The sequence below is a fragment of the Rhizobium aethiopicum genome (genome assembly GCF_900094625.1).
GTDB lineage: Bacteria > Pseudomonadota > Alphaproteobacteria > Rhizobiales > Rhizobiaceae > Rhizobium > Rhizobium aethiopicum.
In genome coordinates this window covers 1-227,823 of record NZ_FMAJ01000008.1, presented here as the reverse complement: position 1 = coordinate 227,823, position 227,823 = coordinate 1, and the positions used below count along the sequence as shown (strand labels likewise).

At 61.6% G+C, this 227,823-nt stretch carries 208 protein-coding genes, 1 tRNA gene and 15 pseudogenes (1 of these 224 only partly in view); 104 read left to right on the top strand and 120 right to left on the bottom strand.

Annotated features, from left to right (window positions below; genetic code table 11):
* From GA0061105_RS18835 to GA0061105_RS18820, 4 genes are all read left to right on the top strand, one after another.
* A protein-coding gene (locus GA0061105_RS18835; protein ID WP_092752116.1) for a sensor domain-containing phosphodiesterase crosses the window boundary here: on the top strand, positions 1-1,490 show its 3' portion. It extends 1,423 nt beyond the left edge of the window; 1,490 of the gene's 2,913 nt are visible here — the last part of the coding sequence; its start codon lies off the left edge, out of view; it ends in the stop codon at positions 1,488-1,490.
* 108 nt (positions 1,491-1,598) lie between these two features.
* Complete coding sequence (locus tag GA0061105_RS18830) at positions 1,599-2,018, top strand: hypothetical protein (protein WP_064694091.1); 420 nt, start codon at positions 1,599-1,601, stop codon at positions 2,016-2,018.
* An 87-nt stretch (positions 2,019-2,105) separates the two neighbouring features.
* Positions 2,106-2,414, top strand: a complete 309-nt coding sequence (locus tag GA0061105_RS18825; RefSeq protein WP_092752114.1) for a Dabb family protein — start codon at positions 2,106-2,108, stop codon at positions 2,412-2,414.
* A 68-nt stretch (positions 2,415-2,482) separates the two neighbouring features.
* A complete protein-coding gene (locus GA0061105_RS18820; RefSeq protein WP_092752112.1) occupies positions 2,483-3,067 on the top strand; it encodes a cation efflux transmembrane domain-containing protein in 585 nt (194 codons plus the stop codon).
* A 45-nt stretch (positions 3,068-3,112) separates the two neighbouring features.
* Here GA0061105_RS18820 and GA0061105_RS18815 read toward each other — a convergent pair whose 3' ends face one another.
* The 5 genes from GA0061105_RS18815 to GA0061105_RS18795 form a co-directional block, all read right to left on the bottom strand.
* Complete coding sequence (locus GA0061105_RS18815) at positions 3,113-4,015, bottom strand: metal ABC transporter solute-binding protein, Zn/Mn family (RefSeq protein WP_092752110.1); 903 nt, start codon at positions 4,013-4,015, stop codon at positions 3,113-3,115.
* A gap of 16 nt (positions 4,016-4,031) precedes the next feature.
* A complete protein-coding gene (locus GA0061105_RS18810) occupies positions 4,032-4,904 on the bottom strand; it encodes a metal ABC transporter permease (RefSeq protein WP_092752108.1) in 873 nt (290 codons plus the stop codon).
* Positions 4,901-5,650, bottom strand: coding sequence for a metal ABC transporter ATP-binding protein (locus GA0061105_RS18805; RefSeq protein ID WP_092752106.1), 750 nt, complete (start codon positions 5,648-5,650; stop codon positions 4,901-4,903). The genes GA0061105_RS18810 and GA0061105_RS18805 overlap by 4 nt, the downstream gene beginning before the upstream one ends.
* A gap of 464 nt (positions 5,651-6,114) precedes the next feature.
* Positions 6,115-6,600, bottom strand: coding sequence for a peroxiredoxin (locus GA0061105_RS18800; RefSeq protein ID WP_092752104.1), 486 nt, complete (start codon positions 6,598-6,600; stop codon positions 6,115-6,117).
* Positions 6,601-6,684: 84 nt separating this feature from the next.
* The gene (locus GA0061105_RS18795; protein ID WP_208601666.1) at positions 6,685-7,518 is read right to left on the bottom strand and encodes a protein-disulfide reductase DsbD domain-containing protein; all 834 of its coding nucleotides are present in this window, start codon (positions 7,516-7,518) and stop codon (positions 6,685-6,687) included.
* A 141-nt stretch (positions 7,519-7,659) separates the two neighbouring features.
* On the opposite strand from GA0061105_RS18795, the gene GA0061105_RS18790 reads away from it, so the two are divergent.
* The 3 genes from GA0061105_RS18790 to GA0061105_RS18780 all read left to right on the top strand — a co-directional run bounded on the left by GA0061105_RS18790 (position 7,660) and on the right by GA0061105_RS18780 (position 9,707).
* Positions 7,660-8,265 carry a YqgE/AlgH family protein gene (locus tag GA0061105_RS18790; protein ID WP_092752102.1) on the top strand — a complete coding sequence of 202 codons (606 nt, stop codon included), beginning with the start codon at positions 7,660-7,662 and terminating at the stop codon, positions 8,263-8,265.
* Between the two features lie 97 nt (positions 8,266-8,362).
* On the top strand, positions 8,363-8,554 hold the full coding sequence (locus GA0061105_RS18785; protein WP_064694083.1) for a CsbD family protein: 192 nt from the start codon (positions 8,363-8,365) through the stop codon (positions 8,552-8,554).
* An 88-nt stretch (positions 8,555-8,642) separates the two neighbouring features.
* Positions 8,643-9,707 carry a zinc-binding metallopeptidase family protein gene (locus GA0061105_RS18780; RefSeq protein ID WP_092752100.1) on the top strand — a complete coding sequence of 355 codons (1,065 nt, stop codon included), beginning with the start codon at positions 8,643-8,645 and terminating at the stop codon, positions 9,705-9,707.
* A 27-nt stretch (positions 9,708-9,734) separates the two neighbouring features.
* Here the strand turns inward: GA0061105_RS18780 and rnhA are convergent, their stop codons facing one another.
* The 5 genes from rnhA to GA0061105_RS18755 form a co-directional block, all read right to left on the bottom strand.
* The gene (gene rnhA, locus GA0061105_RS18775) at positions 9,735-10,190 is read right to left on the bottom strand and encodes a ribonuclease HI (RefSeq protein WP_092752099.1); all 456 of its coding nucleotides are present in this window, start codon (positions 10,188-10,190) and stop codon (positions 9,735-9,737) included.
* Positions 10,187-11,152 (bottom strand): homoserine kinase, encoded by a 966-nt coding sequence (locus GA0061105_RS18770; protein WP_092752097.1) that lies wholly within the window; start codon positions 11,150-11,152, stop codon positions 10,187-10,189. Before GA0061105_RS18770 ends, rnhA begins: the two co-directional genes overlap by 4 nt.
* A gap of 55 nt (positions 11,153-11,207) precedes the next feature.
* Positions 11,208-12,209: a 4-hydroxy-3-methylbut-2-enyl diphosphate reductase gene (gene ispH, locus GA0061105_RS18765; protein ID WP_092752095.1), complete on the bottom strand. Its 1,002-nt coding sequence runs from the start codon at positions 12,207-12,209 to the stop codon at positions 11,208-11,210.
* Between the two features lie 76 nt (positions 12,210-12,285).
* Positions 12,286-13,041 carry an SURF1 family protein gene (locus tag GA0061105_RS18760; protein WP_092752093.1) on the bottom strand — a complete coding sequence of 252 codons (756 nt, stop codon included), beginning with the start codon at positions 13,039-13,041 and terminating at the stop codon, positions 12,286-12,288.
* Positions 13,034-13,414 carry a DUF983 domain-containing protein gene (locus GA0061105_RS18755; protein ID WP_064694077.1) on the bottom strand — a complete coding sequence of 127 codons (381 nt, stop codon included), beginning with the start codon at positions 13,412-13,414 and terminating at the stop codon, positions 13,034-13,036. The genes GA0061105_RS18760 and GA0061105_RS18755 overlap by 8 nt, the downstream gene beginning before the upstream one ends.
* A 138-nt stretch (positions 13,415-13,552) precedes the next feature.
* Here GA0061105_RS18755 and GA0061105_RS18750 point away from each other — a divergent pair, with 138 nt between their 5' ends.
* Together GA0061105_RS18750 and GA0061105_RS18745 are read left to right on the top strand one after the other, a co-directional pair.
* A complete protein-coding gene (locus GA0061105_RS18750) occupies positions 13,553-14,194 on the top strand; it encodes a chloramphenicol phosphotransferase CPT family protein (RefSeq protein ID WP_092752091.1) in 642 nt (213 codons plus the stop codon).
* Between the two features lie 29 nt (positions 14,195-14,223).
* Positions 14,224-14,682 (top strand): GNAT family N-acetyltransferase, encoded by a 459-nt coding sequence (locus tag GA0061105_RS18745; protein WP_092752089.1) that lies wholly within the window; start codon positions 14,224-14,226, stop codon positions 14,680-14,682.
* 294 nt (positions 14,683-14,976) lie between these two features.
* Here GA0061105_RS18745 and GA0061105_RS18740 read toward each other — a convergent pair whose 3' ends face one another.
* From GA0061105_RS18740 to coxB, 6 genes are all read right to left on the bottom strand, one after another.
* Positions 14,977-15,855, bottom strand: coding sequence for a cytochrome c oxidase subunit 3 (locus tag GA0061105_RS18740; protein WP_064694074.1), 879 nt, complete (start codon positions 15,853-15,855; stop codon positions 14,977-14,979).
* 60 nt (positions 15,856-15,915) lie between these two features.
* Positions 15,916-16,521, bottom strand: coding sequence for a cytochrome c oxidase assembly protein (locus GA0061105_RS18735; protein WP_064694073.1), 606 nt, complete (start codon positions 16,519-16,521; stop codon positions 15,916-15,918).
* Positions 16,518-16,658, bottom strand: coding sequence for a hypothetical protein (locus tag GA0061105_RS32880; RefSeq protein ID WP_092752087.1), 141 nt, complete (start codon positions 16,656-16,658; stop codon positions 16,518-16,520). Before GA0061105_RS32880 ends, GA0061105_RS18735 begins: the two co-directional genes overlap by 4 nt.
* Positions 16,658-17,608 (bottom strand): heme o synthase, encoded by a 951-nt coding sequence (locus GA0061105_RS18725; protein ID WP_092752267.1) that lies wholly within the window; start codon positions 17,606-17,608, stop codon positions 16,658-16,660. The genes GA0061105_RS32880 and GA0061105_RS18725 overlap by 1 nt, the downstream gene beginning before the upstream one ends.
* 66 nt (positions 17,609-17,674) lie before the next feature.
* Positions 17,675-19,369 (bottom strand): cytochrome c oxidase subunit I, encoded by a 1,695-nt coding sequence (ctaD, locus tag GA0061105_RS18720; protein ID WP_064694072.1) that lies wholly within the window; start codon positions 19,367-19,369, stop codon positions 17,675-17,677.
* A gap of 16 nt (positions 19,370-19,385) precedes the next feature.
* Positions 19,386-20,270 (bottom strand): cytochrome c oxidase subunit II, encoded by an 885-nt coding sequence (gene coxB, locus GA0061105_RS18715; RefSeq protein ID WP_064694071.1) that lies wholly within the window; start codon positions 20,268-20,270, stop codon positions 19,386-19,388.
* Between the two features lie 315 nt (positions 20,271-20,585).
* Between coxB and GA0061105_RS18710 the strand changes: the two genes are divergently transcribed.
* From GA0061105_RS18710 to GA0061105_RS18695, 4 genes are all read left to right on the top strand, one after another.
* On the top strand, positions 20,586-21,248 hold the full coding sequence (locus tag GA0061105_RS18710; protein ID WP_082928970.1) for an invasion associated locus B family protein: 663 nt from the start codon (positions 20,586-20,588) through the stop codon (positions 21,246-21,248).
* 308 nt (positions 21,249-21,556) lie between these two features.
* Entirely contained in the window at positions 21,557-22,198 is a 642-nt protein-coding gene (locus GA0061105_RS18705) for a peroxiredoxin-like family protein (protein ID WP_092752085.1), read from the top strand.
* A gap of 251 nt (positions 22,199-22,449) precedes the next feature.
* Complete coding sequence (gene tldD / locus GA0061105_RS18700; protein ID WP_092752083.1) at positions 22,450-23,865, top strand: metalloprotease TldD; 1,416 nt, start codon at positions 22,450-22,452, stop codon at positions 23,863-23,865.
* A gap of 13 nt (positions 23,866-23,878) precedes the next feature.
* Positions 23,879-24,370, top strand: a complete 492-nt coding sequence (locus tag GA0061105_RS18695) for a GNAT family N-acetyltransferase (RefSeq protein WP_092752081.1) — start codon at positions 23,879-23,881, stop codon at positions 24,368-24,370.
* 47 nt (positions 24,371-24,417) lie between these two features.
* Here GA0061105_RS18695 and GA0061105_RS18690 read toward each other — a convergent pair whose 3' ends face one another.
* The gene (locus tag GA0061105_RS18690; RefSeq protein WP_245304376.1) at positions 24,418-24,945 is read right to left on the bottom strand and encodes an NUDIX hydrolase; all 528 of its coding nucleotides are present in this window, start codon (positions 24,943-24,945) and stop codon (positions 24,418-24,420) included.
* Positions 24,946-25,213: 268 nt separating this feature from the next.
* Here GA0061105_RS18690 and GA0061105_RS18685 point away from each other — a divergent pair, with 268 nt between their 5' ends.
* Together GA0061105_RS18685 and GA0061105_RS18680 are read left to right on the top strand one after the other, a co-directional pair.
* Positions 25,214-25,855, top strand: a complete 642-nt coding sequence (locus tag GA0061105_RS18685) for a DUF47 family protein (protein ID WP_064694186.1) — start codon at positions 25,214-25,216, stop codon at positions 25,853-25,855.
* A complete protein-coding gene (locus GA0061105_RS18680) occupies positions 25,855-26,868 on the top strand; it encodes an inorganic phosphate transporter (RefSeq protein ID WP_064694066.1) in 1,014 nt (337 codons plus the stop codon). Before GA0061105_RS18685 ends, GA0061105_RS18680 begins: the two co-directional genes overlap by 1 nt.
* A gap of 32 nt (positions 26,869-26,900) precedes the next feature.
* Here the strand turns inward: GA0061105_RS18680 and GA0061105_RS18675 are convergent, their stop codons facing one another.
* Both GA0061105_RS18675 and GA0061105_RS18670 read right to left on the bottom strand, forming a co-directional pair.
* Complete coding sequence (locus GA0061105_RS18675; protein WP_064694065.1) at positions 26,901-27,218, bottom strand: nucleoside triphosphate pyrophosphohydrolase family protein; 318 nt, start codon at positions 27,216-27,218, stop codon at positions 26,901-26,903.
* 82 nt (positions 27,219-27,300) lie between these two features.
* On the bottom strand, positions 27,301-28,584 hold the full coding sequence (locus GA0061105_RS18670; protein ID WP_092752079.1) for a D-alanyl-D-alanine carboxypeptidase family protein: 1,284 nt from the start codon (positions 28,582-28,584) through the stop codon (positions 27,301-27,303).
* Between the two features lie 216 nt (positions 28,585-28,800).
* On the opposite strand from GA0061105_RS18670, the gene GA0061105_RS18665 reads away from it, so the two are divergent.
* Positions 28,801-29,838 (top strand): polysaccharide deacetylase family protein, encoded by a 1,038-nt coding sequence (locus GA0061105_RS18665; RefSeq protein ID WP_064694063.1) that lies wholly within the window; start codon positions 28,801-28,803, stop codon positions 29,836-29,838.
* 4 nt (positions 29,839-29,842) lie between these two features.
* Here GA0061105_RS18665 and pdxH read toward each other — a convergent pair whose 3' ends face one another.
* Complete coding sequence (gene pdxH / locus GA0061105_RS18660; protein WP_092752078.1) at positions 29,843-30,463, bottom strand: pyridoxamine 5'-phosphate oxidase; 621 nt, start codon at positions 30,461-30,463, stop codon at positions 29,843-29,845.
* A gap of 65 nt (positions 30,464-30,528) precedes the next feature.
* On the opposite strand from pdxH, the gene GA0061105_RS18655 reads away from it, so the two are divergent.
* From GA0061105_RS18655 to GA0061105_RS18640, 4 genes are all read left to right on the top strand, one after another.
* A complete protein-coding gene (locus tag GA0061105_RS18655; protein ID WP_064694061.1) occupies positions 30,529-30,987 on the top strand; it encodes an RT0821/Lpp0805 family surface protein in 459 nt (152 codons plus the stop codon).
* A 308-nt stretch (positions 30,988-31,295) separates the two neighbouring features.
* Positions 31,296-32,489, top strand: a complete 1,194-nt coding sequence (locus GA0061105_RS18650) for a DnaJ C-terminal domain-containing protein (protein ID WP_092752263.1) — start codon at positions 31,296-31,298, stop codon at positions 32,487-32,489.
* A 121-nt stretch (positions 32,490-32,610) separates the two neighbouring features.
* Positions 32,611-33,429, top strand: a complete 819-nt coding sequence (fabI, locus tag GA0061105_RS18645) for an enoyl-ACP reductase FabI (protein ID WP_092752076.1) — start codon at positions 32,611-32,613, stop codon at positions 33,427-33,429.
* Between the two features lie 20 nt (positions 33,430-33,449).
* The gene (locus GA0061105_RS18640) at positions 33,450-34,040 is read left to right on the top strand and encodes a histidine phosphatase family protein (RefSeq protein WP_092752074.1); all 591 of its coding nucleotides are present in this window, start codon (positions 33,450-33,452) and stop codon (positions 34,038-34,040) included.
* Positions 34,041-34,301: 261 nt separating this feature from the next.
* On the opposite strand, the gene GA0061105_RS18635 is transcribed toward GA0061105_RS18640, so the two are convergent.
* Complete coding sequence (locus GA0061105_RS18635) at positions 34,302-34,562, bottom strand: DUF1344 domain-containing protein (RefSeq protein ID WP_003569889.1); 261 nt, start codon at positions 34,560-34,562, stop codon at positions 34,302-34,304.
* A gap of 268 nt (positions 34,563-34,830) precedes the next feature.
* Here GA0061105_RS18635 and GA0061105_RS18630 point away from each other — a divergent pair, with 268 nt between their 5' ends.
* From GA0061105_RS18630 to ribB, 3 genes are all read left to right on the top strand, one after another.
* A complete protein-coding gene (locus tag GA0061105_RS18630; RefSeq protein WP_092752072.1) occupies positions 34,831-37,980 on the top strand; it encodes a bifunctional diguanylate cyclase/phosphodiesterase in 3,150 nt (1,049 codons plus the stop codon).
* 162 nt (positions 37,981-38,142) lie between these two features.
* On the top strand, positions 38,143-39,240 hold the full coding sequence (aroC, locus tag GA0061105_RS18625) for a chorismate synthase (RefSeq protein WP_064694058.1): 1,098 nt from the start codon (positions 38,143-38,145) through the stop codon (positions 39,238-39,240).
* Positions 39,241-39,249: 9 nt separating this feature from the next.
* Positions 39,250-40,353, top strand: coding sequence for a 3,4-dihydroxy-2-butanone-4-phosphate synthase (gene ribB / locus GA0061105_RS18620; RefSeq protein ID WP_092752070.1), 1,104 nt, complete (start codon positions 39,250-39,252; stop codon positions 40,351-40,353).
* Between the two features lie 201 nt (positions 40,354-40,554).
* Here ribB and GA0061105_RS18615 read toward each other — a convergent pair whose 3' ends face one another.
* Complete coding sequence (locus tag GA0061105_RS18615; RefSeq protein WP_092752069.1) at positions 40,555-41,745, bottom strand: winged helix-turn-helix domain-containing protein; 1,191 nt, start codon at positions 41,743-41,745, stop codon at positions 40,555-40,557.
* A 278-nt stretch (positions 41,746-42,023) separates the two neighbouring features.
* On the opposite strand from GA0061105_RS18615, the gene GA0061105_RS18610 reads away from it, so the two are divergent.
* The 3 genes from GA0061105_RS18610 to GA0061105_RS18600 are packed head-to-tail and all read left to right on the top strand — an operon-like array spanning position 42,024 to position 43,894.
* Positions 42,024-42,698 carry an energy-coupling factor ABC transporter ATP-binding protein gene (locus GA0061105_RS18610; RefSeq protein WP_064694055.1) on the top strand — a complete coding sequence of 225 codons (675 nt, stop codon included), beginning with the start codon at positions 42,024-42,026 and terminating at the stop codon, positions 42,696-42,698.
* Positions 42,698-43,306, top strand: coding sequence for an energy-coupling factor transporter transmembrane component T family protein (locus GA0061105_RS18605; protein WP_064694054.1), 609 nt, complete (start codon positions 42,698-42,700; stop codon positions 43,304-43,306). The genes GA0061105_RS18610 and GA0061105_RS18605 overlap by 1 nt, the downstream gene beginning before the upstream one ends.
* A 24-nt stretch (positions 43,307-43,330) precedes the next feature.
* Entirely contained in the window at positions 43,331-43,894 is a 564-nt protein-coding gene (locus GA0061105_RS18600; protein WP_064694053.1) for a biotin transporter BioY, read from the top strand.
* A 370-nt stretch (positions 43,895-44,264) separates the two neighbouring features.
* Here GA0061105_RS18600 and GA0061105_RS18595 read toward each other — a convergent pair whose 3' ends face one another.
* From GA0061105_RS18595 to GA0061105_RS18575, 5 genes are all read right to left on the bottom strand, one after another.
* On the bottom strand, positions 44,265-45,401 hold the full coding sequence (locus GA0061105_RS18595; protein ID WP_092752261.1) for an acyltransferase family protein: 1,137 nt from the start codon (positions 45,399-45,401) through the stop codon (positions 44,265-44,267).
* 654 nt (positions 45,402-46,055) lie between these two features.
* Positions 46,056-47,159 carry a helix-turn-helix transcriptional regulator gene (locus GA0061105_RS18590; RefSeq protein WP_092752067.1) on the bottom strand — a complete coding sequence of 368 codons (1,104 nt, stop codon included), beginning with the start codon at positions 47,157-47,159 and terminating at the stop codon, positions 46,056-46,058.
* A gap of 293 nt (positions 47,160-47,452) precedes the next feature.
* Complete coding sequence (locus GA0061105_RS18585; RefSeq protein WP_064694051.1) at positions 47,453-48,799, bottom strand: SLC13 family permease; 1,347 nt, start codon at positions 48,797-48,799, stop codon at positions 47,453-47,455.
* Between the two features lie 94 nt (positions 48,800-48,893).
* Positions 48,894-50,408 (bottom strand): malonate--CoA ligase, encoded by a 1,515-nt coding sequence (locus GA0061105_RS18580; RefSeq protein ID WP_092752065.1) that lies wholly within the window; start codon positions 50,406-50,408, stop codon positions 48,894-48,896.
* Complete coding sequence (locus GA0061105_RS18575) at positions 50,405-51,829, bottom strand: malonyl-CoA decarboxylase (RefSeq protein ID WP_092752063.1); 1,425 nt, start codon at positions 51,827-51,829, stop codon at positions 50,405-50,407. Before GA0061105_RS18575 ends, GA0061105_RS18580 begins: the two co-directional genes overlap by 4 nt.
* Positions 51,830-51,989: 160 nt before the next feature.
* Between GA0061105_RS18575 and GA0061105_RS18570 the strand changes: the two genes are divergently transcribed.
* Positions 51,990-52,640 (top strand): GntR family transcriptional regulator, encoded by a 651-nt coding sequence (locus GA0061105_RS18570; RefSeq protein ID WP_092752061.1) that lies wholly within the window; start codon positions 51,990-51,992, stop codon positions 52,638-52,640.
* Between the two features lie 16 nt (positions 52,641-52,656).
* Here the strand turns inward: GA0061105_RS18570 and GA0061105_RS18565 are convergent, their stop codons facing one another.
* Positions 52,657-53,058 carry an acyl-CoA thioesterase gene (locus tag GA0061105_RS18565; protein ID WP_092752059.1) on the bottom strand — a complete coding sequence of 134 codons (402 nt, stop codon included), beginning with the start codon at positions 53,056-53,058 and terminating at the stop codon, positions 52,657-52,659.
* A 247-nt stretch (positions 53,059-53,305) separates the two neighbouring features.
* Between GA0061105_RS18565 and GA0061105_RS18560 the strand changes: the two genes are divergently transcribed.
* From GA0061105_RS18560 to GA0061105_RS18545, 4 genes and pseudogenes are all read left to right on the top strand, one after another.
* Complete coding sequence (locus tag GA0061105_RS18560; RefSeq protein ID WP_064694046.1) at positions 53,306-54,241, top strand: histone deacetylase family protein; 936 nt, start codon at positions 53,306-53,308, stop codon at positions 54,239-54,241.
* 2 nt (positions 54,242-54,243) lie between these two features.
* Complete coding sequence (locus GA0061105_RS18555) at positions 54,244-54,495, top strand: exodeoxyribonuclease VII small subunit (RefSeq protein WP_064694045.1); 252 nt, start codon at positions 54,244-54,246, stop codon at positions 54,493-54,495.
* A gap of 88 nt (positions 54,496-54,583) precedes the next feature.
* Positions 54,584-55,350, top strand: a pseudogene (locus GA0061105_RS18550) (SDR family NAD(P)-dependent oxidoreductase).
* An 83-nt stretch (positions 55,351-55,433) separates the two neighbouring features.
* Complete coding sequence (locus tag GA0061105_RS18545) at positions 55,434-56,357, top strand: pirin family protein (protein ID WP_092752057.1); 924 nt, start codon at positions 55,434-55,436, stop codon at positions 56,355-56,357.
* A gap of 36 nt (positions 56,358-56,393) precedes the next feature.
* On the opposite strand, the gene GA0061105_RS18540 is transcribed toward GA0061105_RS18545, so the two are convergent.
* Entirely contained in the window at positions 56,394-58,373 is a 1,980-nt protein-coding gene (locus tag GA0061105_RS18540) for a phospholipase D-like domain-containing protein (protein WP_092752055.1), read from the bottom strand.
* Positions 58,374-58,635: 262 nt separating this feature from the next.
* On the opposite strand from GA0061105_RS18540, the gene dxs reads away from it, so the two are divergent.
* Positions 58,636-60,552 carry a 1-deoxy-D-xylulose-5-phosphate synthase gene (gene dxs, locus GA0061105_RS18535; protein ID WP_092752053.1) on the top strand — a complete coding sequence of 639 codons (1,917 nt, stop codon included), beginning with the start codon at positions 58,636-58,638 and terminating at the stop codon, positions 60,550-60,552.
* A gap of 393 nt (positions 60,553-60,945) precedes the next feature.
* Here dxs and GA0061105_RS18530 read toward each other — a convergent pair whose 3' ends face one another.
* Positions 60,946-62,889, bottom strand: coding sequence for a methyl-accepting chemotaxis protein (locus GA0061105_RS18530; protein WP_092752051.1), 1,944 nt, complete (start codon positions 62,887-62,889; stop codon positions 60,946-60,948).
* Between the two features lie 264 nt (positions 62,890-63,153).
* On the opposite strand from GA0061105_RS18530, the gene GA0061105_RS18525 reads away from it, so the two are divergent.
* Together GA0061105_RS18525 and GA0061105_RS18520 are read left to right on the top strand one after the other, a co-directional pair.
* Entirely contained in the window at positions 63,154-63,900 is a 747-nt protein-coding gene (locus GA0061105_RS18525) for a TlyA family RNA methyltransferase (RefSeq protein ID WP_092752049.1), read from the top strand.
* Positions 63,897-65,147, top strand: coding sequence for a class I SAM-dependent RNA methyltransferase (locus GA0061105_RS18520; RefSeq protein ID WP_092752047.1), 1,251 nt, complete (start codon positions 63,897-63,899; stop codon positions 65,145-65,147). Before GA0061105_RS18525 ends, GA0061105_RS18520 begins: the two co-directional genes overlap by 4 nt.
* A gap of 8 nt (positions 65,148-65,155) precedes the next feature.
* Here GA0061105_RS18520 and GA0061105_RS18515 read toward each other — a convergent pair whose 3' ends face one another.
* On the bottom strand, positions 65,156-65,908 hold the full coding sequence (locus GA0061105_RS18515; protein ID WP_092752045.1) for a crotonase/enoyl-CoA hydratase family protein: 753 nt from the start codon (positions 65,906-65,908) through the stop codon (positions 65,156-65,158).
* 9 nt (positions 65,909-65,917) lie between these two features.
* Complete coding sequence (locus GA0061105_RS18510) at positions 65,918-67,693, bottom strand: acyl-CoA dehydrogenase family protein (protein ID WP_092752044.1); 1,776 nt, start codon at positions 67,691-67,693, stop codon at positions 65,918-65,920.
* A 207-nt stretch (positions 67,694-67,900) separates the two neighbouring features.
* Between GA0061105_RS18510 and GA0061105_RS18505 the strand changes: the two genes are divergently transcribed.
* Positions 67,901-68,896 (top strand): transporter, encoded by a 996-nt coding sequence (locus tag GA0061105_RS18505; RefSeq protein ID WP_064694036.1) that lies wholly within the window; start codon positions 67,901-67,903, stop codon positions 68,894-68,896.
* Between the two features lie 403 nt (positions 68,897-69,299).
* Positions 69,300-69,563, top strand: a complete 264-nt coding sequence (locus GA0061105_RS18500; RefSeq protein ID WP_092752259.1) for a DUF982 domain-containing protein — start codon at positions 69,300-69,302, stop codon at positions 69,561-69,563.
* A 130-nt stretch (positions 69,564-69,693) separates the two neighbouring features.
* On the opposite strand, the gene GA0061105_RS18495 is transcribed toward GA0061105_RS18500, so the two are convergent.
* The gene (locus GA0061105_RS18495; protein ID WP_092752042.1) at positions 69,694-70,185 is read right to left on the bottom strand and encodes a BA14K family protein; all 492 of its coding nucleotides are present in this window, start codon (positions 70,183-70,185) and stop codon (positions 69,694-69,696) included.
* Positions 70,186-70,312: 127 nt separating this feature from the next.
* Complete coding sequence (locus GA0061105_RS18490) at positions 70,313-71,557, bottom strand: aromatic ring-hydroxylating oxygenase subunit alpha (protein WP_064694184.1); 1,245 nt, start codon at positions 71,555-71,557, stop codon at positions 70,313-70,315.
* 402 nt (positions 71,558-71,959) lie between these two features.
* Here GA0061105_RS18490 and GA0061105_RS18485 point away from each other — a divergent pair, with 402 nt between their 5' ends.
* From GA0061105_RS18485 to GA0061105_RS18475, 3 genes are all read left to right on the top strand, one after another.
* Complete coding sequence (locus tag GA0061105_RS18485) at positions 71,960-72,568, top strand: DUF6656 family protein (RefSeq protein WP_092752040.1); 609 nt, start codon at positions 71,960-71,962, stop codon at positions 72,566-72,568.
* 85 nt (positions 72,569-72,653) lie between these two features.
* The gene (locus GA0061105_RS18480) at positions 72,654-73,628 is read left to right on the top strand and encodes an L-threonylcarbamoyladenylate synthase (RefSeq protein WP_092752039.1); all 975 of its coding nucleotides are present in this window, start codon (positions 72,654-72,656) and stop codon (positions 73,626-73,628) included.
* A 32-nt stretch (positions 73,629-73,660) separates the two neighbouring features.
* The gene (locus tag GA0061105_RS18475; protein WP_092752037.1) at positions 73,661-75,097 is read left to right on the top strand and encodes an FAD-binding oxidoreductase; all 1,437 of its coding nucleotides are present in this window, start codon (positions 73,661-73,663) and stop codon (positions 75,095-75,097) included.
* A 240-nt stretch (positions 75,098-75,337) separates the two neighbouring features.
* On the opposite strand, the gene GA0061105_RS18470 is transcribed toward GA0061105_RS18475, so the two are convergent.
* On the bottom strand, positions 75,338-78,661 hold the full coding sequence (locus tag GA0061105_RS18470; RefSeq protein WP_092752035.1) for a DUF1217 domain-containing protein: 3,324 nt from the start codon (positions 78,659-78,661) through the stop codon (positions 75,338-75,340).
* Between the two features lie 301 nt (positions 78,662-78,962).
* Between GA0061105_RS18470 and GA0061105_RS18465 the strand changes: the two genes are divergently transcribed.
* Positions 78,963-79,529, top strand: a complete 567-nt coding sequence (locus GA0061105_RS18465) for a DUF6101 family protein (RefSeq protein ID WP_064694029.1) — start codon at positions 78,963-78,965, stop codon at positions 79,527-79,529.
* A gap of 97 nt (positions 79,530-79,626) precedes the next feature.
* Here GA0061105_RS18465 and ubiA read toward each other — a convergent pair whose 3' ends face one another.
* The 5 genes from ubiA to GA0061105_RS18440 all read right to left on the bottom strand — a co-directional run bounded on the left by ubiA (position 79,627) and on the right by GA0061105_RS18440 (position 85,946).
* Complete coding sequence (gene ubiA, locus GA0061105_RS18460; RefSeq protein WP_092752257.1) at positions 79,627-80,586, bottom strand: 4-hydroxybenzoate octaprenyltransferase; 960 nt, start codon at positions 80,584-80,586, stop codon at positions 79,627-79,629.
* 82 nt (positions 80,587-80,668) lie between these two features.
* The gene (locus GA0061105_RS18455) at positions 80,669-81,481 is read right to left on the bottom strand and encodes a MipA/OmpV family protein (protein ID WP_092752033.1); all 813 of its coding nucleotides are present in this window, start codon (positions 81,479-81,481) and stop codon (positions 80,669-80,671) included.
* Positions 81,482-81,624: 143 nt separating this feature from the next.
* Positions 81,625-82,206, bottom strand: a complete 582-nt coding sequence (locus GA0061105_RS18450) for a histidine phosphatase family protein (RefSeq protein WP_092752255.1) — start codon at positions 82,204-82,206, stop codon at positions 81,625-81,627.
* 37 nt (positions 82,207-82,243) lie between these two features.
* Positions 82,244-83,503 (bottom strand): cyclopropane fatty acid synthase, encoded by a 1,260-nt coding sequence (locus GA0061105_RS18445; protein ID WP_092752031.1) that lies wholly within the window; start codon positions 83,501-83,503, stop codon positions 82,244-82,246.
* A 133-nt stretch (positions 83,504-83,636) separates the two neighbouring features.
* Positions 83,637-85,946 (bottom strand): Tex family protein, encoded by a 2,310-nt coding sequence (locus GA0061105_RS18440; RefSeq protein ID WP_092752029.1) that lies wholly within the window; start codon positions 85,944-85,946, stop codon positions 83,637-83,639.
* Positions 85,947-86,172: 226 nt separating this feature from the next.
* Here GA0061105_RS18440 and glyS point away from each other — a divergent pair, with 226 nt between their 5' ends.
* Both glyS and GA0061105_RS18430 read left to right on the top strand, forming a co-directional pair.
* Positions 86,173-88,287 carry a glycine--tRNA ligase subunit beta gene (glyS, locus tag GA0061105_RS18435; protein WP_092752027.1) on the top strand — a complete coding sequence of 705 codons (2,115 nt, stop codon included), beginning with the start codon at positions 86,173-86,175 and terminating at the stop codon, positions 88,285-88,287.
* A 322-nt stretch (positions 88,288-88,609) separates the two neighbouring features.
* Entirely contained in the window at positions 88,610-89,104 is a 495-nt protein-coding gene (locus GA0061105_RS18430) for a 2-thiouracil desulfurase family protein (protein ID WP_092752025.1), read from the top strand.
* Between the two features lie 74 nt (positions 89,105-89,178).
* On the opposite strand, the gene GA0061105_RS18425 is transcribed toward GA0061105_RS18430, so the two are convergent.
* The 10 genes from GA0061105_RS18425 to GA0061105_RS18380 form a co-directional block, all read right to left on the bottom strand.
* The gene (locus GA0061105_RS18425; protein WP_092752023.1) at positions 89,179-91,002 is read right to left on the bottom strand and encodes a methyl-accepting chemotaxis protein; all 1,824 of its coding nucleotides are present in this window, start codon (positions 91,000-91,002) and stop codon (positions 89,179-89,181) included.
* A 420-nt stretch (positions 91,003-91,422) separates the two neighbouring features.
* Entirely contained in the window at positions 91,423-91,884 is a 462-nt protein-coding gene (locus tag GA0061105_RS18420; RefSeq protein ID WP_064694022.1) for a plant virulence effector HPE1-like domain-containing protein, read from the bottom strand.
* Between the two features lie 93 nt (positions 91,885-91,977).
* Positions 91,978-93,261, bottom strand: coding sequence for a phosphoribosylamine--glycine ligase (purD, locus tag GA0061105_RS18415; RefSeq protein ID WP_092752022.1), 1,284 nt, complete (start codon positions 93,259-93,261; stop codon positions 91,978-91,980).
* A gap of 66 nt (positions 93,262-93,327) precedes the next feature.
* Positions 93,328-95,262, bottom strand: coding sequence for a DUF2207 domain-containing protein (locus GA0061105_RS18410; RefSeq protein ID WP_092752020.1), 1,935 nt, complete (start codon positions 95,260-95,262; stop codon positions 93,328-93,330).
* 38 nt (positions 95,263-95,300) lie between these two features.
* Positions 95,301-96,563, bottom strand: a complete 1,263-nt coding sequence (aroA, locus tag GA0061105_RS18405) for a 3-phosphoshikimate 1-carboxyvinyltransferase (protein ID WP_092752019.1) — start codon at positions 96,561-96,563, stop codon at positions 95,301-95,303.
* Between the two features lie 92 nt (positions 96,564-96,655).
* The gene (locus GA0061105_RS18400; protein WP_092752017.1) at positions 96,656-97,207 is read right to left on the bottom strand and encodes a LemA family protein; all 552 of its coding nucleotides are present in this window, start codon (positions 97,205-97,207) and stop codon (positions 96,656-96,658) included.
* Between the two features lie 111 nt (positions 97,208-97,318).
* Positions 97,319-99,121: a DUF2207 family protein gene (locus tag GA0061105_RS18395; RefSeq protein WP_092752015.1), complete on the bottom strand. Its 1,803-nt coding sequence runs from the start codon at positions 99,119-99,121 to the stop codon at positions 97,319-97,321.
* A gap of 96 nt (positions 99,122-99,217) precedes the next feature.
* Positions 99,218-100,174, bottom strand: coding sequence for a glycine--tRNA ligase subunit alpha (locus tag GA0061105_RS18390; protein WP_092752014.1), 957 nt, complete (start codon positions 100,172-100,174; stop codon positions 99,218-99,220).
* 208 nt (positions 100,175-100,382) lie between these two features.
* A complete protein-coding gene (locus tag GA0061105_RS18385; protein ID WP_064694015.1) occupies positions 100,383-100,574 on the bottom strand; it encodes a hypothetical protein in 192 nt (63 codons plus the stop codon).
* An 18-nt stretch (positions 100,575-100,592) separates the two neighbouring features.
* Complete coding sequence (locus GA0061105_RS18380) at positions 100,593-101,453, bottom strand: S49 family peptidase (protein WP_092752012.1); 861 nt, start codon at positions 101,451-101,453, stop codon at positions 100,593-100,595.
* Positions 101,454-101,636: 183 nt separating this feature from the next.
* On the opposite strand from GA0061105_RS18380, the gene GA0061105_RS18375 reads away from it, so the two are divergent.
* Entirely contained in the window at positions 101,637-102,977 is a 1,341-nt protein-coding gene (locus GA0061105_RS18375) for an Nramp family divalent metal transporter (RefSeq protein ID WP_092752010.1), read from the top strand.
* Positions 102,978-103,037: 60 nt separating this feature from the next.
* On the opposite strand, the gene GA0061105_RS18370 is transcribed toward GA0061105_RS18375, so the two are convergent.
* Together GA0061105_RS18370 and GA0061105_RS18365 are read right to left on the bottom strand one after the other, a co-directional pair.
* A complete protein-coding gene (locus GA0061105_RS18370) occupies positions 103,038-103,814 on the bottom strand; it encodes a tRNA1(Val) (adenine(37)-N6)-methyltransferase (RefSeq protein WP_064694012.1) in 777 nt (258 codons plus the stop codon).
* 7 nt (positions 103,815-103,821) lie between these two features.
* Entirely contained in the window at positions 103,822-104,049 is a 228-nt protein-coding gene (locus tag GA0061105_RS18365) for a putative signal transducing protein (protein WP_064694011.1), read from the bottom strand.
* 109 nt (positions 104,050-104,158) lie between these two features.
* Between GA0061105_RS18365 and GA0061105_RS18360 the strand changes: the two genes are divergently transcribed.
* The 4 genes from GA0061105_RS18360 to moaB all read left to right on the top strand — a co-directional run bounded on the left by GA0061105_RS18360 (position 104,159) and on the right by moaB (position 108,584).
* Positions 104,159-105,175 carry a polyprenyl synthetase family protein gene (locus tag GA0061105_RS18360; RefSeq protein WP_064694010.1) on the top strand — a complete coding sequence of 339 codons (1,017 nt, stop codon included), beginning with the start codon at positions 104,159-104,161 and terminating at the stop codon, positions 105,173-105,175.
* Positions 105,176-105,306: 131 nt separating this feature from the next.
* The gene (locus GA0061105_RS18355) at positions 105,307-107,136 is read left to right on the top strand and encodes a tetratricopeptide repeat protein (protein WP_092752008.1); all 1,830 of its coding nucleotides are present in this window, start codon (positions 105,307-105,309) and stop codon (positions 107,134-107,136) included.
* Between the two features lie 12 nt (positions 107,137-107,148).
* Entirely contained in the window at positions 107,149-108,033 is an 885-nt protein-coding gene (locus GA0061105_RS18350; protein ID WP_092752006.1) for a 4-(cytidine 5'-diphospho)-2-C-methyl-D-erythritol kinase, read from the top strand.
* Positions 108,033-108,584, top strand: coding sequence for a molybdenum cofactor biosynthesis protein B (moaB, locus tag GA0061105_RS18345; RefSeq protein ID WP_092752004.1), 552 nt, complete (start codon positions 108,033-108,035; stop codon positions 108,582-108,584). The genes GA0061105_RS18350 and moaB overlap by 1 nt, the downstream gene beginning before the upstream one ends.
* A gap of 45 nt (positions 108,585-108,629) precedes the next feature.
* Here moaB and GA0061105_RS18340 read toward each other — a convergent pair whose 3' ends face one another.
* Positions 108,630-108,965, bottom strand: a complete 336-nt coding sequence (locus GA0061105_RS18340; protein WP_064694006.1) for a hypothetical protein — start codon at positions 108,963-108,965, stop codon at positions 108,630-108,632.
* Positions 108,966-109,145: 180 nt separating this feature from the next.
* Positions 109,146-109,664, bottom strand: a complete 519-nt coding sequence (locus tag GA0061105_RS18335; RefSeq protein ID WP_092752002.1) for a glycosyltransferase family 2 protein — start codon at positions 109,662-109,664, stop codon at positions 109,146-109,148.
* Between the two features lie 139 nt (positions 109,665-109,803).
* Here GA0061105_RS18335 and GA0061105_RS18330 point away from each other — a divergent pair, with 139 nt between their 5' ends.
* On the top strand, positions 109,804-110,961 hold the full coding sequence (locus tag GA0061105_RS18330) for a PA0069 family radical SAM protein (RefSeq protein ID WP_092752000.1): 1,158 nt from the start codon (positions 109,804-109,806) through the stop codon (positions 110,959-110,961).
* Positions 110,962-111,129: 168 nt separating this feature from the next.
* Complete coding sequence (locus tag GA0061105_RS18325; RefSeq protein ID WP_092751998.1) at positions 111,130-111,819, top strand: ribonuclease HII; 690 nt, start codon at positions 111,130-111,132, stop codon at positions 111,817-111,819.
* 393 nt (positions 111,820-112,212) lie between these two features.
* On the opposite strand, the gene GA0061105_RS18320 is transcribed toward GA0061105_RS18325, so the two are convergent.
* The 12 genes from GA0061105_RS18320 to GA0061105_RS18260 all read right to left on the bottom strand — a co-directional run bounded on the left by GA0061105_RS18320 (position 112,213) and on the right by GA0061105_RS18260 (position 123,582).
* The gene (locus GA0061105_RS18320) at positions 112,213-112,704 is read right to left on the bottom strand and encodes a F0F1 ATP synthase subunit B (RefSeq protein WP_064694002.1); all 492 of its coding nucleotides are present in this window, start codon (positions 112,702-112,704) and stop codon (positions 112,213-112,215) included.
* Between the two features lie 3 nt (positions 112,705-112,707).
* Positions 112,708-113,331, bottom strand: a complete 624-nt coding sequence (locus GA0061105_RS18315; protein WP_064694001.1) for a F0F1 ATP synthase subunit B — start codon at positions 113,329-113,331, stop codon at positions 112,708-112,710.
* A 77-nt stretch (positions 113,332-113,408) separates the two neighbouring features.
* Positions 113,409-113,636: a F0F1 ATP synthase subunit C gene (locus tag GA0061105_RS18310; protein WP_010026583.1), complete on the bottom strand. Its 228-nt coding sequence runs from the start codon at positions 113,634-113,636 to the stop codon at positions 113,409-113,411.
* Positions 113,637-113,703: 67 nt separating this feature from the next.
* Entirely contained in the window at positions 113,704-114,456 is a 753-nt protein-coding gene (locus tag GA0061105_RS18305; RefSeq protein WP_092751996.1) for a F0F1 ATP synthase subunit A, read from the bottom strand.
* Positions 114,457-114,519: 63 nt separating this feature from the next.
* Positions 114,520-114,858, bottom strand: a complete 339-nt coding sequence (locus GA0061105_RS18300; RefSeq protein ID WP_064693999.1) for an AtpZ/AtpI family protein — start codon at positions 114,856-114,858, stop codon at positions 114,520-114,522.
* A gap of 271 nt (positions 114,859-115,129) precedes the next feature.
* Positions 115,130-116,359: a cell wall hydrolase gene (locus tag GA0061105_RS18295; protein ID WP_092751994.1), complete on the bottom strand. Its 1,230-nt coding sequence runs from the start codon at positions 116,357-116,359 to the stop codon at positions 115,130-115,132.
* A gap of 257 nt (positions 116,360-116,616) precedes the next feature.
* Complete coding sequence (locus GA0061105_RS18290; protein ID WP_092751993.1) at positions 116,617-118,515, bottom strand: potassium transporter Kup; 1,899 nt, start codon at positions 118,513-118,515, stop codon at positions 116,617-116,619.
* A gap of 18 nt (positions 118,516-118,533) precedes the next feature.
* Positions 118,534-119,508 (bottom strand): magnesium transporter CorA family protein, encoded by a 975-nt coding sequence (locus GA0061105_RS18285; RefSeq protein WP_092751991.1) that lies wholly within the window; start codon positions 119,506-119,508, stop codon positions 118,534-118,536.
* A 462-nt stretch (positions 119,509-119,970) separates the two neighbouring features.
* Positions 119,971-121,155 carry an iron-sulfur cluster carrier protein ApbC gene (gene apbC, locus GA0061105_RS18275; protein ID WP_092751989.1) on the bottom strand — a complete coding sequence of 395 codons (1,185 nt, stop codon included), beginning with the start codon at positions 121,153-121,155 and terminating at the stop codon, positions 119,971-119,973.
* Positions 121,156-121,795: 640 nt separating this feature from the next.
* Positions 121,796-122,530: a LuxR family transcriptional regulator gene (locus tag GA0061105_RS18265; RefSeq protein ID WP_092751987.1), complete on the bottom strand. Its 735-nt coding sequence runs from the start codon at positions 122,528-122,530 to the stop codon at positions 121,796-121,798.
* Positions 122,530-122,739, bottom strand: coding sequence for a hypothetical protein (locus GA0061105_RS32465; protein ID WP_141130215.1), 210 nt, complete (start codon positions 122,737-122,739; stop codon positions 122,530-122,532). The genes GA0061105_RS18265 and GA0061105_RS32465 overlap by 1 nt, the downstream gene beginning before the upstream one ends.
* 45 nt (positions 122,740-122,784) lie before the next feature.
* Entirely contained in the window at positions 122,785-123,582 is a 798-nt protein-coding gene (locus GA0061105_RS18260) for an IclR family transcriptional regulator (RefSeq protein ID WP_092752253.1), read from the bottom strand.
* A 130-nt stretch (positions 123,583-123,712) separates the two neighbouring features.
* Between GA0061105_RS18260 and GA0061105_RS18255 the strand changes: the two genes are divergently transcribed.
* From GA0061105_RS18255 to GA0061105_RS18235, 5 genes are all read left to right on the top strand, one after another.
* Positions 123,713-124,486, top strand: a complete 774-nt coding sequence (locus GA0061105_RS18255; protein WP_092751985.1) for an SDR family NAD(P)-dependent oxidoreductase — start codon at positions 123,713-123,715, stop codon at positions 124,484-124,486.
* A complete protein-coding gene (locus GA0061105_RS18250; RefSeq protein WP_092751983.1) occupies positions 124,486-125,403 on the top strand; it encodes a 2-dehydro-3-deoxygalactonokinase in 918 nt (305 codons plus the stop codon). The genes GA0061105_RS18255 and GA0061105_RS18250 overlap by 1 nt, the downstream gene beginning before the upstream one ends.
* 13 nt (positions 125,404-125,416) lie before the next feature.
* Positions 125,417-126,049: a 2-dehydro-3-deoxy-6-phosphogalactonate aldolase gene (locus tag GA0061105_RS18245; protein ID WP_064693990.1), complete on the top strand. Its 633-nt coding sequence runs from the start codon at positions 125,417-125,419 to the stop codon at positions 126,047-126,049.
* Positions 126,050-126,053: 4 nt separating this feature from the next.
* Positions 126,054-126,941, top strand: coding sequence for an SMP-30/gluconolactonase/LRE family protein (locus tag GA0061105_RS18240; RefSeq protein WP_092751981.1), 888 nt, complete (start codon positions 126,054-126,056; stop codon positions 126,939-126,941).
* Positions 126,942-127,162: 221 nt separating this feature from the next.
* Positions 127,163-127,768, top strand: a complete 606-nt coding sequence (locus GA0061105_RS18235) for a PRC-barrel domain-containing protein (RefSeq protein WP_064693988.1) — start codon at positions 127,163-127,165, stop codon at positions 127,766-127,768.
* A gap of 129 nt (positions 127,769-127,897) precedes the next feature.
* Here the strand turns inward: GA0061105_RS18235 and GA0061105_RS18230 are convergent, their stop codons facing one another.
* Both GA0061105_RS18230 and GA0061105_RS18225 read right to left on the bottom strand, forming a co-directional pair.
* Positions 127,898-129,262 (bottom strand): putative bifunctional diguanylate cyclase/phosphodiesterase, encoded by a 1,365-nt coding sequence (locus tag GA0061105_RS18230; protein ID WP_092751979.1) that lies wholly within the window; start codon positions 129,260-129,262, stop codon positions 127,898-127,900.
* 163 nt (positions 129,263-129,425) lie between these two features.
* Positions 129,426-131,156 (bottom strand): response regulator, encoded by a 1,731-nt coding sequence (locus GA0061105_RS18225; RefSeq protein ID WP_092751977.1) that lies wholly within the window; start codon positions 131,154-131,156, stop codon positions 129,426-129,428.
* A gap of 183 nt (positions 131,157-131,339) precedes the next feature.
* Between GA0061105_RS18225 and mutL the strand changes: the two genes are divergently transcribed.
* Together mutL and GA0061105_RS18215 are read left to right on the top strand one after the other, a co-directional pair.
* Positions 131,340-133,172: a DNA mismatch repair endonuclease MutL gene (gene mutL, locus GA0061105_RS18220; RefSeq protein ID WP_092751975.1), complete on the top strand. Its 1,833-nt coding sequence runs from the start codon at positions 131,340-131,342 to the stop codon at positions 133,170-133,172.
* Positions 133,173-133,239: 67 nt separating this feature from the next.
* The gene (locus GA0061105_RS18215; RefSeq protein WP_010010632.1) at positions 133,240-133,470 is read left to right on the top strand and encodes a DUF2093 domain-containing protein; all 231 of its coding nucleotides are present in this window, start codon (positions 133,240-133,242) and stop codon (positions 133,468-133,470) included.
* Between the two features lie 227 nt (positions 133,471-133,697).
* Here the strand turns inward: GA0061105_RS18215 and GA0061105_RS18210 are convergent, their stop codons facing one another.
* The 3 genes from GA0061105_RS18210 to GA0061105_RS18200 form a co-directional block, all read right to left on the bottom strand.
* A complete protein-coding gene (locus tag GA0061105_RS18210) occupies positions 133,698-134,615 on the bottom strand; it encodes a sugar ABC transporter substrate-binding protein (protein WP_092751973.1) in 918 nt (305 codons plus the stop codon).
* A 78-nt stretch (positions 134,616-134,693) separates the two neighbouring features.
* Positions 134,694-135,458 carry an ATP-binding cassette domain-containing protein gene (locus tag GA0061105_RS18205; RefSeq protein ID WP_092751971.1) on the bottom strand — a complete coding sequence of 255 codons (765 nt, stop codon included), beginning with the start codon at positions 135,456-135,458 and terminating at the stop codon, positions 134,694-134,696.
* On the bottom strand, positions 135,455-136,513 hold the full coding sequence (locus GA0061105_RS18200) for an ABC transporter permease (protein ID WP_208601665.1): 1,059 nt from the start codon (positions 136,511-136,513) through the stop codon (positions 135,455-135,457). Before GA0061105_RS18200 ends, GA0061105_RS18205 begins: the two co-directional genes overlap by 4 nt.
* A gap of 98 nt (positions 136,514-136,611) precedes the next feature.
* Between GA0061105_RS18200 and GA0061105_RS18195 the strand changes: the two genes are divergently transcribed.
* On the top strand, positions 136,612-137,496 hold the full coding sequence (locus tag GA0061105_RS18195; protein ID WP_092751969.1) for a GntR family transcriptional regulator: 885 nt from the start codon (positions 136,612-136,614) through the stop codon (positions 137,494-137,496).
* Between the two features lie 50 nt (positions 137,497-137,546).
* Here GA0061105_RS18195 and lpxK read toward each other — a convergent pair whose 3' ends face one another.
* The 6 genes from lpxK to GA0061105_RS18165 form a co-directional block, all read right to left on the bottom strand.
* A complete protein-coding gene (gene lpxK / locus GA0061105_RS18190) occupies positions 137,547-138,620 on the bottom strand; it encodes a tetraacyldisaccharide 4'-kinase (RefSeq protein ID WP_092751968.1) in 1,074 nt (357 codons plus the stop codon).
* A gap of 103 nt (positions 138,621-138,723) precedes the next feature.
* Positions 138,724-139,446, bottom strand: coding sequence for an HAD family hydrolase (locus tag GA0061105_RS18185; RefSeq protein WP_064693982.1), 723 nt, complete (start codon positions 139,444-139,446; stop codon positions 138,724-138,726).
* A gap of 9 nt (positions 139,447-139,455) precedes the next feature.
* Positions 139,456-140,775 (bottom strand): lipid IV(A) 3-deoxy-D-manno-octulosonic acid transferase, encoded by a 1,320-nt coding sequence (gene waaA, locus GA0061105_RS18180; protein WP_092751966.1) that lies wholly within the window; start codon positions 140,773-140,775, stop codon positions 139,456-139,458.
* Positions 140,776-140,934: 159 nt separating this feature from the next.
* Positions 140,935-141,183, bottom strand: coding sequence for a DUF4170 domain-containing protein (locus GA0061105_RS18175; protein ID WP_064693980.1), 249 nt, complete (start codon positions 141,181-141,183; stop codon positions 140,935-140,937).
* Positions 141,184-141,245: 62 nt separating this feature from the next.
* Positions 141,246-142,055 (bottom strand): 3'(2'),5'-bisphosphate nucleotidase CysQ, encoded by an 810-nt coding sequence (locus GA0061105_RS18170; RefSeq protein ID WP_064693979.1) that lies wholly within the window; start codon positions 142,053-142,055, stop codon positions 141,246-141,248.
* A 30-nt stretch (positions 142,056-142,085) separates the two neighbouring features.
* Complete coding sequence (locus GA0061105_RS18165; protein ID WP_092751964.1) at positions 142,086-143,435, bottom strand: TldD/PmbA family protein; 1,350 nt, start codon at positions 143,433-143,435, stop codon at positions 142,086-142,088.
* A 119-nt stretch (positions 143,436-143,554) separates the two neighbouring features.
* Between GA0061105_RS18165 and GA0061105_RS18160 the strand changes: the two genes are divergently transcribed.
* From GA0061105_RS18160 to GA0061105_RS18155, 3 genes and pseudogenes are all read left to right on the top strand, one after another.
* On the top strand, positions 143,555-145,369 hold the full coding sequence (locus GA0061105_RS18160) for a monovalent cation:proton antiporter-2 (CPA2) family protein (protein ID WP_064693977.1): 1,815 nt from the start codon (positions 143,555-143,557) through the stop codon (positions 145,367-145,369).
* A 114-nt stretch (positions 145,370-145,483) separates the two neighbouring features.
* Positions 145,484-145,672, top strand: a pseudogene (locus GA0061105_RS32875) (VOC family protein); the annotation flags it as partial.
* Between the two features lie 26 nt (positions 145,673-145,698).
* Positions 145,699-146,176: pseudogene (locus tag GA0061105_RS18155) on the top strand (EVE domain-containing protein).
* Here the strand turns inward: GA0061105_RS18155 and GA0061105_RS18150 are convergent.
* Genes GA0061105_RS18150 through GA0061105_RS18140 form a run of 3 tightly spaced genes read right to left on the bottom strand, consistent with a single transcriptional unit; the run spans position 146,165 to position 149,507 of the window.
* Positions 146,165-147,046, bottom strand: coding sequence for a patatin-like phospholipase family protein (locus tag GA0061105_RS18150; RefSeq protein ID WP_092751962.1), 882 nt, complete (start codon positions 147,044-147,046; stop codon positions 146,165-146,167). The pseudogene GA0061105_RS18155 and the gene GA0061105_RS18150 overlap by 12 nt on opposite strands.
* Positions 147,047-147,061: 15 nt before the next feature.
* A complete protein-coding gene (gene rsmD, locus GA0061105_RS18145) occupies positions 147,062-147,622 on the bottom strand; it encodes a 16S rRNA (guanine(966)-N(2))-methyltransferase RsmD (protein WP_064693974.1) in 561 nt (186 codons plus the stop codon).
* Positions 147,603-149,507, bottom strand: a complete 1,905-nt coding sequence (locus tag GA0061105_RS18140) for a pseudouridine synthase (RefSeq protein WP_064693973.1) — start codon at positions 149,505-149,507, stop codon at positions 147,603-147,605. The genes rsmD and GA0061105_RS18140 overlap by 20 nt, the downstream gene beginning before the upstream one ends.
* 90 nt (positions 149,508-149,597) lie before the next feature.
* Here GA0061105_RS18140 and GA0061105_RS18135 point away from each other — a divergent pair, with 90 nt between their 5' ends.
* Entirely contained in the window at positions 149,598-150,035 is a 438-nt protein-coding gene (locus tag GA0061105_RS18135; RefSeq protein ID WP_064693972.1) for a nucleoside deaminase, read from the top strand.
* A 241-nt stretch (positions 150,036-150,276) separates the two neighbouring features.
* On the opposite strand, the gene GA0061105_RS18130 is transcribed toward GA0061105_RS18135, so the two are convergent.
* The 4 genes from GA0061105_RS18130 to GA0061105_RS18110 all read right to left on the bottom strand — a co-directional run bounded on the left by GA0061105_RS18130 (position 150,277) and on the right by GA0061105_RS18110 (position 156,075).
* Positions 150,277-150,906, bottom strand: a complete 630-nt coding sequence (locus GA0061105_RS18130) for a hypothetical protein (protein WP_064693971.1) — start codon at positions 150,904-150,906, stop codon at positions 150,277-150,279.
* A 131-nt stretch (positions 150,907-151,037) separates the two neighbouring features.
* Positions 151,038-153,944: an isoleucine--tRNA ligase gene (gene ileS / locus GA0061105_RS18125; protein WP_092751960.1), complete on the bottom strand. Its 2,907-nt coding sequence runs from the start codon at positions 153,942-153,944 to the stop codon at positions 151,038-151,040.
* Positions 153,945-154,228: 284 nt separating this feature from the next.
* Positions 154,229-155,212, bottom strand: coding sequence for a bifunctional riboflavin kinase/FAD synthetase (locus tag GA0061105_RS18115; protein WP_092752250.1), 984 nt, complete (start codon positions 155,210-155,212; stop codon positions 154,229-154,231).
* A 14-nt stretch (positions 155,213-155,226) separates the two neighbouring features.
* A complete protein-coding gene (locus GA0061105_RS18110) occupies positions 155,227-156,075 on the bottom strand; it encodes a TIGR01459 family HAD-type hydrolase (protein WP_092751958.1) in 849 nt (282 codons plus the stop codon).
* Positions 156,076-156,451: 376 nt separating this feature from the next.
* On the opposite strand from GA0061105_RS18110, the gene groES reads away from it, so the two are divergent.
* From groES to GA0061105_RS18095, 3 genes are all read left to right on the top strand, one after another.
* The gene (gene groES, locus GA0061105_RS18105) at positions 156,452-156,748 is read left to right on the top strand and encodes a co-chaperone GroES (RefSeq protein ID WP_004675403.1); all 297 of its coding nucleotides are present in this window, start codon (positions 156,452-156,454) and stop codon (positions 156,746-156,748) included.
* Positions 156,749-156,818: 70 nt separating this feature from the next.
* Entirely contained in the window at positions 156,819-158,456 is a 1,638-nt protein-coding gene (groL, locus tag GA0061105_RS18100; protein ID WP_064693968.1) for a chaperonin GroEL, read from the top strand.
* A gap of 669 nt (positions 158,457-159,125) precedes the next feature.
* Positions 159,126-159,572 (top strand): hypothetical protein, encoded by a 447-nt coding sequence (locus GA0061105_RS18095; RefSeq protein WP_092751956.1) that lies wholly within the window; start codon positions 159,126-159,128, stop codon positions 159,570-159,572.
* Between the two features lie 261 nt (positions 159,573-159,833).
* Here GA0061105_RS18095 and GA0061105_RS18090 read toward each other — a convergent pair whose 3' ends face one another.
* On the bottom strand, positions 159,834-160,535 hold the full coding sequence (locus GA0061105_RS18090) for a glutathione binding-like protein (RefSeq protein ID WP_092751954.1): 702 nt from the start codon (positions 160,533-160,535) through the stop codon (positions 159,834-159,836).
* Between the two features lie 203 nt (positions 160,536-160,738).
* On the opposite strand from GA0061105_RS18090, the gene GA0061105_RS18085 reads away from it, so the two are divergent.
* Positions 160,739-161,155, top strand: coding sequence for a DoxX family protein (locus tag GA0061105_RS18085; RefSeq protein ID WP_092751953.1), 417 nt, complete (start codon positions 160,739-160,741; stop codon positions 161,153-161,155).
* Between the two features lie 78 nt (positions 161,156-161,233).
* On the opposite strand, the gene hisG is transcribed toward GA0061105_RS18085, so the two are convergent.
* The 3 genes from hisG to hisS form a co-directional block, all read right to left on the bottom strand.
* On the bottom strand, positions 161,234-161,929 hold the full coding sequence (hisG, locus tag GA0061105_RS18080; protein ID WP_064693964.1) for an ATP phosphoribosyltransferase: 696 nt from the start codon (positions 161,927-161,929) through the stop codon (positions 161,234-161,236).
* Complete coding sequence (locus tag GA0061105_RS18075; protein ID WP_092751951.1) at positions 161,926-163,047, bottom strand: ATP phosphoribosyltransferase regulatory subunit; 1,122 nt, start codon at positions 163,045-163,047, stop codon at positions 161,926-161,928. The genes hisG and GA0061105_RS18075 overlap by 4 nt, the downstream gene beginning before the upstream one ends.
* Positions 163,048-163,221: 174 nt before the next feature.
* Positions 163,222-164,745: a histidine--tRNA ligase gene (hisS, locus tag GA0061105_RS18070; protein ID WP_092751949.1), complete on the bottom strand. Its 1,524-nt coding sequence runs from the start codon at positions 164,743-164,745 to the stop codon at positions 163,222-163,224.
* Positions 164,746-164,879: 134 nt separating this feature from the next.
* Here hisS and GA0061105_RS18065 point away from each other — a divergent pair, with 134 nt between their 5' ends.
* The 3 genes from GA0061105_RS18065 to copM all read left to right on the top strand — a co-directional run bounded on the left by GA0061105_RS18065 (position 164,880) and on the right by copM (position 166,513).
* Entirely contained in the window at positions 164,880-165,635 is a 756-nt protein-coding gene (locus GA0061105_RS18065) for a hypothetical protein (RefSeq protein WP_092751947.1), read from the top strand.
* A gap of 81 nt (positions 165,636-165,716) precedes the next feature.
* A complete protein-coding gene (locus GA0061105_RS18060; protein ID WP_092751945.1) occupies positions 165,717-166,079 on the top strand; it encodes a hypothetical protein in 363 nt (120 codons plus the stop codon).
* A 74-nt stretch (positions 166,080-166,153) separates the two neighbouring features.
* Positions 166,154-166,513 (top strand): CopM family metallochaperone, encoded by a 360-nt coding sequence (gene copM, locus GA0061105_RS18055; RefSeq protein WP_064693959.1) that lies wholly within the window; start codon positions 166,154-166,156, stop codon positions 166,511-166,513.
* 230 nt (positions 166,514-166,743) lie between these two features.
* Here copM and GA0061105_RS18050 read toward each other — a convergent pair whose 3' ends face one another.
* Positions 166,744-167,793 carry an aldo/keto reductase gene (locus GA0061105_RS18050; protein ID WP_092751943.1) on the bottom strand — a complete coding sequence of 350 codons (1,050 nt, stop codon included), beginning with the start codon at positions 167,791-167,793 and terminating at the stop codon, positions 166,744-166,746.
* Positions 167,794-168,030: 237 nt separating this feature from the next.
* Between GA0061105_RS18050 and GA0061105_RS18045 the strand changes: the two genes are divergently transcribed.
* Positions 168,031-168,738 (top strand): HAD family hydrolase, encoded by a 708-nt coding sequence (locus GA0061105_RS18045; RefSeq protein WP_092751941.1) that lies wholly within the window; start codon positions 168,031-168,033, stop codon positions 168,736-168,738.
* Between the two features lie 9 nt (positions 168,739-168,747).
* Here GA0061105_RS18045 and GA0061105_RS18040 read toward each other — a convergent pair whose 3' ends face one another.
* Together GA0061105_RS18040 and GA0061105_RS18035 are read right to left on the bottom strand one after the other, a co-directional pair.
* Entirely contained in the window at positions 168,748-169,254 is a 507-nt protein-coding gene (locus GA0061105_RS18040; protein WP_092751939.1) for a hypothetical protein, read from the bottom strand.
* Positions 169,251-169,880 (bottom strand): DNA-3-methyladenine glycosylase I, encoded by a 630-nt coding sequence (locus GA0061105_RS18035; RefSeq protein ID WP_092752248.1) that lies wholly within the window; start codon positions 169,878-169,880, stop codon positions 169,251-169,253. Before GA0061105_RS18035 ends, GA0061105_RS18040 begins: the two co-directional genes overlap by 4 nt.
* A 229-nt stretch (positions 169,881-170,109) precedes the next feature.
* On the opposite strand from GA0061105_RS18035, the gene GA0061105_RS18030 reads away from it, so the two are divergent.
* From GA0061105_RS18030 to GA0061105_RS18020, 3 genes are all read left to right on the top strand, one after another.
* Positions 170,110-170,856, top strand: a complete 747-nt coding sequence (locus tag GA0061105_RS18030; protein ID WP_064693955.1) for a L,D-transpeptidase — start codon at positions 170,110-170,112, stop codon at positions 170,854-170,856.
* A gap of 232 nt (positions 170,857-171,088) precedes the next feature.
* A complete protein-coding gene (locus GA0061105_RS18025; protein ID WP_092751937.1) occupies positions 171,089-171,781 on the top strand; it encodes a L,D-transpeptidase in 693 nt (230 codons plus the stop codon).
* Positions 171,782-171,903: 122 nt separating this feature from the next.
* Positions 171,904-172,578: an outer membrane protein gene (locus tag GA0061105_RS18020; protein WP_064694178.1), complete on the top strand. Its 675-nt coding sequence runs from the start codon at positions 171,904-171,906 to the stop codon at positions 172,576-172,578.
* A gap of 23 nt (positions 172,579-172,601) precedes the next feature.
* Here the strand turns inward: GA0061105_RS18020 and GA0061105_RS18015 are convergent, their stop codons facing one another.
* The 4 genes from GA0061105_RS18015 to GA0061105_RS17995 all read right to left on the bottom strand — a co-directional run bounded on the left by GA0061105_RS18015 (position 172,602) and on the right by GA0061105_RS17995 (position 177,306).
* Entirely contained in the window at positions 172,602-173,039 is a 438-nt protein-coding gene (locus GA0061105_RS18015; protein WP_092751936.1) for a hypothetical protein, read from the bottom strand.
* 45 nt (positions 173,040-173,084) lie between these two features.
* Positions 173,085-174,395 carry a glycolate oxidase subunit GlcF gene (gene glcF, locus GA0061105_RS18010; RefSeq protein ID WP_092751934.1) on the bottom strand — a complete coding sequence of 437 codons (1,311 nt, stop codon included), beginning with the start codon at positions 174,393-174,395 and terminating at the stop codon, positions 173,085-173,087.
* 275 nt (positions 174,396-174,670) lie between these two features.
* A complete protein-coding gene (gene glcE / locus GA0061105_RS18000; RefSeq protein WP_092751933.1) occupies positions 174,671-175,870 on the bottom strand; it encodes a glycolate oxidase subunit GlcE in 1,200 nt (399 codons plus the stop codon).
* On the bottom strand, positions 175,867-177,306 hold the full coding sequence (locus tag GA0061105_RS17995) for an FAD-linked oxidase C-terminal domain-containing protein (protein ID WP_092751931.1): 1,440 nt from the start codon (positions 177,304-177,306) through the stop codon (positions 175,867-175,869). Before GA0061105_RS17995 ends, glcE begins: the two co-directional genes overlap by 4 nt.
* A gap of 160 nt (positions 177,307-177,466) precedes the next feature.
* On the opposite strand from GA0061105_RS17995, the gene GA0061105_RS17990 reads away from it, so the two are divergent.
* The gene (locus GA0061105_RS17990) at positions 177,467-178,363 is read left to right on the top strand and encodes a LysR family transcriptional regulator (protein ID WP_092751929.1); all 897 of its coding nucleotides are present in this window, start codon (positions 177,467-177,469) and stop codon (positions 178,361-178,363) included.
* On the opposite strand, the pseudogene GA0061105_RS32455 reads toward GA0061105_RS17990, so the two are convergent.
* A pseudogene (locus GA0061105_RS32455) lies at positions 178,348-178,804 on the bottom strand (adenosylhomocysteinase); the annotation flags it as partial. The gene GA0061105_RS17990 and the pseudogene GA0061105_RS32455 overlap by 16 nt on opposite strands.
* 140 nt (positions 178,805-178,944) lie before the next feature.
* On the opposite strand from GA0061105_RS32455, the gene GA0061105_RS17985 reads away from it, so the two are divergent.
* Positions 178,945-179,391, top strand: coding sequence for a GNAT family N-acetyltransferase (locus tag GA0061105_RS17985; protein ID WP_092751927.1), 447 nt, complete (start codon positions 178,945-178,947; stop codon positions 179,389-179,391).
* A gap of 478 nt (positions 179,392-179,869) precedes the next feature.
* On the opposite strand, the pseudogene GA0061105_RS33415 reads toward GA0061105_RS17985, so the two are convergent.
* Positions 179,870-180,003: pseudogene (locus GA0061105_RS33415) on the bottom strand (adenosylhomocysteinase); the annotation flags it as partial.
* A gap of 345 nt (positions 180,004-180,348) precedes the next feature.
* Here GA0061105_RS33415 and GA0061105_RS17980 point away from each other — a divergent pair.
* From GA0061105_RS17980 to GA0061105_RS17960, 5 genes are all read left to right on the top strand, one after another.
* Positions 180,349-180,879, top strand: a complete 531-nt coding sequence (locus GA0061105_RS17980; RefSeq protein ID WP_064693948.1) for an NUDIX hydrolase — start codon at positions 180,349-180,351, stop codon at positions 180,877-180,879.
* Between the two features lie 63 nt (positions 180,880-180,942).
* Positions 180,943-182,442: an inorganic phosphate transporter gene (locus tag GA0061105_RS17975; RefSeq protein ID WP_092751925.1), complete on the top strand. Its 1,500-nt coding sequence runs from the start codon at positions 180,943-180,945 to the stop codon at positions 182,440-182,442.
* A gap of 18 nt (positions 182,443-182,460) precedes the next feature.
* Positions 182,461-183,198, top strand: coding sequence for a 16S rRNA (uracil(1498)-N(3))-methyltransferase (locus GA0061105_RS17970; protein WP_064693946.1), 738 nt, complete (start codon positions 182,461-182,463; stop codon positions 183,196-183,198).
* 146 nt (positions 183,199-183,344) lie between these two features.
* Complete coding sequence (locus GA0061105_RS17965) at positions 183,345-184,718, top strand: glutamate--cysteine ligase (protein ID WP_092751923.1); 1,374 nt, start codon at positions 183,345-183,347, stop codon at positions 184,716-184,718.
* Between the two features lie 148 nt (positions 184,719-184,866).
* The gene (locus tag GA0061105_RS17960; protein WP_064693944.1) at positions 184,867-185,730 is read left to right on the top strand and encodes a DUF937 domain-containing protein; all 864 of its coding nucleotides are present in this window, start codon (positions 184,867-184,869) and stop codon (positions 185,728-185,730) included.
* 194 nt (positions 185,731-185,924) lie between these two features.
* Here GA0061105_RS17960 and GA0061105_RS17955 read toward each other — a convergent pair whose 3' ends face one another.
* Entirely contained in the window at positions 185,925-186,224 is a 300-nt protein-coding gene (locus tag GA0061105_RS17955; RefSeq protein ID WP_064693943.1) for a YjiS-like domain-containing protein, read from the bottom strand.
* A 251-nt stretch (positions 186,225-186,475) separates the two neighbouring features.
* Here GA0061105_RS17955 and GA0061105_RS17950 point away from each other — a divergent pair, with 251 nt between their 5' ends.
* Entirely contained in the window at positions 186,476-187,429 is a 954-nt protein-coding gene (locus tag GA0061105_RS17950; protein ID WP_064693942.1) for a LysR substrate-binding domain-containing protein, read from the top strand.
* Positions 187,430-187,436: 7 nt separating this feature from the next.
* Here the strand turns inward: GA0061105_RS17950 and GA0061105_RS17945 are convergent, their stop codons facing one another.
* The 6 genes from GA0061105_RS17945 to GA0061105_RS17920 all read right to left on the bottom strand — a co-directional run bounded on the left by GA0061105_RS17945 (position 187,437) and on the right by GA0061105_RS17920 (position 195,531).
* Positions 187,437-188,078 (bottom strand): TetR family transcriptional regulator, encoded by a 642-nt coding sequence (locus GA0061105_RS17945; protein ID WP_064693941.1) that lies wholly within the window; start codon positions 188,076-188,078, stop codon positions 187,437-187,439.
* A 238-nt stretch (positions 188,079-188,316) separates the two neighbouring features.
* Positions 188,317-191,427, bottom strand: coding sequence for an autotransporter outer membrane beta-barrel domain-containing protein (locus GA0061105_RS17940; protein ID WP_092751921.1), 3,111 nt, complete (start codon positions 191,425-191,427; stop codon positions 188,317-188,319).
* A 274-nt stretch (positions 191,428-191,701) separates the two neighbouring features.
* Complete coding sequence (locus GA0061105_RS17935) at positions 191,702-192,118, bottom strand: MAPEG family protein (RefSeq protein ID WP_092751919.1); 417 nt, start codon at positions 192,116-192,118, stop codon at positions 191,702-191,704.
* A 106-nt stretch (positions 192,119-192,224) separates the two neighbouring features.
* Positions 192,225-192,776: a hypothetical protein gene (locus GA0061105_RS17930; RefSeq protein WP_092751917.1), complete on the bottom strand. Its 552-nt coding sequence runs from the start codon at positions 192,774-192,776 to the stop codon at positions 192,225-192,227.
* A 2-nt stretch (positions 192,777-192,778) separates the two neighbouring features.
* Entirely contained in the window at positions 192,779-194,263 is a 1,485-nt protein-coding gene (gene guaB / locus GA0061105_RS17925) for an IMP dehydrogenase (RefSeq protein WP_064693938.1), read from the bottom strand.
* 275 nt (positions 194,264-194,538) lie between these two features.
* Positions 194,539-195,531, bottom strand: a complete 993-nt coding sequence (locus GA0061105_RS17920) for an MBL fold metallo-hydrolase (protein WP_092751915.1) — start codon at positions 195,529-195,531, stop codon at positions 194,539-194,541.
* 245 nt (positions 195,532-195,776) lie between these two features.
* Here GA0061105_RS17920 and GA0061105_RS17915 point away from each other — a divergent pair, with 245 nt between their 5' ends.
* Complete coding sequence (locus GA0061105_RS17915; RefSeq protein ID WP_092751913.1) at positions 195,777-197,198, top strand: DHA2 family efflux MFS transporter permease subunit; 1,422 nt, start codon at positions 195,777-195,779, stop codon at positions 197,196-197,198.
* A gap of 31 nt (positions 197,199-197,229) precedes the next feature.
* On the opposite strand, the gene GA0061105_RS17910 is transcribed toward GA0061105_RS17915, so the two are convergent.
* Entirely contained in the window at positions 197,230-197,949 is a 720-nt protein-coding gene (locus tag GA0061105_RS17910; protein WP_092751911.1) for an RlmE family RNA methyltransferase, read from the bottom strand.
* Between the two features lie 8 nt (positions 197,950-197,957).
* The gene (locus GA0061105_RS17905) at positions 197,958-199,514 is read right to left on the bottom strand and encodes a Ppx/GppA phosphatase family protein (protein ID WP_092751909.1); all 1,557 of its coding nucleotides are present in this window, start codon (positions 199,512-199,514) and stop codon (positions 197,958-197,960) included.
* 245 nt (positions 199,515-199,759) lie between these two features.
* Between GA0061105_RS17905 and GA0061105_RS17900 the strand changes: the two genes are divergently transcribed.
* The 3 genes and pseudogenes from GA0061105_RS17900 (at position 199,760) to GA0061105_RS32450 (ending at position 200,954) form a co-directional block, all read left to right on the top strand.
* A tRNA-Gln gene (locus GA0061105_RS17900) sits at positions 199,760-199,833 on the top strand.
* 21 nt (positions 199,834-199,854) lie between these two features.
* Positions 199,855-200,310: pseudogene (locus tag GA0061105_RS17895) on the top strand (ATP dependent DNA ligase); the annotation flags it as partial.
* Positions 200,311-200,741: 431 nt separating this feature from the next.
* Positions 200,742-200,954 carry a hypothetical protein gene (locus GA0061105_RS32450; RefSeq protein WP_141130213.1) on the top strand — a complete coding sequence of 71 codons (213 nt, stop codon included), beginning with the start codon at positions 200,742-200,744 and terminating at the stop codon, positions 200,952-200,954.
* Positions 200,955-201,158: 204 nt separating this feature from the next.
* Here the strand turns inward: GA0061105_RS32450 and GA0061105_RS17890 are convergent.
* Together GA0061105_RS17890 and GA0061105_RS17885 are read right to left on the bottom strand one after the other, a co-directional pair.
* A pseudogene (locus tag GA0061105_RS17890) lies at positions 201,159-201,450 on the bottom strand (CopG family transcriptional regulator).
* A gap of 327 nt (positions 201,451-201,777) precedes the next feature.
* A complete protein-coding gene (locus GA0061105_RS17885) occupies positions 201,778-202,278 on the bottom strand; it encodes a GFA family protein (RefSeq protein WP_092751903.1) in 501 nt (166 codons plus the stop codon).
* 217 nt (positions 202,279-202,495) lie between these two features.
* Here GA0061105_RS17885 and GA0061105_RS17880 point away from each other — a divergent pair, with 217 nt between their 5' ends.
* A complete protein-coding gene (locus GA0061105_RS17880; protein ID WP_092751901.1) occupies positions 202,496-203,059 on the top strand; it encodes an SMI1/KNR4 family protein in 564 nt (187 codons plus the stop codon).
* A gap of 185 nt (positions 203,060-203,244) precedes the next feature.
* On the opposite strand, the gene GA0061105_RS17875 is transcribed toward GA0061105_RS17880, so the two are convergent.
* From GA0061105_RS17875 to GA0061105_RS17860, 4 genes are all read right to left on the bottom strand, one after another.
* Positions 203,245-203,856 (bottom strand): ATP-dependent Clp protease proteolytic subunit, encoded by a 612-nt coding sequence (locus GA0061105_RS17875; RefSeq protein ID WP_092751899.1) that lies wholly within the window; start codon positions 203,854-203,856, stop codon positions 203,245-203,247.
* 45 nt (positions 203,857-203,901) lie between these two features.
* The gene (locus GA0061105_RS17870) at positions 203,902-204,261 is read right to left on the bottom strand and encodes an SRPBCC family protein (RefSeq protein WP_092751897.1); all 360 of its coding nucleotides are present in this window, start codon (positions 204,259-204,261) and stop codon (positions 203,902-203,904) included.
* A complete protein-coding gene (locus tag GA0061105_RS17865) occupies positions 204,258-204,572 on the bottom strand; it encodes an ArsR/SmtB family transcription factor (protein WP_092751895.1) in 315 nt (104 codons plus the stop codon). Before GA0061105_RS17865 ends, GA0061105_RS17870 begins: the two co-directional genes overlap by 4 nt.
* Positions 204,573-204,748: 176 nt before the next feature.
* Positions 204,749-205,771: a methyltransferase gene (locus GA0061105_RS17860; protein ID WP_092751893.1), complete on the bottom strand. Its 1,023-nt coding sequence runs from the start codon at positions 205,769-205,771 to the stop codon at positions 204,749-204,751.
* 245 nt (positions 205,772-206,016) lie between these two features.
* On the opposite strand from GA0061105_RS17860, the gene GA0061105_RS17855 reads away from it, so the two are divergent.
* Genes GA0061105_RS17855 through GA0061105_RS17845 form a run of 3 tightly spaced genes read left to right on the top strand, consistent with a single transcriptional unit; the run spans position 206,017 to position 207,954 of the window.
* Entirely contained in the window at positions 206,017-206,538 is a 522-nt protein-coding gene (locus tag GA0061105_RS17855; protein WP_092751891.1) for a nutrient deprivation-induced protein, read from the top strand.
* Positions 206,531-206,947, top strand: coding sequence for a phage holin family protein (locus tag GA0061105_RS17850; protein ID WP_092751889.1), 417 nt, complete (start codon positions 206,531-206,533; stop codon positions 206,945-206,947). The genes GA0061105_RS17855 and GA0061105_RS17850 overlap by 8 nt, the downstream gene beginning before the upstream one ends.
* Positions 206,947-207,954, top strand: coding sequence for a DUF3618 domain-containing protein (locus GA0061105_RS17845; protein WP_092751887.1), 1,008 nt, complete (start codon positions 206,947-206,949; stop codon positions 207,952-207,954). The genes GA0061105_RS17850 and GA0061105_RS17845 overlap by 1 nt, the downstream gene beginning before the upstream one ends.
* Before the next feature lie 57 nt (positions 207,955-208,011).
* On the opposite strand, the pseudogene GA0061105_RS32165 reads toward GA0061105_RS17845, so the two are convergent.
* From GA0061105_RS32165 to GA0061105_RS17835, 4 genes and pseudogenes are all read right to left on the bottom strand, one after another.
* Positions 208,012-208,161 (bottom strand): annotated as a pseudogene (locus tag GA0061105_RS32165) (GDP-L-fucose synthase); the annotation flags it as partial.
* Positions 208,162-208,192: 31 nt separating this feature from the next.
* Positions 208,193-208,312 (bottom strand): annotated as a pseudogene (locus tag GA0061105_RS34075) (hypothetical protein); the annotation flags it as partial.
* A gap of 31 nt (positions 208,313-208,343) precedes the next feature.
* On the bottom strand, positions 208,344-208,544 hold the full coding sequence (locus GA0061105_RS34070; protein ID WP_425348771.1) for a GDP-mannose 4,6-dehydratase: 201 nt from the start codon (positions 208,542-208,544) through the stop codon (positions 208,344-208,346).
* Positions 208,545-208,676: 132 nt separating this feature from the next.
* Positions 208,677-208,964 (bottom strand): hypothetical protein, encoded by a 288-nt coding sequence (locus tag GA0061105_RS17835; RefSeq protein ID WP_092751885.1) that lies wholly within the window; start codon positions 208,962-208,964, stop codon positions 208,677-208,679.
* A gap of 342 nt (positions 208,965-209,306) precedes the next feature.
* On the opposite strand from GA0061105_RS17835, the pseudogene GA0061105_RS33410 reads away from it, so the two are divergent.
* The 3 pseudogenes from GA0061105_RS33410 to GA0061105_RS17820 all read left to right on the top strand — a co-directional run.
* A pseudogene (locus GA0061105_RS33410) lies at positions 209,307-209,875 on the top strand (IS3 family transposase); the annotation flags it as partial.
* Positions 209,876-209,957: 82 nt separating this feature from the next.
* Positions 209,958-211,057, top strand: a pseudogene (locus tag GA0061105_RS17825) (IS3 family transposase).
* A 50-nt stretch (positions 211,058-211,107) separates the two neighbouring features.
* Positions 211,108-211,317 (top strand): annotated as a pseudogene (locus tag GA0061105_RS17820) (integrase core domain-containing protein); the annotation flags it as partial.
* A 3-nt stretch (positions 211,318-211,320) separates the two neighbouring features.
* Here the strand turns inward: GA0061105_RS17820 and GA0061105_RS32870 are convergent.
* The 3 genes from GA0061105_RS32870 to GA0061105_RS17810 form a co-directional block, all read right to left on the bottom strand.
* A complete protein-coding gene (locus GA0061105_RS32870) occupies positions 211,321-211,485 on the bottom strand; it encodes a hypothetical protein (protein WP_167358563.1) in 165 nt (54 codons plus the stop codon).
* Positions 211,486-211,624: 139 nt separating this feature from the next.
* Positions 211,625-213,019, bottom strand: coding sequence for a nodulation protein NoeA (locus tag GA0061105_RS17815; protein ID WP_092751881.1), 1,395 nt, complete (start codon positions 213,017-213,019; stop codon positions 211,625-211,627).
* Positions 213,019-213,246 carry a hypothetical protein gene (locus GA0061105_RS17810; protein ID WP_092751879.1) on the bottom strand — a complete coding sequence of 76 codons (228 nt, stop codon included), beginning with the start codon at positions 213,244-213,246 and terminating at the stop codon, positions 213,019-213,021. The genes GA0061105_RS17815 and GA0061105_RS17810 overlap by 1 nt, the downstream gene beginning before the upstream one ends.
* A 321-nt stretch (positions 213,247-213,567) precedes the next feature.
* Between GA0061105_RS17810 and GA0061105_RS17805 the strand changes: the two genes are divergently transcribed.
* The 13 genes and pseudogenes from GA0061105_RS17805 to tnpC all read left to right on the top strand — a co-directional run.
* Positions 213,568-214,443: an ABC transporter permease gene (locus GA0061105_RS17805; protein ID WP_245304375.1), complete on the top strand. Its 876-nt coding sequence runs from the start codon at positions 213,568-213,570 to the stop codon at positions 214,441-214,443.
* A 7-nt stretch (positions 214,444-214,450) separates the two neighbouring features.
* A complete protein-coding gene (locus GA0061105_RS17800; protein WP_245304373.1) occupies positions 214,451-215,857 on the top strand; it encodes an ABC transporter ATP-binding protein in 1,407 nt (468 codons plus the stop codon).
* Positions 215,847-216,692, top strand: coding sequence for a class I SAM-dependent methyltransferase (locus tag GA0061105_RS17795; RefSeq protein WP_092751873.1), 846 nt, complete (start codon positions 215,847-215,849; stop codon positions 216,690-216,692). Before GA0061105_RS17800 ends, GA0061105_RS17795 begins: the two co-directional genes overlap by 11 nt.
* Before the next feature lie 59 nt (positions 216,693-216,751).
* The gene (locus tag GA0061105_RS17790; protein WP_167358562.1) at positions 216,752-217,675 is read left to right on the top strand and encodes a class I SAM-dependent methyltransferase; all 924 of its coding nucleotides are present in this window, start codon (positions 216,752-216,754) and stop codon (positions 217,673-217,675) included.
* Between the two features lie 8 nt (positions 217,676-217,683).
* Entirely contained in the window at positions 217,684-220,671 is a 2,988-nt protein-coding gene (locus GA0061105_RS17785) for a glycosyltransferase (RefSeq protein ID WP_092751870.1), read from the top strand.
* Between the two features lie 42 nt (positions 220,672-220,713).
* The gene (locus tag GA0061105_RS17780; RefSeq protein WP_092751868.1) at positions 220,714-221,745 is read left to right on the top strand and encodes a GDP-mannose 4,6-dehydratase; all 1,032 of its coding nucleotides are present in this window, start codon (positions 220,714-220,716) and stop codon (positions 221,743-221,745) included.
* Positions 221,742-222,824, top strand: coding sequence for a GDP-mannose 4,6-dehydratase (gmd, locus tag GA0061105_RS17775; RefSeq protein ID WP_092751866.1), 1,083 nt, complete (start codon positions 221,742-221,744; stop codon positions 222,822-222,824). Before GA0061105_RS17780 ends, gmd begins: the two co-directional genes overlap by 4 nt.
* A 3-nt stretch (positions 222,825-222,827) precedes the next feature.
* Positions 222,828-223,763 (top strand): GDP-L-fucose synthase family protein, encoded by a 936-nt coding sequence (locus tag GA0061105_RS17770; protein WP_092751864.1) that lies wholly within the window; start codon positions 222,828-222,830, stop codon positions 223,761-223,763.
* On the top strand, positions 223,753-224,520 hold the full coding sequence (locus tag GA0061105_RS17765; protein WP_245304370.1) for a glycosyltransferase family 2 protein: 768 nt from the start codon (positions 223,753-223,755) through the stop codon (positions 224,518-224,520). The genes GA0061105_RS17770 and GA0061105_RS17765 overlap by 11 nt, the downstream gene beginning before the upstream one ends.
* A gap of 113 nt (positions 224,521-224,633) precedes the next feature.
* Positions 224,634-225,088 (top strand): annotated as a pseudogene (locus GA0061105_RS17755) (transposase); the annotation flags it as partial.
* A gap of 83 nt (positions 225,089-225,171) precedes the next feature.
* Entirely contained in the window at positions 225,172-225,561 is a 390-nt protein-coding gene (tnpA, locus tag GA0061105_RS32445) for an IS66-like element accessory protein TnpA (protein WP_141130212.1), read from the top strand.
* Positions 225,558-225,911, top strand: a complete 354-nt coding sequence (tnpB, locus tag GA0061105_RS32440) for an IS66 family insertion sequence element accessory protein TnpB (RefSeq protein ID WP_141130211.1) — start codon at positions 225,558-225,560, stop codon at positions 225,909-225,911. The genes tnpA and tnpB overlap by 4 nt, the downstream gene beginning before the upstream one ends.
* A gap of 68 nt (positions 225,912-225,979) precedes the next feature.
* Positions 225,980-227,418 (top strand): annotated as a pseudogene (gene tnpC, locus GA0061105_RS17745) (IS66 family transposase); the annotation flags it as partial.
* Positions 227,419-227,688: 270 nt separating this feature from the next.
* Here the strand turns inward: tnpC and GA0061105_RS33405 are convergent.
* A pseudogene (locus GA0061105_RS33405) lies at positions 227,689-227,823 on the bottom strand (IS110 family transposase); the annotation flags it as partial.

Sequence of the window (227,823 nt, the reverse complement as noted above, 5' to 3'; positions counted from 1 at the left end):
TGCTGCTCGAACACCGGCGCGGGCGGCTGAACCATGAATTCCGCATCCGCGCCGAGGACGGGCATTTTCACTGGCTCCTGATCCGCGCCCGGCCGGTGCTCGGCTCCAACGGCGAGATCATCCGCTGCGTCGGCACGATCGTCGACGTCACCGAGCAGAAGAATTCCGTCGAGCGGCTGCTGCATGACGCGCTGCATGATAATTTGACCGGCCTTCCGAACCGGCAGGTCTTCCTCGACCGGCTGCAATCGGTGCTGGCGCTGGCGCCGGGCGGAGAGACGCTGCGCCCGACGGTGATGGTGATCGACATCGACCGCTACAAGCTGGTCAATGATTCACTCGGGGTTGCCGCCGGCGACAACATCCTGATCGCCCTGACGCGGCGCCTGCGCCGGCTGATGAAGCCGCAGGACACGCTGGCGCGGCTTGCCGGCGACCAGTTCGGCCTCATCCTGGTGTCGGAGCACAATCCGGCCAAGGTCGCGGATTTTGCCGATGCGGTCAGCAAGGCGATCATGGTGCCGATCAACTTTGCCAATCGCGAGATCATCCTGACGGCTTCGATCGGGCTCGCCTCCTGGGTGGACCGGCAGGAAAGCGCCAGCGGCCTGCTCAGCGATGCCGAGCTTGCCATGTACCGGGCGAAACGGGCCGGCGGCAGCCGCGTCGAGCCGTTCCAGCCGGCCTTCCGCGACTTCGGCACCGACCGGCTGCAGCTCGAAACCGATCTGCGCCGCGCCATCGAGCGCAAGGAATTGTCGATGGTTTACCAGCCGATCGCTCGGCTTGAAGATGTCGAGGTCGCCGGCTTCGAGGCGCTGATGCGCTGGGAACACCCGAAGCGCGGCAATATTCCGCCGTCGGAATTCATCCCGCTCGCCGAGGCCTCCGACATCATCGGCGCGCTCGGCATGTTCGCGCTCGAACAGGCGACCAACGACCTGATGAGCTGGCAGCACCAGACCGGCGAACTGCCGATCTTCGTGTCGATCAACCTGTCGAGCGTGCAGTTGCTCAATAACGAGCTTTATGACGACGTGCGTTCGGTACTCGCCAAGACCCATTGCACGCCCTCGCGGCTGAAGCTGGAACTGACGGAATCCATGGTGATGGAAAACCCGGAACAGGCCCGCCTCGTGCTGCAGAAGCTGAAGGAAGCCGGCATCGGGCTGGCGCTCGACGATTTCGGCACCGGCTATTCCTCGCTTGCCTATCTCACCCGCTTCCCGTTCGACACGATCAAGCTCGACAAGGCGCTGGTGCGCGACAGCAGCGACAAGAAGGCGACGGTGCTCCGATCGGTGATATCAATGGCGCGCGAGCTCGAGATGAAGGTGGTGGCCGAGGGGATCGAATCCAACGAGGACGCGATCGAGCTTGCCAAGATGGGCTGCAGCTACGGGCAGAGCTATCTCTTCGGCCCGCCGATGCCGTCGGAATCGGTGCTGCGGCTGCTTCGCGACCGGTTTCCGCTGACGAAACGGGCGTGAGCGGTCTCAGGCCGCCCGGCCTCCGCCGGACGCGCCTCTCCACCATGAATGGTCATTGACCAACGAGGGGCGATATGCGCCTCTGCATCGTCGCATAAGGAAAATTTGATGCTCAAGCTTCTGCTCGCTCTCTCGATCGGCGCTCTTTTTGTCTCGCCGCTCGAGGCCGGAGAGATTAAACCCGTCACCAAGGCCTGCGAGCCCGGGGCGAAGCATTGCGAGCGATGGACCGCCGAATTTGCGACGGCGCTGCAGCAGGCGCTGAAAGGCAATCACGCGGGGCAGCAGACCGTGGCCTTCTGCCTGTCTTCCGGATGCCGTGGCGCAGTGGTCATCGACAAGGTCGCCTCCTGCAGCTGGCACCTCGTCATCGCCAATTCCGGCGCTGCCACCGTGCTCGACTCATCCAACCTCCGCCACACCTGCCGACCGATGACGCCGGCCCAGAAAGACGAAGCCCGGGCTCATGCCCGTGAACTCGTGCGCAAGATCTATAACCGCGACCCTGCCGCAACCGACCAGATGTAAGTCTGTCCTCATCCGGCAAAAATAAATCCCGTTGCCGTCCCGGCTTTCGTCGCTATGCTGCCGACGCAGAAAATCGGGAGGACCATAATGATCCTGCATTGCGTGTTCCTGCGGCTGAAGACGGCGCTGACGATGGACGACAAACAATCGCTGTTCGATGCGATCGCCGGGCTGAAACAGGTCATCCCCGGCATATTGGATATCAAATATGGGCCGAATGTTTCGCCCGAAGGCCTGCATGCCGGCTTCGTCGATGGTTTTGCCGTGACCTTTGAAAGCGCCGAGGCGCGGGATGCCTATCTCGTCCATCCCGAGCATGTGGCCGTCGGCGAGCGCATCGTCTCCTCGACGGACGGAGGCCTTGCGGGCATCCTGGTCTTCGACCTCAATCTCTGAGGGCGGCAAGCCGGTATGCCGGACGTTCACCGGGTTCTCCGGCAGATTTAGCGAAAGGTTGATGCGAGATGCAGGGTTCCGCTCTCGGCCGCGCTGTCATGACCGTCGCACTCGCAAACCTCGGCTATTTCGGGATCGAGTTTGCGGTTGCGCTGTCGATCGGGTCGGTCTCACTGTTTGCCGATTCGGTCGATTTCCTCGAAGACGCATCGGTCAATCTGCTGATCCTCATGGCGCTCGGCTGGTCGGCGCGGTCGCGCGCACGCATCGGCATGGCGCTTGCCGCGATCCTGCTCGCGCCTGGTATCGCCACGCTCTGGACGGCCTGGCAGAAGTTCACCCTGCCGGTCGCACCCGAACCCTTTGCGCTTTCCCTGACCGGCTTCGGGGCGCTGGTCGTCAATCTGAGCTGCGCCATGCTGCTCGCCCGCTTCCGCCATCATAGCGGAAGCCTGACGAAAGCGGCTTTCCTGTCGGCCCGCAACGATGCGATCGCCAATATCGCGATCGTCGGCGCCGGGCTGGTGACAGCCTTTCTCTGGAGCTCGGCATGGCCCGATCTGATCGTCGGGCTCGCCATCGCAGCCATGAATGTCGACGCGGCGCGAGAGGTCTGGACCGCCGCTCGCCAGGAGCATCGGACCGCAGCCTGATTTCCGGCGGTATTGCTCGCGCCTTCGGCGACGGCGCGAGCGGGCTCAGCTCGATTTCGCCATGGCCGCGGCGAGCTGGTCGACATTGTAGCGGAACATCTTCTCATAGGTCGGCGCCGGGCCCTTGGCGTCGGAGAGCGATTCGACATAGAGCTCGCCGCCCGGCTCGGCGCCGGTGGCCTTGGCGACCTGCTTGACCAGACGCGGATCGTTGGAATTCTCGAAGAAATAGGCCTTCACATGCTCGCTCTTGATCTGGTCGATCAGTTTGGCGACGTCGGCGGCCGAAGCCTCGCTCTCAGTGGAAAGACCGAGCGGCGCGAGGAAGCTGACTTTATATTCGCGGCCGAAATAGCCGAAGGCGTCATGGCTCGTCAGCACCTTGCGGCGATCCTCGGGGATCTTGTCGAATTTCGAATGGGCATAGGCGTTCAGCTCGTCGAGCGTCTTGGTGTATCTCTCGGCATTGGCCTTGAAGGCGGCGGCGTCGGCGGGATCGGCTGATGACAGCGCCTTTTCGATATTGGCGACCCAGATCTTGACATTGACCGGGCTGTTCCAGACATGCGGATCGGTGATCGTCTCGCCATCCTCTTCCATCGTGCGGGTGGCAATGCCTTCGGAGACCGTGACCGGCTTGCCCTTGTAGCCCGAGGCGCTGATCAGCCGGTCCATCCAGCCTTCCAGCCCTTCGCCGCTGACGAAGGTGACTTGCGCCGCCTTCAGATTCTTCGCGTCAACGGGCGACGGTTCGAATTCGTGAGGATCGCCGTTCGGACCGACGAGGCTCGTCACCTTGACATGGTCGCCGCCGACCTCTCTGACGACGTCGGCAAGCACGGTGAAGGAAGCAACCACCTTCAGCGTTTCGGCCGAGGCGGGTGCGGCCGAGAGCGCCATCAGTGCGGACAGTGCGGAGGCGGAGAGAAGCAGTCTGCGCGGTATCATCGAAGTCTCCTTGAAGTCAGCCCTTCAGATGCGGGCGGGGAAAGAAGCGCCGGGCGATGCCGGAGGGCGCGAAAAAGATCGAGAAGGCGTAAATTGCCGCCGCCGTCATGATGATCGTCGGACCGGAGGCGAGTTCGAGATGGTAGGAGGCGATCAGGCCGAGATAACCGGAGGCGGCGCCGCTGGCGGTCGCAATCAGCATCATGACGGGCAGGCTGCGCGACCAGAGCTGGGCGACGGCCGCCGGCAGCATCATCAGGCCGACCGCCATCAGCGTGCCCAGCGCCTGAAAGCTGGCCACGAGATTCAGCACGACGAGCAGCAGGAAGAGGACATGGTAGACCGGCCCACGTCCGCCGACGGCGCGCAGGAAACCCGGATCGAAGCACTCGACCACCAGCGGCCGGTAGATGGCGGCAAGGACGACAAGCGTCAGCGAGGTGATCGCGCCGATCTGGTAAAGGGCGGGCGCATCGATCGCCAGGATGGTGCCGAACAGCACGTGAAGCAGATCGATATTCGAGCCGCGCAGTGAGACGATCAGGACGCCCAGCGCCAGCGAAGCGAGATAGAAGCTGGCAAAGCTCGCATCCTCGCGCAGCACGGTCATACGGCTGACCGCACCGGAAAGCAGCGCCACCGACAAGCCGGCGACAAGGCCGCCGAGGCCCATGGCCGTCAGCGACAGCGAGCCGGCGACGAGATAGCCGATCGCCGCGCCCGGCAGCACGGCATGGCTCATGGCGTCGCCCATCAAGCTCATGCGCCTGAGCATCAGGAAGACGCCGATCGGCCCCGAGCCAAGCCCGAGGCAGAGGCAGGCGACAAGGGCGCGACGCATGAAACCGAAATCGGCAAAGGGCGCGAGAAAGAGATCGTAGGCCGTCATGCCGAGGGTGCCTCTTGCGGTTCGCAGGCCGCAGCATCCTCGTCCCAGCGCTCGGCCATGGCGCGCGCCTTCATCAGATTGGCGGAAGACATGACGTCGACGGTCGGCCCCCATCCCACAAGCTCGCGGGCTAGCAGCAAGCTTTGCGGGAAATGCGCCCGGACGAGCTCGAAATCATGCAGCACGGCGATGACGGTGCGGCCTTCGCCATGCCAGCGGGCGACGATATCGACGAGATCCCTGGTGGTGCGGGCATCGATCGCCGTGAATGGTTCGTCGAGCAGGATGACGCCGGCATCCTGCAGCAGCAGCCGAGCGAAAAGCACGCGCTGGAATTGGCCGGCCGAGAGCGATCCGACATGGCGGCTTGCAAAGCCGTCGAGGCCGACCGCAGCAAGCGCCTCGCCCGCTCTCCTCACCTCAGCGGCCCCGACACGGCCGAAGGCTCCCCTCGCCTTCCAGACGCCGAGCATGACGGTGTCGATGACGGAGATCGGAAAACGGCGATCGATCTCGGCCGCCTGCGGGAGATAACCGAATTCCGCCCGCCCCAACCGATGCTCGACCCTTCCTTCGGCCGGACGAAGCTCGCCCATGATCGCCTTCAGCAGCGTCGATTTGCCCGCCCCGTTCGGCCCGGCAATCGCCGTCAGGCTGCCCGGCGCAAAGGCGCCGGAGACATGATGGACGGCCGGATGCCTGTTATAGGCGACGGTGAGATCATCGAGACGGATCAACGGCATCATGGCAGCAGAACTGCCCAGTGGATGGCGAGCCAAAGAACGGCAACGACCAGCGAGACCCCCGCCACCCTCGCTAGAGCCGATTGTCCCATGAGGCTGACGGGAAGGCGGTCGGGGCTCGGCGGCATGGCTGATCCTACAATGTAATAACATTACTGTTATGTTATAACGATTGCGGCAGGATTGAGGCGGGGAGCTCGTCCTGATTTGTTATGATGGGATAGGGAGGTGCGGCCATTTGACAGCCAAGACCGTGGACCGCGCTGCGTCGATTTCAACCTGGGTAGCCGATCACAGCAGCCCCTCATCCGCCTGTCGGCACCTTCTCCCCGCTCGCGGGGGAGAAGGGACACGCCGCACCGGCTTTCCCGAACCTCAACGCTGCGTTCGGGCACGTCCCCTCTCCCCGTCAAAACGGGGAGAGGGTTAGGGTGAAGGGCAGTTTAGTGCCCAATGCCTACCGAAACTCAGAGCAGTTCCAGCATCGCCGCCGCACCGGAAACCGTCGCCTGGCCAGGGCTTTCCTCGATGTTCAAGGCTTTCACCACGCCGTCTTCGACCAGCATCGAATAGCGCTTGGAACGCAGGCCGAGGCCGCCGGCGGAGAGGTCTGCTTCGAGGCCGACGGCCTTGGTGAAGCCGGCGTCCCAATCGGCGAGGAAGTGGATCTTGCCAAGGCCGCCGGAGGATTGCGCCCAGGCGCCCATCACGTGCCAGTCGTTGACGGCAAGCACGGCGATCTCGTCGACTCCCTTGCCGAGGATGGTGTCGCGGTTTTCGAGATAACCCGGCAGGTGGTTCAGCGAGCAGGTGGGCGTGAAGGCGCCCGGCACGGCAAAGAGCACGACGCGCTTGCCGGCGAAGAGCTGCTCGGTGGTGATTTCGACCGGACCGTCGGCGGTCTTTTCCTTGAAAGTGGCGGCGGGAAGCTTGTCGCCGATCGCGATGCTCATGGTTCTCTCCTCTAGTTCTTGCTTTTTGGGTTTGGGGGCTTTGCTGCAGGCGCCGCGGGGGTTCGGGGCGACTATAGGTGCCGGTCAGTCAAAGGCAAGCGTGGTCTCCATCGCCCTGTCGCCATCGATAACAAGCACGCGCCAGCGCTCGCCTGAAATGTCGTAATCCTTAGGCAGTTTGCCGATCGCCATGTCAGCCTTAAAGGTGGCGCCATCACGTTTGCCGCCGCTCTGCTTGGTGAAGGCATAGCCGCTCGGGCCGGTGACGATGATATCGGGCGTGCCCTTTCCGTCAGCCGGCAGAGCGAGCGTCAGCGACAGCGTCTTCAGGTCAGCTGAGAGCGCATGCGCCGTCACCCTGAAATCCGCCGATGGCGGCTTCGGCAGAGAAGCATCGGCGGCCGCAAGGATCGCCTCCTCCTCCGGACGCGACATGGCAGAGCCAAGCTTGAGGCTAAGATTCGCCTGGAAAGGAATGCAGATATCCTTGCAAATGCCGATGAAGATCGCGGCGTCGATCTCGACCTCGCCCTTCCCAGCCGTCAGCGACAGCGGCAGCGTCACCGGCGCGTCATAGGCGATATCCTCGATCCCGCCTTTGGAAAAATGCTTCGGGACGGGATAGGCGATGGCATCGAGGCTTACGCCGCTTGCCGGCGCGATGGTCACCTGAGGCGGAATGCCGCTGTTGCCGGGCTCGCGCCAATAGGTGATCCAGCCGGGCTTCGGTTCGATCTGCAGACCGGCGCGAATTTTGCCGCCGGCATCGGGCGCCAGCGCCACGAGGCGCATGCGGCCGCCTTCGGCCTCGGCCCAGGCGCTCATTTCCGCCCGGGCGGAACAAAAGGGCACAAGGGCCGCGGTCACCGAAACGACCGCCAGCAAAAGCCGGCGCGGGACCATTGAAATAATCATCATGGAACAAAGGTTTACCGAAAGTGCCCTGCGGCCGCCAGAAGCCGGGGCGATTTAAATCTTCATTTTCAGTTGATTGATTTGTGACATTGGCCCATCTTTCTCTTGTCGGGGCCTTTGTGCGGTCTGGCAGCAGGAGGAACGATGTCCTTATCGACGCTGAAGAACAGACGGGAACGTGGCTTCTTCGATGGCCAGTTCCTCATCGCCATGCCCGGCATGGAAGACCGCAATTTCGCGCGCACAGTAATTTATATCTGCGCGCATTCGGATGCCGGTGCCATGGGCTTCGTCATCAACCGCCCGCAGAGCCTCACCTTCACCGATGTGCTGCTGCATCTCGAGATGATCAAGCAGGAGGAACCGATCGTGCTGCCGCAGCGGGCGCGCGACTTCCCGATCCAGACCGGCGGCCCGGTGGAAAGCGGCCGTGGCTTCGTTCTGCATTCGGACGATTATGCCAGCGACTCCTCGATCCCGGTCAGCGACGACATCTGCCTGACGGCGACGCTCGACATCGTGCGCGCCATCTCCAAGGGCGCCGGGCCGAAACGCGCGACGATGCTGCTCGGCTATTCCTCCTGGGGGGCCGGCCAGCTCGAGAACGAGGTTGCGAACAATGGCTGGCTCACCTGCCCGGCCAATGAGGAAATGATCTTCGACCGCAGCCTCGAGGACAAATACGAGCGGGCGCTCGCCGGCATGGGCATCAATGCCGCCATGCTCTCTGCCGAAGCCGGCCACGCCTGAGACGGCTCGCCTGACCTCCGCTGGAACGAATAGGCGCGAGTGACGTTCCCTTCCCGCGCGGACGAGAGGTCTGACGCCGAGCACGGAGACATCACATATGGGTAGCACCAGCGACAAGATTTCAGGCAAGACAAACGAAATTGCCGGCAAGACCAAGCAGGCCGCCGGCAAGGCCACCGGCAATCGCGACATGCAGGCCAAGGGCGCCGTCCAGGAAGCCAAGGGCAAAGGACAGACCGCAGCCGGCAAGGCGAAGGACAAGCTCAAAGGCGCCGTCGATCGGCTCTGAACAACAAGCTCAGCCCTCATCAACCATGCCTGCTGCGCACGCGCGCGGCAGGCATTTTTAATCCCGCCTGCTTTGCAGAGATAATACGATGAAGCTATTTGCCTGTGACAATTGCGATCAGGTCGTCCACTTCGACAACCGCCACTGCATGCGCTGCAACCACCGCCTCGGCTTCCTCCCTGGCGACCTTGCCATGCACGCGCTGGAGCCGCGCGAGGAGATGGTCTGGCAGCTCGCTTCCAACCCCGACCGCAAAGTCCGCTTCTGCGCCAATGCCGGCCTCGATATCTGCAACTGGCTGGTGGAGGGCGACGGCGAATTCTGCGTCGCCTGCCGCCATAACCGGCTGGTGCCGAACACCGATACCCAGGACGGCATCGACCGCTGGCGGCGCATCGGCCAGGCGCAGCGCCATCTGTTCTATTCGCTGCTGCGCTGGAAGCTGCCGCATCCCGATCGCAGCGAGGATCCGCAAGGCGGCCTCGTCTTCGATTTCCTGGAGGATTCCCTCCAGGGCAACGGCAATGTCGTGCCGGCCATGACCGGCCACGAGGAAGGCCTGATCACCATCCGCGCCGCCGAAGCCGACGACGCGACGCGCGAACAGGCGCGCAGCTCGATGAACGAGCCCTATCGCACGCTGCTCGGCCATTTCCGCCACGAGGCCGGCCATTTCATCTGGAACAAGCTGGTGCGCGACCGCAATCGCCTCGACGATTTCCGCGCCGTCTTCGGCGACGAACGGCAGGATTATCTGGCCGCGCTCCGACAGCACTATGCCGGCGGCCCGCTGCTGGGGTGGCAGGACACATTCATCAGCGCCTATGCCGCATCGCACCCGTGGGAGGATTTCGCCGAATGCTTCGCGCATTACCTTCATATCGTGGACACGCTGGAGACCGCCCGCGCCTTCGGCATCGCCATCGATCCGCGCGGCCACGAAGAAATAGCCGGCGAGGTCGATTTCATTCCCTACAGGGCAAAAAGCGCCGAGCAGCTCGTCAGCGCCTGGGTGCCGCTCAGCCTGGCGATCAACGCCATCCAGCGCAGCATGGGCCAACCGGACGCCTACCCGTTCGTGCTCTCCTCACCTGTCGTGGCAAAACTCGAATATCTGCACCGGCTGATCCAAGGCGCGGCGGGGCGGCCGTAGTGAGGGGCAGCAATCGGCGCACGCCCCCTAAAACGAAACCGCCTTGCCCTTCTTGAACGGCTCCATGCCCCGGCGGGCAAGTTCGTCGGCGCGTTCGTTTTCCGGGTGGCCGGCGTGGCCCTTGACCCAGTGCAGCGTCACCTTGTGGCGGTTGCGGGCTTCTTCCAGCGCCTGCCAGAGTTCGGCATTCTTCACCGGCTTCTTGTCCGATGTCTTCCAGCCGTTTTTCTTCCAGCCGAAAATCCACTTGGAAATGCCATCCTTGACATAGGCGCTGTCGGTGTAGAGGTCGACTTCGCAAGGGCTCTTCAGGGCCGATAGCGCCGAGATCGCCGCCATCAGTTCCATGCGGTTGTTGGTCGTCTCCGCCTCGCCGCCGCAAAGCTCCTTTTCGACGTCGCCGTAACGCAGCACTGCCCCCCAGCCTCCGGGACCCGGATTGCCGGAGCATGCGCCGTCGGTGAAGATATCGACGTGTTTCATAGGCTCAATCCGTATTCGGCGGCCGAGCCGATCTGGCGATGGAAGCGCAGCTTGCGCAGATATTCGAGCGGGTCCTTCTTGGTGACCATGGCCCCCTCCGGCGTCGTCAGCCAATCATAGAGCCGCGTCAGGAAGAAACGCAGAGCCGACCCGCGCGAGAGCACCGGCAGGGCGGCGATCTCCTCGCCGCTCAAGGGCCTGACGCTCTGGTAACCCTCGAGCATCGCCGTGCCCTTGGTGATGTTGTAGGCACCGTCCTTCTCGAAGCACCAGGCATTCAGGCAGATCGAGACGTCATAGGCGAGCAGGTCGTTGCAGGCGAAATAAAAATCGATCAGGCCGGAAAGCTCGTCGCCCAAAAAGAAGACGTTGTCTGGGAAGAGGTCGGCATGGATGACGCCGGAAGGCAGGCTCTTCGGCCAGGCGGCCGCGAGAAAATCGAGCTCATTGCGGATCTCGCCCTGAAGCCCCGGCTCGACCTCGTCGGCGCGATCCTCGGATTTTTCCCAGAGCCCCCGCCAGCCGTCGATCGACAGCGCGTTCGGGCGTTTCAATTCGAAGCCATCGCCCGCCACATGCATCTCTGCCAGCGCCCTGCCGACCTCGCGGCAGTGTTTGGCCTCCGGCTTTCTCAGCCACATGCCTTCGAGGAAGGAGATCAGCGCGGCCGGGCGGCCGGAGAGCGAGCCGAGCAGCGCGCCGTCGCGGCGCGGCAGCGGCAGCGGGCAGGAGAGGCCGCGGGCGGCAAGATGCTGCATCAGGCCGAGGAAGAACGGCAGGTCGCTCTTTTCCACCCGCTTCTCATAGAGCGTCAGGATCAGCGGGGCCTTGGAGGTATGCAGCAGGAAATTGGAGTTTTCGACGCCTTCGGCGATGCCCTTGTAGGAAAGCAGCGTGCCTGCATCATATTCCGTCAGGAACCATTTCAGATCGTCTTCGGCGATATCGGTGTAGACTGCCAAGGGAGGTCTCGTCTCTGTATTGTGGATGGTGGATTGCCGGGGCCGCGATGGCGGCCTAGCCGTTGACGAAGGCCATGTCGGCTGCCGTCAGCTCGATGCTGCGCAATTCGCGGTTGACCAGAAAGTTTTCGGTTTCCTGCACCGTCTCGGCCAGCTCGACGCGGGCATCGAAGCGGGCGCGGAAGGCTTCGATGATCTCGTTGACGATGACCTCAGGCGCCGAGGCGCCGGCGGAAAGGCCGAGCGTCGAAATAGCGCCGATCTCCTCCCAGTCGAGCTCGGCGGCGCGCTGCACGAGGATCGATTTCTTCGCCCCTGCCCTCAGCGCAACCTCGACGAGCCGCTTGGAATTGGAGGAATTCGGCGCGCCGACGATGATGAAGAGATCGCAGCCGGGGGCCGCCTGCTTCACCACTTCCTGGCGGTTGGTCGTCGCATAACAGATCGAATCCGCCGCCGGCGCGGTCAGCTTGGGAAAGCGCTCCTGCAGGCGGGCGATGACGCCGGCGGTATCGTCGACCGACAGCGTCGTCTGGGTGACATAGCCGAGATTGTCGGGATCGACGGGAGCGTAGGCATCGGCATCCTCGATCGTCTCGATCAGAGAAACCGTGCCTTCCGGCAATTGCCCCATCGTGCCGATCACTTCGGGATGGCCGGCATGACCGATGAGGACGACGTGGCGGCCGAGGCGATTGTGGCGCATCGCCTGCTTGTGGACCTTGGAAACCAATGGACAGGTGGCGTCGAGATAGAAGAGATTGCGGCTCGCCGCATCCTCCGGCACGGATTTCGGCACGCCATGGGCGGAGAAAACCACCGGCTGGGCGCGATGCTCGGGCGGGATCTCATCCAGTTCCTCGACGAAGACGGCGCCCTTGGCCTCCAGCCCCTCGACGACATAACGATTGTGGACGATCTCGTGGCGCACATAGACCGGCGCGCCATAGGATTTCAGCGCCAGCACGACGATCTGGATGGCGCGGTCGACGCCGGCGCAGAAGCCGCGCGGACCGCAGAGCCTGATCGTCAAAGGAGGTTTCGCCGCAATATTCATGTCCGTTCCGTCAAAATTCCGTCCAGCGTGGGAGTAAGCGACCTCTAGCCCAATATGGCGGGGAATTGAAGCGATACTATTGCCGAGGCGCCTTCCCCGGTCTGCGAAACCAGGAGATCGCCACCACGACGACGAGCACGGCGGCAAGCCCGTACCAGGTCAGGGCATATTGCAGATGATCGTTCGGCAGGTCCACCTGGGTGACGCCGCCGATCGGCAGCCCGGCCGGATTGGGCGTGGAATCGGCGTCGACGAAAAACGGCAGCACCCGCGCCTTATCAAGCCCGACGCTCCCGGCCATCACGTCGAGATCCTTCCAATAGAAGATGTTCTTGGCGACGTCGTTATCGGGCACCAGCCGGGAAGGTTTGCCGGCAAGCTTTGCGCGCGCGAGGCCCGTGACCGTCTGCTGACCCGTCAACTGGCCCTGCATGCGCATTTCCGGCTCCTTGTTCTCATAGGGAACGAAGCCGCGATTGACGAAGAGGATGCGCCCGTCGGCAAGCTCGAGCGGGGTATAGACGTAAAAACCGGTCTGGCCGCGCCAGGTGGCGAAGAAGTGCCGCTCCTTGTTGTTGATAAAGCGACCGGCGGCGGTGACCTTGCGGTATTCGATGTCGCCGCCCGCGGCCGCAATTGCCTCGATGTCGGCGAGCGGCACGGGTGCGGCAGCCTGGCGCGCGGCGATATCGGCGAGCAGACCCTCTTTCCAATAAAGGCGCTCCACCTGCCAGGTGCCGAGCGAAATCAGAATGGCGAGAGAGATCAGCACCAGGATGCCAGTTATAACAGGCAATCGGCGCCGCGCTGAGGCATGTGAAGTGTCAGTCACTCAGGCGTCCTTCGCGGGCATTATGGCGGTACTGCATGGCGATCAGGATGCCTTTGAACCAGCGCAGCGTCAGAAGCGACAGGATGATCGTCAGCGGCCCGAAGATGAGGATATGCACCCAGATGGGCGGCCCGTAATTGACCTCAAGCCACAGCACCATGCCGATGATGATGAAGCCGACGATCAGGATGACGAAGACAGCGGGACCGTCACCGGAATCGGCGAAGGAATAATCGAGGCCGCAGGAGGCGCAGCGCGGCTTCAGGCCGAGCAGGCCATTGAACAGCTTGCCATTGCCGCAACGCGGGCAGCAGCCCTTGATGCCCGTTTTCACCGGATCGACGGGGGGAAAATGGGCGCTATCCTCGCTCATGCTGTTCCTTTGAATGGCGTCTTACGTCCGCTGCATTTCGATGCTGCCTTAACTCTCCCATAAAGTATTCGCATCCCGAATGGAAATGCCTGCGCGGTTTCGCCTCAGCGATTCGCGCCAAACAGAAGAAGAAGACTGATGACCAATGACAGCCATGCAGGACAGATCGTCATCCTGAACGGTGCGCCGAGAAGCGGCAAATCCAGCATTGCCCGCGCAATCCAGGATGAATTCGAAGGCCCGTGGATCAACCTCGGCGTCGACAGCTACAATGATATGACCCCGAAGCGTTATCTGCCCGGCATCGGCCTGAGGCCGGGCGGCGAGCGGCCGGATCTGGAGGAGTTGGTGCCGTTCCTCTATGCGGCGCTCTATGAATCGATCGCCATTCATGCCGGCCTGGGGCTGAATGTCGTGGCCGATCTCGGCCATCACGACAACTACTCGCAGCCGCTCGGCATTCTTACCGATTGCGCCCGGCGGCTGCAGGGGTTTTCCGTGCTGTTCGTCGGCGTGCGCTGTCCGATCGAGACGATCATGCGGCGGCGGGAGGTCACACAAGAGGGCCGCGAAACGCTGTATCTGCGCGCCACCGAAGAGGCGCCGGTGCCCGAACCGGTGCAGCGCTGGCAGGACGAGGTTCATCGGCCGGGCATCTACGACATGGAGGTCGATACCTCGGTACTGACCGCGCTCGAATGCGCCGAGGCCATCCGCCACCAATTGGATCTCGGTATACCTACGCCCTCAGCCTTCGAGCGGATCGCCGGCGGGCGGTAAAAGTAGGCCGAAACGCGGGATCGATTGCGATGAGAATTGAACTTCTGCAAGTGAAAGAGGTCGAGGAGTGGCGGACCTATCATGCCATCCAGCGGCACGTATTGTTCGAGCTGCGCGGTCTCGACGGTTACGATGACACGCATCCGGATGAACATGCACGGGGCCATATACCACTTCTGCTCAGAAAAGACGGCGTCGCTCTCGGCACGGTGCGCCTCGATCTGTCGGATGGCACGACCGGCATCGTGCGACTTGTCGCCATCATGCCGCAATATCAGAGGCAGGGGCTCGGGCGAATTTTGATGTTCGAGGTCGAGAGACTATCGGCACAGCATGGTCTCAGCCGCTTGAAGGTCCATGCCGCGCCGGATGCAGTTCTTTTCTACCAAAAGCTGGGCTGGGTGATGGTCGACGCTGACAAGAGCAGCCCGCTGATGGCGAAGGAAATTCAGTCCTCCGATCATGGCAGCGGATCGGGCGACGTTTAACCGTTTCCCCTCTTTCGAGATTCGGCAATCGACGCACGGAGGGCGACATGCCCCTCATCCGGCTGCCGCCACCTTCTCCCGTAAACGGGGCGAAGGGGTATATGCGGCAACCTCTCCGTTCCCACTTATCTCTCGCGGGGCACGTCCCCTCTCCCCGTCAAAACGGGGAGAGGGTTAGGGTGAGGGGCAGCCGTCGGCATGGATCGCCGGGTCAAGCCCGACGATGACGGAGTGTGGGGAACAGATAAAAAAGGCGGGCACCCGGCCCGCCTTTTTGTTTGCATATCGTTCCGATCAGCCTGCGGCGACCGGAGCGCCCCAGCCGCCCCAGACGTAGATGCAGAAGAACAGGAACAGCCAGACGACGTCGACGAAGTGCCAGTACCAGGCGGCCGCCTCGAAGCCGAAATGCTGCTTCGGGGTGAAGTCGCCGCGCAGCGCGCGCAGCAAGCAGACCAGAAGGAAGATCGTGCCGACGAGGACGTGGAAACCGTGGAAGCCGGTCGCCATGAAGAAGGTCGCGCCGTAGATCGAATTCTTGAAGGCGAAAGGCGCGTGGGCATATTCGTAGGCCTGCACGCAGGAGAAGAAAATACCGAGCAGCACCGTCAGCGTCAGGCCCTGGATCAGGCCCTTGCGGTCGTTGTGCAGCAGCGCGTGGTGCGCCCAGGTGACCGTCGTGCCCGACAAGAGCAGGATGACGGTGTTGTAGATCGGCAGGTGCCAGGGATCGAGGACCTCGATGCCCTTCGGTGGCCAGACGCCGCCGGTATAGGCGAGCCGCGAAGCCTGGATCGCTTCGTTCGGATAGAGGCTGACGTCGAAATAGGCCCAGAACCAGGCGACGAAGAACATCACTTCGGAAGCGATGAACATGATCATGCCGTAGCGCAGGTGCAGCGAGACGACGCGGGTATGGGACCCTTCGTGGGCTTCCTTCACCGTATCGGCCCACCAGCCGTACATGACGTAAAGAACCAGCACGAGGCCGATGTAGAAGAGCCAGGGATTGGCGAGTTCGACGCCGGCGACCGTGAAGGAGCCGCCGTTCAGGTAACGCATGTAGCACACGCCGCCGAGCGCCATGATGAAGGCGCCGAGCGAGGCGAGAATCGGCCACGGGCTCGGATCGATGATGTGGTAATCGTGGTTCTTCTGATGCGCGTCAGCCATGTAGCTATCCCCGGATGTCTTCCTCACCTCGCTTCCGGCATATCCGGAAACGAGCCTTGATCAAAGTTTCTTTTCAATCTTTACCGCTCCACCCTCATTCGAAGCGACAGGCTTCGGACCCTCTTTCGGGTAGAACGTATACGACAGCGTCACAGTGTGGATATCCTTCGATTCCACCGCCTTGACGATATCAGGGTCGATATAGAACACGACCGGCATTTCCAGCTTCTCGCCCGGCTTCAGGTCCGTTTCCGTAAAGCAGAAACATTGCACCTTGTTGAAATAGGCACCCGCTTCACCCGGGGTGACGTTGAACACCGCCTGACCGCGCTGGGTCTCGTTCGACCGGTTCTCGGCGACGAAATTGACCTGAATGGTTTCGCCGATCTTCGGATTGACCTCGCGCTCGACCGGCTTGAAATTCCATTGCAGGCCGGGAGCGACATTGGCGTCGAAGGTCACGCGCATCTTGCGGTCGAGAACGACGCTCGACATCTGCTCAACGCGCTGGGTCGTGCCGTTATAGCCGGTCACCTGGCAGAAGATGCGATAGAGCGGCACGGCGGCATAACTCATCGCACCCATGCCGAAGACGAAGCTCAGGCACATCATGACGACGGCGCCGTTATTGCGGCCCTGCTTCCTCGCGGCGGCCTTTTCGCTCATCCGGCCGTCCCCCCGCCGATCTTGACGATCGTGATCGCGTAGAAGAGGACGACGAGGCCGGCCAGCACCAGCCCGAGGGCGATGTTGCGGTTGCGGCGCGACTTCATCTGCTTTTCGGTGAGCTTGACGAGATCCATCAGAACGAGCCTCCCACTTGCGAAACCAGCATGGCGGCCAGCCGGTCGATCATCAGGGCGGAGAACACGGCGAAGAGATAGAAGATCGAGAAGGCGAAGAGCTTCTTTGCCGGGATCATTTTCAGGTCGCCATCGGGCATGCGCCAGACGGCGATGGAACAGTATATGAAAATGGCGCCGAGGCCGGCGGCGACAAGGCCGTAGCCGAAGCTCGCAAAACCGAGGAAGGACGGCAGAACCGCGCAGATGGCAGTCAGCACCGCATAGGCGACGATCTGATGCTTGGTAACCCGCTCGCCGGCGACGTTGGGCAGCATCGGCACGCCGACGGCCTCGTAATCGCGCATCTTGAAGAGGGCAAGCGCCCAGAAATGCGCCGGCGTCCACAGGAAGATGATCAGGAAGAGAACGGTGCTCTCGATCGTCACCGAATTGGTGACGCAGGCCCAGCCGATCATCGGCGGGAAAGCCCCGGCAGCGCCGCCGATGACGATGTTCTGCGGCGTCGAGCGCTTCAGCCACATGGTGTAGATGACGGCATAGAAGAAGATGGTGAAGGCGAGGATGCCGGCCGACAGCCAGTTGACCGCAAGGCCGAGAATGACGACCGAAAAGCCCGACAGCACCAGGCCGAAAGCGAGCGCTTCCGACGGTGCGACGCGGCCAGCCGGGATCGGGCGCTTGGCGGTGCGGCTCATGATGGCGTCGATATCGGCATCGTACCACATGTTGAGCGCACCGGAGGCGCCGGCGCCGACGGCGATGCAGAGGATGGCGATCAGGCCGAGAACGGGATTGATATGGCCCGGGGCCAGCACCAGGCCGGCAAAAGCGGTGAAGACCACGAGCGACATGACCCGGGGCTTCAGCAATTCGAAGTAATCGCGCGCGCTCGCTTCCGACAATTCGCCGTCCTCTGCAAGCGCCTCGTGATTGTCGATGACCGTCATCATTCCGTCCTGAATGTCTCAATGTCAGGACGCCGTTTTAACACGGCGTCCTGATATCCGCGCATATTACTTGATACGCGGCAGCTGTTCCCACTGGTGATAGGGCGGCGGCGAAGGCAGCTGCCACTCGAGGGTCGTTGCACCCTCGCCCCACGGATTGTCGCCGGCGACGCGCTTCTTGGCGAAGGCTTCGAAGACGCTGTAGAGGAAGACCAGTACGCCGAAGGCCGAGATGTAGGAGCCGACGGAGGATACGTAGTTCCAGCCGGCATAGGCATCGGGATAGTCGATGTAGCGGCGCGGCATGCCGGCAAGGCCGAGGAAGTGCTGCGGGAAGAACACCAGATTGACGCCGATGAACATGATCCAGAAATGCAGCTTGCCGACCAACTCGCTGTACATGTAGCCGGTCATCTTCGGGAACCAGTAGTACCAGCCGGCGAAGATCGCAAAGACGGCGCCGAGCGACAGAACGTAGTGGAAGTGCGCCACGACGTAATAGGTGTCATGCAGCGAACGGTCGAGACCGGCATTGGCGAGCTGGACGCCGGTGACGCCGCCGACCGTGAACAGGAAGATGAAGCCGATCGCCCAGAGCATCGGCGTGCGGAACGAGATCGAGCCGCCCCACATCGTCGCGATCCAGGAGAAGATCTTCACGCCCGTCGGAACGGCGATGACCATCGTGGCGAAGACGAAGTAACGCTGCGCGTCGAGCGACAGGCCGACCGTGTACATGTGGTGGGCCCAGACGACGAAGCCGACGGCGCCGATCGCGACCATGGCGTAGGCCATGCCGAGGTAGCCGAAGATCGGCTTCCTCGAGAAGGTCGAGATGATGTGGCTGATCATGCCGAAGCCCGGCAGGATGAGGATGTAGACCTCGGGGTGACCGAAGAACCAGAACAGGTGCTGGTAGAGGATCGGGTCGCCGCCGCCTTCCGGAGAGAAGAAGGAGGTGCCGAAGTTGCGGTCGGTCAGCAGCATGGTGATGCCGCCTGCCAGAACCGGCAGCGACAGCAGCAGCAGGAAGGCGGTGATCAGCACGGACCAGGCAAAGAGCGGCATCTTGTGCAGCGTCATGCCGGGGGCGCGCATGTTGAGGATGGTGGTGATGAAGTTGATCGCACCGAGGATCGAGGAGGCGCCGGCAATATGGAGCGCGAAGATCGCAAGATCGACCGCCGGTCCCGGCGTGCCGCTCGTCGCCAGCGGCGGATACATCGTCCAGCCGCCGCCTGTGCCATAGGCGCCCGCCGGGCCTTCGACGAACATCGACAGCAGGAGCAGGATAAAGGCAGGAACGATCAGCCAGAAGGAGATGTTGTTCAGGCGCGGGAAGGCCATGTCAGGGGCGCCGATCATGATCGGCACCATCCAGTTGGCAAAACCGCCGATCATCGCCGGCATGACCATGAAGAAGATCATGATCAGCGCGTGCGCTGTCGTGAACATGTTGAACATCTGCTTGGCGCCATCGATGGCGGCGTCACCCTCATAGCCGTAGACCATCGAGGCCAGGCCGTGGAAGATCTGGATGCCCGGCTCCTGCAGCTCCATGCGCATGGCCACCGACAGCGCGCCGCCGATGATGCCGGCGATGATCGCGAAGATCAGGTAGAGCGTGCCGATGTCCTTGTGGTTGGTCGAGAACAGCCAGCGATTGGCAAAGCTCGGCTTGTGCCCGTGATCGTGGTGGTCGTGATCATCATGCGCATGGTCGTGATGAGCATGATCGTCGTGAGCGGAAGGTCCAGCCATTGTCCCGATCCCTTAATTACTGTGCTTCGGCAATGTCGACGGTCTTTGCGGGACCATCGGTTGCGGCCATGAGTGTCTTGTAGGCGCCGGGCAGGTCGCTGGCGGCTGCGGTCAGCCACTGCTTGTACTTGTCCTCGGAGACGACGCGGATGGCGATCGGCATGAACGCGTGGTCCTTGCCGCAGAGCTCGGAACACTGGCCGTAGAACAGGCCTTCGCGCTCGGCCTTGAACCAGGTCTCATTCAGGCGGCCCGGCACCGCGTCGATCTTGACGCCGAAGGACGGCATGGCGAAAGCGTGGATGACGTCGGTGGGTGCTGCGGTCACGAGAACGCGCACCGTCTTGTTAACAGGCAGGACCAGTTCGTTATCGACGGCGAGGAGACGCGGATAGATCGACTTGTCTTCCTTGCCGGCGGCGGCGCGGTCCTGATCCTTCAGGAGGTAGGAATCGAAGGCGAGCGGCGTTTCGCCCGAGCCCTCATATTCATAGTTCCATTGCCACTGAGTGGCGGTCGCCTTGACGGTGACGTCAGGATTTTCCGGCAGCGTCAGCTGCGCCGTCAGAAGATTGAAGGACGGAATGGCGAGAAGCAGCAGCACAAGGACCGGCCCCACGGTCCAGATGACCTCGATCAGCGTGTTATGGCTCGTCTTCGAAGGCACCGGGTTGGCGCTGGCGCGAAACTTGAAGCAGACGACGATGAGCAGGATCAGAACGAAGAGCGTGATCGGAACGATAAACCACAGGGTATATTGTTCGAACCACCGGATTTCCCGCATGATCGGCGTTGCCGCCGGCTGCAGCGTTGCCTGCCACGGCGTCGGCTGGTCGGCATATGTGCCGGAAGCAAAAAGCAGACAGACCAGCGCGGTCAGAGCTGCATAAGCCTTCTTCATCACCTTATTATCTCCCTCGAGCGCTTGACCTGCGAAACGAACGCAGAATCCTTGCCATCTTCAGCGCTTCAAACCACAGTTTGGCATTTGCCGCAACAGTCCAGAGCAATTGTCTATGCGGCATTTTTGCTTAAAGAGCAGGCAGGCGCGGACGGCAAAACATCCCAAGTTTTTCATCAGCATATGAAAAAACGCCTTTCCGGCCAATCCGGCCGCCGCACATTATTTGACAAAGGTCCAATTTCTGCCGTAGTCCCCCGGTTTTCACGGGGTGGGGCTTTTCATTTCCGGTGGGCGGCTTCAACAATAGCCGCAATGATTCGATATCCAGAGGTTTCCATGGGTTTCCGTTCCCTCGCGCAGTCGCTCGTCGTGACCGCCAGCATCGCGGCCGCGGCAACGACGCCCGTTTTCGCACAGCAACCCGCCCCTTCCCCGCCCAATCCCGCCACATCCGCACCGGCCGCCCCCGCCCCTGCCCCGCAGCAGCCGAACGCCGCCAGCCCGAGCATGGAACCAGTGACGCCCGGCCAGACGCAGCCGCAGGCGCCGGGCACGGTGAAATCCAATCATGGCGCCTGGTCCGTCGTCTGCGACAAGCCGGCCGGCGCCTCGGCCGAACAATGCGCTCTTATGCAGAACGTCATCGCCGAGGACCGTCCGGAGGTCGGGCTCTCCGTCGTCGTGCTGAAGACGGCCGACCGCAAGTCGAAGATCCTGCGCGTGCTCGCGCCCCTCGGCGTGCTCTTGCCGAACGGCCTCGGGCTCAATGTCGACGGCAAGGATATCGGCCGCGCCTATTTCGTGCGCTGCTTCGCCGATGGCTGCTATGCCGAGGTCGTGCTGGAGGACGAACTGCTGAAGACCTTCCGCAGCGGCGCCCAGGCGACCTTCATCGTCTTTCAGACCCCGGAAGAAGGCATCGGCATCCCCGTCGACCTCAAGGGCTTCGCCGAAGGTTTCGACGCGCTGCCGTGAGCGCGGCGGGCGACTTAAGCTCCTCGCGATCTTTCAGGTTCGCTTGTCGCCAGCGGCCCCGCGCTGCAGGAACGCAGCACTTTTCGGCTTCGGCCTCCACGGCCATTAAAAGAATGCAGAGTCTGCAGAAAACTGGCTTTTTCAATACAGGATTCGCTGTTTACCGCTTGCCCGCGGGCCAATGTGGGGCCATTCTTACATCCGATCCTGGCGGCGCGGTAAGACGAGGTCAGGCCTTGCTCAATCTCGACCTCGAAGCACTTGACGTGGCGCCTTTTCTCGACTGATCCCGAGCGAGGAGGTTGTCCATGTCTACGCCCTATGTCGACCAACCGCTAAAACCAGGGGACCGGGTCCCGAACGTTGTGTTTGATGCGATCTCACACGAGGGGAAGATCGCGCTTGATGATTTTCGCGGCCGCAGCCCATTGTTGATCGGTTTGTTCCGAGGCCTGCATTGTCCGTTCTGCCGGCGCCATGTCGCGGCCATGGCCTATCTCAACCCGAAACTGCGTGAGAAAGGCGTCCAGTCCCTGGCGGTGGTAAACACCCCGGTCGAACGGGCGCGGCTCTATTTCCGCTACCATCCGATACCCGATCTTCTTGCTGCGTCCGATCCGGTACGAGCTTCGCACCAGGCCTTCGGCTTACGCGAGGTCGGGATCGACACGCTCATGGCGATACGGATCGATCTTCCGGGCGAGTTGCCCGAGCCCATGGGCGTGAGGGCAATGGACGAATTTCTCAATGAGAAGGAAGGATATCAAATGACGGAAGCCGATCAGCAGATGATGACCGCCGACCATGGGCAGCTTGTCGGTCAATTCCTGATCGACCGGGAGGGTATCGTGCGCTGGAGCTTCACTGAAGCTCTGGAGCCCGGGCTACAAACATTCAAGGGACCGAATTCCCAGGACTTGATGTCGGCAGCTTCCCAAGTCGCGCATTAACGACAGAAAATTCGCTCGACGACCCACCCGCCGGGTGGGTACACGCCAAATCGGCGTCTGATGGTGACCCATCGCTAGGGCCGCCCGCGTCGCGCAGCGATCGACGCCTGCATCGCTTTCGAGACACATCCCACCTGCCGAGATCATCGACCCGACAAAGAATATTCGCCCTTGGGGCTTCACTCCTTGTTGTATCGAGCCCTATCTAGGGAATAAGCGCATTCCCGAACGCATGCCATTGGAGCCAAACCATGACCACCGATCTCCTGACGCTTTTCGATGCCGACGAAGCCACGATGCGCGGCCTTGTCGCCGAGGCCTTGTCCGGCGCCGATGACGGCGAGCTCTATATCGAACATGCGCAGGCGGAAGCGCTGACCTTCGACAATGGCCGGTTGAAGGGCGGCAGCTTCAATACGGAACAGGGTTTCGGCCTGCGCGCCGTTGCCGGCGAAGCGGTGGGTTACGCCCATGCCGGCGATCTTTCGGTGGCGGCGCTGAAGCGGGCGGCCGGTGCGGTCGGCGCGGTGACGCGCGGGTATTCCGGCACCTATGCCGCAGCTCCCCAAGGCACCAACAAGAAGTTCTACGGCGACCAGAATCCCATCGGCCAGCCGAGCTTTGAGGAGAAGGTCAAGGTCCTGCAGGATATCGACGCCTATCTCAGGGGCAAGAACGACAAGGTGCGGCAGGTGACGGCCTCGGTCGCGGCAAGCTGGCAGGTGGTCGACATCCTGCGCGCCGATGGCCATCGCGTCCGCGACATCCGGCCGATGACCCGCATCAACATCTCGGTCGTGGTCGGCGAAGGCGAGCGACAGGAGAGCGGCTCCTATGGCAGCGGCGGGCGCATCGGCTTCGGCGATTTCATTGCCGAGGGCAGCTGGCAATACGGCGCCGACGAGGCGCTGCGCCAGGCGCTCGTCAATCTGGAAGCGATCGACGCGCCGGCGGGCACGATGGACGTCGTTCTCGGTTCCGGCTGGCCGGGCGTGATGCTGCACGAGGCGGTCGGTCACGGGCTGGAAGGCGATTTCAACCGCAAGAAGACGTCGGCCTTTTCAGGCCTTCTCGGCCAAATGGTCGCCGCCCCCGGTGTCACCGTCGTCGACGACGGCACGATCGACAACCGCCGCGGCTCGATCACCATCGACGATGAGGGCACGCCGTCCGGCTACAATGTGCTGATCGAGAACGGCAAGCTCGTCGGCTATATGCAGGATCGGCAAAATGCCCGGCTGATGGGGATGGCCCCCACCGGCAACGGCCGCCGCCAGGGTTATGCCCATGTGCCGATGCCGCGCATGACCAACACCTATATGCTCGGCGGCGACAAGACGCCGGAAGAGATTATCGCCTCGGTGAAAAAGGGCATCTATGCCGTCTCGTTCGGCGGCGGCCAGGTCGATATCACTTCGGGCAAGTTCGTCTTCGGCTGCACCGAGGCCTATCTGATCGAGAACGGCAAGCTCGGCGCGCCGATCAAGGGCGCCATGCTGATCGGCAACGGGCCGGATGCGATGAAGCGGGTGTCGATGATCGGCAACGACATGAAGCTCGATACCGGCATCGGCAATTGCGGCAAGGCAGGCCAATGGGTGCCGGTCGGCGTCGGCCAGCCGCATCTGCGCATGGATCAGATCACCGTCGGCGGCACGCAGACCTGAGGCGGAGGAGCGGATGGCGGAGATCGAGATCAGACCTTTTGCCGCTGGCGACGCCGATGACGTATTGTCGGTGATCCTGCCGATCCAGCGCGAGGAGTTCGGCATCGACATCACTGCCGATGCGCAGCCGGATCTCCGGGTCATCCCGGACTTCTGTCAATCCGGCAAAGGTCAGTTCTGGGTCGCCGTCAAGGACGGCGCCATTGTCGGCACGCTCGGGCTGAAGGATATGGGCAACAACCAGGCGGCGCTGCGCAAGATGTTCGTCGCCGCCGAGGTTCGCGGCCGCGAGCATGGCGTGGCGGCGCGGCTTCTCGAGCGCATGTTCGCCCATGCCAGGGCTGTCGGCCTCGCCGATATCTTCCTCGGCACGACCGACAAATTCGTCGCCGCCCATCGCTTCTACGAGAAGAACGGTTTTACCGAGATTGCCAAGAGCGCCCTGCCCCGCTCCTTCCCGCTGATGGCGGTGGACAGCAAGTTCTACCGGTATAAGGTCGGCTGACGACGAGAACCGTGTCGTTCCCAGAAAGCGGTCGGCGGAGTTCGGTATCAGGCTTTCGGGGGCTTCACTACGGTTTTTGCGACCCTCCTCAACAAGCCTTTCAGCTCGGGCTCGCGCACGAGAACAGCGGCTTCGAGCGGGGGGAGCCACAGGCTGTTTCGCTGTTTTTCCTCTGGAAACTTCTCTTCGATTTTTCCGGCTTTCAAGAGATGAACCTGAACGACCGAGGGAACGCGTTCACCGTCGGCCCGCGTCTTTATATAGGTGTAGAAGCCAAAGGGGCGCTTCTTCGCCTTACCCTTCACGCCGGCCTCCTCCCAAGCCTCGCGTTCCGCCACCTGATGGGGTGCGAGCTTGCCGATAGGCCAGCCTTTGGGAATGATCCAGCGGCCACTGTCGCGCGATGTGACCAGCAGCACCTCGACTGCGTTGTCGCCGGCCTTTCGGTAGCAGATCGCCGCAAACTGCTCGATCCCCTCGCCGCGAAACAACTGCTCGGACGCGCTTGCGAGCCGGCCGAGATAGGACCTAGCTTTCTTCGGCATGCACCTCAGCCGAGCCGGATCGGCCATCATCGGTGCCGAAAGCCATGTTGATCTCCTGAGCGACAAATCGATTGTTGGATGACAAGCGTGGGGCTTGCGTCGAAGGACGAATCAAGCAGGTGGCCGGTGGCCCGGCAACCATCCACAAGCTGCTGTCCCTTCCAAAGGAGATTGTCACAAATCTGTCATAAACCCAAATTCGCCCCTATCTCTTCAAGGGGATAGGGTTTAGGACGCTTGCAACGGACAAGGTCTGCCTTTGTCGTCAATGGCGCAGATCAAACATCGCGAGGTATTCATGCTGGGTTGGTTTCGAAAGTTGATGCCGCGCGAGGACCGGTTCTTCGTGCTTTTCGAGCAGCATTCGAGAACGATCGTCGACGCCGCACAGGCTCTGGACAGGCTGCTGTCGGGAACAGAGATTGAGCATCAATGCGAAACGATCGTGCGATTGGAAGATCAGGCCGACAATATTACCCGTGAAGTCATGCAGGCCGTCCGGCGAAGCTTCATCACGCCGTTCGATCGGGGGGACATCAAGGATCTCATCCAATCCATGGATGATGCGATCGACATGATGCACAAGACCGTCAAGACCATACGGCTCTTCGAGCAGACCAGCTTCGATCCGGGCATGCGGGAGATGGGCAAGACTGTCGTCGAGGCCGCCAATCTCATCGCCGAGGCCATTCCGTTGCTCGATCGCATAAACGCCAATGCACCTCGCCTTTCGGCTATCGTCGAGCAGGTGACCCGCGTTGAGGGCCGCTCCGACGAGCTGCACGAGCATGGCCTCAAGGATCTGTTTCGCCGGCATGGCGCGAATAATCCGATGGCCTACATGATCGGCAGCGAGATCTACGGCGAGCTGGAGAAGGTGGTCGACCGTTTCGAGGACGTCGCCAACGAGATCAGCGGCATCGTGATCGAGAATGTCTGATGGATGCTGCTCTCGCTTTTCCGCTCCTCGTCGGCCTTATCGGCGTCGCCCTGTTGTTCGATTTTCTCAATGGCCTGCATGATGCGGCCAATTCGATTGCGACAATCGTGTCCACGCGGGTTCTGAGGCCGCAATATGCAGTCTTCTGGGCGGCATTTTTCAATTTCATCGCCTTCCTGTTCTTCGGGCTCCATGTGGCGGAGACGCTCGGCACCGGCATCATCGATCCGGCGATCGTGACGCCGCAGGTGATTTTCGCTGCCTTGATCGGCGCCATCGTCTGGAATGTCGTGACCTGGCTCTTCGGCATCCCCTCCAGTTCCTCCCATGCGCTGGTCGGCGGCCTGGTCGGCGCGGGCCTTGCCAAAACAGGCTTGAGCTCGATTGTCTGGAGCGGTCTCCTCAAGACCGCCGGCGCAATCGTCATGTCGCCGATGATCGGGTTTCTTCTAGCCTTACTCCTCGTGTTGGCGGTCACATGGACATTCATCCGGCAGACGCCGTTCGCCGTCGACCGATCGTTTCGCTTCCTGCAATTCGTGTCGGCGTCGCTCTATTCGCTCGGCCATGGCGGCAATGACGCACAAAAGACGATGGGCATCATTGCCGTGCTTCTCTATTCGCAGGGCTATCTCGGCGACAGCTTTCATGTTCCGTTCTGGGTGGTCATTACGTGCCAGGCTGCGATGGCCCTCGGCACCTTGTTCGGCGGCTGGCGCATCGTTCATACGATGGGGTCGAAGATCACCAGGCTGAACCCGATGCAAGGCTTCTGCGCCGAAACGGGCGGCGCCTTGACGCTGTTCGGCGCCACATGGCTCGGCATCCCCGTTTCCACCACCCACACCATCACCGGCGCCATCATCGGTGTCGGCGCAGCAAGACGCTTATCCGCCGTCAGATGGGGGCTTGCCGGCAACATTGTGATCGCATGGGTTATCACCCTGCCGGCCGCGGCAATGATTTCGGCAATTTCGTTTTGGCTCGTGACGCTTTTAAGCCAAAGCTACTAGGGTCAACGCGATCTGACAGATGGGGGCTGGGTTCATATGCCCGGCATTCCCGCCGGCCGAAACAGCCACTTCCGTTCGATCGCAGCAGCAAGATCGAGATCGTTGTGGCGGGCAAACAGCAGAAGATGGCCAAGAACGTCGGCGGTCTCGTCGGCGAGGTCGCGCTGCATGTCTTCGGGAGAGCGGCCCTTGGCGCGGCCGCGGCCGGTCAGGCGGTTCCATGCCTGAGTGAGTTCACCCATCTCCTCCTGCAGCTTCAACAGGAACCAGTCGGCGTCACGCTCGATGTTGTTGGCAGCGACATGCACAGAGGATGAGATTTCGAACTGGTCGGCAAGACGACGCAACATGGATGTTCTCCTTTTGTTTATGGAGGAGACGCTGATTCCCGTTGCTTGTCCAGAGGAATTGCCGCAGTGGTGTCGCGGCGGATCAGCCGTGATCGGGCAGCAGCATGCAGTCATAGGAGCGCTGCTTCAGTGCGTCACAGGCCGAAACGGCGGCGTCCCTGCTGGCGAAGCCTACGAAGCGGGCGCGATAGATCCTATTGGCGCCCTCCCCGACCGCTTCGGTATGGGGTGAGGCGGAAACAAGCGGCGCGCCGCCTTCCGACTGCGCCTGGGCGAGAAGCGCGCGCGCCGCGTCGGCGCTCGGCGCCGCCGAAATCTGGATCTGCCAGGTTCCGTCGGTTTTCTCGGCCGAAGCCTTGACGGTCTTGCCGGCGTTCAGGATCTCGTCCATCGCGACAGGACGCTCCATCGGCACGACGGCATCATCGGCATAGGCCAGGCTCCTGGCTGCGAGATCTTCGTCCGGACGCGGCGCGTTGAGCGGGACCGGGACATCGGAAGCGTCGGCTGCGGAGGCGACTTCGACCGGCTCCCTGGCGCCAACGCTCGCCACCAGCTTTGCGCCGCCGGACGACGAGGCACGGCCGAGATAGCGGTCGAGCAACGCGGCCATCTTCGCGTCGCGGCTGCGGGCGGTGCGGCCACCGAGCACGACGCCGACGACGCGGCGGTTGCCGTCCCTGACGGCGCTGACGAGGTTGAAGCCGGAGGCATTGGTATATCCCGTCTTGATGCCGTCCATGCCCTGGTAGCGGTACATGAGATTGTTGTGGCCGCGCACGGTCTTGCCGCGGAAATTGAAGCTTGCCATCGAGAACAGGCGGTATTCATTGGGGTAATTCTTCATCAGCGCCACGGCGAGCGTCGACATATCGCGTGCCGTCGTCACCTGGCTGCTGTTCGGCAGGCCCGAGGCATTGGCGAAGACCGTCCGGCTCATGCCGAGCTGGCGAGCCTTGGCCGTCATGATCCGGGCAAAGCCGCTCTCCGAGCCGCCAAGCTTTTCGCCCATGGCGGCAGCGGCGTCATTGGCGGATTTGACGATCATGCCATAGACCGCCTCGCGCACCGTAATGGTGCCGCCCGCCTTGACGCCAAGCTTGGTCGGTGGCCGGGCGGCCGCGTATTTCGACATTTTGATCGGCGTATCCCAGGCGATCTTGCCGCGTTTCAGCGCCTCGAAGGTGAGATAGAGCGTCATCATCTTCGTCAGCGAGGCCGGATGGTTCAGCGTATCGGCGTTTTCGGAGGCGAGGACTTTGCCGGTGCGGGCATCGAGGATCAGCGAGGCGCTGCCGGCAAGAGCCGCAAGCGGCGCCGAAACGGCCAGCGTCACGGTCAAAACAGCCGCCAAAAGCTTTCTCATGGAATTCCCCCTGATGCGCTGGCTCTCGATGGGCCGGCCATGTGTCGTAATGTGACAGAAGCCGCAAGTTTGGCGCGACTTTGCGGCAACGCCTACCATTTTTCTACCCTTTTCGTCATCTTGGTTAACAAAAAATGAAAGAAGCTGTGCGAAATCGGGATTCAGCAAGGCTTAAGCCGCCGTTGCTAGTTTGCGGCAAAAGGCAATGGGCGGCGCATGACGGGGAATTTGAAGCGACTGGCAAAAAGAGCGGCGATCGGCGCCGGGCTCGAAGCGTCCTGGCTGGTCGCCGTGGCCGGCCTGATGCGGCAGGCGCGCGGGCGCGGCGTCATTTTCACGCTGCATCACGTCCGCCCACAGCGAGCCGAGGCCTTCGCGCCGAACGCGCATCTCGAAATCACCCCGCATTTTCTCGATGCGGCCCTGCAGCGGCTGACGCGCGACGGCTATCGCTTCGTACGGCTCGACGAGGTGCCGGTGCTGTTGGCCGAGCCCGAGGGCGGCAGGCCGTTTGCGGCCTTTACGCTCGACGACGGCTACATCAACAATATGGAACATGCGCTGCCGGTGTTCGAGCGGCATCGGGCGCCATTTACGGTGTTCATCACCAAGGGTTTTGCCGAAGGCTCCCACAGCATCTGGTGGGAAACGCTCGCCGTTCTCCTACGTCAGGCGGGCGAAATCCACTTCGATTTCGGCCACGGCAGCGAGCGGCTGGCGCTTACCAGCCCTAGGCAGCAATGGGATGCCTTCGACCGCTTCGCCTGGTATATCCACCGCTTCGACGAGGCGCGCGCCGTCGCCGCCATCGACACTCTGGCGCGGGAAATCGGCATCGAGCCGGCCGATATCGTACGCGACCTGGTGATGGGACCGGCGCAATTGCAGCGGCTCGCCGGGCATCCGCTCGCCGCACTTGGCGCCCATACGATCAGCCATCGCGCCCTTGCTCGCCTGCCGGAGGCCGAAGCGCGAATCGAGATGGAAGTTTCGGCCGATTACGTCGAGGCGGTGACCGGCATTCGTCCCGCCACGATCGCCTATCCCTACGGCACGCCGCAGGCTGCAACCACCCGCGAGGCCGCAATTGCCGGCCGGCTGGGCTTTTCGGTCGCCGTCACCACGCAGCCCGGGCTGCCGGCGGCGGGCAGAACCGGCTATCTCCCGCGCATGTCGCTGAACGGCTTCTACCAGAAGCGACGCTACGTTTCGGCGCTTGCCTCTGGCATTCCGCTGAAGCTGATGGGCAGGTAGAGGATTAGGGATACATCCGCACCTTTTCCCACGCCCCGACCGGCAACGGGCGGCGGAATTCGATGCGGTCGTGCAGGCGGAAATTCTGGTCTTTCCAGAATTCGATCGAGGTCGGCCGGATCCGGAAGCCCGACCAATAGGCCGGTCGCGGGATATCGCCGAGGGCATACCGGGCGGTATATTCGGCCACCGCCTTCTCGAGCGCGAAACGGCTTTCGAGCGGGCGTGATTGTTTCGAGGCCCAGGCGCCGATGCGACTGCCGCGCGCCCGCGTCTTGAAATAGGCGTCGGCCTCGGCGTCGCTCACGATCTCGACCGGCCCGCGCAGCCGCACCTGACGGCGCAGGCTTTTCCAGTGGAAACACATGGCGGCTTTCTTCTGTCCCAAGATTTCGCGGCCTTTCCGGCTCTCGAAATTGGTGTAGAAGACGAAACCGTCGTCGTCGAATCCCTTCAGGAGAACCATGCGGACATTGGGAAGACCATCCTCATCGACCGTTGCCAGCGCCACAGCATTCGGATCGTTCGGTTCGGAGGCCTCGGCTTCCTTCAGCCACTCGGCAAAGAGCTTGAAGGGCTCGCCACTTTCGGTAAAGTCACCGCTTGTTAACTCGTTTGCCGACATATTGGTTCAAATGCCCCGGATTATTCAAAACTCGCCCAGCTTTTGATAACTGGACAGGATGCAGGGTGGAAGTCATAGCAAAGTCACATCGCCATACAAAGGGCCTGCGGCAACGCAGCAGCGCCTGCCTGGTTGTCGGCGCCGCAATGCTGTCGCTTTCCGGCTGCCTTGCGGGCGGCATGGATTTTTTGAGCGAAGCCAAGGTCGACCGGTCGGTGGCCACCGGCACCGTGCCCCAGACGCCACCCAGCACCGACACGCTCTCGGATGAGATGACGGTGCGCAATGCCGTGACTTCGGCCGATGTGCACAAGCTCGAAGGCCAGCCGCTGCCCTGGGCAAATGCATCGACCGGCAGCGCCGGCGTCATCGATACCATCGTCGAAAACAACGAATCGGGCCAGGTCTGCCGGCAATTCCGCACGACACGGCATTCCTATGTCGGCATCGCCAAATTCTACGGCAAGACCTGCCTCGTCGGCGGCGGCAACTGGCAGCTGCTCAGCTTTCAGCCGGAAAGTTAATTTCCGGCGGGAAAGTTAATTTCCGGCGGGAAATTTGGCCCGCAGGCCGATTCGGGGCGCCGACAGGTTAACGGCCGCCCAACTTACGCGGGATGCTTAGCAAAGAGCTAACCATTCGCGGCGAAACACTCCCCATCGCTCCACAGAAATAAGAAGTGATTAGCAACTCGGCCGCACGATCGGCTTTGAGAGTGGCTCTCCGCGCCTTTGCGGCCGGTGGCGCCTCACGTGTTGATATTGGACTTTGATATTGGGCGGGGATGCCGGGCAAGGACAGGCGCCCGCATCGCAACACCGGCGGTTTTGACATGCGCGATCCTTACAAAATTCTGGGCGTCAAGCGCGACGCGGCGGCGGACGAGATCAAGGCGGCCTGGCGCAACATGGCCAAGGCAGCGCATCCCGACCACAATCAGGACGATCCGACGGCGACGGCCCGCTTCGCCGAGATCGGCCGCGCCTATGAGACACTGAGAGACCCGCGCAAGCGCAGCCTGTTCGACAATGCCGTGCGGATGGCGGAAGCCAAGAAGCAGGAACAGACGATCATGCAGCAGCGTCAGGCCGCGCGCGAGGCTGCGGCCCGCGCCAAGGCGGCGCAGGCCAATGCCGAGCGGGTGATGGAAGAGCTTGCCCGGGCCGCTCAGAAGGCCGCGGGCGATGGCTCGAGACAACAGACCGACGCCAGTGAAGGCGCCGAGGAGATGGTCGAACGCATTTTCGGCGCGCAGGCGCGCGCTGCGGCGGGCGGCCAGGCGCAGGGCCGCGCGCAGCAGGCCCACAGCCAGCAGACGCATTCTCAGCAGACACATTCTCAGCAGGCACAGGGCCAGACACAGGCCGAAGCGGGCAAGCGCGGGGATGGCGAGACCGCCGAGACCAGCGAGGAGCCCGGCGAGACCTCAAATAATGCCGGCGCCAACCTGTCGCTGCCGCTCAGCATCCTGACATCGCTGGTGCGACGTTTCACCGGCGCCAAGGATACCGGCCTGGAAAAAGCGCCGGACGAGGTGACGACGGCGACGGTGACGATCGACGAGGTGCTGAAGAGCGGCTGGGTCACCGCGTCGCTGCCGGAGGGCCGCGAAATCGGCTTCGCGCTGCCGGGCGGCACGACCGATGGTCACGAGATCAGGCTCAAGGGACAAGGCTTCAAGCTGCCGGGCATGCAGCGCGGCGATGCCGTCGTCAACATCCGCATCGCCCCCGATCCGCGCTTCACCGTCGATGGTTTCGACCTGCACGCCGTGCTGCCGATCAGCATCGAAAACGCCGTTCTCGGCACCGAGGCACGCATTGACGGTCCATCCGGGCCCTTGGACATCACCGTTCCCGCATGGTCGGGCTCGGACAAGACGATCGCGATTGCCGGCGAGGGATTGCCGCGGGAAGACGGCAGCAGGGGCGATCTCGTCGTCGAATTGCGCATCATCCTGTGGGAAAAACCCGACGACAAGATCACCGATCTCATGCGGAGCATGCGCGAAGGCCTGTTCCTGTGAAATTTTTATGACATTCGCACCCTTTGTTACGATCCCTAACAGTTGATGATCCAGGCCAAGCTTGAACCGATTAACGGCCTATGCCATAGGCAGGATCGATCAGAATCCTAGGGAGCAAAATATGGCTCAAGCATCCGGCCTCATGGCAGGCAAACGCGGCGTCATCATGGGTGTCGCCAACAATCGTTCGATTGCGTGGGGTATTGCCAAGGCCATTCATGCGCAGGGCGGAGAAGTTGCGCTCACCTATCAGGGCGATGCGCTGAAGAAGCGCGTCGAGCCGCTCGCCGCTGAAATCGACGCGACGCTCGTCGGCCACTGCGACGTCGCCGACGAAGCCACCATCGACGCGGTCTTCGAAAATGTCAAAAAGCTCTGGGGCAAGATCGATTTCCTCGTGCATGCGATCGGCTTCTCCGACAAGGACGAACTGACGGGCCGCTATATCGATACCTCGCCCGACAATTTCAACAAGACGATGCAGATCTCCGTCTATTCCTTCACCTCGGTTGCACGCCGCGCCGAGAAGCTGATGACGGAAGGCGGCTCGATGCTGACGCTGACCTATTACGGCGCCGAGAAGGTGATGCCGAACTATAACGTCATGGGCGTCGCCAAGGCCGCCCTCGAAGCGAGCGTCAAATATCTCGCCGTCGACCTCGGGCCGCAGAACATCCGCGTCAACGCCGTTTCGGCTGGACCGATCAAGACGCTCGCCGCCTCCGGCATCGGCGATTTCCGCTATATTCTGAAGTGGAACGAATATAACGCCCCGCTGCGCCGCACTGTTACCATCGAGGAAGTCGGCGATGTCGGCCTCTATCTCCTGTCTGACCTGTCGCGTTCGGTCACCGGCGAAGTGCACCATGCCGATAGCGGCTATCATGTCATCGGCATGAAGGCGGTCGACGCCCCTGACATTTCGGTCGTCAAGGACTAATCAGCTCCGGAGCCGAGACCGTGCTCATCTACGTGATCAGACACGGTCAGACCGACTGGAATGCCGAGCGCCGCCTGCAGGGCCAAAAAGACGTCCCGATGAATGCCACGGGCCTGGAACAGGCCCGGCAGAACGGCATCGCGCTGGCCGAGATTCTCGGCGAGACGGTCGGCGAATTCGATTTCGTCGCGAGCCCGCTCGGGCGCACGCGCGCAACGATGGAAATCATGCGCGCCGCCATGGGCCTGCCGCCGCTTGCCTATCGCACCGATCCGAGGCTGGTGGAGATTTCCTTCGGCGACTGGGAGGGCTCGACGCTCAAGGAACTGAGGGCGACACAGGCCGAGCGGGTGGCCGAGCGCAATGCCTCGAAATGGGACTTCATCCCGCCTGGCGACGATGCCGAAAGCTACGAAATCCTCTCCTGGCGCACCGGCGCATGGCTGCGCTCCGTCGATCGTCCAACCGTCTGCGTCACCCATGGCGGCGTCATCCGCACGCTGTTCCAGGCGATTGCAGAGCTGCCGAAAAGCAGCGCCGCGGAAGGCGGCATTCCACAGGACCGGATCGTCAGGATCGATACGAGCGAGCGGGCGATCGTTTGGCTATAGGCATCATCCGCCGCTCAGTTAAATCGGATTGGGAATGCGAACGATCTGGCGGAGGGAGATTGCGGAGACCTGCCCCTCATCCGGCTGCCGCCACCTTCTCCCCGCCTGCGGGTAGAAGGGACAAGCCGCGAACTCTCCGTTCCCCGCAAAGCTCTCGTGGGGCACGTCCCCTCGCCCCGTTTTTACGGGGGTCCGAAGGACGGGTCGAGACGAGTGGCTCGACCCCGGTCGGGCTTAGGGTGAGGGGCAGCTAATCGCCGCCTACTTGACGATGTCGAGATCGTTGATAACGCGTTTGCCGTCGACCTCGGTATAGAAGACGATGACCTTCACGCCGGCTTCGAGGCCGTCGAAATTGAATTCCTCGGGTGCCTGATAGGTCTTGCCGTCGTCGAGCGTCAGCACGAGATTGGCCGTGTCGACCTTCTTGATCGTTGCCTCGACATCGGCGCTCTCGGCAAAACCGCTCATCGGCGACAGGAAACTTGCTGTGGCCAAAAGCGTGGCGACGACGAAACGCATGGCAACAATCCTCTTGAAACGCTGCACGAGAACACTGGCCACAGATAAGCTCCTGAATATGGCGAAAATTGCCCGTAAGAATGGCTTTTCCCGCCCAATTGATGAATAGGATTTTAAATACAATCAAGACGCCGCGTTAACCATGCCCCTCCCCGACCCGGATCTTCCAGCATCGAGAACAGGCAATCGTAAATTAACGCCTGCCTCCTAAAGTTGCCGCGAATATGGGGGTCTGATTTTGCCATCCAAGCTCGGCGACAGCAAGTAGTTGCGGCGCGTTTTGAAGAATACCCGCGTCTCCTTTCTGGTTTCTTCGTTTGTCGCCCTTGTTGTCATCATGGTCGGCGTCGCGCTCGATCGGGCCAATACTGCCGCGCATATGCGCGAACTTCATATCCGCACCGAAAACGAAACGAACCTGCTGCGCGCCAGGGTGAAGGCCGAGATCAACATGAGTCTCACCATGGTCCGCGATCTGGCGAACCTGACTTCCGTCAGCAACGCCGCAAGCCGGGAGGAGACGGAGCGCCAGATCAGGTGGCTGCTGATCCAAAACCCGGCTTTCATCCATATCGCCCTGGCGCCAGATTTCATCGTCAGCGACACCTATCCGCAGCCCCCGGGCGGCGGACGGATCGGCCGCGATGTGCGCGAAGGCCTCTTCTCGCGCCAGGGGACGACCGGCGCGGCCAGTTACCTGACGGCGCGCTTCTACGGCCCGATCAGCGCTGACGGCCGGGCCGCCTTCGCCATCTTCTTTCCAGTTTTCGTCAAGGAGCACGGCCAGCGGCGCCTCTGGGGCGCCGTGGAGGTCGCCATCGACCGGAAGATCTTTTACGAGGCGACCGGGCTGATGCCGGCGCGCGACCGCGAAAACCAGGAGCGCTATCCCAATCTCGACCATCTCTGGATCACGGTGCGCGATATCGGCGCAACGGCCGGCAGGGCCGGTCCTTCGGCGCCGTTCTTCGGTCCGGCCGGTATCGACGACAAGGATCCGATCCGCCGCGAGATCAGCTTTGCAGGCGGCAAATGGGAGCTTGCCGCCATCCCCGAAGGCGGCTGGAATGCGATACCGGAAAACCGCACGGAGCTGCGGCTGATCGTCGTTGCCGCCGGCTGCATCATCATCGTCCCGATCTTCCTCGCCACGCTGCTGCTCGGCGAACGCAACCGCAACATTGCCGAGCTGGAGATGCGCGAAACGAAGCTGATGGAACTGTCGCAGCGGCTGAACCTGGCGCACGAATCCTCCAATATCGGCATCTGGGAGCTGCAGGATCATTCGAGCAGCCTGCTTTGGGACGCATGCGCCGCTGCCCTGCACGGCAAGCCGGCGGAGGAAGGAAGCCGTCCGCTCGACGAATGGCTGGCGGCGATCGTGCCGCCGGACCGCGAGATCGCCGAGGTGCATTTCTTCAGCTGCAGCATTGCGGGTGTCGCCTGCACGGCGCAGTACCGTGTCATGCTTGCCGACGGCGGCACGCGGCATCTGCGCTCGGTCGGCGCCCTCTACCGGGATGCCGGCGGCGCCGCCAAGACGATCGGCATCGTCTGGGACGTGACCGCCGACGCGGAAGCCACCGACGCGCTGCGCAAGGCCAGGGATGTCAGCGAGGTCAAGAATGCCGAGCTCGAGCTGGCGCTTGAAGAGCTTTCGAGCCGCGAGGGCCAGCTCGCCGAACTTTCGAGCCGGCTCGACCTTGCGCTCAATTCCTATCAGTGCGGGATATGGGAGGCGCGGCCCGATCGGGGCGGCTCGATCTGGAACGAGCGGATGCACGAACTCTACGGGCTTGCCCCGCGACACGCCTTCATGCCCGAGGAAACATGGCTTTCCTGCATCCACCCCGAGGATCGCGGGCTGGCGCTCGAAAGCGCGCGCCACTTCAAACGAAGCGGCGATACGCACACCCTCGTTTGCCGTGTGCTCGCCAGTGACGGCTCGGTGCGCTATCTGCGCTCGGTCGGCAAGGTCTACCAGACGGCCGCCGGCGATATGAAGATCATGGGCATCGCCTTCGATGCCACCGAAGACATGCTGATGACGATCCGGCTGAAGGCGGCCAAGGACGAGGCTGTCGCCAAGAATATCGAGCTCGAACTTGCCAAGGGCAGGATCGAGCACAATTCGCTGCACGATCCGCTGACCGCGCTCGCCAACCGCCGTAAGCTCGACATCGCCCTCGAAAACCTGAGCCGTGTCGGGCGCCGGCAGCGGCAGAGATTCGCAATCCTTCACATCGACCTTGACCGCTTCAAGGAGATCAACGACACGCTCGGTCATGCCGCCGGCGATGCGATGCTGGTGCATGCCTCGAAAGTGCTCGCCAGGAATGTCCGCGGCAGCGATCTCGTGGCGCGCATCGGCGGCGACGAATTCGTCATCCTAGCGCTTGACGTCGGCGACAGCGAGATGGCGGAGCTTTCGAGGCGGATCATCGAGGAGATGCGCCAGCCGATCGATTTCCAAGGCTTTTCCTGCCGCTGCGGCGTGTCGATCGGCGTGGCGCTCGCCAACGGCATCCATGTCGATGCGCGCAAGGTTCTGATCAATGCCGACATCGCGCTCTACCGCGCAAAGAGCACGGGCCGCAATCGCTACGAATTCTTCAGCCATGATCTTCAGGCCGATATCATCAACACCAAGCGCACGGCCGACGAAATCCTCGCCGGCATCGACAACGGCGAATTCACCGCCTGGTATCAGCCGCAATTCTCGGCACGGACGATGGAACTGACCGGCGTGGAGGCGCTGGTGCGCTGGAAGCATCCTTCCAAGGGGTGGCTCGCGCCCGACAAGTTCCTGCGCATCGCCGACGAGATCAATGTCGTTCAGACGCTCGACCGGATCGTGCTGGAAACGGCGCTGCGCGACAAGATGCGCTTGAAAGCCCTGGGCATCACCGTCCCCAAGGTCTCGGTCAATGTTTCGGCCCGGCGGCTGCATGACGGCAGCCTCCTGGAATCGCTCGCCGACCTCGATATTCGTCCCGGGGAGATCTCCTTCGAACTGGTGGAATCGATCTTCCTCGACGAGAGCGAAGACGTCGTCTCGTACAATCTCGAACGCATCAAGGCACTCGGCATCGATATCGAGATCGACGATTTCGGCACCGGCCATACCTCGATCGTCAGTCTGCTGAAGCTGAAGCCGAAGCGGCTGAAGATCGACCGCCAGCTGGTGCAGCCGATCGTCGGCGCTTCGCAGGAGCGGGCGCTGGTTCGCTCTATTATCGACATCGCCCGCTCGCTTGGCGTCGAGACGGTGGCCGAAGGTGTGGAGACGGCGGCGCATGCCGCTTTGTTGCGCGATCTCGGCTGCGACATGCTGCAGGGCTACGCCTTCTCGCCGGCGCTCTCCTTCGACGATTTCGCCGCTGAGGCTGCCGGAACCGGATGGCGGCTCGCTTCGTGACGGCCATCCCGTTGTAAAAGTCGGAAACAGGATTTCGGCAGCTGGCGGTTTGACGCAAAGAAAGGCTTTTGCCTCGGCGGTTTTTTGGCCTATGAGTGTCGCGCCTTTTCAAGCAATGGCGCGGCCGGGCGGCGACCGGCCCTGGCGCCTCCGTGGGAACACATGTCGCACAATACATTCGGTCACCTCTTCCGCGTAACCACCTGGGGCGAAAGCCATGGTCCGGCGCTCGGCTGCGTCGTCGACGGCTGCCCTCCGGGCCTGCGCTTTACGCTTGCCGAGCTGCAGGTCTGGCTCGACAAGCGCAAACCTGGACAATCCCGCTTCGTGACACAGCGGCGCGAGGACGATCTGGTGAAGGTGCTGTCCGGCGTCATGCTCGATGCCGACGGCGAGACGATGACGACCACCGGCACACCGATCTCCATGCTGATCGAAAACACCGACCAGCGCTCGAAGGATTATGGCGAGATCGCCCGGCAATACCGTCCCGGCCATGCCGACTATACCTATGACCTCAAATACGGCATTCGCGACTATCGCGGCGGCGGCCGCTCCTCGGCGCGCGAGACCGCAGCCCGGGTTGCGGCCGGCGGCATCGCCCGCCTCGTCGTGCCGGGTGTTACGGTGCGCGGCGCACTGGTGCAGATCGGCAAGCACAAGATCGACCGCAGCCACTGGGACTGGGACCAGGTCGGGCAGAACCCTTTCTTCTCGCCGGATGCGGCGATCGTGCCGGTCTGGGAGGAATATCTCGACGGCATCCGCAAGGCCGGCTCGTCGATCGGTGCTGTTATCGAGGTGATCGCCGAAGGCGTGCCGGCCGGCCTCGGCGCGCCGATCTATTCCAAGCTCGACCAGGACATCGCCTCGCTGCTGATGTCGATCAACGCCGTCAAGGGCGTCGAGATCGGCAATGGTTTTGCCGCCGCCGAAACCTCAGGCGAAGACAATGCCGACGAGATGCGCATGGGCAATGACGGCACGCCGATCTTCCTTTCCAACAATGCCGGCGGTATTCTGGGCGGGATCTCGACCGGACAGCCGATCGTCGCGCGTTTCGCCGTCAAGCCAACCTCCTCGATCCTGACCGAACGCCAGTCGATCGATGCCGATGGCAAGAATGTCGACGTGCGTACCAAGGGCCGGCACGACCCCTGCGTCGGCATCCGCGCCGTGCCGATCGGCGAGGCGATGGTCGCCTGCGCCATTGCCGATCATTATCTTCGCGACCGCGGCCAGACCGGCCGTCTGAAATAGGAGCGTCCCATGTCTTACGACCAGAAGCGCGTCGTCGACGCCATCAGGGCCTTCGAGGCCGGCGAAATCGTCGTCGTCATGGACGACAATGACCGCGAGAACGAGGGCGACCTGATCGTTGCCGCCGTGCACACCACACCGGAAAAGATGGCCTTCATCGTGCGCCACACCTCTGGCATCGTCTGCGCGCCTATGCCGAAGGAAGAAGCCAAGCGCCTCAACCTTAACGCCATGGTGGCCGAGAACGATTCCGCCCATACGACGGCCTTCACCGTCTCGGTCGACTTCAAGCACGGCACGACGACGGGCATTTCGGCCGACGACCGGACGCTGACGGTGCGCAACCTCGCCAATCCGAATGTCGGGGCCGCCGATTTCGTCCGTCCCGGTCATATCTTCCCGCTGGTTTCACGCGAAGGCGGCGTGCTGATGCGCTCGGGTCATACGGAAGCGGCCGTCGACCTCTGCCGGCTCGCCGGCCTGCCGCCGATCGGCGTCATCTCCGAACTGGTCAATGACGACGGCACCGTCACCCGCGGTCCGCAGGTGGTCGAATTCGCCGAAAAGCACGGGCTGAAGCTCGTCTCCGTCGCCGATCTCATCGCCTATCGCCAGCGCAAGGAGACGCTGATCGAACATGGCGCGAGCTTCGATATCGAAACGCCGTTCGGGAAGGCCAGGGCCCATACCTATGCCCTGCCCTGGGATCCGATGCAGCATCTCGCCGTCGTCTTCGGCGACATCCGCGACGGCGTCGACATTCCTGTGCGCCTGCATCCGGAAAATGTCGCCGAGGATCTCTTCGGCAAGAACAGCCCGGTCGATTTCTACATGCAGAAGATTGCCGAGGAAGGCCGCGGCGTCATCGTCTATCTGCGCGAGGGCTCCGTCGGCGTCGGCCATTACGACAATGGCCGCAAGGCCCGCAACCAGGGCCGCGAAGCCCATGCCGAAGCGCAGACGCGCGACAGCGAATGGCTGGAAATCGGCCTCGGCGCCCAAATCCTCAAGGACCTCGGGGTCAGCTCGATCAAGCTGCTCACCAGCCGTGAGCGCCACTATGTCGGCCTCGAAGGTTTCGGCATCAAGATCAGCAAGACGGAGATCTGCTGAGGCGATTTTCCCTCTTCTGGAAAGATGCCGTCTTGGCCGCCCCTCATCCGCCTGCCGGCACCTTCTCCCCGCCTGCGGGGAGAAGGGACAAGCCGCGACCTCTCGGTGCCCGCCGACCTCGCGTATGGCACGTCCCCTCGCCCCGTTTTTACGGGGAGAGGGTTAGGGTGAGGGGCAACATCCGCGTCTGCGGCGAAGGGATTACCCCCTCCACCCCTCCAAAAGCACGACCTTCTCCACCCCGGCAAACCGCGCCACCCGGTCCAACTCCGCATGCAGCCGCTCCAAGCGCCCGGCCGAAGCCTTCACGCCCGGTTCCAGCCACATCCGCCTGACATCGAGCGTCGATTTCTTCCGGTCCGCCTTCATGTCGATACGGCCGATCAGCCGGTCGCCTTCGAGCAGCGGGAAGACGTAATAGCCATATTCGCGCTTCGGCTCGGGCACGAAGACCTCGATGCGGTAGAAGAAGCCAAACAAGCGTTCGGTGCGGTTGCGGTCGCGGATCATCGGGTCGAAGGGGCTGAGGACGCGGATGCGGGGCGGAGCACTGGGATGGCTGTCGAGCGTCGAGAGGAAATCGGCAAACGCCCAGGACGGCCGCGGCTTGCCGTCCAGCGCCGGTTCGACCAGCACTTCGGCCAGCTCGTCGCGATGGGCGGATACCCAGGCCTTGGCCTCGTCGGGGGAGACCAGGTTCCAGAAGGCTGCGATCTCGCCGTGGGTGGCAAAACCAAGCCGGGCAAGCGCGCTGCGGCAGGCCCAGTCGATGAAGTCTTCGCGGCTCACCTCCGGCTCGCGAAATTCGGCGGGGATGACGCGTTCGGTGAGATCATAGATCTTCTGGAAATTCGAGCGGCCGGCGATGGCGAGCTTGCCGGTGTGCCAGAAATATTCGAGCGCCGTCTTGTTGGGATGCCAGTTCCACCAGCCGCCGGAAACGTGGCCATCGGCCTTGACGTCGCGCGCCAACATCGCGCCATCGCGCCGCACCCGCTCATAGGTCTCCTCGAAGGCAGCCTCAAAACCCTCGCCGCGCCACTTTCGCCAGCGCTCGATCAAGACCTTCTCCTGGTGGCGGAACTTGTGTTTCCAATAGACGAAGAAGGCGCTCGGCAGTATCGAGGCATCGTGCGTCCAGTGCTCGAACAGCGCGCGTTCCTTCTCCAGCAGCGCCTTCAGATGCTCGCGCCGATAGGTCTGGTTGCGGGAAAACAGGATCTGATGATGCGCCCGCTCCACCGTCTGGATGCTGTCCACCTGGACGAAGCCGAGATCCTGGATGAGCTGCAGCAGGCCGGCCCTGGTCAAGGCGCGGTTCGGTGGGGCGCTGAGGCCCTGCTTGGCAAGGAAGACGCGGCGGGCGTCGGAATTGGAAAGCAGATTCGTCATGGCGGCATCATAATCCGGAAAATCTTCCTAGCCACCCGATATCGACAGCGAGATTTGGTCTTTGTAGAAGCACTGCTATCAGGTTGGCGCCAGCGGCTGCCCCTCACCCTAGCCCTCTCCCCGCTCGCGGAGAGAGGGTCGTGCCATACGATAGGCATATGGGAACTGAGAGCTCGCGGCATGTCCCTTCCACCCGTCAAGACGGGGAGAAGGTGGCGGCAGCCGGATGAGGGGCCGGTGTCGGCAATATCCTCCGGTGGGAATGCAAGGGAGTTGATTTGGACATACAATTCGAAAGTGCCGGTGTCAGTTTCGGGGCGCGGGTGGCGCTGGAGCCGCTGACGCTCGGCATCAGCGGCAAACGCATCGGCGTCATCGGGCTGAACGGTTCGGGCAAGACAACCTTTGCGCGGCTGATCAATGGGCTGACCAAGCCGACCATCGGCCGCGTCATGGTCAATGGCCGCGACACGGCCGACGAGAAGGCTGTTGTCGCCGATGTCGGCTTCATCTTCCAGTCGCCGCAGAACCAGATCATCCTGCCGATCGTCAAGGACGACATAGCTTTCGGGCTGAAGCGGCGCGGTTTCAGCAAGGCGGAGATCGAGGCAAGGGTCGAGGGCGTGCTGGCCCGCTTCGGCGCCGAAGCGCTGGCCGATCGCCGCGCGCACGAGCTTTCCGGCGGCGAATTACAGGTGGCCGCGCTCTGCTCGGTGCTGGCGACCGGCCCCGGCATTCTCATCCTCGACGAGCCGACCAATCAGCTCGATCTGAAGAACCGGGCGCTGGTCGAGAGGATTATCGCCGGACTGCCGGAAAGCGCCATCGTCATCACGCATGACCTCGATCTGATCGCCGGCTTCGAACGGGTGCTGCTGTTCCATGAAGGGCGGCTCGCCGCCGACGCACCGGCGACCGAAGCCATCGCCCGCTACAGGGAGATCGCCGCCTGATGCAATCGCTCTACGTCGAAGGCAACAGCCGGATGCATCGGCTTTCGCCGCGGGCAAAGCTTCTGTCACTGACGGCCTTCGCCATCCTGCTGTTCATCAGCCACAATCTGCTTTTGCTCTCGGGCGCCGTACTGCTGACGGCGGTCCTCTACGGCACGGTCGGCCTGCCGATCGGCGAGGCGTTGCGAAGGCTGCGGCCGATCTTCCTGACGATTGCGGTCGTCGCCCTCTTCAACCTCATCTTCAGCCCCTGGCAGGCGGCGCTGGTGCCCGTGCTGCGGCTGACGGCGCTGATGCTTCTCGCCGCCAGCGTGACGGCGACGACGACCATTACCGAATTCATCGACGAGGTGACGGCGCTGGCCCGCCCGCTCGAACGCACCGGCCGGGTTCAGGCCGACGATGTCGGTCTCGCTCTCGGGCTGGTGCTGCGCTTCGTGCCTGACATCATCAACCGTTACCAGGCGATCCGCGAGGCGCACCGGGCACGCGGCCTGAAGGTCCGGCCGACGAGCCTGCTTGCGCCGCTAATCATTCTGACGCTCAGGGATGCGGATAATGTCGCCGCGGCGATTGACGCGCGCCGGATTCGGCGGCATGGGAGTTAACGATTTTTTAATACGGAGTTCATGATGAGCACCCGCGACCTCGTCCTTACCGCCCTCTTTGCCGCGATCATCGTGGCGCTCGGCCTGCTACCGCCGATATCGCTCGGCTTCATTCCGGTACCGATCACCGCCCAGTCGCTCGGCGTCATGATGGCCGGCGTCGTGCTCGGCGCCCGGCGCGGCGCGATCGCCGTGCTGATCGTGCTGGCGCTCGTCGCGATCGGCCTGCCGGTGCTTTCGGGCGGCCGCGGCGGTCTCGCGATCTTCGCGTCACCGACGGCCGGCTTCCTGATCGGCTGGATCTTTGGCGCGTTCGTCACCGGCTATCTCAGCGAGCGCCTCGTCAACCACGGCCAATCCGGCCTGGTGCAGACGGTGAGCTTTTTCCTCGCCGCCATGATTGGCGGGATCGTCGTGCTCTACGCCTTCGGCATCGCCTATCTCGCGACCGCCGCAGGCCTGGGCTTCACGAAAGCCTTCGTTGGCTCGATGGCCTTCATCCCGGGGGACGTGATCAAGGCTGTCGTCGCCGCCCTCCTCGGCCGCGCCGTCATGGCCGGTTATCCCTTGCTGCCGGCGCGCGCTTGAGCGCGTAACGGCCGATACTTGCCGAGCATACCGACGATGGCCGCCTTCCGCGCGAAGGCGGCCATTGTGCGTTGAAGGAAGTCACGTGGATGCGCGCGTCAGCCCCTGTACAGGAGCAAGGTAGAGTGAGCGCAGCGGCAAGAGCCTGAGCGGAATAGAGTATCATGGCGTCCCCTGCCGATCACTCTCCTCAACCTCCGTCATTCCAGGCCTTGAGCCTGGAATCCATTCCCCGTGCTGCGAGAGGCCAGATGGATGCTCGGGTCAAGCCCGAGCAGGACGGAGAGTGGGGTAAACTTCAAGGCAAGAAGCGAGACGGGGAAATCGGCCGTCACTGTGCCTCCAGCCTACTCCCTCTCCTCAACTGCACCTAAACGCGAGACTGCTTTGCCTGAAAACCGGTCCGTTCACCAAGCCGGTCGAGAAACCCTCGCAGGGCCCGGCGGATCGGCGGCTCTCCCCACTTGCAGACGGCAAGCGACATTGCGCAGACGATCGCGACGGCGGAAGCCAGCGCCGACAGCGGCGCCATTCCCAGAGCTGTCAGCCAGTCGAGAAGCTGGACGCCAATCGCGAAGTGCAGGAGATAGAGCGGGTAGGTCATCGCGCCGAGGGTCTTGACCGATTGAAGGAAGGAGCCCGGCAGGCGACTGATCCGCTTGCTGTAGCCGACGCTTGCGATGATCGACGCGAGCCCCGCCACCCAGATTGCGATCGCGGGAAACGACGAGAAGGCATGACCCGCTGCGGCGAGCGTGCGGTCGCTGGTGTTCTCGCCCGCCATATAGATCTGAACAGCCCCCGTCGCCAGGGCGCAGAGGAAACCCAGCCATGAAAGCTGGTTCATCCGACCTTGAGACAGCAGCCATATGTAGATGCCGATGGCGAATTGGCAGCCGTAATAGAAGGGAATGGCCCGCCAGGCGGTCTCGGTGAATATGGCCGGGATGGCTGCATCGGGAAAGGCATAGAGCAGCGCAATGAACGCGGTGCTCGCCAACGACAGGCCGAGCGCCAGGGCGGGCATCCTCGTCTTTTGCCCGGTCGCGCACATGATGAAAACGATCGCGTAGAAACAGATTTCGCATGCCAGGGTCCAATATTGGCCGTCTATCCATGGGCCGCCGGGATAGAGCGTGATCGAGCGCAGGTAATTCTTGAGAACGCGCCTGTTGACGTCTTGCGTCGCGATGACGATCAGCGTCAGCGACGCGCAGATCCATACCGCTGGATAGAGCCGCAGAATTCGCCCCTTGAGAAAGGACATGGCGCTGGCGGAAGCGGCGGAGTTGACGATGACGAAGCCGGATATGACGAAGAACAATTCGACGCCGACCCATCCGGGCTGGGCGATGTTCTCGATCTCGGGCATTGTATAGGGTCTGAGATATAAGGGCGAAGCCCAGGAAGCAAATCCAAGATGAAATACGGTCACCATCAACGCGCATACAAATCGTAGCGCGTCGATCCCATAAATATACGGGCTTCCAGCCTCAGATTTTACCATATTGATCGTCTCCAACACCTTTGCCCCAGCGCCGACTCGACTGAGATAGGGCGCGAGTTTCCTGCGGCGACCAGAAATTGGATTGCGTGTCGGATCGATTCGTCTATTCGCGCGTCAGATCAGTTCTGCGATCGCCGCGCGCGCCTGACATTTCGGCCTGTTTGCCGGCTTGGAAAGGAGCGGAATTCTGGACAACAAAAAACCGCCTGGAGGCGGTCGGGCATTCCATCGATTTCCGTTTTAAACTAGTCTCCTCCTCCACCGTCCCCGCCACCTCCACCGCCGTCGCATCCTCCGCCATCGGAGGCCTCGAACTCAACTCCGCCATCGCCTGAGCTGCGCCGGGTGTTTGCGGTGGTCTGAGCGGTTGTTCCTGCTCTTCCCGCGGTCAGGGCAAATGCCAGGTAGCCTGCCACGAGTATGATCGTCAGAAGAAATAAATCCAATCAGTTTCCTTTCGTTTGCTTCAGGAAATCTTGTTTCCTGATAGAAATAGTGGATTACTTTCCCGCATCTGGCAATAGGCGCTATATGAAATTTTTATGACAACGTCGGCTACGTCAACTCGGAAGATTGAACGTCGAGATCAGCCACATCTCAGAGGCGAACGCGCACAATAACGGGGTCCCGCCTGTTCCAGCCGGCTGATTCCATTCAGCGCATCAGCAGCGACACAAGCCCGACCCGCGAATTGATCCCGAGCTTGGCATAGATGTTTCTGAGGTGCGTTCTGACGGTCTCGTAGCTGATGTCGTCGGCTATGGCCACTTCCCTTGCGGATTGGCCCGATGCAATGCTCGAGGCGATGCGGATTTCCGTTGCTGTCAGTTTATAAAGCTGCATCAGCAAATCTCGCCGCTCATAGAGCGGGCTGGCCACGGTCGGCTCGACGATCACCGCCACGGTCGGCCCCTCCACGAACTCCGTGAATGCATCGGAACGAAGCCGGACGAGGGTGATGCGATAATTGTCCTGGCTGCTGCCCTTGACGATCGCGGTGTGCGGTGTTGTCTGCACCCCATTTCTGGATGTCAGGAATTCGAGAACCGCCATCGACTTCTCGCATTGGAGCCGGAATTTGCCGTCCGCGGCGATCTGCACAGGCAGGCCGGCCGCCATCAAGGCCTCTGCGCTTTTATTCCAGCGGCGGGCTTTCCCCTCCTCAGAGACGTAGATCAATGCGACGCCGATGCTGTCGAGCAGCGTCTGCGTTTCATGCTGATGCCGGGCGAACAGATCGCGCTTGCGGATGAAGTCGAAGGCCCTCTTCAGATGCGGCGCGAGCTGCGTGTAAAGCTTGGCCGCCTCCTTGTTCAGATCGGCGTCCGCCGACGATGTCGACGTCGACAAGATGAAGGTGCGGCTTTCCTCGCGGATGATGGAAACGCCAACGCTCGTCTCGCACCCGGCCTGCCGCTTCAGCCAGTCATTGTAAAACTCCGATTTGGTGAGCTGCTCGCGCGGAAAGATCTCGTCGCCACACAAGCCCTGGCCGACGGGAACGAGGCCCAGTCTAGGAATCCAGGGATTGACCGAGGCAAAGTGGCTGCTGAACTGATCGATCTCGGATTGAGAGAAACCCGACATGAAGGGTACATGGGCAATGGACGAGGTCAGATCGTGGTAGTGGAGTGCGGCCTTGCCGCCGGGCGAGGTTTGGGCAAGCCGATCAAGGAAATCCTGCCAGCTACACTCTCCGAAGAGGCTTCCGTAAATCAAGTCCGTCAAATGCGATGCGACGTCGGCCGATTCAACCATGATCGAATTTCAACATTAGGAGATGAAACGTCTTCGGACAATGAATAGCGTCAAGTCCACAAATGCAACGGGATTCGCGCATCAACGTCCCAAGACTTGCGATCACCGCGAACTGCATGGGCGATATCAGCGTTCACCAGTCCATGCGCCAGTCAATACTTCAACTTCAGCGTGCCTCATCTTCGGCAACCGTCAAATTGCCGCTCGACCCCTCGGGAGCCGGCGTGCAACCTGCTCTCGCCCACGCCTTGGCCGCCGCAGGCGATGGCCTGCGGCGGGTCTGGCGGCCGTCGTCAGACCAGCCCCGGCACGACGAACACCAGCCAGGCCACGATCGGGCCGATGATGGCGATCAGCGCGCTGTAGATCAGCAACTGCCGCAGCACCTGTTCTCGCGTGTCATCCGGCGCATTGGCAACGACCAGCGCACCGTTGGTGGAGAATGGGCTGGTGTCGACGATCGTCGTCGAGATGGCGATCGCCGCGACCACGCCGACGGCGCTGACATGGCCTTGCAGCAGGAACGGAACGGCGAGCGGGATGATGGCGCCGAGCAGCGCGGTCGAGGACGCAAAGGCCGAGACGATGGCGCCGGTAAAGCAGAGCAGGAGCGCCACCAGCAGCGGCATGCCGAGACTGGAGATGCCGTTTGCGACGTAGTCGACCGTACCGGCCTTCTCCATGACGCCGACATAGGTGATGATGCCGGCGATCAGCAGCACGGTCGACCAGCTGACCTTATCGATCGCCGCCTTCTGGGTTTTCGGAGACAAGAGCGCCAGGGCGACGGCCACAGTCATGGCGACGAGGCCGACATTGAACTTGAAAACCAGGGCGCCGATACCGAGCGCCGTCAGGCCGATCAGGGTGGTAATTCTCTCATTGTTCAGGCGCAAGGTCGTCGCGGTATCGGCCGCCGTGCCGTAGGCATGGTCCCGGATCGGTTTTGCCGGCGTGCCGCCGTGGCCCCGGATCGACGCCGACACGCCTTCGGGATGCAGTTCGGGCAAAGGGCCCAGCGACGCGGCGTCCTGCCTTACGACCTTCGCGCCGCCGAAAATGAAGAAGACCAGCACCGCGATCGCCAGGTTGAAGAAGAAGCTGGAGAGAAATAGCGACGTCGGAGCGAACGGCAGGCCGGCCTTCGCAACGATCTGGTTGGTGATGCCGCCATAGATGCTGATCGGGGAAAAACCGCCCGCCTGCGCACCGTGGATCACCATCAGGCCCATCATCACCGGGTGAATGCGGTACTGCACGGCGAAACTCAAAGCGACGGGGGCGAGAATGGCGACCGCGGCGGGGCCGAGAGCACCGAAACCGGTGATGACGGCGGCCACGAGAAACATCACCCAGGGGATCAAGCCGATCCGTCCGCGCACCAGGCGGACGGCACATTCGACCAGCCAGTCGATCGTGCCGTTGATCTGCGCTATGGCGAAGAGGTAGGTGACGGCGACAAGCGTCAGGAACAGATCGCTCGGAAAACCCGCAAATATATCGTTGGTCTTCATGCCAATGACCAGGGAGCCGAGCAGGAAGGCGCCGGCGAAGGCCAGTGCTCCCATGTTGATCGGCTGGATCGTCGCAATGATGAACATGGCGACCAGCAGGCCTATGGCCAGTATTTCAATACCCATGATTCCCCTCCCTCCGGCGCCTCCAGCGCCGTAGCTGTTGTGTTCAAGATTGATCCGGGATACCGGCGCGCCCTCCTCCCAGAGGGCGGGGGCCTTACCTCCTGGTATAAAGATCGGCGTATTGCTGCCGCAGGATATTCTTCTGAACCTTGCCCATCGTGTTGCGCGGCAAGTCCTCGGCGAAGATGATGCGCTTGGGTTGCTTGTAGCGCGCGAGACGGTCCTGGAGGGCGCTGACGATGGTCTTTTCATCCAGGACGGCGCCGGGCTTGCACACGACGACGGCCGTTACGCCTTCTCCGAAGTCGGGGTGCGGCACGCCGATCACAGCGCTCTCGACCACGCCCTCGATCCGGTCGATCTCGCTTTCGACCTCTTTCGGATAGATGTTGTATCCGCCCGAGATCACCAGATCCTTGCCGCGGCCGACGATGTGGACATAACCGTCCCGGTCGATCTTGCCGAGATCGCCGCTGATGAAGAAACCGTCGGCGGTGAATTCGGCCGCGGTCTTCTCCGGCATGCGCCAATAGCCCTTGAAGACGTTCGGCCCCTTGATCTCGATCATGCCGGTTTGTTCCGGCGGCAGCACCTGTCCGGTGGCGGGATCGGTCACGCGCACCGTCACATCAGGCAGCGGGAAGCCGACCGTTCCGGCAATGCGTTTCCCGTCATAAGGGTTCGACGTGTTCATATTCGTTTCCGTCATGCCGTAGCGCTCCAGAATCGCATGGCCGGTCCGGGCCTGGAACTCGTTATGCGTTTCCGCCAGCAGCGGCGCCGAGCCGGAGATGAAAAGGCGGATGTTGGCAGCCGCCTGCCTGTCGAAGCTCTGGCTTTGCAGGAGGCGCACGTAGAAGGTCGGCACACCCATCAGCATCGTTGCCTGCGGCATTAGTGAAACGACCTCGTCGGCATCGAATTTCGACAGCAGGAACATCGAGGCGCCGGCAAGCAGGGTGACGTTGGTGGCGACGAACAGCCCATGCGTGTGGAAGATCGGCAGGGCATGGATCAGCCGATCATCTGATGTGACGCGCCAGTAGTCTCGCAAGGTCAGGGCGTTTGAGAGCAGGTTTCCATGTGTCAGCATCGCCCCCTTCGAACGTCCGGTCGTTCCCGAGGTGTAGAGGATCGCGGCCAGATCATCGGCGGAGCGCGAGGCATCGATGAAGTCGGCCGGCTCGTCGCGCGCTAGATCGAGCAGCGAGCCGCTGCCGTCGGCGTCGAGGGTTTCGACGATCGCGCCGTGGCGATTGGCGATTGTCTCCACGCCTTCACGAGCGGCCGAGGCGACGACCACCAGACGCGGCTCCGCATCGCCGATGAAGTAATCGAGCTCGGCCAGCGTATAGGCGGTGTTGAGCGGCAGGTAGACCGCACCGCTTCGAAGACAGGCAAGATAGAGGATCAAAGCCTCGGCGCTCTTCTCGACTTGGACGGCAACCCGGTCGCCGGGGCGAATGCCGAGCGCATCCATCGCGCTGGCGATGCGGCCGGCAAGGGCGAAGGCGTCGCCATAGGTCCATGTGTGCGCGCTGCCAGTCCGAATGAACGGTGCATCGCCGGGCGCTGCGACCCGCATGGCGTCAAAAAGGTGGTTGTTCACTTTCGCCCTCCTCCGAGCGTGGAATTCATCAGTTGCGCGAATGCTCGAGAACCTTGCTGGCCATTGCCGCCCCGGCGGCCTTCGTCGTTCTGACTGAGCAGGCTTTTGACGGCGGGCGAGGCGATCACTTCGCCGCGCTGCGCCAGCGCCTCGTGGTTGGCCACGATGTCATCGAGCTTGTAGAGGTAGTTGACCATCAGACCGTGCGCCTGCTGGATTGCCTTGGGCGAGCGGTCGCCGAGAAAATTCACGCGTTCAAGCCGAGCGCCGTTGCCGAGATGGAAGCGGGCGACAGGATCGACGGGGCGTCCCTCCGACGTGCGTTCGGTCAGGAAGTAGCGCGCCGCAAGCGGCAGCAATACGCGCTCCACTTCGGCCGCGCTGTTCTCCTTGTCCGGCCAGTTCGGATCGTCGAGCAAGGTCAGGGTTTTCAAGGCCGCTTCGGATAGGAAGCTGTCGGCGGTCGAGGCGCGCGCCTTGGCAAGCCAGCGGGCAAAACCCGGGACCGGCGACAGCGTGACGAAATTCTTCAGGCCGGGCAGGTCTTTGCGCAGATCTTCCACGACCTGCTTGATCAGGAAATTGCCGAAGGAGATGCCGCGCAGGCCATCCTGGCAGTTGGAGATCGAATAGAAGACGGCCGTCGTCGCCTCATCGGCAGAGATCTGCTCCCTGCCCTCGTCAAGCACATCGGCGATCGCTTTCGGCACGGATCGGGTGAGCGCCACCTCGACGAAGACGAGCGGCTCGTCGGCCAAACGGGGATGGAAAAAGGCAAAGCATCGACGGTCGGCCGGCGCTAAGCGACGGCGCAACTCCTCCCAGCTGGCGATCTCATGCACGGCCTCGTATTTGATGATCTTTTCGAGAATGTTTGCCGGCGTCGACCAGTCGATTGGCCGCAGCGTGAGGAAGCCGCGATTGAACCAGGAGCCGAACAGATGGGTGAAGTCGGCGTCCAGCGCGTCATAGGCGTCGGATCGGTCTTTGGAGGCAAGCAGCTGCTGACGCATCTGCACGAGCGTGGCGGTGCCGTTCGGCGCGTGATTCAATCGGCGCAGCAGCTCCTGCCGCCGCGGCTCCGCTGCCTGGTGGAGCGCGATGACCGCGGCGGAGCTTTTGTCCGTGCGGTAATTTTCAATCGCCTGGTCGAGCTTACTCGCATCAGGCCCGAATTTCTCATGAAGCATATGGAAGAATGTCTGCGCGGCCTCGCTTTCGAGCGCGCCCCAGCGGCCGAGGATCTCGGCCGCAAGCGCCATGCCGGATGCTTCACCCCGGCTCGACAGCAGCATTTCACAGAGGGTCTGAAGGTCGGCTTTGGCGGCGGCCTGCGTATTGCGGGAGCCGGAAAACAGCAGCTGGCGTCCGTGATCGGTGATGCTTTGCAGCATGTCGGTGAAGAAAGAAGCCTCGGGCATGCCATTCTCCTCTCTTCCGAAGAAGCCGCTTCATGCAGCCACTGGACATCACTTCCCATCGCCGGGCTTCGCCGGTAGTATATAGATTGTCACCTTTCGTACACGACGTCAACATTCGTGTATACAAGAATGACGATTATGTATGAAGGATGCGAGACAAATGTCCGAGAATGTCGGCCGATGGCTTCGGGATGAGATTGAAAATGCGATACTTTCCTACGAGTTCGCCCCGGGCGAACGGCTGGATGAAACCGTGCTTGCCAATCGGTTCGGCGTCTCACGAACGCCGGTGCGCGAGGCGCTGATGCAGCTCGACGCCATCGGCTTGATCGAAATCCGCCCACGCCGCGGCGCCATCGTGATCGATCCCGGGCCGCACCGGATCTACGAGATGTTCGAGGTCATGGCCGAGCTCGAGGGCCTGGCCGGGTCGCTTGCCGCACGCCGCCTGGACAAGGCCTCCCGCGAAGCGATCACCGCCACCCATAGCCGCTGCGAACAATCCGCCGGCGCCGGTGACAGCGATGCCTATTATTACGACAATGAGGAATTTCATAAGGCCATCTACGCGGCAAGCAGAAGCGATTTCCTTGAGGAGCAATGCGCGCAATTGCATCGACGCCTGCGCCCCTATCGCCGCCTGCAGCTGCGCGTGCGCAATCGCCTGTCGACCTCGTTCTCGGAACATTGCGCCATCGTCGATGCGATCTTTGCCGGAAACGGAGACGAAGCCCGCCGCCTGCTGCGAACACATGTCGGCATTCAGGGAGAGAGGTTCAGCGATCTGGTCGCAAGCATGGCGGCGAGATGACCGGACGGCGGATGAACTAATCCAAAAACCGATAAAGCCAGTCGCGCGTTTCCTCCGGCAGCGAGGCCGGCAGCTCGTCCTCTCGGCTGCGGGCCTGCCAGATGATCTCGACCTCGGCGGCGCGTTCGTCCCCCGTGTCGATCGAGACCAGGAAGCCGATGGAGCGCACGCCGATCTTGTCGATGGCGGCTGTGAAGATCACCGGTTCGTCATGGTGCAGCGGGCGGTGAAGCATGCAGGAAATCTTGCTGGCGGTATAGAGTGGTTCGTCATCGACGTCGGGCCGCGCCGACCAGAAGCTCGCAATGACGGATTCAGCGTAAGAAATATAGGAGGCCAGGAACATCTTGCCGTTCATATCGACATCGCGAAACGGCACGCGTATTTCCGTCACCCCAGGACGCTTTGACTCACTCATCAACAATACTGCCTTACACCATTCCCCCAAACAGACATTACTGCATAATTCCTTGGACTGAAACAGATTTGATTCAAAGTGTTAGAGCCACGCTTGCAAGTTCTCGAAAGCGCACCGGTGTGACGATGCGAATGGACAAGCACTGCGAAGAACTGTTCGCGCCCCTGAGACTGCCGGCTTGTTGAAATCGGCGGGTAACGCCCCATCTGCTGTGGATCATGACTGAAGCGGCCGATAGAGTGTCTCCATGAGCACCCGTCTTTACGAACACCCGATCTTCCTGGAACATGTGACGCCCGCCGGCCATCCGGAGCGATCGGACAGGATCCGCGCCATTAATGTCGCGCTGGAACATCCGAATTTCGAGCGGCTGGAGCGCCGGCAGGCACCCGAGGCGAGCGAGGATGCGGTGCTGCTGGCGCATCCGGAAGAGCATCTGACCGCGGTGATACGGGAAATCCCCGAGGAGGAGGACCGGATCAACCAGCTCGAAGCCGATACCTATGCCAGCGTCAAAAGCCTTCAGGCGGCGCTGACCGGGATCGGCGGGGCGATGGCAGCGGTCGACGACGTCTTTTTCGGAAAGGCCGACAATGTCTTCGTCGCCGCGCGTCCGCCCGGACACCATGCCGAGAAGATGACGGCGATGGGCTTCTGCTTCTTCAACAATGCGGCGATCGCCGCCCGACATGCGCAAAAGAGGCATGGGGCCGAGCGCGTCGCCATCGTCGATTGGGACGTGCACCACGGCAACGGCACCCAGGACATCTTCTGGGACGATCCATCGGTGCTGTTCTGTTCGACGCATCAGATGCCGCTCTATCCCGGCACCGGCGCCAAGGAGGAGAAAGGCAAGCACAATACCATCGTCAATGCGCCGCTTTCGCCGAATGTCGGCAGCGACCATTTTCGCGAGGCGTTCAAATCGCGCGTGCTGCCGGCGCTCGACGATTTCCGGCCGGATCTGATCATCATCTCCGCCGGCTTCGACGCGCATCACCGCGACCCGCTGGCGCAAATCAACCTGACGGGCGAGGATTTCGACTGGGCGACGGGCAGAGTCCTGGAGCTTGCCGACCGGCACGCGAAGAACCGGGTCGTCAGCCTGCTCGAAGGCGGCTATGATCTCGAAGGCCTCGCCGAATCGGCGGGCATGCATATCCTGAGAATGATGAAGGGTTGAGAATGACTGAGAGCGCCAAGCCGGAAGTGTCCGGCCTTTCCTTCGAAAAGGCGGTCGCCGAACTCGAAAGCATCGTTGCCCGGCTGGAACGCGGCGACGTGGCGCTTGATGAATCCATCGAGATCTATGAGCGCGGCGAAGCACTGAAGAAACATTGCGAGACGCTGCTCTCGACCGCCGAAAACCGGATCGAGAAGATCCGGCTCGACCGCGCCGGCAAGCCGCAGGGCGTCGAGCCGCTCGACGGCGCCTGAGGCTTACCGAAACACGCTTCCGAAGACGCTTGGCGATTGGCTTTCTGCCGATCTATGATCCCCTTCCGGCACCATCAGGGGACAGACAATGACGGACAGATTGAAGGGCAAGGTCGCCATCATCTCAGGCGGCGCGACCGGCATGGGCGGTGCTGCCTCGAAGCTGTTTGCGGCCGAAGGCGCGCGCGTCGCGATCATCGACCGCAATGGCCCGGCGGCCGCCGAGACCGTCAAGCAGATCCGTCATGCCGGCGGCGAGGCGGACTGCTGGACGGCCGATGTCTCGGAGGAAGACGCCGTCAATGCTGCCGTGGCGAGCGTCGAGGAGCGCTTCGGCGCGGTGACCGTGCTCTTCAACCATGCCGGCACCATCGTCATCAAGCCGTTCCTCGAAACGACGCTTCAGGAATGGGACTGGCTGCATGCCGTCAATGTGCGCTCGATGTTCCTGATGACCCGGGCCGTGCTGCCGAAGATGATTGCCGCCGGCGGCGGATCGATCGTCTGCACCTCGTCGATCTCGGCGGTTGCGGCCACGCCGATGGAAGTGCTGTACGACACCACCAAGGCGCCGTGCACATGTTTGCCCGCGCCATCGCCGTCGAATTCCGCGACCGCAACATCCGCTGCAACGCCGTCTGCCCCGGCTTCATCCGCACGCCGCACGGGTCGCGCGAGGTGGCCGACCTGCAGGCGCTCGGCGTCGATGTCTCCGATGCCGCCATCGCCGCCCAGCAGGGGCGGATCGGCGAACCGGAAGACGTGGCGCGCGCCGCCCTTTATCTCGCCAGCGACGAGTCGAACTTCGTCAATGGAGCCCATCTTTTCGTCGACAACGGCTTCACCGCGATCTGATCCTATGCCGCATGGGTATCTGTTGGACGCGCAAAGCTCCATGCGCTACCTGTGGCCGACGTCCTTGCAAGCGGAGATCAATCATGTCCTTCTTTCCCGGTAAAGATCCTCTGCCCGGCGATGCCTTCGCCTGCGACGCGATCGAGAACCTGATCATTCCGCGTACGAGCGATATCGGCGGGTTTCAGGTACGACGCGCGCTGCCGACAAGGCAGCGGCGGCTGGTCGGGCCGTTCATCTTCTTCGACCGCATGGGACCGGCGATCCTGAAGCCCAACGAGGCGCTCGACGTCAAGCCGCACCCGCATATCGGCCTGTCGACGGTCACCTATCTCTTCGACGGCGAGATCCGCCATCGCGACAGCCTCGGCACCGAAAAGGTCATCCGTCCCGGCGACATCAACCTGATGACGGCCGGCCGCGGCATCGTGCATTCCGAACGCACGCCGGACAATCTGCGCGGCCATCCGCTGCTGATGTCGGGGCTGCAGACCTGGCTCGCACTGCCCGACGACCAGGAGGAGATCGACCCCTCCTTCGCCCATACGGAAAAGTCGGAAATGCCGCTGATCGAAACACCAGGCGTGCGCGGGCGGGTTGTCATCGGCTCGTTCGAAGGCATGAGATCTCCGGTCGGCACGTTCTCCGACACGCTCTATGTCGATCTCAACCTGCAGCCGGGCGTCCGCTTTCCCTTCGGCGCCGGCCATGAGGAGCGCGCCGTCTACGTGCTGTCGGGCGAGGTCGTCATTTCGGGCGACCGTTTCGCCGCCGATCAGCTGCTGGTCTTCCGGCCGGGCGATCCGATCACGCTGGAAGCCGGCGGCGACGGCTGCCACCTGATGCTGTTCGGCGGGGCGGCGTTGAATTCCAAACGCTATATCTGGTGGAATTTCGTCTCCTCATCGAAGGAGCGGATCGAAAAAGCGAAAGAAGAATGGCGCACCGGCCGCTTTGACATCGTGCCTGGTGACGAGGAGGAATTCGTGCCGCTGCCGGAGAGCTGACGGCAGCGGTGCGCCGCCGTCACCGTCTCCCGGAATTCAGCCCGCCGCGAAATAGCGCGTCAGCGCACCTTTCGTGCGGTTGACGTAGCGATCCTGCCAGCTGTCATCGACGTTGAGAAAGCCCGACCAGCCCTTCTTGCCCTGGCGTTTCAGTTCCGCCTCGACCGCGCGGAAGCGGTAGTGATCGTAGACATCGAGGATGTGGACGGCATAGGCCTCGGCAAGCGCGCGGTCGCCTTTGACGATCAGCATGTTTTCGTCATTGGCGTAAGAGGCCTTGAAGCCGAGATTATGGCTTCCTAGGACCACAACGCAGTCCTTCGACAGGGGATCGATCACCAGCACCTTGTCGTGAATGATGGCGCCGACCTTCTTGGCCGTCAGTTCCTCCGCGCCGAAATCCGCCAGGAGCTGGCGGTCGTCGATGCGCGAGGCCCGGACGATCGAGACATTGGCCTCGTCGAACGTATGCGGCGAGATGGACGCGGTATCGTCGTCCTCGTCGTCGGGATCATTCTTCTTGCCGGCGACGTAGTTGGGCATGGCCTGGGGGCTGGAAACGGCGCCGGTGACGATCAGCTTCTGATCCTTCAGGCCGATATCGATCGCCTCGCCGACGATGCAATCCCTGCCCGACTGACCGGGATAGAAGGCGAGAAACAGCACAGCGTGCTCGGCGCGGCGCATCAGCCGGTAAACCTCGCGAAGATCGGGCGGCGTGTCCTTGCCCTTTCTTCGGCTTTGCATGTTCGGCGCGAACCACGTTTCGACCGAGGCGCCACTGCCGGTGGGCACTGTGGACGGCGTCTCGTTCGAGAGCCGGAACGCCTTGCTCTGCTGATTGTCGGGCATGCCGTCGTCGAATTCGACGGGCGCTTCCAGCGTCGTATTGTCTTCCAGCATCCGCTCCCAATAAGCGACGTAGGCCGCGGCAACCGCATCGTTCCTGACGATCAACGCATTGTTGGACTGGCCGGCAAGGCCCGTCGCCGTCCAGTTGGTGCTGCCGGTGAAGACGCTGCGTTCAGCGCCATCGGGCGGGATGTGCACGACGAACTTGTTGTGGCCGATCTGGCTCGAATTGTTGAACATCCGGTGGTGAATCTCGACGCCGGCGTCGATCAGCGCCTTGCGGGCGTGGGCATTCCGCACATCCCACTCGTCTCCGACTTTTCCCGTATTGGCGAGGATGATGCGCAGCCTGTCCTTGTTGGCAAGCAGCAGGTCGAGCAGCTCCTTATCCTCGAGCTCATAGAGCGCGACCAGGAAGCGTCCGGGCGCATTCATGAACTCCCTGAGCATTGGAATGACATCGCCGGCAAGATATTTGCGGATGCCGTTCTCCGGATTGGAGATCATGTCGATCAGTTCGTTCGGCTGTTTCACGCCGTCCTCCAGCAGGACGTTTCGCAGCCACTGGGCGGCGAGAATGCCGTTGGTGAAGGTGGACTCGAACTGGCCACGTTTGCGCGTCACATGCACCGGATTGGAGGCGACGGCCGGGCCGAGATAACCGAGCGGCCGCGGAGGTCCCTGATAGGCCTTGACCGCGATTTTCTCGAAGCTGCCGTCCAGCTTCTTGATCGGCCTGCCATTTTCGTCGCGCTTGTTGATCTCGATCATCCGAGGCGTCGGATCCGGCGCAGCCTGCATGCCGGGCTTCAGGTCGCCGAGCGGACGGATCTCGTAACGCACGCGGACCTCGTCCGGCCGCCGTCTCATCTCGTTGCGCCGCTTGCGCAGCGTCAGATCGCGCCAGGAGAGCTTCTGCACTGGCCAGAGGGAGGTGGTCTGCGGCAGCCAATACGGATTGCGCTGTCCCTTGAAGGCGACCCAGGCGGCGCAAGTCACACGGTCCTCGCTGCCATCGGATCTTGTCGCGACGTTTCCCTGTTCGTCGAGATAGACGCGGACGACTTCGAACCCGAGGCATCCATCGATCTTGTCGTCTATGTCCCAGGCCACATAGGCGACCTCGTTGTTGACATAGGCATGCGCTGCAACAATCGTTCCCATGATCGGTCCCCCAGCCAGCGCCGCAACAGTGCTACCATTCCGTGTCATATACAAGCTGCTCGCCGGTCTTCACGCGTCCGATCGCCCGGGCAAATCGGGCGAATGCAACTCACAGAAATAGAAAGTGATATCTTCCGAAACCGCTCACACTTTTTTCCGCCATGCTCTAAGGTGAAAACCTTCGGTTCCTGAAATGCACTTGTTTTGCCCCGATCTAATCGAATAAAGCGAAACGAGGAAAAGCAAGAAAGAGCACCCGCCCGTGACACAACTGCCGAAGACCCCCCTGCTCGACCAGGTCATCTACCCCGCCGACCTGCGCAAGCTCGAGGATCGCGACCTGCCGCAGCTCGCCCGCGAGGTCCGGGACGAAATGATCGATGCGGTGTCGCGCACCGGCGGCCATCTCGGCGCCGGCCTCGGCGTGGTCGAGCTGACGATCGCCATCCACAGCGTCTTCGATACGCCTGATGATCGGCTGATCTTCGATGTCGGCCATCAATGTTATCCGCACAAGATTCTCACCGGCCGGCGCGACCGGATCCGCACGCTGCGCCAGGAAAACGGGCTGTCCGGCTTCACCCGCCGGGCGGAAAGCGAATATGATCCCTTCGGGGCGGCGCATTCCTCGACCTCGATCTCGGCCGGCCTCGGCATGGCGATCGCCGCCGATCTCGACAAAACCGACCGGCGCGTCATCGCCGTCATCGGCGACGGGGCGATGTCGGCCGGCATGGCCTATGAGGCGCTGAACAATGCCGGCGCGCTCGATGCGCGCCTCATCGTCATCCTCAACGACAACGACATGTCGATCGCGCCGCCGACCGGGGCGATGAGCGCCTATCTCGCCCGCCTCGCCTCCGGCCGCACCTATATGGGCTTCCGCGACTTCGGCAAGAAACTGACGGCCTATCTCGGCAAGAATATCGACCGGGCGATCACCCGCGCCGTCGAACATGCGCGCGGTTACGTCACCGGCGGCACGATGTTCGAGGAGATGGGCTTCTATCATATCGGACCGATCGACGGCCATTCCTTCGACCACCTGCTGCCCGTCCTGCGCAATGTGCGCGACAATGGCCGCGGACCGGTGCTGATCCATGTCGTCACCCAGAAGGGCAAAGGCTATCCGCCGGCCGAAGCCGCCGCCGACAAATATCACGGCGTCAACAAGTTCGACGTCATTACCGGCGCCCAGGCCAGGGTCAAGCCGAATGCGCCGAGCTATACCAGTGTCTTTGCCGAAGCGCTGGTGCAGGAAGCCACCCTCGACGAAAAGATCGTCGGCATCACCGCCGCCATGCCGAATGGCACCGGCCTCGACAAGCTCGCCGAGGCCTTTCCGTCGCGCTGTTTCGACGTCGGCATCGCCGAACAGCATGCCGTGACCTTCGCCGCCGGCCTTGCCGCCGAAGGCTACAAGCCGTTCGCCGCCCTCTATTCCACCTTCCTGCAGCGCGCCTACGACCAGGTCGTGCATGACGTGGCGATCCAGGGCCTGCCGGTGCGTTTCCCGATCGACCGCGCCGGCTTCGTCGGCGCCGACGGGCCGACCCATGCCGGCTCGTTCGACACCGCCTTCCTCGCCACCCTGCCCGGCTTCGTGGTGATGGCGGCGGCCGACGAGGCCGAACTGAAACACATGGTGCGCACGGCAGCAGCCTATGACGCCGGGCCGATCTCGTTCCGCTATCCCCGTGGCGAAGGTGTCGGCGTCGACATCCCGGCACGCGGCGAAATCCTGCAGATCGGCAAGGGCCGTATCGTAAAGGAAGGCACCAAGGTCGCGCTGCTTTCCTTCGGCACCCGTCTGGCCGACTGCCTGCTTGCAAGCGAAGATCTAGAAGCCGCCGGCCTTTCGACGACGGTCGCCGATGCGCGCTTCGCCAAGCCGCTCGACCACGATCTGATCCGCCAGCTCGCCCGCCACCACGAGATGCTGATCACCGTCGAGGAAGGCTCCGTCGGCGGCTTCGGCAGCCAGGTTATGCAGTATCTTTCGAGCGAAGGCCTGCTCGACAACGGCCTGAAGATCCGCTCGCTCGTCATGCCCGACATCTGGATGGAACAGGCCAAGCCCGAAGCCATGAACGCCCATGCCGGGCTCGATCGTGCGGGGATCGTTTCGACGGTGTTCCGGGCGCTGGGGCGCGGGGTTGCTGTTGGGGTTGCGGGGTAAGTGATCGGTCGAGGGTGCGCTGCCCCTCATCCGCCTGCCGGCACGACCGGGACGAGTACCGAAGGAGATTGGGGCAGCAACCGGCAGGGCGCAAGATTTCCTATATGCCGCCCATCTTCTGCCCCCATTGCTGTACTTGCTCCAGCAGCCACCCACCCTCCGTCATGCTCGGCCTTGAGCCGAGCATCCACACCGCATCCACCGATGGCGGTGGCATGGATCCTCGGCTCAAGGCCGAGGATGACGGAGAGTGAGGAGATGCCGCAGTCAAACAAGACGTCTAAGCATCGGAAACATGATGCTTTTCGTGTTGATCATTAGTGCCCCAATTAAGAAAAGGCGGCACATCACTGCGCCGCCCCTTCCTTTGACGTCCCTTCCGAAGCGCCGCTCTCAGAACTCCGTCCAGTCTTCCTGAACCGCAACCGCAGCACTTGCCTGTCTTCCGCCGAAGGCCTTGCTGACCTTGCTGGCGAGGGCGCGGGCCGGTGAGGCGACCGGGCGGGAGGCAGGCGTGGCGGCGGTCGTCCTCTGGGCCGGAGCGGCAAGCTGGTTCCCGAGCTTGAACTGGCGCAGCAGCTCGTCCAGGGCGCTGGCTTCCTGGGCGAGCGCATGGCTGGCGGCGGTCTGCTCCTCGACCATGGCCGCATTCTGCTGCGTGCCCTGATCCATGTTGTTGACGGCGGTGTTGATCTCCTGCAGCCCGATCGACTGTTCGCGCGTGGCGGTGACGATCGCGTTGACGTTGCGGTTGATTTCCTGCACCTCGGCGACGATCGCTTCCAGCGCCTTGCCGGTTTCGCCGACCAGCGTGACGCCGGTCTGGACATGCGTGCCGGAATTGGTGATCAGGTCCTTGATTTCCTTTGCAGCCTTGGCGGAACGCTGCGCCAGTTCGCGCACTTCCTGGGCGACGACGGCAAAACCCTTGCCCGCCTCGCCGGCGCGTGCCGCCTCGACGCCGGCATTCAAAGCCAAGAGGTTGGTCTGGAAGGCGATATCGTCGATGACACCGATGATGTTGGAGATTTCGCCGGAGGACCTTTCGATCTGCTGCATGGCCGAGACCGCCTTGCGCACGACATCGCCGGATTTTTCGGCGCCGAGGCGGGTGCGCTCGACGAGATTGCCGACATCCTCGGCGCGCATGGCGCTGTCACGCACGGTCGTCGTCACCTCTTCGAGCGCTGCGGCGGTTTCTTCGACGGCGGCGGCCTGCTGCTCGGTGCGATGGGCAAGATCATCGGCGGCCGAGCGGATCTCGCCGGCGCCGGCATTGATCGCCGAGGCATTGCGGCCGACCGACTGGAGCGCGGCCTGCAGCTTTTCGACAGCATTGTTGAAGTCGTTGCGCAGGCTGTCATATTGCGGCGCGAAGGGCGTCTGGATGCGGGCGGCGACATCGCCGACGGCAAGGCCGGAAAGAGCGCCGGCCAGAGCGTCGACGGCGTGGCGGAGCTCGCCTTCTTCGCGCGCCTTCTGCTGATCGCTTGCCTGGCGCTGGCGCTCGGCGTCATCACGCATGCGGTCGGTTTCACCGGCAAGGCGCAGCTTCTCGATCGCCGCCTGTTTGAACACCAGCACCGACTGGGCCATGCGGCCGATTTCGTCGCCGCGCTCGACAGCCGGAACCTCGATATCGTTCTGACCGCCGGCGAGACGGTCCATGGCCGCGGTCATGCCGACGACCGGGCGGACGATGGTACGCGACATCAGCCAGGCAAGAAGGGCGGCGGCCAGCGAGGCGATGATACCGCCTGCCAGCAGTGTCGTCGTCAGATCATTGTTGGCATCGGCGCGGATTGCGGCGAGCGCATTCGCCTTTTCACGGGCGGTGGCCTTGATCTTAGCGGACGCCTGGCGGAAACCGTCGAGCTGACCCTTGGTGGCGTTGACGCCGATCTTGATGACCTCTTCGATCGGCATGTCGGTTTCCTTGCGCGCCTTGGTCTGCGGCTCGGCAAGTTCGTGGAAGTAAAGGTCGGCGGCCTTCTGCATGCCGTCGATCATCTCGACCAGCTGCGGCTCGCCTGATGCCGTCTGCCTGGCGGCGGCGATCGCCTTCAGCATGCGCTCGCGATTGGCAAAGACATCGCCATAGGTGCTGTCGCTGCGGAAGAGGATGAAGCCGCGCAGGTTGACCGCCTGCTCTAGCATTGCCTGCAGCGCATCGTCGATCTGGTTGACGAGCAGCTCCGATTTTTCCTGCTCGGCAGAAGCGGCCGCCGACGCCGTCGCCTTGGAATAGACGAAGGCCGAAACGGACATGAAGATCAGAATGAGGGCTGCGAACGTGGCCGCAAGCTTCCCGTTCAAGGATATGTTTTTAGCAGACATCGGTGAATTTCTCCTGGCGACAGTCGACGCGGCGAGAGACGGTCGCGCGCAAGACGCAACCGCAGAGACTTGGAATCGGAAACATGATCGGCGGAAGACGCCTGCGCCTTCATGGCACCAAGCGGTTCGGGCGAACCGCTGCAATCGCGACGAACCTATGCGGGCAGGCTTTAAATTTGTATAAATCGCACATCGCAGGAATTGGCTGTCGTGACTGGTAATAAAATACTTGCAAGCGGCGGCTTTGCCGGTCATTCACAGCCGATGCCCGATCAGAACAGCCAACGCCTCGACCAGCTTCTCGTCTCCCGCGGCCTCTTTGCCAGCCGCTCGCGGGCCCGCGACGCCGTGCAGCGCGGCACCGTGCGCATCGCCGGCCAGGTGGTGACGAAGGCGGGCGCGCTCTTCGGCGCGGATGCGGCGATCGAGATCGATGACCCCGCGCAGGATTTTGTCTCGCGCGCCGCACTGAAGCTCGCAGCCGCCCTCGACCATTTCCGGCTCGACCCAGCCGGCCATCACTGTCTTGACATCGGCGCTTCCACAGGCGGCTTCACCGAAGTGCTGCTGCAGCGCGGTGCCGCGCATGTCACAGCAATCGATGTCGGCCATCGGCAGATGCACCCGCGCATTTCGGCCGATCCGCGGGTGACGAACCGCGAGGGCCTCAACGCCCGCAATCTGACCGCTGGCGATATCGGCGAGCCCGCCACCTTCATCGTCTCCGACGTCTCCTTCATCTCGCTGAAGCTGGCGCTGGGCCCGGCGCTCGATCTGGCCGGACCGGGTGCCGTCGCCGTGCTCCTGGTCAAGCCGCAGTTCGAGGCCGGCCGCGAGGCAATCGGCAAGGGCGGGCTTTTGAAGGACCCCTCGTCCGCTCCCGCCGTCGCGTCGGAGCTGGAGCGCTGGTTAACCGAGGACATGGGCTGGAAAAGCCTCGGCCTCATCCCCTCCCCGATATCAGGCGGCGACGGCAATCGGGAATACCTTCTGGCAGGATTGAAAGCGTGAGCACCGAAACCGTCACCATCGAGAAACTCGGGGCCCAGGGCGACGGCATCGCAAGCCATGCCGGCGGGCCTATCTACGTACCCTTTTCCCTGCCCGGGGAAACAGTGGCGATCGCCCGCGTCAAAAGTCACGGCACGATCATGTCGATCGCAGCGCCCTCACCCGACCGGCAGGAGCCGCCCTGCCGGCATTTCGGACCGGACGGCGTCAACGGCACCTGCGGCGGCTGTACGCTGCAGCATCTGGCAGATGCCCCTTACCGCGCCTTCAAGCGTCAGCTGGTCATCGATGCGCTGAAATCCAAGGGGTTGACGCCGGAGGTCGGCGAGACCATCCCGGCCCACCCGGGGGAGCGACGGCGTGTGGTATTTGCGGCCCGCCGGACCGAGAAGGATATGCTTGTTGGTTTCAACCAGGCCGAAAGCCACCATATCGTCGCCATCGAGGAATGTCCGATCTCCTCGCCCGGGATCGTCGCCCGGCTGCCGGCGATCAAGGCGATCGCCGCATCGCTGGCGACCAGCGCCGAACCCTTCCGGATCGCGGTGCTCGAAACGCTCTCCGGCCTCGACCTGGCGGTCGACGAGATCAAGAAGCTCTCCGACCCGCAGCGGCGCAAGGCGATCGAAACCGTGCTGGCCTTGCGCGGCATCGCCCGCGTGACGGTGAATGGCGAGATCCTGGTCGAGCCGTCGAAGCCGCTCGTCGATTTCGGAGGTGTCCAGGTTTCGCCGCCACCGGGCGGTTTCGCCCAGGCGACCAAGCCGGCGGAAGAGGCGATGGCGGCGCTCGTGCTTGCCCATGCCGGCAAATCGAAACGGATCGCTGATCTCTTCGCCGGGGCCGGCACGTTTTCGCTGAGGCTGGCACGGGTCGGCCGGGTCCATGCGGTCGAAGCCGAGGCAAAGGCGCTCGCAGCCCTCGACCTGGCCGCCCGCAAAAGCCAGGGCCTCAAACCCGTGACGATCGAAAAACGCGATCTCTTTCGCCGTCCGCTGATGACGCCGGAGTTCAAGCCCTATGACGCCGTCGTCTTCGATCCGCCGCGCGCCGGGGCGGAGTTCCAGTGCAAGGAGCTCGCCCGCTCGGCGGTGAAGAAGATCGCGGCCGTCAGCTGCAACCCGCTGACGCTGGCGCGCGATCTGGCGATCCTCGTCGAAGGCGGCTACCGCATCACCGGCGTGACGCCGATCGACCAGTTCCTCTGGTCCTCGCATGTCGAGGTCGTGGCGACGCTGGAGAAGTAGAGGCCGCTTCAGCGACGCATGAAGGCCTCGAAAGCGGCCCGCGCCTCTGCACTTTTCAGCCGGGCAGAGAAATGGCGGGCTTCTTCATCGATCCGGGCGATGATCTCCTCGCGCGGGCCGCGGACGAGCTCCCGGGCGATGCGCAGCGCCTCGGGCGGCTTGGCGGCAAGCTTTGCGGCAGCCGCCAGCGTCTGGTTTTCAACCTCTTCCGGCGTCGTCACCTTCCAGACGAGCCCGGCTTCACGTGCTTCCGCGGCGCTGAAGGCTTCTCCGGCGGCGAGCATGGCAAAAGCCCGCTGGTGGCCCATGATGCGCGGGCCGATCAGGCTGGAAGCCGCTTCCGGCACCAGCGCCAGATCGACGAAGGGCGTGCGGAACTGGCTGCGGTCGGAAGCGATCGTCAGGTCGCAATGCAGGTTGAGGGTCGTGCCGATGCCGATCGCCAAGCCGTCTATTCCGGCGACAAGCGGTTTTTCGGATCTGGCAAGCGCGTAGAGGAAATCGATCAGCTCCTCTCCCATGCTGCCGCCCATGGCGGCGGCCAGAAAATCGCCGATGTCGTTGCCGGCTGAAAAGCTGCCTTCGGTGCCGAGGAAGGCCGTCACCCTGATATTCGCGTCCTTATTGGCGGCGTTCAGCGCATCGGCCATGGTGCGATACATCGCGCGCGTGAAGGCGTTCTTCTTTTCCGGCCGGTTGAAGCGGATGATCTGGACGCCCGGATGGGCGGAAGGCTGCTCGACGATGATGTGATCGGTCATGGAATCTCCTCAGGCAAGCAGAATGCGGGCGGCGGCAAGACTTGCCGCGCCGTTGACGACCCGGTCGCGAAGGGCTGCGGTCTCGGCAAGCAGGTTTTCGGCGGCGAAGCGGCAGAGCGCGATGCGGCCCTCGCCTTTGCCGTCGCCACTCTCGGCGAGCCCACCCTTGGCGAGATAACAGCCGGTCAGCACCAGCCCGAACAGGCGCTGATAGGGTGTGGCGCCGGCGAGCGCTTCAGCGGCCCTCCCGTCTGCCAGCACCTCTAGAAGCCAGGCCGTGGCCTGTTCGAGGTCGGCGATGGCTGCATCGAGCCGGGCAGCGGTCTCGCCGAAACCGTCGAGATTGGAGCGGCGGACACCGTCTGGGATCTCCTTCAGCTCGGCGATGAAGCCCTTCACCTGCTCGCCGCCGGAAAGTAGCAGCTTGCGGGTGACGAGGTCGATCGCCTGAATGCCGTTGGTGCCCTCGTAGATCGGCGCGATACGGGCGTCGCGAAGATAACGGGCCGCACCCGTCTCCTCGATGAAGCCCATGCCGCCATGCACCTGGATGCCGAGCGAGGCGACCTCGACGCCGGCATCGGTCGAAAAGGACTTGGCGATCGGCGTCAAAAGGGCGGCGCGCTCCTGCCAGTGGCGGCTGTCGCCTGACCGGCGGGACATGTCGATCGCATGGGCGCAGGAATAGGAGATGGCGCGCGAGCCTTGGGTCAGCGCCTTCATGGTGAGAAGCATGCGGGCGACGTCCGGATGCTCGACGATCGGGCTCATGCCGGCGCCCGTCCAGCCCGGAGCCTTGCCCTGCGTGCGCTCGCCGGCATAGGCGAGCGCCTTCTGGGTGGCGGCCTCGCAGATGGCCACACCCTGCATGCCGACCGCCAGACGGGCATTGTTCATCATCGTGAACATGCAGGCGAGCCCCTTGTTCTCCTCACCGACCAGCCAGCCGATCGCCCCCTTTTCGTCACCGAACCGGCCGTCGCCATAGATCATCGTGCAGGTCGGCGAACCATGGATGCCGAGCTTGTGCTCCAGCGAGTGGCAGAAGAGATCGTTGCGGGGCCCAAGCGAGCCGTCGTCGTTCACCAGGAATTTCGGCACCAGAAAAAGCGAGATGCCGCGCGTGCCGGCCGGCGCATCCGGCAGCCGGGCCAGCACCAGATGGATGATGTTGTCGGCGGCGTCGTGTTCGCCCCAGGTGATGAAGATCTTCTGCCCTGATATGCGATAGCTGCCGTCGGCGTGCCGCTCGGCACGGGCTTTCAGGACGCCGAGATCGGAGCCGGCATGCGGCTCGGTCAGGTTCATGGTGCCGGTCCATTCGCCCGATACCATCTTTGCCAGATATTTCTCTTTCAGCGCCGCACTGCCGTGGGTGCTGACCGCCTCGATGGCGCCCATGGTCAGCGTTGGAGCGAGCGCAAAAGCCATGGATCCGGAATTCCACATTTCGAGCGCCGCGACATTCAGCATATCCGGCAGGGCCTGGCCGCCGAAAGCTTCGGGCGCCGTCAGGCCGTTCCAGCCGCCGGCGATCCAGTTGCGGTAGAGATCACGCCAGCCATCGGGCAGCCGGACCTCGCCGTCGATCAGCTGGGCGCCCTGGCGGTCGCCGTTTTCGGCGAGAGGCGCCACTTCCTCTGTGGCAAAGCGTCCCGCCTCGGCCAGGATGGCGTCGACGAGATCATCGCCGAGATCGCCGAAAAGGCCCTTCGACATCGCCTCGCCCATGCCGGCTACATGCTTCAATGTGAACGCGATTTCCTCGACCGGCGCCTTGTACATGCTTCCTCCTCCGTGGGACCGGCCTGCACCTCATGCAAGCCACTCCCTGGCAAGGGCTAGTTGATTTTTACGTAAACGTCAATTTCCATTCACGCGCCACCATGTGATAATTGGCCGTCATGGCGCTTTGCTCTTGCACAGTTGCACACATGGACGGCATTGAGAAACGCAGGATAATTTATCGCCCTCGCAAAGGATCGGCGACCAATGGATACATTGCCCGTCAACATACCCGGTTTTGTCTGGGCGTATCGCTTCTCACCGGATGAAAAAACGGCGGTGCGGCTGAACAACAGCGCGACGGTGGCGGACCTGACCGCCGACAACTGTTTCTACTGGCTGCACCTCAACCTCGTCGACGCCCGTGTGCCGGCCCTGCTCGAGACGCTCGAAGGACTGACGGAGGAGGCGAAATCGGCGTTGACGACGCATGACACGCATGCGGCCCTGACCGTCGACGAGCAGATGCTCTACGGCACGCTCGTCGACTGCCAGCGCGATTTCGCCCAGGACACCAACAATCTCGGCTGGCTGCATTTCGCCATGTCCGACCGCTTCATCATCACCACAAGGCTGCAGCCGCTGCGCAGCGTCGAGCGGGCGCGCACGCTGATAGAGAAGAATCCGGGCAAATTCTCGCGGCCGGTCGATCTCTTCGAACTGCTGGTAATCGAATTCCAGCGCACGCTGATCGCAATCGTCATCGAGCTCACCGAAGAGCTGAACCAGATCGAGGATATCGTCTACGACAACGCCCCCCGCGACGAGCGCCGGCGGCTGGCGCCGGTTCGACGAACCGTGGTGCGGCTGCACCGGCATCTGCGCACAGTGCTGGCGCTGATGCGCCGCGCGGCCGCAGCCGACGAAGACGAGATGCCCTTCGGTTTCGACGATGTGGCGCGGCGGCTGACGAGCCGGCTGGAAACGGTCGACCACGATGTCTATGCCCTGCAGGACCGGGCCCGCCTGCTGCACGAAGAAATCGATTCGAAACAATCCTCCGAGACTAACCGCCACCTCTATCTGCTGTCGATCATGACGGCCTTCCTGCTGCCGCCGACGCTGGTGACGGGTTTCTTCGGCATGAACACCGCCAACCTGCCGTTTGCCGTCGGCGACTACGGCACGGAATATGCCTTCATCCTGATCATCGGCTCAATCGCCTTCGCCTGGTGGCTGCTGCGGCGGGTGAATATTCTTTGAGGGTGAGAGTTCGACGTGACTGTGGGGACGCGCAGTCGCTTCCATACCATCAAACGCCGCGGTACTTGCCACAGAGCTCACCCAACACTCCTTCATCCTCGGGCTTGACCCGCGGATAAACGTAGGCCTCCTCCATCAGCACTGGGGATGGATCCTCGGCTCAAGGCGAGGATGACGGAGGGTGGGTTATCCGCCGCCGACGCAGCGGCGTTGCCCCTATCGCATCATGCGGGAGGCGGCCACCGTCAGCTTTGCGACGCTTCGGCAATCTAATTTCTGGCCTCGGCGATGGCGGACAATGTCAGCGATCGATGCGCGGGTGATGAGCTGGTTCATGCCACCACCCGCCCGGAACGGTTCTTGCACGGTTACTAATATGTTCACCGTGGGGAGGCCTAATGTCATGAAGTGGCACACACCTGGAGAATTCAGCCCTCTGATGCTCGTTGTAGACGGGCCGGAAAAATACATACTTGTCGCGAGCCTTTGGGATGCGGCGCAGCTGCTGACGGCTTGCTGGCCACTCGACGACGGCGAAGAATATCTTACAGCGGTGAAGGCTTGCCGAGATGCCATCCACGGGGACCTTCCGGCTGAGGACGCGCGAGAAGCGCTGATCAGTGCTGCCAAGGAAGCAGGCATTCCGGTGATTACCGTCGTTCACTGAGTTCGCAGCCGGCTATGAAATCCGTTCACGGGCTCCTTCATGCCGCCGCCCGATCGCTCCGCTCCGCACGTTTGGCCCGTCCCCTCTCCCGTTTCCGGGAGAAGGTTAGGTGAGGGGCAGCATTCGGGGCCTATCGATACGGCGAATAGCACTGCTGGCGTGGGCCGTTATAGGGCTGGAACGTATTGTCGTAGGCGCGATAGGAACGGTAGCGGTTCGCACACCAGGCGACGTGAGACGAACCCATGCGCGGTGCGGGCGCAACGTAGCGCGGCTGGGCGGCGATGGCGCCGCCGATGACCGCGCCGGCGCCGAAGGCGGCGAGCGGGTACCAGTAGCCGTTATAACGGCGATAGCCGGGGCGGTAATAGGAATAACCGCGATAGCCGCCATACCAACCGGGTCGGTAGTAGGCGCCGGGGCGATAGCCGGGCCGGTAATAATCACGACGATAGGGCCGCCGATAATAATCGCGGTAATAGTACTGGACATTCTCGACAGCCGAGGATTTTTCAACCTTCGGCGCGGCCGGCATCTGTATTGCCTGTGACGGCACGAAGCTCGTCAGCACGACGGCAACGGCCAGAACCGCGGTCGCCATCTTGTTTCTCAGCCCGATCATTTCTCTCTCCCATTCAACGGCGATCACCGCCTGCCCTGCAACGTATGGGGGCGCGAATGGTTCCAAAAGCGGCCGGGACCGGCTGCTTTTGAATGAGCGGAACTGAACCGTGGCTAAACGGCAGCGGTCAGGCAACGGCGGAGATTTTCGCCTTGTCGCCCTGCAGGCGGTTCACCATGAAGTTCGAGTACCATTCGAGGAACTGCATGACGCCGCCTTCGTGCAGGCCGGAATAGGGGCCGGGCTCATAGGCGGGCGAGTGGATGCCGAAGGCATTTTCCTCGACGATCCGGCGGTCCTGGTCGTTGGTCTCGGTCCAGACGTGGGTCAGTTCCTCGAGATTGTAATCAACGCCCTCGACGGCGTCCTTGTGGACCAGCCACTTGGTCGTCACCGCCGTCTCGTTGGCGCTGAGCGGCAGCACCCGGAAGGAGATGGCATGGTCGCCGAGCAGATGGTTCCAGGTCGTCGGGTAGTGGAAAAGCAGCATGGTGCCGATATGGCTAATCGAGATGTCGTCGGCGATCCGTCGCTGGACGGCGGGCTTGCCCGACATGGTGTAGCTCTCGGCATCCTCGATCAACGGCATGCGGGCGGTGCGGAACTGACCGTCCGGCGAAATCTGGAACTTGCTCGGCAGGCCGGCGGCCTCGCAGCGCGCCCAATGACCGGCAATCTCCGGATCGTCGGCGCCGCCATCCGTGCCGGTGACGCTCGGCGCCTCGGGATAGGTGCGGCAGAGTTCCGGGTGATTGGCGGCGCAGTGGTAGCACTCGCGGTTGTTTTCCCAGACGAGCTTCCAGTTGCCCTTCTCGATGATCGTGCTCTGGAAAGCGACCTTGGTCTCGCCTATCCGGTGCGGCGCCATATAGGGCTCGATCTTGTCGCGCACCGGCTTGAAATCCGGGGCGGCGTCTGCGAGGCAGATAAAAATGTAGCCTGCGACGCTTTCGCAATGAACGGGCTTCAGGTTGAAGCCCGTTTTGTCGAAATCGTCGCCCATGTGACGGGCAAAGGCCAGTTTGCCGTCGAGATCGTAAGTCCACTGATGATAGGGGCAGACGAGGCGCACGGAAGAGCCATGCTCCTTCGTGCAGACGCGCGAGCCGCGATGGCGACAGCTGTTGTGGAAAGCGCGGATGACATTGTCTCGGCCGCGGACGATGACGACCGGATAGCTGCCGATCTGGACGGTGAAATAGGCACCCGCCTTCGGCAGTTCGCAATCATGGCCGATGAACAGCCAGTCGCGATAGTAGATCATCTCCATGTCGAGCTTGAAATAATCCTCGTCGATATAGAACGGCTGTTCGAGGCTGAAGCCCTCACGGCGGTTCTTGAGCTGACGTAAAACGTTGCTGCGAATATCCATCTTCGTGTCCTCGTGCACCCGGCTGCCGCCTTCAAGCGGAAAGCTATGGAAGCGCGCCTGCTTCCTTCTCCGGCGGGAGAATTGTTCATGGCGCCATTTAATCACCTGGCATTCCTGCCGCTTGGTTGTAATGCGACATCGGCTTCGAAATTGACGACAGCATGCTGCAAGGCCTCAGGCAGCCCTCGCCGTCAATCCAATCGTCCGACTCTGCGGCAATTATCGTCAATTGCGACATTGCGTAAAGACCGGATCGGCAAAGAGGGAAGCCCTCGGATGTCGACGATTGTCGCATTTACGACATCGACGGTGTCCGCCCGATGCACCAGCCGCTTCTTAACACCGCGTTAAGCATACAATCCTATCCTGCTGTCGATCCGAGACCGACGAAGCACGTAAACCATGGCCAGACTCCGCTATTTCGACGCGAAAGAAGTAATCCGGCCGCAGGAGCGGCAGCTGGTCGCTGCGCACTCCGAATTCCTGCGGACCGGCCGCATCCCGCGTGAGCGGCGGCACTGGCTGGCAGAGGAAAAGCGCTATCTCACCCATGACGAGGTCGCCGCGAAGACCGGGCGCAAGCTGCAGGTGGCCGGCGAGAAAACGCATCAGCACATCAACGGCTTCCACCACTCGATCCAGTTTCCGAAGATGATCTTTCACCGGACGCTGCAGGACAGCCCGCATCTCGGCTATTGCCACGTCACCGCCTCACGGACGAAATTCGCCCGCTACGAAGAGGTGAGCTGGGCCTTCTATATCGCCAATTTCTATTCCGACATCGGCGACAACGACAACTTCTTCGAACGTATCGATGTCGGCTATTCGCGCATGTATTTCGCCGTCGCGATCAAACCGGGGGAGGATTCGTCTGAAAAGATGGCCATCGACCGCTCGGTGCGCGGCAACGGGCTGCTCTTCCGCACCCACGATCCCCAGGCGGCGATCCGAAACATTCTGCTGCTCGGCGCCGGCAACGAACAGCTGCGCGAAATCATCCGCCAACTCTGAACCCTGTCGAACCGGATTCAACAACGCGATTGATCGTAAGCAGCGGAAAGCCTAATGACTGCCGGAACGAAATACCGGGCAGCACATGGCACGCACCATCAATATAGAGGCAAACAAGCAGGCGGCGCTCGAGGCTGCCTGCGCCGCTCTTTCCGATGGCTTTGCCATCGCCATGCCGACGGAGACCGTCTACGGCCTTGCGGCTGATGCCACCAATCCGGCAGCCATCACCCGCATCTACGAGACAAAGGGCCGGCCACGCTTCAACCCGCTGATCTGCCATATGGCCGACCTTGAGATGGCCGAACGCCACGCCGAGTTCGACCCCGTGTCGCGAGCACTCGCCGAAGCCTTCTGGCCCGGCCCGCTGACGCTGGTACTGCCGCTGAAGGCTGAAAGCCGGGTCCACGCGCTGGCGACCGCCGGTCTCGACAGCGTCGGGGTTCGCGTGCCCAAGGGCTTCGCCGGCACGCTGATCGGCGCCTTCGGGCGGCCGCTCGCAGCTCCGAGCGCCAATACATCAGGCGCCATCAGCGCGACGAGTGCGGCCCATGTCGAAGCCGATCTCGGGACGAGAATCCCGCTGATCCTCGATGCCGGGCCGAGCGCCGTCGGCGTCGAATCGACCATCGTCAAGGCCGAGGGCGGCCGGCTGCGGCTGCTTCGGCCCGGCGGGCTGGCGGCACGCGAGATCGAGCGCGTCGCGGGCAAGCCGCTGCTGCGCGCAAAAAAGGCATCGGCGGCAATCGAGGCGCCGGGCATGCTCGCCTCGCATTATGCGCCGGGCGCGAGCGTTCGCCTCAATGTTACGGCGGTGGAACCCGGCGAAGCGCTGATCGCCTTCGGCGGTGCGGCGGTCGAAGGCGCACGGGCGGCACGCATCGTCCTCGACCTCAGCCCGCGCGGGGACCTGGCGGAAGCGGCGGCCAATCTTTTCGACTATATGAAGCGGGCCGACGCCAGCGGGGTTTCGAGCATTGCCTTTGCGCCGATTCCGGACGACGGGCTCGGCGAAGCCATCAACGACCGCCTGCAAAGAGCTGCCGCCCCGCGCGACTGAAAAATCCGATAGAGCAACAGAGGATCGACCTGATGAGCAGCCATGGCATTTCCCCCGATCTTCTCGACCGCTTCGCCGCAATCGTCGGCGAGAAATACGCCCTGCGCGGCGAGGCCGATCTGGCGCCGCGCCTGATCGAAAACCGCGGGCTCTATCACGGCTCCTCCCCTCTCCTCTTGAAGCCCGGTTCGGTCGAGGAGGTGTCCGAGATCATGAAGCTTGCGACCGAGACCGGAACGGCGATCGTGCCGCAGACCGGAAATACCGGTCTCGTCGGCGGCCAGACGCCGCGCACGGGCCAGGCCGACATTATCCTCTCGCTCGAACGCATGACGAGGATCCGCGACGTCGACCCGGTGGCGAACGTGCTGATCGCCGATGGCGGCGCGATCCTTGCCGATGTGCAGAAGGCGGCCGAGGCGCATGGACGGCTCTTTCCGCTGTCGCTCGGCTCGGAAGGCTCCTGCCGCATCGGCGGCAATCTCTCCACCAATGCCGGCGGCACGGCCGTGCTTGCCTACGGCAATATGCGCCAGCTCTGCCTCGGCCTCGAAGTGGTGTTGCCAACCGGCGAGATCTGGGATGGCTTGCGCCAGCTGAAGAAGGACAATACCGGCTACGATCTGCGCGATCTCTTCATCGGCGCGGAAGGCACTCTCGGCATCATCACCGGCGCGGTGCTGAAGCTGTTTCCCCAGCCGCTCGGCCATCAGGTGGCGTTTGCCGGCCTGCATTCGGTCGAGGATGCGCTCGCCCTCTTCAACCTTGCCGCCAGCCTCTGCGGCACCTCGCTCACCGGTTTCGAACTGATGCCGCGCTTCGGGGTCGAGATCACCACGCGCCATATCGACGGTGTGCGCGATCCGCTGGAAGCAGCCTACCCCTGGTACGTGCTGATCGACATCTCGACGTCGGATTCGGCCGAAACCGCGGAGCGGATGATGAATGGCGTGCTGGAGCAGGGCTTCGAGGCCGGGCTGGTGCAGGACGCCGCGATCGCCGCCTCCGTTGCCCAGCAAAAGGCGATCTGGCATATGCGCGAGAGCATGTCGGACGCGCAGAAGCCGGAAGGCGGTTCGATCAAACACGACGTGTCCGTGCCGGTGTCGAAGATCCCGCATTTCATGGCCGAGGCGGAGAAAGCGGTGATGGCGGCCATGCCGGGCGCGCGCATCTGCGCCTTCGGCCACATGGGCGACGGCAATATCCATTACAATATTTCCCAGCCGATCGGCGCCGACAAGGCCGCCTTCATCGCCCGCTGGCGCGAAATGAACCATATCGTGCATGGGCTGGTGCTCGCTCATGGCGGCTCGATCTCGGCCGAACACGGCATCGGCCAGCTGAAGCGCGACGAACTGGCGGCAATCCGTCCGGCGATCGAAATCGAGCTGATGCGCCGCATCAAGCGCGCCTTCGACCCGGCTGGTATCATGAACCCGGGAAAGGTCGTCAGCCTCGAGATATGAGGTTTGCCCCTCATCCGCCTGCCGGCACCTTCTCCCCGCACGCGGGGCGAAGGGGATATGCCGCGGCCTCTCCGTCTCCCGCCAACCTCATCGCAGGGCACGTCCCCTCGCCCCGTTTACGGGGAGAGGGTTAGGGTGAGGGGCAGCCGTCCGCACCAGTGGCCGTTTTGGCTTGAGCCTACTGATCGTGGGAAACTCGGAGCAATTCCCCGTTGCTCGAACCACCTCAAGCCTGCCGTATTAGCCGCCGCCGGTCAGGATCTGCAAGGCAGGCGACTGCTGAGTGCTGTTCTGGACGTCGTACATCGCGGTGAAGCGGCGCAGCAGCTTGTCGACCTTTTTCGGATCCTGGAGATCCTCGAGCTTGACGAAGCGATTGATGAGATCGGCCTGTTTGGCGACGTCCATGCCCGATATCTGTGACGGCAGGCTGTAGGCCGTCGTGATGACCTGATAGAGCGCCCTGTCGCCGAGAATCGAATAGATCGAGGTGATGCTGGAGGCCTTGCGGCTGAAATAGAGCGCCAGACGCACGCCGTCATTGCTTTCGCCCTGCTGGGTTTCCAGCGTCTGCTGCAGGTAAAGCTCCTGCGTTTGTTCCTCGGCCGCCTTGTTCTGGATGGTGCCGATCTTCGCGCGGGTCAGATTGCCGTCCTTGTCGAAGTTGAAGGCGGCGACGATATCCTTGAAGCGCGCGTCCGCCGTGGCGTTGAGATAGCTCTTCTTGTCGTCGGGATCGGAGGTGAAGATCTTCTTCAGGGTCGCCTTGTCGTAATCCTTCGGGTCGAGATTGTTCGCCTTCAGCACCAGATCGGTCAGGCGGCTGTCATCGAGGAAATCGTCGAGCGACTTCACCTTCGCCATGGTCTTGGCGAAGTAATCGACCTCTGCCGTCGCGTCCTTCGCAGCCTTGTCCTTCACAGGGCCGTCCTTCAGCAGCATGGTCATATGTGCCTTGTAGTCGGTGGCGTATTTGGCCATGGTCGCGTCGGGCAGCGCCTGAAAGGGCGACGCCGCCTTGCCGTCGGGGCCGAAATTGAAGGCGCGCGCGAGGTTGGTGATGCGTTCGTCCTTCAGCGAGGCAATATAGCCGTCCGGATCATAGGCATCGCTCGTCAGGATCTTGCGCATCATCGAGCGCGACACCTCCTGGTCAGTCAGGCCGAAGGCCTGCAGCGCCACATGAAAGGGATCCGGCAGATTGTCGTTGCTCTTGGTGAAGTCGGCGGCGGCATTGGTGCGCAGAAAATCGTTGACGCTGTTGATCTCCGAGAAATCGAGCAGGCCGCTGCTGTCGGCCATCATGCGCTTGTAGTTGGAGGCGACCTCGGCAATCGCCTCCTCGCGCTCGTCGTCATAGCGGGCGGCATAATTGTCGTTGGTGGCCTGCGCCTGAGCGGCGGTCTGGATCGAGCTGACTGCCGGAAGCGATCCGTCGGCGGCGAAGTTAAAATCGGCATTGAGATCGGCGTAGCCGGCTGCGGCAGCCGCCGTTGCATCGGTGAGGATGCTCTTCAGATCGGCATCCGAGATATCGAACGGCAGATTGTAGGTGCTCTTCAGGAAATTGGTGATGGCGGGATCGGCGATGAGATCGTCGACATTGGAGATTGTCCCCATCCTGGCGGAATAGTCGTTGGTGCGCGCTGTGGCTGCAATTTTGATGTTGGTGATCTGACCGTCCGTTTGTGCCGCCATTCCGTCCTCGAGCGTGCCGTCCGCCTTGAAATTAAAGGCGGCTGCAACGTCGGCATAGGTGCCGGTGCCGCTCTGGTCGGTTAGGATAGTGCGAAGAGCGAGGTCGGTGACGGTCGACGGAATGCCGAAGGCGTTGCGGACGAAATTGTTCAGCTTCTGATCGGCCAGCAACTGATCGACGTCGGATATACCGGCGATGGTCGCCTGGTAGTAGACGGCCGCGTCATCGGCCTTGCTGTCAGTGCTCGCGCTTTGCGCGGCCGTCTGCGAGGCATAAAGGGTCGCGACCGACCCGTCCGTCTCGAAATTGAAGAGAGCGTGGACGTCGCTGTAGCCCTGGGCGCTGGCGGCCGCGGGATCAACGAGGAACGTCCTCAACGTCGCATCCGAGACGCTGTCTGCGATCTGCATGCTGGTTCTGATATAGCTGACCGCGACGGGATCGGACATGATGTCGTCGACATTGGTGACATTGCCGATCATGCCATTGAAGTGCGTCGCATTCGCCGCCGACTTGTCGGTGGTCGACTTGCGCTGCGCGTCGGTCTGGATCACCGAACCGTTGATCGAGCCATCCGCATTGAAGTTGAAGTCGGCATTGGGGCCGGCCTTCCCCTGGGCGGCGGCATAGGCCGGATCTGTGAGAATGGACTTCAGCTCGGCATTGCTGAAATTCACGCCGAGGCCATAAGCATCCTTGATGTAGCGCGCCAGCACGCTGTCGGCGAGCAGGTCGTCGACATTGGTGATGCTGCTCGATTGCGAGGTCACGGTATAGTAGTTGCCGGTGCTCGCCGCGGCGTCCTTCAGCTTGTTCGACTGGGCAATCGTCTGGGCGCGCGCCGTGGTCGAGATCGTCCCGTCTGCCTTGAAATTGAAGGCATTATAGACATCGGTGAAGCCCATCAGCTGGGCATAGCCGGGATCGGTCAGCACCGTTCGCAGCGCTGCCGCGGTGAAATCGGCCCCCATGCTGTAGGCTGTCTTGATGTAGGAGGTCAGCCGGCTGTCGGCGACCAGCTCGTCGACATTGGTGATCGTGCCGATCTTGGCGGTGTAGTAGGCCTTGTTGTAGTCGGCCGCCGTCTTGCCGACATAGTAGACGTCGGAGCCGACCGCATTGTCGATGATGACCGATTGGGAATTCAGCGTATATGTCTCGATGACCGAAGCCTTCTGCGACGCCGTCTGCGCCGTGCCGGTGACGGTACCATCGGCATTGAAGCTGAACTGGGCGGCAAGCGCCTTGTACTTGTCGCCACCCTGCGTATTGACGAAGCTTGAGGGATCGCTGAGATCGCTCGTCAGCACCTGCCGCAGAAAATCCTTCGACGCATAGGTGGGATCGATTTTGAATGTCTTCAGCACATAGGTGCGCAGGCGCGTGTTGTTGACCAGGTCGTCGACGGTCATCACGCTGTCGATATTGTTGCTGTAATAGGTGCTCTCGGTAGCCGCAGCCTTGTCGGCATCGACGAAGGACTGCTTGTAGAGACCGATGAGTTCGTCCTCCTGCGCGTCCGTCTGCACATCCTTCTCAGGCGCATTGAAATTGAAGGCGGCGGCAAATTCGCGGTAGCGCGTATCGGAGAGCTTGTTGGCGTAGCTGTCGGGGTCGGTCAGATCGCTCTCGAGCACCTTCTTCATGAAGGCCTTGGCATAGGTCATGTCCTCCAGACCATAGGCCTTCATCGCATAGCTGTAGAGCCGGTAGTCGCCGAGGAAGTCGTCGACGTCTTTGACCTTGTTGATATTGTCGGCGTAGTATTGGGCGTCCTTCTTGACCGTCGCCTGCGACGCAACCTTGTTGAGGCTCGACGTCATGTCCTTCGACAGGATCGTGTAAGCGAGGGAGGCCGTGATCATGAAAAGCGCCCTTTTCGGCAAAATCTCTAAAAAAACGACGAACTGCTGGTAAGCCCATTTTGCCACGCAAAACTTACCCGAGACTTACCTTTGGATTGCGTCATTTCAGGACGACAGGCCATTCACCTTCCGGAAACCCTGCCGGATTCGGTTTTGATAACCATCAGGGGAGGCAAAGTTTTCTTAACCGCAATTTTTAAGCTGTACGGAAGGGGGGCCGCCTATTGTCGGACATAGAGGACGAAAAGTCCCGAGGAGAAGACCGCAAACCGGCTCTCAGGTAAGACAAGGGTAGAATGACATGAACAATCCCGTTTTGAAGCCCGCTTGGGCTGGCACGACGCTGCGTCTCGATCCGTCCCGCTTTCCGCAGCAGGTCAGCTACGCCATCCATGATCGTTCGGATGACGTCAGCATCACGATAGACGAACGCGGCGCGGTGCTGCGTAAAGTCCTTCCCTCCAGCGGCCTGCCGCTCTCGATTGCCCTGCCGAAGCGCGTCTTCAAGGGTGTCGCCGCCCGCGCCATCGACCATGGCGACGGCGAGGTAACCGTCACGCTCGAACTTCACCACGCCGATCCCGAGCTCTGCATTCCCCTGCTCGTGGCCCATGATCTCAGCGATATTGCCGCCGACTGGCGCAGCTGGTCCGAAGCTTTCCGAATTCCGATGCTGATGGTCGAGGCCGACGGCGTCGCGCGGCCGCTCGAAGATCATATCGGCGCGCTGCGCACCGGCGACCTCAAGCCGCGCCGCCGCCATTCCTACTTCGCCAATCGCCGTCCGCGCTTCCTCGTGCGCCGCACCACCGGGCGGCTGGGCGTCGCGATGAAGATCGAAGGCAAGGAAATCATCGCCCGCACATGAACGACATCGCGCCAGTTCCGTTTCGGCCCTGTCGCTTCGCAACCGTTTTAAAACCCGGCGCCCGCGCCGGGTTTTACGGTTTCATACTTTGTCTCGTTCAGGGAATGGCGAAGAGCAATGAAAAGAACAGCCCGAAGAAGATGACGAGGCCGACGCGATTGTTCGACTGGAAGAGCGCCAGGCATTGGGCGGGATCGTTGATATCGAGCCGGACGATCTGCCAGGCGAACATGCCTGCCGCACCGAACAAGGCCAGAAAGGCGACGATATTGGCGCCGGCGAGCGCGAAGGCCGCAAACATCAGCACCAGCGTCAGCCCATAAAGGCCGATCAGCCATGTCCGCGTGTTGTCGCCGAAGAGGCGCGCGGTGGAGCGGACGCCGATCAGTTCGTCATCCTCCTTGTCCTGATGCGCATAGATGGTGTCGTAACCGATTGTCCAGGCGACGGAGGCGGCATAGAGCAGGATGGCGGCGAAGGAGAGGCCGCCCAATATGCCGGCCCAGCCCATCAGCGCACCCCATGAGAAGGCAAGGCCGAGAAAGAATTGCGGCCAGTCGGTGAAGCGTTTGGCATAGGGATAAAGCGCGACGATGCCAAGCGAGAGCAGGCCCAGGAAGACCGTGAACCAATTGAACTGCAAGAGCACGAAGAGGCCGACCAGCGCCTGCAGGCCGATGAAGATCTTGGCGTGGGCGCGCGTGACGCGGCCGGAGGGAAGCGGGCGCGAACGGGTGCGCGCCACCTGCGTGTCGATCTCGTGGTCGACGAGATCATTATAGGTGCAGCCGGCGCCGCGCATGGCGACGGCGCCAATGAAATAGAGGAAAAGGTGGGAGACCAGCAGACTGCCGGAATAGAGCCCTTCGCCAATCGCCGCATTGGCGGCAAGGGTGGCCGACCAGAAACATGGCCACATCAGAAGTTGCCAGCCGATCGGCCGGTCCCAGCGCGCGAGCTGGGCGTAGGGCCAGAGCCATGGCGGCAGGATCCGGTAGACCCAGTTGTCGGACGGCGCATCGGAGACGCGATCGTTGAAGTCGTCGGTATGTTCCATGCCGCTCATCTAGCGGCGGGCCGGCGATCCGGTCAAGAAGCGATCGCCGCGCGCCGCTCGAAGCATTGCGCGGCGCCGTCGCTCATTGCAGCGAGAAATTGAACTTGTAGGTCGCCGAGACCCCGATCAGCAGCTGGTTCTTCGAGCCGCGCTCACGCACCAGGCTGCTGTCGGCGGCGGGGCCGGCAAGCCGCTTATATTCGAGGAAGGAGCTTGCCGAGAGGTTTTCCGTCGCCTTCCAGGTCAGGGCCGCGCCGGCGCCGTAGGACTGAATGCCCGACGAGGGCCTGTAAGGATCGAGGCCGCTTGCCGCCGCCCGCTTGGCGTTGACGCCATAATAGGCGTCGTAATAGCCGCTTGTCGCAAATGTCGCGCGCGGGCCGCCCGACAGTTGCAGGTCGGGCGCGATATCGGTGAAGGCATCGACGGCGAGATCGGCGACGACGCCGTCATGCGAGCGAATGCCCTGGCGAACTTCCGCGCGGGCGCGCAGGAAATCAGTCGGATAGACCTCGACGAAACCGCCGGCTTCCGCCCCCCACTTGACCTTTTTCATGCCCTTCAGCTCGTGACCGTCGCCCTCGTCGCGGGAAGGCACGAACTTGCCGACGATGCCGGCGCGGAAAGCGCCCTTATCGATGAGGGCGAAGGCGGGATTGTCGTTGCGCGAGGAAAAGCGCGGACCGGCGCCCTGCCGTCCGACCGAAATCAGCGGGCTGAACTTGAATTCATTATGCGAGGCGCCCTCGAATTTCGGCGCGGAAAAGCCGGCGACACCGACGCTCAGATACCAGTCGCCCGACCAGAAGTGCTGGCGGCTTTCCTGCGCGACGGCCGAAATTGTGGATGAAAAGGCAATAAGCAAAGCAATCGATACGACTGATCGATGAAACACGTCCGCACTCCAGAAAACGCAAAAACACAGCCGCGGAGAGCGGCGATGGCTACATTTATCGTGAGGTCGTTACGCCAATGTTAACCACGGTGAAACTCATGGAAGTCATGCCGTGCGGCCGACGCCGGCAATTAATTGTCGCCCTATCTCTGGTTCCATCGGCGGATGATCCGTTCGGTCAGGTCGTGCTCATAGCCGAGCACGCTGATGCTGGCGGTATCGAGCACGAAATGCGCGCCGCCTTGCGGCGGCAGGCCGAGCCAGCGGGCGGCCAGCACGCGCAGGAAATGCGAGCTGGAAAAGATTAGGACGGTGCCCGCCATTTCACGCAGGCCGTCAATGACGGCGTCGGCGCGGGCGCCGACATCGGCAGCCGTTTCGCCGTTCGGGCAACCGTCGCGAAAAAGCTGCCAGCCGGGGCGCTCCGCCAGGATCGCCTTGGTGGTGACGCCTTCATAAGCGCCGTAGTCCCATTCGGCGAGATCGTCTCGGATGAGAGCTTCCGATCCAAAGCCGGCGAGCGTGCAGGTCTTGCGGGCGCGCGCGGAAGGGCTCGACCAGACGGCGGAAAAGGAGAGCCCGGAAAGCAGTTCCGTAAGTTTGCGCGCAGCGGCTTCGCCGTTCGCGGTCAAGGGAATATCACTGCGTCCGGTATGGCGCCCGGACAGGCTCCATTCGGTTTCGCCGTGGCGGACCAGGTAAATCTCCGGAAACGCACTGCTCATCCGCATGCCCCCTTTCATCACAAACGGCGCCGCCGGATCAGAACGTCACCTTTTCCAGTGGTGCCCGCCTCGCCTCGAATTCCCTCAGCTTGGCTTCGTTTTCCGCGATATAATTGCGGTTGTCGGGAACGGTGAACTGGTTCTTGGCGATTTGGATCTGCAGGATGAACAGCTCATCCCAGCGGAACCCCATTTCGGATCCGGCCAGATAAAATTCCCACATGCGGAAGAATTGCTCGTCGTAAAGTGCCACGGCTTCTGCCTTGCGCGCCACGAAACGCTCGCGCCAATGGCGCAGTGTATAGGCATAGTGCATCGGCAGGATTTCGACATCCCTGACCAGGAGCCCGGCCTTTTCAAGCGGCGCCACGACCTCGCCGACCGAGGGAATATAGCCGCCGGGGAAGATATATTTCTCGATGAAGGCGTTGGTGCCGAAGCTCGGCTTCGGGCGGCCGATCGAATGCAGCACCATGACGCCGTTGTCGTCGAGCAGATCCGACACCTTGCGGAAGAAAGTGCCGTAATTGCCGATGCCGACGTGCTCGAACATGCCGACCGAGACGATGCGGTCGAACTTCCGGCCGTTCATGCTGCGATAGTCCTGCAGCTCGAAACGCACACGGTCGGAAAGACCGCGTTTTTCGGCGCGGGCGCGGGAGACCTTCAGCTGCTCTTCGCTGAGCGTGATGCCGGTGAAGTCGGCTCCCTCCGTCGCCTCGGTCAGATACATGCCCATGCCGCCCCAGCCGGAACCGATCTCCAGGATGCGCTGGTTGGGGGCAAGCAGAAGCTTGGCGGCGATATGACGCTTCTTGGCAAGCTGCGCCTCGTCGAGACCGATGCCCGGCGGCTCGAAATAGGCGCAGGAATATTGCCAGTCCTCATCCAGGAAAAGATCGAAGAGCTTTGCGGAGAGATCGTAATGATGGGCGACATTGTGCTTGTTGCGATTGACCGGCACGCGGCTCTTCAGCTGCTGCCAGGCAATGCGGCCGACAAGCAGCGCCGCCATCTTGAAATCGAAGATCTCGTTGGTGGTGTTCTGCTTCACCAGCGACAGGAAATCGTAGATGTTGCCCTGTTCAAGAATGAACCGGCCTTGCATGTACATTTCGCCGAGCTTCATCGTCGGATCGCGCCGGATGGCGTCCTCGGCCTCCTGATCGGCAAGGCGGGCGACAACGGTTTCACCGCTGCCGTCGCCGATCATGTGGGTCTTGCCGTTCGCAAGGGTAAGTCTCAATGAACCCTTGCGGATGATTTGCTGGACGATCGATAAGAATGCTGACGCCATGGACGCCTCGCAAATGTGACAGGATGGTCACATCAACTTAATCGCTCTCTTTCGCCTTACAAGCGCCTGAGTTAGCAGACGTGAAATAACGCTGCCAAACTGTGGCATTTTTGCCAAAATATTGGCTAAACCCTTATTTTCGCTTCATGGCTTCGGCCAGTGCCGCGCCGAAAGCACCCTGGCTCTCGGGTTTCGGAGCCGCCGGCCGGCGCTCGTTCTGCGGCCGGGCACCCTGATTCCCGCGAGAATCACCACGCGGCTGAGGCGCCGAAGAACCGTCGTCGCGGCGCATGGAGAGACCGATGCGCTTGCGCTTGGCATCGACTTCCACAACCCGTACCTTGACGACATCGCCGGCCTTTACGACCTCGTGCGGATCCTTGACGAAGCGATCGGCAAGCTGCGACACATGCACCAGACCATCCTGGTGCACGCCGATATCGACGAAGGCGCCGAAGGCGGCGACATTGGTCACCGTGCCTTCGAGCACCATGCCTGGCTTCAGGTCGGAAATTTCGTTGACGCCCTCGGCGAAGGTCGCTGTCTTGAAGCTCGGGCGCGGGTCGCGGCCGGGCTTTTCCAGCTCGGCGATGATATCGCGAACCGTCGGCAGACCGAATTTCTCATCGATGAACTGGCGCGGGTCGATCGATTTCAAGACGGCGCTGTCGCCCATCAGCGCGCGCAGGTCGCGGCCGCAGGCGGCGACAATCTTCTTGGCGACGCCGTAGGCCTCGGGGTGGACGGAGGAGGCGTCGAGCGGCTCCTTGCCGTTCGGGATGCGCAGAAAGCCGGCGCATTGTTCGAAGGTGCGGCCGCCAAGGCGCGCGACCTTCAGAAGATCGCGGCGCGTCTCGAAACGGCCCTCGCTGTCGCGATGGCGGACGATCGCCTCGGCAATCGACGGGCCGAGGCCGGAGACGCGGGAGAGCAGCGGCGCCGACGCCGTGTTGAGATCGACGCCGACGGCGTTCACCGCGTCTTCGACAACGGCATCGAGCGAACGCGACAGCTTCTGCTGGTCGACATCGTGCTGATACTGACCGACGCCGATCGACTTCGGCTCGATCTTGACGAGTTCGGCGAGCGGATCCTGCAGGCGGCGCGCAATGGAGACGGCGCCGCGCAGCGACACGTCGAGATCGGGAAATTCGGCCGCACCTGTTGCCGAGGCGGAATAGACCGAAGCACCCGCTTCCGAGACGATGACCTTGGTCGGCTTCGGCGCCGGCAACTCGGCCAGCATGTCGGCCACCAGCTTTTCCGTTTCGCGGCTGCCGGTGCCGTTGCCGATCGAGATCAGCTCGACATTGTGCTTGCGGATCAGCGATGCGAGCTCGATCTGGGCGCCGCGCACGTCATTCCTCGGCTGGAAGGGATAGACGGTCGAGGTCGCCACCACCTTGCCGGTGCCGTCGACGACGGCGACCTTGACGCCGGTGCGGATGCCGGGATCGAGGCCCATCGTCGCGCGCGAGCCGGCGGGCGCGGCCAAGAGCAGGTCCTTGAGATTGCGGGCGAAGACATGGATCGCCTCCTCTTCTGCCCTTTCACGCAGCTCGCGCATCAGGTCGAGCGACAGCGACATGGAAAGCTTGACGCGCCAGGTCCAGCTCGCGACCTCCATCAGCCAGCGGTCGCCAGGACGGCTGGCGCCGATCTCGTAAGCCGCCGCAATCATGCGCTCGACCGGCTTGTTCGGCGATGCGGTCTCGGCGTCGGCCTCGATCGTCAGCGTCAGTACCTCCTCGTTCCAGCCGCGCAGCATGGCGAGCGCCCGATGGCCGGGTGCAGTCGCCCAGCGTTCGGAATGGTCGAAGTAATCGGAAAACTTCTCGCCCGTCGCCTGTTTGCCGTCGACGACCCTGGCCTTCAGCAGCGATGCCTGACGCATATGGGCGCGCAACTTGCCGAGCAGGTCGGCGTTTTCGGCAATGCCTTCGGCGATGATGTCCCGCGCCCCTTCGAGCGCCGTCTTCACGTCGGCCACGTCTGCGGTGACGAAGCCCTCGGCCAGAACCGCCGGCTCGCTTGCGCGCTCGGCCAGGATCGCTTCGGCAAGCGGGCCGAGGCCCCGTTCGCGGGCGATTTCGGCCCGCGTGCGCCGCTTCGGCTTGTAGGGCAGATAGAGATCCTCGAGCTCGGCCTTGGTCTGGGCGCCGGCAACCTTCACCATCAGCTCTTCGGTCATCTTGCCCTGGCCGGTGATCGATTCGACGATCGCGTCACGCCGAGCTTCGAGTTCGCGCAGATAGACCAGCCGTTCGGCGAGATTGCGCAGCTGCGTGTCATCGAGCCCACCGGTCACCTCTTTTCGGTAGCGGGCGATGAAGGGCACGGTGGCGCCCTCGTCAAGCAGCTCGATGGCGGCCTTGGCCTGGTCAGGCCGGGCGTTGATTTCGGCCGAGATGCGGGCTGCGAGAAAACGGAGGTCAGCGGCCATGGGATTTCCTGTGTCGACGAAAGTTGCGGGACCATAGCGGCGAAAAGCGGCAAGGCAATGCCCGAGCGTGGTTTCCACAGCGGAAGTTAATCGAACGGGGGATCATCGGACGCTCACCTAGCCATCGCTCTCGTCCGTTTTTGCGGTTGTGCAGATGCGGCATTCTTTGATAGCAGAAGCAACGTTTTTGGATCGCCCTGCCCGCGGGCGCAAGGAAAAGAGTGACATGCCAAACCTTCTTCTCGAACTTCGCTCCGAAGAGATTCCGGCCCGCATGCAGCGCAAGGCTGCGGGCGATCTGAAGAAGCTCGTCACCGATGCGCTCGTCGAAGCGGGTCTGTCCTATGAGGGCGCGCGCGAATACTGGACGCCGCGGCGGCTGGCGCTCGACATCCACGGCCTGACGGCGCGTTCGGCCGATGTGCGCGAGGAGCGCAAGGGGCCGCGCACCGACGCCAACGAGAAGGCGATCGAGGGTTTTCTGCGCGGCGCCGGCCTGTCGTCGATCTCCGAGGCCCAGGTGGTGAGCGATCCAAAGAAGGGCGATTTCTACGTCGCGGTCATTTCCAAGCCCGGCCGCGCGACGGAAGAGATCGTCGCCGAGGTAATGCCCGGCATCATCCGCGATTTCCCCTGGCCGAAATCAATGCGCTGGGGCAAGGCCTCCTCCAAACCCGGCGCCTTGCGCTGGGTGCGGCCGCTGCAGTCGATCGTCTGCACCTTCGGCCCCGAACACGAGGAGACGGTCGTCATCCCCTTCGAGATCGACGGCATCATCGCCTCCAACATCACCTACGGCCATCGCTTCCATGCACCCGAGGCGATCACCGTGCGCCGGTTCGACGATTATGCGGCGAGCCTGGAAAAGGCCAAGGTCATCCTCGACGCCGAGCGGCGCAAGGACATCATCCTGCATGACGCGCGCGACATCGCTTTCGCCAACGGGCTGGAGCTGGTGGAAGACGAAGGCCTGCTGGAGGAAGTCTCCGGCCTCGTCGAATGGCCGCAGGTGCTGATGGGCAGCTTCGAGGAGGATTATCTCTCGATCCCCTCGGAGATCATCCGCCTGACGATCAAGACCAACCAGAAGTGCTTCGTCACCCGCAAACAGGGTGAAGAGACGCTTTCGAACAGGTTCATCCTGATCTCCAACATCCAGGCGCATGACGGCGGCAAGGAAATCGTCCACGGCAATGGCAAGGTGGTGTGGGCCAGGCTTTCGGACGCGCTGCATTTCTGGAAGCGCGACCAGGGCGACATGCCCGACCTCGAGACGCTCGCAGCTTCGGCGGCAAAGTTCGGCCTCGAGCTGAAGAAGCCGCTCGATCAGCGCATGGCCAAGCTTGACGCGCTCGACGTGACGTTTCACGCCAAGCTCGGCACGCAGGGCGCCCGTGTGGCCCGCATCCGGGCGCTGGCTGGGGAATTAGCTGGTATCACCGGCGCGGATGCGGCGCTCACCGATCGCGCCGCCGTGCTCGCCAAGGCGGATCTGCGCACCGAAGCCGTCGGCGAATTTCCGGAGCTGCAGGGCCTGATGGGCCGCAAATATGCGGCGTTGCAGGGCGAAAACGCCTCCGTCGCCGCGGCGATCGAGGACCATTACAAGCCGCAAGGCCCCTCGGATCGCGTGCCGGAAGACAAGGTTGCGATCACGCTGGCGCTTGCCGACAAGCTCGACACGCTGACCGGCTTCTGGGGGGTCGACGAGAGGCCGACGGGTTCGAAAGACCCGTTTGCGCTGCGGCGTGCCGCCCTCGGCGTCGTCCGCATCCTGCTCGAGCGGCGGATCCGCCTGCCGCTTTTGGCGACAACCAAGGACGGCGATCTGCTCTCCTTCTTCCATGATCGCCTCAAGGTCTATCTGCGCGATCAGGGCGCCCGCCACGATCTGATCGACGCCGTGCTGACGCCTGAAGCCGACGACCTGTTGATGGTGGCGCGCCGCGTCGAGGCGCTGACGGCCTTCATCACCTCTGAAGACGGCAAGAACCTGCTTGCCGGCACCAAGCGCGCCACCCAACTGCTCGCCGCCGAAGAAAAGAAGGGCACTGTGATCGCCGACGGCGTTTCTGCAGCGCTCTTCAAGCTCGATGCCGAGAAGGAGCTGTTTGCCGCCATATCGAGCGCCTCGAAGGATGCGGCGAACGCCGTCGCCGGAGAGGATTTCCGCTCGGCGATGGAAGCGCTTTCCAAGCTGCGCGGCCCGGTCGACCGCTTCTTCGAAGACGTGCTCGTCAACGACGAGGACGCCGCCGTCCGCGCCAATCGCCTCGCTCTGCTGCGGTTGATCCGCGAGGCGACGGGAACGGTGGCAGATTTCTCGAAGATTTCGGGGTGAGCGGTTTTGGGCTGGGTTCTCTTCCCATGCTAACGCAAATGCTGTGCTTGCCGCATGGATCCTCGGGTCAAGCCCGAGGATGACGGAGTGGGGAGTGAGCACTGCGGCAGTTGCAGCGCCGCAGAAGCATATAATCAGCGACTTCGGACCACTGCCAGCTCAGCGGCAGACGTCCCGCTTCTTTCCAACGGTGTCCCACCCCTCCGTCATGCTCGGGCTTGACCCGGGCATCCATGCCAAGCACTCTGCTTGCGTGGTTTATTTGGCCGGTCACGGTAAATCACTCTAGCATCACCGTCCCCGTGGGATTACTCAGACAGCCATGCAGAGCAAGATCCTCGTCAGCGCCTGCCTCATGGGGCACGCCGTCCGTTATGACGGGCGGGCGAAGCCTTTGCTTCACCCGGCGATCGAAACGTGGCGGGCCGAGGGGCGGCTGGTGACGATCTGTCCGGAGATGTCGGCGGGCATGCAGGTGCCGCGGCCGCCGGCGGAGATCGCGGATGGGGCGACCGGCGAAGAGGTTCTGGCCGGCGGGGCGCGGGTCGTCGAGCTGACGGGTGGCGATGTGACAGCAGAGTTTCTGCAGGCGGCGGAGAATGCCGTGGCGCTCGCACGGCAAACCGGCTGCCGCTATGCGCTGCTCATCGACGGCAGTCCCTCTTGTGGGTCAGGGTTCATCTATGACGGCAGTTTTTCCGGACGCCGGCAGGCCGGCACCGGCGTGACCGCGGCGGCGCTGAAAGCGGCTGGGGTCGAAGTGTTTTCCGATAGCGAAATCGACCAGTTGCTCGACCGTCTGACACCACCAGCCTAAAACGGCACGGCCGCCGGAAAACCGACGGCCGCTAAGGCTTTGGTGATGAAAAATCCAGGTTGCCCGCGCGCCGTTCAGGCAGCGCGACGACCTTGATGCCTGGCCGGGGCGGCGCTGTTGCCGCTGACCCGGAAGCCGCGAATGAGGTTGATCAGCTCGTCGGTGTCGCTGGCGAGCGTTTCGGCCGACGCCGTGGTCTCCTCGGCCATGGCGGCGTTCTGCTGGGTGGCGGCGTCGAGCTGGTTCACCGACGAGGAGATCGAGCGCAGCGTCGTGTCCTGTTCGGACGCGCTGTGGGCGATCTTGGCAACGATGTCGTTGGCGGCCTTGATCTGGTCGGAGATGCGCTTCAGCGCCTCGCCTGCCTCGCCGACCAGACGGACGCCCTGGTCGACCTGGCTGGAGGAGCGGGCGATCTGGTCCTTGATCTCCTTGGCCGCCGCCGCGGAACGCTGGGCGAGTTCACGCACTTCCTGGGCGACGACCGCGAAACCCTTGCCGGATTCGCCTGCGCGAGCAGCTTCCACGCCGGCATTCAGCGCCAAGAGATTGGTCTGGAAGGCGATCTCGTCGATAACGCCGATGATCTTGGTAATCTCCGACGACGATTTCTCGATGCCGCTCATCGCCTCGATCGCCTGCGTGACGATCGCATCGCTATGGTTGGCTTCAGTGCTGACCGAGTGGACGCGCTTGCTCGCCTCATGGGCGCCATCGGCCGTCTGACGGACGGCAACGGTGAGTTCGTCGAGCGCGGCCGAGGTTTCCTCCAGGCTTGCCGCCTGACGCTCGGTGCGCTGCGACAGCTCGTTCGAGGCGCGGCGGATCTCTTCCTTGCTCGTGCCGATGTCGGTGCCCTTGGCGCTGACCCTGGCCATGGCGGCTTCGAGATGCGACAGCGCATCATTGAAGTTGTCGCGTAGCGCGGCATATTTCTGGCCGAGATCGGCGCAGCGGACGGTGAGATCGCCGCGGGCGATCAGCTCCAGCGCCTGGCCGATCGTCGTCACCACGCTTGCCTGGAGCGCCGCCTCGTCCTGTTGCTGGCGCAGGTTGTTTTCGCGCTCGCTTTCCAGCGCCAGCTGCTGGGCTGCCTCGCGATCGGACATCTGATGGCGTTCCCGGATCTTTTCCTGCAGCGACAGGGTCGCCTTTGCCATCATGCCGACCTCATTGTTCATGCCGGTATGCGGAATGGCGATGGAGACATCCTCTTCGGAGACCGCCTTCAGGGCGGCATGGACATTGTTGAGAGGCCCCGATATGCCGCGGATGACGGCGTAAGCGGCCGCCATGGCAAGGAAGAAGAGGACGATGCTGCCGGAGAGTGCGGTCAGGATCGTGCTGTTAACCTGGGCATCGAGATCGTCCATATAGACGCCGGTGACGACGACGACCTTCCAGGGGTCGAAGGCCTGGCCATAGGCCGTCTTGCGGTAGTCGCCGGCAGGATGGCCCGGCTTGCTGGTGGAATAGAATTCGACAAGACCGCCGCCCTGTTGGCCGAGCTTGACCAGCTCTTCGCGATAGAGCTTGCCCTTGCTGTCCGGCTGCGCCCTCAGATTCTGTCCGACCTTCGCGGCATCGTAGTGGAACAGCATCTGGACGTCATAGCTATAGCCGAAGAAATAGCCGTCCGGATCGTATTTCATGCCGTTGACGGTGGTATAGGCCTGCTTTTGGGCATCCTCGAGCGTCATTTCGCCCGATGTGACCTTGGCCTGATAAAGCTTGAGAACCGAGACCGCCGACTGAACCTCGGCGCGGAGCATGTCGTAACGCTCCTTGTAAATAGCATCGACCGAGGAGCGGATCTGCAGCGAGGTGGCGATGGCAAAAGCCGCCATCAGGCCGACGACCAGCAGGATGAGCTGCTTCGATATCTTTAAATTTTTCATGAGTCCTCGCGAAGGCGACTGGGGGAATACATTCCGGCGCGGTCTTCTACCGCCTGTGCGAGCGCATCCAGGAGGACGCGTCTACCGCTGCTAAACAACATGCTGCGACCGGCGAGTAAGAATTGAAGCTCACTCAATAAGAAAGCTTTAATTTTATTCAAACTACGCAAAATTTCCCTAAAAATCAGGGGGCAACATTACCGCACAATCCGCAATTTTCTGCCGAGGGTAGAACGTCACGCGTTGTCGACGTTCCGGAGAGCCTCAAAGCAGGAATGCACCCCCGCTTCTCGTCGAGGGTGCATTCGCTCCACCGCGGTGGAGCCCCGAGCGACCAAAACCTTGATCGGGCAGGGGCAGGGAACGTTCGGCGCGGCTGAGCTTGCCATGGAAGCGGGGCCGTTTGCGCCTTGGGATTTTTTAGAATCGCAGCTTGAATTCGGAAACGTCGAGGGCCGCGGGCTGCTCAGCCATGCCGGCGGCAATCGGCCTGGCATCGCCACCGATGACGGCCGCGGTCGTTGCGTTCATGTCGATACCGTGGTCGGGCTGGACCGAAGGCTCGGCGGCAGCCAGGGCTTCCGGCGTTGCCTTGCTGACGAAGACGACGGGCGAGCCGCCCATCCAGGCTTCGGTGCGATAGATCTTCCTTTCGCCACCGACGTCGCGGACTTCGGTTGCCTGGAGGACGCCGGGTTTCAGTTCCGGCACCGTATAGTCCTTGCGGCTCTCTTCGGCCTGCAGCGGCGGGCAAGCGGCGCAGCTTTCCGTGACGATGCTGCCTTCGGCAGGCGCCGGCGTTTTGCCGATCACCTCAATCGAGGAGGCCATCGCCGAACCTGCCATCAGCAGGATTGCCGCACCGAGGAAAATCTGACGCATCAACGCAACTCCGTCTCACTACGGCAGCGGTATAACGCAGCTTTGTTTCCATCCCGTCAGGGGAAAGGGTAAAATTTGAAGGAACGCGGCGGTTTATACTTTGCCGGAGGCTTTTTCGCGCTCGATCGCACGCCAGCCGATGTCGCGCCGGCAGAAGCCGTTCTCCCATCGAACCCTATCCAGCAGGGAGTAGGCGCGGTCCTTCGCCTCGGCCACGGTGCCGCCTGAAGCTGTGACGTTCAGCACGCGGCCGCCGGTTGCGACCAAAAGGCCGTCCTTCATGCCCGTGCCGGCATGAAACACCTTCTCGCCCTCGCCTGCCTCCGGCAGCCATTGGATCGGCGTGTTCTTCTCGTAGGCGCCGGGATAGCCTTTCGAAGCCATGACCACCGTCAGCGCCGGATCGTCGCTCCATTCGGCGCTCACCTGATCGAGCGTGCCATTGGCGGTTGCAAGCAGCAGCGGCAGCAGATCGCTCTTCAGCCGCATCATCAGCACCTGGCATTCCGGATCGCCGAAGCGGACATTGTATTCGATGAGCTCCGGCCCCTTCTCGGTGATCATCAGTCCGGCGAAGAAAACGCCGGAAAAGGGATGGCCGCTTTCGGCCATGCCGCGGATCGTCGGCTCGATGATCTCCTTCATCGTGCGCTCGACCATCTCGGCCGTCATGACAGGCGCCGGCGAATAGGCGCCCATCCCGCCGGTATTGACGCCGGTATCGCCCTCGCCCACCCGCTTGTGATCCTGGGCGGTCGCCAGCGGCAGCGCATGTTTTCCATCGCAGAGACAGAAGAAGCTCGCTTCCTCGCCATCGAGATAGGCTTCGACGACGACTTCGGCGCCAGCGGCACCAAAAGCACCCTCGAAGCAGTCGTCGACGGCATCGAGCGCCTCGTCGAGCGTCATCGCAACGGTCACACCCTTGCCGGCGGCCAGCCCGTCGGCCTTGACGACGATCGGCGCGCCCTGGGAGCGAATATAGGCTTTGGCTTTCGGCGCGTTGTTGAAGCGCTGATAGGCGCCTGTGGGAATGCCGTAGCGGGCGCAGATATCCTTGGTGAAGCCCTTGGAGCCTTCGAGCTGGGCAGCGGCGGCAGAGGGGCCGAAGACTGCCAGGCCATCGGCGCGCAGCCGGTCGGCGAGACCGGCGACGAGCGGCGCCTCGGGGCCGACCACGACGAACTCGATCGCCTTTTCCCGGCAGAAGGCAGCCACAGCTTCTTGATCCTCGATATCGACTGGCACGAGGACGGCGTGTTCGCCGATGCCGGGATTGCCGGGGGCGGCGTAGAATTCGTCCATCAACGGCGATTGCGCCAGCTTCCAGGCGAGCGCGTGCTCGCGTCCGCCCGATCCGATCAACAGAACCTTCATGCGCGACCCCTTTCCTGTTCCGTCAGGCGGTTAAGGGCCAAGGGCCGAAAGGTCAAGCGGGAAAGCTCACCAGCCCCCGCCTCCCCCGCCTCCGCCACCGCCGCCGGAGGAGCCGCCGCCGGAAAAACCGGAGGACGAACTCGAGGGCGGTCGTGAGGGTATCGTCGAAGCGATGGTCGAGGCCATCGACGAGGAGAAACCGCCGACGCTGTCGGAGAAGCTGTCGCTATCGAAATCGCCGGAGTACCAGGAGGGGTCGTAGGCCGCGGCCGCGCCGGCGGCCGCGGCCGCAAGCCAGGTCTCGAAGGTGCGCGACCAGGGCTTTTCGACTCCCAAAGCCACGGCGTAGGGAAGCAGCGTCTCGAAATGCTGCGGCGACATTTCAGGGGCGCCCGCCATGTTCATGCGGTCCTTTTCGGCAAGCGTCAAATATTGCCGCAGGCCGTCAATGCCGTCCATCATCCTGGCGCCGAGCGGTGTCGGCGCGCCCATAATGAAGAAATAGAGGATGTTAAGCAGCACAATGCCGCCGATCGCAAAGAGCGCCGGAGTCTCGTGCAGCTCCACAAGCGACGAGGCAAAGGCCAATACGCTGAGCAGAAGGATGCCAAGCCCGACGAAAACAATAATTGATGTGACCACGAGTGCGACAATCCTGCCGAACAACGACCTGCCGCGATAAAGCGGCCGGGTGAACCTGGCGACGAAGACGGCAATGAAGGCCGCGATGCCGACCGGCATCAGCATCATCACGACCGTATCGGGCTCGAGCGACCCGACAATGAACGGCGCCGTCAGGAAGACGGCACTGAGCGCGAGGCCGCCAATGGTGTAGCCGATGTTGGAATTGTAATATTTGCCGCGGTGTTCCTTCTCGATCGCCGAGCGGAAGGCTTGACCCACCGATTTCACATGCTCGCCATTGGCTTTGTCGATCGTCAGCGTCCTGCCAGCGGCGCCGGCGGCCTTCAGGAGCTCGGTCTCGCCGGCCTGCAATTTTTGCCTGTCGAGCGGCCTGCCGGTGCCGCGAATGGTGATCGAGTTCTTGAGATCTTCGAGCTTGACGTAACCGCGGACGGCCAGATCGAGGGCGGTTGCGGCAAGCGCGGTCCAGCCCCCGCCGGAGAAGCCCTTGTTGTCGATATAGTTGACCAAAGCCGGCGAGATGCCCTCCGGCGCATCCCAGCGCGGCACGACGACGCCGCGGGCGGGGTCGCGGCCGACCTTCAGCCAAGACCTCGCATAATAGGCGAAAACCAGGATCAAGCCGCCGAAGCCGATGAAATAATCGCGGTTATCCTTGAGCCACCATGCGCTCTCAAAATCCTTGCTCGGTGGATCGATCGACCCTTTCGGCATGCGGATCGCGAAAGTCAGGCCGTCACTGGGGTGGAGCGGTGCGGTGGTGGAAAAGACGAGACCGGCTGCGGTTTGGCTGACGCGGGCATTCTTTTCCGTCGCGCCCTTCGGGCCGGTGAAAAAGGTCGTCCCCGTGGCAGCGACACCCGGCGGCAGCTTCACCGTTGCGGTGACCGAGCGGATCGGGAAGAGCCAGCCATTGCCGGTGACATTCCAGTAGAGTTCGTCATGATCGTCGAAATAGCGGATCTGGCGGTTGGTCCTGTAGGTGAAGACGTAGCGATGACGGCCCGGCGCCACCGTCACCTCGGCGGAGCCCGCATAGATGCGGATGCCGCCCGATATCCGTTCCGTGTGCCAGGGCTCGTCCGTGCCATCACGTTTCACCGAGACGATATCGAAATCGACGCTGCGGCGACGGCCGCCGGCATCGGTGAAATAAAGCGGGAAGTCCCGGAAGATGCCGTGCTTGATCCGATCGCGCTCGGCATTGACAACGACGGTTTCCGTCACCGTCATCGCACCGCTCTTTTCGAGCGCAATGTCGGAGACGAAACTGTCGATCAGCTCGGTGGCGAAGGCCGCCGGGGCGGCCACCAACAAGAGCAGCGCCAAGCAAAAACCGTAAAACCGACGCCCCATCCCTGTCTCCCCGCCGGCAGCCTCGACTGCACTTCCCGTCAATCCTTGTCGCGATATGTCACGCCGAGTGCGGCGAGCGTCCGCCAGTAAGCGGGGAAGGTCTTGCCGACGCAATCGGGATCGAGAATCGTGATGCCATCGATCCTGAGGCCGGCGAGCGCGAAGCTCATGGCGATGCGGTGATCGGCAAAGGTGTCGATCTCGGTCGGCAGCGTCTGACCGGCGAGAGCAGGATCGGAATAGACGATCAGATCGTCGCCCTCCTCGACTGCCAGGCCTTCGCGGATATTGTTGAGCCCCGTCGACAGGGCACGGATGCGGTCGCATTCCTTGACACGCAGATTGGCAATCCCGACGAAGCGGACCGGCGTCTCGTTGAAGGCGGCAAGCACGGCGATCGTCGGAACGGCATCCTGCATCTGCGAGCCGTCGATTTCAGCCGGCAGGTGCGGAAACTTGGCGATCGTCTCGTACGCCTTGGCATCCGGCTGGGTGAACGCATCGTTCGGCACGCCGAGATCGATCTTGCCATCGCTCAGCACTTCGGCGGCCCAAAGATAGGTCGCGGCGGACGCATCCGGCTCGATGACGAAGTCGGCGGCGTGGTAGCCGGTCGGCTCGACGCGCCAGGTGACGGGACTGGTCTTTTCGACCTTGGCGCCGAAGGCCTTCATCGCCGCCGTAGTGAGATCGATATAGCCGAGCGCGCCGATATCCTCGCCGACGAGTTCGATGTCAACAGGACGGTCGCCGCCGGCCGCCATCATCAGCAGCGCCGAAACATATTGGCTGGACAGCCCGCCATCGATCAGGATCCGGTCGGCCTCAAAGCGGCCGGTGCCCCTGACGGTGACCGGCGGGCAGCCGGTCTCGGCGCTCACATCGATGCCGAGCGCGCGCATCGCCTCGACCAGCGGGCCGATCGGCCGCTTGCGCATATGCTCGTCGCCATCGACGACGACTGTGCCGTCGACGAGAGCCGCAGCCGCCGTCAGGAAGCGCGTGGCCGTGCCGGCATTGCCGAGGAAGAGCGGCGCTTTCGGCGGCATGAGCCTGCCGCTGCCGGTGACGACGAAGGTGGTGTCGTCGGGTTCGTCGATCTCAACACCCATGGCGCGCAGCGCATCGGCCATATAACGCGTATCGTCACTCTTCAGCGCGCCCGTCAGCCGGCTTGTGCCCTTGGCAAGGCCGGCGAGCAGCAGGGCGCGATTGGTGATCGACTTGGAGCCCGGCGGCATGGCCCGGCCCGAAAGCGGCTTGCCCGGCGGGATGATCGTGAGTTTGGCTGTGCGTGTCATGCTATGTCTTCCGTCCATGAGCGAGGCTGAAAAGGCGTCGCCATCTGCCCTTGCTCTTAATCGTTTTCTCGCAAAGGCAAAATGCCGGATCGTCAGAATTTGACACTGGGAACGGCGCGATCGGCCTCGTTGGTGATTTCGAAGTATTCCCGCTTGGCAAAACCGAACTGGCCGGCGACGAGATTGGAGGGGAAGCTCTCGACCTTGACGTTCAGGTCGCGGGCCGCGCCGTTATAATAACGCCGCGACATCTGCAGCTCGCCTTCCATGGTTTCCAGCGAAGTCTGCAGTTCGGAGAAATTCTGATTGGCCTTGAGATCGGGATAGGCCTCGGCGAGCGCGATGACCCGGCCGAGCGCCTGGCCGAGCAACCCTTCCGCCTGCGCCCTGCCGGCGACATCGCCCGCGGGCACGGCCTGCGCCTTGTTGCGGAGGGCAACCACCTCCTCGAGCGTCGACTTCTCATGGGCGGCATAACCCTTGACGGTCTCGATCAGGTTCGGGATCAGATCGGCGCGGCGCTTCAACTGCACATCGATGCCCGACCAGGCTTCCTCAGCCATCTGCCGGGAGCGTACCAGGTCATTATAGATGAAGACGATGTAAAGCAGGATAACAACGGCAACAGCCAGTATTACATACATGCAGATGGGCTCCCCGATTCGATGATCGCACGTTAGTGATTCAGCGGGGGAAAGTCATCTTGGCGCGGTTGTCTTCTACCGAATTCAAACAGACTTCGCTATCGCCGCCCCCTAAGAACTACTCCGCCAATCCGGAGCATAGGTCTCCATCTTTTCGCTCTCTCGCCATAGATTGAAGCGCTCGGTCCAGCGTTGCTCGACATCAAGTGCAACGGCGAACGGCAGATAATGCTCGTAGCATTCAACCGACATTACCGGGCCATCTATCTCGCCACGGAAGTAGCGCTCCAAGATGAGCATGTTGCTGCGCATCTGCCGCTGCTTCGGCGTGGGCCTGCGCGACGTCGCCAAAACCGCAATAATGCCGGCAATGTGCAGCAAGATCGCCATCAGATATGGCCACTGTTCGCTGATCACCTCAGTCGTGCCTATATAGACAAGTGCAACAATCGCCAGCCCAGGAAAAGTCACAAAGAAGGTAAAAGCCTGCCTAGCGTCCGTTTGGCCAGAAAGTCGTTCTGGATGGAGGAACGCCATCACAGCAATGAGAGATAGAAGCAAAATGCCGCAGATGGCCGTTGAAAGGAGCAGGAGGCCCGAGAACCAGGCAAGGACAATGCCCATGACCAGAATGGAGAAAATCGCCACCGAACTCCATCGGTCTTTGCCTCTGAACTTCAGGTATTCCCCAGCGACAGCTTTATGCAATTCATCTCTCGAAGCCCGGCGGGCAAGTACAACCCTACGCCGATCGCCGGCCGGGCGCTGCCCTTCGATATGGCCGAACACCAAGCGCGTCGCAGCCGGAAGAGCATACCATCTGGAACGACCCGGCTTGCCCTTTTTACGCTCTTGCTTTGGGAATAAGCTCGAAGCCTCCGCATCCTCATCCAGGCTGGAAATGCGAAGCATTCGCTTTACTGCAAGTTGGCAGACAGACGCCATGAAGGCCGCTTTTGCCGCATCCTTCTTCCAATTCCGGAACAGATAGGCTGCCAGAGCCGGGGATATGTTTTTAGTCATTTTGATGTCGACCGCTATCAACGATGCGGGCGATCGCCACCCCTGCCATCTAAAGAGGACAAACAAACCGGCGATGAGCGGTCCCAGAATGCTGATGAATGGGAGAAAATGATCGGAAAGCCACCACTCTACCCGCTTGCCGCTCGTGATAGTTACAAAGGTCCCTGCGGGATATTCGATCTCGATGTCAGGTAGGGCACGGTCCCCTTTGCCTGCTGGAATAGACACCAAGATCTCATTCGGTGCGCTCCGCATGATGTCATAGGCAGCCTCTCGATCCTGTTGCGAAGGCCGTATGGTTCCGCCCGGCGGTAGCTTCAGAGTAAGCGTTTTTTTGGCAGCCTGGCCGTGCACGCGGCCCATATAGGCCGGTAGGAAGAGAACCTCGCGGTCTCCTTCCTGACGAACCAGGCGTCCGAGCCAGTAAGCGATCTGGATCTTTGTGAGACCGGTGGGCAGATTTGCAGAGCAGTCTTTGCAATGCTCCTCTCCGATGTAGATCGCGTAGCCCGGCACGTTATTTTCCCGGGAATAATATTCGTCGCGCCCGTCACGCCGGGCTGCAGCCAATTCGAAATCCCGCCAGTGAACACCCCCTGACGCATCTGTGAAACGTTGCGGGATATCAACGTAAACGCCGCCGTAATTTACCGACTGTTTTACCGCTATGTCGAAGAACTCCGACACAAAGGCGGTGCCGTCGGTGTAGATTTCGACCGTACTGTTCGCCGACCGGACGGTGAACTCTCGGTCGAAATTGCTGCATGACGTCAGGACGACCATCATGGCGCATAAGATGGGCGTTGCTAAAAGGCGCAACGTCCTGGAGGAACTCTCATACAAAAGTTTAAAGCAAAGAAAATCGCTCTTCAAAAGAGATACCGAAGCCATACCTGATCGTAACACCCACGAGACAATGTGGGCTCGGTTTGCGCAATACAAAAGAAGCGTAGCGCCGGAAGCGACCGAAATTTTTCGAGACGGCTTTTACGCCGCCTCGCCCGTGAGATTGACGCCGCCGGCGTCGGTCAGCAGGAAGGCTTCGCCGCAGGCCTTGGCGAGCGTGCGCACCCGAAGGATATAACTCTGGCGCTCGGTCACCGAGATGACGCCGCGGGCGTCGAGCAGGTTGAAGACGTGGCTGGCCTTGATGCACTGGTCATAGGCCGGGAAGACGCATTTGTGCAGGCGCTGATTGTCGCTTTGGCCCGGCGCGCCGGCATCGAGCAGCGCCCGGCATTCCTTCTCGGCATCGACGAAATGGCGATGCAGCATTTCGGTATTGGCGAATTCGAAATTGTGACGCGAATATTCCTGCTCGGCCTGCAGGAAGACATCGCCATAGCTGATCTTCTCGTCGCCCTCGCGGCCGTTGAAATTGAGGTCGTAGACATTGTCGACGCCCTGGACATACATGGCGAGGCGTTCGAGACCATAGGTCAGTTCGCCTGCTACAGGCGCGCACTCAATACCGCAGACCTGCTGGAAGTAGGTGAACTGCGAGACTTCCATGCCGTCGCACCAGCATTCCCAGCCGAGGCCCCAGGCGCCGAGCGTTGGGCTTTCCCAGTCGTCCTCGACGAAGCGGATATCGTGCAGCAGCGGGTCGAGGCCGATCGCCGCCAGCGAGCCGAGATAGAGCTCCTGCAGATTGGGCGGGTTCGGCTTCAGGATGACCTGATACTGGTAATAATGCTGCAGCCGGTTCGGGTTTTCGCCATAGCGGCCGTCCGACGGGCGGCGGGAGGGCTGAACATAGGCCGCTTTCCAGGGCTTGGGGCCGAGGGCACGCAGCGTCGTTGCCGGGTGGAAGGTGCCGGCGCCGACTTCCATGTCGTAAGGCTGCAGCACCGCGCAACCCTTGTCCGCCCAGTAGCTATGCAGGGTCAGGATCAGCGCCTGGAAGGAGCGCTTCGGGTTCATATGGTCGGGGAGAGCTGACATGGGACGGCACCGCTGGCTTGGGAATTATCGGCGCGACAGGTGCCATGGAGGGCGACAGGGGTCAAGGGTTTTACGGCGTCGGCCGTCGACGTCGGTATGGAAGCGGAATCTAGCTGCCCGACCATGACCTTGTGATTGGGTGGGCCCAGCCCACCTAAGCTTGCGCGGCGGAGCGGCAGCCGCATGAGGCAGATCCAGGCTGCTGCGCCTATTCTTCCTCCCGCTTCAGCCGGTATTCCCCGGTCACCGGGTCCTTGACCAGTGTGCCGACCGCGCCGGTCTGGCGCTCCTTTTCGGCGCGGCGCGACTTTTCTGCCAGCCTGCGCGCATCGGAGACGAAGCGGCGGTAGAGCCACCAAGCGGAAAAGACCAGGATCAGGATCGTGATAAGCTGTGCCATGCCCCTCTCTTGCTCCTCTCAAAGCCCGAAACGGCTCCACAATGCTCTCTCTTCGGCCGCTTCGACAAGCCCCGTTGCGAGTCCCGATGCGGCGCCCTCGAGCGTGACGGGCGCTATACCGGGAATGCGGCGGCCGAACAGGCCGCGGCCGGCGGTGACGAGTTCCAGCCGGGTCTTTTGCCCGTAGCGTCGCTTCAATTCCTGCCGCATGTCGCCGAGGCCGTCGATAAGGCCGAGCTCGAGGCCGCGCGTGCCGCTCCAGAACAGGCCGGAAAAGACCGTCGCATCGTCCGTCAGCTTGCCGGCGCGGCGCTCGCGCACCATTGCGATGAAGACTTGGTGGATTTCGAGCTGCAGGCTCTTGAGGTACTCGATGTCCTTTTCCTTTTCCGGCTGGAAAGGATCGAGGATCACCTTGTTTTCACCAGCCGTATAGACGCGGCGCTCGACGCCGATCTTCTTGAGGAGCTCGGGAAAGCCGAAACCGCCGGAGACGACGCCGATCGAGCCGACGATCGAGGTGGCGTCGGCGATGATCTCGTCGCCGGCAAGCGCGATCATATAGCCGCCGGAAGCGGCGACGTCCTCGACGAAAACAAGCACCTTCTTCTGCTTTTCGCGGGCGAGCTCACGAATGCGGGTGAAGATCAGGCGGGATTGGACGGGCGAGCCGCCCGGCGAATTGATGGAGATGGCGACCGCCGGCGCCTCCTTCATGGCGAAAGCCTTTTCCAGGACCGGGGCGATATTGGCGAGATTTAGGGTCGGCCGGAACTGGCCGCCGCCGCTGATGATCGCGCCCTGCAACCTTACGACAGGGATGGAAAGACCATCCTTGCGGAACCGTTTCGGCAGCAGCCTTCTCAACAATCCGGCCATTTTTCATCCTTCGCTTTCGGTTCGCACGATCGTCATTTGGCGATCGCATCCATGTATGCGCTGGAACGACAAACGCAATGGCCGCGTTCCTGAAAAACATCGGATTGATTTTCTTGTTGCGAATGACTTGCATTATCATTCTAATTCGTCATAGTGCGCTCCGGTTAAACAGGTGGAAATGGCATGGACGCCCTTAATCCCAATGCAAAAGGCGGCTGGCGGCACGAACGCGGAGAGGCGTCGCTGTCGGATGTCTACCGCTCGGTCGGAACGGGGCGGCCGAGCTCGATGTGGCGCCGGGCGGCGGCCTTTGCCGGGCCGGGCTATATGGTCGCCGTCGGCTACATGGATCCGGGCAATTGGGCGACCTCGCTCGCCGGCGGCTCCAAGTTCGGTTATGCGCTGCTCACCGTCGCGCTGCTTTCCAACCTGATGGCGATCGTGCTGCAATCGCTCTGCGCGCGGCTTGCGATCGCCTCCGGCCGCGACCTGGCGCAGGCCTGCCGCGATGCCTTTCCGAAATATGTCTCGGTGCCGCTTTGGGCCTTTGCCGAGATCGCCATCATTGCCACCGACATCGCCGAGGTGATCGGCACGGCGATCGGCCTCAACCTGCTGTTCGGCATTCCGCTGGAACTCGGCGTGCTGATCACCGCGCTTGACGTCTTCCTGATCCTCTTCCTGCAGAAGCTCGGTTTCCGCTGGGTGGAAGCCTTCATCATCGCGCTGCTCGGCGTCATCGCGCTCTGCTTCGGCGTGCAGATCTTTCTTGCCGATCCGCAATGGGGCGCGGTTATAAAAGGCTTCTTCCCGACGACCGAGATCGTCACCAATCCGGAGATGCTCTATCTGGCGCTCGGCATTCTCGGCGCGACCGTCATGCCGCACAATCTCTATCTTCATTCCGGCATCGTGCAAACGCGGGCCTACGGCCATACGGTGCCCGAAAAGAAGGAAGCACTGACCTTTGCAACGATCGACTCGACCGTCGCGCTCTGCTTTGCGCTGCTGATCAACGCCGCGATCCTGATCCTTGCGGCCGCCGCCTTCAATGCGCACGGCAGGACCGATGTCGTCGAGCTTGGCAATGCCTATTCACTGCTTTCGCCGCTGCTCGGTCTGGCGATTGCGCCGACGCTCTTCGGCATCGCGCTTCTCTGCTGCGGCCTCAACTCGACGGTGACGGCAACCCTTGCCGGCCAGATCGTCATGGAAGGCTTTCTCAAGATACGGCTGAAGCCGTGGGTGCGCCGGCTGATCACCCGCGCCATCGCCATCGTGCCGGCGGCGATCGTCACCATCTGGTACGGCGACCAAGGCACGGCCGAGCTTTTGATCCTCACGCAGGTCGTGCTCAGCCTGCAGCTTTCCTTCGCCGTCTTCCCGCTCGTCATGTTCACCGCGAGCAAAGCAAAGATGGGCGAGCTCGTGGCGCCGCGCTGGCTGAGCGGCATCGCCTATGTGATCGCAGTCGTCATTGCCGGGCTGAACATCAAGCTGCTGCTCGACTTCGTCGCCGGCTGAAGCAATTGCGGGAACCGTGTAGACGGTTTTTCGTCCGAAATTGCGTTGAACACAACCAGGCTAAAGCCTCGGATAGGCCGCTCGGCCATTGTTGAAATCATCGACGAGAGGGGAGAACTTGTGGCTCCCCTCTTCGTGCATGATGAGGGCCGCGCGCAGCGATAGCCGCGCCCGCGAGCCCTTGATCGCAGTCACCAGGATGCGCACCGCATTTTCGCCTGGGCGCGGATGGATGGCTGTGATCTCGATGCCGCCGAAGCGCCGGCCGCAGGCATCGATGATCTCGGCGATCGATTCGGGCCTCGCGATCATCGACAATTGGCCACCCGGGATCATGATGGCGCCGGCCGTGCGGATCCAGCGCTCGAACAGGCCGTCGGTCATCGCATGGGCTTCGGCCTTCAGCGCATCCGGCGTGCGCCGGTCGCCGGCATCGTTGAAAGGCGGGTTCATGATGACGTGGTGGAAGCTCTCATCGATGAGGCCGGCATCGTTGCGGGCCTTGGCGGTCAGCGCCACATCCGCCTCGATAACGCCGACGCGGGCGGCGAGATGGGCATTTTCAGGCAACAGAATGCTGCGGCGGGCGTAATCGGCCATCTCGGCAGAGCGCTCGAAGAGCACCACTTGCGCCTTTGCAAGGCGCGAGGCGACGGCCAGGCCGGCAGCACCCGCGCCGGCGCCGAGATCGGCAACCCTGATCGCGCGAGCGTCGGCGACGAGGGCGGCCAGCAGCATCGCATCCATGCCGGCGCGGTGGCCCCTGCCCTTCGGCTGCACCAGATGGAAGGCGCCGCGATGGAAGGCATCGATGGTTTCAGCGGGTCCGCCGGTCATCGCCCGCTCACGTCCTGTCACGCAATTCATCGCCGAGACCGGCATCGATCAGGATGCGGCGCGCCTGATCGGCCATCTCCTCATCCACCAGCAGACGGCGCTGCAGCATCCCGAGCGAGCCTTCCAGCACGCTCATGCCCTGATCGGCGATGAAGCAGTGAATTCCCGCATCCTTCATCAGGCTTTCGGCATAGGAGAGCAGAACGGGATCGTTGGCGCGGATAAGTTCATGCATTTGCCGTCGTTTTCCTTTTCAATTTCGCCCAGCGCGACAATTCACCCCTTGCCGCGTCCATCGCCCCTTTCTATTGTCAGATGCAATGAGTGAACAGGAGTCCGGGTCGTTGGGCGTGGTCATACCGCTTGAAGAAAGCAAAAACAAACTGGCATCCATCAAGCCGTTGGTCGATCTCACCAGGGCTGACATGGAGCGGGTGAACCAGCTCATTCTGTCCAAGGCCGGCTCCGACGTGCAGATGATCCCCGAAGTGGCCAACCATCTGATCTCATCAGGCGGCAAGCGGTTGCGGCCGATGCTGACGCTGGCGGCCGCCTCGCTGTTTGATTACCGCGGCGAAAACCACGTCAAGCTCGCCACCTCGGTCGAATTCATGCACACGGCAACGCTGCTGCATGACGACGTCGTCGACGAAAGCGACCTGCGCCGCGGCAAATCGACGGCGCGGATGATCTGGGGCAACCAGGCAAGCGTCCTGGTCGGCGATTTCTTGCTCGGACAGGCCTTCCGCATGATGGTCGATGTCGGCTCGCTCGACGCACTCGACGTCCTGTCCTCGGCTGCCTGCGTGATCGCCGAAGGCGAGGTGCTGCAGCTTTCTGTCGCCAAGAACATGGAGACGACGGAGGACGATTATCTCGCCGTCATCCGCGCCAAGACGGCGGCCCTTTTTGCCGCTGCCGCCGAAGTCGGGCCGATCGTCGCCGAGGCCGGCAAATCCGGCCGCAACGCGCTGAAGTCCTACGGCATGAATCTCGGCCTCGCCTTTCAGCTCGTCGATGACGCGCTCGATTATGGCGGCAAGGCCGCCGATCTCGGCAAAAATGTTGGCGACGATTTCCGTGAAGGCAAGATCACCCTTCCCGTCATCCTCGCCTATCGCCGCGGCACCACGGAAGAGCGCGCCTTCTGGCGCGACGCGATCGAGGCCGGCAACAGCAGCGACGCCAACCTGGAAAAAGCGCTGGGGCTGATCACCAAATACGGTACCCTCAGTGACACGATCGGCCGCGCGATCCATTATGGTACGATCGCGCGGGATGCGCTGGCGCCGCTTCCCGATACGGTGTGGAAATCCGCCCTGATGGAAGTGATCGACTTCTGCATAGAGCGCGTCAACTAGTCGAATGCCCTCGATCGAAGGCTGATTTTCTTGCGGCGCCGCTCCAAAAAAGCCATCCTGTTATGAATCAGTGATCACAACTGATTTGCGACCGGCTTGACGGCCGGACGCTCTCGAAGAAAGGTTTCCTAATGCGGCAGAGAATTGCCACCCGTCTTCTTACGAGCGCAGCGCTGACGGCTGTCCTTTCGCTCGGCGGTGTTGCCGGCGTGAACGCCGAGGATGCGGCCAAGACGGATGATGCCGGCAAGATCGAGAGCTTCGATGCCGATAGCGTCACCACTTTCTCCGGCGCCTTTCTCGCCGCGCGCACGGCCGATGTCGATCACGATTACGAAACCGCAATCGCACTTTACAAGAAGGCGCTGCAGATCGAGCCCGGCAACCCCGAGATTCGCCAGCGGCTGATGATCTCGCTGCTGCTCAACGGCGACATCAAGGAAGGCGTCAAATATGCCAACGATCTGAAGGGCGATCCCTCCGTCGAGCGCATCACCACGATCGTGCGCGGCATGGATGCGGTGCGTCGCGACGACTACAAGAGCGCCGAATCCATCCTGAAATATAAGGGGCCGAACGATCTCGACCGGATGATGAACGACCTGCTGCTCGCCTGGGCCCGCGTCGGCGCAGGCCGCGGCAAGGAAGCGCTCGCCATGGTCGAGAAGATGAAGGGGCCGGACTGGTTCCGCATCTTCCAGAATTACAATGCCGGTGCGATCGCCATCGTCGCGGGCGACGTGAAATCCGCCCGGCAGCACCTGAACGACGCCGTGCTCGACAAGGAAGGCGGCGCAACGGCGCCCGACACCTTCATGCGCGCAGTGATGGCGCTTGCCCGCCTCGAAGCGACGCAGGGCAACAAGCAGAAGGCGCTCGACGCCGTCTCAGTCGGCGATAACCTGCTGCCGAATTATGCGCCGCTGAACGCGTTGCGCGACAGTATCGAAAAAGGCGAAAAGCAGGAGCAGCAGGTCAAGACGGCCGAAGAAGGGGCCGCCGGCGTGCTGTTTTCCGTCGGCGGCGCGCTGAACCGCGACGGCGCCGAGGATATCGTCTCGCTTTACCTGCAGACGGCCAAGGCGCTCGATCCCAACAGCGCCGATACGCTGGTGCTGCTCGGCGGCATCGCCGAAAAGCAGAACCAGATGGACCGTGCCATCGCACTCTACAAGAAGGTGCCGGAAAATTCGCCGATGCGGCGCATTTCCGAGCTGCAGCTCGGCCTTGCCCTTGCCCAGGGCGGCAAGGTCGAGGAGGCGCGCAAGCACCTGCAGGCGCTGATCGCCTCCGACCCGAAGGATATCCGCAGCTATCTCGCTTATGGCAGCGTGCTCTCCGACGCCAAGGACTATGAGGCGATGGCCGCCAATTACGACAAGGCAGTCGAAGTGATCGGCCCGATCGCCGGCCGCTCAAATTGGAGCGTCTTCTTCCAGCGCGGCATAGCCTATGAGCGGCTGAAGAAGTGGGACCTGGCTGAACCGAACTTTCGCAAGGCCCTGGAGCTCAACCCCGACCAGCCGCAGGTGCTGAACTATCTCGGCTATTCCTGGATCGATATGAACCGGAACCTCGACGAAGGTCTCGCCATGATCAAGAAGGCCGTCGAGTTGCGCCCCGACGACGGTTACATCATCGATTCGCTCGGCTGGGCCTATTTCCGTCTGAAGCGCTTCGACGATGCCGTCGACGAGCTGGAACGCGCGGCACAGATCAAGGCCGGCGACGCAACGATCAACGACCATCTCGGCGATGCCTACTGGCGCGTCGGGCGCAAGCTCGAAGCAGTCTACCAGTGGAACCGGGCGCTTGCCTCCGAGCCTGAAGCGGCCGAAATTCCGAAGATCAAGGAAAAGGTCGCAAACGGCCTGCCCGCCGACGACGACGCCAAGGCGGCCGACAAGAAGCAGCCGGATCCGGTGCCCGTGACGCCACCGCCGGCCGATAAGAAGTCCTGACGGGCGCGAGCGATGCCTGAGCAGGGCTTGGCCGAGGCTATCGGCGTTACCGAAGAGGCGCGCGCGAAGATCAACCTCGCCCTGCATGTGACGGGCCAACGGGCGGACGGCTATCATCTGCTCGATATGCTGGTGACCTTCGCAGATTGCGGTGACCGGCTGGGCTTCCTGCCCGCGCAGGCCGACGCCTTCACTCTGTCGGGCCGTTTCGGCGAGACGCTTGCCGGCGACGGCGGCACCAACCTGGTGCTCAGAGCGCGCGATCTGCTGCGCGAGGTCGTGGGCGGCCTCGCCTTCCCCGTTCACATCCACCTCCAGAAGAACCTGCCGGTTGCCTCCGGCATCGGCGGCGGCTCTGCCGATGCGGCGGCGACCTTGCGGGGGCTGATGCGCCTCTGGGGCACGAGGCTGCCGGTCGAGGCGCTCGCAACGCTGGCGCTGAAGCTCGGCGCCGACGTGCCGATGTGCCTTGAGAGCCGGCCGCTGATTGCCCGCGGCATCGGCGAGGAGATCGAAGCCGTGGCTGATCTGCCGGCCTTTGCCATGGTGCTTGCCAACCCGCTGAAGGGCGTTTCGACGCCGGAGATTTTCCGCCGGCTGGCGACAAAGAACAATCCGCCCCTGAACCTCGCAAGGTCCGCCGGCTGGCTCGCGGCGATCGGCGCAGCCCGCAACGACCTCGAGCCGCCGGCGCGCGAAGTCGTGCCCGAAATCGCCGCCATCTCGGCGATGCTGCAGGCTGAGGGGGCTCTGCTGACCCGCATGTCCGGCTCCGGCGCCACCTGCTTCGGGATCTTTGCGAACATCGCCGCCGCACAAGCGGCGGCGATGGCTCTTCACAAGACGCGGCCCGACTGGTATTTCCAGGCGACGGAAACGGTCTCGGGAGGCATATGATGGCTGGTTTGGACGAAAAGCGGCCCTTCATCGCCGTCGGCATTGCGGTTCTCACCGTCTCGGATACGCGCACGCCCGAGACGGACAAGTCCGGCGATACGCTGGCGGCGCGGATCGCCGAGGCGGGACACAGGCTGGTCGAGCGGGCGATCGTGCCGGACGACCGCGAAAAGATCGCCGCAAGGGTCAAGGCCTGGACCGAGCGGGACGAGATCGACGTCGTCATCACCACAGGCGGCACCGGCTTTACCGGCCGCGACGTGACGCCCGAGGCGCTGGAGCCGCTGTTCGAAAAACGCATGGACGGCTTTTCCGCCGTCTTCCACCGGATCTCTTATGACAAGATCGGCACGGCGACGATCCAGTCTCGCGCCACCGCAGGTGTTGCCAACTCCACCTTCATCTTTGCCCTGCCCGGTTCGCCCGGCGCCTGCCGGGACGCCTGGGACGGCATTTTGAAAGCGCAACTCGATTATCGCAGCGCGCCGTGCAACTTCGTCGAGATCATGCCGCGCCTGGACGAGCACCTGAAACGCGGCGCGAAGAAATAGATTTCGACACTCAATCCGGGTTTTCGGGTGGGCGCGGCGGCGTGGCTATGTGGCTATGCCCGGCAGGGCCGGCATGGTTTCCCAGCTGTCACCCGACAGCAGGATGCAGCTTATGCCCTGAACATCCGTGACGACGAGCGTCCAGGTTCCGGTTTTGGCGGCATAGACCTCGAGAACGGCGTTCTGATTGACCAGCCCGACCGCTGTGAGTTTTTCACCGAAATTCCTCTCGAGGAAACCGATTACATCGGATCGGCCTGCGCAACTGAGCATCGTTTGCGATGCTGCCGAATGCGGATGCGCGATCACCAATATCGGCAATATGACGGCCAGCAGGCCGAAGACCATACTGCGTACGTCGTAGATCCTGCCGCGTGGCATCACGCACCTCCTTGCGCCGGGAACCCGGCAGAAAAGGAGATTGTCGCCGACCTGTTCTGCCGTCTACCGGCATTCCATGGCATCCGTTGCGAAGCGAGGCGCTTCGGCGGCGCCATGGTGAATTATAGCGCCAAATTCGATGGGGCGCCATCTTTGCGCGACGGCGGGAGCCAAGCGTTTCTAGCGCGCAGCGCGCGCGACCCAAGCGGGAATCAGTTCGCTGGAGAGTTTGCGCGGCTTGTAGCCCTTGGCGAAGTCGGCAAGAGACATGCCGCTCCTGGCGCTGGCAAGCGCCAGGCCTTTGGGCACCAGGAAACCAAGCTCCAGCGGCGCCACGGTCCGGCCGATGCGCTCAAGGAACGGGCGCCGGTAACCGCGCGATGCGGTAAAGCGGGCCGGCACCTTGTTCAGCGCGATATATTCGGCGATCTCATCGATCCAGCCGGCCTGCGGCCTTGCCCCCGGCTCGACGAAAAGGAGCCATTCGCCGCGGGCCGCGCGGACGATGTCGTTGATATCCCAATCTGAATGGAACCTGCAGCCGGCAGCGTCGGCGACGCGCGAGGTGCCGTCGCGCGAGCCGTGATCGAGCACGATCACATCGCTGACCAGCCCCTCCACGGCGCCTGCCACCAATACCGATAAGGTCTGCGCCAGTTCGGATTCCTGATCCTGGCATTCGAGAACAACCGTCAACATCGATCATTCATAATGCGCCGCACAATTTTTTACCAGCAGCCTTTTCGGCATTTTGTTCTTGCATTGTTCTCGTTTTGCCGATAGGAATTTAATCATCAACACGGGCGGAGGCAACAGCTTTCCGCCGCGGGAGAATCCGATGAGAGAGCAGTCCCTGGCAGGGCAGGCCGCATTCGCGCCTGCCAATACGGCAGATGTTGCCGATGCGATGATCGTGTCTTCCGGCCTCAGGATCGAGGCCGATCGTCGGCGCGGGCGTGGGGCAGGACTGAACCCGACGGGCCGTTTCGAAGCGCTGCAGCGGGAGACGTTCGACGACGGCTGGCAGACGCTGGAAGAGCTGCCGCCGTTCAAGACCGACGTGCAGGTCGAAAAGCCGCGCACCGCCATCACCCGCAACGAATCGCCAGACGTTTCCTTCGAGCGCTCGATCAATCCCTACCGCGGCTGCGAGCATGGCTGTATCTATTGCTTCGCCCGGCCGACCCACGCCTATATGGGGCTTTCGGCAGGGCTCGATTTCGAGACGAAGCTCTTCGCCAAGCCCGATGCGGCAAAGCTGCTGGAGCGGGAGCTCGCCAAGCCAGGCTATAAGGTGCGGGTGATCGCGATCGGCACCAATACCGATCCCTATCAGCCAATCGAAAAGGAATGGCGCATCATGCGCGGCATCCTCGAAGTGCTGAACAAGGCCAACCATCCGGTCTCGATCGTCACCAAGTCAGCGATGATCCTGCGCGATCTCGATATTCTCCAGGAAATGGCGAAGAAAAATCTGGTGCGCGTCGGCATCTCCGTGACCACACTGGATCGTAAGCTTGCCCGAGCGATGGAACCACGCGCCGCCACACCGCCGCGACGGCTGGAGACGATCCATGCGCTTGCTGAAGCAGGCATCCAGACGGCTGTCATGGCCGCCCCGCTGATCCCGGCGCTAAACGACCACGAATTGGAGCGCATCCTCGAATCGGCCAAGGCTGCGGGCGCGACCGAGGCGAGCTATGTCATCCTCAGGCTGCCGCTCGAGGTCAGCCCGCTCTTTCGCGACTGGCTGCTGCAGCATTATCCCGATCGTTACCGGCATGTGATGTCGCTAGTGCGCTCGATGCGCGGCGGCAAGGATTACGACGCCGAGTTCGGCAAACGCATGAAGGGCGCCGGCCCCTATGCTTGGCAGATCGCCCGGCGTTTCGAAATGGCGGCGAGACGCTTCGAGCTGACCCGCCGCAGCGTGCCTCTGCGCGACGATCTGTTCGTGCCGCCCGACGGCAGCGGCGTGCAGCTGTCGCTGCTCTGATTTTCAAGTTTGCGCATCGGCTGCTCAGAAAAACCGCCCTGTTTTCGAGCCCCTGAGCGCAATTCCCGCGGATGGCCCTGACCGCCACCATCCGCCGGATCGTCCCCGGCCCGCCGCCCTGATCCGGGGACTTGCGGGAAATCGGGTTGGCGTGCGAGGTTCAGCCGCATGAAACGTCGCACGCCACCCGATTCTCCCCTGCTTTTCGACACGGTCCCGCTGGTGCCGGATTTCAAGCTCGAGCTCAAAGCCCGCAAGGCCGGTCACTGGCCGGTCGCCGGCGCCGACGAGGCCGGGCGCGGGCCGCTGGCCGGACCCGTCGTCGCCGCCGCCGTCATCCTCGATCCGAAGCGGATCCCCGACGGTCTCAACGACTCCAAGCAGCTTTCGGCGCAGCGGCGCGAGGAACTCTTCGTGCAGATCCTGGCGACCGCGACCGTCTCGATCGCCTCGTCGAGCTCGACGCGCATTGACGAGACTGACATTCGCAAGGCGAGCCTCGACGCCATGCGCCGCGCCATCTGCAGCCTCGCGGTTCCCGCAAGCTACGTGCTGACGGATGGACTCGATGTGCCGCCCGGCCTTGATTGTCCGGGACAGGCCGTCGTCAAGGGCGATGCCCGCTCGGTCTCGATCGCCGCCGCCTCGATCGTCGCCAAGGTCACGCGCGACCGGATGATGGCGCGCGCGCATAATGTGTTTCCCGATTACGGTTTCGCCGCACATGCGGGCTACGGCACGGCCCAGCACCGCGCCGGCATCGAGAAACACGGCCCCTGCTCCCTGCACCGGATGAGTTTTCGGCCGTTGCGCAAGGGCGAGGATGGGCCTGAGATGGACGAACTGATCTCGGAATAGCGTCGCCAAGAAAAGGCCGGTATATCTCGCCGTTAGATTGCCGATCAGCCCGGCATCCGCCTGCCGGCATCTTCTCCCCGCTTGCGGGGCGAAGGGACACGCGGCACGCTCTCCGCTCGCCCTCAGCTCTCACATGGCACGTCTCCCGCCAGAACGGAAAGGGCGAGGCTATGCAAGAGTAATCGGGAATTGGATAGAGCTCGGAGGACGGAAAGGTCAGGGCTTGTCCCTTCGCCCCGTTTACGGGGAGCAGGTGCGGCAGGCGGATAAGGGGCAGGCGCCGCACCCATGGAGACCGCACTGCCTCCACACGAGGCCAAACAAGGAACAAGCCTTATCAATAACGAAAAGGCCGGGACATGCCCGGCCTTCCTTCATTCCATTCGGTAGCGCTCAGTTGAGCCGCGTCTTGACCTGGCCGACGGCATTGCCGAACAGCTCGGACTGGACATTGGCGTCAGCCTTCTTGGCGAGTACCGTCTCGGCGGCCGCGATCGCCAGGTCGACGGCGGCGGAACGCACCGCCTTCATCGCATCGGCCTCGGCCTGCTTGATCTTCTGCTCGGAAAGCGCCGTGCGGTTGGTGACGAATTCTTCCGTCTTCTTCTTCGCTTCGGCGGTAAGCATCTCGGCTTCGCGCTCGGCGGCGGCAACGATATGGGCGGCTTCCGCTTCCGCTTCCTTGCGCTTGCGCTGATATTCGGCGAGCAGGTGCTGGGCTTCCTCGCGCAACCGCTTGGCTTCGGCCAGCTCGTTGCGGATCTGGTCGGCGCGGTCGTCGAGCGACCGTGCCATCATGCCCGGAACCTTCAGATAGACGACCAGCGCCAGGAAGAGGATGAGGCCGACAAAGGCGAAGAAAGTCGCATCAAGGTGAAATTCCATCGATCAAGCCTCCTTCTTGACGGCCGCGACGGCGGCGGCGACGTCCGTCTGAGCAGCGGTGCTGCCGATCAGCTGTTCGACGACGGCGGCGGCCGTTTCCTCGGCAATGGTGCCGACATCGGCGAAAGCCTTCGCCTTGATGTCGGCGATCCGGGCTTCGGCAGCCTTGATCTTTTCCGACAGGCTGGCCTCGACGGTGCGGCGATCCTCTTCGGCCTTGGCCTTGGCGGCGTCGCGCGCGGCGGAGCCGATCGCATGCGACTTGGCGCGGGCAGCGGCCAGTTCGCCCTCATAGGTCTCGACGGCTGCGTCGGCTTCCGACTTCAGGCGGCCTGCTTCTTCCAGATCCTGGGAGATGCGCGTGTGGCGCTGGTCGAGGATGGCCCCGATGCGCGGCGCGATGACCTTTTGCATAAGGAGGTAGAAGACGCCGAACGTGATCACCAGCCAGAGCAGCTGGGATGCGTAGGTCGTCGAATCGAAGGGCGGGAACGGGCCACGGGCGTGTTCGCCCTCGGCAACGCCGGTCTCGGTATGGACCTCGCCTGCGGCCGGAGCGCCATGCGCATCCGTGCCGGTCGCTGCCGCCGGTGCTTCTTCAGCGTAAGCCGGGGTCACAAAAAACATGCTCACCTCCAGGTGGACTGCAAATGCAAAGGATCACGGCTTGCGGTCGCAGGCCGTGATCCATCAATTCGCCGATATCAGACGGCGAAGAGGAGGAGGAGAGCGACGAGCAGCGAGAAGATGCCCAGAGCTTCCGTAACGGCGAAGCCGAATACCAGACGGCCGAACTGGCTGTCAGCGGCAGACGGATTGCGCAGAGCGCCGGAGAGGTAGTTGCCGAAGATGTTGCCGAGGCCGAGAGCCGTACCGGCCATACCAAAGCAAGCCAGGCCTGCACCGATGAACTTTGCTGCTTCCGCTTCCATGTTGAACTCCTTTGAAATGGTTGTTGCGGCGAATGACTGACGCCCTTTGACGTCGATGTCGTTATCCTTAGTGCCCGCCGGGATGGATCGCGTCATTGAGGTACATGCAAGTCAGCACCGCAAAGACGTAAGCCTGAAGGAAGGCGACGAGGAACTCGAGACCGGTCAGGGCGACCGTCATGATGAGGGGAAGGATGGCTCCGCCGACACCGACTGCACCGAGGGCTCCAAGCGAGGCGACAAAGCCTGCGAACACCTTCAGCGTGATGTGACCGGCGAGCATGTTCGCGAAAAGACGAACAGAGAGCGAAATCGGACGGGACAGGAAGGAAATGATTTCGATCGCGACGACCAGCGGCAGCAGAATGCCCGGCACGCCCGAGGGCACGAAGACATTCAGGAAGTGGAAGCCGTGCTTGTAGAAACCGTAGACGAGAACCGTGCCGATGACGAGCAGGGCAAGGGCGAAGGTGACGATGATCTGGCTCGTTACCGTGAAGAAATACGGAAACATGCCGAGCAGGTTCGCCGTCAGAACGAACATGAAGAGCGAGAAGACCAGCGGGAAGAACTTCATTCCCTGCTTGCCCGCGCCTTCCTTCAGCATGCCGGCGATGAATTCATAGGACATTTCCGCGACCGACTGCGAACGACCCGGCACGATAGCGCGGTTCGAGGTCGAGAAATAAAGGAAGCCGGCGGCAACTGCTGCCGAAGCGGCCATGAAGAGCGATGCGTTGGTGAACGAGAAATCAATTCCGCCGATTTCGATCGGCACAATCTTCTGGATCAGGAACTGATGAGTCGGATCGTTAGACACCGCAGGTTCTCTCTCTTTGGCCCGCAGGACGCGGGGTCATTGCACTGGACCGGGAACCGGTCCTTATTTCTTGTCGTCCTTACGGTCCAGGGGGTGAGCCACCTTTCCCGCAGAACGCAGCACGTTCAGAACGCCGGCACAGAATCCGAGAAGCAGAAGAACAATCAAACCCCATGGCGCCGTGCCAACAAAACGGTCGAGGACATAGCCAAGGACTGCACCGACGACGATCGCGGAAATGAACTCGCTGGAAAGCTTCATCGCCTGGGCATAGCCTTTGCGGCTTTCCTCGGCGCGGGCTTCGCTTGCCTCTTCCACTTTCGCCTCTACGCGCTTGGTCGCGAGTTCCGCTTCCAGCTGCGCACGGCGCTTCTCAAGACTTTCCTCGCGGTCGTCCGCCATGGATCTCTCCTCGCCTGCCCGTCGCCCGCACTCCCGCTACCCCGGTCATTCGGACCCCGGACGCGAAGGTTGAGACCCTTCCGGCCCGTTCTGAAGTCGCGCGCAACATAGTTTTAGGGATTGGTATAGTCAAGGCGTAGACAGCTTCTGTCCAGCGAGAAAATAATTTCGTTAAATCAAATAGATAAGCCGATTTCCGGCCGATCGCTTAAATTCGATGGAAAGAATCCGCTTTTAAGCCCGGCAAATCGGCTTCCCCGGCCGATTTATCTCAGCTCCAGCCGCCACCATAGGTGCGATAGAAGACGTGAAGACCGATGCGGCCGACCTTTTCCATGTTCTTTGCCCATTTCGGGCGGACATAGACGGCGTGATAGTGCGTTGCCGAGCCCACCTGCGGCAGCCAGATCTTGCCTGATGTCACCGCCATGGCCACGTCGCGGGCGGTCCGCCAGTGATACTCGGAATTCACCCGGTCCTTGATGCTGTCGCAGGCGAAGGAAAACTGGCAGCGGTTGCGCCAATCCTCGTTCTGATAGACGACGCCGCAGATGCTTTTGGGATAGGCGGGGTTGCGGACGCGGTTGAGGATGACCTGAGCGACGGCCGCCTGGCCCTTCACCGATTCCCCGCGCGCCTCGAAATAGATGCCGGAGGCAAGGCATTGCTGTTCGCGGGCGGAAAAGACGCTCGGCGGCAAGATGCTTGCGGCCCAGGCGTGATCGCGCGGGCCGATCTCGGGGACGAAGCGGCCGCTGTCGGGTTCGGCCAGGATCGAATCGAAGGGCGACTGGCGGGCATAGTCTGGTGCGGCCGGCGCATAGGCGGTGGCAAGCACGTCGGCCTTGTTGCTGGTGACGAGACTTGCAAGCATCGCCGGCACGCCAGCCTCCGGCATCACCGGCTGCTTCTTATAGAAAGATGTGGCGATTTCGATTTCCTTGCCCCGGATCTTCGGCTTGACGAAGGCCGACCTGTCCTTGAGGTCGAAGTTCGGGGTGAAGAGCATCCTGGTGCGCTCAAGAATGGAGCCGGCGGAAAAATCCTTCGGCGGCTGCATCTTCTCGACTGCGACGATGCGGCCCTTCTTCATGCCGCGGTTGACGCGGTCCTCGTCCGGGCTGTCCTCGTGGCCCTTGTCCTTGGCGGTGCCCTTGTCCTTGGCGGTGAAGGCGACCTTTCGGCCATCGGGCAGCACCATGCCGGCGCCCGAGGCGATCGAACCGGTCGCCGCCGGATCGGCGAAAGCGAGTTCGGCCTGATGGATGGAGCCGGCCGGTGAATTGGTCAGCACCATGCGCCAGCTCTCCCCCTCACGGTCGAGACCGGCGAGCATGGTGGCAAGATCGGCGTGGGAGGCAACGCTCGGGAAGATCAGCCAGCCGGCGAGCCCGAATATGGCGGGCGATACCCAGTTCTCGGGGAGAAGACGCAGCTTGCTACGGGAAGGGCTCTTTCGACGCAACACGAACTCCGGGCATGAAACGCGGGAACATGCCATCGAAAATCCCTCATTAACCTTGACGTCCGGTTAACGACGTGTGCCGGAATGTGGCCATGCGGATGTTCTAATGTGGCTGGTTTGACGCGGACGCAACCCCACTCTCCGTCATCCTCGGCCTTGAGCCGAGGATCCATGCCGCTGTTGTTGGTGGGTGTCGTGTGGATGCTCGGCTCAGGGCCGAGCATGACGAAGGACGAGGTGGCGGAAGGAGCCAGGGAGCGCGGACACCACGTCGGCAATGTCGGCCGCACCCGTCAAATAATAACGTGCGACCCCAGCTCTACCACGCGGTTTGCCGGCAGGCGGAAATAATCCGAGGGATTGGTGGCGGCGTTGGCGAGCGCGATATAGAGGCGGTCCTGCCAGTAGGGCATGCCCGACTTGGCATCCGGCACCAGCTTGCGCCGGCCGAGGTAGAAGGAGGTCGACATGATGTCGAACTTCAGTCCGGTCTTGCGCAGCGTCGCCAGGGCCTGCGAGACGTTCTGCGATTCCATGAAGCCGAAGAGCAGCTCGACGCGCGAGAAGCGTTCGGAGATCGGCTCGACCCTGTAGCGGTCGTGGCTGGGCACACGCGGCTTGTTGACGGTACGGATCGTCAAAATGACGTTGCGGTCGTGAAGCACGTGGTTGTGTTTGAGATTGTGCAGCAGGGCGGCAGGCGCCGATTCCGGATCGCTGGTCAGGAAGATCGCGGTGCCCGGAACCTGGGCCGGCGAATGCTCGCTCTTGCGCTCGATGGAACTGACGAAGGAGGCGAGCGGAATATCGGTGTGGCGGGTCTTCTCGAACAGGATCGCGGTGCCGCGGCGCCAGGTCCACATGACGATGGTAAAGCCGGTGGCGATCAGGATCGGGATATAGCCGCCATCGTGGATCTTCAACAGATTGGCGCCGAGGAAGATCAATTCAAGCAGGACCAACGGCGCGAGCGCAATCACCGCAACCGGCAGCGACCAGTTCCAGCGGGCGCGAACGAATTCGAAGGCCATGATCGAAGTGACGACCATGGCGCCGGTGACGGAGATGCCATAGGCGGTCGCCAGCGCGTCCGAGGTCTTGAAGCTCAGGACCAGGAAGATGACGCCTATGAACAGCACGGCATTGACGGAGGGCACGAAGATCTGCCCGGTATTGGTTTCCGAAGTGAAGAGAATTTCCATGCGCGGCAGGAAGCCGAGGTTGATGCCCTGGCGCACCATAGAGAAAGCGCCGGTGATAACCGCCTGGCTGGCGATGATCGTCGCCGCGGTCGCCAGGATGACGACCGGCAGCAGCGCCCATTTCGGATACATCAGATAGAAGGGATCCGACATCGTCATCGGATTGCCGAGAACCAGCGCCCCCTGCCCGAGATAGTTAAGGGTCAGCGCCGGGAAGACCAGCAGGAACCAGGCCCACTGAATCGGCCGGCGGCCGAAATGGCCGAGGTCGGCATAAAGCGCCTCGGCGCCCGTGACGGTCAGGAAGACGGCGCCGAGCACGACGACGCCGTAAAAGCCCTCATGAAGCAGGAAGGCAACGGCATAATAGGGGTTGAAGGCGGCAAGGATGCCGTAATCATCCGAGATATGGGAAATGCCGGCGGCGGCCATGACGAGGAACCAAAGGGCGGTGATCGGGCCGAAGAACTTCGCGACGGCGCCGGTGCCGCGCGATTGGACGACGAAGAGCAGCGCCAGGATCACGACCGAGATCGGCACAATATATTCCGCGAGGCTGGGTGTGACCAGCTTCAGGCCTTCGACGGCCGACAGCACGGATAGCGCCGGCGTTATCATCGCGTCGCCGAGGAAGAGTGCCGCGCCCATCAGGCCGAGCAGCATCAGCAAGGCGGTATGGCCGTTGGCGGTCTTCATCAGAAGGGCGAGCAGCGACAGCGTGCCGCCTTCCCCATCGTTGTCGGCACGCAGCAGGAAGAGCACATATTTGATGGTGACGATGATCGTCAGCGCCCAGATCATCAGCGAAATTAGGCTGATGACCTCGAAACGCGTGACGCCGTCATGGGCGACGGGCTTCAGCGCCTCGCGAAAGGCATAGAGCGGGCTCGTGCCGATATCGCCATAGACGACGCCGACGGAACCCAGCGCGAGATAGAACAGCTTTCTCGGCGACATATGGCGTTCGTTCGGATGGCTCTCTTCGGACATGAAGTTTCAACAGGCTCCTCAGAGCCAGCCTTTCCAGCGAAAAAAGAAGAAGGGTATGACGGCCGATATCACCATCAGTGCCAGCGAATAGGGATAACCCGCGGCCCAGGCCAGCTCCGGCATGACCTGAAAATTCATGCCATAGATGGAGGCGACCAATGTCGGCGGCAGGAACACGACCGATGCGATCGAGAAAATCTTGATGATCGAGTTCTGCTCGATGTTGATCAGGCCGAGCGAGGCGTCGAGCAGGAAGGTGATGTTGGCGGCGACAAAGGAGGCATGCTCCGACAGCGACTGGATATCGCGCGAGACGGTGCGGCAAAGCTCCCTCGCCTCATGGTCCTGCTGGATCGCCGGGATGGTGTGAAAGAAGGTCAGAAGACGGGCAAGCGAGCCGAGACTGTCTCGCAGCTTGCTGATCATGCGGTGATGACCGGCGATATCGCGCAATTTTTGCTCGAGGTAGTTCGAAGGCTTGCGCACCTTTTTCGCCCGGCCGAAGACATGCGTCGACAAGATGTCGATGCGCGAGACGGTGTTTTCGAGGATCTCGGCGGTCCGGTCGACGATCGTTTCCAGCAGCCTGGCGAGAAGGGCCGCGCCGCTGCGCCAGTTTTCCGGCAGCCGGTGAAGGGCGGCGATGAACAAGTCGAAGGATTTTGGGTGGGCGTACCGGATGGTGACCAGTCGGTTTCCGGTCAGGATGAAGGCGACATCGGTCAGCGTCGGCGCGTCGGTACCCGCCTTCCAGACGAGCGAAGCGGCCATGAAGACGGCGCCGTTTTCGATATAAAGGCGAGCGGAAGGTTCAATGTCCTTGAGATCCTCGCGGGTCGGAACTTCGATGCCGAGAACCTTCTCGACATAAAGCTCTTCCTCGCGGCTCGGCTCGACCATGTCGATCCAGACGACATCCTCGGGAAAGGATGTGGTCTGCGAGAGATCGCGGATCTCGACCGATTTGCAATTGGAACAGTAAGCGGTGATCACCGGCAACGTCTCCGATGCTCACGACATTTCGTGGTCATCGCCATCTTCATCGAACGCCTTTCCATACGGCCGCCATTCGCGGCGATGCGAGGGTGGCTTGTTCCAGGTCCAGACGAAAGTGGATCAAGAAAGTTCATACGACTCCGGCTGCATCCGGCCTCGAAATCCGGCATGCGCATTGTGCTCCACCGCATCGCAGTACTCATCCTTCGACCTTGCAGGCGGGCCGGGAGCTTCGAAACGAAGACGGCCGTCATTGAGCATCTGCAGCAACGCCATCATGGCGCCGCGGCATATGAAGCAAAGCCGTGAAATAATCAAGACATCTTCCGTGAACTGCGCCTTTTCACCACGTTTCCCCCACACTTCGGGGTGATCGCAACGGTGATTCGACTGTTCAGCGCGTTCTTGTCATGCACGCCATCGTGCCGACGGCGCGCCGCATATCCCGGAGGCGCCGCCTCATTCAAAGACGATCGCCGGCGCCGTGCGCTGGGACTGGCCGGCGAGCTGCTGCCACACCTTGGCGGCGATGCCGCGATAGATGCCGGCGACGGTGCCGTTCGGATCGGAGGCGACGAGCGGCGTGCCGGCGTCGGAGGTTTCGCGGATGTTCATCGTCAGCGGGACTTCGCCGAGGAAGGGCACGCCAATGCGCTCGGCCTCCTTGCGGGCGCCGCCATGACCGAAGATGTCGTAGCGCGTGCCGGTATCGGGCGCGATGAAATAGCTCATGTTTTCGACGATGCCGAGAACCGGCACTTCGACCTTGCGGAACATGTTGAGGCCCTTGCGGGCATCGATCAAGGCGAGATCCTGCGGGGTGGAAACGATGACGGCGCCGGCAAGCGGCACCTGCTGGGCCATCGTCAACTGCGCATCGCCGGTGCCGGGCGGCATGTCGACGACAAGAACGTCGAGCTCGCCCCAAGCGACTTCGCGCAGCATCTGCAGCAGCGCCGACTGGACCATTGGCCCGCGCCAGATCATCGCTGTCTCCTCATCGACGAGGAAGCCCATCGACATGACCTTGAGGCCATAATTCTCCATCGGATTGATGATGCGGCCGTCGATCTGCGTCGGACGGCCGGAGATCTTCAAGAGCCGCGGCATGGAAGGGCCGTAAATATCGGCATCGAGAATGCCGACCCGAAGACCGTTGGCGAGCAGGCCGAGCGCCAGATTGACGGCGGTGGTCGACTTGCCGACGCCGCCCTTGCCGGAAGCGACGGCGATGATCGCGCCGATACCGGGAACGCCGATCTTGCCGGTGCGGGGCGGCTGTTGCTGCGCCGCATGCGCGTGATGCTGGTGATCGTGGCCGCCATGATCATGACCGGCGTGGCCATGCGGCGGGTTCGGCGCCGGGCGGGCAGCGGGCGCGGCGGCGGCCGCCTTCTTGTCCGCCGTCAGCGTGACGAGCGCACCCTTGACGCCCGGCATCTCCTTAATGACGCGCTCGGCGGCGAGCCGCATCGGTTCCAGCTCCTTGGCGCGCTCGGCCGGAACGGTGATGGAGAAATAGACCTTGCCGTCGGAGATGAAGACGTCGGAGACCATGCCGAGCGCGACGATGTCGTGTTCGAGATCCGGTCCGCGCACGGTCTTCAGCGTTTCGAGAACCTGTTCCTTGGTGACGTCGGTCATTCCACCCTCACTGCTTCTTCTCGCAAACTAACGCGCCGCGCGTCTTTCGAGACGCCAAAGGACGCTGTAGCGCTTTAAATTGCCGCACGCTTCTAGCCTCAGGCCATTTCGACAAAGGCTAAAATCATGCGGTTAGAGATAGTGGAGCCGCACGTCTTCGCCAAACGAAATCATCTGGATGGAAAAATCAATTTGCCGGCTTGAAAAACGCCGGCGGGGATTGCGAAGCCGTTGCGGCCATCAAGTCCGCCGGGCTTTCACCCTGATGGCCGCAACGGCCTCTCTCCCCAAGAACCGGCGCAATGCGGGGCGAACTAGCGCAAGCCGAAAAAAAGGCCAGAAAAAAATGAACGGGAGGAGGAAATCGTGAACAGCTGCGAAAGAACCGGTGCCGAAAGGCAACAACGGCTACCCGACACCGCAGGCCGGGAGAGAAGCGGCATCGGCGTCGGGCAGCGGTGTGTCGGCCGCGCCATTTCCTGGCGCTGGTCATCAAAGTCCCCTCTGGACCTCTGCCAGAAGAGATGCAGAAAGCGTGCCAGATGAAATAGTCTGGAAAAGCGCTGAGAAGTCGCGGGGCAGCGCTGATTTCTGCCTAAGCGCTGAGCGGCCGGCCAAAGCGGGCCGCCAGCTTTGCAACTTATTTGATCAGGCCGATCCGCAGTGCCTTGGCGACCGCCTGGGTGCGGTTGACGGTGTCGAGCTTCTTGGTGGCGCGGTTTAGGTAATGATTGACCGTATGCTCGGACAGCGCCAGGATCTCGGCGATCTCAGCGCTGGTCTTGCCGGCCGCCGTCCAGTTGAGGCAGTCGATCTCGCGGTCCGTCAGCGTGTCCGTCATGCGACTATCGAGATTGCGGATTTCAGCCAGCCTATCGAAGACATGGATAGCAATATAGCAAAGCTCGCGCATCTCGGCCGCGCTGAACGGTTCGCGGTCGCCGGCGAAGGAGACGGCGCCGCGGATGCCGGAAGCCTCATGCGTTGGGAAACAGGCACCACGCATCATCTTGAAGCGCTCGAACAGCGTGGCGACCAAAGCCGACTTGCCATCATCGCGCGACGAATTTTCTCGCGACATGTCGTAGAAGAAGGGCCGCGTCGATGTTCGAAGCCGTCTCAACACCACGCTGTTCATCATCAGCCCCTCCTGGTCGTAGAGCGCCAGAAGCTCCGCCGGCCAACTGGTGATGACGGTGCTGCCCTGGATGTCGAGTGAGGTGATCGGCGGCAGATTGAGGACCATGAAGGCGCGGCAGCGATAGGCTTCCGTGACGCGTTTCAAGAAACGGAAAATATCGAACTGCGTCTTCAGGCTGGCGATTTCCTTGATGTAATCGTCGTCTTCCGTGGATGTTTGCGACAAGGGTGCCATCACATTTCTTCATCTTCGGCACAGCGGCCGGCAAACCATTCGCGAAGCCTGGCCATCGCGGCCGGTTCGATTGCATCGAGGAATGATGATCGCGAGCTGAACCACATGGTATCGGCCTCGGCGGACAGCGCTCGGCCAGTGGTTGTAGATTTCGCGGACCATTCCACTTGTCGTGATTCGCCACCAAATCTCAATATCGCGCCCATCATAAGCATGCTCCGCGACGCATCCGGCAAGAACCACGGCGGTTTTTGTCAGCGGCGCGGGCCGAGGCGGATGCGCATGCCTTCCATTATGCGTGCAGCCGCCAGCTGCACGGGAACGGCCCACTGACGCAGAAGTTCCATCGACAGCCGGTAGGCCGGGCCGGTGACCGAAATGCCGCCGATGAATGTCCGATCCTCTGACCATACCGGTGCGGCGACGCAGCGGATGCCGGCCTCGTGCTCCTCGCGATCGAAGGCATAGCCCTGTTCGGCTATCTCGCGGATTTCGGCGGTTAGCGTCTCGGCCGAAGCATGCGTCGAGGCGGTAAAGCTGGTGAAGCTGAGGCCGGCGAGGAGATCGACGAGATTTTCGGACGGGAGAAGCGAAAGAGCGGCCTTGCCGACGCCGGTACAGTAGCAGGGCGACGCGTTGCCGATCTGCGAATACATGCGCACCGGCTGGCGGCCTTCGACCTTGTCGAGATAGATGATCGACTGTCCCCGGAGGACGCCGAGATGCACCGTCTCTCCGGTCGCCTGCTGGAGTTCGACCAAATGCGGTTCGGCAATCAGGCGGAATTCGTTGCGCGCCCAGCTGCGCGCGGCAAAATCGAGCAGGCGCAGGCCCGGCGCATAACGTCCGTCGCCATCGAGCTCAAGCAGCCCCTCCTCCACCAGATGGCTGAGCTGGCGATGCAGCGTGCCACGCGGCTGGCTAGTCAGCGCCAGGATATCGGTGAAACGCAACGGCGTATCCGCGTGGGTGACGAGATCGAGGAGAACCATCAGTTTGCCGAGGGTGCCGGTCTCGCGGGTTGTCTGTGCCATGCTGTCGGTGGAAGTCATCGTCTCTGTGCCATTGCATTGGTCCGCCTTCGAAAGGCGAGCGCCCTTGACAGAGAGGCCAGCATAATCCGATAATTCCACATAGTCAAATTAAGTTCCGAATAATGGAACATCGAGATCGGAGGAAACGGTGAGCGCAGCAGAGGCAGCACAATTTCCCGAATTCAAAGATCGCGCTGTGCTCGTGACTGGCGGCGGATCGGGCATCGGCGCGGCGATCGTCGAAGGTTTCGCGCGTCAGGGCGCCAAGGTCTCCTTCATCGACATTGCCGAGACCGCAGGCAGGAAACTCGCCGAGAGCCTGTCGCGACAAACGGCGCACCCGGTCCTCTTCTACCATGCCGACCTGCGCGACATCGAGGCGATCCGGCGCACGGTCGATAATGTCGTCAAGACATCCGGGCCGATCCGCGTGCTCGTCAACAACGCGGCCTGGGACGACCGCCACGAATTCGATGCGGTCACGGAGGCCTATTGGGACAACAACCAGGCGGTCAATCTGCGGCACGTGTTCTTCACCTCACAGGCGGTGGCGCCGTCGATGCGGTCGGCCGGCGGCGGCGCGATCGTCAACATGTCGTCAATCGCCTTCAAGCTGAACATGGGCGGATTTCCCGCCTATGCGGCGGCGAAGGCGGCGGTCGTCGGACTGACGAAGAGCATGGCCGGCAGGCTTGGACCGGAGAATATCCGGGTCAACTGCATCCTGCCCGGCATGATCGTCACCGAGCGGCAGATGCAGCTCTGGCTCACCGAGGAAAGCATCGCGCGCTCGGTCGAGCAGCAATGCCTGAAGGTCGCGCTCAAGGCCGATGCGATCGTCGGTCCCTGCCTGTTTCTTGCATCGGATTGCGCAGCGGCAGTGACCGCCCAGTCCCTGATTGTCGATGGAGGCGTTTTGTAATGGCTGATCCGGCTTATGTCGCGGTGGACTGGGGCACCAGCAGTTTCCGGCTCTGGCTGATCGGCAGGGACGGAAGCGTTCTTGCCGAACGGCGCAGCGGCGAAGGCATGACGAGCGCGGCAAAGACCGGCTTTTCGCAGGTGCTGTCAAGCCATCTCGCGGCGATCGAAGCGCCGGAAAGCCTGCCGGTAATCGTCTGCGGCATGGCCGGCGCAAGACAGGGCTGGGTCGAAGCCGGTTATATCGACGTGCCCGCACCGCTCGCCTCGATCCTCACCGCGGCGGTCCGCGTGGCGGGCGAAAGCCGGGACATCCGCATCCTGCCGGGCCTTGCCCAGCGGCCCCCCGCAACGCCCGACGTCATGCGCGGCGAGGAAACCCAGCTTCTCGGCGCGCTCGGCAGTACAAGCATTGGAGCCCAGGCGGTCTGCATGCCCGGCACGCATTCGAAATGGGTGCATGTGACGGATAGGCAGGTCACCGGCTTTTCCACCTTCATGACCGGCGAACTCTTCGAGGCGATCAGCAAACATACGATCCTGTCGCACGCCGTCGCCGGTGCTGAGGAGCAGCCGGCGGATGCGGCGGCCTTCGAAGCGGCGGTCTTGGCAGCTTTCGCCCGGCCCGGCCTTGCCACCAACCTCCTGTTTACCGCCCGCTCGGGCCAGCTCCTGCACGGGATCTCCGCAGCCGCCGCGCAAGCCCGGCTTTCCGGCACGCTGATCGGCCTGGAAATTGCCGGCGCGCTGCAGGATGCCGCCAACGGCACCGATATCACCCTCGTCGCCTCCGGGCGCCTGCAGGCGCTCTACGAACAGGCCTTCAGAACCCTCTCCCTTGCCGTCACCGCCATCGATGCGGACGCAGCCGTGCGCCGCGGGCTATCGGCAGCCGCCGAAGCCATCTGGCCGAATTGAGAAAGCTGACACGATGCACCGTATCCCCTTCCCCGACATGAAGCGTCCGCTGATCGCCATCCTTCGCGGCATCCGGCCCGACGAGACCGAGAGCGTCGTCGGTGCCCTGATCGAAAACGGCCTGACGGCGATCGAAATTCCGCTCAATTCGCCGGAGCCGTTCAAATCGATCGAGATCGCCGCCAAGATGGCGCCGGCCGAAGTGCTGATCGGCGCCGGCACGGTGTTGACGATCGAGGCGGTCGACAGCCTGAATGCGGCCGGCGGCAAGCTGCTGGTGACGCCGAATGTCGAGCCCGAGGTGATCATCCGGGCGCGCGAATATGGTATGGTGACGATGCCCGGCGTCTTTACGCCAACCGAGGCGCTGGCTGCTGCACGTGCCGGAGCCACCGGTCTCAAATTCTTTCCGGCGAGCGTTCTTGGTCCCTCCGGCATCACGGCGATCCGGGCGATCCTGCCGCCGGAGCTGACGATTGCCGCCGTCGGCGGCGTATCGGACAAGAATTTCGCCGATTACACCAAGGCCGGCATCTTCGCCTTCGGCCTCGGCACCAGCCTCTACAGGCCCGGAATGACCGCGGCAGAGGTTGCCGAGCGCGCCAAGGCAACCATTTACGCCTATGATGCAGCCATGGGAGCGTGAGCGTATGACCGACATTTACGAGTTCGAGGGCAAGACCCTTTGCAACACCAATTCCGTCCTCGGCGAAGGTCCGACCTATGATCCCGACAGCGATACCGTCTGGTGGTTCAACATCCTCGGCAAGGAGCTGCACGAGCTCAACCTTTCGACACGCGCCAAAAAGGTGCATCCGCTGCCTGTGATGGCAAGCGTGCTCGCCCGCATCGACGCCGGACGGCAGCTGATCGCGACCGAGGAAGGGCTTTTCGTGCGCGATGTGACGAGCGGCAACCTCACCTTCTATGCCGCGCTCGAAAACGACAGGCCGGAAAACCGCTCGAACGACGGCCGCACCCATCCCTCCGGCTCGCTGTGGATCGGCACGATGAGCAAGCGGGCGGAAAGCCAGGCCGGCGCCATCTATCATGTCGCCGGCGGCAAGGTGACGAAGATCTTCAGCGGCATCAGCATTCCGAATTCGATCTGCTTTTCCCCCGACGGCACGATCGGCTACTACACGGATTCCCGCGTCAACCGGCTGATGCGCGTCATGGTCGATCCGCAGACTGGTCTGCCCTCGGGCGAGCCGATCGTGCTCGTCGACAGCATGAACGAGCCCGGCGGGATCGACGGTTCAGTAGTCGATGCCGACGGTTATATCTGGAATGCCCGCTGGGGCGCCGGCTTTGTCGATCGATACAATCCTGATGGCCTGCGCATCTCGCGCTACAAGGTTCCCGCCGTCCAGCCTTCCTGCCCAGCCTTCATCGGCGCCAATGCCGGCCGGCTGGCGGTAACGACCGCCTGGGAAGGGCTTGACGAGGATGCCCGTTCGGCCCAGCCGAGCGCCGGCGCCCTTCTGGAACTCGGCATCGACGTCAAGGGCGTGTTCGACCCCATCTATGTGATCTGAACACGGCGTCTGCCGACCGCCATTCAAAGGCGCTCCCAAGCGGAGCGCCTTTTCGTTTCGGCGGCTGTCTGCCGATGAAAGTTCCGTGAGAATCAAGAAATTTTCCGTGTTTTCAACCGGAACCAATCGGCGCACCGCTCATTTTCCCTTCGAACCGGCGCGGCAAGGATCATGCGTTGCCGGGTCAGCTATCACTCTAGGGAAATGAAAGTAGGTTCGAAATGACACGCAAACTTTTGACGACCGTTGCCGCTGGCGCGCTGTTTGCCACGGCTTTCGCACCGGCGGCATTCTCGCAGACGACGCCGCAGCCTGCCGACCCCGCCGCCCCCACCCAAACCGCGCCCGCCGATCCGGCGGCGCCCAAGCCGGTAACTCCTGACGTCACCCAGCCTGCAGGCGATGCCGCCCAGGCTCCGGCGGCAGCACCGAGCACCGACACCGCACAGGCCACCTATCTGACGGAGCAGGCTGCCGACCAGGTCAGCGCCAACACCTATATCGGCCAGTCGGTTTACAACCCCAACAATGAAAGCATCGGCAGCGTCAACGACCTGATCATGAAGAAGGATGGCGGCATTGTTGCTGCGATCGTCGGCGTCGGCGGCTTCCTCGGTATCGGCGAAAAGAACGTCGCCGTACCGATGGAAAAGATCACCATCGCCCAGAACACCCAGGACGGTAGCGTCAAGCTGACGACCAGTGAAACGGCTGAATCGCTGAAGGCTGCGCCGGAGTTCAAGACGCTGGCAATGCAGTCTGCAGAAAAGGCCCCGGCCGCAACCGGCACCGATACGACGGCAACCGGCTCGACCACGCCTAAGTAAACCGCGCGCGGTAGTATAGCGTAGGCGATGGCGCTCCTAGGGGCGCCATTGCTTTATGCTGATTGCCTGCACCAAATGCCGAACACAAACCGCTGTGCACTTTTGCTGGACTTGGCTTCTCTGAATTGCTTATGCGCTGACGCGCTCGCCGAGCGGCACATCGTAATAGTTCTCGTGCAGGAAGCGCAGCGTGGCGATGCCATCGGCGGGGCGGCCGAAATGATAGCCCTGGCCCATGCCGCAACCGAGCGTGCGCAGTTTCACCGCTTCGGCGTAGTCCTCGATGCCTTCGGCTACCACTTCCAGCTCCAAGCCTTCGCACATGGAAAGGATCGCCTTGATGATGTGTTCGGAGGCGCGGTCGGAATTGATGCGTGAGACGAAGGCACGGTCGATCTTGATCTTGTCGAAGATGAAGTCGCGCAGACGCCCGAGGCTCGACTGGCCGGTGCCGAAATCGTCGAGCGAGATGCGAACGCCGGCGGCGCGCAGATCGGCGATGATGCGGTGGGCGGTATCGGCCGAGCCCATCACCGCGGTCTCGGTGATTTCCAGTTCCAGGCGATGCGGGTCGAAGCCGACGCGGCCGAGGATCGACAGGATGCTGCTGCTCGTGCCGGGATCCATCAGCTGAGCCGACGAGAGATTGAACGACAGGAAGAGTTCGCGCGGCCAGGACAAGGCGGCCTCAGCAGCCTTGCGAAGCAGCGTCTCCGAGAGAGCGTCGATGAAGCCGCGCTCTTCGGCGAGCGGCACGAAGACGCCGGGCGAAACGAAACCGAGATCGGGATCGTTCCAGCGGGCGAGCGCCTCGAAGCCGACGACCTGATTGTTGGCGAGCGAGACGATCGGCTGAAAATGAACGTCGATCGCGTCGGAGATGATAGCGTTTCTGAGCGCCTGCTCCAGCTGTGTCGCCCGCTTCATCTCCTGCGCGATTTCACGCGAATAGACGGTGATCTGGCCGCGGCCGCGACGCTTGGAACGATAGAGGGCGGTTTCGGCGCTCTTTAACAGTTCTTCGCAGTCCTCTCCGGCGAAGGGATAGATGGCAAAGCCGAAGGAGGCGGAGAGACGGACATTGCGGTCGCCGAGGTCGTAGGGCGCCGACAGAACCTCGCGGATCATCTGGCCGAATTTCTCGGCGCTCGCCCGCTCGAATATCAACGGCAGCACGAAGGCGAATTCATCACCATCGTGACGGGTGACCAGTGCGCCGTCCGGAATGCAGGCCCTGAGCCGATGGGCGACCTGGCAAAGGATCTCATCGCCGGCCGAGGACCCAAAGAGATCGTTGATCGGCTTGAAGCTGTCGAGATTGGCGATGCCTATGGTGAAGGGAGCCGGATCGCTGGCGCGCTCGGCGGAGATCTGCTGGACCTTGTCGCGCATGCGATTGCGGTTTCCCAACCCGGTGAGCGGATCGGTATAGGCCATCGCCTGAAGCTCCTTGTGACTCACGGTCAAGGAAGCTATTTCCGCCGATTTCATCATCCAAACCCGAGCTTTCCCACGCAGCCGAGCAAAGAATGACCGGCATTTCTTAACAATTTGCTAGTAGATCAACAGCCTTGACAGCCTGATTCGCCCCAATTCTGGGGAGTTGACCGCCCGTGCCGGGGCAGGATGTCTCTGCCAAAACGACAGGCCTATCGCATCATCCGCTCGCGCGAACCCGTGTAGCCTCTCCCGTGAGGTATTTCTGAAAGATCGTCTCCAGCATGTCGGGACTGACAGGTTTCATGATGACGTCGTCCATGCCCGATTTGGCGCATTCGGCGCGGTCGCGCTCGAAAGCCTGAGTGAGCACGCCGATGATTGGTGTGCGGGCTGCACCGCCGGCTTCCTCCATCTGCCGGATCAGGCGCGCGGCCTCGAAGCCGTTGAAGCCCGGCAGCGAAATATCCATCAGCACCACCCCGGGCCTGTGTTCGGCCCAGAGGCGCACGACCTCGTCGCCGGTCGCCGCGATCCTGTGGCGGTAACCGAGGCCCTCGAGGATCTGTGAAAACACGATCTGGTTGATGTCGTTGTCTTCGGCGACGAGAACCTGCAGGCCGACCGCATCGTCAGATATGCTGATTTCCCAATCCGCATCCGCGCCGGCACCGCCGTTGCGGCTGTTGCGGTTGAAATGGCGGGCGATCTGGAAGGTGAGCTCGTTGGCGATCTGAAAGCCGTCCATGACGAGCGCCGGGATGCCGTATTGCTCGGAAAGCTCGAGGCAGCGCATGCCCATCTGGTTGTCGATGATCAGCAGATCGAGCGAAATGCCGGAGGAGGTGGCGATCTCCAGGAACCGCTCCTCTTCATCCTCGCCGCGCACCGAGCAGGATTCGAAACCATATTTCGCCAGCGTCCGCAGAGCGGCTGTCTCGGCGGCGAGGTCTGCTGTGACGACGAGAATCTTGCGGCCGGAGAAATTCTCCGGGACGATCGCCTCCATCGCCGCCGGCTCGCGGCGTTCGACCGCGGTCGGTACCGGTACATAGGCGCGTCGATAACTCTGATTGGCGGAGGTGGTGATCGCCGAGGCGCGGTCAAACTCCTCGAGATCGGCGCCGTCGCGCGGCAGGTCCTGCATGGTCGACACCAGGAAATAGCGGCCGGGCTTGCCGATGCGGTGCTTGCGGCTGACGATGTCGCGCTCGATGCCGTCGCGGGAGATCTGCCGCTGGCGGGAGATCGACATCTCGCCGGTTTCCAGAACGTGGCGGTCGCTCTCTTCGAAGCGCTTGGCGATCTCGGGCGAGAAGAGATCTGCGCTCTTGCGCCCGAGCACCTCGTCGGCGCTCGTCTGGTATTTCTCGCAAAATGCGAGGTTTACCGCCACATAGGTAAGGTTGCGATCCTTGACGAAAAGCGGAAACGGCAGATTGTCGAGAATGTCTTCGGTAAGCTGCACCCGCTCCAGGTCCGAGCGCCACTGCTCCTCGCGTTTCCTGTCCTCGGAGATGTCGGAGACGATGGTGACGCCGTAACCGCCCGGCAGTCTGCGTTTGACGAAGCGGACCCAGCTGTCGGCGCCATGACGCTCGACGGATTCGAAGCGCTCGCGCCAATGCGAGGCGATTTTCTGCGACAGCCAGTCCTCGCGGCCGAGCGAGCCGCCCTGCCTGATATCATATTGCTGGCGAACGCCGGTATCGTAAACCGCCCCGAGGAAATCGCGCAGCCGGGTGCCCGGCTTCAGCATCTCGGACGGCAAGGGGAAGAATTCAAGGATCTGGCGGCTTGCGAAGATCAGATGATCGTTCTTGTCGTAGATGATGAAAGCTGCCGAAAGGCTGTCGCACACCACATCGAAAAGCGCCGTCTGCAGATCGGCCTCGGCGGGCGTCCCGTCGATTTTCCATGATGTGTCCGCCTTTTCTAAGCCGGCACTCATTCTCTTACGTCCCACATCTGTTCGATTTCGCAGCTTCCGGAGGTACTTGAATAGAAATGCCATTTTTCTGTTAAAACCGGCTTAACACTACCTATTCCCCAAATTGGGGGAGCCGCGCATAAGGTTGGGGTAAAGCGCTTCCAAAGCTCTTCCCTCGAGCCTGCGAATCCTCGAAAATAGCCCATGGCCATCAGACAGCTTTCCGAAACGCTCATCAACCAGATCGCCGCCGGCGAAGTCATCGAACGGCCGGCGAGCGCCGCCAAGGAACTGATCGAAAACGCTCTCGATGCAGGGGCGACGCGCATCGAAATCGCCACATCAGGCGGCGGCAAGGCGCTGCTGCGGGTCAGCGACAACGGCTCCGGCATGGACGCTGCCGATCTGGAACTGGCGGTGAGACGCCACTGCACCTCGAAGATCACCGAGACGCTCGAGGATATCAGAACGCTTGGCTTCCGCGGCGAGGCGCTGCCTTCGATCGGCTCTGTTGCGAGGCTCAGCATCGCCAGCCGCAAGCGCGACAGCGCCGGCGGCCACGAGATCGCCGTTGCCGGCGGCAAGATCGTGCATATCAGGCCGGCTGCCGCCAATCCCGGCACGATCGTCGAAGTCCGCGACCTGTTCTTCGCTACGCCCGCCCGGCTGAAATTCCTGAAGACGGAGAAGGCCGAGGCCGGCGCCATTACCGAGATCGTCAAGCGTATGGCGATCGCCTTTCCCGCCGTGCGCTTCTTGCTGTCGGGCTCGGATCGCACGACGCTCGAATTTCCGGCCACGGGCGACGATCATCTGGCGCGCATGGCGCAGGTGCTCGGCAAGGACTTCCGCGACAACGCCATTGCGCTCGACGCCGTGCGCGAGGAGATCTCGCTGACCGGCTTTGCCGGCGTGCCGACCTTCAATCGCGGCAATTCCGCCCATCAATACGCCTTCGTCAACGGTCGGCCGGTGCAGGACAAGCTGATCCTGTCGGCGATCCGCGGCGCCTATGCCGAGACGATCCCGTCCGGGCGCTATCCGGTGGCGGTGCTGTCGATCAGACTCGATCCGGCTCTCGTCGACGTCAACGTGCATCCGGCCAAATCCGACGTGCGCTTCCGCGACCCAGGCCTGGTACGCGGCCTCATCGTCGGCGCCATCCGCGAGGCGCTGGCGCGCGACGGCAGCCGGGCCGCAACGACCGGGGCGAGCGATATGCTGCGCGCCTTCCGTCCCGGTTTCCAGCCCTACGGGCAGCGACCACAGGCGCCTTGGTCGGCAGAGACCTCCCCTTCCCGCCCCTACCAGCCGGCACCGGCATTTTCCGAACGGCCGCAGGCATCCTTCGATGGCCTGTCGATGCCGACCGCACGGGCCGAGCCGCAATTTTCTCCCGACCCCGTGTCTCCCGGCCTGGCCTCTCCCAGCCCGGCCGCCCCGGAAACCGTTGGGCGTTATCCGCTCGGCGCGGCGCGGGCGCAGATCCATGCCAACTATATCGTCGCCCAGACCGAGGACGGGCTCGTCATCGTCGACCAGCATGCGGCGCATGAGCGGCTGGTCTTCGAGGCAATGCGCAAGGCGCTGCATTCGAAGCGGCTGGCCTCGCAGGTGCTGCTTATCCCGGAGATCGTCGACATTCCGGAGGAGGATTGCGATCGGCTGATGCTGCATGCGGCCGAGTTTGCCGAACTCGGTCTGGCGATCGAGCGCTTCGGTCCCGGTGCGATCGCGGTGCGCGAAACGCCGGCCATGCTCGGCGAGGTCGACGCCCATGGCCTGATCCGCCAGCTTGCCGACGAGATCGCCGAATGGGATACGGCCTCGGGCCTGTCGGCCAAGCTCGAATATGTGGCGGCGACCATGGCCTGCCATGGATCGGTTCGCTCCGGACGGCGGCTGCGGCCGGAGGAAATGAACGCACTGCTGCGGGAAATGGAAGTGACGCCCGGCTCCGGCCAGTGCAACCACGGCCGGCCGACCTATATCGAACTGAAGCTCAGTGATATCGAGCGGCTTTTCGGCAGAAGCTAAAAAAGCTGGAAAAGCGGGCTTGCCGGGAGTATGGCAGACGGATGACAAGTTGCAGGGAACGGAGCGTATGAATTTGTTCGAAGGGCACGGGAACCGCGAGGCGAAGATCCGCTATCTCGACGGCGATTTCCAGATTCTCTCGCCCGGCTCCTATGTCGTCTGCGCGATGACCGGCAAAAACATTCCGCTCGACGAGCTGCGCTACTGGAGCGTCGCCCGCCAGGAACCCTATGCCGATGTTATTTCTGCGATCGAAGCCGACAAACGCGCCGGCGTTCTGCCGAACCAGCGGCGCTAGGGCGCCTGCGCGAACGGGCCGATCGGCGTTTGCACGAGGATCGGGAATTTCGACGATCGTGATCGGCCATCGATTGCATCCTAAGTCCACAAGCTCTGTTTGACATCTCGGCACTACGAGCAGCCACACGTCCGGCCCGCCCGGTGAAGGACGAGCCGTTTGCTTGACCGATATGCGCAAGGCAAGGGCCCGTAGGCGCTCGTTGCAAATTCCGCGAGAGCGATAGCTCACTCAAATTTTGCCATGTTCTCGGGCGTCACGAGCGCCGCGCCGGAGTCAATTGAAGACTCAACCTTCTCTCCACGGATTGACTTTACCAGTGCGTCTACACCGAGCTCAGCCATCTTGGTGGGAAACTGCGCCACCGACGCATCCTCGATTCCACTCTTCAGTGCTTCCTCTTCGCCGCAGCAGAAATCGAACCCGACGAGCACAATCTTGTCATTGGCAATGCCAGCGTTCTTGATCGCGCGTGCCGCGCCAGCAGCCGGCGGGCCGCAAGCGGCATAAATGGCCTTCAGGTCTGGGTTTTTCGTCAACAAATCCTCGGCGACACTGATCCCGAGCTCCTCGGTGCAGTTCGTCGCGCCTTTGCCGACGATCTTGACGTCAACCCCTTTTAGTCCTTCCAGCATACCCTTCACACGGTCATCAAGCGCTGGCACACCGGGCACGCCCTCAAGGATGCCAAGCGTGTCGCCGGCATGAAGAACGCTCTTGAGATATTCCCCGGCGATTTTGCCTGCGGCCAGGTTATTGGTCGTGGCAAGCGCCGTCCTGCCGTTCCAATCCGGAATATTGTTGTCCATCAGCACGACCTTGACACCGGCCGCCACCGCTTTGTCCAGGGCAGTGGCCACGGTGGGATCGACTGGCGTGAGGGCAATGCCCTGCACGCCTCTTGTCACCATGGACTCGATCTGTGCGATCTGGCCTTCGATGTCGGTTGCGGACGTACCCTGGCCATAGATGATCTCGACGCCAGGATTTCTCTTGGCATAATCTTTGGCTGCGTTCTCCATCGTTGCGAAGAACGGTACAGGGAATTTCGTGATAAAGCCGAGCTTCACCGGCTCCTGCGCCAGGGAAGGGACTACAGCGGCGACCAGGAGCGCAACAGCTCCCAGCAGGGATTGCGATTTCATGACTACTCCTCCCATGTTTCGACCGCCCTCCTCTAGAACGATCTCGTTGTCCGCTGCCCAAACGAAGCAGCGATCTCCTCAAGCCTCGGCGCCGACAATCATCGCGACAATGTCCTGCTTGTTCGCTTCCGTTGGCTTCACTTCACCCACCTTGCGACCCTGGCGCAGGACAACTGCCCGATCAGCGATTTCCACGACGTGCTCCATATTGTGAGTGATGATGATCACGGCATTGCCGTCGGCTTTCAGCTGACTGATAATGTCAAGAACCTGGCGAGACTCGCGAAGACCGAGGGCTGCCGTTGGTTCGTCGAGAATTACCAGCTTGCGCGCAAAAACAATGGCGCGCGCGACCGCGATCGCCTGCCGCTGTCCCCCAGACATCAGCGCTACCGGTGCGTCGAACCTTGGCAGCTTAACCTTCAAGCGATCGATGACGCTCGCTGCTTCCCGCTTCATTTCACCCGTGCTCAGAAAGCGGAGCGGACGCGGCAACCAGGAGGGGAAAGAGATTTCTCGCCCACAGTAGAAATTCTGTACGGGGGTTAAATTGTCGAAAAGCGCCAGATCCTGGTAGACGGTTTCAATGCCGGCGCGGCGGGCGGCGGCGGTCGAATGGAGCCATACCGGAACACCATCCACGAGGATCTCTCCTTCGTCGAGACTATGAAGCCCGCTGATGCATTTGACGAGTGTCGACTTGCCGGCGCCGTTGTCGCCCAGGAGAGCAGTTACCTCACCTGAATAAGCATCAAAGCTCACATTTTTCAGGGCATGGATGGCGCCAAAGCGCTTCTGGGCGTTTCGAACCGAAAGTGCCGGTATCGTGGATGATGGGTTCATTTTGCTGCCGCCGATTGCAGCACGCGTGCGCGCGCCTCGAGATGGTTTCGAAGCACGTCAGCCTCCACGGCGATGACGATGACGAGCCCAATCGCAATCATCTGAAAGAAGACGTCGACGCCGAGGAGGTTGAGGGCATTGCGGATGACGCCGATCAGCACGGCGCCGATCAGGGCGTGACCGAGGTGGCCTCGTCCCCCAAGGAAACTGGCCCCACCGATGATCACAGCGGCAATCGTGTCGAGTTCCAGGAGATTGCCGTAGATCGGCGAGGCGGCGCCGGTCCGGCCGGCAAGCAGCACCGCGCCGACACCGGCACAAAAACCAGAAACGATGTAGGTCGACAGCAGGACGCCGCTTACCGGTATACCCATGCTTCTGGCGGCGTTCGGCGAGCCGCCGACCGCATAGATCCATCGGCCGCAGACCATCGACTTCGTCAGGATGAGAAAAAGAAGCCCGAACATTCCAACTACAAAAAAGGAGTTGGGCAAGCCAAGGGTCACACCGCCACCGATCGCGGTAACGGCATCGGGCATCCCGCGCATGGTCGTGTGGCCAGGCGCCAATTCCAGTGCCAGACCGCGGCAGATGCTCAAGGTCGCAAGGGTTATGATAAAGGGGTGTGGCAGTCGGCCATAGACAAAGACCAAGCCGTTTATCGCGCCGATAACAGCACCGGCAAGCAGCATGGCCATGATGACGATGAACGAGGAATCAACTTGCTGGTAGACGAGTCCGCCGATCACTGTCGCCAGAGCAAGATTCGAGCCTACAGACAGGTCGATGCCGCGCGTCAGGATTACCAGCTGCTGGCCGATTGCCACAACAGCGATCACTGCTGTCTGCGCCAGGATGTTCCCCAGGTTAACAGGCTTTAGAAAAGCCGGCGTGATCAGACTGACGACGGCGATGAGCAGAATGAGGATCAGCAGCGGGCCGAGGCTCAATAGCTTCAGTGCCAATGTGATGCCAGATTGTCTCGGATGGTAGGTCGCATCCTGCAGACCGCCAGGCCGGGACGAATTCTGAGGCAGAATCCCGGAGTCTTCCAAATTCCCCTAGCCTCCCCCGTTTTTTATACATAAGAAACTATGATACACGTACGTCAACTTGTTTTTTATGGATAGATGGACGTACTGGAGATTGTGGTGTGAGGACAGATACGACTTTCAAGCGGGCGTTCAATGATATGATTGAGATCATCAGGACGCTCGATGTAGGGGACGAATTGCCCTCCGAAAACGCGCTGCGCGCCCAGCTCGGCGTGAGCAGGACGACAGTGCGGAAGGTACTGGCTGGGATGTCCGCACGGGGGATCATCCTATCTGAAGGGCATAGGCGGATCGTACATGAGCAGCCGCTACAGATCGAACGTTATCCGCAGGAAGAGACGCTGGCAATTTCGGAACAAGTCGAGACAAGCTTCATGGAATGGATGCTGCGCGGCGACGCCTGTCCGGGCACAGAAATCAACGAGGCGGAGTTGGCTCGGAAGTTCGGCGTCGCGACAACGATTGTCCGTGAGTTTCTGAATCGATTCCACAAATATGGGCTGATCGAGAAGCGTCCGAACGCAGGCTGGGTGTTTAAAGGGTTTACGGCCAGCTTCGCCCTCGAACTGTTCGAAATCAGAGAGATGTTCGAAATGCGCTCGGCACGGCTGTTTGCAACCCTGCCCGACAGCTCGCCGTTCTGGAAGCAGATCCAATCGATGCGGGCCGCACATCTGGAACTGCTCGCCGGCATCGACGCCCGGTTTCAGGATTTCTCAGAACTGGACAGCCGGTTCCACCGGCTGATTACGGCAGTCGCGCCAAACCGCTTTATCGACAGCTTCCAAGACGTGATAGCCATGGTCTTCCACTATCACTATCAGTGGAACAAGCGCGATGAACGCGCGCGGAACGAAGTCGCCATCAAGGAACATCTCGCGCTGATCGAAGCGCTCGAAAGCCGCAATATTGCATTGATCGATCGCGCATGCCGGTTGCATCTGACTTCCGCCCGCGAAACTTTGCTGCACTCGATCGCATGATCGCGTTGCAGTGCAGATGGACGTGGCCGAGATGCTTCGCAACTAGCTTGTTAGAGCGACTCAGCCTTTGCTGAAATTTCTTTAGCCCCGACCTTCAATTCCTTGAGGCGCCGATCACGGCAGGCAATGATTGCCCGGTCGATGATCAGGCCTGGGGCGAGATGATCCTCGAAGACCATGTCGACCTCGATCACTCGGGCCTTTTGCGCCAACTGCTCCGCCTTGCCGTGATGGCCGGACAGGCGAACGAAATCCTTTGACGTGGTGACGATCAGGAGATCCTGGCGGTCGGCGGTCGTCAGGATGTCGTCGATCTCCTCCTCGGTCAGATGCTCGTGGTCGCCGAAGGTCTTGGCAACTGTGATCTCGGCACCGCGCGACTCGACGGTGCGGAAGAATTTGGCAGGATCGGCGATACCGGCGAAGGCGAGCACCTTGATGCCGGAAAGCCTGTCGTCGCCGCGCACCTTGAGCGAGGCAGTGAAATAAGGCTTGGCCGCGCGCGCCGCCATGCGGACGATGCCATCGGCAGCATTGCCGCCGCCGACCTTCAGCAGCGCCGTCGCCGAACGCAGTTGCTGACGGATCGGCGCGCGGACGGGGCCGCCCGGCACGATATGGCCGTTGCCGAGGCCGCGCGTCGCGTCGATGACGAGCAAGGCATAGTCGATCGCCAGCCGGGCGCTCTGAAAACCATCATCCATGATGATGAGATCGGCGCCTTCCACCACCAGACGCTTGGCACCTTCGACGCGCCGGCGGGAAATCACCGTCAGCGCTTCCTGGGCGAGCAGCAGCGGTTCGTCGCCGACGGCGACCGCTCGGTGATGCCGGGGGTCTACCACCGTCGTCACGTCGAGCGAGCCGCCGTAACCTCTGCTGAGGAACCCGGGTTTCAGGCCTTTCGCCTTGGCGGCGCGGGCAAGCGTCAGCGCCGTCGGCGTCTTGCCGGCGCCGCCGACGGTGAAATTGCCGACACAGATGACGGGAACGGAAACCGAGGCGCGGCGCGCATGGGCCATGCGATGGCCGGCGATACGGCCGTAGACAAAGGAAATCGGCGCCAGCAACCAGGCCCGCCAATCGGCTTTCCTCCACCAGAACGGCGGCGCTTCTGAAATCATTTTGCCGTCCCGCTCCCCTGCCCGCCCTGCGACGGCCAGCCCCTTGCTCTTCGACCGGCCGGATTGAGAAGCCAAAATCGGTGAAAATGCAAGTCCTTACCTATCAGGCTGGCTGCAGATCCGGCAGCAATGTCTCAATGGCGGTGATATCGTCGAGCACATGATCGGCCGCGGCCGCAAGCGAATCGCGCGACCCGGTTCCGGTCAACACCGCGATCCTGAGGCCCGTACCGGCATTCAGGCCCATGTGCAGATCGTGATTGTTGTCGCCGACCATCGCGACCTCTTCAGGCAAGAGACCGGTCGCAGCACAGAAGCCGAGCACCATGCCCGGCTCAGGCTTGACGCCGAAGCCGCTGTCGTAGCCGGCGATATAGTCGACATAGGGCGCGAAACCGAAGCGCTCCGCCGTGTAGCGGATGGAGCGCTCATTGTCGCTGGAGGCGACGCCGAGCTTGAAGCCGCGCCGATGCAGCCTTGCGAAGAAGCCGGCAAGGTCGGTCACCGGCACGGAAAACTGGGCGGCACCGGAAAAGAGGTCGTCGAGACGGATGGTCAGTTCGCCGATATCGAGCATCGAGCCGGCGGCGACGAGACCTTCGGCGATCTGCCTTGTATTGCCGGCGGCAAGCAGGCTGTCCGGAACGATATGACCGCTGACCGGATCCATGCCGCAGGCCGAAAGCAGCCGGTCGGCAAGGAGGGGGTCGCCCTCAGCGGCGATGCGGGCGAGTTCGCGATTGACCGGCAGCCAGCTCTCGTCATAGTCGAGCAGCGTGCCGTCCTTGTCGAAGAGGATGCCTTTGATAGGCGCCGGGCTCGACATCGCGTCTCCTCAGATCTGGGCCGCGGCCTTGGGCAACAAACGCGCCTTGACCGTCAGCGGATTGATATAGGGTTCGAGCCCCTTCACCGTCGCGGTCAGCGCGCCGCGCATCTCGTGCACGGCGGCGATGCCGGCATCGATCATCGTGCGGCGGGCTTCGTCATTGATCAGCAGGTAATGCACGCCCTTGGCCAGCATCTCGGTATCGCGCACCATGCGGGCGCTGCCGCTGCGGGCGAGCTTCTGATAGGCCTCGCGGAAATTCTGCACATGGCCGCCGGAGAGGATGGCGCAGCCGAGCATGGCGGGCTCCAGCGGATTCTGGCCGCCTTCGGCAAAAAGCGAACGACCGACGAAAGCGACTTCGGTCAGTCGCAAATAAAGGCCCATTTCGCCGATCGTATCGCCGAGGAAAATATCGACGTCGGCGGAGAGGACGTCGTCGCGGGTGCGGCGGGCGACCTTCAGCCCCTGCTTGACCAGCGCCGCCTCGATCTCGTCGCTGCGCTCGGGATGGCGCGGCACGATGATCGTCAATTGGCGGTCACGTTCCCTCAAGGCGCGATGGACGATGCCGGCGGCATTCTCCTCGCCGTCGAAGGTCGAGATCGCCGCCCAGGTCTTGCGATCGCCGATCTGTTTTTTATAGCGGGCGAGGACAGCGCTGTCATAAGGCGGTGCGTCGGTATCGACCTTCAGATTGCCCGAGGTGATGACGGGAACGGCGCCGAGATCGCGGAACCGTTCGGCATCGACGTCGGACTGGGCGATGACCAAAGCGAGATTCTCGAACAAGGCTTCGGCGATCGCGGGGCGGCGGCGCCAGCGGGCAAAGGAGCGGTCCGACATGCGGGCATTGATCAGGATCTGCGGGATGCGGCGGCGGCCGAGCTCCAGCACCGTGGCCGGCCAGATCTCGGATTCGGCGATGATGGCGCAATCGGGCTGCCAATAATCGAGGAAGCGGCTGACGGATGGTTTCAGGTCGAGCGGCACATATTGGTGGATCGCTTCCTGGCCGAGGCGCTCGGCGGCGAGCTTGGCCGAGGTGATAGTGCCGGTGGTCAGGATGACATGGATATCGCGGCGGCGGATTTCGCGGATCAGCGGAATGACGGCATTGGTTTCGCCGACACTTGCGGCATGGAACCAGACGAGCGGACCCTGCGGCCGGTTGGCGCTCGCATAGCCGAAGCGTTCCAGGCGGCGCGCCCGGTCTTCCTTGCCCTTGGCCGTGCGGTAGGTGAGATAGAGGCCGACGACCGGAGAGGCTACGGTTCCCGCCAGACGGTATGTGCTCAGACCGAGCCGCGCCATCCGGGAGCTCATCGCGCCAGCCTCCGACCCAAGACGATCGACATCAAACCCATTCCCTAATTATCGTTGCGGCCGGCATGGCCGATCAATTTGTTCAGAATGCGTCAAACGATCCGGATGGACGGGCGCCCGATGCACGAAGGCCCGCTCGGCTGGCGGCGGCTGCCGAGGTCAGTTGCCCCCGGCCTTTTCCTGTGGATCGAGCAGACGGTGCATGTGGACGATGAAGTAGCGCATGTGCGCATTGTCAACCGTCTGCTGCGCCTTCGCCTTCCAGGCGGTCAGCGCCGTGGCATAGTCGGGAAAAATGCCGACGATATCGAGACCGTTCAGATCACGGAACTGGACCTCATCGAGGCTTTCCAGCTCGCCGCCAAAAACGAGGTGCAAAAGCTGCTTCTTGTCACCGGAGTCAGTCATTTTCTTGTTCTCTTTCTGCCTAGTTCCTCCGCCACCTCATCTGCGGGATTTTGACGGAAACGTCAACTGTCTCGTCGGCCGTCAAAGGCCGCGAGGAATTCATCGATGCGCGGCGCCGGCGCCGCACAGAGGACCTTATGGGTGACGTCGGCGCTGTTGTAGAGGATCGGTCTGCCGTCGAGGTCGACGAGGCGGCCGCCGGCGCAGGCCAAAACGAGATCGGCGGCAGCAAGGTCCCAGTCGTGCGAATTACCCTTGACGAAGGTGCCTTCCAGACGGCCGTCCGCCACCATGGCGATACGATAGGCTAGCGAGGGGATATATTTCTCGCGTCTCACGCGGTCACGGAAAGACGGCGGAAAGGTCTTCAACAGGTCTTCGCCGATCGCAAGCCGGCTCATCTCGTCCGGTCCGGCGGCGGAAACGGTGAAGGGCGTGCCGTTCTTCAGCGCCGCGCCGCCCTCGACGGCCTCATAAACCTCTTCGAGTGCCGGTGCATAGAGAACGCCGGCGACGGGGCGGCCGCGATGCACGACCGCGACGCTGACGCACCAGACTTTCTGTCCGCCGAGGAAGGCGCGCGTGCCGTCGATCGGATCGACGATGAACAGGGTCTCGCGCGCCAGGCGGTCGGCATCGTCCTCGGTTTCCTCAGACAGCCAACCATAATCCGGCCGCGCCTTGCGCAGGATCGATTCCAGCGTCTTGTTGGCGGCGAAATCAGCGGCGCTGACGGGAGAGCGGTCCTCGTTTTTCCACCAGACCTCGGGAGACTGGTTGAAGAAGCCGTAGGCGACCGCGCCGGCCTCCTTCGCAGCATCGGCGATCAAGGCGAGATCGCTCTGCCAGCGGAGCTTTTCCCTATCGATCATCCCGTCAATCCGTTTCCCGCTGCCCGTTTCTTACTGCCCTGCGAGCGTCATGCCTTCGATCGCGAAGGTCGGAGCCGCGACGCCGAACTTTCGGTCGATGTCGTTTGCCGGCGTCAGGCGCATGAACATGTCCTTGAGATTGGAGGCGATCGTGACCTCGGACACCGGAAAAGTCAGTTCGCCGTTCTCGATCCAGAAGCCGGTGGCGCCGCGACTATATTCGCCGGTGATCATATTGACCCCGTGGCCGATCAGTTCGGTGACGTAAAAACCGTTGCCGACGCTGCGGATCAGTTCCTCCGGCGAGATGTCTCCTGGTTCCAGGGCGAGATTAGTGGAAGACGGCGTGACAGTGCTGCCGCCGCGCACGCCGCGGCCATTGGTCTGGAGAAGGCCAAGCTCGCGCGCGGTCGAGGTCGAGAGGAACCAGTGCTTGAGGACACCATCCTCGATCATGACAAGCCGCTCGCCGGACACGCCCTCACCGTCGAACGGCCGCGAGGCGGGCCCACGCACGATCAGCGGGTCATCGGTGATCGACAGGCCTGACTTCAGCACCTGCTGCCCCATCCTGTCGCGCAGGAAACTGGTCTTGCGGGCGACGGCGGCGCCATTGATCGCACCGGCGATATGGCCGACAAAGCCGCGGGCGACACGCGGATCGAAGATCACGGTGACGTTCTTGGCGGTGGGTACCTGGCGCGGATTGACGCGCTTGACCACCCGTTCGCCGGCACGGCGGCCGATCTCGGCGGGATCGTCGAGCTCGGCATAATAGAGGCGGCTGTCGAAATCATAGTCGCGCTCCATGCCGGTGCCTTCGCCTGATATGACGCTGACCGAGTGGCCGAAACGGGAGCCCATGTAGCTGCCTTGGAAGCCGTGCGAGGTGGCGAGAACGAGGCCGCCCATACCGGCCGACGCGCCGGCGCCGGATGAATTGGTAACGCCCTTGACCGCAAGTGCGGCCGTCTCGGCGGCAAGAGCCGCCTCGCGCAGCATCTCCGCGGAGACTTCGGTGGCATCGAGCAATTGCAGGTCGGGATAGGACGTCGCAAGGTTCCCTTCGTCCGCCAGGCACGCAAAGGGGTCTTCCGGGGAAACCTTGGCCATGGCGACGGCACGTTCGGCCAGCGCCTGAAGATCGAAGCCCGGATTGGCCGAAACGCTGGCGACGCGCTTGCCGATGAAGACGCGCAGCGAAAAATCGTCGCTTTCGGAGGATTCCGTTCCCTCGACCTTGCCAAGGCGCACGCTAACCGATTGCGACCGCGACCGGACGACGACGGCGTCGGCGGCGTCGGCCCCTGCCTTCCTTGCCAGATCGATCAATTGACTTGCGCGGGAAAGAAGTGTCGAGGAATCGATTTCTGAGGACATGATTTGGCCTTTCCTTCGGCTTCCATTTATTGTGCACTCTGCCAGGCATCAAGGCCGCCGCCGCCGATTCTTTGTCAGCGCTGCCCGGATGTTTCCCGCCGTCGAGAGAAATTGCCAGCATGTCAGCGCCCAATGACCTTTTTTCCGAAACGATCCTGCTGCTCGGCGGCGCGGTGGTCGCCGCTCCGATCTTCAAGAAGCTCGGGCTCGGCACTGTGCTCGGTTACCTCGCTGCCGGCATCGTCATCGGTCCGGTCTTCCATGGCATCACCGACGGCGAACAGATCCTTGCCGTCGCCGAGCTCGGCGTCGTCTTCCTGCTCTTCATCATCGGTCTGGAGCTGAAGCCGAGCCGGCTTTGGCAGATGCGGCGCGACATCTTCGGCCTCGGCACGGCGCAGGTGGTGGTGACAGGCTTGGCCCTGACGGCGCTCGCCTGGTTTTCTGAAGTGCTCGATTGGCGCGGCAGCATCGTCGCGGGCTTCGGCCTGGCGCTGTCTTCGACGGCCTTCGCCATGCAGATCCTCGAGGGCGACGGCGACGTCAACACGAGATACGGCCAGCGTTCCTTCTCGATGCTGCTGTTCCAGGACCTGGCGATCGTGCCGCTGCTCGCGCTGATCACCGTTCTCGACGGCGGCGGCAAGGGCAGCAACGCGCCGCTTTCCGATTTTGCCATCGCCGTCGGCGCAGTCGCCGCGATGATCGTCATGGGGCGCTACCTGCTGACGCCGCTCTTCCAGGTCATCGCTCGCACCGGTGCGCGCGAGGCGATGATCGCGGCCGCGCTCTTCGTCGTGATGGGATCGGCAAGCCTGATGCAGCTTGCCGGGCTTTCAATGGCAATGGGCGCTTTCCTGTCCGGCGTGATGCTCGCCGAATCCTCCTACCGGCACGAGCTCGAGGCCGATATCGAGCCTTTCCGCGGCGTGCTGCTCGCGATCTTCTTCATCGCCGTCGGCCTGTCGCTGGAGCTCGGCGTTCTCCTCGACAACGCGCTCTTCGTCATCGTCGCCGTGCCCATCGTCATGGCCGTAAAGGCGATCATCATCTACGGGCTCTGCCGGATAACGGGGTCCGCGCACAATGATGCAATCCGCATCGCCTTCCTGCTGCCGCAGGGCGGTGAATTCGGCTTCGTGCTGTTCACCACCGCAGGCGCAGCCGGTCTGATGTCGACGAGCAAGGCGTCGCTGCTGGTGGCGATCGTCACGCTGTCGATGGCGCTGACGCCGATCGGAGCGGCGCTGTCGAAGCGGCTGCTCAACGGCGATGAACAGGAGGAACTGGACGAAGATTTCGAAGGTGCGGGCGCCGACGTGCTGATGGTCGGCTTCTCGCGTTTTGGCCAGATCGCCGCCCAGATCCTGCTTGCCGGCGGGCGCAGCGTCACCGTCATCGACTTTTCCGCCGACCGCATCCGCCAGGCCTCCTCCTTCGGCTTCCGCATCTATTTCGGCGACGGCACTCGCAAGGACGTGCTGCGCTCGGCCGGGATCGACCGGGCGAAGATCGTCCTCGTCTGCACGCAGAAGAAGGAGATCACCGACAAGGTGGTGGAGCTGGTGCAGGCGGACTATCCGCATACCCGGCTCTATGTGCGCTCCTACGACCGCCTCCATTCGATCGAACTGCGCAACAAGGGCATCGATTACGAGCTGCGCGAAACGCTGGAATCGGGCCTGCTGTTCGGACGGCGAACGCTGGAGGCGCTCGGCGTCTCCGAAATCGACGCCTATGAAATCGGCGAGGATATCCGCAAGCGCGACGAGGCGCGGCTGGCGCTGCAGGTTTCCGAAGGGCTGCAAGCCGGGCGCGACATGCTGTTTGCCCACCCTGTCCGCCCCGAACCGCTGGTCAAGCCGAAGCGGGCCGCCGATCCCTTCGAGGGCGATCCGCTGGCAGGCACCGCAGACGCGACGGCCGACGCATGAACGAGCTACCGGACGTGCGACGTTCGAGCGGTTCAAAACCGGTGCACCCTACTGCCAGAATCTGTCGGCATGTCTCTCTACACATCCTCCTGCCCAACATACAGGAGGCTTACCGTGATCGACAGCAACAGCATTCTGCTCTTCGTAACCGACGCGCCGAAGAGCGCCAAATTTTATGCGCGGCTGCTCGGGCTGGATCCGGTGGAGTCGAGCCCGACCTTCGCCATGTTCATCCTGTCTTCCGGCCTGGCGCTCGGGCTGTGGGGCAAGGCGCCCGTCGAGCCGGCGCCGGCTGCTGCGGGCGATTCAACGTGGCGGAGGACTGAACCATGTCCCGCAGCTGGATCGCTGTTGCATCAGCAAACCATGTCCATCGGCCGCGCTGCCGGGTTCATGCAAGTCTGTCACGGCAAGGCCGCTCCGCTCAAGCGGAGCGCGCCAGGCGACCGCGTGATCTACTATTCGCCGACCGAAACGTTCGGCGGCAAGGATCGCCTACAGGCGTTCACGGCCATGGGCGTGGTCGAGGAAACGGCGGCATATCAGGTGGAGGCTCACCACGGCTTCCGCCCTTGGAGGCGGGATGTCGCGTGGTGGCGGGCGACGGAAACACCGATCCGGCCACTGCTCGGCCGGCTGTCGTTCACAAGCGATCGGGCCGGCTGGGGCTATCGACTGCGCTTTGGTCTCTTCGAAATCGACAATGACGATGCCGAACTCATTGCCGAGGCGATGCTCGCTGAACCGCTCATGCCTGTCGCCTGGACGCGGACAATGGTACCGGTGCAGGGGACGTTAGCGCTTTAGCCGCGCCTCGATCTCGCGGTCGAGGGCGAATTTCAGCTCGTCCTTGACGCCGACGGACATGGCCAGCACTTCGCGGGCCTTGAGGAAATCCATGACGCCGGTGCGGCCGACCGTCGGGCGCAGGAAGATGTGCGGCTGGCAAAGCTTCAGCTTCAGCGAGATCGCCGTCTGCATCATCAGCTGGCCCGAACCGAAAATGCTCTCCATCCGGTTCGGGATATGGGTGCCGTCGCCTTCCGGCGCGCCGACGACATCGATGCCGATGACGATGTCGGCGAGATCCATCAGGCATTCATAGGGCACCGGATTGCTGATGCCGCCGTCGATCATCACGCGTCCGCGCAGGCGCACCGGCATGAAAACGGCGGGAATGGAGGAAGAGGCGGCGAGTGCGGGAAACAGCTCGCCCTCTTCGATGATGACCTCGTTCTGCCCATAATAATCCGTGGTGATGACCTTCATCGGCACCAGCAGATCGCCAAAGCGGGCCGGCAGCTCGGTGGGCAGGAAAGCTTTCAGGATCCGCTCGAGATTGAACTGGCCGATGCGGATGCCCTTGGCGACCGCATCGCGCACCGTTGTCGGCCGCATGCCCCAGATGCGGGCGACGACGGCCGTCTTGTTGCCGACGGTTGCCAGCGCATGTTCGCGGATTTCGGCGCCGGACATGCCGGCGGCCATGCCGGCTCCCATGATGGCGCCGATCGACGAACCCGCAATCGCCACCGGGCGGATGCCGAGTTCATCGAGCGTCTCGATGATATGGATATGGGACAGGCCGCGTGCACCGCCGCCGCCGAAGGCGACCGCGACCGTTGGCAAATCGCTGATCGCAGGCAGTTTCGGACTGATGATCTCTGCCTGCTGCACGCCCCGCCCCTGCGCCTATTGCGGCTGATATCGGAAGAAATGCACCCTCGTATCGCCAAAGATGCGGCTTTCGAGGAAAACATAGGAAGGGTGGACCGAAACGACAATGTCGGCGCGTTCTTCAAGCACCGCGATCGCGCCCGGCCGCAACCAGCCGCCAACGGCGGCCGCCGCCATCGCCTTTTCGCCGAGGCCCTTGCCATAGGGCGGGTCGGCAAAAAGCACGTCGAACGGTTCGAGATTGCCGACGCTGCCGAGATCGGTCGCATCGCGGCGCAGGATGCGGGTGCGGCCGTGCAGGCCGAGCGCATCGATGTTTTCCCAGAGCAACCCCCTCCCCTCGACGCTGTTTTCCACGAACAGCGCATGACGACAGCCGCGCGAGACGGCCTCAAGGCCGACGGCGCCGGTTCCGGCAAAAAGGTCGAGTATCCGGGTGCCGTCGACGCATTCCGGATAGGCATGGCTCAAGATGTTGAACAGGCTCTCGCGCGTCCGGTCTGCAGTCGGCCGGATTTCGTTGGATTTTGGCACGGCGAGAGGCCGTCCGCGAAACTCACCGCCGACGATCCGCACCGCGCGTCATTCCCTTTCCTTTGGCACCACCTCTGGACGGCCCGCCTGCGGGCCTGTCGCCACCCGGCCTGTCACCGCCCGGCTTGGCGCCCTTCGGCTTGCCGGAAAACTTCTTGGGCCCACCGGGCTTCCCCGCAAAGCTCTTGCCGCGTGGCTTATCCCCCGAAGGCTTGTCTCCGAAGGATCTCTCTCCGCGCGGACGCTCGGAGCGGCCCTCGCCGGCAAAGCTTCTGGCTGCCCGGGGGCGTTCGTCGCCATCCTCGCGAGGCCTGCGATCGCCGCGGGGCTTGCCGCCAAAGGGTCGATCTCCACGTGAAGGACGGTCGCCGAACGGACGATCGCCACGTGGACGCTCCGACCGGCCCTCGCCGGCGGAGGCTCTGGCGGCGCGAGGTCGCTCGTCACCATCCGCCCGCGGCCTGCGGTCGCCGCGCGGCTTGTCGCCGAAGGGGCGATCTCCACGCGACGGACGATCGCCGAAACCGCGGTCTTCGCGAGCAGGACGGTCACCGAAGCCGCGCTTGCGGGCAAAGCCTTCGTCCTCATCCTTGCGGCGAGGCTGCTCGCTCGAGCGGATCCATTCGCCATCCTCTTCGCGCACACGGTTGATCTGCGTGCGCGGACGATCCTCGATACGATCGAAAGCATTGTTCTTTGCGCCTGGCTGCTCGCCGCGCCGGCGCGCGGTCTGCGCATTCTTTGCGGCCTTGGCCGCCGCCTTTTCGCCGAGCGGCCGGGCGCCCGGCGCCATCCACACATTGGCGCTGCGGCGCTGGCCGAGCGGCTGGGGACGCTTCGGCTTGTCGTCATCCCTGCGGCCGCCGTCGCGGCGCTCGTCGTCTCTGCGCCCGCCGTGGCGGTCGTCACGTTTGGTGTCGAGGCGGCTCAGCGCCCGCTCGCGCTTGTCCTCCTGGCGACGCGGCCGCTCGCGCTTTTCCGGCGCCGCGGCCTCTTCCTCGTCCTCGGCGGCGACAGCCGGCGCATTGTAGATCGGCGCGTCGAAATTCGCCTTGGCTTCTTCGATCAGACGCGGGCCGAGCTGGTCGCGCAACGTGCGGCCGCGCACTTCGATGACATGGCCCTCCGGCAGGTCGCCGAGCTGGAACGGCCCATAAGAAATGCGGATCAGACGGTTGACGTCGAGGCCGAGGGCGCCGAGCACGTTCTTGATTTCGCGGTTCTTTCCTTCGCGAAGGCCCATGGTGATCCAGACGTTCGAGCCCTGCGTCCGGTCAAGCGTTGCTTCGATCGAGCCGTAGAGCACGCCGTCGACGGCGATGCCGTCCTTCAGCTTGTCGAGGGCTTCCTGATCGATCTCGCCATGGGCGCGGACGCGGTAGCGCCGAAGCCAGCCGGTCGCCGGCAGCTCGAGAGCGCGGGCGAGACCGCCGTCATTGGTGAGCAGCAGCAGGCCTTCGGTGTTGATGTCGAGACGGCCGATCGACATGACACGCGGCAGTTCTTCCGGCAGATTGTCGAAAACAGTCGGGCGGCCTTCCGGATCGGCATTGGTGGTCACCAGGCCCGCCGGCTTGTGATAAAGCCAGAGCCTGGTGCGCTCGATGCCGCGGATCGGCACGCCGTCGACCTCGATGCGATCGGCAAGCGTGACGTTGACGACGGGGGTTTCGAGAACCTTGCCGTTCAGCGTCACACGGCCTTCCATGATCATGCGTTCGATGTCGCGGCGGGAGGCGACGCCTGCGCGCGCCATCACCTTGGAAATGCGTTCCGCCTTGGTCTCGCTGTCGGTTTCGGCCACCGACGGGCGCGCGGCTGCGGCCTTTGCCGGCTTTGCGCCGCCCGGCTTTGGGCCGGCCTTTGGCCCGGCATCCCGTGAAAAGGGCTTCGCGCCCGGGCGTTTTGGCTTGTCTTTGGGTGTCATTTGCTGTTTGCCTGCCTTTTGGGCCTGTCTATCAGGTCACGCATCTGCGGTTAAGTGGAAATTCGTGCGATCGTGAAGACAAATCGTTTCATGGAGATGGCGCTTGAAGAAGCGCGCGCCGCCGGAGAACGCGGCGAAGTGCCGATCGGCGCGGTCGTCGTTGTCGACGATATTGCCGTTTCCAGCTCGGGAAACCGCACGCGCGAGCTCAAAGACGTCACTGCGCACGCCGAAATCGCCGCAATCCGGCTTGCCTGCGAGGCGCTTGGACAGGAGCGCCTGACCGGCGCCGACCTCTATGTGACGCTGGAGCCTTGCACCATGTGCGCGGCAGCCATCTCGTTTGCGCGTATCCGCAGGCTCTATTACGGAGCCGAGGACCCAAAGGGCGGCGCCGTCGACAATGGCGTGCGATTCTATGCACAAGCGACCTGCCACCATGCCCCGGAGATCTATTCCGGCATCAACGAGGTCCAGTCGGCCGAGATCTTGCGGAAATTCTTTGCGGAACGGCGAGAGGCGCCGTAGTTCTCAGGGCCTGCGCGCAATGCCGTCATCCCTGCCCGCGCCACTGCTGTATAGTTTGCGTTGACACCCTAACGGGGGACGTGCCCTGCGAGATATTGGTGGGGAACGGAGAGGCTCCGGCTGTCCCCCTTCGCCCCCGTTTACGGGGAGAAGGTGCCGGCAGGCGGATGAGGGGCTGGTCCGGTGATATCGATGAACTCGAACCAACCGAAAAGCATGGGCTACACGCCGATAAAAGCTGCTACTGCAGGAAGTTCCACCACTGCTTGCCGGAATTGGCGATCGCCGCATCCTTCTTGCGCTTCTTCTGCTTCTTGAGCTCGGGTTCGCCGAGATCGTCGAGCTTTGCCGGATCGTCGACGGTGCGGTAACCGGGCGGCGGATCGGAAATATAGCGGCGCTGATCGATATAGGAGCCCTTCTGCAGGGCGCGGGCCTCGCGATAGGCCTGGGTCTGGGCTTCAGTCGTGCGCCGGCCGCCTTCGATGGCGGAGCTCGCCAGCGGCGAGCGGTAATTGGGATTATCCGAGTTGGCGTCAGCCTCAGAAACGAGGCGAGCGCGGGTCTCCTCCGGCGATTCAAGCCATTGCGGATTGTCCTTGCTGGCCACCGTCGGCTGCGGCGCGACGAGGGTCTCGCGCTGCCCTTGGGCAGGCAGCACCAGCGTCGGACGCGGCGTATATTTGACGCCCTTGTTCTTCGGGTCCGGTCCGGTCAGCGACACGGATTGGCCGAGATCGTCGGTCAACTGCTCCATGGCGGTCTTGTCGGTGCCGTATGTCGGGCTGCTGGCGCAGCTGGATACAAGCGAGCAACCCGCCATGACAACAGACAGGCAGGCGCCTACACGGAACCAATGCGTTGCGAACATGAAAACCCTTCCAGCCACCGGTGCAATCGTCGCCCTACCGGACAACCGTCCCCCTGACGCAAAAATCCGGCCATTTTCAGGCAGCTTTTACCGGATGAACAGCGCAAAGGCAATTCACCCGGCAAATATCTTCAGCCGCGGATGCCGAGTTCGCGCAGGGCGGCAGCGTCACGTGCCGAGACGTCGGGATAATCCGGATCGGAACCGACATCGGTCGTGATGCGCCAGGAACGGGCGCATTTGACGCCTTCGGCAAGCTTCGGAATGACCGCGACGTCGGCCACCTCGGCCAGGCGGAAGGCGTCGGCCGGGCCGGCATCGGCCTTGATCGTGATATCAGAGGTGATGCAGACTTCGCTGAAGTCCTGGCCTTCGAGCGCCTTGCGAAGCTCCGCATCGGCGACATGGACGACGGGGGCCGCCTCCAGCGAGGAACCGATGCGCTTGTCCTTGCGCTCGATTTCGAGCGCGCCGGTCACGACGCTGCGGATCGCGCGGATCTTCTTCCACTTTTCGGCCAGCGCATCGTTGCGCCATTCCCTGGCGACCGGGGCGAACTGCTCCAGATGCACCGAGACGGCCGAGGGATTGCGCGAGAGCCACGCCTCTTCCGTCGTAAACGGCAGCATTGGCGCAAGCCAGGTCACCACACAATCGAAGATCATGCGGATGACATAGAGGGCCGAGCGGCGGCGAAGGCTGGAGGGCGCATCGCAATAGAGCGCATCCTTGCGGACGTCGAAGTAGAAGGCCGAGAGCTCGACATTGGCAAAGTCGATCAATGCGCGGGCAATCCTCTTGAAGTCGAAGGCGTCGTAGTTTTCGCGCACGAGCCGATCGAGCTCGGAGAGGCGGTGCAGCATCAGCTGTTCCAGCTCCGGCAGATCCGCGAGCGCGATGACCTCGCCCTTGTCGTGCGCCAGCGTGCCGAGCATCCAGCGGATGGTGTTGCGCAGCTTGCGATAGGCATCGACATTGGTCTGGATGATCGTCTTGCCAACGCGAAGATCATCGGCATAGTCCGAGGTCATGACCCAAAGACGCAGGATGTCGGCGCCGGCGTCCTTCATCACCTCCTGCGGCGAGGTGACGTTGCCCTTCGATTTCGACATCTTCTCGCCCTTCTCGTCCATGGTGAAACCATGGGTGAGGACGGCGTCGTAAGGGGCGCGGCCGCGCGTGGCAGCCGATTCCAAGAGCGAGGAATGGAACCAGCCGCGATGCTGGTCAGACCCTTCGAGATAGAGATCGGCCGGCCATTTCAGATCCGGGCGATCTTCCAGCGTGAAGGTATGCGTCGAGCCCGAGTCGAACCAGACGTCGAGGATATCCATGACCTGCGTCCACTTGGCCGGGTCATGCTCGTTGCCGAGGAAGCGCTCCTTGGCGCCTTCGGCGAACCAGGCGTCGGCGCCTTCCACGTCGAAGGCATTGAGGATGCGCTGGTTGACGGCCTCGTCCTTCAGGACTTCGCCGTGCTCATCGACGAAGACGCAGATCGGCACGCCCCATGCTCTTTGACGGGAGAGAACCCAGTCCGGGCGCTGCTCGATCATCGCTCGCAGACGATTCTGGCCAGCGGCCGGTACGAAGCGGGTGTCGTCAATCGCGCCGAGGGCCCGGCTGCGCAGCGTCGTTCCATCCGGCAGCGTCTTGTCCATATAGACGAACCACTGCGGCGTGTTGCGGAAGATCACCGGCTTCTTCGAGCGCCAGGAATGCGGATACTGATGCTTCAGCCGACCACGGGCAAAGAGCGCGCTGCGTTCGATCAACGCCTTGATGACACGGTCGTTGGCATCGCCCTTCTTGCCATTATCGTCGATGACGCGCGCGCCTTCCAGGCCGGGGGCATCTGCGGTGTAGAAGCCGCCGTCGTCGACCGGGAACGGGATCTTGGTCTCGATGCCGCGCGCCTCGATCTCACGGGCATGCGCCATCCAGACATCGAAGTCCTCGCGGCCGTGGCTCGGCGCCGTGTGGACGAAGCCCGTACCGGCATCGTCGGTGACATGGTCGCCCTCGAGCAGCGGCACGGCAAATTCATAGCCGGCGTCGAGACCCTTCAGCGGATGCGCACAGGTGATGGCGGCGAGATCGGCAGCCGTAACATCGACAAGTCGCCGGTACTGCAGCTTCGCCTTGGCAAAGGATTCCTCAGCCAGCTTGTCGGCGAAAACAAGCTTCTCGCCCGGACGTGGGCCGAAATCGTTCTCCGCAGCGGTGACCTCATAAAGGCCGTAAGCCACACGCGAGGAATAGGCGATCGCCCGGTTGCCGGGGATCGTCCAGGGCGTGGTCGTCCAGATGACGATGAAGGCATTCTTGACGCTGTCGGGGCCCTTCTCGACCGGGAACTTCACCCAGATCGTGTCGCTCTCATGGTCATGGTATTCCACTTCGGCTTCGGCAAGCGCAGTGCGTTCGACCACCGACCACATGATCGGCTTGGAGCCGCGATAGAGCTGACCGCTTGCGGCGATCTTCAAGAGCTCACCGGCGATGCGGCTTTCCGCATGGAAATTCATCGTCAGATACGGGTTTTCGAAGTCGCCGACGATGCCGAGGCGCTGGAACTCGTCACCCTGAACCTTGATCCACTTTTCGGCATAGGCGCGGCACTCGCGGCGGAACTCGATCATCGCCGACGGCTCGCTGAGGTCGGGCTTGGCCTTGCCCTTGGCGCGGTAATTCTCCTCCTCGATCTTCCATTCGATCGGCAGGCCGTGGCAATCCCAGCCGGGCACGTAATTTGCGTCACGGCCGCGCATCTGGAACGAACGGTTGATGACGTCCTTGAGGATCTTGTTCAGCGCATGGCCGATATGGATGTTGCCATTGGCATAGGGCGGGCCGTCATGCAGGACGAATTTTTCGCGGCCGGCGGCGGAGGCGCGTAGTTTCTTATAGAGATCCATCTCCTGCCAGCGCTTGACGAGCTCCGGCTCCTTCTGCGGCAGGCCGGCGCGCATGGGGAAGTCGGTTTCGGGCAAATAGAGGGTCTTCGAGTAATCGATCTTTTCGGCGGTGTCGGTCATATCGGGACAATCGTTTCTGGCGGCCCGGAAAGGGGCGCTACGGGCGTGAAAAAGCTGGTGACGGAAGCGCTCGTGTCCAAGCGCCAAAAACCCGGACCTCCCGGCCGCTTAGCGCGCGCGGAAGGCCGGGCCGATAATTCGCATCGTGATCGCCAGCCGAAATTTCGTCATAGCGCCGGTTCATAGGCGTTTTTGCCGGGAAAAGGAAGAGAAGAAATAGCAGGCCGATAATCCAGGTTACGGCCGATTCGGCCTGTGCGGAATAGCGCGAGCTGTAGCAAAATTTAAGGGAAACAAAGCTTCCGATCAAGTTCACCGAGCGGCGCCACACCCGCCAGTAGCGCCCTTGCCTCCTCCTCGTCGCGTTTGATCTGGGCGACGAGCGCATCGAGGCCGTCGAATTTCAGCTCGGGTCTGATATGGCCGAAGAAGGAGACGGCGCAGAGCTGGCCGTAGAGATCGCCGCTGAAATCGAAAAGGTAGCTTTCGAGCAGCGGCGCGCCGTTTTCCGTCACCGTCGGGCGGCGGCCGTAGCTCGCCACGGCATCGTGGAGCGTTCCGTCCTGGCGGCGGAAGCGGACGGCATAGATGCCGGCGGCGAGTTCGGCCTCGGGCGGCAGGCGCATGTTGGCGGTGGGAAAACCGAGCTGTCGGCCGAGCTTTTCGCCGTCGATCACCTCGGCCTCAACCGTATAGCGATAGCCCAGCATGCCGGCTACCTCGCTGACATTGCCATCCTTCAGCAGAGCGCGGATGTGGCTCGAAGAGACGACATCGGCGTTTTCGTCGCGGAAGGCATCGATCAGGGTGACGCCGAAACCATAGGTCTGGCCGGCATTCATCAGGAAGGCGGGACCGCCCTCGCGGCCGCGGCCGAAATGGAAATCGAAGCCGGTGACGACTTCGGAGGCGCCGAGCCAATCCTTGAGGATCGAATGGATGAAATCGTCGGCCGAGCGCTGCGAAAATTCGTAGTCGAAAGGATATTCGATGACGGCATTGAAACCGAGCGTCTCCAGGATGCGGGCCTTGAGCGGCGCGGGCGTCAGCCGGAAGACCGGCGTTTGCGGCCTAAAGACCGTGCGCGGATGCGGCTCGAAGGACAGCACCAAGGCAGGGATGCCGCGCGCCTTGGCGATGTCGAGTGCGCGGCTCAGCACCGACTGATGGCCGCGATGCACGCCGTCGAAATTGCCGATGGCAATGACCCCGCCCTTCAGATGGGCGGGCAAGGGTTCCCGGGTTTCATTGCGGTGGAAGACGGTCATCGGCTGGCTTCTCTTCATGCAAGGCGCGGCATCCACCACTTCGGCGCGGCGTTTTCCCGATCGAGATAGGCATTGAGGATCGCCTCGTCCGTTTCGCCGTTCAGGGTGTATTCCTTGGCGTGGATACCGCCGCTGATGTAGAGAAGATCGAGGCCGTAATTCAAGGCGCCGCGCACATCCGTCGGCATGCCGTCGCCGATCGCCAGCACACGGTCGATCGGAAAATCGCCCCGAAGCTCCCGGGCGGCCGCAAGCGTCGCTTCGTAGATCGGCCGGTGCGGCTTGCCGGCAATGCGGGTTTTGCCACCCAGTTGCTCGTAATAGGCGGCCATGGCGCCGGCGCAAGGAATGATGCGATGGCCGCGCTCGACGACGAGGTCGGGATTGGCGCAGATCATCGGCACGTCGCGCGCCTGAAAATCCAGGAGCATGTCGGTGTAATCCTCGGGCTTCTCGGTCTCGTCGTCGAAGAAGCCGGTGCAGACGAGCGATTGCGCTTCGCCCGCCGGTCGGCGCTCGACGCCGATGCCTTCGAGAAGCGCCTTGTCGCGCTCGGGGCCGAGCAGAAAGACCGTCTTCGGCCCCTCGGCGATCAGCCCGCGGGTGACGTCGCCGGAGGTAACGATCCTGTCATAGGCGCCGTCGGGGACGCCGATATGGCGCAGCTGCTCGACCACCTGCCAGGAAAGGCGCGGCGAATTGGTGATGAGCACGACTGCAAGGCCGCTCTCGCGTGCCGCTTGAAGGGCTGCGGCCGCCTTCGGAAACGGATCGACGCCGTTGTGAACCACACCCCAGACGTCACAGAGCACCACGTCATAGCGATCCGTGATCTCCGAGAAGTTGCCTATCCGCTTGGCCATTCCCATTTCCCGATTTGCTTCAGTCACCGGTGACATTGCAAAGGCGCAAGGCGATGGCAAGGCATTTTCTTCACCTCGGCATGCAAGACCGCCGGCAATCCGGCGATGATGGACGGGCAAGCGATTGGCGGCCCCATCTTGGCGAGAGGCCGCGGGCTTTGCGAGGCGCAACGGCTGAACATTATTTTGGCTGCAATCTCCGATATTTCGCCGCCCCTTCACAATTCCGGCACAAAAATTCGTGATTGCTCTCATTGACTCCTCTCGGAGCCATCCCTAAATGCTCGAGCGCTAGCACTCACCTTAGAGGAGTGCTAACACTTATCCATGTGGGCCACTCCGGTCCGCGAATGTCATTCGATCGAGGGATTAGACAATGGCAAGCACCAATTTCCGTCCGCTTCACGACCGCGTCGTCGTTCGTCGCGTCGAGTCCGAAGAGAAGACCAAGGGCGGGATCATCATTCCCGATACCGCCAAGGAAAAGCCGCAGGAAGGCGAAATCGTCGCCGTCGGTTCCGGCGCTCGTGACGAGTCCGGCAAGGTCGTCGCTCTCGACGTCAAGGCTGGCGACCGCGTGCTGTTCGGCAAGTGGTCCGGAACCGAAGTCAAGATCAACGGCGAAGACCTTCTGATCATGAAGGAAGCCGACATCATGGGCATCATCGGCTGATCGGCCGACGCGCTTCCGAAATGACTGACGGGCTTACTGCCCGAACAAATCGAATTCAGGAGACACAAACATGGCAGCTAAAGAAATCAAGTTTGGCCGCACCGCGCGCGAAAAGATGCTGCGCGGCGTCGACATTCTCGCCGACGCAGTGAAGGTCACGCTCGGCCCGAAGGGCCGTAACGTCATCATCGACAAGTCCTTCGGCGCGCCGCGCATCACCAAGGACGGCGTTTCCGTCGCCAAGGAAATCGAACTCGAAGACAAGTTCGAAAACATGGGCGCCCAGATGGTCCGCGAAGTCGCTTCGAAGACCAACGACATCGCCGGCGACGGCACCACGACTGCAACCGTTCTTGCCCAGGCGATCGTTCGCGAAGGCGCCAAGGCCGTTGCCGCCGGCATGAACCCGATGGACCTGAAGCGCGGCATCGATCTCGCCGTCGCGGAAGTCGTCAAGGATCTCCAGGCCAAGGCCAAGAAGATCAACACTTCGGAAGAAGTCGCCCAGGTCGGCACGATCTCGGCAAACGGCGAACGTCAGGTCGGTCTCGACATTGCCGAAGCCATGCAGAAGGTCGGCAACGAAGGCGTCATCACGGTTGAAGAAGCCAAGACCGCCGAAACCGAACTCGAAGTCGTCGAAGGCATGCAGTTCGACCGCGGCTACCTCAGCCCCTACTTCGTCACCAACCCGGAAAAGATGGTTGCCGACCTCGAAGACGTCTTCATTCTCCTCCATGAGAAGAAGCTCTCGAACCTGCAGTCGATGCTGCCGGTTCTCGAAGCCGTCGTCCAGACCGGCAAGCCGCTCCTCATCATCGCTGAAGACGTCGAAGGCGAAGCTCTTGCAACGCTCGTCGTCAACAAGCTGCGCGGCGGCCTGAAGATCGCTGCCGTCAAGGCGCCTGGCTTCGGCGACCGCCGCAAGGCCATGCTCGAAGACATCGCCATCCTGACCGGCGGCACCGTCATCTCCGAAGATCTCGGCATCAAGCTCGAAAGCGTCACGCTCGACATGCTCGGCCGCGCCAAGAAGGTTTCGATCTCCAAGGAAAACACCACGATCGTCGACGGTTCGGGCGCCAAGTCCGACATCGAAGGCCGTGTTGCCCAGATCAAGGCCCAGATCGAAGAAACCACCTCCGACTACGACCGCGAAAAGCTGCAGGAACGTCTTGCCAAGCTCGCAGGCGGCGTTGCCGTCATCCGCGTCGGCGGCTCGACGGAAGTCGAAGTCAAGGAAAAGAAGGACCGCATCGACGACGCCCTCAACGCGACGCGCGCTGCCGTTCAGGAAGGCATCGTACCGGGCGGCGGCGTTGCCCTGCTCCGTTCTTCCGTCAAGATCTCGGCCAAGGGCGTCAACGACGACCAGGAAGCCGGCATCAACATCGTTCGCCGCGCTCTGCAGTCTCCGGCCCGCCAGATCGCCGAGAACGCTGGAGATGAAGCCTCGATCGTCATCGGCAAGATCCTCGACAAGGATCAGGACAACTGGGGTTACAACGCCCAGACCGGCGAATATGGCGACATGATCGGCATGGGCATCATCGACCCGGTGAAGGTCGTTCGCACCGCCCTGCAGGATGCCGCTTCCGTCGCATCGCTGCTGATCACCACCGAAGCTATGATCGCCGAGCTGCCGAAGAAGGACGCTCCGGCTATGCCGGGCGGCATGGGCGGCATGGGCGGTATGGACATGATGTGATAGGCGACAGCCTATCGCAACATCGTCCATGAAACCGCCCATCACCTAAAGTGGTTCAGCGCGTCAAGCGCGCTGAACTGGCGGTATGGACATGATGTGATAGGCGAAAGCCTGCACTGACATCCATTCCGGCACATCCGGAACAGGAAGGGCGGCTCTCGGGTCGCCCTTTTCCTTTGCCGGGTGCGATTCGATCCATTGTGCGCCATTTTATGCCGTGCAGCGCGTCGGCCGGCGCCGAAGCTTTCGCCAGGCTTGCGTCGCTGCTTATTTTCCAATTCCGGGACGTGCGCGAGAGATTGCTTCCCGGGGCGCGAACCGGTTGAAATGCGCTGAAAACGGGGCACTTCCGGCCGAAGAGTGTGGGGTCCCGACATCTGCCACAAATAATGCCGATCCGAATAGTCTCAAAAAGCCGTTGCCGTTCGTGCAAAAGCTCCTATAAATCCGCGCTGCAATTGAAGCGCTCCCGGTGATCATTTTCGCTGACAGACGAGCGCGGGAAGGCGACGCCACAGATGCGTGTTCTAAGGACTCAGGTCCGGAGACTCGAATGGCTGCAACGATCGCCGGTTTAGGCGCGGGCATTATGCCCGCTGTCCCATGATCCTGTTTCTTTGTGTTTGCCGAGCGTGCGGCGGAGGAGCCGCATCCGAACTGGGGAACGCCTTGTTTAAGATCGCCAAAGCCAATGCAGCCGTGCCCTTGATGACCGGCTCGCTGAACGACAATCATCAAAATCACCAGATGCTGGCGCAGTTGTCGGTTTCCGAAAGCTGGACCGGAGATTTTTCGAGCGGCCTGATCCGTCTTGGCAAATGGAGCGCAATGCTGCACGGCCTCTCCGCCGAGGAATGCGGGCTGCTGAACCTGATCCGCTGCTACGACGTCAAGGATCGCGCCCGCGTGCTGGAACTGTTCGAGCAGGCGGCGACGCACTGCTCCTCCTTCTGCTTTTCCACGACGGTCATCATGCCGAACGGCTTGCGCCAGCCGCTGTTCTGCATGGGCGAGTCGAGCGGGCTCGAGGAAAAATACAGCGGCAGCATGGTCGGCCTCTTCGTCTTCCCGCGCTTCAAGCTCGAAGGTGCAAGGCAGATCACAAGCCGGCAGTAGGCTGGGATAGTTGCCCCTCACCCTAACCCTCTCCCCGTTCTGACGGGGAGAGGGGACGTGCCCGACGAACGGCCAGTGAAACGCTGAAGGTCGCGGCATATTCCCTTCTCCCCGCAAGCGGGGAGAAGGTGGCGGCAGCCGGATGAGGGGCTGGTCCGCGATTTCCCAGGCGGAGGACCTTCCAAAGGCGAGTTTTCTAAACGAGTTAAGGCCGCTCCCGAGGGCGGCCTTCGTCTTTCAGCCGAAAGCCTGTTACTCCGGCTAGACCGGGATATTTAGGCCCCTTTCGCTTGCCGGACGGGCGATGCAGCGGTCCAGCCAATCGGAGACCGCGGGGAATTTCGCATATTCGAGGATCTCACGGCCGCCATAGAAGATGTCGGCACCGCGAACCCAGGTGAAGGTGGTGATGTCGGCGATCGTATAGAGATCGCCCATGATCCATTGGCGGCCCTGCAGCCGGCCTTCGAGCACACCGAGCAGCCGCTTGGATTCATCGCGGTAGCGCTCCACCGGATAGGAATTGTTGGCGACCTTCTCGGCGGCGAATTTGTAGAAATGACCGAATTGACCGAGCATCGGGCCTATTCCGGCCATCTGGAAAAACACCCACTGGATGCATTCGTAGCGGCCCGTGGCATCGGCGGGGATGAGCTTGCCGGTCTTTTCGGCGAGATAAAGCAGGATGGCGCCGGATTCGAAAAGCCCGATCGGCTTTCCCCCAGGCCCGTTCGGATCGATGATCGCCGGAATGCGGCCGTTCGGATTGAGAGATTCGAATTCCGGCGACTCCTGCTCGCCCTCGGCAAAGGAAATATAATGCGGCTCATAGGCAAGGCCGAGCTCTTCGAGGGCGACCGATACCTTCACGCCGTTCGGCGTCTGCAGGGAATAGAGCTGGATGATGTCGGGGTTTTTCGCCGGCCAGCGCGTGGTGATCGGAAATGCGGAAAGATCTGCCATCGGAGGCTCCATGTTATCAGCCGACCATAGAAGACGAGGCTCCAGGAAGGCAAGCGAGGGCATCGTTCCATATAATTGAACGAACTGTCCCCGTCCGTTTATCTTTCCACGACGGAAGAAAAAAGCGACATAGGAGACATCCGAGGTCCAACCGGTGCCGGGGCACCAGGATCTCCAGAGCCATTCAAACGGAGACATCGTCCATGTCGAACAACGTCATCATCCTGATTGCCCGCATTCTCCTGTCTTTCATGTTCATTCTTTCCGGCTTCATGAAGCTCTCCGATCCTGCCGGTACTGCGGGCATGATCGCCGGTGCCGGCTTCCCGGCAGCAACCCTGTTGGCCTATGTCGCAGGCCTTTTCGAACTGCTGGCCGGCCTTGCTGTTCTCACAGGCTTCCAGGTCCGCATTGCCGGCTGGCTGCTCGCCGCCTTCTGTGTCTTCACAGGCGTCGCCTTCCACCTGCCCTACGCAAGCGGCACGGAGCTCGTCAATATTCTCAACCAGATCATGGTCATGAAGAACATCACGCTGGCCGGCGCCTACATACTGCTCGCCACCGCCGGTGCCGGTGCCTATTCGATCGACGCACGTCGCGGCGCCTACGCGACGGCCTGATACCACAAGACATCCTCCCATAAATGCGAAAACCCGCCGTCACCGACGGCGGGTTTTCTTGTGCCTTGATGGCCGGGATCAGAGGGCCGCGCGCACCGCCTCCATGATCGCCTGCACGGCGGGCTCGTCCGCATGGCTGTCCCGGCGCGCACGCACGAGGCAGGCCTCTGAATGCAGGATGACGCCGTCCTGGAGCACCTTCAGATGATTGGCGCGCAACGTCGAGCCGGTGGAGGTGATATCGACGATGATATCGGCCGAGCCGGAGGCGGGCGCGCCTTCGGTGGCGCCAAGGCTCTCGACAATACGATAGAGCTGGATGCCGTGCTGGCTCGAAAAGAACTGCTGGGTCAGGCGCCAGTACTTGGTGGCGATGGCAAGCCGCCGGCCGTGGCGGGCGCGGAAGTCGGCGGCGACATCGCCGAGATCGGCCATGGTCTCGACATCAAGCCAGATCTCCGGCACTGCGACGACGACATCGGCGTGACCGAAGCCGAGCCGGGCGCAGAACTCGACGCGCTTATCGACCTCGGCAAAACCCTCCCGCATCAGATCCTCGCCGGTGACGCCGAAATCGACGGTGCCGTTGCCGAGTTCGCGGGAGATTTCGGAAGCCGAAAGAAAGGCCACCTCCACATCGTCCCAGCCTTCGACGCGGCCGCGATAGGAGCGATCGTTGCCGACCGCCGATATCGGCATACCGGCCCGTTCGAAGATCGCCGAAGCGTCGTCCTTCATCCGGCCCTTGGAGGGAAGCGCGATGGTGATGGTCATGCGGCTGCCCTTTCGGTTTCGATGCGGTCGAGCCAGAAGGAGAAGCCGACGGCCGGAATGCGGTCCGTTGCGCCGAGGAAGGTCAACAGCCGGTCGAAGCGGCCGCCGCCGGCCAGGACCGCGCTCGAGCCTTCAACCGTCACCTCGAAGACGAGGCCGGTGTAATAATCGAGCGGACGCCCGAAAGCGGCGCGATAGTCAAGGCAGGACAGATCGACGCCGGCATCGGCAAGGGCGCCGACGCGGCCGTTGAAGCGCGACAGCGCATTGCCGAGCTTCAGGCCGGCAGCGTCGGCAAAGCCGGCAAGTGCTGCGGACGCATTGACGAGCGGTACATGCAGCGACAGAAACTCCTCCAGCACATGGAAAGCCGCATCATCGAGACGCGTTTCGGACAGGATCAGCTTTTCCTTGAGCCGCCGGGCGATCTCCAGCGGCGAGCGGCTGGCATTCGTGGAATAACCCGTCGCCTGCATCTCATGCTCGATATGGGCGACCAGCGCCTGTTCGTCGCCCGACGCAACGAGCCTGGCGATGTCGTCATCGAGTCCGGTGACGTATTGCGGGCTGACGAGGCCGGCCAGCAGCGCTTCCAGCTGCGTCATGTTGCCGAAGGCGTGAATCAGCCGCTTCTGCCAGCCGAGCGGCAGACCCAGCGCCTGGACGACCGCCTCGAATACGGCCTGATCGCCGAGCGTCACGGCTAGGCGCCGGCCCGGCAGCAGGCGGGCGAGAATGCCGGTGGCGTCGCCGATGGCGCGGGCATCGGCGCTCGGTATGTTGATATCGCCCAGATCCTCGATACCGGCCTGGTAGAATTCATTGGCGCCGTCGCGGCGTTGGCGGAAGACTTCGCCGAGATAGGCGTAACGTTTCGGCGTGCCGGTCGCCGTCTCGATATGGCGCAGACAGACGGGGATGGTGAACTCCGGACGCAGGCAGAGGCTGGCGCCGGTTTCGCTCTCCGTCATGAAGATGCGCCGTCGCAGATCCTCGCCGGCAATATCGAGGAACGGCTCGGCCGGCTGAATGACGGGCGTGTCGATGCGCTCGGCGTTGCGCACGCTAAATTCGGCGAGCAGGTCGGTGGCAAATTCGGGGAGGTTGATCAGGGGCATAGTGTCGCTCCCGGGAAAAGTCCCCTCCCCAACCCCTCCCCACAGGGGGGAGGGACTAACCCGCGGCCAGGGTCGATGCAAATCGAGAGCGCCGTCATTGAAGCGAACGTTGAGTTAGGCACAGCGGCGCCACGTAATGCCCCTCCCCCCTGTGGGGAGGGGTTGGGGAGGGGACTATTGCGCATTGCCAGCCCTCTTCCGATCCTCCGCCTGCGCGGCAAGGATTTCCCTCACCTTGACCACAAGGTCGCCCTCCGGGACCGTCTCCTGCGCTACGCGCGCTTCGCGCCAGCTGGCATTGTCCTCGATCTCGCCGGAAAGCCGCTTGCCCTCGATCAGATCCTTGATCTGCACGACGCCTTCGGCGCGCTCGTCGCCACCCTGGATGATGGCGACGGGGCAGCCGCGGCGGTCGGCATATTTCAGCTGGTTGCCGAATTTCTTCCAGTTGCCCTGGAACATCTCGGCGCGGATGCCGGCGGCGCGCAGTTGCTGCGTCATCCTCTGGTAGCGCCCCATCGCCTCGACGTCGCCGTCCATGACGGTGACCAGCACCGGCTCGATGACTTCGCTCGCGCCAAGCTTGCCGAGGTTCTTCAGCGCCGTCATCAGGCGCGAGACGCCGATCGAAAAGCCGGTTGCCGGGACCGGCTGGCCCATGAAGCGGGAGACGAGACCGTCATAGCGGCCACCGCCGCCGACGGAGCCGAAAACGACCTTCTCGCCCTTCTCGTTGGTGACGTCGAAGAGAAGCTCGGCCTCGTAGACCGGGCCGGTATAATATTCGAGGCCGCGCACGACGGAGGGGTCGATCTTGATGCGGTCGGCGCTATAACCGGCGCTCGCAACGAGCGCGCCGATGAAATTCAGCTCGTCGACGCCTTCGCCGCCCTTCGACGTTCCCGCGACGAGTTCGGCGAGGCGTCCGGCGCTTTCGGCATAATCCCTGATGCCGACGAAGAACAGAACCTTGTCGATCTGCGCCTGGTCGAGCCCAGCGCCCTTGGTGAAGTCGCCTGATTCATCCTTGCGGCCGGGACCGAGCAGCAGCGCCACGCCCTCCGGACCGAACTTGTCGAGCTTGTCGATGGCGCGCAGGACGTTCAACCGCTGACCGGCCTTGTCGCCGCCGCCGAGGCCGATCGCCTCCAGCACGCCATCCAGAACCTTGCGGTTGTTGACGCGGATGACATAGTCGCCGCGCTTGATGCCGAGGGCTTCCAGCGTATCGGCCATCATCATGCACATTTCGGCATCGGCCTGAACACCCGGCGCGCCGACCGTATCGGCATCGAACTGCATGAACTGGCGGAAGCGGCCGGGACCCGGCTTCTCATTGCGGAAGACGTAGCCGGCGCGATAGGTGCGGTAGGGAAGCTGGATCTCGTTGAAATTCTCGGCGACGTGGCGCGCGAGCGGAGCTGTCAAGTCGTAGCGCAACGACATCCATTGCTCGTCGTCGTCCTGCAGCGAGAAGACCCCCTCGTTCGGCCGGTCGCTGTCGGGCAGGAACTTGCCCAGCGCATCGGTATATTCGAACAGCGGCGTTTCCACAGGGTCGAAACCATAATGCTCATAGACTTCCCGGATCTTTGCCGTCATCTCGTTGACGGCGCGGATATCGCCGGCCGCACGGTCGACGAAGCCGCGCGGCAGGCGGGCCTTGAGCTTTTGCGGTTTCTTCTGCTTGTCGTTCATTTCCGGGAATTCCACTGACTGTGACAGTGGCGGTGTCCTAGCGGATTGGGCGGGGAGCGGCAAGGGCGAAGGGCCTTGGTGGCGCTGCCAGAATCGATTGAACAAGAGGCATTCTTCACAATGCGGACCTGCTCATGATCACCGAGGCACTACTCTATGCCGCGACATTGCCGCTGACCGGCAAGCCGCATCGGAAGTTCATCCGCTATTCGGTCAATCTCTGGTCACGGGCCGGGCGCTGCGCCGAGGATTGGGCCGACCACGAGGAGAAGAGCCGCAACGCGATCCGCGCGGCGGCGGCCGGACTCCGTCAGAAACGGACCGCGGTCGTGCTTGGCTCCGGCCTGTTGCGGGACGTGCCGATCGAAGAACTGGCGCGCGATTTCGACGCGGTCGTGCTCATCGATCTCGTTCATCTCGCCTCAGTGCGGCTGTGGCTTGCGGCTAAACGCTATCGCAACGTCCGGCTGATCGAGCGCGACCTCTCCGGCTATGACGATCTCGCCGCCGGCCAAGAGCTCGAACCCCTCGGCTTCCTGCGCTCCGTGCCCTATCTCGATTTCGTGGTTTCTGCCAATCTCCTGTCACAGATCGGCCGCGGCGTGAAGCGGCGCCATGAAACCGAGGCCGGTCGAATGCCCGAAGATGCGGTGGAAAGGCTGATCGCGGCGCATCTCACCGGACTTTCGGGACTTCCCTGCCAGCATTGCCTCGTGACCGACATCGCCTATGCCGTCGTCGACCGCAACGGCAAAACGCATGAGGAGGCCGACCTGTTGCACGGCGTCGCCCCGCCGTCGGCAAAAGCCTCATGGACATGGCCGGTCGCGCCGCTCGGCGAAGAAAGCGGGGATTACCGCATCGAGCACAAGGTGCTTGCCGCCTGGTGAAAGGCGTGGCGCGCGGCCGCGATCGATCGAGACGTCACGTTCAGGACTTGGCCTGCGCCGGGATTTGCCTACATTGAGGTCATGCGCATGATCGCTCTGATGACGATGATACTCGGCTGGCTGGTCTACAGTGCCATGTCCGCATGGGCTGGCTGTCCGATCTGCACATCAATGAACCGGCCGGCTGCGCCGAAGTCCGCCACCATGGACCACGCAATGGCCGGGATGAACATGCCCGCAGCTACGGGTAAGGCGGAGGCGCTGAAAGATCCCCGCGCTACCGGCAGGGCTGCGCACATGCCGCTTTGCGCGGCATGTCTGCCGCCGGCGGCCATGGCGGACCGCGACGCAAAGCCGGTTTTCCTCTATCCCGCGCCGGCGCTTGCCCGCGTCCTGGATGACAACCGCCCTGCTCCGCTGGCGCCCCCTCCCCGAATGTTCTGACTTCGCATTCATCCATGCCCAACGGGCGGGGCGCGCCGCCCGGAAATCTATTGTCAGACAGTGAAGGAACTCTCATGTCTTTGAAAATCATCGCCCTCACCGCAATGCTCTCTGCCCTCGCCGCCCCCGCCCTTGCCGAAGACAAGCCCATGGACATGAGCAAGCCGATGGCCGGGCATGAGGCCTCCAGTCAGGCGTTCAAAAAGGCGAACGACAAGATGCACAAGGATATGATGATGACGTACAGCGGCGACGCCGATACGGATTTCGTCCGCAGCATGATCCCCCACCATCAGGGAGCGATCGACATGGCCAAGATCGAACTTCAATACGGAAAGGACCCCGATCTGCGCAAGCTCGCAGAAGCCGTCATCAAGGCACAGGAAGCCGAGATCAAGGAAATGAACGACTGGCTCAAGGCCCACGGGAAGTAATCGCCTGGTGAAGGGGAACGCCTGATATTACAGGCGTTCGTCATACTCGATCAGCCCCTCATCCCGCTGCCGCCACCTTCTCCCCGCCCGCGGGGAGAAGGGACATGCCGCACCGCTTCCTCCATCTCAACGTTGCGCCTGGCACGTCCCTCGCCCCGTTTACGGGGAGAGGGTTACGGTGAGGGCGGCATTCGGCGCGAACCGGACAGCCGTGGCAAAACACCGACACGTCAATCCTTCGGCTCGAAATCGACCGGGCGGCGACCGGCGGCCTGGCGGGCGAGCATCCAGCCCGGATATTCAGGGGCCAGCGCGCTTACCTCGTCGAGCCTCTGCATATCGCCTTCGTCCAGCTTCAGCCTGACGGCGGCAAGGTTCTGGTCGAGCTGATCGACGCGCTTGGCGCCGATGATGACCGAGGTGACGAAAGGCTTGGCTAGGATATAGGCGAGCGCGACGGTTGCGACGCTGGCGCCATGCTTTTCGGCGATCTCGCGCATGGCGGCGACGCAGGCCCAGGCCCTGTCCCTGTCGACCGGCGGGAAATCGAAGCTGGCGCGGCGGCCTTCGCCGTTGCCGGCGGCACCCGGACCATATTTGCCGGAGAGCAGGCCGCCGGCGAGGGGCGACCAGACCATCAGGCCGAGCTTTTCTTCCTGCATCATCGGCACGATGTCCCGTTCGAGATCGCGGCCGGCGATGGAATAATAGGCCTGCACCGTCTCGAAACGGGCAAAGCCGCGGCGTTCGGAGACACCGAGCGCCTTGGCAATGCGCCAGGCCTGCCAGTTGGAGACGCCGATATAACGCACGAGGCCGCGGGAAACGAGATCGTCGAGGGCGCGCAGCGTCTCCTCGATCGGCGTTACCGTATCGGTCGCGTGGATCTGATAGAGGTCGATATGATCGGTCTGCAGCCGCTTCAGGCTTGCCTCGACCGAATCCATGATGTGGCCACGCGACGCGCCGCGGTCGTTCGGCTTGTCGCCCATGACGCCATAGACCTTGGTGGCGATGACGACGTCCTTGCGCGGGATGTCGAGGTTCTTCAGCGCCTGGCCGAGCAGCCGCTCGGATTCGCCGGATGAATAGACGTCGGCCGTGTCGATGAAATTGACGCCTGATGCCAGCGAGCGCTCGACGATCCGGTCGGCGGCGTTCTGGTCGACATCGGCGATGGCGCCCCACATGCTGCCTTCTTTGGCTTCGCCGAAGGTCATCGTGCCCAGGCAGATTTCCGAGACGAAAAGCCCCGTATTTCCGAGTTGGTTGTAACGCATGGTCGAAAAAATCCTTTGTATCTGCCGCAAGAGGGACTTGCGAACTTAAGAACTTCATTTTTTGATTATTGGCCTGCGCGCGACAGGCACAGCCGTGGCTGGCTGCTGGGTGAGGCCAATCCGATGTAGTGCGGCGGCGGCGCTTTTCAACGCCAGGCCTTGCCGCATAGGAAGCGGTGCCCTTGTCTCGACACAGGCGGCCGATAAATTGCCGGCCATAGTTCAAGAGGTGCGCATGTGACGACGCGAGCACTGACGACGATCGGCTTCGATGCCGACGACACGCTTTGGCAGAACGAACAATATTACCGACTGACGGAAGCCCATTTTACCAAGCTTCTCGCCGATTTCGCCGAAGGCCCGAAGATTTCCGAGCGGCTGCTGGAGGCCGAAAAACGCAACCTTCGGCATTACGGCTTCGGCATCAAGGGCTTCACGTTGTCGATGATCGAGACGGCGATCGAGATCACCGAAGGCAAGGTGCCGGCCAGCGTCATTGCCAAGATCCTCGATACCGGCCGCGACCTTCTCGGCCATCCGGTCGAGACCATGCCGCATGCGCGCGACACGCTGGAGGCGCTCGCCGGCAAATATCTGCTTGTCATGATCACCAAGGGCGATCTCTTCGACCAGGAGCGTAAGCTCGCCCAATCCGGGCTCGGCGACTTTTTCGATGCCGTCGAGATCGTTTCCGACAAGACGGCCGTCACCTATCGCCGCATCTTCGCCAAGTTGGGTGACGGGCCGGAGCGGGCGATGATGGTCGGCAATTCCCTGAAATCGGATATCGTTCCGGCGATCGCAGCCGGCAGCTACGGCGTCTTCGTGCCGCACGAACTCACCTGGGTGCTCGAACATGTGGACGAGCCGAAGGAGGCGCCGCGTTTCCGCAAGATCGACCACCTCGGCGAGTTGCGCGAGCTGATCGAACGGCTCGCACAGTAGGGCCGTGCCTCATTTCGCCTTGGGCGGCGCCTTCGGAAACAGCGATGGAGTTTCCGGCTCGGCGGGCGGCGGCGGCTGCTGCGGGGCGGCCGCCAACGGCGCGATCAGGATGCTGAAGGGAGCGCCGAGGCCGCGGCGCGGCGAGACCTTGGAGTAATAGGGGCGCAGCAGCCAGGTGGTGTTTTCCTTCACCGTCGTCTGAAAGCTCATGCCGTCTTCATCGGTGCCGAAAAAAGCCTCGTCATCGGGTTTCGACAGGTCGAAGATCGCCAGGAAGGCAAATTTGCTCCTGGTGGAAAAATCGATCTTCACATGCTGACCGGCGCGCACCGGCAGCGTGTAGACATGGCCGTTGCCGAATTTCGTCCATCCCTTAAGCTGCATGGTGACAGCCGGGAACTGCAGCTTCTCCAGTTTCTCGCCGGGATCGAGCTGCGGCGTCTGCGCCATGGCAAAGGCCGGCAAGAAGAACAGGGCAACCGCAGCGATCGATATTTTCACGGACAGATCTTTCATGGTCGAACCAAGGCGGCGCGCATCGCCTCCACCTCGGGCCGGCAGAAGCAGCCCTCCAGATGATCGTTGACGAGGCCCATCGCCTGCATGAAGGCATAAACTGTGGTCGGGCCGACAAAGGTCCAGCCGCGCTTCTTCAGATCCTTCGAAATGAGCACCGATGTCGGCGTCGTCGGATTGGCGACGATATGGTCTCGGTCGACGACCGCCGGCCGCTCGTTGTGGCCGGGCTCGTAGCGCCAGAAATAATGGGCGAGTGAGCCGAATTCGTCGCGGAGTTCGATGGCGCGCTGGGCATTGTTGATCGTCGAAACAATCTTTCCGCGATGGCGGATAATGCCGGCATCGGCAAGGCAGCGGGCTACATCCTTGTCGCCGAAGAGGGCAACCTTGTCGAAATCGAAGCCGGCGAAGGCGGCGCGGAAATTCTCCCGCTTGCGCAGGATGGTCAGCCAGGAAAGGCCGGATTGGAATCCTTCGAGGCAGATCTTCTCGAAGAGCCGGGTATCGTCGGTGACAGGGCGGCCCCATTCCTCGTCGTGGTATCTGAGATAATCCGGCAGGTTGGCATGCCAGTGGCAGCGGCTCCTGCCGTCCTCGCCGATGATGATGCCAGTCGTACCCATATCCGCTTCATTCTCCGGGATGCGCTTCGTTTCTGCGGTCATGGTCCCGGCTTTACCATCTGCAAACCGTCTTTCCAAACCGATCGGTAACCCTGACGAAAAGTTTATCCGGCCGCCCGGTCTTTCATGAATCGATCTTTACCATTCGCTGGCGGATAGGGTGGCAGCGTCTCAGCGGGCGGAGATATCCCGCCACCGCATTTTCGGTCATTTGTAGAGAGTTCGTCCGATGATGAAACACCTAGTTCTTGCCGCGATCATCTGCGGCATCTTCTCCACGGCCGCCATTGCAGACGACCGCTACGCCACCCGCCCGCCTGTCGTGCTCAGCCCCGACCTGACCGCGCCATGGATCAATCAGCTCGGCGGCACGGTTCGTCCCGTCGTCTACCAGCGGCCGGTCGTCCAGCCACAGCAACGCGGCCTGTTCCAGCGCCGCGTCCTGCGCCGGGCGCCGCAAGCAGCACCACAGACCGTGTCGGCAATCAATCCCGGCATACCGGCGATCCGCCGTCCGATCGAGCCGCAATATCTGCCGCAGATGGTCGATTACGACACCACCGAAAAACCCGGCACCATCGTCATCGATACCAATAACCGCTTTCTCTATCTGGTCATGGAAGGCGGCAGAGCGCGGCGCTACGGGGTCGGCGTCGGCAAGCCGGGTTTCGAATGGGCCGGCGCCCACAAGATCACCCGCAAGACGGAATGGCCGGACTGGACGCCGCCTTCCGAGATGATCAGCCGCGAAGCCGCCAAGGGCCACTACCTGCCTGCGCGGATGGATGGCGGCCCGGAAAACCCGCTCGGCGCGCGCGCCATGTATCTAGGCTCGACGCTCTACCGCATCCACGGCACCAATGCACCATGGTCGATCGGCAGCGCCGTTTCTTCCGGCTGCATCCGCCTGCGCAATGAGGACGTCGTCGATCTCTACGACCGCGTCAACGTCGGAACCCGCGTTATCGTCATGTAACGACAGACCCAATTACCAGAGCCAGCAAAGCTGTGCAGCGGTTTTGCGTTCGGGATTGTGTAAAAACAAAGAGATAGAGCATTTTCGTGTTTCGAAGAAATACGGAAATGCTCTATGACGCCGCAAGAACAAGCGGCTCCACCCGCTAAAATTGCTTTATCCCGCCATCGCGATCTTGAATCGGGCAGAAGATCATGTAGCTTCGGGCGGATTTGCTTGAGGGGAACCGATCATGATGAAATTGATGCAAGGACTGGCCGCGGCCGGACTTGTCCTGTCCTTGATGTCCACGTCAGCCGTGGCCGCGCCTGCAGGCTCAGCCTCCGACAATACACGGCGGCCGGCGCAAATCGTGCGCGTGGCGCAGATGCCGAAATATGTGAAGCCGCAGTTCAAGCGCAAGAAAGTGCGCCTGGTGACGACGGAAGCGGCCGGCACCGTCATCATCGATACCAACAACAAGTATCTCTACCTCGTCGAAGGCAACAACCGCGCCACCCGCTACGGTATCGGCGTCGGCCGCGACGGCTTCGGCTGGTCAGGTGTCGTCAAGATCGGCCGCAAGGCCGAATGGCCGAGCTGGACGCCGCCGGCCGAAATGCGCCGCCGCGAAGCCGCCAAGGGCCACATCATTCCCGCCTTCCAGGAAGGCGGCGAGGACAATCCGCTCGGCGCCCGCGCCATGTATCTCTACCAGGGCGGCCGCGACACCATCTTCCGCATCCACGGCACCAACCAGCCCTGGACGATCGGCCTCAACATGTCTTCCGGCTGCATCCGCATGATGAACGCTGATGTGATGCATCTTTATGATCGCGCCGCCGTCGGCACCAAGGTGATCGTCATCGGCCCCGGCAACAAGCAGGGCAAGGTGGCGTTCGAGGACAGGGGCATCGACGTGCTGCGCACGATGTTCGGCGGCTGAGCAACACTTTCAAAAAAAGAAAAGGCGCATTTTGACGCGCCTTTTCTTTTCCTTAGACTTTGCGGCGGAAAGCTGGCACTGGTGCCTAAGAGTCGACATATTTGCAATATCGGGGCTATTCAATGACATATGCGCTGCGTTCCTCCGCTTCCATGCTCGCGGGCATCGCGCTTTTCACCATCTGTTCAGCGGCTTCCGCCTCGGCGGAAGACCTGCAGTTCTCCATTTACGGCGGTTACCAGACCGCGCCGCACAGCGGCGTCGACGTTTCGGACGGCACGAGCTTCACCGCCGGATGGGAAGGCAAGTCTTTCGGCGCCCCGCCTTACTACGGCGCCCGCGTCACCTGGTGGCTCGAGGACTTCAACAAGCCGAACTGGGGGATCTCGCTCGATTTCACCCATGACAAGGTCTATGCCGACGACGACACGCTCGCCAAGGCCGGCTGGTCGCATTTCGAATTCACCGACGGCCTGAACCTGCTCACGGTGAACGGTCTCTATCGCTTCCAGGATCCGGCCCGCCGCTGGACTCCCTATGTCGGCGCCGGTGTCGGCGTGAACATTCCGCATGTCGAAGTGATTCGCCCGGAGGGCAAGACCTGGGCCTATGAATTCGGCGGCGTGACGCTGCAGGCGCAGGCCGGCGTTGACTTCAAGGTGACCGAGCGCTGGTCGACCTTCGTCGAATACAAGGGCACCTATTCGCGCGTCGACGTTCCGATCGACAGCGGCGACCGGCTGAAGACCAACATCTTCACCAATGCCGTCAATGTCGGCGTATCGTTCCACTGGTAATGAATTGAATTTCAGCTGCGGGGCTATTTCGTGCCGCAGCTGACCTTGCCCTCGGCGGCGTAAGGCTTCTCGCCGCCTTCGATCGTCAGGGAATAGGTGCCGCTGAAATTCGCCGCCGGCTTGCCGCGTTGGCCGGCGACCACAACCAGATCCAGCGTTGCGCCGCCGGTATCGTCACCGCCGCCATCGAAGACTTCCAGGAGCAGCTCGCCATCGAGCGACCAGTGATTGCTCAGATGCTGCGATTCGAAAACACGTTTTGCAAAGGCCGCTTGCGCGGGATCCTTAACGATCAGCGCACCGCGGAAATGGTTAAGCCGGTGGCCAGCGCCGCTTGCAAAACCGCTTTCGAGGGTGAAGCGCGCTTGCGCGTCATCAGCGGAACAGAATAAGCGGCTGTCGGCATGGGCCACGCCTGCTGCACCGAACAATCCCGCAAGTACAATTATTCCCCGCCACATCACCCAACCTCCCGGGAGCGGCCCGACGGGCCTGCTGCATACTCTTCAGCCTAACGGCAAACCCGTTAATTTTTCCGGCATAGCGCCGCCATAGGCCCAATCGAGAAGCTCGACCGTATGCAGGATCGGGATATTGGTGCCGGTGGCGATCTGGGTGATGCAGCCGATATTGCCGGTGGCGATGATATCGGCCTTGGTGGCTTCGATGTTCTTGACCTTGCGCGCCTTCAGCGCAGCCGAGATCTCCGGCTGCATGATGTTGTAGGTGCCGGCCGAGCCGCAGCACAGATGGCCCTCGGCAGGGTCGCGCAGCGTAAAGCCCGCCGCTTTCAGCAATTGCTTCGGCACAAGCGTGATACGCTGGCCGTGCTGCATCGAACAGGCGGAATGATAGGCGACCGTGATGCCCCTCGGCGGATGGGCCGGCAGGTCGAGGGTCGCCAGATATTCGGTGATGTCCTTCGCCAGCGCCGAGACCCTCGCGGCCTTTGCCGCATAGGCGGGGTCGAGGCGCAGCATGTGACCGTAATCCTTGATCGTCGTGCCGCAGCCCGATGCGGTGATGATGATCGCATCGAGGCCATGGCTCTCGATCTCGCGCGTCCAGAGATTGACATTGGTGCGGGCGCTTGCGAGCGCCTGTTCGGCGCGGCCCATATGGTGGACCAGCGAACCGCAGCAGACCTCGCCTTCCGGCGCCACGACCTCGATGCCGAGCCGCGTCAGCAGCCGGATCGCCGCCGCATTGATACCGGGATCGAGCACCGGCTGAGCGCAGCCGGACAGGATCGCCACCCGGCCGCGCCGTTCCGCCTCGGGCCGATAGGTGCCGGGTTTTGCAAAGTCCGAAGCCGCCGGGATGCGGCGCGGCGCAAGCGCCAGCATGGCGGCAAAGGGTTTCAGCGCTGCCCCCCGCATCAGGCCGGCAAAGGGGCGGCCGAGACGCGCGAGAGTAAGCGCCAGGCGGAAACGGCCGGGATAGGGCAGCACGCCGGCGAGAAGGGCGCGCGTCAGCCGGTTCATGAACGGACGCCTGTAGGTCTTTTCGATATGGGCGCGGGCGTGATCGACAAGATGCATGTAGTCGACGCCCGAAGGACAGGTGGTGACGCAGGCAAGGCAGGAAAGACAGCGGTCGATATGGGTGACGACCTCGGCATCGGCGGGGCGGCCGTTCTCCAGCATGTCCTTGATCAGGTAGATGCGGCCACGCGGGCTGTCGAGCTCGTTGCCGAGCGTCACATAGGTGGGACAGGTGGCGGTGCAGAAACCGCAATGCACGCATTTGCGCAGGATCTTTTCGGATTCGGCGACATGCGGGTCGGCGAGCTGGGCCGGGGTGAAGTTGGTTTGCATCTAGCGGGGCCTCTGCTTGGGGGGCGTTGTGCCTGGGGCACCCCCCTCTGTCCTGCCGGACCCTGGGTCGAGCCACAGGTCTCGACCCGTCCTTCGGCCCCCCACATGGGGGGAGATCGGATCGGGGCAACGGCTTCCCCAAACAACTGAGACACTGCAGTTTCGATACGGCAGTGAGAGAGCGATGGTCCAACCTCTTGCCAATCTCCCCCCTTGTGGGGGAGATGTCCGGCAGGACAGAGGGGGGTAACCCGCGCGTTGAGCCATCTTATCCCTCACCCCATCTTCCCCGGATTGAATATTCCCGCCGGATCGAACTTTTCCTTCACCCGCCGCGACAGCATCGCCACCGCTTCGGGCTCCGGATGAAATGCCGCAGTTGCCGCCCTCGCCTCGTCTGAGGCGCGGATCAGCGTCGCATGGCCGCCGCCGAGCACCTTGATAAAGCGGCGTACGAGCTCGGCTTCGGGGCCTGCTTCCATCCTCATCCAGACGAGACCGCCCTGCCAATCGTAGAAGGCGTCGACGCCGGCTTCCAGGCGGAGTGCGGCGACGAGCTGATGACCGGTGCCGGGGGCGACCGAGACGCGCCAAACCGGCCGCGCCGTGCCGTCGGCATAGGGTAGTACGTCACGAATTTCCCGCCAGAGCCTGCGGCTTTCCGGCTCATCCAGCCGCGTCACGGTGGCAAAGGCCGACATCGCCGCCGCAAGTTTTTCGACGCGCACCGCGACCGAAGCGGCAAGGCCCTCGATGCGCAGAACCGTCGCCTCGCCCTCGGGCATGTTGCCGGCAAGGAATTTCCAAGTCACCGTCAGCGGCAGATGGGCGGCACTGGAGACTTCGAGCGGCAGCGCCATCGCCGCCGCCATGGCGTTTGCCGCCTCGGCGTCATTGAGGCCTGACAGAACCACCGTCTGCTCTGTCTTTGCAGACGGCGGCACCCGGAACGTGACTTCGGTGAGAAAACCGAGCGTGCCGTGCGAGCCGGCGATCAACTTGACGAGGTCGAGGCCGGTGACATTCTTCATCACCCGGCCGCCAGCCCTGATGATCTCGCCCCTGCCGTTGACGAAGCGCACGCCGAGCAGGCTGTCGCGGGCAGCCCCCGCAACCAGACGGCGCGGGCCGGAGACATTGGCGGCAAAGACGCCGCCGATGGTCGGCTCGCCTGAAGTTCCCATGACCGGGCGATGATCCATCGGTTCGAAGGCGAGCATCTGGCCGCTCTGCGAAAGCGCCGCCTCGACCTCGGCAAGCGGCGTGCCCGAGCGGGCGGTCATGACCATCTCTCCGGGATTATAGGCGACGATGCCGGCAAGCCCGGTCGAGCGCAACCGGTCTTCTGATGCAACGGCATTGCCGAAGCCGGCGCGGCTATTGCCGCCGCAGATGGCAAGCGGCCGGCCGCGCTCAGCATGATCGCGGACGAGCGCAGCCGCCTCTTCCTCGCTTGCGGGCATCAGATCGATCATGCGGCGGGGCGCCCTTCCAACGGGAAGACCTTCGAAGGATTGAGGAGCCAGCCGGGATCGAAGGCGGCGCGCACCGCCATCTGCTGGGCGAGATCGGCCTCTGAATATTGGTGGCGCATCAGGTCTCGTTTTTCGATGCCGACGCCATGCTCGCCGGTGAGGCAGCCGCCGGCATCGACGCAGAGCTTGAGGATATCGTTGCCGGCGGCTTCGGCGCGGGCAGCATCCTCGGGATCGTTGGCATTGAAGAGGATCAGCGGATGCATGTTACCGTCACCGGCATGGAAGACGTTGGCGACCCGCAGGCCGTAATGATCGATGATCTCGGCCGTCTTCTTCAGCACGTGGGAAAGCTGGCTGAGCGGCACCGTGCCGTCCATGCAGATATAATCGGCGATGCGGCCGGTGGCGCCGAATGCGGATTTGCGCCCCTTCCAGATCAGCGCCGCCTCGGTGGCCGACTGGCATTCGCGCACGGTCTTTACAGCGTGGCGGTGGGCGATGTCGACGATGTCCGTCAGCGTGGCGTCCATTTCCGCTTCCGAACCCTCGACTTCGACGATCAGCAGCGCGCCAACATCGAGGGGATAGCCGGCATGGGCGAAGGCTTCGCAGATCTCGATTGCCGGCTTGTCCATGAATTCGATGGCAACCGGGATGATGCCGGCGGCGATGACATCGGCAACGCAGGCGCCGGCCTCTTCCGAGCTTTCGAAGCCGAAGAGCACGGGGCGAGCGCCTTCCGGCTTGGCGATCAGCCGCACGGTCGCCTCGGTGACGATGCCGAGCTGGCCTTCGTGGCCGCAGACGAGGCCGAGAAGGTCGTAACCCGCCGCGTCCAGCGCCTTGCCGCCGAGCTCGATCACTGTGCCGTCGACCAGCACCATCCTGACGCCGAGCAGATTGTTGGTGGTGACGCCGTATTTCAGGCAGTGGGCGCCGCCGGAATTCATGCCGATATTGCCGCCGATGGTACAGGCGAGCTGCGAGCTCGGATCGGGCGCATAGAAAAACCCGTCCGCGGCGACGGATTCGGAGATGTTGAGATTGGTGACGCCGGCCTGAACGACGGCGGCGCGGTTCGGCAGATCGATGTCGAGAATGCGGTTCATCTTCGACAGGCCGAGGACGACAGCATCTTCCTGCGGAATGGCGCCGCCGGAGAGCGAAGTGCCGGCGCCGCGGGGCACGACGGGAACGCCGTAACGGTGGCAATAACGCATGACGGCCGAGACCTCGGCCGTGGTGCGCGGCAGCGCTACGGCGAGCGGCAGGCGACGATAGGAAACGAAGGCGTCGGTCTCGAACGGCACCAGCTCGCGCGCCTCATGAACCAGGCACTCCGGCGGCAGCATATCGGCTAAATCGGCAACGATCCGGGCGCGGCGCGCCAGCACGTCGGCGCGCGGGGCGAGAAACGGAATGGCGTCGGACATGGTGTTCTCCCTGGCCCGGACGACGGGAAATCATAGCCGGAAATGAAAAGGCCGGACGGCGCCGCCAGCCCCTGCCGCCGATGAACCGGCTTAGCACTTTCCCGAAAATGGCGCAAATGCTAAGCACTTATGCCAAAAGTGGAAAAAGTCTGAAGGCCTTATGACCAATCTCGGCGATCTCGAAATCTTTGCCAAGGTCGTTTCGACTGGAAGCATGTCGCTTGCGGGGCGGGCGCTCGGCTTTTCGCCCGCGGTGGTCTCCAAGCGGATCAAGCGGTTGGAGGACCGGCTCGGTACGCGGCTTCTGCAGCGTACGACGCGGCAGATCTCGCTGACGGAAGCCGGACAGGGCTTCTACGACCGCGTTCTCGGCATTCTCGCCGGACTGGAGGAGGCGGAATCCTACATTTCCGGGCGCTCGGCGCAGATGCACGGCACGCTGAAGATCTCGGCTCCGACCTCCTTCGGTCGCATGCATATCGCGCCGCATCTGAAGACGTTCATGAAGGAGTACCCGGAGCTTGCGGTCAACCTGGTGCTGACCGACGAACTCAGCGACATCGTCGGCGGCGGTTTCGATCTGGCGATCCGGATTGCCGAACTCACCGATTCCAGCCTCGTCGCCCGACGGCTGGCGGCGGTGCGCCGGCTGCTCTGCGCATCGCCGGATTACCTGGCGGCGCATGGTGAGCCTTTGCATATCGATGATCTGAAATACCATCGCTGTCTGCCGGCGCACAATAACGACACCTGGCGGCTGAATGGTCCGGAGGGAGCCCTCAGCCTGCGGCCGGAAGGCATGCTGATCACCAACTCCAGCGAGGTGATCCGCGAGGCTGTCATCGCGGGGCTCGGGATCGCGCTGCGCTCCACCTGGGATATCGGCGAGGAACTGAAGGCCGGCCGTCTGGTGCAGGTGCTGCCCGCCTATGAGGGCTCGCACAATGTCGCGCTCTCGGCCGTCTACCCTAGCCGCCAATTCCTGCCGGCCAAGGTGCGGCTGTTCATCGACTATCTGACGGAGCTCTACGGACCGGTTCCCTATTGGGAGCGCTGACAGCTCGGCGCCTCTTTTTCCCGCGACGGATCGAGATAGGCGCCGGCGACCATTGCGTCAATGTCGTCTGGCACCGGCACGACGCAGGATTCGGCACCGACCTCGCCTTTGGCGACGTTCGAGGCAGCGGGCGGCCTGGAGCGTGAAGCCGAGATTTATCGACGCGACCGTATTGCCGAGCGGCCGCGGTCTGGCGGAACTTGGCTATATGGCCGCCGCCAAGCACTGGAAGGAGCGCGGGCCGCTCCCTTGAGAGGGAAGGTTTCGATATGATCGGCCTCCTAGAGGTCGATGCCGACGACATGAGGGATGGCTGCGAAAGGCCTCAACCTCGATCTCATGCAGGAAGTGGCCGCCATTCATCAGGACCGCGCCATCCTTTAGGAGCGGCAGATCAGCCTCCATCACGATACCGGGGAAGCCTGTCACGGTAATGAGGAGTATATGCGTCCGAGGTAACGGGAGCTTCAAACAAAATTATCAATGCCACACCGGCGATATTCGGCAATCATATTCGCCCCTTGCCGGACAGCGGGTATGTTAATATCGTCATGGGCCGATAGTGAAATGTCGAGGTTGAAATGGCCATCTCCATTCGAGTCGGCAAAGAATCCGACGCGGAGGCGGCCATCGCAGTGTTGCGCCGGTCTATAACGCAATTATGTAGCGCTGATCACCAAGACGACGACGACGAGATTGCGGGCTGGCTCTCTAATAAGACCGCCGCGTCCTGGGCAGCATGGATAAATCGCGAGGACGCCACAGTTCTGGTCGCGGAACTTACGGGCAACGTTGTCGGGGTCGGCATGATGGATGGACGGGGCGAAATCCTGCTCAATTATGCTCACACTGACGCACGCTTCAAGGGAATAAGCAAGGGGATCTTGCTCGCGCTTGAAGCCCAGGCCCGTGCGCGTGGGATAAAGATGTGCGTCTTGGAAAGCACCCGAACCGCCAAGAAGTTCTACGAGGATAGGGGATACGAGGCAGCGGCGGGCAGTACTCTCCGCCTGTCGAAACGGTTGTAACGGCGGGGAACGGCTGAGCTAGGCATGAGCTGAGTACCGCAGATGTAGGGCAGTTTGGCGGCGCGCTTGGTTTCGGAAGATGATTTCAGACTTGGGCACCATTTCTCAAGTTTGGCTGGATGATTCCGTCTAGCACTCGGGGTGCGTGTCTGCAGCATGCGTATTGACAAGCACATTTGCTGACACTTGCGGAAACGTTGCGACAGCCGTGTCGACCGTGCTTCCGACAACGGTAGACACCGCCATACCGCTGCCGTTCGGCGTAGTCCGGGATCGCGTCCAACTCGCCCTTACAGACCAGCGTCTTCCGTTTATGAAATCCGAATCGGTTCAAATGAGACGCAGCGCTTACAGTGTCGTTCGCTCCTACCGGTATCGACCCTTAAATGTCCTGCTACTCCAACCTCGACACCGACTGCCGGCGCTCGGTGTGGCGATTGGCATGCGACCGGGACATAGCGCATTTCGGCGCAGCTCAGCCGGCCCGAAGCGTCATCAGCAGCGCCACCGTTTTCGGCTCCAGGGGCGCGCGGGCTCGAATTCGGCGGATGTGGCCATTGGCGGCCAGCAGCTGCTGCCGATCCAGTCGGTGCGGGTCGCGGTCTTTGCCAGCATCTCCTCACTGTCGCCCTTCTTCGCCACCTGTCACCGCCACAAAAGCGCAAGGAGCAAGGCCGCGACCGGAGGACGAGCCCTGGTTGGCACATATATAAAAAATCCGAGTGGAACAATTGGCGCCGCCATTGATTAGGGCGCGTGACGGGCTCATATTGTACACCTGTGCAAAATGACGCATTCTAGACAGGACGTGACGGTTTCCTCGAGCCAGCCCCAGCTCGATTTCCCCTATGAACGGCGATTAAACTCCGTTCCGATCGTCCTTTTGGATTGCGTTAGCTTTCCATGATATATGTATATGAGTGATTCCTAACAACGACTGTAAAGGTGATCCGACAATTGACTCTTTTCGCCCGATTGGCATCCGATGTGCAACTGATGTTCCGGCGACCGCCGCGACAGCAATATGGTGCGCTCTGCTACCGGGTGAAGAAGAAGAGCGGTGATGTCGAGGTCCTCCTGATGACGAGCCGCGACACCGGCCGCTGGGTCATTCCCAAGGGCTGGCCGATGAACGGGAAGTGCGCCCATGAGGTCGCCGCGCAGGAAGCCCTCGAAGAAGCCGGCGTACGCGGCTCGACCGAGGCGGAAACGCTCGGCTCCTACACCTACCCGAAAGTGTTGCGCGACGGGGTGCAGGTGGTCTGCAAAGTGCAGGTCTATGCACTCGAAGTCACCGACATGGCGAAGAATTTCAAGGAGAAGGGCGAGCGCACTATCGAATGGGTCTCGTTCGACGAGGCCGCAGGCCGCGTGCGCGAACCGGAGCTAGGCAAACTTTTCCTCGCCTTCAAGCAAAAGATGACCGACAGGCTTTCGGCCAAACAGGCGGAGCAAATTCCGGCGGCCAAACAAATTCCGGCGGAATGAATCCTGCCATCTTGCACTGCTAGGAAAGCAGCGTAGAAGCAGATTCATCCCTCAGGAAAAAGAATGCCGCCACGTCCCGCAGTTCTTACGAAACGCACGCTCGACAAGGACCTCGATAAGATCACCTATGTCGAGGACGCGGCAAAGCATGTGTCGCGACGGCTGGTGGCGCCCGGTCTCGGGCTGATTTTCGTCGGCTTGGTCATGCTCTTTGCAGGCGTCTACGTGTTCGACCGGCCGGGTGCCGTGCTCGTCGTGGCGGCAGCGGCCCTTGCCGGTTACATGGCGCTGAATATCGGCGCCAACGACGTGACCAACAATGTCGGTGCGGCCGTCGGTGCACGCGCCATGACGATGGGACAGGCGCTTGTTATCGCCGCGACTTTCGAGGTCTTGGGCGCCACGATAGGCGGCGGCGAAGTGGTCAAGACGATTTCCACCGGCATCGTCGACGCCGCCCAGGTGCCGCCGGCAGTAGTTGGCTGGATCATGATGGCGGCGCTGACCGCAGCGGCCCTCTGGATCAACCTTGCCACCTGGATGAAAGCGCCGGTTTCCACCACCCATGCGATCGTCGGCGCGGTAATCGGCGCCGGCATCTCAGCCGTCGGGCCGGAGCCGGTGAACTGGCGGGTGATGCTGGAGATCACCTCGAGCTGGATCACCTCGCCGCTGATCGGCGGACTGATCGCGGCCGGGCTGCTCTATCTCGTCAAGACCCTGATCATCTATCGCGACGATAAGATCGAGGCGGCGCGGCGCTGGGTGCCGGTCCTTGTCGGGATGATGGCGGGCAGCTTCATGGCCTATATGGTGCTGCAACTGTCGCCAATCGGCCGGTTTCCATCCCTCACCATCATCCTGATCGGCATCGGCATCGGGCTGGTGAGTTGGCTTGCCGCCCGGCCGCTGGTTCTCGCCCAGGCGCGGGATCTCGAAAACCGCAACAGTTCGCTGCGGGTGCTGTTCCGGCTGCCGCTGATCTGCTCGGCCGCACTGCTTTCCTTTGCCCACGGCGCAAACGACGTGTCGAACGCGGTCGGGCCGCTGTCAGCGATCGTCCATTCGGTCGGCATCGGCGGCGACGGCGGCGTCGGCCACCCGCTCCTCTGGGTGATGCTGATCGGCGCTTTCGGCATCTCCGTCGGCCTGCTGCTCTTTGGGCCGCGGCTCATCCGCCTCGTCGGCGAGGAAATCACCAAGCTCAACCCGATGCGCGCCTATTGCGTTGCGCTGTCGACCGCTCTCACCGTCATCGTCGCCTCATGGCTCGGCCTGCCGGTCAGCACCACGCACATCGCGGTCGGGGCGGTCTTCGGCGTCGGTTTCTTCCGTGAATGGTACACCCGCCATTCCAAGCGCCGCGTCGCCTATATCAGGAGCAAGGCCGAGAGCTTCGATATCGACGAACCGGAGGAGCCCAATATCCACGAGACGCGGCGACGCTATCTCGTGCGCCGCTCGCATTTCATGACGATCATCGCCGCCTGGATCGTCACCGTGCCGGCCTCGGCAGCGCTTGCGGGGATGATTTATTGGGTTATGTTCGCGCTCTTCGTTTGAGATCCCGAGTTTTTTCCAATGCGCGCCAATTTCCGCATGCAACGGCTTTTCGTCGACGCGCCGCTTTCAAGCGGCGCCGTCGTCGAGGCGAATGCCGACCAGTTCAACTATCTCGCCAACGTGCTGAGGATGGAGGATGGCACAGACATCCTGCTCTTCAACGGCCGCGACGGTGAGTGGCGGGCGGCGCTGTCCTTCCCGACACGCAAACGCATCCTGCTGACGGCAACCGAAGAGACGCGGCCGCAGCCGGCGCCCTCAGACCTGCATTATCTCTTTGCCCCGCTCAAGGTCGGCCGCATGGATTATCTCGTGCAGAAAGCGGTCGAAATGGGAGCCGGCCTGCTGCAGCCTGTTATGACCCAGCATGTGCAGGGCAGGATCACCAATCTCGACAAGCTTCGCGCCAATGTGGTCGAGGCGGCCGAGCAATGCGGCATTCTCGACATCCCCGATGTGGCCGAGCCGGTGAAGCTTTCCGACCTGCTGGAACGCTGGCCGAAGGAGCGGCGCATCATCTATTGCGACGAGAGCGATGCCGGGCAGAACCCGCTGCCGGTGCTGTCAGCGATCAGGGAAAAACATCTTGCTCTGCTCGTCGGGCCGGAGGGCGGCTTTTCGGAGGACGAACGGGCGCGGCTTCGAAGCCTCGATTTCGTCACCGCAATTCCGCTTGGGCCGCGCATCCTCAGGGCCGATACGGCAGCGGTCGCGGCGCTGGCGGTGGTCCAGGCGGCGATCGGCGACTGGAGCTGACACCGAAAACGAGTGGACATGGAAATTGTTCCTATTTTTTTGATGCGTCATTGAAAGAATTTCACTTGCAACATACGTGGCTTGGGTCCTAATCAGCCTTCCAGCTGCCCGGCCCCTGGGCGCCTTTTCGAATACAGGTACCCCGCATGGCCCGCGACACCACCGACCAGACACCGCTCTCTTCGGTTCAGGATCTGACCGATTACATCGCCGCGGGCAACAAGCCGCGGGAGCGCTTCCGGATCGGCACCGAACATGAGAAGTTCGCCTTCTTCCGCGCCGACAACAGCCCGGTTCCCTATTTCGGCGACGCCAGCATTTCGGCCCTGCTTACCGGCCTGCAGGCGAAAAGCGGCTGGGAACCGATCATGGACGGCGGCAACATCATCGGCCTGGCCGAGCAGAGCGGCATGGGTGCGATCTCGATCGAGCCGGGCGGCCAGTTTGAACTCTCCGGCGCACCGCTCGAAACGCTCCACGAAACCTGCCGGGAATCGAACCAGCACCTAGCGACCCTGCGCGAGATCGCCGAGCCGATGGGCATCCGCTTCCTCGGGATCGGCGGCAGCCCGAAATGGACCTATGCGCAAACCCCGCAAATGCCGAAATCGCGCTACGAGATCATGACCCGCTACATGCCGAAGGTCGGCACCAAGGGTCTCGACATGATGTACCGCACCTGCACGATCCAGGTGAACCTCGACTTCTCCTCCGAAGCCGACATGCGCCAGAAGATGCGCGTCTCGATGAAGCTGCAATCGCTGGCGACCGCGCTCTTTGCATCCTCACCCTTCACCGAAGGCAAGCCGAACGGACTGCTGTCCTGGCGCGGCGATATCTGGCGCGATGTCGACAACCGGCGCGCCGGCCTGCTCGACTTCACCTTCCGCGACGATTTCGGTTTCCGTGACTATGTCGAATGGGCGCTCGACGTGCCGATGTATTTCATCGTCCGGGACGGGCGCTATCACGACTGTACCCATGTCACCTTCCGCCAATTTATGAACGGCGCATTGAAGGGCGAAGTCGCCGATGCGGCGCCGACGATGGGGGACTGGACGAACCATCTTTCCACGCTCTTCCCGGACGTGCGGATGAAACGCTTCCTCGAAATGCGCGGCGCCGACGGCGGCCCGTGGCGGCGCATCTGTGCGTTGCCGGCTTTCTGGGTCGGCCTGCTCTACGACGATGCAGCCCTTCAGGCCGCCGACGAGCTGACGAAGGATTGGAGCTTTGCCGAGGTTGGCGCCCTGCGCAATGCCGTTCCGGCGCAAGGGTTGAAGGCCGCGTTTCGCGGGGATGCGCTGCTCGAGGTGGCGCGCGAGGTAGTCGGCATCTCAAGGGCCGGGCTCAAGGCGCGCGGCAGGCTCAACCGCGAAGGCCAGGACGAGAGCATCTTCCTCGCGCCGCTCGACGAAGTGCTCGCGAAGAAGGCGACACTCGCCGAGGACCTGCTGTCGCTTTATCACGGCCGCTGGAACGGCTCCGTCGAACCGGTCTTCGAGGACTATCAGTACTGAGCCTGCCCCTGGTTGTCTCCGGTCCGGAAATCCGCTCGGCACTTTCGCTGGCATTGCTTTAAGTTCTTATGGCAAAAAGCCGTTTGCACATTACCGTTTCCGGATATAGTGGCGTGACACGCGTCACGACTCGGGGAAAGGGACCTCCATGCTGCCACTCTTCGACATGATGATGCAGGCGCAGAACGGCGCGGCGATGGATGCAATCGCCCGGCAATTCAACCTGGCGCAGGAACAGGCGACCAAGGCGATGGCGGCGCTGATGCCGGCTTTTTCCGCCGGCCTGAAACGCAGCACCAGCAATCCTTATGATTTCGTCGGGCTGATGCAGGCCGTCGCTTCCGGCAACTATGCTCGATATTTCGAGGATATGAGCCGAGCCTTTACGCCAGAGGGCATTTCCGACGGCAACAACATCCTTGCTCAGCTCTTCGGCTCCAAAGAGGTTTCGCGGGCTGTCGCCGCCCAGGCGGCACAGATGACAGGGATCGGACAGGACATCTACAAGCAGATGCTGCCGGTGCTCGCCGACACGCTGATGGGCGGGCTCTTCAAGCAGACGACCGGCCAGATGGCCTCTCCGGTCAACCCCTTCGTCAATACGCCGATGGGCGAGAGCATTCAGAAATGGCTGGAGAGCACCGGCTTTGCGCCGAAACCAAAAGCCGCCTCGGAACCCAATATTTTCGACAATCCGTTCACACAGGCGATGCAGCTGATGTTTTCGATGCCGAAACAGCAACCGACGCCTGCCCCGAACCCGTTTCTCGACAATCCCTTCGCCAAGGCTTTCCAGGAGATGATGGCAGGGCTCGGCCAGCAGTCGGCGGCCCAGCAGCCGACTGCGAAGACGCCGGAACCGCCGAAGGAAGAGGCGAAGGTCAATACCGAGCGCTACACTGAAATGCTGAACGCCATGTTCGACAGCGGGCTCGAAGTGCAGAAGAGCTATCAGAGGAATCTGGAGGCGATTTTCGAAACCTACCGTCCGAAGTCCTCCTCTGACACTTAAAGCGCGTCGCCTCAAACGTGTTTCATGCGACGCGCTTTCGTTCTTTGTTTACGCATGTCGTTATCCCGGAACCGCCGTACACTTCCGGGCGACATGCGGAAGCATAAAAAAACCCGGCGATGGCTTGGGAAAGCCGATCACCGGGTCAAGCGGCAGGGCTATTGGCTATCACCCTGCGGGGAAACTCGACGCCCCTACTCGTCGCAGGAGCGGAAGAACTGCAGGCGCCAGCGATTACGCGCCGAGCGCGTCAGATGTTCCGACGGGTCCTCGAAAAAGGTCGAGGCCAGGAACGCAGAGGTCAGATCGGCCCTCGTGAGGCCGATATCCCTCAGCTGAGTATCGTTCAGATCGTGCAGCGCGTTGACCTCCATGCGATTGCGGAACCCGCGAAAGAGAGAGGCCAACGGTGCGAGACCTGCCGCCAGACGCTGGGAAAACGTCAGGTCCGGCTTACCGCGGTCGAGTTCTAGTGTCCGGTCTGTCATGCGCATTGCACTCTCCTTTCTTTACAGCGCCACGTCTCTTTTCAGACGTGTAAGGGCTGTAATGGTTTGATCTGCGCGCAACACAGCCCACCCCTGCCGCGAGGTCGTGCGGGAAGGAGCATGCTGAATTCCGCTCGGACAGGCAGGGCGCCCGTCCTTCACTTTGCTTGATTTGCATCCCGAAGATGCCAAAGACCTATTGATCAGTCCAACGAATGTTTCTAATGATTATCATCAGCTATCTTTATAGGTGAACCATGTCCGCGCCTCTTGATCTCGACCAGTTGCAGACTTTCATCGCCATCGTCGATTCCGGCAGCTTCACCAAGGCCGCCGACAGGGTCTACAAGACCCAATCCGCCGTATCCATGCAGATGCGCCGTCTCGAAGAGCGCATCGGCAAGCAGCTGTTCATCAAGGATGGCCGCGGCAACCGGCTGACGGTCGAAGGCGAAAAACTGCTCAATTACGCCCGCCGCATCATCCGCCTCAACAATGAGGCAATCGCGGCCTTTGACGACAACAGGCTGGAGGGGACGCTGCGCATCGGCACCCCCGACGATTATGCCGACCGCTATATGCCGGAAATCATCGGCCGCTTTGCCAAGACGCATCCGAATGTCGAGCTCTACATCGTCTGCGAGCCGTCGATGGACCTTGCCGAGCGCATGCACAAGGGCGAACTCGATATCGCGCTCGTCACCCACAATCCGCGCGAGCGCATGTCCGATGTGGTGAGAACCGAGCCGCTCTGCTGGGTCGGTTCGGCCAACCATCCGATCCGCGACGACGCGCCGGTGCCACTTGCCGTCGGCCGGCGTGACTGCCAGTGGCGCCAGCTCGCCTGCTCGGCGCTCGATGCCGTCGGCCGCGAACACCAGATCCTGTTCACCAGCTGGTCGTGCACCGTCGTCGCTGCGGCCGTGCTGGCCGGCATGGCGGTCTCAGTAATGCCGGAATCGGCGCTGCGGACGGGCATGAAGGTGCTGAGCCAGGCCGACGGTTTCCCGGCGCTGCCGCCGGTGCAGATCGGCATCATGAAGCGGCCGGGTGTTTCGATCTCGCTGATGAACGCGATCACCGCCCATATCACCGCCTGCCTCGACAACATCACGCCGGCTGTCATCGACGACAATCTCGAGGCGGACGTCAAATCCGCCCAGGCGCGCTATCCTAGGCTGAAGGCCGCCAATATGGTGCCGAGCTGGTAGAGGCCGCTCAGGCGGCAGTCTGCACGCCTGCGGCGAAAAGAGAAGCGCGGATGACACGTTTCCACTCATCGAGCATGCGCCGCGCGATCGCCTCCTCGCTGACGGCGGCAAGCCGGATGACGGCGCCGATCAGGTGGCTGAAAAGGTAAGTGCGCGCGAACATTTCTTCGTCGCAAAGGTCGGGAGCCAGCCTGCGTACGGCGTCATGAAAGATGCCGGCGACGCGGCCGCTATGCTCGATATTCAGCTGAAGCAGATCCTGATCGGTCTCGGTTCCCATCCAGACGCCGAGATAGACGGGATCGTCGCGATAGGATTCGTAATACCAGTCGATGGTGGCGCAGACGAGATCGAGGGCCTGGTCGAGTGACTGGACGTCGCTGAACATCGCCGCCGTCTTCGCCTGGATCGCCGAAGCATGCTGGTCGAACAGGGCCTTGACGATCGCCGCCTTCTCCGGGAAATATTGGTAAACCGAGCCGATCGGCACCTTGGCGGCGACGGCGAGTTCCGTCATCCGCATGGCGCTGACGCCCTTTCTGGCGATGATCTTTGCGGCGGCGGCGAGGATAAGATCCAGCCTCTGAATGCTGCGCTCCTGCTTCGGCTTTCTGCGTAAGCCGATGCGATCCATGCTTTCCGCACCCATGTCGTTCCCATTCTTATTGTTTCGCGGCGATCTTCTGCCACCAGCGCATCAAGCGGATATGACATGCAGGCCTTCATCAGCGGTAAATGGAAAAGCTCGCATTTTAACGACCGGCAAAGCCGTATGAAATCAGGCTTGTAGCGCGCGCCGCTGAGTTGCAGACGCATCCGACAGCCTTGAATGGTTGCGGAATTCGGCCGGTCCGAAGAGCAATGTCGCCGTCCTTCGGTGAGACGATTTAGAACTTCACCGACAGCGTCGTTTTGACGCCATGCTGCTGCGCATCCTCCGCGACCTGGCCGGAATAGGCGATGCCGAGGCTGGAGCTTGCGCTGAAGTCGAAATCAAGTCCGGCATCGAGGACGAAGGCGTCGGCCGCCAGCGGTACGCCGGCGACGGTAAACCTGTCGCCTCCTGCAAAAGCCATATGCGACAACGGAACGATGTCGCCGGCGGCATGGCGCCAGCCTGCCATGCCACGCAGGGTGGCGCCCACCCCTCCCTGGCCGATATCCATCTCGACATGCAGACCAAGCGTGGTCATGGTCGTATCGGTCGTATCGGTCGTGCGGCCGGCGCTGTGGAGTGCCGCCGCCCCGCCCTCTTCGGTGAACCCTGCCGTGCGAACGCCCACATGGGCGAGATTGACGAAGGGCTCGAAAGAGGCTGCCGCCGTATCGAACCGGTAGCCCAGTTCCGCGAAGGCCTGCAGCGTCCCTGCTCCGTAGCCCGCTTCCAGCCTGTCCTCGAAGCTTCCGATGACGACGCGGCGGCTGGTGTCAATCTCGTGCCAGCTATGAGCAAGGCCGGAGCGAAAAGCGAAATTGCCCCACTCGGTGCCGGCGTAGAGGCCGAGGTGATAATCGTTGCTCGACCCCGACGAGGCGCGATGCCGCGGGTCGAACCCGGAGTTGCTGAAGCCCGCCATCAGGCCGAACCTGATGTCATCATAGGCGGTGTCGACGCCGGCCAGAAACCCGCCGGTCTGGTGGCGGAGCGTCGCGGCATTGCCGTCCGTGGACGCCTCGCTCAGGCCGCCAAAGGCCGTGCTCCAGAACACCGGCATGTCCGAGGCATTGGCGTAAATCAGTTCCGGGCCGCCTGGCGAGAAGGCCTGTCTTGGCGCCACCGCAACGCCCGAATCGCCGAATGCGGACCGCAGCCGTTGGTTGGCGGCCTCACGGACAAAGAGGCTCTGCGAGATCAGCGCCGTCTTGATCGAAGCATGAATTTCACCGGAAAGAGCGTCGAAGCTCGCCTGGACCTCTGTTTCGTCACTGGGCAATCTGACGATCGCATCGTAGATATCGTTGCCGGTTCCGAGATTTTCGGCGGCTTGGGCCGCAGCCATCTGATTGCGCGTCGCAGCCATATCGGCGAAGCTGACATCGTTGCGTGCGATCTCCAGATAGACGTTGTTCGGATCATAGGAGAGGCCGGCTACCAGGAAGGCGTAATTGGACGTCACCGCGCCGAATGTCCCGCTGATCCCGCCGGTCGCCGTCAGGATCGTATAGGTGGAGAAGGGCTTGTAATCGCCATTCATCCCGACATGGGCAACGCTGGCGCCGTTGAGGAAGGCGGTGCCCGTGACCGAGATCAATTCGCTGGCAGTGCTGCCGGGATCCACCTCGACCTCATAGGTGGAACTGGGATCGAAGGTGAGATTGCCGCCGATGGTCAATGTTCCGATGGAGTTGCCGGGTGCAATGGTGACGCCCGCCCCGGCGGTCACCGCACCGATATGACCCGACCCGGCCAGCGTGCCGCCGGTCATCATCAGAATGCCGCCAAGGCTGCCGTTGACGATCAGGCGTCCGTCCGAAATCGTGGTCGTGCCGGTAAAGCCTGAACTGTTGCCGGTCAGACGCAGGGTGCCGGTGCCCAGCATCGTGAAATCGCCGGTGCCGGAGAGTATGCCGCCATAGGTACTGTCGCTCGCCTGATCGAGCGTGAGGTCGGCGCTGCCGATCGCGATCTCGCCGCTGCTTCCGGAAAGCTGCGTCATGGTCAGGTCGAAGCCGCCGAGATCAAGGATGCCGCCGTTGACCGCATAGGCGCCGTTCTGCACGAAAGCGCCGGCGCTGCCTGCCAGCAGCGTCCCCGCCTCGAGCGTCGTCACGCCGGCATAGCTGTTGGTGCCGGAAAGCGTCAGCGTGCCAGTGCCCTGCTTCGTGAGGCCGCCGGTGCCCTGGAGGTCTGCAGCGATGCCGATGGCAAAGCCGTTCGTATCAAGAAAGGCACCGCCTGCGTCGAAGGTTACCTCTCCTGTGCTGAAACCGCCGAGGAAATTTGCCTCATTGCCGGTTGCGCGCAGAATGCCGCCGTCGAAGACGAGGTTCGCGTCACCGGCGCCGCTGTCGACATAACCGGTTTCCAGAACGCCGCGGCCCCCGCCGACGCTGCCGACAAGTTCAACAGTTCCCGCCGCGCCCGAATCGTCGGCAAGGACGACCCCGGCAGCCGAAACCATGCCACCATTCTCGACGGTCACGCTGCCGGACCCAAATATGCCGACATACAGCGCGCCGGAGTTGATCCAGTTCGCGCCCGCGCCGGTCACGCTGACCACGCCTATGCCATCTGTACTGAAGCCGACATAACCTTCACCGGCGGTGACCGAACCACCGTCGGAAATGGTCAGCGCTCCCACGCCCGCCTCGCCGACCGAGACATCGGCGGAATTGCTCCAGAGCGAGTTCGCACCCGTGACGATGACCCCGCCGGAGGCGCTGGAATCATTGCTGATATAGCCGGACGCGCTGTTGACTGTTCCGCCATTGGAAATGATCAGAGTGCCGGCGCCGCTATCGCCGATTACGAGCTCCTGCGAATTCGTCCAGATCGTGCCGCTGCCTGTCACCGTCACCCCGCCGCTGGCGGCGCCGGAGAAATAACCGATATAGCCGTTGACGTTGTCGACAGCGCCGCCATCATCGATGCTGAGCGCGCCGGTGCCATCAAAACCGATGTACAGGTCGCTGGAATTGCTCCAGGTCGAGCCTGTTCCCGTGACCGTCACCGTGCCGCTGGCGCCGAGGTCGATGCCGAGCCCGCCGGTGATATTGCTGACGACGCCACCATTGCGGATGACGAGGGCTGCATCGTCGCCGGTTTGATCGCCTACGGCCAGATGATTGTTGATCGTCCATGGACTCGGTTGCGTGCCGGGGCCAGTGCCGCTTGGGTCGCTCCCATCGACAACCTCGGTATCGTTGCCGCCGATTACCTGCTGCGCCCATCCCGGCTCTGCTGCCAGCGTCACTGCCAGCGCCGCGCTGCTCGCCGATCCTGCAAGTCGCAGCATGGCCATCCGAAGGATTGCCGCCCTGCCTGTCTTCTCGTCCATATTCGCTCGCAAATCGTCCCCACCACTATGCGCTCGCGCAGAAATAGAGGAATCAATTTAAATATTAGTAACCATGTTCCTGAAACTGTTCTTCGTCCGCCGGAAGAACGGTGGGTTACCTTGGCGGTAACATCCATTTTGCCCGCAACTATATTGCTCGCATACGACCAGCGATGCGCCTTTCAGGTCGCGCGGAGGGAAAGTAACCTTTTGAATTGGCGACTAATTTCGCCTTTGAACGGATCCCAACCTCAAGGAATGTAGCGTAAAAGCTTTATCCGATTGCCATCCACACGGCGAGCCAGACCCACAAGGCGGCGAGCACCAGATAACCGGCGGCGAAGATCGGGCTGCGGTAGCTGAGATCGTTGCTGGTGACGTGAATGGCGGCATGAGCATAACGCAGGGCGACGAAGACCCAGGCGAGGCAGACGGAGACGAGATTATCGGCCTCGGTCACATAGAGAAGCAAGCAGCAGGCATAGAAGAGCACAGGCAGTTCGAACTGGTTGGCCAGGCAATTTTTGACGACCAGGCTTTCGGCAGGCTCGTCACGGTTTTCGCGGTAATCCGCTTTCTCGATCTTGCCGGCGCGGACCATTCTCCCGCGACGCATGCCCAGAAGCACATAAAGGCCATAGACCAGGGCCACATGCGCAAGGAGTGGCCAGAAGATTTGATAACCGGTCATATGCGCCTTCAGTCCTTTCCGCTTTTGCAGTCTTTTGGAGCAATAGCCGAACGCGGAACCGGATACTACGCGGCCTTAAATCGCAGGGATCGACGGTGCAGGTGCCTCAGTCGCCCGGCGAGAGCCGGCGGGCAATGGCAAGCCGGGCGGCGACGATGAAGCAGATTGCAAGACTTGCGAATTTCAGTCGCGTCATCCACGGCAGCAGGTGCGTGGCAAGACCTGCAGACGCGCCGTTGCCGAAGGCGATCAGGCTTGAAATGTTCTCGCCATAGTCGGAGATGCCGTAGATGAAGGGCAGCAGATAGATCGCTTTGGCGGCGAGCGGATGAAGCGACCGGCCGAACCACGAGCCGACAGGACCAAGCTTGAGAAAGACCAGGAACAGCAGCGCCGTCAGCAATGCCGGAAAGATCAGCTCCGGCCCGAAATACATGGCGCTGAGCAGCCTTGCCGCCGTCTCATTCTCGTCGAGCAGCTTCTGCATGTGGAAGACGGCCGATTCGTCGTAACCGGCGAAATAGGTGTCGAGCACCGCTTGCCCGGTTTCGTGCTTGAAGGGCACGACGAAACCGAAGGTCGTCCAGGCGAGCACGGCAAGGCAGAGGGCAGCGAGCAGCGCGACGCTCCAGAGCGGAATTGCGCTGCCCGCCTTCATGGTCAGAGGCCGGCGCCTGGATAGTTCGGGCTCTCGCGGGTGATCGTCACGTCATGAGCGTGGCTTTCGCGAAGACCGGCGCCGGAGATGCGCACGAAGGTGGCGCGCTCCTGGAAATCCTTCAGATCCTTGCCGCCGACATAACCCATGGCCGCCTTCAGACCGCCGGCGAGCTGGTGGACAACTGCCGCTACCGGTCCCTTGTAGGGCACCTGGCCCTCGATACCCTCCGGCACGAGCTTCAGCGTGTCGCGCACCTCCGCCTGGAAATAGCGGTCGGCCGAGCCGCGGGCCATGGCGCCGACGGAGCCCATGCCGCGATAGGCTTTGAATGAGCGGCCCTGGTAGAGATAGACCTCGCCCGGGCTCTCATCGGTGCCGGCCAGCAGCGAACCGATCATGACGGCCGAAGCGCCGGCGGCAATCGCCTTGGCAAGATCGCCGGAGAATTTGATGCCGCCATCGGCGATGACGGGCACGTCCTGATCCTGTGCTGCCTGGACGGCCGACATGATGGCTGCGAGCTGGGGAACGCCGACGCCGGCAACGATGCGCGTCGTGCAGATCGAGCCCGGGCCGATACCGACCTTGACGGCATCAGCGCCGGCGTCGATCAGCGCTCTGGTGCCGTCATAGGTAGCGACATTGCCGGCCATGATCCTGACCGAGTTGGACAGCTTCTTGACGCGGGCAACGGCGTCGAGGACGCGCTGCGAATGACCATGGGCTGTGTCGACGACCAGGAGGTCGACGCCGGCCTCGATCAACCGTTCGGCGCGCTCGAAACCGTCATCGCCGACGCTGATGGCGGCGGCGGCGCGAAGCCTGCCCTGCGCGTCCTTGGAGGCATTCGGGTTCAGCTGCGACTTCTCGATGTCCTTGACGGTGATGAGGCCGACGCAGCGGCCTTCGGTATCGACGACCAGCAGCTTCTCGATGCGATGCGAGTGCAGCAGGCGCTTGGCCTCTTGCTGATCGACATTCTCCTTGACGGTGACCAGATTGTCCTTGGTCATCAGCTCGTGGATCTTCTGCTCCGGATCGGAGGCGAAGCGGACGTCGCGGTTGGTGAGGATGCCGACGAGGCGGCCGGACTTCTCGACAACCGGAATACCGGAGATGCCGTGCGATTTCATCAGCCCGAGCGCTTCGGCAAGCTTTGCCTCCGGGCCGATAGTGACGGGATTGACGACCATGCCGCTTTCGAACTTCTTCACCTGGCGAACCTCTTCGGCCTGCTCGACCGGCGTCAGGTTGCGATGGATGACGCCGAGGCCGCCGGCCTGCGCCATGGCGATCGCCAGCCGGCTTTCGGTGACGGTATCCATGGCCGAAGAGAGAATCGGGATGTTGAGATCGAAATCGCGGGCGATGCGGGTCGAGATATTCGTCTGCCCGGGCATGACCTCGGAGTGGCCGGGCTGCAGCAGCACGTCGTCGAAGGTAAGCGCGTCCGCGCCGGTTGCCGTTTCAATGATGCGAGCCATCGCCAAATTCCTTCAGTTAAGAAAATGCAGCCCGGCCCGGAAACGAATCGTCCGCCCCGGCGGTGTGCATGAGTTGCTTGGAAGTTGGCGAGGGCTGGTAACACGTCTATGACAGGAAGGAAATAGCAAAAAGCCCGGCAAATCGGCGGGGCTCGTCATGGGTGCCATGCACGGTGAGCAACTCCCAGGCAAAGTGCGGGGCAGGTTTGCCTGAAATTGCGTCAAACAGGGGATCGAGCGGTTCCGGCTCCGGCGAAGAGCTGAACCGCTCCGGATCAGATGTCGAACTGATAAGTCTTCGGAACGAAGCGATAGCCGCCATCCTGCTTCTCGGCAAAGCCGACCGCCGGGAACGGCATGTGGTAGCCGAGAAAGGCGGTCTTGTCGGTCGCGATCATGTCGAACACCTTGCGGCGGCTGGCTGCCGCCTGCGCCTTGTCCATATCGAAACGGACTTCCCAATCCGGGCGCAGCAGCGACAGGATGTAGTGGTTGGCCGTGTCGCCGGTCAGCACAAGGCGCTTGCCCTCGGATTCGACGTGAAACACCATATGCCCCGGGCTGTGGCCAGCGGCCAGCATCGCCGTCATGCCGGGTGCGACGCTGTCACCGTCCTTGATGAAGGTGGCTTTTTCGACGAGCGGCGTCACATTTGCGAGCACCGCCTTGTGGCCGCCTTCGGCGGGCGTTCCTTCACGCGCCTTGTTCGACCAGAAATCATATTCGGCCTGGCCGATGACATAGCGAGCATTCTTGAAGGCAGGAACGCCACTTTCCATCAGCCCACCGATATGATCGCCGTGCAGATGGGTGAGCGCCACGAGCGTGACGTCATCGGCTGAATATCCTGCAGCCTTCAGGCCTTCGGCAAGCTGGCCGGCACCGCGTGCCCGCCCGGCCGCACCGAAGCCGGTATCGACGAGAATGACATCCGAGCCGGTATCGATGAGAGCAGGCGAATATCCGTTGAGAAACTTATCTGCCGGCAGGAAGTTTGCGGTCAGCAGTGCCTTGACGGTTTCGGGATCCTGATTGGTGCCGAAGGTCTCATTGGGCTTTTCGGAGACGTTGGTGCCGTCACGCACGACGCTGAACTTAAAGGAACCAAGCTTGAATTGATTGATTTCGGGCAAAGGCGTTGCATTCATATTCCTGCTTTCTCCAGTCGCGGCCGCTTCGGCCTTCTCTCTTAAAATCATCGGCGCCGCCAAGAGCCCGAGGCCTGCGGCAAAAAGCGTGCGCCGCTTCATTCGCGTTGAAATTGCCATATCCACTCCCTTTGATGCGCGGCATCTCGGCCGCACTGCCCCGACGACAAATCGCCCGGTTTCGTACCCGGGCGAAGCAAACATATGTCAATCTTGATATGGAAGGATGTCGGGCAAGCCATCTCACGCAGACGTGAACCAAACGTGCCACCGAAGCGGATTGCAGGATTGGCAGGCTCGGCAAGTGGGTCTACACAGCAAATGCCTTTCCTGCTCCAATCCGCAGCCTATCAAGGCTCCCGCCTATGAACCGCATCGTCCCGCTGATCCTTGCTGTCGCTCTCTTCATGGAGCAGATGGATTCGACTGTGATTTCGACGGCGCTGCCGGCAATCGCCAGGGATCTCAATGTCGGGCCGATCACGCTGAAGCTGGCGCTGACCTCCTACATGGTGGCTCTGGCGATGTTCATTCCGGTCAGCGGCTGGATGGCCGACAGGTTCGGCGCCAAGAAGATATTCCGCCTCGCCATCTTGGTCTTCGTCATCGGCTCGATCTTCTGCGCCGCGTCTTCCAATCTCGTCGAATTCGTATTTGCCCGCTTCCTGCAAGGCATGGGCGGCGCGATGATGACGCCGGTCGGCCGTCTCGTCCTGGTGCGCACGACGCAGCGCAGCGACCTCGTTTCCGCCATGGCGCTGCTCACCATTCCCGCTCTCGTCGGCCCGCTCACCGGTCCGCCGCTCGGCGGCTTCATCACAACCTATTTCAGCTGGCACTGGATTTTTCTGATCAACGTGCCGGTCGGCATCATCGGCATCTGGCTGGCGACGATCTTCCTGCCGGAGGTAGAAGCCATGGCGCCGCCGAAGCTCGATTTCACCGGCTTCGTACTGACCTCGCTCTCGGCCGCAGGCGTCGTCTTCGGCCTGTCGGTTGTTAGCCTCCCCGCCCTGCCCCCGATCATCGGCATCACCGCGACCGTGATCGGCCTTGCCTGCGGCGTCCTCTACGTCAGCCATGCAAAGCGCCACCCGGCGCCGATCCTTAACCTCAACCTGTTCAAGAATCCGACCTTCCGGGCCTCGACGACAGGAGGCAACCTCTTTCGAATCTGCGTCGGCGCCATGCCGTTCCTCACGCCGCTGATGCTGCAGCTCGGCTTCGGGCTGACACCGTTCCAATCCGGCCTGATCACCTTTGCCGGGGCGATCGGGGCAATCACCACGAAGTTCATGGCCAAGCGCGTTTTCGCAGCCACCGGCTTCCGCACGACGCTGATCGGCGCCGCCATGGTGACGACTGTGGTGACCGTCATCACCGGCTTCTTCACGCCGGCAACGCCGCACCTCGTCATCATTGGCGTGCTGCTTCTCGGCGGTTTCTCCCGCTCCTTCATGTTCACCGGCGTCAATGCGCTTGCCTTTGCCGATATCGATGATGCGGAAGCGAGCCAAGCGACATCGATGAGCTCGGTGATGCAGCAGATCAGCCTGGCGCTTGGCGTCGCGGTGGCGGCCGCAATATTGGAAACCTCGATCTATATCCGTGGCGAGGCCCTGCAAGTCGCCGATTTCCATCTCGCCTTCTACATTATCGCCGGACTGACCGTCATTGCGACCATCCCCTTCATCCGGATGGACCGCGATGCCGGCGCGCTCCTTTCCGGGCACCGCTCAAGGCGCCCGGCGGGACCGATTGAAACCGAGCAGCCGGCCGTGAAATAGGCCGCTTTCTTCATCAGAACCGACGCGACGATCAAGCGTCCTGTTCTTCGCCTTCCCTGTTGCGCCCCTTGAAGCCCTTGGCCAGCAGGAACATCTCGACAGATTCGGCGCGCGACGAGTTTGGCTTGACATGGACGACCTGGCGGAAGTTCTGCTTCAGCATGGCGAGCAGATCACGCTCGGTGCCGCCCTGGAAGGTCTTGGTGAGGAAGTGTCCGCCCTCCCCCAGCACCTCGACGGCGAAATGAGCCGCGACTTCGCACAGATGCATGGTGCGCAGATGGTCGGTGCGGTGGTGGCCCGTGGTCGGGGCGGCCATATCGGAAATGACGAGATCCGGCGTGCCGCCGACAGCCTCCATCAGCTTTTCCGGCGCACTGGGATCGAGGAAATCGAGCTGCAGGATTTTGACGCCGGGAAGCTGGGCCATTTCGAGGAAATCGATCGCGGCCACACGCACATCCTCATCCGTCGAGCCAGTGACTTTTGCGGCGATCTGCGACCAACTGCCGGGGGCCGCCCCCAAATCGATGATGCGTCTGGCGCCGCGCAGGATGTGGTATTTCTCGTCGATCTCCAAGAGCTTGAAGGCGGCGCGGGCGCGATAGCCTTCGAGCTGGGCGCGCTGGACATAGGGATCGTTGATGTGGCGCTGCAGCCATTGGCGGGAGGATGCCTTCATCTTCTTGTTCTTGACACGCTGGCCGAGCTTGCGGCCGGTGCGGTTTCCCGCGATCGGTGCCTTGGTCATGCTTTCCCCTATCTCGCGCGCTGGCCGCGGCGGTTGCGATGGCGCCGCCACACGCCGTCGTCGGCCATCATGTCGGTGAGCAGGCCCTCCCTCAAGCCGCGATCGGCAACGCGCATGCGCGGGCTCGGCCAGCGGCGGCGGATCGCCTCGAGAATGGCGCAGCCGGCAAGCACCAGATCGGCCCGGTCAGGCCCGATGCAGGGGTTGGCGGCACGGCTTTCGAAATCCCAGGAAAGGAGCTTTGCCTGCATGGCGGAGACTTCGTCATCCGACAGCCAGATGCCATCGACCCTGCGCCGGTCATAACGCGGCAGGTCGAGATGGACGCCGGCAAGCGTCGTCACCGTGCCCGATGTGCCGATCAGGTGGAAATCACCGGTCTCAGCAATCTCGATCTCCGGGCAATGGAAGCGGCCGAGCATCGATTCGACCTCGCGCACCATGCCCTCGAAAACATCCGGCGTGACGTCGCGCCCGCCGTGACGCTCCGAAAGCGTCACGACGCCGACCGGCAGGGAGGTCCAGTGGGTGATGTGATTGGCCAGCCGGCTGAAGCGATTATCGCCGATCCGGATAACGGCGATCTCCGAGGACCCGCCGCCAATATCGAAGAGGACGACGGAACGGGTCTCGCGGCCGACGAGCGAGGAGCAGCCCGAGACGGCAAGCCGCGCCTCGGTTTCCCGGTCGATGATCTCAAGCTCAAGGCCGGTTTCGGCAACGACGCGGCCGAGGAACTCGGCGCCGTTGATCGCCTGACGGCAGGCTTCGGTGGCGATCAGCCGCATGCGGCGGATCTCCCGGCTCCTGAGCTTGCCGGCGCAGATCCTCAGCGCCTCGATCGCCCTTTCCATCGCCTCGTCGGACAGACGGCCGCTGGCGGCAAGGCCCTCGCCGAGGCGCACGATGCGGGAAAAGGCATCGACGACGCGGAACTGGCCCGGACGGGTCGGCTGGGCAATGAGCAGACGGCAATTATTGGTGCCGAGATCGAGCGCGGCATAGAGCTCTTCCGGCCATGCATGCTCTCCGGCCGGGCGATCCCCCAGGTGACCGTGGCTCTCCTGGCGCCCCTTGCGGCCGGCGCCCGCGCCGTTCTGTATCTCGCGCGGCACGGCGTTGCGCGCCGTCTCTTCCGCGCGGCTTTCTTGCGCCGGCACATGGGAAGGTTTTGCCGATGTCAGCGGCCGGCCCTGCAGCCCGCGCTTGCCGCGGTGCTTCCGCCGGTTGCGCCGGCTCGACGCCGAATCTCCGCCGGGCCGGGCGGCATTGGCTGGCGCGCCGGTCTGTTCCATCGCCTGGGTTTGAAGCGAACCGTCCTGCGAAATGCCCTGACCGCCACGGCGGCGGCGCTTTCGCTTTCGGGCCGGATGTCCGGCCGCATCTTCCATGGGGCGCGCAGGCTGCCCGGCACTGCCGGAGAGCTCATGCGAAGCGGCTTGAGCGGCGCTGCGGGTTTGCCCGCCACGCTTGCCCTTGCGACGCCTGGACTTCTTGCCGTCCCTGCGTCCTGCCGCCGACGCCCCGTCAAATTGCGGCTTCGCGCCGCCTTCGGGGTCTTCCACGTTGTTTTTCCACCGCGCCGCGCAAGTCCCTGGGGTATGCAGCAGGCGCTCGTTTGATTTTTGCGTTGCCGCAAGAATATCAGCGCCTGGCTAAATCACCAAATTCTTTTTTGGGAGAGGGCTTTGCGGAAGAGTTTCACGCCTCGGCGGAACGGCCGATTTTTTTCAAAACAGGTATTTGCAATCAGCGGGCTTTTGTTTATAAGCGCCGCACACCAGCCGAACCGCCGCCGGTTCGCACTTGCTGGGGAATAGTTCAATGGTAGAACAGCGGACTCTGACTCCGTCGATCTTGGTTCGAATCCAGGTTCCCCAGCCAAAATTTTCCCAGGCAAAACAACGGCTTGCAGTCATGCACCGGCTTGAGGGCATCATCGCCAAAGACCGGAACAGCACGTATCGCGGCGGGCGCGGCGGCGAATGGCAGGAAATCAAATGCATCCAGAGTGACGGCTTCGCGATCGTCGGCTATCAGAGGTCCAGCTCGGCGTTCGGAAATATTGGCGCCCTGCTGCTTGCGGCGCGAAAAGAAGGCCAGCTCGTCTATGTCGGATCGGTCGGAACCGGCTTTAACGCCGGCGAGGCCTTGATGCTCCGCGCTGCGATGGACAGGCGTAAGGCGTCAGCGCCTGCTGTGAGGTATACCGGCCGGCGCACGAACCTGATCTGGATCAAGCCTACACTCGTCGCCGAGATCGAATATCGAGCCTGGACGCACGACGGAAAGCTGCGGCACCCTTCATATAAAGGGTTGAGGGTTGTTGCTGATCAAGCGGCGGTTTATGCCTTCGAATGATGCTGAACTAGGGAGTCGATTGGCAGAGGGGTGGATTACCAGACCTAAGTCCGATTTTCGCCGGTAAACAGTTGGCTACCTGATTAAGAATGACAAAAACCCAAATTCTCATTGCCGTTGCTTTGTTGCTTACCATCTGCGCCTTATTCGCCTATGGCAAAATCTTAGAAATACTCCTTTCCCCAAAGGCGATTTCGTCAGTGTTGATCTCCCCTTGGATTGGACGTTCAGGACTTTAGTGGCATTTATGATCTGCTCGCCCGGTCCGGGAAACACTCAACAAAATCGGTCAGATCGCCGGTGCCACATTCCGCGCCGACTGCCGCGGCTTACCCCTTTCAGGCGAGTGACCTATCACAAGAGGCAAGATGACACGTCGTCCGAGGCGGGGCATTCTTGATGGATGTTGCAACTTACTAGGGAGACACGTGGTGACATCTAGCAAACTTGCTCTCGCCCTCAGCATCGCGATGGCATTCGCCGTTGGAGGCTCCGCTTATGCGGGTGACTATTGCCCACCGGGCGAGACCGCCAAGGGCAATAATGGCTGGGGCCAGGAAAAACATGGTGGCAGCGACGGCACCAATAATGGAAGCTTTAGCGGTGCCACAGCCGATACGAAGTCCGCTAGCACTGAGCGGTAACCACAAGGCGAGTTAATTTCTCTGAGGCGGCACTCACAGTGCCGCCTTTTTCAATAACCTGAGGCTCGCCGTGCGCTTTTGGAAATTAGGGAAGCCCGTTGCAAGATGACGCTATGAACTCTCAGCTAGATCGGAGTTTTTATGCCGGCAATGCATTGATTCGGAAAAGGAGGCATCGCCCGGAATTGAACCGGGGTACAAGGATTATGCATTCCCATCCACCTCGCCATCTTCGTCGAGCCCGTGCACAGGCAGATAGGTGTTCTGCTCCATCCACTCCCGGACGATGAACCTGACGGTATCGTTGCGCGTCTTGCCGAACTCGCTTGACAGATCCCGGAGAGCTTCTTCAACGTCGTCGTCGAATACGATCAATCCAGAGTTGCGCAACAGCAGGGCTGCGCGACGAAGCATTATTGAAGGTCGGGCCGGGAGACATGCGCGCTGCGGTCGGCGGCGTCTTCAGGAGGGTGGCGGTGTCGGGCATCTTCGTCATCGTACCCCTCAGAGGTGCGAACGCCAGCGCGGTATGTAACAACTCGCCGGCAGCGAAAGGGTAGGAAATATCTCGCAGCGCGACAGCCGGTAATAGCCCTCTGCCTCCATGCAGTAGCTGGTATAGAAGCCAGACTCGTCAGAGGCTATCCACGACGTCGCCGGACGTCACAGCAAGGAACTAACCCAGATTTAGGCGGAGGGATTGGAGTGACCGTCCGCTGTTGGATGAGTATCGGACAACGCTCCCGATGCTGCGGGTTGTCCGTTGCTGACGGACGGCTTTTTGGAATAGGCAGCGCGGCGCCGGCAACCGCCAGACTAGGACTCATCCATCATGCCCCCTCACCACCCATGCGGTGGTATCTTGATCGGGGTGCTGGTTGTTGCTCTGCTTGATTGCCGCGGCCCAGTCGGCGCCGTTGCTTTCGGTCGCGCCGGTGTTTTCTATGCCGGTGATCGTATCAAACCATGGAACCATGTTCTCAGTGCAGGTATTGGCACGCGGCGAGAAGGCGTGCGGATTGTCAAGCGAACCGATCATCAGGTTGGTGCGACCGTTTTCGAGGTGGTGGAAGAACAATGGCGTGCCGCAATTGGCGCAGAAGCCGCGCCCGACAAGCTCCGAACTCTTCCAGACGCTCGGCTTGCCGCGTGTCCAGGTGAGCGCATCATCGGGCGCGGCGACGAGCGCGGCAAAGATGTTGCCCGAGGCTTTCTGGCACATGCGGCAATGGCAGAGATGCGGATTGTCGAGCATAGCGGTTGCGTGGTAGCGCACGGCACCGCACTGGCAGCCGCCGCTCACCTCCATATCGAGGCGTTTCATTCTTCTCCTCCTTCAAGAGGCGGGTTGGGCTTAACTCTTTTAGGTTTTGGTCTTTTGATCGTCCAGCCTCCGACAAGGATCCGCACAAGCAGTCATCCTCTCGCAGCGTTTAGGTCAACCGCAGCATAGCCATCCGCCACCACATCTTGATTAATGTTCTCTGACGCCCATGTTCTGATCCAGATGGCTCTGTTTGAGATCGACGGCGTGAGGACAGATGACGATTTTGCTCTACGAGAATGCCATCCGCACCCTGCGTGAGAATAAAATGGAAATTCTGGGAACGACGTGTGCCACCGATGAGCAAATAAGGCGGGTAGAAGCGCGATTGCGGCTCAGCCTCCCGCCATCCTACAAACAGATGCTTTCCGATTTCGGCGCGCTCGAGTTTGACACCACGGAGATATATGGCTGGCTTTCTCAAGGTATCGATGCGAAATTCACAACCAATGTGGTCTACGCGACGGAGCGGGCACGCGACGATGATCGCATCTCCAGGACAATGGTTCCGTTTCTTGCCTCGGGCTATGGCCCGTTCTTCGTCATGGATTGCGCTGAAATCGGCGCAGACGGCGAAGCTGCAATTTATGAAGTTTCCCCGGGCGGGCACCAGAAGGGCATAGACCGGCTGGCGGACAGTTTCGGCGCGTTCCTCAGCGAAGAAGTCGACCGCGTGTTGCAAGGGCGGGACGACGGGTGGGAGTCTGGCGAGGAAGACCTTTCATCCCCACCCTACTCTAACGGCGGTTATTGGAAGGAGCGGGCGAAGGACTTTGACTAACGCAGCCGCTGAGCAATCAGTCTCGAGACACTGACTTTATCTTTGTCCGCAATGGCTGAGAGCGGGCAAACATATCGGCGGCTCTGCGCCAACCGCAGACATCCGGCATCGCAAACCGTCTATTCTGAGGCGTTGCAAAAGTCAGGAAAACAACCGTCGCTTTAATGGGGATTTTGCAACAGGGATTATAGGCTGTCCGTGTCTTCCCGAACCTTCAGAATACGGTCGATGAGGCCCCATTCCAGTGCCTCTTCCGCCGTCATGAAGCGGTCGCGATCCATCCCGCGTTCAAAGTCTTCATAGGATCGTCCGCAATGCTCCGCGTAGAGCCGCGTCATACGTTGCTTGGTCCTTAGAATTTCCTCGGCGTGAATCAGCATGTCGGAAGCCTGCCCTTGGAAGCCGCCGGAAGGCTGGTGAATGAGGATACTGGTATTGGGCAATGCAGCCCTTTCGCCAGGTTCGCCTGCCATCAGAAGAAACGATCCCATAGAACGGGCCGTCCCCATGCAAAGCGTGTGAACCGGCGCGCGGATAAAACGCATGGTGTCATACATGGCGAGGCCGCTGGTCACGACGCCGCCCGGCGAATTAATATAGAGATTGATAGGTTTTTTCGGGTTTTCCGCTTCTAGAAACAAAAGCTGCGCACAGACGAGGGCCGAAACCGTGTCGTTGACCTCACCATTGAGGAAGATAATCCGCTCGCGCAGAAGCCGGGAATAAATATCAAACGATCGTTCCCCCCGGCTCGACTGTTCTATGACCATAGGGACGAGCTGAATCGCTTCGCGCATCGGCGACCTCCAGACTTTCAGAATTCATGGGTGAGGCTCGCCGCGTCAGGCGGCGAGCATAAGGGGCGGGCTGTTGCTGTTCGCGGCCGCCCCTGCCATTCGGTCGAATCTCGCGTCCGTCAGTTCGTGGACGATCCGAAGGCAGGTTCCGCCCGTCGCGTTCGGGGTGATCGTGAACGTCACAGTGCTCTCAAGGAAAGGCGGGCTGTCGTCGCGCAGCTTGTAGCGAACTTCTTGGCCGGGGGTGACAGTGACCGCATCGGGATCGGCCAGTGCCTCGCTTGGCAACCACCTTTCCCTAAGTTCGGGAATGCTGATAGCGCGCCAGACCTTTTGCGGCGGATCGCCCAGGTCAAATTCCAGTTCGACGCCGCTATCCTGCTCCTTGGTCTCTTCTTCGTTCATTGATCCATGTCCTTCAGCAAGACCTTGAGAGCTTCAATGCGCGTGGGCCAATAGGCGCGATACTTCGCCAGCCATTGAGCGATGAGAGCCAGTCCCTCCGGATCGACCTCGTAATTCACGAAACGCCCCTGCCGTTCTTCCCTCACGAGCTTTGCGCTGCGCAGAACCGCGAGGTGCTGCGACATTGCCGGCTGGCTGATCTCCATGCCCTCGCGCAAGGCGCTTGCGTTCATTCTCCCTGCCGCCAGCTTGTCAAAGATCGCGCGCCGGGTCGGGTCTGCCAAAGCTCGGAAAAAGTCATTCTCGATCATGCGCTCACATAAGCACACACTTATGCGATTTGCAAGCCTGTTTCGAGGCGGCTTTGCGTTGTCGCAAAAATCCCGACTGTTGCGATGCTTCGGTCTTTCTTGAAAGCGTTCGAGGATTCTAGCCGCAAAACACCATGCGGGTGTTCGGCCGCGCGACGCGGACGTCGGCCGATCGACTATTCAAACAGAATGAGGCTGGCCGGGGTTGGCGGCATCGGCTTGACCGTGACACCGGCAAGGCCGGCCAGCCTTGCCATCTCAGTCAGCTCACTTTGCGTATAAGCCTGGCCCGCCGGCGTGCTGGCGAGCATCTCCCAGGAGAACGCCGCGGGAAAAGGCGGCGACACACCATCTTCGTTCGGCACGAAATCGACCGCGACGGTCCGGCCATTCGCGGCTAGGCTGGCGATGATCTTTCGTAACAGTTCGGCACATGTCGGCAAATCGAAGTGGTGCAGAAAATTCGGAAGCAGAACGAGGTCAAAACCGGTGCCCCACTCCACATCGAAGGCACTGCCGGCGACCGTCCGGTAGCGGTCGGCCACGCCGGCTTTTACCGCATTCTGCCTCGACAGCTCCAGTACGGCGGCCCAGTCGATTGCGACGATCTCCGCCGCTGGGAAGGCCTTGGCAATTTCTATCCCGAAAACGCCTGGGCCTGCGGCGATGTCCAAGACCTTTTTCGGAAGCCTCGGCCAGCCGGAGATTTCGCCAGCCAGTATTTTGGCACTGAGTCCGGTAAACGAGCCCATGCCGCGCGCAAATTTCAGCCAGACCGGATTGTCTGCCGACATGTTCGCAAGCCCGGCCGAACCGCCGTTTCGCACGACCGCGGCCGGGTCGCGCAGAAAATTATCGTGGATTTCGGGTGCGGCGACGAACTCTACGGCAGAGCCCATATAGGCCGGCGAATTGCGGTCGAGGAACATTCTGGTCGAGGGCGTCATTCGGTACTGTCCGCTCTCCTTCGTCAGGAAACCATGGACGACGAGGTAGTCGCACAGGATGCGCACCCCACGCTCCGAGGCGCTTGTTGCCGACGCCAACAATGCTGCCGTTTTGCCCTCGCCGATATGAGTAAAGAGATCTAGCTCGATGGCCGCCCTGATCGCTGCCGTCTTCCGGCATGCAAACAGCGCATCGACCACGAGTTCGGGTGACACAACGCCAGCATGGGCGTTCTCGACCATTGTTTCCATGGGATCCCCCAGAGCCCTCGCCCGATCTTGCCTGGCAGCGCCAGCGGCAGAAATTATGCGTACATCAACATATTCTACAATACTCCGCGTGCTAACCACATCGGGCTCCCCGGCTTAATGGCCGAACTGTCGTTCAGCGGCTGGCGCCAGACGGGCGGCGCCCGCCTCCGGCACGTTTTTCCTGGGGAACAAAACTAGAAGATTGAGGTTCGGCGCTTGCAAACATCAAATCGACGGAGCCCGCGATGTCTGACGAATTTTCCATTTCGGAAGGAGAACGCAGTCAGTCTGCGACCGCCTCACCAGCCACAGACCTAAAGAACAAGATCAGTGAAGATATCCGCTCAACTAGGGAGGCGGCGAAGGAGGCATCCAGCGCCGCCTTGGAAAAGGCCAGTGACGTCGTTTCGGAGCAGGCGCATTTTGCCGCCCGCCAGGTGAGCGGCATTGCAGCGGCACTGGAAAAGGTTGGCGCGGAACTGGAGGGTTCCGATCAGCAACAGGTCGGACGCTACGCCCGTGAAATCGGCCGCACTGCTGAGAGGGTCGCGAACAGGATTGAGGGCAAGGACCTCGGTGAGATGGCTGTCTTAGCCGAGAATTTCGGCCGCAAGCAGCCCATCGCCTTTCTCGGCATCGCGGCGTTTGCCGGATTGGCCGCTAGTCGGTTTTTGATCGCCTCCGCAAAACGGACCGATAAAGCTCGGACAGCTGCGCCGTCGGCGCGCAAGACGATTTCTGACTATGAGGACAACCCAAATGGCTAATCCGTCCGAAAACACACCATTGGCCGAATTGATCGGCGGGCTCTTGAGGGACGTCACAACTCTTCTGCGCAAAGAGATCGATCTCGCTAAAACCGAAGCATCGGAGAAGCTGTCGGCTGCACTGAGCGGCGTCGAAGTCCTTCTGATAGGAATGGTCCTGGCGATCGGTGCCATCGGTGTGCTGTTGAGCGCCATCGTCAGCGGTGTAGCCGCGTTGCTCGTGGCGCAAGGATTTGGCCAACCTGAGGCCACTGCGCTCGCCTCCGTCACCGTCAGTCTCGTGATCGGCATCATAGCATGGATAATGATCAGGCGAGGTATTGCCGCCTTCCGTCGCGGCAATTTGGCGCTTGACCGGACGACGACTTCGCTTCGCCGCGATGTGCAAACCGTGAAGGACAAACTTTGATGGAAACGTCTACAGACAAAACGTCCGCTGAGCTTCAGCGGGAAATCGATCAAGATCGCCAGCGACTTGGGGAACGTATCGACGCGATCCAGGAGCGGATGTCGCCCGGGCAGATGGTCGACGAGCTTCTCGCCTACGCGAAGAACAGCGGGGGCAGCGAATTCGTTGGGAACCTTGGCCGGACCCTGAAGGAAAATCCGTTGCCGGTGGCGTTGATGGGCGTCAGTCTGGCCTGGCTAATGGCCAAAGGCACCCCTTCATCGGAGACCGCAGCGACGTCTTCCACCGAGCCCGAATATGCGCTTTATCCGGTTCAGGGGCCTGTGCGCCGTCTCGGTCCGCCCGCATCGGTCGGTGGACAGCGATATAGCCATTTCGCCGACAGCACCGGCAAAACCCTGAAGGCACTAACTGACGAAACGGGGGGCCGCGCGGGTCATTTTATCGATGAAACAGGCAAGACCTATCGCGGTTTCGTCGATGCCAGCGGCAAGCAAGTCGATCAGATACTCGATGAAACGGGAGCGATCCTGGATGCCGCAACCGGCTGGGCCGCCGAAAAATGGCAACAGGCGAAGACCGCGGCGCAAAACATGACCGATGGCGCGAGGGCAACAGCAAGCTCGCTGGCCGACCGCACCTCATCTGCCGGAGCAACCCTGCGCGACCAGACAAACAGCCTTAACACTCTGATCCTCCGCCAGTTTCGCGATCAGCCACTGGTCGGAGGCGCGTTGGCCTTTGCAGTAGGAGCTGCAATCGGCGCGGCACTTCCAAGCACCGAAACCGAAGATGAATTGGCAGGCGAAGCATCGGATTCCGCCAAGGAAGCGATCGGCGCTCAGGCGGCCGAGCTTGCCGATCAAGGAGCAGCCATTGCTTCAAGCGCATATCAACGTGCCGCCGCGGTTGCATCCGACGCTCACGACGATATCAAGGATCGACTTTCCGAGGAAGTCGAGGCGCTGCGGAAACCGGAAATCCGCGAAAACGAGCCAAAAGGCTGAGCCGGAGATGATCCGTCTCAGTCTTCGACGACGCTCCATCCTGCAAAGTTCTCTGGCTCAGGTGCGGGCCGCTGGATCCGATCTGTTTTCGAACTCCAGAAACCAGGCGTAAGTGGCTCGGATGCCATCTTCAAGCGAGATGCGCGGTTTCCAGCCCATGTCCTGCAGCTTCTGATTGCTCATCAACTTTCGTGGCGCCGGAGGAGGAATCATAGCCCTTTTTCGTCAACGCCCGCCCCCTCCACTCTAAAGCGATGCCAATATCGGCAAAAGCCCACTCGACAAACTGGCGGACGCTGGTCGTCTCCCCGTCGCCAATACGTACTCGTCTAGCTTGTCCTATTGCAGCATGAGCCACATGCCATCGACATATTGGCGCGTGGCCCCAGTCAGGCTTGGCGTCGAGGTTGCCGGGAAGAGTTTGTCCTGAAGGCCGAGATGGATTGCGGGACTGCCATGGTGATCTTGCGCGTGACGAAGGTCTCGCCTCGAAGCGGACTTTCATGGTTGAACAGAATGCGGTTCGATGCATGCACGCCGTATGCCTCGCGATATTTCACAACAATTCGATAAGCGCAGAGCTTTGGCATTCTTGCCGCGTAGGCTCAAGCTGACGCCAGCCCGAACCTCCATGTCGCTCACGATCCGTTGTCTATATCAACAAAGTCATGTCCGACCCAGTGTCGACGCGGGTGACTTACCTAGCTATGGCCGCGGGCGCGCTAAAGCCCAAGCGCAGAGGCAATGCTCGTGATTAACCGGTCGGGTACGATCGCCAACATTGCGAAATACAGGAGCGCGATCTGCCCAATCCTGGCGCTCTGGCTTGCCCCGCCGAGTAGCCCCACGCCAGCAGCGATCAACCAAGGGTGCTCGACATTGTAAGGAGCCGCGTGAATGAAGACCGCGCTCACCGCGAAGTAACCGAGCACACGCTGCACCCGCTTAAGCGGCGGCAGGAAAGTGCTCGCGATTTCGGCAAGGACATATCCCGCCTCTGGATGCTGCATGACTATCACTCACAAAACTGGAAACGATGCGCTTGCTAGTTGAAATAGCAGTTCCTGACAAGCTACAAACCCGAACTGTCTCACTCTTGAGAATTATGTTGCCAGGTTGCAACGCCTGATCCTGAAATCCATACCCTGTCGCACAAAACGCCCTCCCGTGAGGGCCGCGCTCATATAGGAGTGACATTCTTGAAGCTTTTGTTGCCGTTTTACGTGCCCGCAATTGGTTAGGCTATTTGAAATCATAATTTTTCGTTTCGGATCCCTGGTGAGAAGTATAGGAGAATTCGATGACGGCCTGGAAGTTTTCGAAGCGCAGATCGCCCTTGTTCTGAAGCATCGCTGGACGGCACGCCGATCGGTGAACTATGCCGCAAGGCAGGAATTTCGGACGCGACGCTTTACAATTGGCGCAAAAATGCGCCGACTGGATGCCCTCGGAAATGAAGCGGCTGCGGCAGCTGGAGGAGAACGCCAAGCTGAAGCGGATCGTCGCCGACCTGTCGCTGGACAAGGCCATGCTGCAGAATGTGCCGTCAAAAAAGCTCTGAAGCCTGCCCGCAAGCGCAAACTTATCGATACGATAAAGGCGGACTGGAAAGTTTCGATCCGGCGTGCGTGTTCGGTGTTGAAGATCGACCGGTCGTGTCTACAAGTCCAGGCGCGGTGAGCGGGCCGAATTGAAGCTGAAGATTAAGGACATCTGCCAGACACGCGTGCGCTACGGTTATCGTCGCGTTCATGTCCTGCTCAGGCGTGACGGATGGCCCATCAATCCGAATCGAATCTATCGCCTTTACAAGGAGATGGGCCTGCAGCTGCGCAACAAGGTTCCCAAGCGACGGGTCAAGGCGAAGCTGCTAGCTGACCGCATGGAACCGACCCATTCCAATCATGTGTGGGCGATGGATTTGACGTGCCCCCGTTAAATTAGGCCATTCAGACCTGGAATTTTCCACTTATGATCCCTGATGGGAAGAAGAGGAGAATTCGATGAAGGCCTCGAAGTTTTCGGAAGCGCAGATCGCGTTTCGTGTTGAAGCAGGCAGAGGACGGAACACCGGTCGGTGAGGTGTGCCGCAAAGCCGGCATCTCGGACGCGACGTTTTACAATTGGCGCAAAAAGTATGCCGGCTTGATGCCCTCAGAGATGAAGCGTCTTCGCCAGCTCGAAGAGGAAAATGCCAAGCTGAAGCGGATTGTTGCCGACCTGTCGCTGGACAAGGCAATGCTTCAGGACGTGCTGCAAAAAAGCTCTGAAGCCTGCCCGCAAGCGCAAGCTTGTCGACACGATCAAGGCAGACTGGAAGGTTTCTATCCGGCGCGCATGTTCGGTGCTGAAGATTGACCGGTCGCTGTATGTCTACAAGTCCAGGCGCGGTGAGCAGGCCGAACTGAAGCTGAAGATCAAAGACATCTGGCAGACACGGGTGCGCTACGGCTATAGGCGTGTGCATGTCCTGATCAAGCGTGACGGCTGGCCCGTCAACCCGAAGCGAATCTATCGCCTTTACAAGGAGATGGACCTGCAACTCCGCAACAAGGTTCCCAAGCGTCGGGTCAAGGCAAAGCTGCGGGCTGACCGCACGGAACCGACCGATTCCAACCATGTCTGGGCGATGGATTTCGTTCATGACCAGTTGGCCACCGGGCGCAAGATCCGGGTGCTGACGGTGGTCGATACCTTCTCGCGCTTCTCGCCAGCGGCCGATGCACGCTTCAACTACAAAGGCGAGGACGTGGTCCAAACGCTCGAACGAGTATGCCGGCAAGTCGGGTATCCGGCGTCCATTCGTGTCGATAATGGCAGTGAATTCATCTCCCGAGATCTTGATCTGTGGGCCTACCACAAGGGTGTCGTGCTCGACTTCTCCCGTCCCGGCAAGCCGAAGGACAACAGCTACATCGAGAGTTTCAACGGCAAGTTCCGCGCCGAGTGCCTGAACGCCCATTGGTTCATGAGCCTTGAAGACACGCGCTTGAAGATGGAGGATTGGCGTAGAGACTATAACGAGTTCCGGCCACACAGCGCGATCGGCAACAAGGTGCCGATTTCGCTCATGAACGGCTCATCGGCACCCCCGCCGAGCTGAGCCTTAACCCCGGAAAATTCCAGCTCCCGCTGGCCCAAAATCGGGTAGCACTTCAGACCGACAACAGCTACATTGAGAGTTTCAACGGCAAGTTCCGCGCCGAGTGCCTGAACGCCCATTGGTTCATGAGCCTTGACGACACGCGTTCGAAGATGGAGGATTGGCGTAGAGACTATAACGAGTTCCGGCCACATAGCGCGATCGGCAACAAGGTACCGATTTCGCTCATGAACGGCTCATCGGCACCCCCGCCGAGCTGAGCCTTAACCCCGGAAAAATTCCAGCTCCCGCTGGCCCAAAATCGGGGTGCACTTCATCGCCATGCCTTGGCTTATGGCTTCTCGGCATAGGCCCAGGGTAGCGATCATCGATCTGGTTGTTGCGATGACGTTGCTCATCTTGTTGATGACGTCGGTGAGGTAGGCCATTGGCTCGACCCCTTTAGTACAATCCGCAGCTGTCCACATCGCAAAGGAACAAGCTTTGACGGCCAGTAATATCGATTTCCACGACTTGCCACGGCAAACCGCGATTTCGACCTGCGCCTCTTAGCCAGTCAACAAAATCCTAGTTGCCTCGCCTAAACTGGAAAAGCGTTCTCCCCGACTCCGAAACTACCTGACGTCGTTCGATTACAGCATGGGCGGCCAGAATTCGCTCAAATTCATGAACGTCGTAATTCGGAAAGATGTCATCCCTAAGTGCAAGCATACGCTGTACCGTCGGGTCGGATTTCGGGACGAACTCAATTACGCCAGTCGGAGCGATCAAAAGAAGCCATCGAACAAGCTGGTCTAGCGGCACATTATGTGCAATCGCAAGGTGATGCTCAAACGCCAGCGCCAGTAAGCCGTCGGCTATAATTCTCTCGCCGAATCCTAAACGTTCGGTCCCCATCCAGCCTTGGTTGGGCGACGGGTTTCTCGCATCAAGAAACAGAGGAAGCATATTCAGCTTTCGCGAGATTGCATTGTCATACGCGCGATCTAGTGCCTGCACGTCGAAATCAAACCCAACAACTGATGTTGCACCGGATGCAAGTGCGCGCTCTGAGTATTCGCCGGTATTGCAACCCAGATCGATCACCGTCTTAGGTCGAGCCGATCGGACATAGCCGCCGACAAAATCATGTTTGGCTTCGCGCTCGGCGTCATTGTAAGTGTTTACAAGAGAATAGTCAGCCCAGACTGTTTTCTTTTTATCCGCAGGCTGAAGCCGGGAAATCCAAGCGCGCATCTGTCTTAACATTCCCGTGAACGCTTGCTTCGGTAGCTTGCGTTCTTTTACCGAGAACTTTTTCTCGTTGCTGCTCGTACCAGATTGAAACTTATCTTGCAGAACGATGTTCGTTAGAACGTTCCAAGAGAGCTTCTTATAAAATGGCAGAATCTTTGCCAGATCGGAAACCGCAATGCCCTCCATGGATCCCCGGTACCATGCGTTGTGTGGAACATCCAAATAGGCACGCAAAAGCAGAGGGTTTAGGAACTGCTCACAGAATTGACGATGGCCAGTCCAAAATTCGCCATCTCGATAAGGTTGGATCGAGAGATGGTCAATAAAAATCGGGTTAGGGCCTACAAATTGAACGTTGTACGCCGTGGCGTCTGAAAGTGTGAACCCCTTGTCCAGGAGAGCCAGGTGCAAATCAAGATGGAATATCGCTGCGGTTTTCAGCAGCCGGAATGACCACTCGTATGGGTGCGTGATCCAAGGAAGACGCTCGACTTCTAAGACGATTGAGCTTCCATCGCTGCTCGGTTGCTCTTGGAGTACACGAACCAACCGCCCATCGTCACTCAACCATTTGAGAATACCGGCAGCCTTAGCTGCAGTATAGCCCGCAGCGCCGTACTCCGTCACGGCACGGAAGAAGCTGTCGCCACGCCGAAATACATAACCAGCGGGATCGCGAAAAGAACCGGCCACACGAACGCCGTCCACTGAAGTTGCCTCTAGCATTACTCTTTCCTGCTAACGTCACGCTTCCTGGATTTGCCGCGACCGCTGAAAAAAGCCTTCAAACGCTGATAATAGACCGACAGCGTCGCAAAGCCCATTGCGATGCCTCCCAGTACAACTTGTAAGATCATGCTGCCGGTGCCGGGGTCGAGATAAGCATGTGCTTGATCAGTGAATGCGATCACAAAAAGAAACCCCGAGACGGCGACTGTCAGTTTGTTTTTCATCGGCTACTCCGTGCAGTGGAGTAGCCTACTACATCAACAGACTGCCAGTGTCTGTCACAAATCAGACACACAGCCGCAGTCGCTTAGTAGAATCCTCAGTTTTCAAGGCGAAATTTCGGTCGACTACCACAGAGCCGGCCGCATCCTCCGTTCGCCTTTGTGGCTCGCACGAGTCTCGATCGCCGTCTAGTGACCAGGTGCTCAGATGACCAGCTAACCAGGAAATTGTGAAAATCAGAGAGGGATTGTTTCGCCGGTGCGAAACGGGTAATGGTCCGACATCGAAGGGCTGGTGCGCAGCTGCGCGAAGAGCGATGACTAGTGCAGGCACAGCAATTGTTAATGGTTTGCCAAACTTTCGCGGGTCCAGGTGTGATTCAAGCTTATCCTACCAGTTTGCTTTCAGCGGCGCGCATCTTTCTCCGCTACCGTGGCCTGCTTTGGGAGCTTACCAAGCGGGATTTCGCTGGACGGTATAAAGGATCCTTTCTCGGTCTCGCCTGGTCGCTTTTCAACCCGCTGCTAATGCTTTCTATCTACACGTTTGTTTTTGGCGTTGCCTTCAAGGCACGTTGGGGAACTCCGAGCGAGGATAGCAACGCCAACTTTGCGATCGTTCTGTTCTCCGGACTTATCATCCATGGGTTATTCGCGGAGTGCCTTGTACGATCGCCCACATTGATCACGAGCAATGTGAATTATGTCAAGAAAGTAGTATTTCCCCTGGAGATATTGCCCCTGGTTAGTCTTGGATCAGCGCTCGGCCATTTTCTCGTGAGCCTAGTGGTTCTCATCGCTTTCTGTGCAATTGTCGGCACGGGGCTTCACTCAAGTGGAATCTTGCTGCCGATCGTCCTGTTGCCGATGCTCTTGATCGTAGTCGGCCTCAGCTGGTTTTTCGCGTCACTTGGCGTCTATCTTCGAGATTTCGCCCAAGTGATAGGAATAGTTAGCACTATCCTTCTCTTTTTAGCTCCAATTTTCTATCCAATCAGTTCGCTTCCCCCGGTTTACCAGAAGCTTTTAATTTTCAATCCAATTACCCTCCCCGTCGTTCAGGTACGCGGCTTGCTACTTTGGGGGGAGAGAATCAATTGGGGTGCCTGGGCGATAAGCATGGTCGTCGGACTGGCTGTCTTTAATCTGGGTTTCGTCTGGTTTCAAAAAACCCGAAAGGGCTTTGCAGATGTCCTCTAGTGGTGCCGTGATCTCTGTCGACGGGCTTTCCAAGCGGTATGATATTTACGATACACCGCGGGATCGGCTTAAGCAGATTATCATCCCACGACTTGCTAAAGCGGCGGCGGCGATCCGGCGTGCAGAGCAGGACGTGACAAAACAGTATCATCGCGAGTTTTGGGCTCTGCAAGATTTATCGTTCGAGGTCGCACCGGGCGAGACGGTCGGAATTATCGGGCGCAATGGAAGTGGTAAGAGCACACTACTTCAGATCCTCGCCGGTACGCTTGCCCCCACCTCAGGGAGGGTGAATGTAATAGGGCGTGTCGCTGCACTTCTTGAATTAGGCAGTGGGTTCAACCCAGAATTTAGTGGCAAGGAGAACGTTCTCCTGAACGCGAGGATCCTTGGCCTAAGCCGAGAACAAATCGACGCTCGCTATGAGGAGATTGTGGCCTTCGCCGACATAGGCGATTTCATCGACCAACCAGTGAAAACGTACTCAAGCGGTATGTTCGTACGACTGGCGTTCGCAGTGCAAGCCCACATTGATGCCTCGATCATCATCATCGATGAGGCGCTCGCCGTCGGCGACGTGTTTTTCCGCCAGAAGTGCTATGCAAGATTAGACCAGATTCGCGCTTCAGGCGCAGCAATCCTGCTAGTCTCCCATGCGATGACGGATATTGAGCAGTTTTGTGATCGCGCGATCTTGCTGGATCGGGGAAAAGTGAGCTTTATTGGGGAATCGACTGAGGCGGCTAAACGGTACTATCAGCTTCACCAGTCAAACCAAGTAGCGGCCACCTCGACGCCCCGGGATGTCACGGCGACGATTGTGGGGCTTACATCGACAGGGACGGAGTGTTGGCCCGATGATGCCAGCTTTTCGGACGCAACGAAACTAACGCAAATTGGCAATGGGTGGGCAAAGTGTCTAAGGTACGCTGTCTGCGATAGCACCGGTAGGCGTTGTATGAGTTTCGCTCAGGGTGACGAAGCGACATTCTATTACGAGTTCCTGACGAAACAGCCGATATCCGTTCCTCTTGCGGGTATTGTCTTGCAAAATGAACGTGGGGTAAACGTACATGGAAAAGGGTCCTTAGAGTATTCTACTTCCACTCCCGATCACCTGCCGGCAGGGACGCTAATCCGCTGCCGCCAAAAGGTGGAACTCAAGTTAGAGCTGGGCGAATACACGTTTGAGATGGGCCTCGCTACGATCGATCCCGACACCTACAAAAGTATGGGCGAACTGAGCCATGAGCAAATCTTCTCGCGTATTGTACGCCTCTGCCACTTGCCTAAGGCGGGTCTGCTCGCTATCGGCTGGCGTTCCGCGCGTGAGGCTGCTCCACTAACTCACCACGGAATCGCTGACCTCCCGGGAGACTTTAAATACGCGTTTGGAGCAGATAATGCAGGCTGATGTCTCGACAAGAATTCTCGATAGTGCAGAAGTACTTGAGGGGTACGACGCTGTTGCGGAATTATACCCGTTTATTCCGCCATTAAGCCACTGGCGAGCTTGGGAATATGCCGCTTATAAGCATCACAGCATTCACGGTCGTATTCTGGACGTTGGCTGCGGTGATGGCAGATATTTCAAGTTGATATGGCCAGAGGCAGATAATGTAGTCGGTGTAGACATGGATACCTCCATCGCCGTCAGCGCCCGAGCAAGCGGCGTTTATTGTAGGGTTCATGCGGCCGCTGCGGATCGGGTACCTGAACCTGACGCGAGCTTTGACAGCGCGTTCGCGAACTGCTCCCTAGAGCACATGGACAATATCGACGGTGTTCTGGGCGAGATTGCAAGGTGCCTAAAGCCAGGTGGAACTCTTTCCTGCAGCGTTGTTACAAATCGATTCGTTGAGTGGTCAATTCTCCCGGCAATGGTTTCAGAGGCAGGGTTCGAACGGGCAGCGAAAAAACTCCAATCTGATTTTATGGCATATCACCATCTTGCAAACCCCCTTCGCGTTCATGCATGGGTCGACGCTTTCAACCGCGCCGGTCTCGTTGTTGAGGAGCACATTCCAATTCTTCCTCGGTTTAACAGCGGCATTTGGGTTCTGATGGATAGTCTTTGGCACGTGCAGAAAAAGATGGGGGGCGAGTTCGGGGATGTTATTCATCCGATCCTTGCCTCGAATCCAATGTTTCCAAGTGCTTTTCGGAAGATATTCGAAGGTTTGCTGGAGATGGAGGTGGACTGGACCGACTGCACGGGCGCGGTTTTCGCGGTTAAGAGGGTGAGTTGATGGGAAATCGGCTTTGCTGGTGTGGAAGTCATAGAACGAAACCATTCAGCGATGAGTATATGCTGTGCGCCGAATGTGGCACGTTGATATCCATGGTTGGCTTGTCTGACGACGAATTGAAAGTCGACGACGACGACGGGGCCTTTTACGGGAAACAGTACTGGCTTGAGCATCAAAGCAAAGACCTTGGCTTCCCCAATATTTTCGAGCGAGCTCGCAAAGATCTCCTCGACCGAAATCTACATTGGTTGAGAACACTGTTGAAGTACAAGGCACCGCCGTCGGCGGTCCTTGAGTTGGGGTGCTCCCACGGTAGCTACGTTGCGCTTCTTCGACAATCGGGCTATGACGCTGTTGGCATCGAGATGAGTCCGTGGGTCGTTGACTTTGCGAAGACGGCTTTCGAAATCCCGGTTTTTGTAGGGCCGGTGGAATCGGTCGACTTTGGTGACCGCAAATTCGACGTCATCGCCTTGATGGACGTCCTGGAACATTTGCCCGATCCGGTAGGGACTATGCGCTTCGCGCTTGATCTCCTCAGTCCCGGCGGAATTCTCCTTATACAGACCCCGGAGTTTAAGGAGCAGATGAGCTATAAGACGCTATTGGAGACGAATGCCCCCTTTCTCGAACAGTTCAAATCCAACGAACACCTTTATCTCTTCACCAAGGAATCTGTCTCCAAGCTATTTGAGCAGCTAGGCGCCCAACATATCCGGTTTGAACGGCCTATATTCTACCAATACGATATGTTTTTGGTCGTGAGTCGTGAATCAATTTCAATCACGGCCGAGCAGACGGCGGCGGAGAAATTGGAGACGCCCAGCGGGCGGTTTGTCCAAGCGCTTCTTTCACAGAACGACGAAATAGGAAGGCTTTCAGAGCACATAAGAGTTATTGATGCAGATAGAGAGGCCCGGCTTCAACAAATCCACACGCTCACCAAGATGATCCACGATCTCCAAGGCGTAACCAAGACATAAATACTGAAATGTCATCATTAACACTTCCAAAGATCTCTATTATAACGCCCTCACTAAATCAGGGACGGTTTTTGCAGGATTGCATTGACTCGATTCGTGCTCAGAACTGGGCAAATTGTGAGCATATCATTATCGACGGTGGGTCAACAGACCAGACGATCGATATAATTCGACAAAACGAAAAGTGGCTAACCAGCTTTGTAAGCGAAAGAGACAACGGGGCGGCAGACGCGATAAACAAGGGTATAAGGAGATCTAGCGGCGATATTATCGCGTGGCTTAACGCCGACGACTTCTATTTACCAGGAGCCTTTCGAACAGTAGCAGATGCATTTTCGAACGATCCCTGTGCGAGTTTCTGGTTCGGAAACGGCATCCGAGTTGACGAGAGGGGCGTCGAAAAAGCAGCATTCAATAGCAGCTCTGTTCGCTACGACCGTCGCGCCCTGATCGAGGGCTTGGATTATATACTTCAACCGGCGGCTTTCATAAACCGCCAGGTTCTGAATGAGGTTGGTTTCCTCGATGCTAGCTTGCGTTGGAGTTTTGATTGGGATCTTTGGCTCCGGCTTGGCGCCCATTCGCAGCCGTCGGTAATTGATGCTCAGCTTGCGGCATCGCGGGAGTGGGAAGAAACACTCACCTCCAATGGCGGCTTCCGTCGCGCGGAGGAACTCCGACTTTTGGCAGAGCGCCACAGCGGCCAAGAGATGACCCCTGGCGCCCTCTGTTACTGGCTCGACAGTATGGATTCGTACATGACCAAATCGTCAGCTGCTTTCAGCCGCGATACGTCTGCCGCGCTGGTCCAATTATGGCGGGAGGTTCAAAAGGATATGCGACAACTAAACGTTGACTCGTCGGGAAATCCGTTGCCTGAGGACGCGCCGCCTTCATTAATGGAAAGCAACGGCGATACTTTTGATCTAAAGCCGCTGACGATCGCGGTTGATCTCTACCCATTAATCGCGGGCGTGTCTGGAGGAATTGTGCCTTGGGTACAGGGTGTGCTAAGAGAGTTGGCACGGCTCTTTCCTAAGGACAGGGTCGTGATGTTTCATCGACCGGGTAAGCCGCCTTTGTCGGTCGATGCAGCCAACGTTGAATACGTTCCGTTAGGCGATCATCCCGTCGACTTCTACGCCGAGATGACCCGTCACTGTGAAAGTATCGGTGTCGAAGCCGTTATTCGAACCTACCCTCAGGAACAGCATCCTAATTTTCCATTTACGCGACAGATCTTCGTGATCCCTGATATTCAGCACGAATTCTTTCCAGAATTTTTTTCAAAACAGGTCCTTGCCGTTCGTCGTCGGGCCTTCGCTTACGCGCTTTCGTGCGGCGGGGCGATTGCCACAATGACGGAACATTCGCGGCAAACAATAATAGGTAACGGCTGGACATTGACAGACGACGTATTTCTGATGCCAGCGGCCCTGCCGGAAGAGCTCCGCGAGGCCGCGAGCGTTTCCGACCTGCCGGCCGCCGCCGCAGCGTTTCAGCGATACTTTTACATGCCAGCCAACCTTTGGCCCCATAAGAACCATCGTCGCCTGTTTGAGGCGTTCAAACTCGCATCTCCGCATCTTCCTTCTGGCACCGGGTTGGTGTTATCCGGGAATCCAGAGGATTTGGATGGAATTCTAAAGGATTTCGAAGACCTTCCTATCGTCCATCTTGGATTTGTGCCGCACCGTCAAGTTGCGGCACTCTTCAGTCGTGCGACGGCGCTTGTTTATTTCTCACTTTTCGAGGGCTTCGGCATGCCGCTGCTTGAGGCATTTCACCACGGAACACCCGTTCTTTGTAGCAACACGACATCCTTACCCGAGGTTGGCGGAGACGCCGTACTGTCCTGCGATCCAAAGGATATACACGCCATGGCGGGGTTAATGCAGCGTATAACGGCCGAGCCTGGATTACGTGATATTCTTTCGGAGAAGGCAAAATCACGCGTTTTGGATTATACTTGGTCTAAGCCGGCGCAAGAGTTGCGAAAGGCCCTCGATCGCGTCGCCTACAATCCGATCAAGTACTCTGAGAAGAAACCTCTTGTCAGCATTGTAATGCCGACCCGAAATCATGCGCATTTTATTCGGCAGTCAATCGATAGTGTGCTCAGCCAATGCTATGGAAATATCGAACTGCTGGTAATGGACGGGGCTTCGACAGACAACACTGTGGAAATTCTAAGAGAGTATGGGGATCGCATTCGGTGGATCTCCGAGCCGGACAAGGGCCAGGCTGATGCGATCAATAAGGGAATGGAGATACTCGACGGCGACGTCCTCGCTTATCTGAATTCGGATGACATCCTGCTGCCGGGCGCTGTCGCGTGCGCAGTCCGATATTTCAATGACCATCCCGAGTGCGATATGGTCTATGGAAACGCGGACTACATTGATGTTAACGGCGTTGTTACAGGCAGTTACGCAACCGCTGAATACACGTTTGAGCGCTTAATGCACGATTGCTGCGTTTGCCAACCCGCGGCCTTTTGGAGGCGCCGTGTCGTCGAAAGAATCGGGCCATTTGACCTATCGCTGCAAACTGCGATGGACTACGAATACTGGCTGCGTATGGCGACGTCCGGGGCGATCCTACATCATACGATTGAAAAGCTGGCGCAGTCTCGGTTGCACGAGGACGCTAAGACTTTAGCGATGCGGGGGAAAATTTTTGAAGAAGTGTTTGAAATCTGCGAGCGCCATGGCGGCTATGTCAGCTTCAGTTATTTTCTTGGTCTGTGGTCTTACCGTTGCTATGAAGCGTGGCGCGGCGGCAGTGCATTTCGTCGAATAGCGCCACACGCCTACAAGCTCGCAGCACTGGCCCACTTTGTCGGCCAAATGGCGCGGATCGGCATGGACCGTAAGAAGACAGCCTACGTCAGCCGCACCCTCTTTGGTGTGGTTGAAAGCAGGTCACCATTAATGGGGAAATTAGCTCGCCGAATGTGGGCAAACTCGGCCACTTTGCGGCAGCGCTTTCGATGAGGTACCTATGACAGAATATCCCTCTTCCGAAGATATGTGCCAATGAAGAGAGCGCTCATCACCGGCATCACCGGCCAAGACGGTTCATACCTAGCCGAGCTATTGCTTGAGAAGGGATACGAGGTCTTTGGATTCGCTCGCCAAGAGAGTTGGTATAGACCGAATTGCGCAACCCACCTCGCGGGGAGAGTGCACTTACTTTTTGGCGATTTAATTGAAGGTGTCGACATCGCGAATGCAGTCCAGGACGCGCAGCCCGATGAGATCTACAACCTAGCATCTCAATCACGGCCTGGCGAATCTTGGGCCCGGGCACCGGAAACCCTGCTGGTCAACGGTCTTGCGGCAACTAGACTTTTTGAAGCAGTTCGCCACCACAAACCATCAGCACGTGTTTATCATGCCTCGTCGTCGGAAATGTTTGGGCGCTTGTCCGAATCTCATCGACAAGATGAAATTACCTCCTTCACTCCTGTTAATCCTTACGCTGCGGCAAAAGTTTACGCGCATCATATGGCCGCAATTTACCGAGATAGTTATGATCTATATATAGCGTGCGGGATACTCTTCAATCATGAGAGCGAGCGTCGACCACTACACTTTCTCACTCAGAAAGTAGCGTACGGAGCTGCCTGTGCCGCTCTAGGAATCAAAAATTCGCCTCATCGCAACGAGCGAGGGAGGCCCATTGTTGAGGTTGGAAAGCTAGCGCTGGGAAACCTGGCGGTAGCACGGGATTGGGGATATGCGCCCGATTTTGTTCGCGCCATGTGGCTGATCTTGCAGCAGGATCAAGCGCTCGATTTTACAATCGGAACCGGTAAAATACATACTTTGACCGAGTTGTGCGAAGTAGCGTATCATAGTGTGGGTTGCGATTGGCGGGAATGTGTATTAAGCGATCCTGTTTTGGTAAGGCCGCTGGAGCCAGGTCATGTTTTGGCCGATGCCTCAAGAGCTAGGGAGGTGCTTGGGTGGCACCCAACGGTGAGTTTTGAAGAAATGGTGGCACGAATGGTGAGGGCACAGATAGCGCGTCTCAAGCCACTTGTAGATAGCGGAGAGGTAGCGTGAAGAAAGCTCTTATTACCGGCGTAACCGGCCAGGACGGATCATATTTGGCCGAGTTGCTTCTCGGTAAGGGGTATGAGGTTCACGGCGTTAAGCGCAGAACTTCGTTGTTCAATACTGATCGAATTGATCATCTTTATGTTGACCCACACGAAGCTGGTCGTAAATTTGTCCTTCACCATGGGGACCTTACCGACTCCTCGAGCCTCGTTCGAATAATTCAGCAGGTTCAGCCGGACGAGATCTATAACCTCGCCGCACAATCACACGTAGCAGTCTCATTCGAAGAACCGGAATATACTGCCAACTCGGACGGGCTGGGAGCGCTCCGGATACTGGAGGCTATCCGAATTCTGGGACTTGAAAAGAAGACGCGGTTTTATCAAGCGAGTACGTCTGAGTTGTACGGCCTGGTACAGGAGATCCCTCAGCGAGAGACAACACCTTTCTATCCTCGTTCGCCGTATGCAGTGGCTAAACTTTATGCTTACTGGATTACCGTCAATTACCGCGAGTCATACGGGATGTACGCGTGTAATGGTATACTCTTCAACCATGAGAGTCCGGTGCGTGGGGAGACCTTTGTTACGCGAAAGATCACTCGGGCGTTGGCGCGGATTAAACTCGGGCTTCAGGATTGTCTCTATCTGGGAAATCTTGATGCTAAGCGGGACTGGGGGCACGCTAAGGACTACGTTGAAATGCAGTGGCTGATGTTGCAGCAAGATCAGCCCGAAGATTTCGTGATCGCGACTGGCGTGCAGTATAGCGTCAGGGATTTTGTGAACGCTGCCGCTGCCGAAATTGGATTGAACGTAGCGTGGAGAGGCGAGGGAATCTCCGAGCGGGGGTTCGACGAAAATGGCAATTGTATCGTGTCCGTCGATCCTCGCTATTTTCGCCCTGCGGAGGTTGAAACGCTGTTAGGTGATGCGAGTAAGGCTCGCGAGAAGCTGGGTTGGGTTCCGCGCATTTCTTTTGAAGAACTCGTGTCTGAGATGATGCGGGAGGACCTGAAATCTGCAGAGCGCGATGAAATGGTAAAGAAGCATGGTTTCAACACCTTCAACTACCACGAGTAAGCGATGAACAGAGACGCCAAGATTTACGTTGCCGGCGACCGTGGAATGGTCGGATCGGCCATCGTACGGAAGCTCAAGGAACGTGGCTACTCGAATTTAATAGGTCGCTCAAGCGAAGAACTTGATCTTAGGCGGCAGATTGCCGTCGACGAATTCATGGCGTTTGAAAAACCAGACTATGTATTCATGGCGGCTGCTAAGGTTGGGGGTATTCATGCAAACAACACATATCGGGCCGATTTCATCTATGACAACTTGATAATTGCATCGAACATCACCAAAGCTGCCGCTCGAGCCGGGGTGAACAGAATGCTGTTTCTGGGCTCGAGCTGCATCTATCCACGAGACTGCCGTCAACCCATTCGCGAAGTGGATCTCTTGACGGGTGCGTTGGAGGCGACGAATGAGCCCTACGCCATCGCCAAAATCGCGGGACTGAAGCTTTGCGAAAGCTTTAATCGACAGTATGGCACAAGCTATGTTTCAGCCATGCCCACTAATCTATTTGGCCCCAATGACAACTACGACCTAGAGAACAGCCACGTTTTGCCCGCGCTGATCCGAAAGGCACATGAATCTAAGTTGCGGGGCGACAGGACGTACAGTGTCTGGGGTTCCGGTCGTCCCATGCGCGAGTTTCTTTATGTCGATGATATGGCCGATGCCTGCGTCTTTCTTATGGAAAATGAGCAAATTCGGGATGGGCTGTTCAATATAGGCACGGGTCGCGACGTGACGATACGGGAACTAGCCGAAACAGTGAAGGAGGTCGTCGGGTTTGCTGGACAGATTATCTTAGACTCTTCTAAGCCGGATGGCACACCGCGCAAATTACTTGACGTAAGCAAGATGCGGGAGATGGGCTGGGAGGCGAAAACGGACCTGCGTGAGGGAATTGCTCTCGCCTATGCTGATTTTCTAGATCGATATGGGGGGTGATCTGGAAGATCGGGTAGTCACTGTCGCGGTTCCCTCTTTCAACCAAGGTCGATTCCTTGACAAGGCGCTTACATCTATTTTCGAGCAGGAGATACCGGTGGAGGTGTTCGTACTTGACGGTGGATCTACTGACGAATCGCTAGACATTATAGCTCAATGGAGACATCGCCTTGCTGGTTTCAGGAGTCATAAGGACGATGGACAAGCGGCGGCTATAAACGAAGGCATTGAACGAGGACGTGGAAAATTCGTTTGTTGGCTAAATAGCGACGACTGGTTTCTACCTGGATCGCTTTCCCGTTTAGTTAGCTTCGCCGAAGCCAATCCAACTGCCCCCATGGTCTACGGTCAATGCTTGAATTACTTAGACAAGATCGGGGCGTTCAGCAAGGTATGGGTTGAACCGTTCAACGAGAGTCGGTTAGCTACTCGGTGCATAATATCTCAGCCTGGCACACTTATACGTAGAAGCGCGTGGCAGCTCGTAGGCGGCCTTGATCCGAGCTTGACGATGACCATGGACTACGATTTATGGTGGCGATTACACAAAACCGTTGGCTCTCCCGTATTCCTTGGCGAAGTGGTAGCTGTAAACCGGGTGCATTCCGAAACGAAAACCACGACTCAGCGGCGGCTCCACTATGAAGAGGCGATCGAGACAGTTCGCCGTCACCATGGGAGGGTGCCTTTAAAGTGGTGGCTGGCACAGCCTTATTCTGTATGGCTTAAGTCCTTGCTTCGTCGCCTTCAATCGTAGTCCCGTGATGAAGACGGTGTGGGATGGCGAGGTGATCTGAACCCTTCAAACTGGACCGGTTTTGGTTAGAGTTTTCCGGTGGGTTTTCCTGGCTGGGAAAGGAACGGAAGACGATGAAGGCATCGCAGTTTTCGGACGCACAGAAGGCGTTCATTCTGAAGCAGGGTGATGAGGGTGTTCCGGTCGCAGAGATCTGCCGGAAGGCGGGGATCAGCCAGGCGACCTATTTCAACTGGAAGAAAAAATACGCCGGCATGTTGCCGCCGGAGATGAAGAAGCTGAAGCAGCTCGAGGATGAGAATTCGCGGCTGAAGAAGATTGTCGCGGACCTGACGCTCGACCGTGAGATGCTGCAGGACGTCATTCGCCGAAAGCTCTAAGGCCTGCTCGCAAGCGAGAGATGGTGAAGGGCATGTGCCGGGATTGGGCGATCTCGATCCGGCGTGCCTGTGGGGCGCTGAACTTCGATCGGTCAACCTACCACTACACCTCTCGTCGTGCCGATCAGGCCGGTCTGGAACGTCGTATCCGTGAGATCTGTGAGACCCGTGTCCGCTACGGTTATCGGTAACCGGTGTTCGGCCCCCACGTTGTCTTGCCTGCCGTGATCTGTGATCGACGTTCCATGGACGAGCGACAAGGAGATTCTCCATGGAGACTACGTTGGAGGTTCTCACGACACGGCGGAGCCGACGCCAGGCGCTTCGCGACTGGCCTAACGAGGTCAAGGCGCGGATCGTGTCGGAGAGTTTGCGTCCGGGCGTGACGGTGAATGAAGTGGCGGAGCGCCACGGGCTGAAGGCTAACCATCTGTCGTCCTGGCGCACGCTGGCGCGGCAGGGCAAGCTGATTTTACCTGCGCCGGAGGATGCGGTCGAATTCGCGGCCATGGTTGTTGAAATACCCGCGCCGGAGCCGCCGACTGCCAAAGCAGTCTCCCGTGCAGAGATTGTCGTGGGTCCGGTCACGATCCGTCTTGAGGAAGGGGCGTCTGCCGCCCGGATCGCCGCCATCGCGCGTGCCTTGGCGGCGGCGACATGATCTTTCCATCGAACCGCGTGCGGGTCATGGTGGCGACCAAACCAGTAGACTTCCGCAAAGGTCATGATGGATTGGCGGCGCTGGTGAAGAACGAGCTGCACAAGGACCCGTTCACCGGAACGGTGTTCGTGTTCCGGTCTCGCAAGGCAGATCGGCTGAAGCTGATCTACTGGGATGGCAGCGGGATTGTGCTGGCCTACAAGAGGCTGGAAGAGCAAAGCTTCACCTGGCCCGGCATCAAGGATGGACTGATGACGCTGACCCACGCTCAGTTCGAAGCCTTGTTTGCGGGCCTCGATTGGCGGCGGGTTCATGCCGTCAAAACGAGAACGCCGGAAACCGTCGAGTAGCTGCGGCACGATGACTCGGCAGGCAGATTCCAAGGGCAAAACGGGCCGGGATTTGGTAGCTTCCGCCCATGCTGGATGCCGCCGATCTTCCCGATGATGTTGCCGCCCTGAAGGCGATGCTGCTCGCAGCCCAGGCACGCGAAGTAGGCAAAGACGCCCAGATTGCCCGCAAGGATGAGCGGATCGAACGGCTTGAGAGGCTGGTCGCCGCCTTCAAGCAGGCAGCCTTCGGGCGCAAATCCGAGAAGGCTGATCCCGACCAGTTCGATCTGGTACTGGAAGACCTGGAAACGGCTATGGCCGCGATCCATGCCGAGGACGAGGCGGAGGCTCCCGGCCGGAACAGAATTAACAAGCCACGCGCGACGAATCGCGGCTCTCTTCCAAAGCATCTTCCCCGAGTGGAGGAGGTGATCGAGCCGGAAAGCCTGGTCTGCGCCTGCGGTGGTTGCCTGCATCGCATCGGCGAGGATGTCTCCGAGCGGTTGGATGTGGTCCCGGCGCAGTTCCGCGTCATTGTTACGCGCCGTCCCAGATATGCGTGCCGTGCCTGCACCGATGGCGTCGTTCAGGCTCCGGCTCCGGCACGGTTAATCCAGGCAGGGCTGCCAACGGAAGCGACCGTCGCCCATGTGCTGGTCTCCAAATATGCCGATCACCTTCCGCTCTATCGACAAGCCCAGATCATGAGCCGCCAGGGCATCGATCTCGACCGATCCACGCTCGCCGACTGGGTCGGCCGGGCAGCCTTTGAGCTGCGTCCCGTCTTCGATGCGCTGATCGCCAACCTGAAGCGCTCGACCAAGCTGTTCATGGACGAGACCCGTGCGCCGGTCCTCGATCCCGGCTCCCGCAAGACCAAGACCGGATACTTCTGGGCTCTTGCGCGGGATGATCATCCTTGGGGCGGCGGTGCTCCACCAGGTGTCGCCTTCACCTACGCCCCCGGTCGCGGAGGCGTTCATGCCGAGCGGATATTGCAGGGCTTCTCCGGCATCCTGCAAGTCGACGGCTATGCCGGATACAACAGGCTGATCGCGCCAGACGGGGTCGGTCCCGACATTCGACTTGCCTATTGTTGGGCACACGCCCGTCGTAAGCTGGTAGAGATCACCCGCAACGGAATAGCACCGATTGCCGAGGATGGCGTCAAACGGATCGGTGAACTCTATCGGATCGAAGCCGAGCTGCGAGGTCTTGATCCGCTGGCCCGTCTTGCCGGGCGACAGGAAAGTTCAGCGCCACTGATCGCCGACATGCAGACCTGGCTCGTCCATCACCGCGCCCGTGTCGCGACCAAGTCCCCGCTCGGCGAAGCCTTGGCCTACATCGCCAAATACTGGGATGGCCTGAAGCTCTTCCTGACCGACGGTCGCATCGAGATCGACAACAACGCGTCGAGAGAACCATCCGACCGATAGCCCTCAATCGCAAGAATGCTCTCTTCGCCGGGCACGATGCCGGAGCGGAGAACTGGGCGACCATCGCCTCGCCGGTTGAGACTTGCATGTGTGGATGGCTCCCGTGATGCAAGAGGCTTTTTTGAGTGATGCGCGAAAGTCGGCGGCTTGCATGTGTCCGGCCTACATAAAGGCGGCATACTTGGCCGCCGGCCCAGATGAGATTCGCGGATCGGGTCCATAACAAGCTCTCGCGCTCGAAGCGCCTACAAGTCTACTGGGTGTTCCGATCTCGTCTAACAACTGTCGCGTCATCTTTCCATTCAGCGCCGTTGCACCACCACCGTCAGGATTCGGCTGATCCTGGCGATAGATACTTATGCCGGTCGATAAGTCTCCTCGCGCGTCATCACCGCCCAAATGATCCTTGCCATTTTGTTTGCCAAGGCAACTGCCGCGAGTTTGATAGGCTTGCGAGCGATAATGCGCCCCAGCCAACTTTGAGCGAAGTT

Coding starts and splice junctions, on each gene's coding strand:
- GA0061105_RS18830 (WP_064694091.1), top strand. CDS start 1,599: ATGCTCAAGCTTCTGCTCGCTCTCTCGATCGGCGCTCTTTTTGTCTCG.
- GA0061105_RS18825 (WP_092752114.1), top strand. CDS start 2,106: ATGATCCTGCATTGCGTGTTCCTGCGGCTGAAGACGGCGCTGACGATG.
- GA0061105_RS18820 (WP_092752112.1), top strand. CDS start 2,483: ATGCAGGGTTCCGCTCTCGGCCGCGCTGTCATGACCGTCGCACTCGCA.
- GA0061105_RS18815 (WP_092752110.1), bottom strand. CDS start 4,015: ATGATACCGCGCAGACTGCTTCTCTCCGCCTCCGCACTGTCCGCACTG.
- GA0061105_RS18810 (WP_092752108.1), bottom strand. CDS start 4,904: ATGACGGCCTACGATCTCTTTCTCGCGCCCTTTGCCGATTTCGGTTTC.
- GA0061105_RS18805 (WP_092752106.1), bottom strand. CDS start 5,650: ATGATGCCGTTGATCCGTCTCGATGATCTCACCGTCGCCTATAACAGG.
- GA0061105_RS18800 (WP_092752104.1), bottom strand. CDS start 6,600: ATGAGCATCGCGATCGGCGACAAGCTTCCCGCCGCCACTTTCAAGGAA.
- GA0061105_RS18795 (WP_208601666.1), bottom strand. CDS start 7,518: ATGATGATTATTTCAATGGTCCCGCGCCGGCTTTTGCTGGCGGTCGTT.
- GA0061105_RS18790 (WP_092752102.1), top strand. CDS start 7,660: ATGTCCTTATCGACGCTGAAGAACAGACGGGAACGTGGCTTCTTCGAT.
- GA0061105_RS18785 (WP_064694083.1), top strand. CDS start 8,363: ATGGGTAGCACCAGCGACAAGATTTCAGGCAAGACAAACGAAATTGCC.
- GA0061105_RS18780 (WP_092752100.1), top strand. CDS start 8,643: ATGAAGCTATTTGCCTGTGACAATTGCGATCAGGTCGTCCACTTCGAC.
- rnhA (WP_092752099.1), bottom strand. CDS start 10,190: ATGAAACACGTCGATATCTTCACCGACGGCGCATGCTCCGGCAATCCG.
- ispH (WP_092752095.1), bottom strand. CDS start 12,209: ATGAATATTGCGGCGAAACCTCCTTTGACGATCAGGCTCTGCGGTCCG.
- GA0061105_RS18755 (WP_064694077.1), bottom strand. CDS start 13,414: ATGAGCGAGGATAGCGCCCATTTTCCCCCCGTCGATCCGGTGAAAACG.
- GA0061105_RS18750 (WP_092752091.1), top strand. CDS start 13,553: ATGACCAATGACAGCCATGCAGGACAGATCGTCATCCTGAACGGTGCG.
- GA0061105_RS18745 (WP_092752089.1), top strand. CDS start 14,224: ATGAGAATTGAACTTCTGCAAGTGAAAGAGGTCGAGGAGTGGCGGACC.
- GA0061105_RS18740 (WP_064694074.1), bottom strand. CDS start 15,855: ATGGCTGACGCGCATCAGAAGAACCACGATTACCACATCATCGATCCG.
- GA0061105_RS18735 (WP_064694073.1), bottom strand. CDS start 16,521: ATGAGCGAAAAGGCCGCCGCGAGGAAGCAGGGCCGCAATAACGGCGCC.
- GA0061105_RS32880 (WP_092752087.1), bottom strand. CDS start 16,658: ATGGATCTCGTCAAGCTCACCGAAAAGCAGATGAAGTCGCGCCGCAAC.
- GA0061105_RS18725 (WP_092752267.1), bottom strand. CDS start 17,608: ATGACGGTCATCGACAATCACGAGGCGCTTGCAGAGGACGGCGAATTG.
- ctaD (WP_064694072.1), bottom strand. CDS start 19,369: ATGGCTGGACCTTCCGCTCACGACGATCATGCTCATCACGACCATGCG.
- coxB (WP_064694071.1), bottom strand. CDS start 20,270: ATGAAGAAGGCTTATGCAGCTCTGACCGCGCTGGTCTGTCTGCTTTTT.
- GA0061105_RS18710 (WP_082928970.1), top strand. CDS start 20,586: ATGATTCGATATCCAGAGGTTTCCATGGGTTTCCGTTCCCTCGCGCAG.
- GA0061105_RS18705 (WP_092752085.1), top strand. CDS start 21,557: ATGTCTACGCCCTATGTCGACCAACCGCTAAAACCAGGGGACCGGGTC.
- tldD (WP_092752083.1), top strand. CDS start 22,450: ATGACCACCGATCTCCTGACGCTTTTCGATGCCGACGAAGCCACGATG.
- GA0061105_RS18695 (WP_092752081.1), top strand. CDS start 23,879: ATGGCGGAGATCGAGATCAGACCTTTTGCCGCTGGCGACGCCGATGAC.
- GA0061105_RS18690 (WP_245304376.1), bottom strand. CDS start 24,945: ATGATGGCCGATCCGGCTCGGCTGAGGTGCATGCCGAAGAAAGCTAGG.
- GA0061105_RS18685 (WP_064694186.1), top strand. CDS start 25,214: ATGCTGGGTTGGTTTCGAAAGTTGATGCCGCGCGAGGACCGGTTCTTC.
- GA0061105_RS18680 (WP_064694066.1), top strand. CDS start 25,855: ATGGATGCTGCTCTCGCTTTTCCGCTCCTCGTCGGCCTTATCGGCGTC.
- GA0061105_RS18675 (WP_064694065.1), bottom strand. CDS start 27,218: ATGTTGCGTCGTCTTGCCGACCAGTTCGAAATCTCATCCTCTGTGCAT.
- GA0061105_RS18670 (WP_092752079.1), bottom strand. CDS start 28,584: ATGAGAAAGCTTTTGGCGGCTGTTTTGACCGTGACGCTGGCCGTTTCG.
- GA0061105_RS18665 (WP_064694063.1), top strand. CDS start 28,801: ATGACGGGGAATTTGAAGCGACTGGCAAAAAGAGCGGCGATCGGCGCC.
- pdxH (WP_092752078.1), bottom strand. CDS start 30,463: ATGTCGGCAAACGAGTTAACAAGCGGTGACTTTACCGAAAGTGGCGAG.
- GA0061105_RS18650 (WP_092752263.1), top strand. CDS start 31,296: ATGCGCGATCCTTACAAAATTCTGGGCGTCAAGCGCGACGCGGCGGCG.
- fabI (WP_092752076.1), top strand. CDS start 32,611: ATGGCTCAAGCATCCGGCCTCATGGCAGGCAAACGCGGCGTCATCATG.
- GA0061105_RS18635 (WP_003569889.1), bottom strand. CDS start 34,562: ATGCGTTTCGTCGTCGCCACGCTTTTGGCCACAGCAAGTTTCCTGTCG.
- aroC (WP_064694058.1), top strand. CDS start 38,143: ATGTCGCACAATACATTCGGTCACCTCTTCCGCGTAACCACCTGGGGC.
- ribB (WP_092752070.1), top strand. CDS start 39,250: ATGTCTTACGACCAGAAGCGCGTCGTCGACGCCATCAGGGCCTTCGAG.
- GA0061105_RS18615 (WP_092752069.1), bottom strand. CDS start 41,745: ATGACGAATCTGCTTTCCAATTCCGACGCCCGCCGCGTCTTCCTTGCC.
- GA0061105_RS18605 (WP_064694054.1), top strand. CDS start 42,698: ATGCAATCGCTCTACGTCGAAGGCAACAGCCGGATGCATCGGCTTTCG.
- GA0061105_RS18600 (WP_064694053.1), top strand. CDS start 43,331: ATGAGCACCCGCGACCTCGTCCTTACCGCCCTCTTTGCCGCGATCATC.
- GA0061105_RS18595 (WP_092752261.1), bottom strand. CDS start 45,401: ATGGTAAAATCTGAGGCTGGAAGCCCGTATATTTATGGGATCGACGCG.
- GA0061105_RS18590 (WP_092752067.1), bottom strand. CDS start 47,159: ATGGTTGAATCGGCCGACGTCGCATCGCATTTGACGGACTTGATTTAC.
- GA0061105_RS18585 (WP_064694051.1), bottom strand. CDS start 48,799: ATGGGTATTGAAATACTGGCCATAGGCCTGCTGGTCGCCATGTTCATC.
- GA0061105_RS18575 (WP_092752063.1), bottom strand. CDS start 51,829: ATGCCCGAGGCTTCTTTCTTCACCGACATGCTGCAAAGCATCACCGAT.
- GA0061105_RS18570 (WP_092752061.1), top strand. CDS start 51,990: ATGTCCGAGAATGTCGGCCGATGGCTTCGGGATGAGATTGAAAATGCG.
- GA0061105_RS18565 (WP_092752059.1), bottom strand. CDS start 53,058: ATGAGTGAGTCAAAGCGTCCTGGGGTGACGGAAATACGCGTGCCGTTT.
- GA0061105_RS18560 (WP_064694046.1), top strand. CDS start 53,306: ATGAGCACCCGTCTTTACGAACACCCGATCTTCCTGGAACATGTGACG.
- GA0061105_RS18555 (WP_064694045.1), top strand. CDS start 54,244: ATGACTGAGAGCGCCAAGCCGGAAGTGTCCGGCCTTTCCTTCGAAAAG.
- GA0061105_RS18545 (WP_092752057.1), top strand. CDS start 55,434: ATGTCCTTCTTTCCCGGTAAAGATCCTCTGCCCGGCGATGCCTTCGCC.
- GA0061105_RS18540 (WP_092752055.1), bottom strand. CDS start 58,373: ATGGGAACGATTGTTGCAGCGCATGCCTATGTCAACAACGAGGTCGCC.
- GA0061105_RS18530 (WP_092752051.1), bottom strand. CDS start 62,889: ATGTCTGCTAAAAACATATCCTTGAACGGGAAGCTTGCGGCCACGTTC.
- GA0061105_RS18525 (WP_092752049.1), top strand. CDS start 63,154: ATGCCCGATCAGAACAGCCAACGCCTCGACCAGCTTCTCGTCTCCCGC.
- GA0061105_RS18515 (WP_092752045.1), bottom strand. CDS start 65,908: ATGACCGATCACATCATCGTCGAGCAGCCTTCCGCCCATCCGGGCGTC.
- GA0061105_RS18510 (WP_092752044.1), bottom strand. CDS start 67,693: ATGTACAAGGCGCCGGTCGAGGAAATCGCGTTCACATTGAAGCATGTA.
- GA0061105_RS18505 (WP_064694036.1), top strand. CDS start 67,901: ATGGATACATTGCCCGTCAACATACCCGGTTTTGTCTGGGCGTATCGC.
- GA0061105_RS18500 (WP_092752259.1), top strand. CDS start 69,300: ATGAAGTGGCACACACCTGGAGAATTCAGCCCTCTGATGCTCGTTGTA.
- GA0061105_RS18495 (WP_092752042.1), bottom strand. CDS start 70,185: ATGATCGGGCTGAGAAACAAGATGGCGACCGCGGTTCTGGCCGTTGCC.
- GA0061105_RS18490 (WP_064694184.1), bottom strand. CDS start 71,557: ATGGATATTCGCAGCAACGTTTTACGTCAGCTCAAGAACCGCCGTGAG.
- GA0061105_RS18485 (WP_092752040.1), top strand. CDS start 71,960: ATGGCCAGACTCCGCTATTTCGACGCGAAAGAAGTAATCCGGCCGCAG.
- GA0061105_RS18480 (WP_092752039.1), top strand. CDS start 72,654: ATGGCACGCACCATCAATATAGAGGCAAACAAGCAGGCGGCGCTCGAG.
- GA0061105_RS18475 (WP_092752037.1), top strand. CDS start 73,661: ATGAGCAGCCATGGCATTTCCCCCGATCTTCTCGACCGCTTCGCCGCA.
- GA0061105_RS18470 (WP_092752035.1), bottom strand. CDS start 78,661: ATGATCACGGCCTCCCTCGCTTACACGATCCTGTCGAAGGACATGACG.
- GA0061105_RS18465 (WP_064694029.1), top strand. CDS start 78,963: ATGAACAATCCCGTTTTGAAGCCCGCTTGGGCTGGCACGACGCTGCGT.
- ubiA (WP_092752257.1), bottom strand. CDS start 80,586: ATGGAACATACCGACGACTTCAACGATCGCGTCTCCGATGCGCCGTCC.
- GA0061105_RS18450 (WP_092752255.1), bottom strand. CDS start 82,206: ATGAGCAGTGCGTTTCCGGAGATTTACCTGGTCCGCCACGGCGAAACC.
- GA0061105_RS18445 (WP_092752031.1), bottom strand. CDS start 83,503: ATGGCGTCAGCATTCTTATCGATCGTCCAGCAAATCATCCGCAAGGGT.
- GA0061105_RS18440 (WP_092752029.1), bottom strand. CDS start 85,946: ATGGCCGCTGACCTCCGTTTTCTCGCAGCCCGCATCTCGGCCGAAATC.
- glyS (WP_092752027.1), top strand. CDS start 86,173: ATGCCAAACCTTCTTCTCGAACTTCGCTCCGAAGAGATTCCGGCCCGC.
- GA0061105_RS18430 (WP_092752025.1), top strand. CDS start 88,610: ATGCAGAGCAAGATCCTCGTCAGCGCCTGCCTCATGGGGCACGCCGTC.
- GA0061105_RS18425 (WP_092752023.1), bottom strand. CDS start 91,002: ATGAAAAATTTAAAGATATCGAAGCAGCTCATCCTGCTGGTCGTCGGC.
- GA0061105_RS18420 (WP_064694022.1), bottom strand. CDS start 91,884: ATGCGTCAGATTTTCCTCGGTGCGGCAATCCTGCTGATGGCAGGTTCG.
- purD (WP_092752022.1), bottom strand. CDS start 93,261: ATGAAGGTTCTGTTGATCGGATCGGGCGGACGCGAGCACGCGCTCGCC.
- GA0061105_RS18410 (WP_092752020.1), bottom strand. CDS start 95,262: ATGGGGCGTCGGTTTTACGGTTTTTGCTTGGCGCTGCTCTTGTTGGTG.
- aroA (WP_092752019.1), bottom strand. CDS start 96,563: ATGACACGCACAGCCAAACTCACGATCATCCCGCCGGGCAAGCCGCTT.
- GA0061105_RS18400 (WP_092752017.1), bottom strand. CDS start 97,207: ATGTATGTAATACTGGCTGTTGCCGTTGTTATCCTGCTTTACATCGTC.
- GA0061105_RS18395 (WP_092752015.1), bottom strand. CDS start 99,121: ATGGCTTCGGTATCTCTTTTGAAGAGCGATTTTCTTTGCTTTAAACTT.
- GA0061105_RS18390 (WP_092752014.1), bottom strand. CDS start 100,174: ATGTCAGCTCTCCCCGACCATATGAACCCGAAGCGCTCCTTCCAGGCG.
- GA0061105_RS18385 (WP_064694015.1), bottom strand. CDS start 100,574: ATGGCACAGCTTATCACGATCCTGATCCTGGTCTTTTCCGCTTGGTGG.
- GA0061105_RS18380 (WP_092752012.1), bottom strand. CDS start 101,453: ATGGCCGGATTGTTGAGAAGGCTGCTGCCGAAACGGTTCCGCAAGGAT.
- GA0061105_RS18375 (WP_092752010.1), top strand. CDS start 101,637: ATGGACGCCCTTAATCCCAATGCAAAAGGCGGCTGGCGGCACGAACGC.
- GA0061105_RS18370 (WP_064694012.1), bottom strand. CDS start 103,814: ATGACCGGCGGACCCGCTGAAACCATCGATGCCTTCCATCGCGGCGCC.
- GA0061105_RS18365 (WP_064694011.1), bottom strand. CDS start 104,049: ATGCATGAACTTATCCGCGCCAACGATCCCGTTCTGCTCTCCTATGCC.
- GA0061105_RS18355 (WP_092752008.1), top strand. CDS start 105,307: ATGCGGCAGAGAATTGCCACCCGTCTTCTTACGAGCGCAGCGCTGACG.
- GA0061105_RS18350 (WP_092752006.1), top strand. CDS start 107,149: ATGCCTGAGCAGGGCTTGGCCGAGGCTATCGGCGTTACCGAAGAGGCG.
- moaB (WP_092752004.1), top strand. CDS start 108,033: ATGGCTGGTTTGGACGAAAAGCGGCCCTTCATCGCCGTCGGCATTGCG.
- GA0061105_RS18340 (WP_064694006.1), bottom strand. CDS start 108,965: ATGCCACGCGGCAGGATCTACGACGTACGCAGTATGGTCTTCGGCCTG.
- GA0061105_RS18335 (WP_092752002.1), bottom strand. CDS start 109,664: ATGTTGACGGTTGTTCTCGAATGCCAGGATCAGGAATCCGAACTGGCG.
- GA0061105_RS18330 (WP_092752000.1), top strand. CDS start 109,804: ATGAGAGAGCAGTCCCTGGCAGGGCAGGCCGCATTCGCGCCTGCCAAT.
- GA0061105_RS18325 (WP_092751998.1), top strand. CDS start 111,130: ATGAAACGTCGCACGCCACCCGATTCTCCCCTGCTTTTCGACACGGTC.
- GA0061105_RS18320 (WP_064694002.1), bottom strand. CDS start 112,704: ATGGAATTTCACCTTGATGCGACTTTCTTCGCCTTTGTCGGCCTCATC.
- GA0061105_RS18315 (WP_064694001.1), bottom strand. CDS start 113,331: ATGTTTTTTGTGACCCCGGCTTACGCTGAAGAAGCACCGGCGGCAGCG.
- GA0061105_RS18310 (WP_010026583.1), bottom strand. CDS start 113,636: ATGGAAGCGGAAGCAGCAAAGTTCATCGGTGCAGGCCTGGCTTGCTTT.
- GA0061105_RS18300 (WP_064693999.1), bottom strand. CDS start 114,858: ATGGCGGACGACCGCGAGGAAAGTCTTGAGAAGCGCCGTGCGCAGCTG.
- GA0061105_RS18295 (WP_092751994.1), bottom strand. CDS start 116,359: ATGGCATGTTCCCGCGTTTCATGCCCGGAGTTCGTGTTGCGTCGAAAG.
- GA0061105_RS18290 (WP_092751993.1), bottom strand. CDS start 118,515: ATGTCCGAAGAGAGCCATCCGAACGAACGCCATATGTCGCCGAGAAAG.
- apbC (WP_092751989.1), bottom strand. CDS start 121,155: ATGACCGACGTCACCAAGGAACAGGTTCTCGAAACGCTGAAGACCGTG.
- GA0061105_RS18265 (WP_092751987.1), bottom strand. CDS start 122,530: ATGGCACCCTTGTCGCAAACATCCACGGAAGACGACGATTACATCAAG.
- GA0061105_RS32465 (WP_141130215.1), bottom strand. CDS start 122,739: ATGATGGGCGCGATATTGAGATTTGGTGGCGAATCACGACAAGTGGAA.
- GA0061105_RS18260 (WP_092752253.1), bottom strand. CDS start 123,582: ATGACTTCCACCGACAGCATGGCACAGACAACCCGCGAGACCGGCACC.
- GA0061105_RS18250 (WP_092751983.1), top strand. CDS start 124,486: ATGGCTGATCCGGCTTATGTCGCGGTGGACTGGGGCACCAGCAGTTTC.
- GA0061105_RS18245 (WP_064693990.1), top strand. CDS start 125,417: ATGCACCGTATCCCCTTCCCCGACATGAAGCGTCCGCTGATCGCCATC.
- GA0061105_RS18240 (WP_092751981.1), top strand. CDS start 126,054: ATGACCGACATTTACGAGTTCGAGGGCAAGACCCTTTGCAACACCAAT.
- GA0061105_RS18235 (WP_064693988.1), top strand. CDS start 127,163: ATGACACGCAAACTTTTGACGACCGTTGCCGCTGGCGCGCTGTTTGCC.
- GA0061105_RS18230 (WP_092751979.1), bottom strand. CDS start 129,262: ATGATGAAATCGGCGGAAATAGCTTCCTTGACCGTGAGTCACAAGGAG.
- GA0061105_RS18225 (WP_092751977.1), bottom strand. CDS start 131,156: ATGAGTGCCGGCTTAGAAAAGGCGGACACATCATGGAAAATCGACGGG.
- mutL (WP_092751975.1), top strand. CDS start 131,340: ATGGCCATCAGACAGCTTTCCGAAACGCTCATCAACCAGATCGCCGCC.
- GA0061105_RS18215 (WP_010010632.1), top strand. CDS start 133,240: ATGAATTTGTTCGAAGGGCACGGGAACCGCGAGGCGAAGATCCGCTAT.
- GA0061105_RS18210 (WP_092751973.1), bottom strand. CDS start 134,615: ATGAAATCGCAATCCCTGCTGGGAGCTGTTGCGCTCCTGGTCGCCGCT.
- GA0061105_RS18205 (WP_092751971.1), bottom strand. CDS start 135,458: ATGAACCCATCATCCACGATACCGGCACTTTCGGTTCGAAACGCCCAG.
- lpxK (WP_092751968.1), bottom strand. CDS start 138,620: ATGATTTCAGAAGCGCCGCCGTTCTGGTGGAGGAAAGCCGATTGGCGG.
- GA0061105_RS18185 (WP_064693982.1), bottom strand. CDS start 139,446: ATGTCGAGCCCGGCGCCTATCAAAGGCATCCTCTTCGACAAGGACGGC.
- waaA (WP_092751966.1), bottom strand. CDS start 140,775: ATGAGCTCCCGGATGGCGCGGCTCGGTCTGAGCACATACCGTCTGGCG.
- GA0061105_RS18175 (WP_064693980.1), bottom strand. CDS start 141,183: ATGACTGACTCCGGTGACAAGAAGCAGCTTTTGCACCTCGTTTTTGGC.
- GA0061105_RS18170 (WP_064693979.1), bottom strand. CDS start 142,055: ATGATCGATAGGGAAAAGCTCCGCTGGCAGAGCGATCTCGCCTTGATC.
- GA0061105_RS18165 (WP_092751964.1), bottom strand. CDS start 143,435: ATGTCCTCAGAAATCGATTCCTCGACACTTCTTTCCCGCGCAAGTCAA.
- GA0061105_RS18160 (WP_064693977.1), top strand. CDS start 143,555: ATGTCAGCGCCCAATGACCTTTTTTCCGAAACGATCCTGCTGCTCGGC.
- GA0061105_RS18140 (WP_064693973.1), bottom strand. CDS start 149,507: ATGACACCCAAAGACAAGCCAAAACGCCCGGGCGCGAAGCCCTTTTCA.
- GA0061105_RS18135 (WP_064693972.1), top strand. CDS start 149,598: ATGGAGATGGCGCTTGAAGAAGCGCGCGCCGCCGGAGAACGCGGCGAA.
- GA0061105_RS18130 (WP_064693971.1), bottom strand. CDS start 150,906: ATGTTCGCAACGCATTGGTTCCGTGTAGGCGCCTGCCTGTCTGTTGTC.
- ileS (WP_092751960.1), bottom strand. CDS start 153,944: ATGACCGACACCGCCGAAAAGATCGATTACTCGAAGACCCTCTATTTG.
- GA0061105_RS18115 (WP_092752250.1), bottom strand. CDS start 155,212: ATGACCGTCTTCCACCGCAATGAAACCCGGGAACCCTTGCCCGCCCAT.
- GA0061105_RS18110 (WP_092751958.1), bottom strand. CDS start 156,075: ATGGCCAAGCGGATAGGCAACTTCTCGGAGATCACGGATCGCTATGAC.
- groES (WP_004675403.1), top strand. CDS start 156,452: ATGGCAAGCACCAATTTCCGTCCGCTTCACGACCGCGTCGTCGTTCGT.
- groL (WP_064693968.1), top strand. CDS start 156,819: ATGGCAGCTAAAGAAATCAAGTTTGGCCGCACCGCGCGCGAAAAGATG.
- GA0061105_RS18090 (WP_092751954.1), bottom strand. CDS start 160,535: ATGGCAGATCTTTCCGCATTTCCGATCACCACGCGCTGGCCGGCGAAA.
- GA0061105_RS18085 (WP_092751953.1), top strand. CDS start 160,739: ATGTCGAACAACGTCATCATCCTGATTGCCCGCATTCTCCTGTCTTTC.
- hisG (WP_064693964.1), bottom strand. CDS start 161,929: ATGACCATCACCATCGCGCTTCCCTCCAAGGGCCGGATGAAGGACGAC.
- GA0061105_RS18075 (WP_092751951.1), bottom strand. CDS start 163,047: ATGCCCCTGATCAACCTCCCCGAATTTGCCACCGACCTGCTCGCCGAA.
- hisS (WP_092751949.1), bottom strand. CDS start 164,745: ATGAACGACAAGCAGAAGAAACCGCAAAAGCTCAAGGCCCGCCTGCCG.
- GA0061105_RS18065 (WP_092751947.1), top strand. CDS start 164,880: ATGATCACCGAGGCACTACTCTATGCCGCGACATTGCCGCTGACCGGC.
- GA0061105_RS18060 (WP_092751945.1), top strand. CDS start 165,717: ATGCGCATGATCGCTCTGATGACGATGATACTCGGCTGGCTGGTCTAC.
- copM (WP_064693959.1), top strand. CDS start 166,154: ATGTCTTTGAAAATCATCGCCCTCACCGCAATGCTCTCTGCCCTCGCC.
- GA0061105_RS18050 (WP_092751943.1), bottom strand. CDS start 167,793: ATGCGTTACAACCAACTCGGAAATACGGGGCTTTTCGTCTCGGAAATC.
- GA0061105_RS18040 (WP_092751939.1), bottom strand. CDS start 169,254: ATGAAAGATCTGTCCGTGAAAATATCGATCGCTGCGGTTGCCCTGTTC.
- GA0061105_RS18035 (WP_092752248.1), bottom strand. CDS start 169,880: ATGGGTACGACTGGCATCATCATCGGCGAGGACGGCAGGAGCCGCTGC.
- GA0061105_RS18030 (WP_064693955.1), top strand. CDS start 170,110: ATGATGAAACACCTAGTTCTTGCCGCGATCATCTGCGGCATCTTCTCC.
- GA0061105_RS18025 (WP_092751937.1), top strand. CDS start 171,089: ATGATGAAATTGATGCAAGGACTGGCCGCGGCCGGACTTGTCCTGTCC.
- GA0061105_RS18020 (WP_064694178.1), top strand. CDS start 171,904: ATGACATATGCGCTGCGTTCCTCCGCTTCCATGCTCGCGGGCATCGCG.
- GA0061105_RS18015 (WP_092751936.1), bottom strand. CDS start 173,039: ATGTGGCGGGGAATAATTGTACTTGCGGGATTGTTCGGTGCAGCAGGC.
- glcF (WP_092751934.1), bottom strand. CDS start 174,395: ATGCAAACCAACTTCACCCCGGCCCAGCTCGCCGACCCGCATGTCGCC.
- glcE (WP_092751933.1), bottom strand. CDS start 175,870: ATGATCGATCTGATGCCCGCAAGCGAGGAAGAGGCGGCTGCGCTCGTC.
- GA0061105_RS17995 (WP_092751931.1), bottom strand. CDS start 177,306: ATGTCCGACGCCATTCCGTTTCTCGCCCCGCGCGCCGACGTGCTGGCG.
- GA0061105_RS17990 (WP_092751929.1), top strand. CDS start 177,467: ATGACCAATCTCGGCGATCTCGAAATCTTTGCCAAGGTCGTTTCGACT.
- GA0061105_RS17985 (WP_092751927.1), top strand. CDS start 178,945: ATGGCCATCTCCATTCGAGTCGGCAAAGAATCCGACGCGGAGGCGGCC.
- GA0061105_RS17975 (WP_092751925.1), top strand. CDS start 180,943: ATGCCGCCACGTCCCGCAGTTCTTACGAAACGCACGCTCGACAAGGAC.
- GA0061105_RS17970 (WP_064693946.1), top strand. CDS start 182,461: ATGCGCGCCAATTTCCGCATGCAACGGCTTTTCGTCGACGCGCCGCTT.
- GA0061105_RS17965 (WP_092751923.1), top strand. CDS start 183,345: ATGGCCCGCGACACCACCGACCAGACACCGCTCTCTTCGGTTCAGGAT.
- GA0061105_RS17960 (WP_064693944.1), top strand. CDS start 184,867: ATGCTGCCACTCTTCGACATGATGATGCAGGCGCAGAACGGCGCGGCG.
- GA0061105_RS17955 (WP_064693943.1), bottom strand. CDS start 186,224: ATGCGCATGACAGACCGGACACTAGAACTCGACCGCGGTAAGCCGGAC.
- GA0061105_RS17950 (WP_064693942.1), top strand. CDS start 186,476: ATGTCCGCGCCTCTTGATCTCGACCAGTTGCAGACTTTCATCGCCATC.
- GA0061105_RS17945 (WP_064693941.1), bottom strand. CDS start 188,078: ATGGGTGCGGAAAGCATGGATCGCATCGGCTTACGCAGAAAGCCGAAG.
- GA0061105_RS17940 (WP_092751921.1), bottom strand. CDS start 191,427: ATGGACGAGAAGACAGGCAGGGCGGCAATCCTTCGGATGGCCATGCTG.
- GA0061105_RS17935 (WP_092751919.1), bottom strand. CDS start 192,118: ATGACCGGTTATCAAATCTTCTGGCCACTCCTTGCGCATGTGGCCCTG.
- GA0061105_RS17930 (WP_092751917.1), bottom strand. CDS start 192,776: ATGAAGGCGGGCAGCGCAATTCCGCTCTGGAGCGTCGCGCTGCTCGCT.
- guaB (WP_064693938.1), bottom strand. CDS start 194,263: ATGGCTCGCATCATTGAAACGGCAACCGGCGCGGACGCGCTTACCTTC.
- GA0061105_RS17920 (WP_092751915.1), bottom strand. CDS start 195,531: ATGGCAATTTCAACGCGAATGAAGCGGCGCACGCTTTTTGCCGCAGGC.
- GA0061105_RS17915 (WP_092751913.1), top strand. CDS start 195,777: ATGAACCGCATCGTCCCGCTGATCCTTGCTGTCGCTCTCTTCATGGAG.
- GA0061105_RS17910 (WP_092751911.1), bottom strand. CDS start 197,949: ATGACCAAGGCACCGATCGCGGGAAACCGCACCGGCCGCAAGCTCGGC.
- GA0061105_RS17885 (WP_092751903.1), bottom strand. CDS start 202,278: ATGAAACGCCTCGATATGGAGGTGAGCGGCGGCTGCCAGTGCGGTGCC.
- GA0061105_RS17880 (WP_092751901.1), top strand. CDS start 202,496: ATGACGATTTTGCTCTACGAGAATGCCATCCGCACCCTGCGTGAGAAT.
- GA0061105_RS17875 (WP_092751899.1), bottom strand. CDS start 203,856: ATGCGCGAAGCGATTCAGCTCGTCCCTATGGTCATAGAACAGTCGAGC.
- GA0061105_RS17870 (WP_092751897.1), bottom strand. CDS start 204,261: ATGAACGAAGAAGAGACCAAGGAGCAGGATAGCGGCGTCGAACTGGAA.
- GA0061105_RS17865 (WP_092751895.1), bottom strand. CDS start 204,572: ATGATCGAGAATGACTTTTTCCGAGCTTTGGCAGACCCGACCCGGCGC.
- GA0061105_RS17860 (WP_092751893.1), bottom strand. CDS start 205,771: ATGGAAACAATGGTCGAGAACGCCCATGCTGGCGTTGTGTCACCCGAA.
- GA0061105_RS17855 (WP_092751891.1), top strand. CDS start 206,017: ATGTCTGACGAATTTTCCATTTCGGAAGGAGAACGCAGTCAGTCTGCG.
- GA0061105_RS17850 (WP_092751889.1), top strand. CDS start 206,531: ATGGCTAATCCGTCCGAAAACACACCATTGGCCGAATTGATCGGCGGG.
- GA0061105_RS17845 (WP_092751887.1), top strand. CDS start 206,947: ATGGAAACGTCTACAGACAAAACGTCCGCTGAGCTTCAGCGGGAAATC.
- GA0061105_RS34070 (WP_425348771.1), bottom strand. CDS start 208,544: ATGCCAAAGCTCTGCGCTTATCGAATTGTTGTGAAATATCGCGAGGCA.
- GA0061105_RS17835 (WP_092751885.1), bottom strand. CDS start 208,964: ATGCAGCATCCAGAGGCGGGATATGTCCTTGCCGAAATCGCGAGCACT.
- GA0061105_RS32870 (WP_167358563.1), bottom strand. CDS start 211,485: ATGGCCTACCTCACCGACGTCATCAACAAGATGAGCAACGTCATCGCA.
- GA0061105_RS17815 (WP_092751881.1), bottom strand. CDS start 213,019: ATGCTAGAGGCAACTTCAGTGGACGGCGTTCGTGTGGCCGGTTCTTTT.
- GA0061105_RS17810 (WP_092751879.1), bottom strand. CDS start 213,246: ATGAAAAACAAACTGACAGTCGCCGTCTCGGGGTTTCTTTTTGTGATC.
- GA0061105_RS17795 (WP_092751873.1), top strand. CDS start 215,847: ATGCAGGCTGATGTCTCGACAAGAATTCTCGATAGTGCAGAAGTACTT.
- GA0061105_RS17790 (WP_167358562.1), top strand. CDS start 216,752: ATGCTGTGCGCCGAATGTGGCACGTTGATATCCATGGTTGGCTTGTCT.
- GA0061105_RS17785 (WP_092751870.1), top strand. CDS start 217,684: ATGTCATCATTAACACTTCCAAAGATCTCTATTATAACGCCCTCACTA.
- GA0061105_RS17780 (WP_092751868.1), top strand. CDS start 220,714: ATGAAGAGAGCGCTCATCACCGGCATCACCGGCCAAGACGGTTCATAC.
- GA0061105_RS17770 (WP_092751864.1), top strand. CDS start 222,828: ATGAACAGAGACGCCAAGATTTACGTTGCCGGCGACCGTGGAATGGTC.
- GA0061105_RS17765 (WP_245304370.1), top strand. CDS start 223,753: ATGGGGGGTGATCTGGAAGATCGGGTAGTCACTGTCGCGGTTCCCTCT.
- tnpA (WP_141130212.1), top strand. CDS start 225,172: ATGGAGACTACGTTGGAGGTTCTCACGACACGGCGGAGCCGACGCCAG.
- tnpB (WP_141130211.1), top strand. CDS start 225,558: ATGATCTTTCCATCGAACCGCGTGCGGGTCATGGTGGCGACCAAACCA.